The 230,686-nt window shown below is 45.2% G+C and carries 201 protein-coding genes and 1 riboswitch (1 of these 202 cut by a window edge); of the genes, 92 read left to right on the forward strand and 109 right to left on the reverse strand.

Annotated elements, in window-relative coordinates:
- The 4 genes from recB to ACLD71_RS03300 form a co-directional block, all read right to left on the reverse strand.
- Positions 1 to 3,190, reverse strand: partial view of an exodeoxyribonuclease V subunit beta gene (gene recB, locus ACLD71_RS03285; protein WP_411992958.1) — the 5' portion only. The gene continues 536 nt to the left of window position 1, outside the view; the window shows 3,190 of its 3,726 coding nt (coding positions 1–3,190); it begins with the start codon at positions 3,188 to 3,190; the stop codon falls past the left edge of the window.
- Positions 3,183 to 6,536, reverse strand: a complete 3,354-nt coding sequence (gene recC, locus ACLD71_RS03290) for an exodeoxyribonuclease V subunit gamma (RefSeq protein ID WP_411992960.1) — start codon at positions 6,534 to 6,536, stop codon at positions 3,183 to 3,185. The genes recB and recC overlap by 8 nt, the downstream gene beginning before the upstream one ends.
- A gap of 118 nt (positions 6,537 to 6,654) precedes the next feature.
- Positions 6,655 to 7,053 (reverse strand): hypothetical protein, encoded by a 399-nt coding sequence (locus tag ACLD71_RS03295; RefSeq protein WP_303511691.1) that lies wholly within the window; start codon positions 7,051 to 7,053, stop codon positions 6,655 to 6,657.
- A 452-nt stretch (positions 7,054 to 7,505) separates the two neighbouring features.
- Positions 7,506 to 9,020: a YifB family Mg chelatase-like AAA ATPase gene (locus tag ACLD71_RS03300; protein WP_411992962.1), complete on the reverse strand. Its 1,515-nt coding sequence runs from the start codon at positions 9,018 to 9,020 to the stop codon at positions 7,506 to 7,508.
- 242 nt (positions 9,021 to 9,262) lie between these two features.
- On the opposite strand from ACLD71_RS03300, the gene ACLD71_RS03305 reads away from it, so the two are divergent.
- Positions 9,263 to 9,973: a substrate-binding periplasmic protein gene (locus tag ACLD71_RS03305; protein ID WP_411994822.1), complete on the forward strand. Its 711-nt coding sequence runs from the start codon at positions 9,263 to 9,265 to the stop codon at positions 9,971 to 9,973.
- 145 nt (positions 9,974 to 10,118) lie between these two features.
- Here ACLD71_RS03305 and ACLD71_RS03310 read toward each other — a convergent pair whose 3' ends face one another.
- From ACLD71_RS03310 to ACLD71_RS03325, 4 genes are all read right to left on the reverse strand, one after another.
- A complete protein-coding gene (locus ACLD71_RS03310; protein ID WP_137673395.1) occupies positions 10,119 to 10,535 on the reverse strand; it encodes a CBS domain-containing protein in 417 nt (138 codons plus the stop codon).
- A 122-nt stretch (positions 10,536 to 10,657) separates the two neighbouring features.
- Positions 10,658 to 11,140 carry a hypothetical protein gene (locus tag ACLD71_RS03315; protein ID WP_137673394.1) on the reverse strand — a complete coding sequence of 161 codons (483 nt, stop codon included), beginning with the start codon at positions 11,138 to 11,140 and terminating at the stop codon, positions 10,658 to 10,660.
- Positions 11,141 to 11,150: 10 nt separating this feature from the next.
- Entirely contained in the window at positions 11,151 to 11,714 is a 564-nt protein-coding gene (locus ACLD71_RS03320) for a sugar O-acetyltransferase (RefSeq protein WP_411992964.1), read from the reverse strand.
- 59 nt (positions 11,715 to 11,773) lie between these two features.
- Positions 11,774 to 12,223 (reverse strand): DUF192 domain-containing protein, encoded by a 450-nt coding sequence (locus ACLD71_RS03325; RefSeq protein WP_411992966.1) that lies wholly within the window; start codon positions 12,221 to 12,223, stop codon positions 11,774 to 11,776.
- A 505-nt stretch (positions 12,224 to 12,728) separates the two neighbouring features.
- Between ACLD71_RS03325 and ilvG the strand changes: the two genes are divergently transcribed.
- From ilvG to ACLD71_RS03350, 5 genes are all read left to right on the forward strand, one after another.
- On the forward strand, positions 12,729 to 14,387 hold the full coding sequence (ilvG, locus tag ACLD71_RS03330) for an acetolactate synthase 2 catalytic subunit (RefSeq protein WP_411992968.1): 1,659 nt from the start codon (positions 12,729 to 12,731) through the stop codon (positions 14,385 to 14,387).
- Complete coding sequence (gene ilvM, locus ACLD71_RS03335) at positions 14,387 to 14,659, forward strand: acetolactate synthase 2 small subunit (RefSeq protein ID WP_137673390.1); 273 nt, start codon at positions 14,387 to 14,389, stop codon at positions 14,657 to 14,659. Before ilvG ends, ilvM begins: the two co-directional genes overlap by 1 nt.
- A 36-nt stretch (positions 14,660 to 14,695) precedes the next feature.
- The gene (gene ilvD / locus ACLD71_RS03340) at positions 14,696 to 16,543 is read left to right on the forward strand and encodes a dihydroxy-acid dehydratase (RefSeq protein WP_137673389.1); all 1,848 of its coding nucleotides are present in this window, start codon (positions 14,696 to 14,698) and stop codon (positions 16,541 to 16,543) included.
- 64 nt (positions 16,544 to 16,607) lie between these two features.
- Entirely contained in the window at positions 16,608 to 18,143 is a 1,536-nt protein-coding gene (gene ilvA, locus ACLD71_RS03345) for a threonine ammonia-lyase, biosynthetic (protein WP_411994824.1), read from the forward strand.
- 146 nt (positions 18,144 to 18,289) lie between these two features.
- Positions 18,290 to 19,027, forward strand: coding sequence for a hypothetical protein (locus ACLD71_RS03350; RefSeq protein ID WP_137673388.1), 738 nt, complete (start codon positions 18,290 to 18,292; stop codon positions 19,025 to 19,027).
- 25 nt (positions 19,028 to 19,052) lie between these two features.
- On the opposite strand, the gene ACLD71_RS03355 is transcribed toward ACLD71_RS03350, so the two are convergent.
- A complete protein-coding gene (locus ACLD71_RS03355) occupies positions 19,053 to 19,937 on the reverse strand; it encodes a PA4780 family RIO1-like protein kinase (protein ID WP_411992970.1) in 885 nt (294 codons plus the stop codon).
- Between the two features lie 79 nt (positions 19,938 to 20,016).
- Positions 20,017 to 20,976 (reverse strand): 23S rRNA (adenine(1618)-N(6))-methyltransferase RlmF, encoded by a 960-nt coding sequence (gene rlmF, locus ACLD71_RS03360; protein WP_137673386.1) that lies wholly within the window; start codon positions 20,974 to 20,976, stop codon positions 20,017 to 20,019.
- Positions 20,977 to 21,264: 288 nt separating this feature from the next.
- Here rlmF and ACLD71_RS03365 point away from each other — a divergent pair, with 288 nt between their 5' ends.
- The 3 genes from ACLD71_RS03365 to ACLD71_RS03375 all read left to right on the forward strand — a co-directional run bounded on the left by ACLD71_RS03365 (position 21,265) and on the right by ACLD71_RS03375 (position 25,128).
- Positions 21,265 to 22,893: an alpha-amylase family glycosyl hydrolase gene (locus tag ACLD71_RS03365; RefSeq protein WP_411992971.1), complete on the forward strand. Its 1,629-nt coding sequence runs from the start codon at positions 21,265 to 21,267 to the stop codon at positions 22,891 to 22,893.
- Between the two features lie 154 nt (positions 22,894 to 23,047).
- Complete coding sequence (locus tag ACLD71_RS03370) at positions 23,048 to 24,808, forward strand: alkaline phosphatase D family protein (RefSeq protein WP_411992973.1); 1,761 nt, start codon at positions 23,048 to 23,050, stop codon at positions 24,806 to 24,808.
- 149 nt (positions 24,809 to 24,957) lie between these two features.
- Positions 24,958 to 25,128 (forward strand): hypothetical protein, encoded by a 171-nt coding sequence (locus ACLD71_RS03375; RefSeq protein ID WP_411992975.1) that lies wholly within the window; start codon positions 24,958 to 24,960, stop codon positions 25,126 to 25,128.
- Between the two features lie 431 nt (positions 25,129 to 25,559).
- On the opposite strand, the gene ACLD71_RS03380 is transcribed toward ACLD71_RS03375, so the two are convergent.
- Positions 25,560 to 27,974, reverse strand: coding sequence for a TIM-barrel domain-containing protein (locus ACLD71_RS03380; RefSeq protein ID WP_411992977.1), 2,415 nt, complete (start codon positions 27,972 to 27,974; stop codon positions 25,560 to 25,562).
- Between the two features lie 373 nt (positions 27,975 to 28,347).
- On the opposite strand from ACLD71_RS03380, the gene ACLD71_RS03385 reads away from it, so the two are divergent.
- On the forward strand, positions 28,348 to 30,054 hold the full coding sequence (locus tag ACLD71_RS03385; RefSeq protein ID WP_411992978.1) for a hypothetical protein: 1,707 nt from the start codon (positions 28,348 to 28,350) through the stop codon (positions 30,052 to 30,054).
- A gap of 38 nt (positions 30,055 to 30,092) precedes the next feature.
- On the opposite strand, the gene ACLD71_RS03390 is transcribed toward ACLD71_RS03385, so the two are convergent.
- The 5 genes from ACLD71_RS03390 to ACLD71_RS03410 all read right to left on the reverse strand — a co-directional run bounded on the left by ACLD71_RS03390 (position 30,093) and on the right by ACLD71_RS03410 (position 35,897).
- Entirely contained in the window at positions 30,093 to 32,300 is a 2,208-nt protein-coding gene (locus ACLD71_RS03390; protein WP_411992980.1) for a multiheme c-type cytochrome, read from the reverse strand.
- Between the two features lie 223 nt (positions 32,301 to 32,523).
- On the reverse strand, positions 32,524 to 32,931 hold the full coding sequence (locus ACLD71_RS03395) for a GNAT family N-acetyltransferase (RefSeq protein WP_137673380.1): 408 nt from the start codon (positions 32,929 to 32,931) through the stop codon (positions 32,524 to 32,526).
- Positions 32,932 to 33,289: 358 nt separating this feature from the next.
- Entirely contained in the window at positions 33,290 to 33,727 is a 438-nt protein-coding gene (locus ACLD71_RS03400) for a GNAT family N-acetyltransferase (RefSeq protein ID WP_137673379.1), read from the reverse strand.
- A 159-nt stretch (positions 33,728 to 33,886) separates the two neighbouring features.
- A complete protein-coding gene (locus ACLD71_RS03405; RefSeq protein ID WP_411992982.1) occupies positions 33,887 to 34,420 on the reverse strand; it encodes a DUF1993 family protein in 534 nt (177 codons plus the stop codon).
- Between the two features lie 121 nt (positions 34,421 to 34,541).
- Positions 34,542 to 35,897, reverse strand: a complete 1,356-nt coding sequence (locus tag ACLD71_RS03410) for a DUF4397 domain-containing protein (RefSeq protein WP_411992984.1) — start codon at positions 35,895 to 35,897, stop codon at positions 34,542 to 34,544.
- A gap of 562 nt (positions 35,898 to 36,459) precedes the next feature.
- On the opposite strand from ACLD71_RS03410, the gene ACLD71_RS03415 reads away from it, so the two are divergent.
- Positions 36,460 to 38,679, forward strand: coding sequence for a glycoside hydrolase family 3 N-terminal domain-containing protein (locus ACLD71_RS03415; RefSeq protein WP_137673376.1), 2,220 nt, complete (start codon positions 36,460 to 36,462; stop codon positions 38,677 to 38,679).
- A gap of 52 nt (positions 38,680 to 38,731) precedes the next feature.
- On the opposite strand, the gene ACLD71_RS03420 is transcribed toward ACLD71_RS03415, so the two are convergent.
- From ACLD71_RS03420 to ACLD71_RS03445, 6 genes are all read right to left on the reverse strand, one after another.
- Entirely contained in the window at positions 38,732 to 39,262 is a 531-nt protein-coding gene (locus ACLD71_RS03420) for a DinB family protein (RefSeq protein ID WP_411992986.1), read from the reverse strand.
- 18 nt (positions 39,263 to 39,280) lie between these two features.
- A complete protein-coding gene (locus ACLD71_RS03425; RefSeq protein ID WP_411992987.1) occupies positions 39,281 to 39,727 on the reverse strand; it encodes a GNAT family N-acetyltransferase in 447 nt (148 codons plus the stop codon).
- 80 nt (positions 39,728 to 39,807) lie between these two features.
- The gene (gene yiaA, locus ACLD71_RS03430) at positions 39,808 to 40,257 is read right to left on the reverse strand and encodes an inner membrane protein YiaA (RefSeq protein ID WP_174235946.1); all 450 of its coding nucleotides are present in this window, start codon (positions 40,255 to 40,257) and stop codon (positions 39,808 to 39,810) included.
- Positions 40,258 to 40,384: 127 nt separating this feature from the next.
- Complete coding sequence (locus ACLD71_RS03435; protein WP_137673373.1) at positions 40,385 to 41,188, reverse strand: DUF2145 domain-containing protein; 804 nt, start codon at positions 41,186 to 41,188, stop codon at positions 40,385 to 40,387.
- Positions 41,189 to 41,219: 31 nt separating this feature from the next.
- Positions 41,220 to 41,606 (reverse strand): hypothetical protein, encoded by a 387-nt coding sequence (locus ACLD71_RS03440; RefSeq protein WP_137673372.1) that lies wholly within the window; start codon positions 41,604 to 41,606, stop codon positions 41,220 to 41,222.
- Positions 41,607 to 41,640: 34 nt separating this feature from the next.
- On the reverse strand, positions 41,641 to 41,946 hold the full coding sequence (locus ACLD71_RS03445; protein ID WP_411992990.1) for a hypothetical protein: 306 nt from the start codon (positions 41,944 to 41,946) through the stop codon (positions 41,641 to 41,643).
- A gap of 113 nt (positions 41,947 to 42,059) precedes the next feature.
- Here ACLD71_RS03445 and ACLD71_RS03450 point away from each other — a divergent pair, with 113 nt between their 5' ends.
- Both ACLD71_RS03450 and ACLD71_RS03455 read left to right on the forward strand, forming a co-directional pair.
- Positions 42,060 to 42,806 carry a helix-turn-helix domain-containing protein gene (locus ACLD71_RS03450; protein ID WP_137673370.1) on the forward strand — a complete coding sequence of 249 codons (747 nt, stop codon included), beginning with the start codon at positions 42,060 to 42,062 and terminating at the stop codon, positions 42,804 to 42,806.
- A gap of 79 nt (positions 42,807 to 42,885) precedes the next feature.
- On the forward strand, positions 42,886 to 44,256 hold the full coding sequence (locus tag ACLD71_RS03455) for an alpha/beta hydrolase (protein ID WP_411992992.1): 1,371 nt from the start codon (positions 42,886 to 42,888) through the stop codon (positions 44,254 to 44,256).
- Here the strand turns inward: ACLD71_RS03455 and ACLD71_RS03460 are convergent.
- Together ACLD71_RS03460 and ACLD71_RS03465 are read right to left on the reverse strand one after the other, a co-directional pair.
- A complete protein-coding gene (locus tag ACLD71_RS03460; RefSeq protein WP_411992994.1) occupies positions 44,253 to 45,377 on the reverse strand; it encodes a GGDEF domain-containing protein in 1,125 nt (374 codons plus the stop codon). The genes ACLD71_RS03455 and ACLD71_RS03460 overlap by 4 nt on opposite strands.
- Positions 45,378 to 45,580: 203 nt before the next feature.
- The gene (locus ACLD71_RS03465) at positions 45,581 to 45,988 is read right to left on the reverse strand and encodes a 2TM domain-containing protein (protein ID WP_411992995.1); all 408 of its coding nucleotides are present in this window, start codon (positions 45,986 to 45,988) and stop codon (positions 45,581 to 45,583) included.
- A 385-nt stretch (positions 45,989 to 46,373) separates the two neighbouring features.
- Here ACLD71_RS03465 and ACLD71_RS03470 point away from each other — a divergent pair, with 385 nt between their 5' ends.
- Positions 46,374 to 47,999 (forward strand): AbgT family transporter, encoded by a 1,626-nt coding sequence (locus ACLD71_RS03470; protein ID WP_411992997.1) that lies wholly within the window; start codon positions 46,374 to 46,376, stop codon positions 47,997 to 47,999.
- A 62-nt stretch (positions 48,000 to 48,061) separates the two neighbouring features.
- Here the strand turns inward: ACLD71_RS03470 and ACLD71_RS03475 are convergent, their stop codons facing one another.
- The 7 genes from ACLD71_RS03475 to ACLD71_RS03505 form a co-directional block, all read right to left on the reverse strand.
- A complete protein-coding gene (locus ACLD71_RS03475) occupies positions 48,062 to 49,345 on the reverse strand; it encodes a TRAP transporter large permease (protein ID WP_137673365.1) in 1,284 nt (427 codons plus the stop codon).
- Positions 49,346 to 49,366: 21 nt separating this feature from the next.
- A complete protein-coding gene (locus ACLD71_RS03480) occupies positions 49,367 to 49,885 on the reverse strand; it encodes a TRAP transporter small permease (RefSeq protein WP_411992999.1) in 519 nt (172 codons plus the stop codon).
- Positions 49,886 to 49,956: 71 nt separating this feature from the next.
- Complete coding sequence (locus tag ACLD71_RS03485) at positions 49,957 to 50,943, reverse strand: TRAP transporter substrate-binding protein (RefSeq protein WP_137673363.1); 987 nt, start codon at positions 50,941 to 50,943, stop codon at positions 49,957 to 49,959.
- 377 nt (positions 50,944 to 51,320) lie between these two features.
- A complete protein-coding gene (locus ACLD71_RS03490; protein WP_411993001.1) occupies positions 51,321 to 52,145 on the reverse strand; it encodes a pentapeptide repeat-containing protein in 825 nt (274 codons plus the stop codon).
- 6 nt (positions 52,146 to 52,151) lie between these two features.
- Complete coding sequence (locus ACLD71_RS03495; RefSeq protein ID WP_411993003.1) at positions 52,152 to 54,137, reverse strand: DNA topoisomerase III; 1,986 nt, start codon at positions 54,135 to 54,137, stop codon at positions 52,152 to 52,154.
- 50 nt (positions 54,138 to 54,187) lie between these two features.
- Entirely contained in the window at positions 54,188 to 55,333 is a 1,146-nt protein-coding gene (locus tag ACLD71_RS03500; RefSeq protein WP_411993005.1) for a glycerate kinase, read from the reverse strand.
- Between the two features lie 35 nt (positions 55,334 to 55,368).
- Positions 55,369 to 56,271 (reverse strand): LysR family transcriptional regulator ArgP, encoded by a 903-nt coding sequence (locus tag ACLD71_RS03505; RefSeq protein WP_411993007.1) that lies wholly within the window; start codon positions 56,269 to 56,271, stop codon positions 55,369 to 55,371.
- Between the two features lie 92 nt (positions 56,272 to 56,363).
- On the opposite strand from ACLD71_RS03505, the gene ACLD71_RS03510 reads away from it, so the two are divergent.
- The gene (locus tag ACLD71_RS03510; RefSeq protein ID WP_137673359.1) at positions 56,364 to 56,975 is read left to right on the forward strand and encodes a LysE/ArgO family amino acid transporter; all 612 of its coding nucleotides are present in this window, start codon (positions 56,364 to 56,366) and stop codon (positions 56,973 to 56,975) included.
- Here the strand turns inward: ACLD71_RS03510 and ACLD71_RS03515 are convergent.
- The 5 genes from ACLD71_RS03515 to ACLD71_RS03535 form a co-directional block, all read right to left on the reverse strand.
- A complete protein-coding gene (locus ACLD71_RS03515; RefSeq protein ID WP_411993009.1) occupies positions 56,972 to 57,517 on the reverse strand; it encodes a DUF2301 domain-containing membrane protein in 546 nt (181 codons plus the stop codon). The two genes, ACLD71_RS03510 and ACLD71_RS03515, sit on opposite strands and share 4 nt — an antisense overlap.
- A 14-nt stretch (positions 57,518 to 57,531) precedes the next feature.
- Positions 57,532 to 58,065: a hypothetical protein gene (locus ACLD71_RS03520; RefSeq protein ID WP_137673357.1), complete on the reverse strand. Its 534-nt coding sequence runs from the start codon at positions 58,063 to 58,065 to the stop codon at positions 57,532 to 57,534.
- A gap of 78 nt (positions 58,066 to 58,143) precedes the next feature.
- Positions 58,144 to 59,037 (reverse strand): DMT family transporter, encoded by an 894-nt coding sequence (locus ACLD71_RS03525; RefSeq protein ID WP_303511592.1) that lies wholly within the window; start codon positions 59,035 to 59,037, stop codon positions 58,144 to 58,146.
- Positions 59,038 to 59,182: 145 nt separating this feature from the next.
- Complete coding sequence (locus tag ACLD71_RS03530; protein ID WP_411993011.1) at positions 59,183 to 60,001, reverse strand: hypothetical protein; 819 nt, start codon at positions 59,999 to 60,001, stop codon at positions 59,183 to 59,185.
- 165 nt (positions 60,002 to 60,166) lie between these two features.
- Positions 60,167 to 61,513, reverse strand: coding sequence for a class II 3-deoxy-7-phosphoheptulonate synthase (locus ACLD71_RS03535; RefSeq protein WP_411993013.1), 1,347 nt, complete (start codon positions 61,511 to 61,513; stop codon positions 60,167 to 60,169).
- A gap of 248 nt (positions 61,514 to 61,761) precedes the next feature.
- Between ACLD71_RS03535 and ACLD71_RS03540 the strand changes: the two genes are divergently transcribed.
- Positions 61,762 to 62,775 carry a LacI family DNA-binding transcriptional regulator gene (locus ACLD71_RS03540; protein ID WP_411993015.1) on the forward strand — a complete coding sequence of 338 codons (1,014 nt, stop codon included), beginning with the start codon at positions 61,762 to 61,764 and terminating at the stop codon, positions 62,773 to 62,775.
- 2 nt (positions 62,776 to 62,777) lie between these two features.
- On the opposite strand, the gene ACLD71_RS03545 is transcribed toward ACLD71_RS03540, so the two are convergent.
- Positions 62,778 to 63,401 (reverse strand): DUF1349 domain-containing protein, encoded by a 624-nt coding sequence (locus ACLD71_RS03545; RefSeq protein WP_411993017.1) that lies wholly within the window; start codon positions 63,399 to 63,401, stop codon positions 62,778 to 62,780.
- Positions 63,402 to 63,416: 15 nt separating this feature from the next.
- Entirely contained in the window at positions 63,417 to 64,025 is a 609-nt protein-coding gene (locus tag ACLD71_RS03550; protein WP_137673351.1) for a GNAT family N-acetyltransferase, read from the reverse strand.
- 182 nt (positions 64,026 to 64,207) lie between these two features.
- On the opposite strand from ACLD71_RS03550, the gene ACLD71_RS03555 reads away from it, so the two are divergent.
- The gene (locus tag ACLD71_RS03555) at positions 64,208 to 64,447 is read left to right on the forward strand and encodes a GlsB/YeaQ/YmgE family stress response membrane protein (RefSeq protein ID WP_137673350.1); all 240 of its coding nucleotides are present in this window, start codon (positions 64,208 to 64,210) and stop codon (positions 64,445 to 64,447) included.
- A 64-nt stretch (positions 64,448 to 64,511) separates the two neighbouring features.
- On the opposite strand, the gene ACLD71_RS03560 is transcribed toward ACLD71_RS03555, so the two are convergent.
- The 6 genes from ACLD71_RS03560 to ACLD71_RS03585 form a co-directional block, all read right to left on the reverse strand.
- Positions 64,512 to 65,342: a carbohydrate ABC transporter permease gene (locus tag ACLD71_RS03560; protein ID WP_137673349.1), complete on the reverse strand. Its 831-nt coding sequence runs from the start codon at positions 65,340 to 65,342 to the stop codon at positions 64,512 to 64,514.
- 9 nt (positions 65,343 to 65,351) lie between these two features.
- A complete protein-coding gene (locus ACLD71_RS03565; RefSeq protein ID WP_137673348.1) occupies positions 65,352 to 66,344 on the reverse strand; it encodes a carbohydrate ABC transporter permease in 993 nt (330 codons plus the stop codon).
- A gap of 53 nt (positions 66,345 to 66,397) precedes the next feature.
- Complete coding sequence (locus tag ACLD71_RS03570) at positions 66,398 to 67,657, reverse strand: extracellular solute-binding protein (RefSeq protein ID WP_137673347.1); 1,260 nt, start codon at positions 67,655 to 67,657, stop codon at positions 66,398 to 66,400.
- Positions 67,658 to 67,743: 86 nt separating this feature from the next.
- Positions 67,744 to 68,847, reverse strand: coding sequence for an ABC transporter ATP-binding protein (locus tag ACLD71_RS03575; protein ID WP_137673346.1), 1,104 nt, complete (start codon positions 68,845 to 68,847; stop codon positions 67,744 to 67,746).
- Positions 68,848 to 69,166: 319 nt separating this feature from the next.
- Positions 69,167 to 70,273, reverse strand: coding sequence for a helix-turn-helix domain-containing protein (locus ACLD71_RS03580; protein ID WP_411993020.1), 1,107 nt, complete (start codon positions 70,271 to 70,273; stop codon positions 69,167 to 69,169).
- A 110-nt stretch (positions 70,274 to 70,383) separates the two neighbouring features.
- Entirely contained in the window at positions 70,384 to 72,465 is a 2,082-nt protein-coding gene (locus ACLD71_RS03585; RefSeq protein ID WP_411993022.1) for a glycoside hydrolase family 52 protein, read from the reverse strand.
- 420 nt (positions 72,466 to 72,885) lie between these two features.
- Between ACLD71_RS03585 and ACLD71_RS03590 the strand changes: the two genes are divergently transcribed.
- Positions 72,886 to 74,571: a PKD domain-containing protein gene (locus ACLD71_RS03590; protein ID WP_411993024.1), complete on the forward strand. Its 1,686-nt coding sequence runs from the start codon at positions 72,886 to 72,888 to the stop codon at positions 74,569 to 74,571.
- 185 nt (positions 74,572 to 74,756) lie between these two features.
- On the opposite strand, the gene ACLD71_RS03595 is transcribed toward ACLD71_RS03590, so the two are convergent.
- The 10 genes from ACLD71_RS03595 to ilvY all read right to left on the reverse strand — a co-directional run bounded on the left by ACLD71_RS03595 (position 74,757) and on the right by ilvY (position 81,843).
- Positions 74,757 to 75,257 carry a carbohydrate binding domain-containing protein gene (locus tag ACLD71_RS03595; protein ID WP_235836207.1) on the reverse strand — a complete coding sequence of 167 codons (501 nt, stop codon included), beginning with the start codon at positions 75,255 to 75,257 and terminating at the stop codon, positions 74,757 to 74,759.
- A gap of 40 nt (positions 75,258 to 75,297) precedes the next feature.
- A complete protein-coding gene (locus tag ACLD71_RS03600; RefSeq protein ID WP_137673342.1) occupies positions 75,298 to 75,831 on the reverse strand; it encodes a carbohydrate binding domain-containing protein in 534 nt (177 codons plus the stop codon).
- Positions 75,832 to 75,894: 63 nt separating this feature from the next.
- Positions 75,895 to 76,647 (reverse strand): hypothetical protein, encoded by a 753-nt coding sequence (locus ACLD71_RS03605; RefSeq protein ID WP_137673341.1) that lies wholly within the window; start codon positions 76,645 to 76,647, stop codon positions 75,895 to 75,897.
- Positions 76,648 to 77,011: 364 nt separating this feature from the next.
- Positions 77,012 to 77,521, reverse strand: coding sequence for a carbohydrate binding domain-containing protein (locus tag ACLD71_RS03610; protein WP_137673340.1), 510 nt, complete (start codon positions 77,519 to 77,521; stop codon positions 77,012 to 77,014).
- Positions 77,522 to 77,563: 42 nt separating this feature from the next.
- Positions 77,564 to 78,115 (reverse strand): carbohydrate binding domain-containing protein, encoded by a 552-nt coding sequence (locus ACLD71_RS03615; protein ID WP_303511567.1) that lies wholly within the window; start codon positions 78,113 to 78,115, stop codon positions 77,564 to 77,566.
- Between the two features lie 86 nt (positions 78,116 to 78,201).
- Positions 78,202 to 78,924 carry a hypothetical protein gene (locus tag ACLD71_RS03620; RefSeq protein ID WP_137673338.1) on the reverse strand — a complete coding sequence of 241 codons (723 nt, stop codon included), beginning with the start codon at positions 78,922 to 78,924 and terminating at the stop codon, positions 78,202 to 78,204.
- Positions 78,925 to 79,386: 462 nt separating this feature from the next.
- Positions 79,387 to 79,641 carry a ubiquinone biosynthesis accessory factor UbiK gene (gene ubiK / locus ACLD71_RS03625; protein WP_137673337.1) on the reverse strand — a complete coding sequence of 85 codons (255 nt, stop codon included), beginning with the start codon at positions 79,639 to 79,641 and terminating at the stop codon, positions 79,387 to 79,389.
- A 68-nt stretch (positions 79,642 to 79,709) separates the two neighbouring features.
- Positions 79,710 to 80,447 carry a substrate-binding periplasmic protein gene (locus ACLD71_RS03630; RefSeq protein ID WP_411993027.1) on the reverse strand — a complete coding sequence of 246 codons (738 nt, stop codon included), beginning with the start codon at positions 80,445 to 80,447 and terminating at the stop codon, positions 79,710 to 79,712.
- 28 nt (positions 80,448 to 80,475) lie between these two features.
- Positions 80,476 to 80,949 (reverse strand): Cys-tRNA(Pro) deacylase, encoded by a 474-nt coding sequence (gene ybaK, locus ACLD71_RS03635; protein WP_411993029.1) that lies wholly within the window; start codon positions 80,947 to 80,949, stop codon positions 80,476 to 80,478.
- Between the two features lie 12 nt (positions 80,950 to 80,961).
- Entirely contained in the window at positions 80,962 to 81,843 is an 882-nt protein-coding gene (gene ilvY, locus ACLD71_RS03640) for an HTH-type transcriptional activator IlvY (protein ID WP_137673335.1), read from the reverse strand.
- 244 nt (positions 81,844 to 82,087) lie between these two features.
- On the opposite strand from ilvY, the gene ilvC reads away from it, so the two are divergent.
- Positions 82,088 to 83,569, forward strand: a complete 1,482-nt coding sequence (gene ilvC, locus ACLD71_RS03645) for a ketol-acid reductoisomerase (RefSeq protein ID WP_137673334.1) — start codon at positions 82,088 to 82,090, stop codon at positions 83,567 to 83,569.
- A gap of 203 nt (positions 83,570 to 83,772) precedes the next feature.
- Here the strand turns inward: ilvC and ACLD71_RS03650 are convergent, their stop codons facing one another.
- The 3 genes from ACLD71_RS03650 to ACLD71_RS03660 all read right to left on the reverse strand — a co-directional run bounded on the left by ACLD71_RS03650 (position 83,773) and on the right by ACLD71_RS03660 (position 86,308).
- On the reverse strand, positions 83,773 to 84,186 hold the full coding sequence (locus ACLD71_RS03650) for a hypothetical protein (protein ID WP_411993031.1): 414 nt from the start codon (positions 84,184 to 84,186) through the stop codon (positions 83,773 to 83,775).
- Complete coding sequence (locus ACLD71_RS03655; protein ID WP_411993033.1) at positions 84,165 to 84,581, reverse strand: hypothetical protein; 417 nt, start codon at positions 84,579 to 84,581, stop codon at positions 84,165 to 84,167. Before ACLD71_RS03655 ends, ACLD71_RS03650 begins: the two co-directional genes overlap by 22 nt.
- A 920-nt stretch (positions 84,582 to 85,501) precedes the next feature.
- On the reverse strand, positions 85,502 to 86,308 hold the full coding sequence (locus ACLD71_RS03660) for an AraC family transcriptional regulator (RefSeq protein WP_411993035.1): 807 nt from the start codon (positions 86,306 to 86,308) through the stop codon (positions 85,502 to 85,504).
- Positions 86,309 to 86,405: 97 nt separating this feature from the next.
- On the opposite strand from ACLD71_RS03660, the gene ACLD71_RS03665 reads away from it, so the two are divergent.
- Positions 86,406 to 87,800 carry an SLC13 family permease gene (locus ACLD71_RS03665; RefSeq protein ID WP_411993037.1) on the forward strand — a complete coding sequence of 465 codons (1,395 nt, stop codon included), beginning with the start codon at positions 86,406 to 86,408 and terminating at the stop codon, positions 87,798 to 87,800.
- Between the two features lie 41 nt (positions 87,801 to 87,841).
- Here the strand turns inward: ACLD71_RS03665 and ACLD71_RS03670 are convergent, their stop codons facing one another.
- Entirely contained in the window at positions 87,842 to 88,159 is a 318-nt protein-coding gene (locus ACLD71_RS03670) for a glycine zipper 2TM domain-containing protein (RefSeq protein ID WP_411993039.1), read from the reverse strand.
- 603 nt (positions 88,160 to 88,762) lie between these two features.
- On the reverse strand, positions 88,763 to 89,233 hold the full coding sequence (locus tag ACLD71_RS03675) for a carbohydrate-binding protein (protein ID WP_411993041.1): 471 nt from the start codon (positions 89,231 to 89,233) through the stop codon (positions 88,763 to 88,765).
- Between the two features lie 421 nt (positions 89,234 to 89,654).
- Between ACLD71_RS03675 and ACLD71_RS03680 the strand changes: the two genes are divergently transcribed.
- Positions 89,655 to 90,689 carry a hypothetical protein gene (locus ACLD71_RS03680; protein WP_411993042.1) on the forward strand — a complete coding sequence of 345 codons (1,035 nt, stop codon included), beginning with the start codon at positions 89,655 to 89,657 and terminating at the stop codon, positions 90,687 to 90,689.
- Positions 90,690 to 90,763: 74 nt separating this feature from the next.
- Here ACLD71_RS03680 and ACLD71_RS03685 read toward each other — a convergent pair whose 3' ends face one another.
- On the reverse strand, positions 90,764 to 91,717 hold the full coding sequence (locus tag ACLD71_RS03685) for a choice-of-anchor A family protein (protein ID WP_411993044.1): 954 nt from the start codon (positions 91,715 to 91,717) through the stop codon (positions 90,764 to 90,766).
- Between the two features lie 492 nt (positions 91,718 to 92,209).
- Here ACLD71_RS03685 and ACLD71_RS03690 point away from each other — a divergent pair, with 492 nt between their 5' ends.
- Positions 92,210 to 95,614, forward strand: a complete 3,405-nt coding sequence (locus tag ACLD71_RS03690) for a DUF5060 domain-containing protein (protein ID WP_411993046.1) — start codon at positions 92,210 to 92,212, stop codon at positions 95,612 to 95,614.
- Positions 95,615 to 95,704: 90 nt separating this feature from the next.
- Here the strand turns inward: ACLD71_RS03690 and ACLD71_RS03695 are convergent, their stop codons facing one another.
- Positions 95,705 to 96,580, reverse strand: a complete 876-nt coding sequence (locus tag ACLD71_RS03695; protein ID WP_303511542.1) for a LysR substrate-binding domain-containing protein — start codon at positions 96,578 to 96,580, stop codon at positions 95,705 to 95,707.
- 191 nt (positions 96,581 to 96,771) lie between these two features.
- On the opposite strand from ACLD71_RS03695, the gene ACLD71_RS03700 reads away from it, so the two are divergent.
- Entirely contained in the window at positions 96,772 to 97,902 is a 1,131-nt protein-coding gene (locus ACLD71_RS03700) for an S-(hydroxymethyl)glutathione dehydrogenase/class III alcohol dehydrogenase (RefSeq protein WP_137673324.1), read from the forward strand.
- Between the two features lie 12 nt (positions 97,903 to 97,914).
- A complete protein-coding gene (gene fghA, locus ACLD71_RS03705; RefSeq protein ID WP_137673323.1) occupies positions 97,915 to 98,754 on the forward strand; it encodes an S-formylglutathione hydrolase in 840 nt (279 codons plus the stop codon).
- A gap of 62 nt (positions 98,755 to 98,816) precedes the next feature.
- Here the strand turns inward: fghA and ACLD71_RS03710 are convergent, their stop codons facing one another.
- Positions 98,817 to 99,932 carry a DNA alkylation repair protein gene (locus ACLD71_RS03710; RefSeq protein WP_411993048.1) on the reverse strand — a complete coding sequence of 372 codons (1,116 nt, stop codon included), beginning with the start codon at positions 99,930 to 99,932 and terminating at the stop codon, positions 98,817 to 98,819.
- Positions 99,933 to 100,229: 297 nt separating this feature from the next.
- On the opposite strand from ACLD71_RS03710, the gene ACLD71_RS03715 reads away from it, so the two are divergent.
- Positions 100,230 to 101,375, forward strand: coding sequence for a hypothetical protein (locus ACLD71_RS03715; protein WP_411993050.1), 1,146 nt, complete (start codon positions 100,230 to 100,232; stop codon positions 101,373 to 101,375).
- Between the two features lie 41 nt (positions 101,376 to 101,416).
- On the opposite strand, the gene ACLD71_RS03720 is transcribed toward ACLD71_RS03715, so the two are convergent.
- Positions 101,417 to 102,451: an acyltransferase gene (locus ACLD71_RS03720; RefSeq protein WP_411993052.1), complete on the reverse strand. Its 1,035-nt coding sequence runs from the start codon at positions 102,449 to 102,451 to the stop codon at positions 101,417 to 101,419.
- A gap of 100 nt (positions 102,452 to 102,551) precedes the next feature.
- On the opposite strand from ACLD71_RS03720, the gene ACLD71_RS03725 reads away from it, so the two are divergent.
- Entirely contained in the window at positions 102,552 to 104,030 is a 1,479-nt protein-coding gene (locus ACLD71_RS03725) for a diguanylate cyclase (RefSeq protein WP_411993053.1), read from the forward strand.
- Between the two features lie 46 nt (positions 104,031 to 104,076).
- Here the strand turns inward: ACLD71_RS03725 and ACLD71_RS03730 are convergent, their stop codons facing one another.
- A complete protein-coding gene (locus ACLD71_RS03730) occupies positions 104,077 to 104,604 on the reverse strand; it encodes a DUF4136 domain-containing protein (protein WP_137673318.1) in 528 nt (175 codons plus the stop codon).
- Positions 104,605 to 104,756: 152 nt separating this feature from the next.
- Here ACLD71_RS03730 and tcdA point away from each other — a divergent pair, with 152 nt between their 5' ends.
- Both tcdA and ACLD71_RS03740 read left to right on the forward strand, forming a co-directional pair.
- On the forward strand, positions 104,757 to 105,530 hold the full coding sequence (tcdA, locus tag ACLD71_RS03735; protein ID WP_137673317.1) for a tRNA cyclic N6-threonylcarbamoyladenosine(37) synthase TcdA: 774 nt from the start codon (positions 104,757 to 104,759) through the stop codon (positions 105,528 to 105,530).
- Between the two features lie 182 nt (positions 105,531 to 105,712).
- Positions 105,713 to 107,347, forward strand: coding sequence for a methyl-accepting chemotaxis protein (locus ACLD71_RS03740; RefSeq protein WP_411993055.1), 1,635 nt, complete (start codon positions 105,713 to 105,715; stop codon positions 107,345 to 107,347).
- A gap of 65 nt (positions 107,348 to 107,412) precedes the next feature.
- Here the strand turns inward: ACLD71_RS03740 and ACLD71_RS03745 are convergent, their stop codons facing one another.
- Genes ACLD71_RS03745 through ACLD71_RS03755 form a run of 3 tightly spaced genes read right to left on the reverse strand, consistent with a single transcriptional unit; the run spans position 107,413 to position 112,200 of the window.
- Positions 107,413 to 110,484, reverse strand: a complete 3,072-nt coding sequence (locus tag ACLD71_RS03745) for an efflux RND transporter permease subunit (RefSeq protein WP_137673315.1) — start codon at positions 110,482 to 110,484, stop codon at positions 107,413 to 107,415.
- Between the two features lie 11 nt (positions 110,485 to 110,495).
- Positions 110,496 to 111,617 (reverse strand): efflux RND transporter periplasmic adaptor subunit, encoded by a 1,122-nt coding sequence (locus ACLD71_RS03750; protein ID WP_137673314.1) that lies wholly within the window; start codon positions 111,615 to 111,617, stop codon positions 110,496 to 110,498.
- A gap of 16 nt (positions 111,618 to 111,633) precedes the next feature.
- Positions 111,634 to 112,200 carry a TetR/AcrR family transcriptional regulator gene (locus tag ACLD71_RS03755; protein WP_303511524.1) on the reverse strand — a complete coding sequence of 189 codons (567 nt, stop codon included), beginning with the start codon at positions 112,198 to 112,200 and terminating at the stop codon, positions 111,634 to 111,636.
- Positions 112,201 to 112,369: 169 nt separating this feature from the next.
- On the opposite strand from ACLD71_RS03755, the gene rep reads away from it, so the two are divergent.
- The 4 genes from rep (at position 112,370) to ACLD71_RS03775 (ending at position 122,122) form a co-directional block, all read left to right on the forward strand.
- Positions 112,370 to 114,394, forward strand: coding sequence for a DNA helicase Rep (rep, locus tag ACLD71_RS03760; protein ID WP_303511522.1), 2,025 nt, complete (start codon positions 112,370 to 112,372; stop codon positions 114,392 to 114,394).
- Between the two features lie 204 nt (positions 114,395 to 114,598).
- Positions 114,599 to 115,702 (forward strand): phosphotransferase, encoded by a 1,104-nt coding sequence (locus tag ACLD71_RS03765; RefSeq protein WP_411993058.1) that lies wholly within the window; start codon positions 114,599 to 114,601, stop codon positions 115,700 to 115,702.
- 274 nt (positions 115,703 to 115,976) lie between these two features.
- Positions 115,977 to 118,982, forward strand: coding sequence for an alpha-amylase family glycosyl hydrolase (locus ACLD71_RS03770; protein WP_411993060.1), 3,006 nt, complete (start codon positions 115,977 to 115,979; stop codon positions 118,980 to 118,982).
- Positions 118,983 to 119,050: 68 nt separating this feature from the next.
- Positions 119,051 to 122,122 carry an alpha-amylase family glycosyl hydrolase gene (locus tag ACLD71_RS03775; protein ID WP_411993062.1) on the forward strand — a complete coding sequence of 1,024 codons (3,072 nt, stop codon included), beginning with the start codon at positions 119,051 to 119,053 and terminating at the stop codon, positions 122,120 to 122,122.
- A gap of 87 nt (positions 122,123 to 122,209) precedes the next feature.
- On the opposite strand, the gene ACLD71_RS03780 is transcribed toward ACLD71_RS03775, so the two are convergent.
- Positions 122,210 to 122,893, reverse strand: coding sequence for a substrate-binding periplasmic protein (locus ACLD71_RS03780; protein WP_411993063.1), 684 nt, complete (start codon positions 122,891 to 122,893; stop codon positions 122,210 to 122,212).
- A 519-nt stretch (positions 122,894 to 123,412) separates the two neighbouring features.
- On the opposite strand from ACLD71_RS03780, the gene ACLD71_RS03785 reads away from it, so the two are divergent.
- Positions 123,413 to 124,603 carry an ROK family transcriptional regulator gene (locus ACLD71_RS03785; RefSeq protein WP_137674055.1) on the forward strand — a complete coding sequence of 397 codons (1,191 nt, stop codon included), beginning with the start codon at positions 123,413 to 123,415 and terminating at the stop codon, positions 124,601 to 124,603.
- 59 nt (positions 124,604 to 124,662) lie between these two features.
- Here the strand turns inward: ACLD71_RS03785 and ACLD71_RS03790 are convergent, their stop codons facing one another.
- Genes ACLD71_RS03790 through ACLD71_RS03800 form a run of 3 tightly spaced genes read right to left on the reverse strand, consistent with a single transcriptional unit; the run spans position 124,663 to position 125,816 of the window.
- Positions 124,663 to 125,076, reverse strand: a complete 414-nt coding sequence (locus tag ACLD71_RS03790; RefSeq protein ID WP_137674056.1) for a YeeE/YedE family protein — start codon at positions 125,074 to 125,076, stop codon at positions 124,663 to 124,665.
- Positions 125,069 to 125,497, reverse strand: coding sequence for a YeeE/YedE family protein (locus ACLD71_RS03795; protein WP_411993066.1), 429 nt, complete (start codon positions 125,495 to 125,497; stop codon positions 125,069 to 125,071). The genes ACLD71_RS03790 and ACLD71_RS03795 overlap by 8 nt, the downstream gene beginning before the upstream one ends.
- 19 nt (positions 125,498 to 125,516) lie before the next feature.
- The gene (locus ACLD71_RS03800; protein WP_137674058.1) at positions 125,517 to 125,816 is read right to left on the reverse strand and encodes an ArsR/SmtB family transcription factor; all 300 of its coding nucleotides are present in this window, start codon (positions 125,814 to 125,816) and stop codon (positions 125,517 to 125,519) included.
- Positions 125,817 to 126,057: 241 nt separating this feature from the next.
- Between ACLD71_RS03800 and ACLD71_RS03805 the strand changes: the two genes are divergently transcribed.
- Positions 126,058 to 127,740, forward strand: coding sequence for an FAD-dependent oxidoreductase (locus ACLD71_RS03805; protein WP_411993068.1), 1,683 nt, complete (start codon positions 126,058 to 126,060; stop codon positions 127,738 to 127,740).
- Positions 127,741 to 127,800: 60 nt separating this feature from the next.
- Here ACLD71_RS03805 and ACLD71_RS03810 read toward each other — a convergent pair whose 3' ends face one another.
- Positions 127,801 to 130,131, reverse strand: a complete 2,331-nt coding sequence (locus tag ACLD71_RS03810) for a starch-binding protein (protein ID WP_411993070.1) — start codon at positions 130,129 to 130,131, stop codon at positions 127,801 to 127,803.
- Between the two features lie 466 nt (positions 130,132 to 130,597).
- Here ACLD71_RS03810 and ACLD71_RS03815 point away from each other — a divergent pair, with 466 nt between their 5' ends.
- On the forward strand, positions 130,598 to 132,235 hold the full coding sequence (locus tag ACLD71_RS03815; RefSeq protein WP_411993072.1) for a glycoside hydrolase family 13 protein: 1,638 nt from the start codon (positions 130,598 to 130,600) through the stop codon (positions 132,233 to 132,235).
- 4 nt (positions 132,236 to 132,239) lie between these two features.
- On the opposite strand, the gene ACLD71_RS03820 is transcribed toward ACLD71_RS03815, so the two are convergent.
- Positions 132,240 to 132,506, reverse strand: coding sequence for a DUF2498 family protein (locus ACLD71_RS03820; protein WP_235836234.1), 267 nt, complete (start codon positions 132,504 to 132,506; stop codon positions 132,240 to 132,242).
- A 99-nt stretch (positions 132,507 to 132,605) separates the two neighbouring features.
- On the reverse strand, positions 132,606 to 133,508 hold the full coding sequence (locus ACLD71_RS03825) for a DMT family transporter (RefSeq protein WP_411993074.1): 903 nt from the start codon (positions 133,506 to 133,508) through the stop codon (positions 132,606 to 132,608).
- 189 nt (positions 133,509 to 133,697) lie between these two features.
- Here ACLD71_RS03825 and ACLD71_RS03830 point away from each other — a divergent pair, with 189 nt between their 5' ends.
- Positions 133,698 to 134,570, forward strand: coding sequence for an AraC family transcriptional regulator (locus tag ACLD71_RS03830; protein ID WP_411993075.1), 873 nt, complete (start codon positions 133,698 to 133,700; stop codon positions 134,568 to 134,570).
- Between the two features lie 13 nt (positions 134,571 to 134,583).
- Positions 134,584 to 135,501: a transglutaminase domain-containing protein gene (locus ACLD71_RS03835; RefSeq protein ID WP_411993077.1), complete on the forward strand. Its 918-nt coding sequence runs from the start codon at positions 134,584 to 134,586 to the stop codon at positions 135,499 to 135,501.
- Positions 135,502 to 135,514: 13 nt separating this feature from the next.
- Here the strand turns inward: ACLD71_RS03835 and ACLD71_RS03840 are convergent, their stop codons facing one another.
- A complete protein-coding gene (locus ACLD71_RS03840; RefSeq protein WP_201798754.1) occupies positions 135,515 to 135,853 on the reverse strand; it encodes a hypothetical protein in 339 nt (112 codons plus the stop codon).
- Between the two features lie 159 nt (positions 135,854 to 136,012).
- Between ACLD71_RS03840 and ACLD71_RS03845 the strand changes: the two genes are divergently transcribed.
- Positions 136,013 to 136,441, forward strand: a complete 429-nt coding sequence (locus tag ACLD71_RS03845) for a hypothetical protein (RefSeq protein ID WP_411993079.1) — start codon at positions 136,013 to 136,015, stop codon at positions 136,439 to 136,441.
- 90 nt (positions 136,442 to 136,531) lie between these two features.
- Positions 136,532 to 137,899 carry a molecular chaperone gene (yegD, locus tag ACLD71_RS03850; RefSeq protein ID WP_411993081.1) on the forward strand — a complete coding sequence of 456 codons (1,368 nt, stop codon included), beginning with the start codon at positions 136,532 to 136,534 and terminating at the stop codon, positions 137,897 to 137,899.
- Positions 137,900 to 138,058: 159 nt separating this feature from the next.
- Here the strand turns inward: yegD and ACLD71_RS03855 are convergent, their stop codons facing one another.
- The gene (locus ACLD71_RS03855; protein WP_137674068.1) at positions 138,059 to 139,318 is read right to left on the reverse strand and encodes a sensor domain-containing diguanylate cyclase; all 1,260 of its coding nucleotides are present in this window, start codon (positions 139,316 to 139,318) and stop codon (positions 138,059 to 138,061) included.
- A gap of 140 nt (positions 139,319 to 139,458) precedes the next feature.
- Here ACLD71_RS03855 and ACLD71_RS03860 point away from each other — a divergent pair, with 140 nt between their 5' ends.
- Positions 139,459 to 140,094, forward strand: coding sequence for a hypothetical protein (locus ACLD71_RS03860; protein WP_137674069.1), 636 nt, complete (start codon positions 139,459 to 139,461; stop codon positions 140,092 to 140,094).
- A 44-nt stretch (positions 140,095 to 140,138) separates the two neighbouring features.
- Here ACLD71_RS03860 and ACLD71_RS03865 read toward each other — a convergent pair whose 3' ends face one another.
- Together ACLD71_RS03865 and ACLD71_RS03870 are read right to left on the reverse strand one after the other, a co-directional pair.
- The gene (locus ACLD71_RS03865; protein WP_137674070.1) at positions 140,139 to 141,965 is read right to left on the reverse strand and encodes an ABC transporter ATP-binding protein; all 1,827 of its coding nucleotides are present in this window, start codon (positions 141,963 to 141,965) and stop codon (positions 140,139 to 140,141) included.
- A gap of 208 nt (positions 141,966 to 142,173) precedes the next feature.
- Positions 142,174 to 143,388, reverse strand: coding sequence for a DUF3179 domain-containing (seleno)protein (locus tag ACLD71_RS03870; protein ID WP_411993084.1), 1,215 nt, complete (start codon positions 143,386 to 143,388; stop codon positions 142,174 to 142,176).
- A 129-nt stretch (positions 143,389 to 143,517) separates the two neighbouring features.
- Here ACLD71_RS03870 and ACLD71_RS03875 point away from each other — a divergent pair, with 129 nt between their 5' ends.
- Both ACLD71_RS03875 and ACLD71_RS03880 read left to right on the forward strand, forming a co-directional pair.
- A complete protein-coding gene (locus ACLD71_RS03875) occupies positions 143,518 to 144,411 on the forward strand; it encodes a LysR family transcriptional regulator (protein WP_137674072.1) in 894 nt (297 codons plus the stop codon).
- 102 nt (positions 144,412 to 144,513) lie between these two features.
- Positions 144,514 to 145,263 (forward strand): hypothetical protein, encoded by a 750-nt coding sequence (locus ACLD71_RS03880; protein WP_137674073.1) that lies wholly within the window; start codon positions 144,514 to 144,516, stop codon positions 145,261 to 145,263.
- A gap of 2 nt (positions 145,264 to 145,265) precedes the next feature.
- Here ACLD71_RS03880 and ACLD71_RS03885 read toward each other — a convergent pair whose 3' ends face one another.
- Entirely contained in the window at positions 145,266 to 146,159 is an 894-nt protein-coding gene (locus ACLD71_RS03885; protein WP_411993086.1) for a LysR family transcriptional regulator, read from the reverse strand.
- Between the two features lie 156 nt (positions 146,160 to 146,315).
- Between ACLD71_RS03885 and maoP the strand changes: the two genes are divergently transcribed.
- The 12 genes from maoP (at position 146,316) to ACLD71_RS03945 (ending at position 154,884) form a co-directional block, all read left to right on the forward strand.
- Positions 146,316 to 146,672 carry a DUF413 domain-containing protein gene (gene maoP, locus ACLD71_RS03890; protein WP_411993088.1) on the forward strand — a complete coding sequence of 119 codons (357 nt, stop codon included), beginning with the start codon at positions 146,316 to 146,318 and terminating at the stop codon, positions 146,670 to 146,672.
- Positions 146,673 to 146,714: 42 nt separating this feature from the next.
- Positions 146,715 to 147,620, forward strand: a complete 906-nt coding sequence (gene rimK / locus ACLD71_RS03895) for a 30S ribosomal protein S6--L-glutamate ligase (protein ID WP_137674075.1) — start codon at positions 146,715 to 146,717, stop codon at positions 147,618 to 147,620.
- 9 nt (positions 147,621 to 147,629) lie between these two features.
- A complete protein-coding gene (locus ACLD71_RS03900; protein WP_411993090.1) occupies positions 147,630 to 148,637 on the forward strand; it encodes a succinylglutamate desuccinylase/aspartoacylase family protein in 1,008 nt (335 codons plus the stop codon).
- 17 nt (positions 148,638 to 148,654) lie between these two features.
- Complete coding sequence (locus tag ACLD71_RS03905; RefSeq protein WP_411993092.1) at positions 148,655 to 149,209, forward strand: mechanosensitive ion channel domain-containing protein; 555 nt, start codon at positions 148,655 to 148,657, stop codon at positions 149,207 to 149,209.
- On the forward strand, positions 149,202 to 149,627 hold the full coding sequence (locus ACLD71_RS03910) for an ATP-dependent zinc protease (RefSeq protein ID WP_303553243.1): 426 nt from the start codon (positions 149,202 to 149,204) through the stop codon (positions 149,625 to 149,627). Before ACLD71_RS03905 ends, ACLD71_RS03910 begins: the two co-directional genes overlap by 8 nt.
- A 62-nt stretch (positions 149,628 to 149,689) precedes the next feature.
- Positions 149,690 to 151,060, forward strand: coding sequence for a magnesium transporter (locus tag ACLD71_RS03915; protein ID WP_411993095.1), 1,371 nt, complete (start codon positions 149,690 to 149,692; stop codon positions 151,058 to 151,060).
- Between the two features lie 34 nt (positions 151,061 to 151,094).
- Positions 151,095 to 151,364: a hypothetical protein gene (locus ACLD71_RS03920; RefSeq protein WP_411993097.1), complete on the forward strand. Its 270-nt coding sequence runs from the start codon at positions 151,095 to 151,097 to the stop codon at positions 151,362 to 151,364.
- 21 nt (positions 151,365 to 151,385) lie between these two features.
- Entirely contained in the window at positions 151,386 to 152,066 is a 681-nt protein-coding gene (locus tag ACLD71_RS03925; protein ID WP_411993099.1) for a magnesium transporter CorA family protein, read from the forward strand.
- Between the two features lie 172 nt (positions 152,067 to 152,238).
- On the forward strand, positions 152,239 to 152,532 hold the full coding sequence (locus ACLD71_RS03930) for an AzlD domain-containing protein (protein WP_137674081.1): 294 nt from the start codon (positions 152,239 to 152,241) through the stop codon (positions 152,530 to 152,532).
- Positions 152,533 to 152,561: 29 nt separating this feature from the next.
- Positions 152,562 to 153,149: an AAA family ATPase gene (locus tag ACLD71_RS03935; protein WP_411993101.1), complete on the forward strand. Its 588-nt coding sequence runs from the start codon at positions 152,562 to 152,564 to the stop codon at positions 153,147 to 153,149.
- A 210-nt stretch (positions 153,150 to 153,359) separates the two neighbouring features.
- Entirely contained in the window at positions 153,360 to 154,040 is a 681-nt protein-coding gene (locus ACLD71_RS03940; RefSeq protein WP_137674083.1) for a YoaK family protein, read from the forward strand.
- A 127-nt stretch (positions 154,041 to 154,167) separates the two neighbouring features.
- Positions 154,168 to 154,884, forward strand: coding sequence for an RluA family pseudouridine synthase (locus ACLD71_RS03945; RefSeq protein WP_411993103.1), 717 nt, complete (start codon positions 154,168 to 154,170; stop codon positions 154,882 to 154,884).
- A 63-nt stretch (positions 154,885 to 154,947) separates the two neighbouring features.
- On the opposite strand, the gene ACLD71_RS03950 is transcribed toward ACLD71_RS03945, so the two are convergent.
- Both ACLD71_RS03950 and ACLD71_RS03955 read right to left on the reverse strand, forming a co-directional pair.
- Complete coding sequence (locus ACLD71_RS03950; protein ID WP_411993105.1) at positions 154,948 to 155,838, reverse strand: aspartoacylase; 891 nt, start codon at positions 155,836 to 155,838, stop codon at positions 154,948 to 154,950.
- Positions 155,839 to 155,924: 86 nt separating this feature from the next.
- The gene (locus tag ACLD71_RS03955; protein WP_137674086.1) at positions 155,925 to 157,103 is read right to left on the reverse strand and encodes a XylR family transcriptional regulator; all 1,179 of its coding nucleotides are present in this window, start codon (positions 157,101 to 157,103) and stop codon (positions 155,925 to 155,927) included.
- A gap of 284 nt (positions 157,104 to 157,387) precedes the next feature.
- Here ACLD71_RS03955 and xylB point away from each other — a divergent pair, with 284 nt between their 5' ends.
- The 6 genes from xylB (at position 157,388) to xylA (ending at position 166,206) form a co-directional block, all read left to right on the forward strand.
- Entirely contained in the window at positions 157,388 to 158,839 is a 1,452-nt protein-coding gene (gene xylB, locus ACLD71_RS03960) for a xylulokinase (protein ID WP_411993107.1), read from the forward strand.
- A gap of 140 nt (positions 158,840 to 158,979) precedes the next feature.
- On the forward strand, positions 158,980 to 160,194 hold the full coding sequence (locus tag ACLD71_RS03965) for a XylR family transcriptional regulator (RefSeq protein ID WP_411993109.1): 1,215 nt from the start codon (positions 158,980 to 158,982) through the stop codon (positions 160,192 to 160,194).
- 470 nt (positions 160,195 to 160,664) lie between these two features.
- Positions 160,665 to 161,624, forward strand: a complete 960-nt coding sequence (tal, locus tag ACLD71_RS03970; RefSeq protein ID WP_137674089.1) for a transaldolase — start codon at positions 160,665 to 160,667, stop codon at positions 161,622 to 161,624.
- Between the two features lie 27 nt (positions 161,625 to 161,651).
- Positions 161,652 to 163,655, forward strand: a complete 2,004-nt coding sequence (tkt, locus tag ACLD71_RS03975) for a transketolase (RefSeq protein WP_411993111.1) — start codon at positions 161,652 to 161,654, stop codon at positions 163,653 to 163,655.
- 202 nt (positions 163,656 to 163,857) lie between these two features.
- The gene (locus tag ACLD71_RS03980) at positions 163,858 to 164,592 is read left to right on the forward strand and encodes a hypothetical protein (RefSeq protein ID WP_411993113.1); all 735 of its coding nucleotides are present in this window, start codon (positions 163,858 to 163,860) and stop codon (positions 164,590 to 164,592) included.
- A 291-nt stretch (positions 164,593 to 164,883) separates the two neighbouring features.
- Complete coding sequence (gene xylA / locus ACLD71_RS03985; RefSeq protein ID WP_411993115.1) at positions 164,884 to 166,206, forward strand: xylose isomerase; 1,323 nt, start codon at positions 164,884 to 164,886, stop codon at positions 166,204 to 166,206.
- 55 nt (positions 166,207 to 166,261) lie between these two features.
- On the opposite strand, the gene ACLD71_RS03990 is transcribed toward xylA, so the two are convergent.
- Positions 166,262 to 166,573, reverse strand: a complete 312-nt coding sequence (locus ACLD71_RS03990; RefSeq protein WP_411993117.1) for a GFA family protein — start codon at positions 166,571 to 166,573, stop codon at positions 166,262 to 166,264.
- A 117-nt stretch (positions 166,574 to 166,690) separates the two neighbouring features.
- Here ACLD71_RS03990 and ACLD71_RS03995 point away from each other — a divergent pair, with 117 nt between their 5' ends.
- The gene (locus ACLD71_RS03995) at positions 166,691 to 167,533 is read left to right on the forward strand and encodes a DNA ligase (RefSeq protein ID WP_411993119.1); all 843 of its coding nucleotides are present in this window, start codon (positions 166,691 to 166,693) and stop codon (positions 167,531 to 167,533) included.
- 6 nt (positions 167,534 to 167,539) lie between these two features.
- Here ACLD71_RS03995 and ACLD71_RS04000 read toward each other — a convergent pair whose 3' ends face one another.
- Entirely contained in the window at positions 167,540 to 168,076 is a 537-nt protein-coding gene (locus ACLD71_RS04000) for a RimK/LysX family protein (RefSeq protein ID WP_201798756.1), read from the reverse strand.
- Between the two features lie 377 nt (positions 168,077 to 168,453).
- Between ACLD71_RS04000 and ACLD71_RS04005 the strand changes: the two genes are divergently transcribed.
- Entirely contained in the window at positions 168,454 to 168,942 is a 489-nt protein-coding gene (locus ACLD71_RS04005) for a substrate-binding periplasmic protein (RefSeq protein ID WP_411993121.1), read from the forward strand.
- A 3-nt stretch (positions 168,943 to 168,945) separates the two neighbouring features.
- On the opposite strand, the gene thiH is transcribed toward ACLD71_RS04005, so the two are convergent.
- From thiH to ACLD71_RS04050, 9 genes are all read right to left on the reverse strand, one after another.
- Positions 168,946 to 170,058, reverse strand: coding sequence for a 2-iminoacetate synthase ThiH (gene thiH / locus ACLD71_RS04010; RefSeq protein WP_137674096.1), 1,113 nt, complete (start codon positions 170,056 to 170,058; stop codon positions 168,946 to 168,948).
- Positions 170,059 to 170,070: 12 nt separating this feature from the next.
- Positions 170,071 to 170,838: a thiazole synthase gene (locus tag ACLD71_RS04015; protein WP_411993123.1), complete on the reverse strand. Its 768-nt coding sequence runs from the start codon at positions 170,836 to 170,838 to the stop codon at positions 170,071 to 170,073.
- 12 nt (positions 170,839 to 170,850) lie between these two features.
- Complete coding sequence (gene thiS, locus ACLD71_RS04020; RefSeq protein ID WP_411993125.1) at positions 170,851 to 171,054, reverse strand: sulfur carrier protein ThiS; 204 nt, start codon at positions 171,052 to 171,054, stop codon at positions 170,851 to 170,853.
- Positions 171,051 to 171,839 (reverse strand): HesA/MoeB/ThiF family protein, encoded by a 789-nt coding sequence (locus ACLD71_RS04025; RefSeq protein ID WP_411993127.1) that lies wholly within the window; start codon positions 171,837 to 171,839, stop codon positions 171,051 to 171,053. The genes thiS and ACLD71_RS04025 overlap by 4 nt, the downstream gene beginning before the upstream one ends.
- 15 nt (positions 171,840 to 171,854) lie before the next feature.
- A complete protein-coding gene (gene thiE, locus ACLD71_RS04030; RefSeq protein WP_411993129.1) occupies positions 171,855 to 173,393 on the reverse strand; it encodes a thiamine phosphate synthase in 1,539 nt (512 codons plus the stop codon).
- On the reverse strand, positions 173,383 to 175,320 hold the full coding sequence (gene thiC, locus ACLD71_RS04035) for a phosphomethylpyrimidine synthase ThiC (protein WP_411993130.1): 1,938 nt from the start codon (positions 175,318 to 175,320) through the stop codon (positions 173,383 to 173,385). The genes thiE and thiC overlap by 11 nt, the downstream gene beginning before the upstream one ends.
- 102 nt (positions 175,321 to 175,422) lie before the next feature.
- A riboswitch (TPP riboswitch) is annotated at positions 175,423 to 175,538 on the reverse strand.
- A gap of 128 nt (positions 175,539 to 175,666) precedes the next feature.
- The gene (locus tag ACLD71_RS04040) at positions 175,667 to 176,209 is read right to left on the reverse strand and encodes a polysaccharide biosynthesis/export family protein (protein WP_411993132.1); all 543 of its coding nucleotides are present in this window, start codon (positions 176,207 to 176,209) and stop codon (positions 175,667 to 175,669) included.
- Positions 176,210 to 176,222: 13 nt separating this feature from the next.
- The gene (locus tag ACLD71_RS04045; RefSeq protein WP_137674103.1) at positions 176,223 to 177,410 is read right to left on the reverse strand and encodes an outer membrane beta-barrel protein; all 1,188 of its coding nucleotides are present in this window, start codon (positions 177,408 to 177,410) and stop codon (positions 176,223 to 176,225) included.
- Between the two features lie 118 nt (positions 177,411 to 177,528).
- Positions 177,529 to 178,440, reverse strand: a complete 912-nt coding sequence (locus ACLD71_RS04050) for a 1,4-dihydroxy-2-naphthoate polyprenyltransferase (RefSeq protein WP_411993134.1) — start codon at positions 178,438 to 178,440, stop codon at positions 177,529 to 177,531.
- Positions 178,441 to 178,557: 117 nt separating this feature from the next.
- Between ACLD71_RS04050 and ACLD71_RS04055 the strand changes: the two genes are divergently transcribed.
- The 8 genes from ACLD71_RS04055 to ACLD71_RS04090 all read left to right on the forward strand — a co-directional run bounded on the left by ACLD71_RS04055 (position 178,558) and on the right by ACLD71_RS04090 (position 188,468).
- On the forward strand, positions 178,558 to 179,889 hold the full coding sequence (locus ACLD71_RS04055; protein WP_411993136.1) for an isochorismate synthase MenF: 1,332 nt from the start codon (positions 178,558 to 178,560) through the stop codon (positions 179,887 to 179,889).
- Positions 179,873 to 181,627, forward strand: a complete 1,755-nt coding sequence (gene menD / locus ACLD71_RS04060; protein WP_411993138.1) for a 2-succinyl-5-enolpyruvyl-6-hydroxy-3-cyclohexene-1-carboxylic-acid synthase — start codon at positions 179,873 to 179,875, stop codon at positions 181,625 to 181,627. The genes ACLD71_RS04055 and menD overlap by 17 nt, the downstream gene beginning before the upstream one ends.
- Positions 181,617 to 182,411 carry a 2-succinyl-6-hydroxy-2,4-cyclohexadiene-1-carboxylate synthase gene (menH, locus tag ACLD71_RS04065; protein WP_411993139.1) on the forward strand — a complete coding sequence of 265 codons (795 nt, stop codon included), beginning with the start codon at positions 181,617 to 181,619 and terminating at the stop codon, positions 182,409 to 182,411. Before menD ends, menH begins: the two co-directional genes overlap by 11 nt.
- Positions 182,404 to 183,249 (forward strand): 1,4-dihydroxy-2-naphthoyl-CoA synthase, encoded by an 846-nt coding sequence (menB, locus tag ACLD71_RS04070; protein WP_303511428.1) that lies wholly within the window; start codon positions 182,404 to 182,406, stop codon positions 183,247 to 183,249. Before menH ends, menB begins: the two co-directional genes overlap by 8 nt.
- A 99-nt stretch (positions 183,250 to 183,348) precedes the next feature.
- Positions 183,349 to 184,269, forward strand: coding sequence for an o-succinylbenzoate synthase (gene menC / locus ACLD71_RS04075; protein WP_411993141.1), 921 nt, complete (start codon positions 183,349 to 183,351; stop codon positions 184,267 to 184,269).
- 426 nt (positions 184,270 to 184,695) lie between these two features.
- Positions 184,696 to 185,688, forward strand: a complete 993-nt coding sequence (xylF, locus tag ACLD71_RS04080) for a D-xylose ABC transporter substrate-binding protein (protein ID WP_137674110.1) — start codon at positions 184,696 to 184,698, stop codon at positions 185,686 to 185,688.
- Between the two features lie 73 nt (positions 185,689 to 185,761).
- Positions 185,762 to 187,285 (forward strand): xylose ABC transporter ATP-binding protein, encoded by a 1,524-nt coding sequence (locus ACLD71_RS04085; protein ID WP_411993143.1) that lies wholly within the window; start codon positions 185,762 to 185,764, stop codon positions 187,283 to 187,285.
- A gap of 4 nt (positions 187,286 to 187,289) precedes the next feature.
- A complete protein-coding gene (locus tag ACLD71_RS04090) occupies positions 187,290 to 188,468 on the forward strand; it encodes a sugar ABC transporter permease (RefSeq protein WP_137674112.1) in 1,179 nt (392 codons plus the stop codon).
- A 312-nt stretch (positions 188,469 to 188,780) separates the two neighbouring features.
- Here ACLD71_RS04090 and ACLD71_RS04095 read toward each other — a convergent pair whose 3' ends face one another.
- The 5 genes from ACLD71_RS04095 to ACLD71_RS04115 form a co-directional block, all read right to left on the reverse strand.
- Complete coding sequence (locus tag ACLD71_RS04095; protein WP_137674113.1) at positions 188,781 to 190,499, reverse strand: GGDEF domain-containing protein; 1,719 nt, start codon at positions 190,497 to 190,499, stop codon at positions 188,781 to 188,783.
- Positions 190,496 to 191,536: an extracellular solute-binding protein gene (locus ACLD71_RS04100; RefSeq protein ID WP_411993145.1), complete on the reverse strand. Its 1,041-nt coding sequence runs from the start codon at positions 191,534 to 191,536 to the stop codon at positions 190,496 to 190,498. The genes ACLD71_RS04095 and ACLD71_RS04100 overlap by 4 nt, the downstream gene beginning before the upstream one ends.
- 248 nt (positions 191,537 to 191,784) lie before the next feature.
- Positions 191,785 to 192,591 (reverse strand): CLCA_X family protein, encoded by an 807-nt coding sequence (locus ACLD71_RS04105; protein WP_137674115.1) that lies wholly within the window; start codon positions 192,589 to 192,591, stop codon positions 191,785 to 191,787.
- 19 nt (positions 192,592 to 192,610) lie between these two features.
- Positions 192,611 to 192,982, reverse strand: coding sequence for a DUF805 domain-containing protein (locus tag ACLD71_RS04110; RefSeq protein ID WP_137674116.1), 372 nt, complete (start codon positions 192,980 to 192,982; stop codon positions 192,611 to 192,613).
- A gap of 46 nt (positions 192,983 to 193,028) precedes the next feature.
- Complete coding sequence (locus ACLD71_RS04115; protein WP_411993147.1) at positions 193,029 to 194,474, reverse strand: ATP-binding cassette domain-containing protein; 1,446 nt, start codon at positions 194,472 to 194,474, stop codon at positions 193,029 to 193,031.
- Between the two features lie 184 nt (positions 194,475 to 194,658).
- Here ACLD71_RS04115 and ACLD71_RS04120 point away from each other — a divergent pair, with 184 nt between their 5' ends.
- From ACLD71_RS04120 to ACLD71_RS04145, 6 genes are read left to right on the forward strand one after another with little or no spacing between them, the layout of a single operon-like run.
- Entirely contained in the window at positions 194,659 to 195,786 is a 1,128-nt protein-coding gene (locus ACLD71_RS04120; protein ID WP_411993148.1) for a D-alanine--D-alanine ligase, read from the forward strand.
- A gap of 10 nt (positions 195,787 to 195,796) precedes the next feature.
- On the forward strand, positions 195,797 to 197,578 hold the full coding sequence (locus tag ACLD71_RS04125) for a lysophospholipid acyltransferase family protein (protein ID WP_411993150.1): 1,782 nt from the start codon (positions 195,797 to 195,799) through the stop codon (positions 197,576 to 197,578).
- Entirely contained in the window at positions 197,562 to 198,074 is a 513-nt protein-coding gene (locus ACLD71_RS04130; protein WP_411993151.1) for a DinB family protein, read from the forward strand. Before ACLD71_RS04125 ends, ACLD71_RS04130 begins: the two co-directional genes overlap by 17 nt.
- A complete protein-coding gene (locus ACLD71_RS04135) occupies positions 198,075 to 198,866 on the forward strand; it encodes an NRDE family protein (protein WP_411993152.1) in 792 nt (263 codons plus the stop codon).
- Positions 198,863 to 199,294, forward strand: a complete 432-nt coding sequence (locus ACLD71_RS04140) for a YHS domain-containing (seleno)protein (protein ID WP_411993154.1) — start codon at positions 198,863 to 198,865, stop codon at positions 199,292 to 199,294. The genes ACLD71_RS04135 and ACLD71_RS04140 overlap by 4 nt, the downstream gene beginning before the upstream one ends.
- A complete protein-coding gene (locus ACLD71_RS04145; RefSeq protein ID WP_411993156.1) occupies positions 199,291 to 199,689 on the forward strand; it encodes a hypothetical protein in 399 nt (132 codons plus the stop codon). The genes ACLD71_RS04140 and ACLD71_RS04145 overlap by 4 nt, the downstream gene beginning before the upstream one ends.
- Here ACLD71_RS04145 and ACLD71_RS04150 read toward each other — a convergent pair whose 3' ends face one another.
- From ACLD71_RS04150 to ACLD71_RS04170, 5 genes are all read right to left on the reverse strand, one after another.
- Positions 199,690 to 200,196 carry a hypothetical protein gene (locus ACLD71_RS04150; protein ID WP_303554265.1) on the reverse strand — a complete coding sequence of 169 codons (507 nt, stop codon included), beginning with the start codon at positions 200,194 to 200,196 and terminating at the stop codon, positions 199,690 to 199,692.
- A 104-nt stretch (positions 200,197 to 200,300) separates the two neighbouring features.
- Positions 200,301 to 200,447: a hypothetical protein gene (locus ACLD71_RS04155; protein ID WP_411993158.1), complete on the reverse strand. Its 147-nt coding sequence runs from the start codon at positions 200,445 to 200,447 to the stop codon at positions 200,301 to 200,303.
- A 177-nt stretch (positions 200,448 to 200,624) separates the two neighbouring features.
- Positions 200,625 to 202,451: a sensor domain-containing diguanylate cyclase gene (locus tag ACLD71_RS04160; protein ID WP_303511401.1), complete on the reverse strand. Its 1,827-nt coding sequence runs from the start codon at positions 202,449 to 202,451 to the stop codon at positions 200,625 to 200,627.
- Positions 202,452 to 202,458: 7 nt separating this feature from the next.
- Positions 202,459 to 203,475 (reverse strand): ABC transporter substrate-binding protein, encoded by a 1,017-nt coding sequence (locus ACLD71_RS04165; RefSeq protein ID WP_411993160.1) that lies wholly within the window; start codon positions 203,473 to 203,475, stop codon positions 202,459 to 202,461.
- 172 nt (positions 203,476 to 203,647) lie between these two features.
- Positions 203,648 to 204,823 (reverse strand): multidrug effflux MFS transporter, encoded by a 1,176-nt coding sequence (locus tag ACLD71_RS04170; RefSeq protein WP_411993162.1) that lies wholly within the window; start codon positions 204,821 to 204,823, stop codon positions 203,648 to 203,650.
- A 94-nt stretch (positions 204,824 to 204,917) separates the two neighbouring features.
- Between ACLD71_RS04170 and ACLD71_RS04175 the strand changes: the two genes are divergently transcribed.
- The gene (locus ACLD71_RS04175; protein WP_411993164.1) at positions 204,918 to 205,871 is read left to right on the forward strand and encodes a LysR family transcriptional regulator; all 954 of its coding nucleotides are present in this window, start codon (positions 204,918 to 204,920) and stop codon (positions 205,869 to 205,871) included.
- Here ACLD71_RS04175 and ACLD71_RS04180 read toward each other — a convergent pair.
- A complete protein-coding gene (locus ACLD71_RS04180; RefSeq protein ID WP_411993166.1) occupies positions 205,858 to 207,045 on the reverse strand; it encodes a potassium/proton antiporter in 1,188 nt (395 codons plus the stop codon). The genes ACLD71_RS04175 and ACLD71_RS04180 overlap by 14 nt on opposite strands.
- 148 nt (positions 207,046 to 207,193) lie before the next feature.
- Between ACLD71_RS04180 and ACLD71_RS04185 the strand changes: the two genes are divergently transcribed.
- The 5 genes from ACLD71_RS04185 to ACLD71_RS04205 all read left to right on the forward strand — a co-directional run bounded on the left by ACLD71_RS04185 (position 207,194) and on the right by ACLD71_RS04205 (position 214,119).
- A complete protein-coding gene (locus tag ACLD71_RS04185) occupies positions 207,194 to 209,158 on the forward strand; it encodes a bifunctional 2',3'-cyclic-nucleotide 2'-phosphodiesterase/3'-nucleotidase (RefSeq protein WP_411993168.1) in 1,965 nt (654 codons plus the stop codon).
- A gap of 195 nt (positions 209,159 to 209,353) precedes the next feature.
- A complete protein-coding gene (locus tag ACLD71_RS04190) occupies positions 209,354 to 210,601 on the forward strand; it encodes a methyl-accepting chemotaxis protein (protein WP_161985177.1) in 1,248 nt (415 codons plus the stop codon).
- A 164-nt stretch (positions 210,602 to 210,765) separates the two neighbouring features.
- The gene (locus ACLD71_RS04195; protein ID WP_411993170.1) at positions 210,766 to 211,797 is read left to right on the forward strand and encodes a hypothetical protein; all 1,032 of its coding nucleotides are present in this window, start codon (positions 210,766 to 210,768) and stop codon (positions 211,795 to 211,797) included.
- A gap of 308 nt (positions 211,798 to 212,105) precedes the next feature.
- Positions 212,106 to 213,545: an MBL fold metallo-hydrolase RNA specificity domain-containing protein gene (locus ACLD71_RS04200; RefSeq protein WP_137674131.1), complete on the forward strand. Its 1,440-nt coding sequence runs from the start codon at positions 212,106 to 212,108 to the stop codon at positions 213,543 to 213,545.
- A 139-nt stretch (positions 213,546 to 213,684) separates the two neighbouring features.
- Positions 213,685 to 214,119, forward strand: coding sequence for a hypothetical protein (locus tag ACLD71_RS04205; protein WP_303511382.1), 435 nt, complete (start codon positions 213,685 to 213,687; stop codon positions 214,117 to 214,119).
- A gap of 17 nt (positions 214,120 to 214,136) precedes the next feature.
- Here ACLD71_RS04205 and trhA read toward each other — a convergent pair whose 3' ends face one another.
- Positions 214,137 to 214,763, reverse strand: a complete 627-nt coding sequence (trhA, locus tag ACLD71_RS04210) for a PAQR family membrane homeostasis protein TrhA (RefSeq protein WP_411993172.1) — start codon at positions 214,761 to 214,763, stop codon at positions 214,137 to 214,139.
- Positions 214,764 to 215,079: 316 nt separating this feature from the next.
- Here trhA and ACLD71_RS04215 point away from each other — a divergent pair, with 316 nt between their 5' ends.
- The 6 genes from ACLD71_RS04215 to ACLD71_RS04240 all read left to right on the forward strand — a co-directional run bounded on the left by ACLD71_RS04215 (position 215,080) and on the right by ACLD71_RS04240 (position 221,144).
- Positions 215,080 to 216,222 carry a hypothetical protein gene (locus ACLD71_RS04215; protein WP_411993174.1) on the forward strand — a complete coding sequence of 381 codons (1,143 nt, stop codon included), beginning with the start codon at positions 215,080 to 215,082 and terminating at the stop codon, positions 216,220 to 216,222.
- Positions 216,223 to 216,450: 228 nt separating this feature from the next.
- On the forward strand, positions 216,451 to 217,221 hold the full coding sequence (locus ACLD71_RS04220; protein WP_411993176.1) for a hypothetical protein: 771 nt from the start codon (positions 216,451 to 216,453) through the stop codon (positions 217,219 to 217,221).
- Between the two features lie 26 nt (positions 217,222 to 217,247).
- Positions 217,248 to 219,227 (forward strand): hypothetical protein, encoded by a 1,980-nt coding sequence (locus ACLD71_RS04225; RefSeq protein ID WP_411993178.1) that lies wholly within the window; start codon positions 217,248 to 217,250, stop codon positions 219,225 to 219,227.
- A 159-nt stretch (positions 219,228 to 219,386) separates the two neighbouring features.
- A complete protein-coding gene (locus ACLD71_RS04230; protein WP_411993179.1) occupies positions 219,387 to 220,199 on the forward strand; it encodes an ion transporter in 813 nt (270 codons plus the stop codon).
- 59 nt (positions 220,200 to 220,258) lie between these two features.
- Positions 220,259 to 220,492: a hypothetical protein gene (locus tag ACLD71_RS04235; RefSeq protein WP_137674138.1), complete on the forward strand. Its 234-nt coding sequence runs from the start codon at positions 220,259 to 220,261 to the stop codon at positions 220,490 to 220,492.
- A 331-nt stretch (positions 220,493 to 220,823) separates the two neighbouring features.
- Positions 220,824 to 221,144 carry a hypothetical protein gene (locus tag ACLD71_RS04240; RefSeq protein WP_137674139.1) on the forward strand — a complete coding sequence of 107 codons (321 nt, stop codon included), beginning with the start codon at positions 220,824 to 220,826 and terminating at the stop codon, positions 221,142 to 221,144.
- Positions 221,145 to 221,278: 134 nt separating this feature from the next.
- On the opposite strand, the gene urtE is transcribed toward ACLD71_RS04240, so the two are convergent.
- The 5 genes from urtE to urtA form a co-directional block, all read right to left on the reverse strand.
- Positions 221,279 to 221,974 (reverse strand): urea ABC transporter ATP-binding subunit UrtE, encoded by a 696-nt coding sequence (gene urtE / locus ACLD71_RS04245; RefSeq protein ID WP_137674140.1) that lies wholly within the window; start codon positions 221,972 to 221,974, stop codon positions 221,279 to 221,281.
- A gap of 82 nt (positions 221,975 to 222,056) precedes the next feature.
- Entirely contained in the window at positions 222,057 to 222,815 is a 759-nt protein-coding gene (gene urtD, locus ACLD71_RS04250; RefSeq protein WP_137674141.1) for an urea ABC transporter ATP-binding protein UrtD, read from the reverse strand.
- Positions 222,808 to 224,022, reverse strand: a complete 1,215-nt coding sequence (gene urtC, locus ACLD71_RS04255) for an urea ABC transporter permease subunit UrtC (RefSeq protein WP_137674142.1) — start codon at positions 224,020 to 224,022, stop codon at positions 222,808 to 222,810. Before urtC ends, urtD begins: the two co-directional genes overlap by 8 nt.
- A gap of 3 nt (positions 224,023 to 224,025) precedes the next feature.
- Positions 224,026 to 225,633: an urea ABC transporter permease subunit UrtB gene (gene urtB, locus ACLD71_RS04260; protein WP_137674143.1), complete on the reverse strand. Its 1,608-nt coding sequence runs from the start codon at positions 225,631 to 225,633 to the stop codon at positions 224,026 to 224,028.
- 108 nt (positions 225,634 to 225,741) lie between these two features.
- Positions 225,742 to 227,037 (reverse strand): urea ABC transporter substrate-binding protein, encoded by a 1,296-nt coding sequence (gene urtA / locus ACLD71_RS04265; RefSeq protein ID WP_137674144.1) that lies wholly within the window; start codon positions 227,035 to 227,037, stop codon positions 225,742 to 225,744.
- Positions 227,038 to 227,426: 389 nt separating this feature from the next.
- On the opposite strand from urtA, the gene ACLD71_RS04270 reads away from it, so the two are divergent.
- From ACLD71_RS04270 to ureC, 4 genes are read left to right on the forward strand one after another with little or no spacing between them, the layout of a single operon-like run.
- Complete coding sequence (locus tag ACLD71_RS04270; protein ID WP_137674145.1) at positions 227,427 to 228,311, forward strand: urease accessory protein UreD; 885 nt, start codon at positions 227,427 to 227,429, stop codon at positions 228,309 to 228,311.
- 21 nt (positions 228,312 to 228,332) lie between these two features.
- Complete coding sequence (gene ureA / locus ACLD71_RS04275) at positions 228,333 to 228,635, forward strand: urease subunit gamma (protein WP_137674146.1); 303 nt, start codon at positions 228,333 to 228,335, stop codon at positions 228,633 to 228,635.
- Positions 228,636 to 228,656: 21 nt separating this feature from the next.
- Entirely contained in the window at positions 228,657 to 228,980 is a 324-nt protein-coding gene (locus ACLD71_RS04280) for an urease subunit beta (protein ID WP_137674147.1), read from the forward strand.
- Complete coding sequence (gene ureC, locus ACLD71_RS04285; protein WP_411993184.1) at positions 228,977 to 230,683, forward strand: urease subunit alpha; 1,707 nt, start codon at positions 228,977 to 228,979, stop codon at positions 230,681 to 230,683. Before ACLD71_RS04280 ends, ureC begins: the two co-directional genes overlap by 4 nt.
- The last annotated feature ends 3 nt before the right edge of the window (positions 230,684 to 230,686 follow it).

Below are 230,686 nucleotides of genomic sequence, written 5' to 3' on the forward strand. Positions count from 1 at the left end.
CAACCAAACATTGTGGCTCGGGCAAGTGGCTTAAACTATAGGCCTCAATACTGCCTGCATCATCGAGTGGTGTTGCACACACTTGCAGAAACATTTGTGCCAAAGGCTCTAACCACAATAACTCGCCTTGTTCATTTAATTGGTTATAGCTTGACGCTTGTAACAAGCTGGGTAGCTGTTGGCGGACTTCATCAATCTCCGCTTGAAAATCCAGCTCTTCAAACAACAAATGTAAAAAGGTACCCGCCTCGGCACCACGCGGAAAATCAAAAATAGTGAGTGTTTGCTCTGCCTGTGGCTGGCTGTTTTCCACGCTTAGCCCTTCTGCTTGGTCTAGCCAAGCCATGTCGCTGCTGGCGTCAAAGCCAGAATGGTGACCTTGATGACGACTCAGCGCTGAATAGCTAGTTAACCACCAGTTTCGATTGATTTGGCTAGTAAACTGCCGCGCGGCATAGCTCTGTTCGCCATCGTCAACGGGTTGATATGGTGTAAGTGTTTGCTCACTCACAGCTTGCCAGGCAATGTCTTTGTGCTGGGCAAGATTGTCTAATATCGCTGCTAACGCCCCCGCAGGCTGCGGCTGATTTTGTTGAAGTAAGTAACCCAACGCACTTTGATGTACGTCGGTATCGCCTTTTTTGGCATTGCCTTTTTTAAGATCTGCCACGCCTAAATAACAGCAATACACTGCCCGGGTTACCGCCACATACAACAAGCGTAAATCTTCGGCTAAACGTTCTTGGCAAGCCGCTTCCATGGCTTTTTCGCCAGCGTCCAAATCATAAATAAAGCGCTCGCCTTCATGGTACAAGGCTTCGCTGGCTTCGCGAAAACCAAGAATAAATGGCAACATCACTATTGGATATTCCAAACCCTTACTTTTATGAATAGTGACAATTCGCACTAAGTTCGCGTCACTTTCTAAACGCAATTGTTGGTCGTCGGCATTGCCGTCTGGCTCTAATAGTTGCTCGGCAAACCAACGCATTAAGGCGGCTTCACCATCTAGCTCGGCACTTTGGTTTTGTAGCAGCTCAGCTAAATGCATTAAGTTGGTGAGTAAGCGCTCACCGTAGTTATCACTTTGGTTTATCCAGCGCTCGCTAATACCACGTTGGCTCATCCAGCGATAAAACATCGCCAGTACGCCTTGGCTTAGCCACAGTTGTTGGTACTCGGAAAATTCTTGCGAATAACGTTGCCAACAAGCTTCGTCGGTGTTCAGTGCATCCAACTCTTGCAAGCTTAGGCCAAGCATTTTACTGGCGAGGGCGGCACGTAATTTACGATCGTTATGCGGTTCTTGGCAGGCTAATAATTGCAGGTAAAATTGATAAGCCTCTGGGCTTTCAAACACGCTATCGCGGTTAGACAAACTCACGCTGGCAATATTTTGTTTGGCCAATGCCGCAGCAACTTTGTCGCCTTCGCGGCGGGTTCTTACCAATACCGCAATGTCTCCCGCTTCAACGGTTTTACCCTTGTCGCCCAAGGTGGCTGCGCCGCTTTGTCCGGCTTCTAATAATTGTTGAATTTGCTGAGCACACTGCAAAGCTTGGCCATTGATATAGTCTTCGCCACGCACAAACTCACTATTTTGCTGATACAAAAACTGCATCGCAGCTTGTTCTTGGCCGTTGATTTTTAAACCGCTAAGCTGGTCTTTAGCCGCGTTAACCGGAATAAACTGAATCGCATCGTCAAAAATAAATGGCCGCGCATGGGCTTCAAACAATAGGTTACAGGCATTCACCATCGCCCCGGTCGAGCGCCAATTGGTGGGCAAGTTATAACGTGCAGCAACATTGTTACGTGCTTGCATGTAGGTGAAAATATCGGCCCCACGAAAGCCGTAAATGGCTTGTTTAGGGTCACCAATCAGCATTAATGCGCTATCGGCTCTGCCCATATAAAGCTGCGAAAATATTTGATACTGCTGCGGGTCGGTATCTTGAAATTCGTCAATCATTGCCACTGGATACAACTGGGCAATTTGCTCGGCGAGAACACCACCTTGAGGGGCATTTAGCGCCTTGGCTAAACCCGCCAGTAAATCATCAAAACTCAATAATTGTTGCTGCTGTTTTAGCTCAGCGAAGCGCTGGCGAATTTGCGGTAATAACTGCGCTAACAGCAGGTTTTTAATGTTCTGTTCGTCATCAAACAAGGCTTCAATAGCATTGAACGCCTTATGCTCTGGCGGCGCACCTTTGGCTTTGACACCATTGGCTAAATTCTCTGGGGTAAACTTGCCTAAGGCTTCACGCAAAGGCTTGCTTAAAAAATCGCTCTCGGTAGGAGCGTCGGCAAACTGATTAATCAGCCCTAGCCATTTCTCTACCGAGGCTTTGCGAAACTTGTTGCCGTTTAAAGGTGCAGTGGCAATTAGCTCGGCAATGTCGGCTGCTGCGGGTTTCCACAGCTGTTTAAAGGTATCTATACGTGCAATTTGCTGGGCAAAAAAGGCTTCTAAATTTTGCTCGTTTGGCACACCTTGCAGTTCAAAATGGCTTTGATTAAGCAAGCTGCCGATTTCTTGATGCAGCTGATAAGGCCCCGGCCAACATTGCACAATGCGCGAGATAAGTGGCACCGGCAGGGGATAAAAACGCTGTCGCCAGCAGTCTTGCACCGCTTGTAAACGTAAATGGATTTCGTTAGTGAGAAACTCCATCTCAAAGGGTAAGCCAGATTCAAAAGCATGTTGCTTTAACATGCGCTGACAAAAACCATGAATGGTGAATACTGCGGCCTGATCCATATTTTGCTCAGCCAGCAGTAAACGCTGAGTCGCTTGTGGGTGATCACTCACTTCGTCGACAAGTCTATTTAGAACAACCTTCTTATCCTTGTCAGTACTCTTCCCGCGCAAAAAGGCGATGCGAGCTTCATGAATCCAGTCACGAATACGGCCGCGTAATTCCTGGGTAGCGGCTTCGGTAAAGGTTACTACTAAAATTTGGTCGATAGTGAGCGCGGTAAGTTGGCCTTGCTGAGTAAAGCCTTCCTCTGGCTTTAACGGATGACCAAGCAATAAGCGCAATATCAAGGTTCCAATAGTGTAAGTTTTACCGGTTCCAGCACTGGCTTCAATTAGCCGAGCGCCATTAAGTGGAAAGGTAAATGGGTCTAAGTTGTTAGTACTTACCGCCTGCTTAGGCTGAGCTTGCGCGTTTATATCAGACACTGGCAAACTCCTCTATATGTTGTAACAAGGGCTCGAATAAACGCTGACTATTGGCTTCGAACTCCGGCCATATTGCTTCTAAATCAGCTAGCTGGGCTTGAATATAGGGGTCATCACCCTCGGCTTGCGCGAAGGGCCCTCCCGCAAACTGGGTGCGTGCAGCGCGGCGTGCCTTGTCGATATTGGCTTCGCTAAACTCGATTGCGCCAGTCTTTTTATCTTTGCATTGGCTTATCCATTGCCAAGCGCTTTCGATAGGCAATAGCAAAGGTTGCTGTAAACCAGCGTGTAAGCAACTTAGCCAGTCACTTAAACACTGATTGGCAAACTCACTATCAATAGGCGAGAACTGCCAAGCATTTTTGCGTCCAACGATATAACTAGCTGATGCTTGAGTTGGCTGCGCCGCATGAAAAACCAAGTGCCATAACCAGGCAGCCACTAAATCTTTACCGCGAATGCTGCCGGGGCGATAAAACACCAACCCTTGTGCATACTGATGCTTTAACCAAGCCGATAAACGGGTTTGCAATACGCTGTCTTCTGAGTGGTAGTCCAGCTGCAGCATTAGTTGTTGGCGCTCTAACAAACCACCCGCTAGCAAAGGAAATAGCATATCTGCCAATGGTTGTGTGTCTTGCCATTGCTGCTCAAACGATACCTCGCCAAACCCACCATGGGGCAAAGCGCCGGCGGCATGTAAGTGTTCAAACTGCTGGCGTTTATCGGCATTATCTAATTGCTGTTCCAGCAAGTGTTGCTTCATGGCGTAACCCGATAAGCCTTCTACCAAGAACGGTTCGGTTTCTTCTAGTTGATCACTTAAGCGAGGAAAGCTCACTTTTAAGCGTCGCTGATAAAAATAAGCAATTGGCGAGCGGCTAAACGCTAGCAGTTCATCCATTTCAATATCGGCCAATCCACCCTCGTTGATTAACGGTTCTGCTAATGTGTGCTCAGATTTATTCTGCTGCTGAGCCGCCACTGCGGGCAACCAGCGCTGCGCATAACTAAAGAGCCGCGGGGAATGCTGATAATACTCAGGCGAGAATGGTTGCAAGGGATGCTGATGAGTAAGTTGAGCAAGCAAGCGCTTGCCAGAGTCATCTACGTTAAGCTGTTCATCACCTTCTAAAACGCAGCTTTGCGCTAAATAATCAGCCAGCTCGGCCACTAATACCGAGGGAGTTTGTTCACTATTATCTTTAGCGCTATGCGCAATATACGAAATGTATAAACGCTGTTGAGCAGCCAGCAGCGCTTCTAAAAATAAGTAACGGTCGTCATCTCGGCGGCTACGGTCGCCGCGTTTTGGCGGATTAGCCGCCATAAGGTCAAAACCTAAACTGGGCACACTGCGAGGGTATTCACTGTCATTCATTCCCAATAAACACACCACTTTAAAAGGAATAGCGCGCATCGGTAGCAAGGTACAAAAGTTGATTTGTCCGGCTAAAAATCGCTGACTACCACGTTGAGCATTCAGTTGGTTTCGGCAATAATCTAAAATTAGCTCTGGGCTTATTGGCTCGTTATATTCGGTTGCGGTGCACTGCTCCACCAAGGTTTCAAACAGCTTTAACAAACGTAATTGCTCGGCTTCGTCGTCATTATCAAAGTGATAAACATCGCTTAGCAAAGCTTGCAAGCGCTCTCGCCACTGGGTTGCTGGTACGGCTTCTAAGAGCTGTTGCTCGAGTTGCATTAACACGTCAATAAAGTCGGCCAACTTACCCACTGCAAGGGCGCGTTTACCTTGCACTTCATCATAGCCCAGCACACCTTGGTAAAGGCCAGCTCCGCCAGGCATGGCATAACCCAACAGCATACGCTTAAGACCAAATAACCAAGAATGAGTTTCATCGTCTGGTGCTTGCCAGCGGCTACGGTCAGCGCCATCTAAGCCCCAGCGAACTCCCGCCTCTTTCACCCATTGGCGTAGCGGTTTTAGCTCGTCTTCACTTAAGTCGAAACAGCGCATAATGGCAGGCACTTCTAATAGAGCGAGCAACTCGGCGGCTGACTTTCGTTTTTGTGGTAGGGCCAGCAGCTCTAAAAAGCTGAGCAATACCGGGTTCTCTTGAGTGGCACTGCGATCAGAAATAGCGAACGGTAAACGAGTCTCGCGACTCGCGCTACCAAATACCGCTTGAATCATTGGCCCGTAACGGTTTACGTCGGGCACCATCACGATTACGTCACGCGGGCTTAAGTCTGGATCTTGTTCAAACATTGCCAATAACTGGTCGTGCAGTACTTCTAATTCTCGACGAGGGCTATGACAAAGGTGCAGCTGAATACTGTTGTCGTTAACAACAATAGAACGTTTATGTTCACTGCTATCAAAGCGCTGATAATCAATAGGGTCTTGCAGCTGCAAAATATCATCTTGCACCAAAGACAATAAACTTGCGGCGCTGTGCTCACTGAGGTTGCTAGCAAAAATGTCTGTTTCTTGTTTGTTAAGCGGGTGCAGCATTTCAATGTAGTCACGCCCTAATTTGCCCATTGAAGCAAGCAGTGGGTTACCCACCAGTTCAATATCCGTTTGTTGTTTAAGCACGGTGCTTACATCACGCACATCGCCCCAATATTTTTCCGAGGGGTTGGTTAAAAACAGGTGGATATCAGTATGTAGCGCCAAGGCATCTAAGGCCTCAACATAGGCCGGTGGCAAAGCCGATATACCAAAAATAAACACTTGTTCTGGCAGACCTTGCGGCGCCGTTTTTGCTAACCGCAGTTGCTCAACAAAATCGATATACAAATTGCCGCGGTGATAGGGCGAGTCCATGGCGCCCACCGTGTCATCAACCAAATCTCGCCAAAGGATCGGCTGCCAAGGTTGGCTTTCACTGACTTCGATCAGGTCTTCGCCATCTTCCCAAGCACTGGTCCACTGACTACGATACACCAAATATTGGTCGTAAATGTCAGCAATTTTCTGCGCCAGTTGCCATAACTTACGGCTCTCTATCTCAGTCGTATCATCATCACCTAGCAAGTAGTGTTTTAGTGCACTAAATTCTTCTTCAGCCAACCGCTTAGGTAGCAAGCGCATTAGTCGCCAGCTCATGGCTTCTTTATTGAAGGGACTTTGTTCAGGGACGTCTTGCAAGACCAAATGAAACATTTGCCAAATAAAACTAGCAGGTAGCGGGAAGGCAACATTCGCCACAATGCCCTGTTGTTCGGCCAGTTGTAGCTTTAGCCACTGCGCCATGCCGGGACTTTGCACCAACACTTGTTGCTGAACAAAAGGATTCGCAGGTGCCTGTAAGGCCATTACCTTACTTAGCAGTATTTGCAGGGTATCTAAGTGGTTGCTTTGATAAAGATATAACAAGAAGGCTGTTCCCTTGAACTAGGCAGCCTTTATTGTGCCAGAAAAAACCTCTTAAAAAAGTGTTGCTTAAGCAATTTTAATTAAGCGAAAGAGGTTCTTTCTAGACAGAATGAGGAAACTATTTAGAGAAGATAATTCGACGTAATGCCGAGTAGTCAAAGGTGGTGTATCCACCAAAGCCATTTTTAGCCACAAACATACCTGCGTCATCATCTTGGCTTGGCAAGCTAAACTTAGCGCCGCTGTGGGTTACTGCAATATATTGGTTAGATACATAATAGTACTGATTATCAGCTTGAATGAATGCCAACTCACTTAGGGGCATAAACAAGCGTTTTCCTTTGCTATCTAAAGCTACTATGCGATTTTTTAAACTGCCATCTGTGTTCTGTATCTGTAAATCACTTAACTCCATCCATTGCGATTCACTACCTGATTGTAACCAAATCCTAACTTCTTGAGCGCTAGCGCTCGCAGCAAACAATAGAGAAATGCCTATCACCATCCATTTCATCATCGTAATTCCTTCCTTTTTTATTAGCGCGATAACCTCTTTATGCGGGTTATTCACGTTTGCACTTTAAGTAGCAGCTATCACCTTGTAAACACCCGTTTAACGATTTTTCGGTGAAAGTCATGTTTCTGACCTTACTGCCTTTCTTTTTTAATATTTCATTTACTCTTTAAAAGAGCTTGAACACCCGTGGTTCCTATAAACAGCTATCAATAACTCTATGTTTATAACTCACATAGTACTTCAAAAACAGCAGCTTATGAAAACGTTATCTTTCTTTTCATTCTAATTAAGTGTCAATAAATTGAACACAGATAGCTATACAATTTCTGCGCCATTTTGTTGTATTCATTTCTTTACGGAACAAAAAAAGGCGCTCAAGCAGCGCCAGCACTGTGACAAAAAGTTTATGGTCACTAGAGGCTCAACAGAAAATAGTCAAAATAAAGTGAATGCTAGTGGCTTAATTGTTTTAACAATCGATCCATAGCACGATAACTTAGTGCTTCTATAAGATCACTGCGTTTAACATCTGATTGTTGTTTCAGATCGGCAATGGTTCTGGCCAAGCGCCAAACTCGGTGAAATGCTCGTGCAGAAAGCCCAAGCTGGCGAATGCTGCTTTCTAAAAAGTCGCTATTTTCAGCACTAAGAAAAGCATGTTTATGTAACTCTTTACCCGAGAGTTGGCTATTGAGTTTACCGCTGCGCTGCATTTGTAATTTACGGGCTGCAATAACCCGTTGTTTGATTGCCTCGCTAGACTCACCACTAGAGTGTTGGCTTAAACTGCCTTTCGGTAACTCAGCCACCTCCACGCTTAAATCAAAGCGATCTAGAAATGGACCCGAAAGCTTACTCAAATACTTAAGAATTTGATCGGGATTACTGCGCAATTGTTGGCCTTGGTAATATCCACAGGGCGACGGATTCATGGCTGCTATGAGCTGAAAGCGCGAAGGGAAACGCACTTGTAAAGCAGCGCGTGATATATGTACCTCGCCTGATTCTAGAGGCTGACGCAGGGCATCTAGGGTACTGCGGGCAAACTCTGGTAGCTCATCTAGAAATAACACTCCATGATGAGCCAGAGTAATTTCTCCCGGTTTTGGGTTTGATCCTCCACCTACTAAAGCCACCATAGACGCACTATGATGTGGGCTTCTAAATGGCGGTATGTACCATTGTTCGAGCTCTCTTTGCTGGGCACTGACCGAGTTAATCGCCGCGACTTCTATCGCCTGCTGCTCACTTAGGCTAGGTAAAATACCCGGTAAGCGGCTGGCTAACATAGTCTTGCCCGTTCCCGGCGGGCCTAACATCAATAAGTGATGTGCCCCTGCCGCAGCCAGCTCTAAAGCACGCTTGGCTAAGTGCTGGCCCTGCACGTCACTCATATCTAACTCTAGCTTGCTTAATGCCGGCTCAATGGGGCTTGCAGCCAACAGATTAAAAGCGCTTTGACCATTTAAACCAGCGCTAAGCTGCTGCAGGCTGGCGCTACCATGTACTTTCACCTCAGGCACCCGTGCTGCGGCGTCAGCGTCTTGTTCACTAGTGACTAAAGTGAGATGCTGCTGGCTTATAGACAGTGCCGTGGCAATGGCACCGCTAACTGGGCGAATAGCACCGGAAAGCGCCAGCTCTCCACAAAAAGCCATATCGTTTAAACAAGCTAGCGGAATATCGCCAGCAGCAGCGAGGATGCCTATCGCAATAGGCAAATCAAATCGACCTCCGCTTTTAGGAACGTCTGCTGGGGCAAGGTTTACGGTGATGCGTTTAGCCGGAAAAGAAAAGCCACTGTTTAGTATCGCACTACGCACTCTGTCTTTCGCTTCTTTAACCGAGGTCTCTGGCAAGCCAACTATTGAAAAAGCCGGGAGGCCATTGGCCAAATGAACTTCTACGGTAACGTTTAAGGCTTCCATGCCTACCAAAGTACATGTTTTAACAATCGCTAAACCCATAATTTTCCCAACAATTAATAACACCTTTGATACTAGTCGTATTTTAATAAAAGTGTCATTAATGGCCCCTCACTAACCTAGCAGCTTTTCTAGTGAGTATGGCCCTCTTGAGTGTGCTCGTTTTTGCTTCAGCAACTGCTATATTTTAATTTATGATATTGATCCGCAGCGCCTTCATCGTTTGCCTATTGCTTATGAGTACCTCTCTTTGCTTAGCGAAGGATAATGTCATTTTGATCGGTGTGGCTGACTTTCCGCCTTACAGCATTGTAGAGGACGACAAGTTTTCTGGTGCCGAAGTGGATATAGTGCGAGAGAGCCTCACTATTGCCGGTTATCAGGTAGAATTTACTAGCTATCCCTACGGACGCCTGCCGATATCCTTTCGCCAAAAGCAAATTGATGGTGCCATTGTTACCTTAAAAAACTTTAAAGATATTGAGGTTTTTTATTCCGATATCGTGCTGCCCGAATATCAAACCGTCGCAATACACTTAAACAAGACAGGTCTCGATATTTCAACGATTAATGATTTACAAGATAAGTCGATATTGGCGCATCAACGAGCCAGCCTATTTTATGGCGATGACTATCAGCGCATAGCGCTATCAAACAAGGAGAAATCTCTATACCAAGAAACCTCAAAACAACAATCTCAAATCTTAATGCTGTTTAAAGAACGTGTAGATGTGATTGTTTTAGCCCATGAAATCTTCAACTATTTTAAAGCGAGAACAGAATATAAGAACACCGATACTGAGTACGTGGTGTCAAAAATATTTGGTGAGAAGTTTGGTTTTTATAACGTGTTTTGGGATCGCGAAGTACGCGATGGCTTCAATAGAGGGCTTTATATCATTAAAGAAAATGGTACCTATGACCGGATTGTCAGCCAATACCTTGAAAGCCAAGAACCCAATCCTCACCAAGAACGCTTCAGAGATCTCGAGTAAGTTGATATTGAGCGTTTAAGAGAATCAATATTTTCCGCTTCTTAGAATCGGCCTAAAAAGCTTTAGGTAAAAGCAAAATGAAAGCTCTCGAAAAGAAGAGGCACTTATCAACGTTCTCAGTTGAATAAAGCGCCATTAATCGCTTCTACTGCTTTACGCTAAAACATTGCTGCTGTTGTTTATGTAGCGCGGCTAATACTGCCTTGCGTTCTATTAAACCCAGTAATTTGCCATTTTCAACCACCGGATAGCTCTTCGGTTTGTTGTCGGTCATGCTTTTAGCCAAATCAAGAATGTTCTCATCGGGACCAACACTCAATACCTCTGTGCGCATGATGTCTTTCACTAAGGCGCTTTGGTCACAGTAATAACCGGCTTGCAGCATTTGGGTTACGCAGTCTAACTCTGATAACCAACCAATTAAGGCACCTTTAGCGTCAACCACTGGCGCACCAAGTTGCTGGGATTTTGTTAGGGCGTCGCTAGCTTGGTTAATGCTTTGCTCTTGAGTAAAGCTAAGTAGCTGAGTACGCATATAATGTCGAACATTAAGCTGTTGCATAAGACCTCCTTCAAGGGCCTTTAAGATTACAACTTAACGGTATTACAAACCAAGACAGATAAGAAATGGCTTATAACTATTAGATTGATAGGCATAGATGTAAAACACCTCAAAGCCCACTATTAGTTTGGTAAGCTTTTAAGCAATAATTGCTCTTGGAAGTGAAACAACGCGATAATAATCCAAAATGAAACTACCCTAGCCAACTGCTTTTGCATTGCATGTTGCTCTGTTAGATAAGCAGCAACACTATTTACTATGCCAAAGCCAATATGCTCACCCTCGGTGATAGGAAAGTTCAATAGGCGCTGCCTTATTACTTTCTCATGCAACAGTGCCAGACAATTTAATCCACTATCTTCATCTTTATTTACTGAGTATTTGACACTATCCATTGTGAAATTTACATAACCAAAAGACTGAATCGAATCTATCAAGGTATAGGTATGCCACATAAGGTGCTTTAACGTTACTTTTTTATCTTGACCCAAATACTGAAAATACATCTCTTTTGGCCTCTGCCGCTCGATATCGGGGACTAACAAAGTAATAAATTCGTCATAAGAAAAACTGCGAATAAAATGCTCAATTAAAACTGTTTGCACAACTTACCCTTCACTGGTCTTCATCTTCTGGCACGTCACGCAGATACTTGGCCGGTACACCTGCCACCACAGTATTGGCCGCAACATCTTTATTCACCAAAGCACCCGCGGCAATCACCGCATTGTCACCAATGGTGACTCCGGGAAGTATATTCACTCCCATGCCTACCCAAACGTTGTTGCCAATGGTCACCGGTAATGCGGTTTCTAAACCTTCGGTACGCTGCTTAACATTTAAAGGGTGAGTGGCTGTGGAAATATTGACTGATGGTGCAAACATTACATCATCACCTATCGTCACTCGCGCACCATCGAGAATCACGCAGTTATGATTAGCGTAAAAGTTTTTGCCAGTGGTAATGTTATAACCGTAGTCACAGTAAAAATGCGGCTCTATCCAAGGGTCTAAACTATTCGGCAATAACTCGGCAAGCACTTCGGCACGTAAATCTTCCTCTGGGTGTAACAAGTTCAGCTCGTAACACAGTGACTTGGCAATATTGCGATCTTCAACTAACTCGCCATCAAAGGCTAAATACAGCTTCCCCGCTAACATCTTTTCTTTTTCTGTCATGCCTACCTCTTGAGTGAAAACTCACAGCAAAAATCACGATATCTTTTAGTTTCAATAACTTATTCTAGCGGTTTTATGCTCGCCATATCTCCGACCTGGATTGCATTTTTACTAAACCACCCTAGGTTCATTTCCCAAGCGTAAAGAATATTCTGTTTAGCAACGGTTAACCGAACGTCATGAGCTTGCATAGAACGAATTTCAGAAATACGTCCATCTTGACGGATAAAAGCAACATCCAGTGGGAGATAAGTGTTCTTCATCCATAAACCAGCGCGCTTAGGCTGCTGAAAGTTAAATAACATTCCGCAGTCTTCACACAGAGACTGACGATACATTAGCCCTCGAGTGCGCTGTTCTCCACTATATGCATATTCCAATACATAGACTTGTTGTTTAACCCTTACTTCAACGCTAGAGAACGTCACTTTTTCAGGCGTTGCCGTAGCATTAACACTCAGCAAAAAGCTCAACAAAAAGATCCAATGTGATGGTTTGCCAATGCCCATATCTAAGATCCTTTGCTTACTTTAGCGTACTGTGACCTAACCATGACAGATATCACCATCAACACGCAATAAGGCTAAGTGATTTCTCATTAGGCCCATTCTGCAAAAAAGTTGGGAGAAAAACAGTCAATTTAGCAATGAATAATATGCTAGAGATACAACAGATATAACCATGACCAAAGAGTTAAATAAAATATAAAACTACAACTAAAACACAAAGCAGCTAATGGCACTTCATTTTGTATATTAAGCATACAGAAAGCAGAGCTTTTCACAGATAAAGCGGACTTGAATCACATTTTATCCTGTGGTACTTGTTAACCAATGCTTTAGGAAAGTTTTAAATATGTCTTTTTCAGTTGCACTAATTATTAGCGTGGTCCTTGTGGTGATTATTCTGTCACCTCGCGGGGATGCGCTGTTGTAACTGAAACAAGCAAACAACACCAAACCCCCGCGCTGCAAAGCTCGGGGGTTTTTTGTTAACGGTGGAAAGGAAGTAGTGATGAATGGTGCTCAACAAATTGTAGCGACTCTGAAACAACAGGGCGTTGAACAAGTATTTGGTTATCCCGGTGGGGCAATTATGCCGCTTTATGACGCGCTTTATGATGGTGGGGTCAAGCACATGCTGACGCGCCATGAACAAGGTGCGGCAATGGCTGCAGTGGGTTATGCCCGCGCAGGGGCTAACCGTGGACTAAAAGTAGGCGTATGTATCGCTACTTCTGGGCCTGGCGCAACCAACCTTGTCACCGGCCTGGCTGAGGCACAATTAGACTCTATTCCTTTAATCGCCATTACCGGGCAAGTTGCCCAACCTGTGATTGGTACAGATGCCTTTCAAGAAGTCGACGTATTAGGCATGTCTTTATCGGTGACCAAACACAGTTTTATGGTCACTGATGTTAAAGAGCTAAAGCGCACCATTGAGCAAGCCTTTGAAATTGCCACTAGTGGCCGCCCCGGCCCAGTATTAATTGATGTGCCTAAAGATATTCAACTGGCCGAAGTGGAAGAAAGCCTAGCCTACGTGGCCTCGGCTAATCCAGCCACAGCGCCTAATGCCAGTTCACTCGCTCAAGCCAAGCGATTAATTTCCGAAGCCAAACAACCCATGGCCTACGTGGGTGGCGGAGTAGGTATGGCGAACGCAGTAAGCGAATTACGTGCGTTTTTAACAGATAGCCAAATCCCTAGTGTGAGCACGCTTAAGGGTATTGGCGCAATCACAGAAGACCAGCCTTACTACTTGGGTATGTTGGGTATGCACGGCACTAAGGCCGCTAATTTAAGTGTTCAAGAAACCGACTTACTGATTGTTATTGGCGCTCGCTTTGATGACCGCGTTACCGGCAAGTTAGATGAATTTGCACCAGATGCTAAGGTCATTCACTTAGACGCCGATGCCAGTGAGTTTGGAAAACGCCGTGAGCCAGATGTTGCCCTTGATAGCGATTTAAAACTCACCTTGCCAGAACTGCATGGCAAGTGCGACATAGCCCCTTGGCAAGCTACGGTAAACCAACGTAAGCATGATTTTGCATGGCGCTATGATCACCCTGGCGCACATATTTTTGCTCCAGCAATGCTTAACGAACTAAGCAAGATGATCAACAAAGACACTGTAGTAGCCTGTGATGTTGGCCAGCACCAAATGTGGGTGGCTCAGCATATGCAATTTGACGGCCCAGAAAATCACCTTTCTAGCGCTGGCTTAGGCACTATGGGCTTTGGTTTGCCCGCGGCTATTGGCGCTCAGTTTGCTCGCCCTAACGATACCGTGATTAACGTATCTGGCGATGGTTCGTTCATGATGAATGTACAAGAGCTCACCACTATTAAACGCGCTAAGTTACCCGTTAAAATGTTGCTAATCGATAACAATCGCTTAGGCATGGTGCGCCAGTGGCAAGATCTATTCTTTAATGGGCGCTTTAGCGAAACCATTCTTGATGACAACCCCGATTTTGTAAAAATGGCCTCTGCCTTTGACATTCCGGGTGAAACCATTAGCAATAAAATTGATGTTCACGCTGCACTGCAACGGATGCTAAATAGCGACGGCCCTTACCTGCTGCATGTATTAATTGATGCTGAGGAAAACGTGTGGCCATTAGTGCCACCGGGTGTGGCCAACGACAAAATGATGGAGGACTGCTAATGCAACATTCACTAACCATTACTACCCGCAGCCAAGCCGATGTATTAGAACGTGTATTACGAGTGACACGTCACCGTGGTTTTTTAGTACAATCGATGCACATTGAACATGAGGTTCAGCACCTGCCTGCGGGTTATGCGATTGAACTAACCGTCACTAGCGAGCGTCCAATAGCGCATCTCACTAATCAATTAGTGAAGTTATTCGACGTAGAGCAAGTAACATTAAAGCAATTACAAGCAGTGGCTTCGCCAGAAGCGGCCATTGCCTAAACAAATAGCAAACACAGATTAACGGAGTAAACCGCAATGCCTAAACTGCGAAGTGCCACCACCACCGAAGGCCGTAACATGGCCGGAGCTCGCGCCCTTTGGCGAGCAACAGGAACCAAAGAAGAAGATTTTGGTAAGCCAATTATTGCGGTAGTGAACTCTTTCACTCAGTTTGTACCGGGTCACGTTCACCTTAAAGATCTTGGCCAACTGGTTGCACGCTCAATTGAAGATGCAGGCGGCGTAGCCAAAGAATTTAATACCATTGCTGTAGACGACGGTATTGCCATGGGTCATGGCGGTATGTTGTATAGCCTACCGTCGCGCGATTTAATCGCCGACTCTGTTGAATACATGGTAAACGCTCACTGTGCCGATGCCATGGTGTGTATTTCTAACTGTGACAAAATTACTCCAGGCATGTTAATGGCGGCTATGCGCATCAACATTCCAGTTATCTTTGTGTCTGGCGGTCCAATGGAAGCTGGCAAAACCAAACTTAGCGACCAAATCATTAAGTTAGACTTGGTTGACGCAATGGTAATGGGCGCAGATAAAAACGTCTCTGACGAAGACAGTGAAAAAGTTGAGCGCAGCGCTTGCCCAACTTGTGGCTCGTGTTCAGGCATGTTTACCGCCAACTCAATGAACTGTTTAACCGAAGCGCTCGGCTTAGCCCAGCCAGGTAACGGTTCTATGCTGGCCACTCACGCCGATCGCGAAAAATTATTCGTGAACGCCGGTAAACGCATCGTAGATTTGTGTAATCGTTATTACCAACAAAATGACGAAAGTGCCCTACCGCGCTCTATTGCTACTTTTAAGTCGTTTGAAAATGCCATGACACTTGATGTTGCCATGGGTGGCTCAACCAATACTGTATTGCATCTATTGGCCGCCGCCCAAGAGGCTGGCGTAGATTACAACATGGACCACATGGATGAGCTGTCTCGTAAGGTACCTCAGTTATGTAAAGTTGCCCCATCAACCAACAAATACCACATGGAAGATGTACACCGCGCGGGCGGTATTATGGGTATTTTAGGCGAGCTAGATCGCGCCGGTTTAATTAACCGCGACGAGCCAAATGTAATGGGAGGCACCCTAGCTGATACCTTGGCTAAATGGGACGTAATGCAAACCCAAGATCAAGCCGTAAAAGATTTCTATCGCGCTGGTCCTGCGGGTATTCGCACCACTAAAGCCTTTAGCCAAGATTGCCGTTGGGATGAGTTAGATACTGACCGCGCAGAAGGCTGTATTCGTAGCCTTGAAAACGCCTTTAGTTTAGAAGGTGGCCTAGCAGTACTGAAAGGCAACATAGCTTTAGATGGCTGTATTGTTAAAACCGCAGGCGTAGATGACGACAACTTAGTATTTCGTGGCCCAGCCTGTATTTTTGAAAGCCAAGATGATGCAGTAGCCGGTATCTTAGACGGCACCGTTAAAGCAGGTGACGTGGTATTGATTCGCTACGAAGGCCCTAAAGGTGGCCCAGGCATGCAAGAAATGTTGTATCCAACCTCTTACTTGAAATCTATGGGACTCGGTAAGAAGTGTGCCCTACTTACCGATGGTCGCTTCTCTGGTGGTACTTCTGGCTTGTCGATTGGCCATGTTTCACCAGAAGCTGCTAGCGGTGGCATAGTCGCTTTGGTTGAGCCGGGCGATATTATCGACATCAACATTCCTGAGCGCAGCATTGTGCTAGAAGTGAGTGATGCAGAGCTAGCAACACGTCGCTCAGCCATGGAAGCAAAAGGCAGCGATGCTTGGCGACCGATTGGCCGTATTCGTGAGGTGAGTACTTCACTGAAAATGTACGCCCACTTTGCCACCAGTGCAGACAAAGGCGCAATTCGCGATCAAAGCAAACTAGACTAGTTTTGCACTAGAAAGTTTGCGTAAATAGCCCGGTACGCCGGGCTTATTTTTTTAAGGTTATATGATGACGCAACACCTCCCCTCCGCTAACGAATATCTTCGCCGAATCCTGCTTTCGCCAGTGTATGAAATTGCCCAAGTCACCCCGCTGCAAGACATGAACAAACTGTCGAAGCGAATTGGCAATAACATTCTTCTCAAACGTGAAGACCGACAAAGTGTGCATTCGTTTAAATTGCGTGGGGCTTACAACAAAATAGCGCAACTTAGCCAAGAGCAAGGCCAGCGAGGTGTGATTGCTGCATCAGCAGGTAATCATGCGCAAGGTGTAGCAATGTCGGCGCAGCGTTTAAATATTTCCGCCATCATTGTTATGCCTACCACTACGCCCGATATTAAAGTGGATTCAGTTCGCGCCATGGGCGCTGATGTGCGCTTAGTCGGCGACAACTTTGACGAAGCCAGCCATTATTGCAAACAACTAGCCGCCGAGCACGGTTATACCCTCATACCTCCTTTTGACGATGTAGATGTGATTGCCGGACAAGGCACCATTGGCAAAGAGCTACTTGAGCAAGACATGCACCTAGACGCGGTGTTTGTGCCAGTAGGTGGTGGCGGAATTGCCGCTGGCGTATCGGTTTACATTAAACAACTGATGCCACACATTAAGATTATTGGCGTAGAAGCCGAAGACTCAGCCTGCTTACAGGCAGCGTTGGCGGCAGGAAAGCCAACGCCTTTAGAGCGAGTGGGCCTGTTTGCCGATGGTGTGGCAGTAAAGCTCATTGGCACAGAAACCTTCCGCTTATGTCAGCAGTATTTAGATGAAGTCATCACGGTAAACTCTGATGAGATATGCGCTGCTGTAAAAGATATTTTTGAAGATACTCGTGCTATCTCAGAGCCCTCTGGCGCTTTAGCCTTAGCCGGCTTAAAAGCCTACGCTCAACAACACAAGCTTCAAGACCAACGTTTAGCGGCGGTATTATCCGGTGCTAATGTAAATTTCCATAATCTACGTTATGTCTCAGAGCGCACTGAACTAGGCGAGAAAAAAGAAGCGGTATTAGCGGTCAATATTCCCGAGCGCCAAGGTGCTTATTTGGAATTTGTAGAGCATTTAGGTGGTCGCGCAATTACCGAGTTTAACTACCGCTATGCCAGTGAACAGCAGGCCAGTATTTTTGTCGGTATTCGAGTAAGCAACAGCGATACCGAACTGCCAACACTATTAGATACGCTCAATAACAGTGGCTACCAAGTGGCGAATTTAAGTGACGATGAACTCGCTAAGCAGCATGTTCGCTATATGGTGGGCGGCCACCCGGGCGCGAAACTAAACGAGCGCTTATATAGCTTTGAATTCCCAGAACAACCCGGCGCTTTGCTTAAGTTTCTGCGTACCCTTGGCCCACATTGGAATATTACTCTATTTCATTATCGTAACCACGGTTCTGCCTACGGGCGAGTCTTAGCCGGTTTTGAGCTGCAAGACAGTGATCAACAGGCTTTTAGCAAGCACTTAGCGCAGCTTGGTTTTGATTATCGCGACGAAACTAATAATACCGCTTACCAGTTTTTCCTGGCACAGCAATAACCTTGCGTTAATCTAGAACCGCAGCTCAAGATCCTATCAGCCCGATAATTGATATTTATCGGGTTAATCGGTCTCATCACAGGCTTTATCTCTACTCAACTGGTAAAAAGATACCTTGTTTCTTTTAGATACTGGATAAACAAACCATGTTGAAGACGACTCCTTTAGTTAGCGTATTTATCGCCGCTATTAGCTTTAATCTTAGCGCCGACACTCTCACCCTTAATAATGGCAGTGTGCTTGAAGGTACCTTGCTTAGTCGCGATGCAGAGAATATTCAGTTTGAAATGGCTGGCAACGCCATGACGTTTAGCACCAGCGACGTTAAAGACCTAGACGTTTCTTTTACTGCCCCAGCGAAAGCTGAGCCAGCTCCGGTAGAAAATAGTAAGGCCGCTTCAGCTATAACTCACATCCCGGCAGGTACCCCCTTAATGGTAAGCTTAGATACCGCCATTAGTAGCCGTGAACATCGCTCTGGCCATCGTTTTTCAGGCAAACTAGAGGGTGATTTATCGGTAGGTGGACACCTTATCGCAAAAACTGGCGATACGGTTTACGGCAAGGTAATACAAAGCGAACAAGCGGGTCGTTTAGCGGGTAAATCTAGCTTAAGCATTGCTTTAACCGACATCACAATCAATGGCCAACGTATCGCTATTCAAACCAATAGCTTTAATGGCTTAGGTGACGCACAAGCCAAAAACACCGTGAAAAAAACCGCTGGCGGTGCAGCCATTGGCGGCTTAATAAACGGTAGTGATGGCGCTAAAGACGGCGCCAAGGTAGGTGCAGGATTAGCCCTAATAACTCGGGGTGGAGCGGTGCAAATCCCCGCAAATACCTTGTTAGAATTTCACACCAGTGCAAATGTGAATATCTAAGCCAATACACGCTGGGCAGATTAGATTAATCTGCCCAGTTAAATTTACTTTCATCTACCCCTTGTTGGGCTTCATTAATTCGCTCTCGGCGCGCCAACTCTTCTTCGCGAGCAGCATCAATCTCCTGCATAATCGCCGCAATATCTGCCACGGTGTCCTGCTGAGTAAATTCTCCGGTCAGTTCGGTATCTGCAGTTAACTCGCCTTTTTCAAACAGTGCCCACATCTCTTTGGCATATTCGGTGCTGGCCAGCGAAGGCGCAAATTGGGTGTAATAGTCGCGCATGTTATTGATGTCACGCGCAAGCATCCACTCGGCGTTATTGTTAGCAGCAGCATCTACTGCTTGCGGTAAATCAATAATCACGGGGCCATATTCATCCACCAGCACGTTGAACTCTGATAAATCTCCGTGTATCAAACCCGCACACAACATTTTTACAATGTAACCAATCATGGTTTGATGGTCTTCCAAAGCTTGCTCTTCAGACATCAGTACATCATTTAGTCGCGGTGCCACATAACCTTCATCGTCGGTCACCAACTCCATCAACAACACACCATCAAAGCAGCCGTAAGGCTCCGGCACTCTCACACCTGCTACAGCTAGCTTATACAGAGCATCAACCTCGGCACTTTGCCACACTTTTTCCTGTTGCTCACGACCAAAACCAGAGCCTTTTTCCATCGCTCGAGCACGGCGACTATTACGTACTTTACGCCCCTCACGATAAGCCACCGCCTGTTTAAAACTGCGCTGGCTGGCATCTTTATACACTTTAGCGCAGCGGATTTTATCGCCGCAGCGCACCACGTAAACCGAGGCTTCTTTGCCACTCATCAGCTGGCTTTTCACTTCATCTACTAAGCCATCATCAACTAAAGGCTGGATTCTTTTAGGCGTTTTCATTGCTCTCTTTTATCACTAATAATTAATAGATTCAGCACCTTGATTAACGATGCTGAAACGACAAAAACAACAGCAAGGCTCATGATGATAAAAGCCACTGCGCTTGTTGTTCTGGTTTTTGGTAAGTCCACGCGACAAAGCGACTCACTTTGTTACCTTGGCCCATCTTTATGGTTTCAAATTGCGCCACTTTTTGCTGCTTCAACGCTTGATATATTGCCTTAAGATTAGCCTCTTTTGATACCAAACTAGTAAACCACAATACTTGAGCCGAAAATTGCTGGCTTTCACTGATCATATTTTTAATGAAGCTTAGCTCTCCTCCTGGGCACCATAGCTCGTTGCTTTGGCCGCCAAAATTCAAGCTATCTTTATGTTTCAACGAGGCTTTTAAGTTAGTTTGCTTACGCTGCGTTCCCGCTTTAGCCTCCGCTGCCGAACGGTGAAAAGGCGGGTTACATATACTTAAATCAAAACGCTCAGCGGCTTGAATTATACCGTTAAAAATAGCTTTTTTATTGGTTTGCAAACGTAAATCGATTTGGCGCTCTAACTGAGGATTGGCTGCCAAAATTAATCCGGCCGAGCGCAACGATGCGGCTTCAATATCGCTACCGACAAACGACCAATCATACTCACTGGCGCCCACCAAAGGGTAAACACAGTTTGCCCCAACACCAATATCGATGCAGCGTATGGCCTTGCCTGTAGGAACATTTCCTTTGCTCGATATTGCCAATAAATCAGCCAAGTAATGCACATAATCAACACGGCCAGGAATGGGCGGGCAAAGGTTATGTTTAGGAATGCTCCAGCCATCAATCGCATAAAAGTGCTTCAACAAAGCCTTGTTTAAACAACGTACTGCGTCAGGGTTGAAAAAGTCGATAGACGCATCACCATATTGATTGTCTGCCACAAAGCGGGTCAATTCAGGGCAAGAGCTTATCAACGCTGGAAAATCATAACGCTGGCGATGTTTGTTGCGCGGGTGCAACTGACTTTTAGTGGCTGGACGGGCTGTTTTTTTATCTCGCATTAATCAGCAATGGCCTAAAGGTTTATAAATACTCCACCATTATAAAGCGAAGCGCGAGCAAAGGCTTGTATCGATCGAGATAAAGCCAAACTCAACACTATTGATAAATATGTGATCAACGGTGATGATAAAAAAAACAATATAGTAAAAAATATCATCATCAATTATTAGTAATTGATATAAAAGCGCTTGTGTGAATAAAGATGACAAATTAATCACAGATCATCGTAGCCAGCACTACTTAACACAAGCCTTGTTTTCAGCAATGTTACAAGGAAAGTAAAAACAATGATTAAACACCTACTATACGGTGCGCTTCCGCTTGCCGTACTTACAGCCCTAAGTGGCTGTGGTTCTAGCACAGAAACACCCGCTCCCATCGAGTTACCCGTGGGTGAGGCTAAGGCCGATACTCTGGTTGATATGAGTTCAGTTGCAGTAGACGACCAACCCGCCCTAGCCAAAGATTGGTACAAAGGGGCAGTGTTTATGGAGATCTTTGTACGCAGCTACAAAGATTCTGATGGCGATGGGATTGGAGATTTTAAAGGGCTTACCTCTCAGCTAGATTACATTGCAGACTTGGGGGTTGAAGGTATCTGGTTACTCCCCTTTAGTGAAAGCTCTGATAAAGACCACGGTTATGAGGTGGTGGATTATCGTAGCATCGAAAGCGACTACGGCTCTCGAGAAGACTTTGATGAATTTTTAGCGCAAGCGCATGCCCGCGGAATTGGCGTTATCGCCGACTATCTCATTAACCACAGCTCTGGTGACAATCCAGTATTTGCTGACTCTAACAATAATGCTGGCGGAAAACGCGATTGGTATATGTGGCAAGACAGCGATCCTAAATGGACAAATTGGTCTGGGGATTCATCTTGGCATAAAGGACAATATGGTTTTTATTACGGTATTTTTCAGCCCAACATGCCTGATTTTAACTTACAAAATGAAGAGGTTATTCAGTTTCATTACAACAATCTACGTTATTGGTTAAATGCAGGAATGGACGGTTTTCGTTTTGACGCGATGACCCACTTAGTCGAGAACGGGCCTAATCAATGGTCCGCACAACCGGAAAACGCAGCGATTATGTATGGTATCCAACAATTGGTGATGGAGGACTACAGTAATCGATACATGATCTGTGAAGACTCTTCAGATTCACTGGCCGCTGCTCAGCAAAGCTTTTGTGGATCTGCGTTTTCCTTTTACCTGAATAAAGCCATTATGTCGGCTGTAAATTCAGGCTCAAGTGATCAGACTTCAATGTCTTATTGGCTTAACCAGAGCTCTCTAGATAGCATGGGTTTATTACTCGCTAATCATGATTCATTTGCAGGCCAACGTATATTCGAACAATTTTCCGGTAACGAAGCTAAATATCGCTTGGCTGCTGCCACCTTATTAACCCTACCAGGTCAGCCTTTTATTTATTACGGTGAAGAAGTAGGCATGGCACACACTAAAAACAGTGGGGGCGACTATTTACTCCGTGCACCAATGAGCTGGACAGCCGATGGTGGATTTACTTCAGCCACGCCATATCGAGAAATTGCCAATAACACTGCAAACTATAACGCTGAAAGCCAAATGGCTGATAACAGCTCGCTTTACCATCATTACAAAAACCTTATTCAACTGCGTAAAGCCACACCGGCATTGCGCAATGGTGAATTAACATTACTCAATCAAGGTGAAGTACTGGCCTTTACGCGCACAACAGCAGGCAGCAACGTGCTAGTTGTATTTAACTACAGCGAAAGTGCCCAAACCCCGAGCATTGCTCTTGAACAACAGTCTGCGGTGCTAACTCCGCTGGCGGGCTTTGGCTCAGGCAATATCAGCAGTACTTCTGCAGGCCAAGTAAACTTAAGCTTAGCCCCGCAGGAAATTAGGATTTACCAGTACTAATCTAAGCAGCAGAACCAGCTCTTCGGCAGTTTAGCGAGGAGCTTTTTTATTATTGGTTTTGTTATTTTTGACAACTTAATTAAGTTGTCATCTTTTCTCCACACACTCTTCCTTTTTAGATATCTGGCCAGTTTTGTTTACTGAGGGAGTTGTAATGGCGAGTCCAATTTCACGTCGAGATTTTTTAATCATGTCTGCCAAAGGTGCAGGTGCAGCGGTGGTGTCTTATGGCCTAATGGGATGCGGCAGCGCCATCGAACCAGAGATCCCTGTTGAGTTTACCCACGGCGTAGCCAGTGGCGACCCCTTAGCTGATGCGGTCATCTTATGGACACGCGTAACGCCCGCCCGCACCGGTAACATTAAGGTGGCATGGGAGATCGCAACAGATATAGACTTTGCCAATATTATTAGTAATGGCAATACCACCACCAACGCCAGCCGCGACTATACGGTTAAAGTAGACGCTATTGGTTTAGAAGCCGGTCAACACTATTACTATCGCTTTATCAGCGCTGGCACCCTGTCAGCCATAGGTAAAACCAAAACCCTAGTACAAGGCTCGCCAGCCTCTGTGAAACTGGCTGTGATGTCTTGTTCTAATTATCCTGCAGGCTATTTCAATGTTTATGATTTAGCCACTCAGCATGAAGATATCGACGCGGTATTGCACCTCGGTGATTACATTTATGAATACCCACGTGGCGGCTATGCCAGCGAACAAGCCGAACAACTCAATCGCCAAGTATTGCCTGAAGGCGAGTTGTTTAGTTTAGACGACTACCGCACGCGCTACGCCCAATACCATGGTGATAGCAGTTTACAAAAACTGCATGCCATGGTGCCATTTATCACTGTATGGGACGATCACGAAGTTGCTAATGATACTTGGCGCGATGGCGCAGAGAATCACCAAGCAGGCGAAGGTGACTTTGAGCAACGTAAAAACGATGCCCTACAAGCTTACTTTGAGTGGCTACCTATTCGACCTTGGTCAGAAGGTAACCATCAAGAAATTTACCGCAGTTTTAAGTTTGGCGACTTAGTTGATTTACATATGTTAGATACCCGCGTTATTGCTCGAGACAAGCAACTAAACATTGCTGATTATGTCGATTCAAGCACCGATAGTTTTAACGATACCGCTTTTCATGCAGACCAAAACGACCCTAATCGCAGCATGTTAGGTGCAGAGCAATTACAGTGGTTGCAAGACAGCGTCAGCAACACCAGCGGTCGCTGGCAGGTACTTGGCCAACAAGTATTGATGGGCGAAATGTACCTACCGGGTGCAGTAGCACTTAACCTTATGTCGATTCAGCAATACGCAGAGTTGGGTGCCTTAGCTCAGTTGGCTGGCCGCGCTCAAGCAGCTGATCCTACGCTCACCGCTGATGAACTAAGTTATTTAGCTGCCAACCAAGATAAATTAACGCCTGAAGTCATCGCTCAGCTGCAATTACCAAACGTACCCTACAACCTAGACGCTTGGGATGGCTATGCAAACGAGCGTGAAATCTTACTACAAAGCTTTAAAGCGCAAGGCAAAAACCTAGTGGTACTTGCTGGTGATACGCATAACGCTTGGGCTAGTGAGCTTGCTGAGAAAAGCGGCCAGGTGGTGGGTGTTGAATTTGCCACTTCATCGGTAAGTTCACCGGGCTTAGAATACTACTTAGGCATAGATGCCACCGCTGCACCCGCTGCCGAAGCAGGTATTGTGTCTTTGATTGACGGTTTAAAATACATGAATATTCTCAATCGCGGCTTTTTAACCGTGACTTTTACCCAGCAAAGCGCCAAAGCCGATTGGTATTTTGTGGACACTATTTTGTCCACCAACTATCAAGAACTCGGCAGCCGACGAGCTAGTGCAACCAGCATTGCGGGAGCACCAGCAGTAAGCTTAAGCTAATACTCGGTGTAACCGGCGTAGTAATAACTCCAGTATAAACTGGGGTTATTTTTCCCTTTGCCACTCCCCACACTCCATGCTGTTGTTTAAGGCGTAAGTTTCGACTAGCCTGAGTATTCTAGTGTCTTACTCATAAGAAGGATCTTACGATGTCTAGCCCCACCTTAATAACGGCCAACTACAGTGATATTCCAGCCTTAAGCAAAATGTTTATCGCCGCCTACGCCAACAACGAAGCCATGCAAGCGGCACTTCGGAATGATGAAATGGCTGACTACGCTCATGATAGCTATTGGCGCTTTGCTCAGGGTGAATGGTGAATGAAGCAAGGGAAAGTATTTACTACCGTAGCTCATGAAGACTGCGTGATTATGGTGCCACCGGGCAAACACCACAAAAAATAGAAGCTTCGGCTATTGTGGCACGCATTATAGATGCCCGAAACACTGATCTAGCCAAAGACATTTCGAAGCAAATGCTTATTGGCCTAATAACCAAGATAGCTATTGGCTATGGGGGTTAGGCGTCGCGCCTTCTGCCGGAGGGGAAGGTCTAGCAGATGCTGATAATAAAGCCTGTTTTGATGTAGCCTCTAGCGAAAAAGTGGTACTTACCGTTGAGCATAAAGGCTTTAAAACGCTGTCAAAAAATGACAATTTTCCTTGCTGGTTTATGTTACACCCGGCTCAAGCTTAAATCAGGTTAATAACAATAAGCGCATAGCCTACTTCACTGTGCGTTTTATTGTTGATTACTCGGCAAACTCCACCAACCATTCACCACCTTGTTCCACATCAATGCTTTGCATGCCAAGGATTAATCGATGCCCATGCTGCTGCCATTGAGTGACTTGCTCCCCCTCAAAACTCACATTTTTAACCGATGTGCCTGCGGGAATATTGGCCAGTTCTACTTGATAAGCCTTATGTGTTGGGGCCTTAACATAGCTACCTTTAGCGGCTGATAGCTGTATACCAATGCGCTGCTGATGAGTCTGCGCGCTAAACTCTGTGAATTGCCACTGCTGCTGTTGATAAGCAATAGACTCCCCATCATCTTCAATCAACTCTCCTCTAGCGTAGCCGCGCTCATCAAGCACTACCAATAGATCAATGGTTTCATCTTCATTAGTTCGAGGAATCACTGCTCCAGCTTTTACAAATAGCGGCAAACGGTATACACCATCAATGTATAAAGGCTGCTTATAATACTCACCACCGCTGTTTAGCATTTGTTGGCTGCGGTAGTCATACCAAAGACCTTGTGGCAAATAAGCTTGGGTATACTTAGCATTATCTTTCGCCTCTAAGGCCACCAGCATAGCGTCACCCACCAACTTCATTGAACCATTAGCTCTGGCCTTAGCATCTTCTTGGTAGCCATATACTAGCGGAGCAACCACTGCGGTGCCGTTGCGCCATGCTCGATGGGCCAAGGTGTAATAATAAGGATTTAGAGCATAGCGCTGCTGAACATTAAACAAGTTGCTGGCAGTATCGCCAATCCTGTCTGGTGCAGTTTCTTTGCAGTTACACAAATTTTGGGTGTGCGGGCGCACAGGTAAGTCGGTAAACAAGGCCGCTGCTAACCACTGAGTATATTGCTCGTCCCAAGGCGTACCATGAAAACCGCCAATATCTGAGCCAAAGTAATCAATACCCGACAAACTCATGTGCATTTGGGCATTAAAATGGCTACGTAAATTGGCCAAATTTACCCCAATATCACCCGACCACATGGCCACACCGTATCCTTGGCTACCGGCAGTGCCGGAACGACTCATAATAAACGGACGCTGGCTGCGTTTATTGCGCAAATACCCTTGGTAAATACTGCGGCTCCACAGCAAGTTATAAAGGTTATGCACGCTTTGATGATCATGTTTTAGCGCACCATCAATTTTCACCCCTGCATACCAGGCTTTTCGATGATAAAGCTCGGGTTCTCCGAGATCTGTCCAATGGGCAATAATGCCGTCGTCAATCAAGGCTTCACGGCGGTAGTCATGCCAAAATTCCGCACCTTTTTCGCTAGAAAAATCCAGCATGCCACCCTTGCCCCACCAGGGGTTTTCCTTGATTTTGGCAGGTGTCATGCAAGGTGGAGCGCAACTGCGGGCCAATGCGCCAGCGTGCGCTAACGATTGAAACTCATTAAGCGCACCGCCGATATACGGCTCCTCTATGGCCATCACGCTAATGCCGCGTTGTTTTAAGTCGGCAATTTTTTGTTTGGGATCGGGGAAGTTTTTTTCATCCCAAGTGAGTGACCCCATTTGCGTATGATTAGAGTTTTCGCGTATTCCACCGAACCACTGTAAATCCATCACCACGCCCGACAAGGGGAACTTAGCTTGCTGTAACGTAGCCAGCTTATCGTCTAACTCTTGCCAGTTATCGAAGCCGTATTCAGATAACCACAAACCAAACATCGCCTTAGGCGGCACCGGCGGTTTGCCCGTTAGCGTTAAATAGCGGGCTCTCAGAGCAGCGAGGTTATCACCAGCAATAACAATAATTCGCGCGCGCTGGCCCTTACCCTGAATCTGATAAGGCTGCTTGGTAAAGTCAAAAACTAGCGGTTGAATATGATCAAAAAACAAAGCAATGTTTTGTTTACCCTCACCCAGTAAATACATAATGGGTATTTGAGTATTGCCCACGGCGCCTTCACCTTGGTAAACCATGGCATTTCCCATTCGGCTACCCGGTAGGCGTTTACGCCCCAGCCAATCGCCATCGGCTTCGCCTTGAGTATTATGCTGCTGGCCTAATCCATACACCTGCTGAATACCGCCCTTACTTAGGCTTAGCTTCCATCGTTGATTGTTGGTGGATTCAATACACAGTTCGCTGAGTGCCTGCTTTGCATGAGCGGTATCTGTTAGCGACAAACAACGGCCATTCGGGTTTAAGCTAAGCGAATACCAAGGACTAGAAACAGCATCAACAATAGGCGATAAAGTCTGGCTGTCGATGTGCGAAGCCGCTAACATTAAGCTTGGCTCAAACTGGCTGAGTGCGGCATCGCCAGCCGAGAGAATAACGGTATGCTCGTCTAATACCTTGCTTTGCCAAATTGCCTCTGCAGCCTGTGCCGCAACACCGCTTATTGCCAATACCAAAGCAGCGGCTAGTTTCGACGAAAAGTGTAAGCCCATCTTCATAGTTGTTCCTTCAATAGAGGCCTAATAACTAGCAGACCTTACCAGTAAATAAATTCCTTAATAACTAAATTAATCAGCATCTTGTAAAAATGTGACTCAGCAAATTAAGGGCTTCAAATTGCCATCAAAAACAGCCGAAGTTACCTTCGTCACTTGCTCCTTCAACAAGCCAAACTCAATTCACACCGAACAGCACAATATTTTAATGCTGAAAAATTAATAGGATAAATACTCTGCCACTTGACGTCTCAGCCATCTTTTACAGAGTTTGTTGATAAAAATATAATTTTACTTTACGCGCTAAATAAAACACATTCCCCACTCAAAACAACAGTAATTACTGTCATAAAAATGTAAAAGATTGTGAAACATTATGAATAAGTTTGCAGTACTAGGCAGCAGTGCCTTGGTAACGTTAGCGTTAAGCGCGTGCGGTGGAAGCAGTAGCGATAACGGCAATGAACTCCCTCCAACTACAGACCCAGTAAACGGCACCTTTATTGATGCCGCCGTAGAAGGTTTATTCTATAAAGCCTCTCCCAGTGGTTTAAGTGGCTACACTAACGCTGAAGGTACCTTTGAGGTTGAACTTGGTGATGTAGTGTCATTTTATTTGGGCGGCGAAAATGGCATGTTCATCGGAAATAGCTCTTACCGTAGCGTTGTCTCTCCCTTTGAAGTCACCGCCGATACCGGCTCTGCTATGAACTTAGCACGAATACTGCAATCGTTAGATGATGCCAGTAACGGCAGCATTGTTATTCCAGACGATATTGCTAAGCCAGCAGCCGACAGCGATACCCTTATCGCACTCAAGCAAGTGAAGCTAAACAACCTTAATTCTGCAGATGCATTACTTGAAGAAGTGGAAGCCAGTGAGTGGGTAAGTGAAGAAGAAGCCGCCGAGCATTTAAATGAATCACTAGATGGCATTGAACGTGGCGATAGCGATGTAATTGATGCCTTTAGTAAAGGCAGCGGCGAATACTTACGTTTATCTGAAGTGGTTATGAACGGCCAGTACGGCAATAACTCAACGCTATATCAAAACGTACACATGGACCGGACAATTCCCGATGAAGCATTCAAAAATGCCAGCTTCGGAATAAGCTCTGAAGTGCTGCATTTAGCCAGCAATGCATTGGTCATTAAAGCTGGAACGTCTGACCAGCGTTATAGCTCACAATGGGCCAAAGAGTTCATTGCTTGTGAACTAAACGGCGGCGAATTTACCGTAAATAACAACACTCCAGAGTGTTTTAACGCAGATTCAAACACTTACTCTGCAGAAGACTTCGCGATTGAACCTGGCTTTCAATTAGTGGTTAAAGATCCAAGCCAAATTAACACCGAAGATGAAGCAATTGATTACGCAGAAGTGGCCAGTTTTGGTGGCTTATTTGCGTGTATGAACGAGCAAAACTGTAGCCAAGCAAACTTAACCGCTTTAGGTCAAAGCGAGCTTGAAGACGATGGCGAACTTAAGCAACAAACCTATAGCACCAGCTACGACAATGCGACCGGAATTTACACCGACCAAACCATTGAAGTTACCCTTGACGGTGCAGGCAATCAGCTAAGAAAAAGCGCATCTACTTCATACAGCTATTTGGTTAATCCAAACGTAGACAATGGCGAACGCTATATAGATTTTAGCGGTACCTGGTTAGCTGAAACCAATATCGCAGGCTGTAGCTTAACCGGTCAACTCAGCTATCAGTTTGGCGCAAGTGATATTCGCGTGGTAGGCAAAGAGTTGCATACTCAACAAGGCGGAGATTGCATACTTGAAGATATGGACGAAACGGTTTCTTACGCAGATTTAGCCAACATGGCCTTTTGGTGGTTTGGCGTAAATGCTGGCCAAACAAGCAAAGCGACCTTAGCTCAACTTAACTCGTCAGTTCGTTGGTGTGATGACGACGAAGTGATTGAGGGACAATTGTGTCAATCACCAAAGATTGAACAATGGAGTTATGTTGCAGCAGGTAAAAACTGGGACCAAGGTGTATTAACCTCTACAGCCTTCGTACAGGGTGGTCAGCCTAGCTTTATTACTACTTACACTAAATCATTGTAAGTAATAAAGCTTTCGAAAGGCGCTCTAGAGCGCCTTTTTTATTGCCTATTCAACTCTAGATTGAGTCTCTTAATAACATCCGGTGGAGCTAAAGCCTGCAGCTGCAAAATACATAATTTTGCTTTTGCATCTTTGTGCCGCACCTTCATTTCACACAAGGCGTATAAGTGCTGGGGATTCCGGCTCGTATCATAAGCCCTGCTTAAAGCTTGCTGGGCTTTGCTTACGTCTAAAGACTCTAAAGACAAGCCATAAACATACCAAAAATGGCTATTACTCGGTTCACGTTCAGTGGCTAACAAAAAGTACTGACTAGCCTCCACCACTTGCTTTTGCCGCAATAAACTCAAACCAGCGCTATACACCAAAGCAGCACTTTTGGGTTGGCCTTTAATACCTTGCGTTAACACAGCAAAGGCTTTTTCTTCTTGCTGAGTGGCGCGGTACATATCCGCCAAATTCACATAGCTATTAACAAAATAAGGCTCTAACTCTATTGCTTGTAGGTAGAGTTGCTCAGCCTTTTTAAACTGACCCTGCGCTAAATACACACCCGCTAGATTGCTTAAAGCAAAACCACGGTCAGCGTTGTATTGCTGAATAGCAATATACTCTTCAAGCGGCCCTTGTAACTGCTGCTGTTGCACTATGCTTAAGCTTTGCCAATCTTTGACCAATGCCGCTGCCGCTTGGCTACGCACTGCCAAAGTCGCATCGCTTAGCAAAGGTTCCAATAAGCGCCAACGCTCGGCAGCCGGGTAATGTTCAGTAGCTTGCACCGCCCCCAAACGCGCTAACGAATTATCACTAGTCACTGCATTCGCTATTGCAATCACTCCCTTGGACCCAGGAAAGCTAGCTAAACGCTGTACCGCAGAAGCCCTAATAATGGGACTTTGATGACGATCTTCAGCAATCAAGGCTAAAGCTTGCCCGGCGCTACGTAAGCCTTTGTCGGCAAGATAAAATGCCTTAGCGAAATGTTGTTCTTGCGTAGACGCTGAATCAGGAAACCACTGCCTTAATTTTTGCTCTGCCCAAACCGCATTTTTATCGGTGTGACAGGTCGTACATACGTTTGGTACACCTGTGGACTGACTAAGATCCGGCCGCGGAACTTGCCAACTATGATCGCGTCGTGGATCCACCTGCATATAAGTAGTGGCAGGCATATGACATGTGGTGCATTTTGCAGCTTCTGTTCCTACAGCATGAAAGCTGTGTTTATCCGCACTGTATTCAGCAGCTATATGGCACTGCATGCAGAGTGCTTGTTCGTCCATTTTCAGTTCAGTGGTGTGGGGATTATGGCAATTACTGCAACTCACGCCTGCTTGATGCATTTTTGATTGCTTGAATGACCCCCAAACATACACTTCATCATAAATTTGCCCATCGTCATGGTATAAATCGGCACTAATTAAACTCGGCTGGTAACGATCTAATAAGCTTCCTGTTACATGATTGTTGGCCTGGCTAATTTGGATTCGGCGGCTATGGCACTGAGCACATACTTTAACTTGCTGACTCGCTTGGCGCTTACCAGCCTGCAAAGTAGGCAGCCCCTCTTGATAAACCCATTCGCTCACCTCTTGCTGTAAGCTGCGGTCAAAACCGCTTTGTTCAGCTATATGCTGCGGGTTTAACTCTACTTGCTGGGCCCATTTTAAATGCTCACTTGCTGGGCCGTGGCAAGCTTCACAGCCAACGTTTATTTCAAACCAAGTGGTATTGTAGGTATTGCTGCTAATGTCATAGCCCTTTTGCAGCTGAGTTGAATGACAGTCTGCACACATGTAGTTCCAGTTTTGTCCGGCATTGGTCCAATAAAACTCATCAGTCTTTTGCATCTTTGGATACAAATGAAACCAACGTTGGCCACCTTGCTCTATAGGGCGAGAATCCCACGCATAGGGAATAAGCTGAACTCGCCCATCGGCAAATTCCACCATGTATTGCTGCAAAGGGTAATAACCAAAGGTATAGCTAATTTTATAGTCTTGTAGCTGTCCATGTGAGCCTTCAATAGTCACCCAATACTGCTCAGCTTTACGGAAAAACCGCATGCTTTTGCCCGCAAAGCTTAAGCTAGCATCAGCAAAATTACCCAACACAGCGTCTTCATTAGCATGGCGCATGGCCATATCGTGGTCAGAGCCCTGCCACTGCTGATACTGATCTTGATGGCAGCTAATACAACTACTCGTGCCGACCCACTCGGCTGCAAATAAAGCTGAGCACATCATGCAAGAGGCTAGAAATTGAAGACCAAAAAGAAGTCGTTTAATTCGAAACATTGCTCACCACGATTTAAAGCAAATAAAACTACTTATAACGGCGATAAGACTAAGCAACTACCACAAGCTATCTCACCACACTTAGTTTAAAAGTGTAGCAAGCTTGAACTAGAGCGCGCCACAATGGCTTATAAAACAAAAACGAGCACCTACCAGCCAGAAAACTTGGGTTTCAACAACGCTCCAAGTGGATCTGTGGTTCTGCGAGTTGGTTAAAACCGAAAGCGCGGTAAAATTCATGGGCACCTTTACTGGCAAGTTTAAAGCGACGAATAGTTTGTAGTTGGGGATGACCCATAATGCGGTGCATCATGGCCTTAGCCAATCCTTTACCTTGATGTTCTTCTAACACAAACACATCGGCTAAATAAGCCACAGTGGCGTAATCAGACACCACCCGCGCAAAGGCCACTTGTTGCTGGTTTAAGTTAAAAGCAGCGAAGCACATCGAGTTATCGATAGCGGTTTTAACCGCCGCTTTAGAGATCCCTCTCGACCAATAGCTGCGCACCAATACTTGGTGAATCATGCTTACATCTAACTGCTTTTTGTCAGTAGCAACGTAATAGCCCTGTTCCATTGTAAAGTTCTCCTCATCCCTTGAATTCAGCATTACAACTTATGGTGTCAGCCAGAAGGCTAAACCCAATAAACCTAGGCTTTGGCTAGAAAACACTCAAGCGAAGACGGGTAACGTTTGGTAACTTTGCTGCGGCCAAATGTAACAACTTGGTAACAATTAGATCTTAAGCCTGATACAACTGGCTTAAGGTATGCTTTGCAGGGATAGAGTCTAAAAAAGTAAACAACCAAAGATAAGGAAAAGTGTGAGTTGGGTTGTTAAGGTCAGCTTTAGCTAGCAGGGATCTAGACACTTTAACATTGATAGCAAATAAGCCGACTAGCGCTAATCATCCTTATAAGAAATCGAAGAAAAACTAGCCTTTAGGAAGTAGATAGAAGTTAGGCTGCCATCGTTCCATATGAATTTCAGGGTGAGCCAATTCGGTAAAGCCAAATTGCTCGTATAAGGAATGAGCATCTTGAGTCGCAAGTTTAAACCGACGGATCCCTTGCAACTTTGGATGCGCCATAATTCGATGCATTAAGGCTTTAGCTAAGCCCTTACCTTGATGCTCTTCCAATACAAATACATCGGCTAAATATCCAAATGTACTGTAGTCACTGATCACCCGAGCAAAACCAACTTGCTGCTTGCTAAAGTCGTAAACCGCAAAACACAAAGAGTGCTCAATGGATTGTTCAACAGTGGCTTTAGGAATACCTTTTGCCCAATAAGATTGAAAGAGTACTTGGTGAATAAGATCGATATCTAATTCAGCTTTATTAGTACTTATATAATATTCTGGATGCATTAAATTACCTCCCCCAACCCTGCTAAACTACAGCTTACTGCAAATAATTTACCGATTGTATCTCGCTAACACAAGGTTTTAGCTGGGATTTTTTACACAGTCGAAATTATCATTAGCCTTGTTATTTTAAATGACTAAATAGCGAGAAAGTAATTGTTTTTAAAAGCTAAAACCCATCGGATATTGATGAAACCCATCAAAATCTTGTTTACTTAGCGGACAGTCCATTTTTCGTAAAATGGCGTAACACATCGAGTAATGAAAAAAGAAGTTAGGCAGCATATATGCTTGTAAATATTCACCAGCAGCTAATTCTAACTCAGCAAACCCGGCCGTAGTGGCTATCGATAAACCTTCAGCACCCTCAAACTGTTCGGGGCGCAATTGTTCAAGATAACAACGGGTCTCTCTAATCTGCTTATGCAAGTTATCGTAGCTAACACTCTCAGGATGATAGTTTTTTATGTCTTGCCTTGCTAACGGGCAGCATGCTCTCAGAGAAAAGTCAATGGCGGTGCTTAATTGCTGACCCAAAGGAAACATATTATCGGCTAAACCAGCAGCTAACAAAGTCGCTTCTTCCATCGATTGTGATATGGCAAAGCATTTGGCTTTATCCAGCAGCAATTCAATTTGATTTAGATAGCGAATAAACACTGGAACACTGGCATGATATAGGTTTATTTCAGACATGATTAAACTTAATCCTTTGACAAAAAACCAGCTTAATATGCATTGTGGTGAGTTACTAGCGCGAGGCCCTTACAGCAAAAAAGAGGCCTGAGGCCTCTTTATATAAATGAACAAGGATTACTTATGGAGCCATAGTATCTACGTTTAACACTAGCCCTGAGAAATCATCAGTAGCTACTGCAGAGTATACTGCACCATTTTCTACCGTCGCCATGCTAGATACCGCTGGCGTGTAAGACATGTCACTAGCTAAAATAACCGCGAAGGTATAACTACCGCCTGGTACATTCAACACAGCGTTGCCTTTAAAGTCGACACCCGATAATACCGCGGTATCGGCGCTAAAGTTGCCATCTGTTGAAGCATGGATGTCAACCAAACCTAAACCACCAGCAGTAGGGCTCGCATGTACCACGCGAATTTTTGAGTAAAGCGCTACCGAGCGTAAGTCTTCGGCAATCACTAAAGGTTCAATAGTATTGTCGGTAATAGCGTTAAGTTTGCCAACAGCGTAAATACTGGTTTCGGCACCGGCCTCTAGCATTACTCCAGGGGCATCGATAACAACCAAGCTATTATCAGCGCTGGCTGCAACACTTAGGTCGTAAGTATCAGCAGGTAGATTACCCGATTGAAAATCTTTGAAAGAGATCCCGGTAAAACCGCTTACTGGAGTACCACTGGCGAGTACATCAACCATTGGGGCATCATCTACAGCGTGCACTGCTCGTACATGGCTAGTGGCATCCATATCACGCACTACGCTTACCGCTGAGCCGTCGGCCAACAATAGATTCACCGGTGAAGCAGCGCCTGTATCAACATTAGGCACCGCAGTTAACATCAGATCTGACCCTCCTGCTAGCGCCACCTCGCCACTATCAAACACCACGGTTTTATCGCCAGTTACAGTAATGCGAATGCGGTAAGTATCAGCAGGTACGATTACCGGTAGGTCTGCACTGTCTACTTTAAACTCTAGATTAGTAATGGCAGCTGCTTCGCTGGTGATCTCAGCTGCAGTTGTTAGGTAAACGTCTACTCCTCCAACCCCCGGATGACCATGTAATACATCTATTCGCACACTGCCAGAATCAACAGCTTCATGGCTGCGACTTAACACTACTGGCTCTAAAGACGCCGCGTTGTTTAGGGCAATAATGTCGTATTGCATGTCTGGTGAAAACTCCAGATTTGCAGCTATCACTTCAGCATTATCACCCGGTAAAATGGCGTCAACGCTAATATCATAACTACCTGAAGCCACCGACACCCAAGCGCTGCCTTGGCGATAATCCACCATGCTGAGTCCGGCAAAGGTTTCACCGTTGGCTTTCACTTCTACCATGGGTGCGTCTGCACTGGCGTGGGTGACTCGTACTGAAGACATTGGAGTAGCTGGATGGTCGTCGTCACTGCCACATGCAGTGAGCAATACAGCGGAGCCAATTAGAAGACCTAGGTTGGTAAGTTTCATGTTCTTTTCCTTAAGTATCTCTGTAGTGGTATCAGCACTAAAACGAGGGCTTTAAGAAATAGGATCACAAAAAAGAGTTAACTATTTTGATATTCTTCAAACAGAAAACATCATACAAATAATGGGTTTACTGGCGCTAGAGTATTGCCAAGCTAATGAATTCATTAGTTAATGTTCAGCAGATAGAACCACTCAACGAGAGGGATTAAACCGTTACCTTTAGTAATACCTAGAATACAAAAACAACCTGAAGCTTAGCAATAAACAGTCTTTGCTAAGCCCCCCTATTCACGAGCGAGTGAGCAGCTTGCTGTTGCTAATTAAGCAATGTTCGAGGTCTTTTTATTTTACCAAATAGCACTCTCTTTTATCCCTGAACGTTAGCTAGAGCGCAAAAGTGTGAGCAACTCTCATGAAACCGCTTACTTTTAATTATTTCATGCTCAATTTTATCTAAGATAGACATCATATTATTAAGATTGCACTGCAAGTTGTTGCCAGTAAAAGTGGCTTACTTAGCATCCAATTAATTCCACTACTCGTTAACCAGAGGAACTGCAGTATGTCGCAGCCGTATACTAACCCGTCTCTTAGCACCGCTGAGCGTGTCGAGAATTTATTATCTCTAATGACTGTTGAAGAAAAAGTAGGGCAAATGCTGCAGTTACCGGCCAACATGCCGGAGAACTTGGGTAAGTTGGAAGACTGGAATGTCGGTAGCTATTTGCACTGTACTGGCAACATGGTGGCAGAGTTACAGGCCCGTGCAGAAAAAACCCGCTTGGGTATTCCACTGATTTTTGGTATCGACGCTATCCATGGTCACTGCTTTGAGAACAACGGTACGGTATTTCCAACTCAACTCGCTTTATCTAGTGCTTGGAGCAAACAACTAAGCCAAAGCATGGCTCATGTTACTGCCGTAGAAACTCGAGCTTGCGGTTTACATTGGACTTTTTCACCAGTGCTTTGTGTGGGGCGTGATAGCCGCTGGGGCCGAGTAAACGAAACCTTTGGTGAAGATCCATGGTTAATTGGCGAGCTCGCCGCCGCTGCAGTATACGGTTATCAAGGTGATACACTGGCCTCAACCGACACTATTTTAGCCTGTGCGAAACACTACGTTGCCTATGGCGAAGCCACCGGTGGCCGCGACGCTTATGAAGCGGAAGTCTCACCTCGTAAGTTGCTGTCGTTATTTTTGCCGCCCTTTGAAAAAGCCGTGAAAGAAGCCAAGGTTGCTACGTTAATGGTGGGTTACCAAGCCATTGACGGCGTGCCGTGTAGCGCCAATAGCTGGCTACTTCGCGAAGTGCCTAAAAACCAATGGGGCATGGACGGTTTTATTGTTACCGACTGGGACAATATTGGCTCACTGCACGACAAACAACGGGTAGCCGTTGACCTACGCCACGCAGCCAAAATTGCGGTGGAATCGGGTAACGACATGATCATGACCACCCCGTCGTTTTACCAGCACGCAATAGATTTAGTGGCCGATGGCGAACTAGATATCGCCTTTATCAACGACGCCGTGTCGCGCATTCTAAAGTATAAATTTGAACTCGGTTTATTTGATGAACACCGCTACACCGATCTCAGCAAGAAAGACCAAATTCTTGGTAACCCAGCTCACTGGCACGAAGCATTAGAAGCTAGCCGCCAATCTCTAACACTACTAAAAAATGAGGGTGTTTTACCGTTATCAAGCGACAGTAAGCCTAAAATTCTTTTGTGTGGCGCCAATGCAGACGACGTGGTAGCGCAACTTGGTGATTGGTCGTTTGGATCTATGCAAGCGGGCGCGGCTGATGACAGTTACCACCAAAAAGATGCCATTACCCTACGCCAAGGCTTACAAGCTGAAGCTGACGCAGGCCGTTGTGAATTAAACTATGTGCGCGGCGCTGCGCCGGCCGAACCAGACTTTGAAGAAATACTGGCAGCTGCAGACGCCGCTAGCAACAGCGACATAGTTATTGCCTGTGTAGGAGATACCTTAAGCCAACATGGTGAGTTCCACGACCGTGCGGACTTAGATTTAAGTGGTCATCAGCAAGCCATGTTGGAAGCCGTTAAAGCCACCGGTAAACCGTTAATTGTGGTATTTATGGCCTCTAAGCCACTGACTATTGGCTGGGTAAAACAACATGCTGACGCGGTAGTTTGCGCCTTTAACCCAGGCGCTAAAGGTGGCCAAGCACTAAGCGAATTACTGTTTGGCGAGCTAAATCCTAGCGGTAAACTCACCATTAGTTTCCCAGAGCATGTTGGTCAATCGCCGGTTTACTACAACAAATACGAAGGCTGGCACGCGCGTTTATCTGAAAGAACCAACAATCAAGAGCGCTACATTGATATGCCAGCATTGCCACTGTTTAGCTTTGGCGAAGGTAAAAGTTATAGTGAGTTTAGCTACAGCGACTTAAGCGTAGCTAATCCTCAACTACCTGCCAGTGATGACTTAGCCAAAGGCGAAGCCCTAATAGTATCGGTAAACATTAGTAATGTAAGCCAACGTACTGGGCTAGAGATTGCTCAGTTATATATTCACGATAGCGCTGCTTCAGTCACGGTACCGGTGCTGCAGTTACGTGGTTTTGAACGCGTAGAACTAGCCGCAGGTGAGACTCGTCGAGTTGAGTTTAGCGTGCCATATAGTGACTTAGCCTTAATCAATGCCAAGTTAGAGAAGGTAGTAGAACCGGGCGAGTTTAAAGTGTTTGTTGGTGCATCCTCTAAAGCAGATGATTTACTAAGCGCCAACTTCCGCGTGGAATAAGCGCGTAACAACCAGCATTATAAAGCCTCTTAAGTTTAGCTAAGGGGCTTTTTTATAGCTCGGGAATATGCACCAGCAAATCGCTTACTCCTATATCCTGCCCGCATTGCGACAGTAAAGTGCTCAGCTGGCCACGATGATGAGTTTGGTGGTTAAAAAAGTGCTGCACTAACAAGCCAAAGTGTTTTTGTTGAGAGAGACCTTTACTGTTTACGTAGCTTAACGGCTGGCTTAAGTCTTGTTCTGTTAGCTGCGTGCTAAATTCTACTATCGCAGCATCCATGGCATTTCTCGCCTCACTTAGCGCTGCGAAATTATCATGAATAATCTCATCTAATTGCTTGGGAGCGGCAAGAGCCTTAACCTTATCCAGGCTACTAAATCCGCTAGGGTGAGCAGCAAACCGCTGCAACCAGAGAGTATCTCCCACCAGAATATGATTTAAGGTGCCCAAGATAGAGCCGAAGAACGCTTGCCTATCTCGTTTTAGTTGCTCATCACTTAGCTGAGCAGCACAGTAGTATAGTTGGCGATTCATCATTTGATTATATCGCGCCATTAATTCAAAACTTTGCTTCATCATCACTCTCTATTTCAGCAACTATACATTCAGCTCATAATGTAGGAATTCACTATCTCTTTGATAACCCAAACTCTCATACAATGCTTGCGCCTTATGGTTGTTATGGGCAGTGGCTAACTCGATACTCACCGCGCCTACCTCTAAAGCGTGTTGCTTGGCAGCATCCATTAAATGCCGAGCAAAACCTTGTCCACGTGCTGATTCACTCACGAACAAATCGTTAAGTATCAATATCGGCTTCGCTTGGGTTGATGAAAAGCTTGGGTATAGCTGAGTAAAACCAAACGCTTGCTGCAAAGACTGTGCGAGTAAAATAGTTGATTGCTGGGCTTGCATGCGCTGTTTAATAAAATGCGTGGCAAGCACGAGATCGTCGGCTTGCTGGTAGAACATTCGGTATTGATTAAAAAGCTCAGCAACTGCGTCCAGTTGCTCAAGTCCTGCTTTAACAATGGTCACTGACATCGGCTAAAATCCTTTTTACTGAAAGCCTTATGGCAATGTTTAACGCTAGCCAATAATAACCTTATTAGCTAGCAACCTATTTACGCCTCATCTGTCGATTCGCTATCAACGCTTGGCGCGCTGTCTTCATCTTCAAAGTAAGCCATATCACGGGTATTCTTTTGTACCGCGATAGCCGCAAACAAACACAAACTGAAAGCCATGGCATAGAATCCTTTTTCACTTAACGCTAAGGTCGCATTAAATAAGCCTATCGCTAACAAACCAACCGAAGCCGCCAAAGAAAACCAGCTTAAACCATAGTAGATGGCGGTTACTTTGATCCCTTCTAACTTGTCTCTTACAGACTTTTGTAGCGATACCGAAGAGAACAGTCCAAATAGTAATAAGGTGAAATAATAGCCTTTTTCGTTTAATTGCATGTCGGCATTCCACAAGCCTATAAGGTAAGCCCCTGCGCCTAAGAATAAAGCCGCCCATGAAGCGCCAACAAAGGCTGAGGTTGGTTTAGGTAACTGTGCTGATTTCATCTCGGTCTTATTCCTTAAGTTTGTGTAAAACGTTCCGCTATCTTGCTGATTAATATACTCTATATCACTTAACGATTGTTTCATATGCTATTCCTTAACTGGCTAATTAAAATTTTTATCAACAACATTACAGTAAAGGTTTATAAGCATCGTGTTGGTATAGCACTACCGAGTGCTCAATGAGGTCTTTCTCTTTTAAGTAGCGTGCAATGCTAGTAAAAGTGGCTGTGTGCGGCTTGCCAGTGTGGTCTTTAGTCGTCACTTCATCAAGGAATAAACCTCCCATAAATAACTTAAAGCGATTTATCTTAATTGGTTGAGAATTAAAGTCAGATTTTGCCAACCATTTCAGTTCTTCTTTGTCGGTAGTATCAAAAATTGCCGCATTTAGCATATCTAAAGTATGCTCGGTACAATTTTGGTATTGGCTATTATATGGGTTAGCTAACACCGAATAGTTGGCATTGTGCACCACATGATTACCGCCATTGTTAATCAACGCCAATAGCCCTGCTTGAACGTCTTTTTTAGGAATAATGATTCCGGCTTTTAAGCTATCCGCTCCCCAGAAAAAATCCACAGGATGGTCGGTGACTAAACTACTATGGCCCAAATCACCTTGGTTTTGATAGAGGTTGTAAATAGCGTAACCATTAGTGGTTTCACCCGAATCCAAAGTGATGCTTGAGTAAACCGCTAAGGCGGTATGGGTAAATTGAATCCCTTTAGGTAAGTCTTTTTGTGGCCGCCCTACGCGGCCAATAATAAATACATTGGCGCGCTGAGCGGCGGCATACTTTTCTACATCTTTAGAGAATTTGGCAATCGCCTCAGGTTTGTGTTTGGCATCTTCAGCTGGGGCGCTGCCTGCGTAACAAGTAGCGCTAAGCAAAGTAATAGACGCGAAGATTAATCCTTTTAATATTTTCATGGTGTTACTCCCTATTTGATGACTTAGCTTATTAATGAATGCCAACTAAAATTTGCTCGCCAATCTTAAAAGGCACAGGTGCACCGGCTTTCTCTGCGACTCCTTGAGCACTTGTGGCTGCAGCGCTGCCCCCTACTGCGAGTGAGGCCGCAGGAACCATTACCGGAACAGAGATAGGCCCGCTATCTTTAACGCCCTTGCCAATACCCGTTCCAACATTGGCGCTGGCACCACCAGCTACGATAACGGGAGTAGTTACCGCACTTACCGCTACTTGGCCACTCCCCTTAAGCCCTGTTGAACCCGCTAAAGCAGAGTGTTTTACCGATTGATTAACATGCTGACCAGACTCAGTCGCAGACAAATGTAGGCTCGAAAGTGCTAACGAAGAGATTAATAATGATTTCCATAATTTCATGATGATAAGTCCTTTATTTTTGTTATTGAGAGAATTAGTGAGTAGAACCAATGATGACTTCATCACCAATTTCAAAAGGCACTGGCACCTCGGCACTTTCAGCAATATGTTGCGCACCGCCAGCTACCCCTCGGCTCACTTCGGCGATGCTGCCACTGGCTAACATCACTGGTGTAGTTATCGCAGCAACTGCCACTTGGCCACTTCCTACAAGACCAGTAGAGCCAGCTAACAAGATATGATGTGCTGATTGACCAAGGTTTTCGAGAGAGCCTGCAGCCATTGCGTTCACGCTAGAAAGCGTAAGAGATGTGATGAACAGTGATTTCCATAATTTCATAATATTTCCCTCTTGGTTAAGTTCGCATTAACCATAAAGTTCAGGGATTTGGGTGTAAACGACCTTGTATTATGTTTATTATGAATAAACACTAAGTATAGTATTTGTATACCATGAGCCAGTTAAAGCAGATCCGCGACACCCTGAAGCAAGTTTTTCGCCAGCAAGGTTTAACCTATAAAGACATCGCTCAGCGGCTTAATATGAGCGAAGCCAACATTAAGCGAATGTTCTCTACCAATAGCTTTTCGCTAGAGCGACTGGAAGAGATGTGCCACATTGTAGAGCTCAACCTGATTGATTTATTTTTGCTGGCCGACCAAGAGAAAGAAAAGCTCACTCATTTAAGCCACGAGCAAGAGCAGGAGCTAATAGACGACCACAAGCTGTTTTTAGTCGCGGTATGTGTACGAGACTCATGGACCTTTAAAGAAATTATCCAGCGTTATGAGATCAGCGAGCATGAGTGCATTCGCTTAATGGCCCGCTTAGATAAACTCAATATGATTCAACTACTGCCAAATAACGCCTATAAACTGCTTATTGCTCAAGATTTCAGGTGGATTTCTAACGGACCTTTAGAGCGTTTTATGGAAAAAATTGTTCTCACCGAGTTTATGAATTCACGATTTAGTGGCGAAGACAGCTTTCGCTTTTACCTACGTGGCCACTATTCTCAAAGCTCCATTGAAATCATCCGTCGTAAACTTAATCAACTCACTAAAGAGGCGGCAGCGCTCAATCAGCAAGATGCCTCATTGCCGCTGGAAAAACGTCGTCATACAGGTTTGTTGTTGGCCTTGCGCCCTTGGGAAATATCTATATTTGAGAAGCTTGCTAGAGAAACTAAGCTCACCTAAGCAAGACGCATAACAAACATATTTAACGCATACACTCTCTTTACTCAGCAGAGTAAAGACACCACTTTAAGGAACAATCATGCAGTGTTTAATACCTCTTTTGCAGCAACGCTTAGGCAAAGCAAGTTTAGTGCTTAGCCTCTTATTCACCAGCACTTTAGCGCATGCAAATATAGCTCAAGAAGACTGCGTAAACATCCACTCTCAGCAAACCTTAATAGAGCAATACATAGAACAAGCGCCCTATCGCCAAGCGCTGGCCTCCAAACCCAAGCCTTTTAGCTATTCAGTTGATCAAAGCTATCAACGTTACTTAGACTACGCCGAAAAGCTGATCGCCCAACGTAACCCGCGCGCGATGATGGCCTGCCCTATTTCCACTCAAAGTTACCAGTTGTTAGCTAAGCAGCAGCAATGGATAGGCAAACCTAAAGTTATCCAACTGATCGCACCGTTTGAACTTCGTCATGGCGAGAACAATAAAGCCGTTCTGCTGATCCACGGTTTAACCGATTCCCCCTATCACTTTCATGACTTGGCGTTACAATTTTACCAACAGGGCTTTGATGTAAGAACCTTATTGTTGCCGGGCCACGGTACTGCGCCTTCTGATTTAGTCAAAGTAAAGTACCAGCAATGGCAGCAAGCCGCCGACTACGCGATTCAACGCACTCTTAAAGATTACCAAGAAGTGTATTTAGGAGGCTTTTCTACGGGCGGGGCCCTGATTCTTAATCACTTGATCACTGAACCCAATAGTGCAGAACAAGTGCAAGGTGTGATGCTGTGGTCGCCCGCTTCTGAAGCCAGCAGTGGCCTAGCTTGGATGGCAAAATATGTGAATTGGTTTAGCACTTGGTTAGATAAAGAAGGGGATGTTGATTTTGCTAAATATGAGTCCTTTCCTTATAACGCAGGGGCGCAAGTGAACGCATTGATGAAACAAGTTAGCAAGCGTATTAGCAAGGCCGACAACTTACCGGAAGTGCCAATGTTATTAGTAGTGAGCGAGCACGACCAAACCATTAATACTCAGGCTAGCTTACAAATACTTAGCCAGTGGCACCGTCCGAATCAGGCTGACCACTTGGTATATTACGGTGATGAATCAAGTTTAGACGCAGGGTTGGCCAAAACCATTTTGGTAGAAGTACCGCAATGTACCACGGCTTCTTGCTCAGCAGTTAAGCACGTGGCCCACACCGCCACTATTAATGCGCCAAGTAATCCGCATTACGGAGAGCGAGGTTACTACCGCAATTGCAGCCATTACCTTAGCGACTTGAGCCTTTATCAACAGTGTAAGCAAGGCAGCAAGGTGGTTAAAGGTGAGAAAACCGAAGCAAACTTGGCTCAATACCCAAGCTTACAGCGGATTACTTACAACCCTTACTATCAGCAAATGTTAGCCAGTATTAAGACATTTATAGCAAATACCGCTAACAACTAAGCTTCCACGGGCATTTTCATGCCTTCGGGCAGTTGGTAGTGATTATGCACTTGGTGCTGGTTTCTACCGCTGTGTTTGGCAATGTACAAGGCTCGGTCGGCATATTTACATAACGAGGAAAAGTTATGGTCAATTGTCGAACTAGCCACACCAATGCTACAAGTAAGGTACATAGAGCTTAATGATTCAGGGTGAGCAATCATTAGCTCTTCTAGGTTATGAACAATTTGCTCGGCTAATAGGGCGGCTTGGTCTTCGCGAATACAACCGGCCAATACAAATTCTTCTCCGCCCATTCTTCCCACGACTAACTTATGGGGCTTAGCTAAGTCGAGCAACAACTTACCATAGCGCTGTAAGGCTTGGTCACCTACTGAGTGCCCCATACTATCGTTCAGTAATTTAAAATAATCTAAATCACAATACAGTACCGAAAACGCCTGTTTATCACTGCTACTGAGCAATTTTTCCGCACGCACATCAAAGGCATGACGGCGTAAACACAAACTTAGCTGGTCAACATCAGCAATATATTGCAACTGCTTACGTTGCTCTACCAACTGGCTAAACACCCCCACTCGGTGGCTAAACAAAAGCAGCGATACCATCACACTCATGCCTAAACCAAAGGCAAAATGCACCACTATTTTGGTGTCTTGATGCATATGCATCACCATGCTGGCCCAAATTACTAAGCCACTAAACAGTGATAACAACAGCAAACGTCGCTCCACCATAAAGCCACCTAAAGCGACAACCACCAACATCAAGGTGCTGCTTTGCCATAAGCTTTCACTTAAATACATATGCATCAAAGTGTTTAACAGCATCAGCAATACCACTACTAAATGCATCGCAGATGTTGCAGGATTCAAATAACGCGGTAAATAATGGGCAGTAGCAAAAATAGCTAAACCTGAAAACAAGCCGAGAGGCACTAAAATCAGTTTATCAGCGGTGCTATTTAATACGAAAAAATGAGAAATACTCACCAGCAAATAGACAACACTCACCACGTAAGTAAGACGCCTAGTTTGCGGAAAAGCCAAATCTTGCAGCAACTTATGCTGTTCTTCATTATGCGGCTGGATAAAGCCCATCTTTTTTATCAGTTCAATCAATCCATGACTCCAGCAATTCTTCCAATCGCAATCTAAGGCAACTCCTACCTTAGCAATTTTACACTTTTCAAATTGATAGCTTGTTATCAACTATGAAAACTGAATGCCGGAGCTTACTAGAAACAGATTAATGACTGAACACAAATCACCCTATCTTTATAAAATAATTACAAATTTGACAGTAAGCCCTCACTTTATGAGCATTAAAAGTGTCGAAAACACCCGCTAAGCCCCGTCCTGTCGCCGATTGGCGACAACTTTATACACTTTAACGCGTGGCCTAATAAGCCCATTCCCATGCCCAGTATTGGCCAAAAAAACCACCAAACATCGCCTGTTACCCAGTCAATCATAAACAGCAATACGCTTATCGATAAATAACTTATCGCATGTATTTTAAACGCGAGAAAATGTTTATCATGCCGCCGCTGTAATTGCTGCCCAGCTTGCCATTGCTTAATCGCAGCCTCAGTTTGCTGGGAATTCAACCCCGATTGCTCTGCAATCTCATAGAGTTCTTGTTCATTCACATTGCTTTGCTGGTGTTGTTGCTGGCGTATGCCTAGGGCAATTATTTGCTTTAATTGTTGAGGTGAGTAGCTGTTGTTCATTGTGGCATCCTACACTAGGTGATTATTGATAGGATAAACGCTAGCTAATCACTCACTGGTGCTCTGCGATAAGAAGAGGTAACTCGTGATAAGTGGCTAAACACTCCGATGAATGGTGAAACAGCGATACACAAAGTGAAGTGTCAGCTAACAATAGCGCCGTAGATGTAATCACTTAAATTAAAGAGCAATATACCGGGCTGAAAACAGTATTGAAGCATTAAACCAATAAAACATGTAAAATAGGTTTTATTATCTAACATCAAAGCAAGCCATAGGCTTATTAACTAAGCTGATTGGATAAGTTTATATTTTGATCACTTTGGGTGATTAACCACAACAAAACTAACTAAACCGGAGAGTTTAGCTAAACCTAGAGGTACATATGAGTTCTACCACTACCAATGAAGCCGCCCCCAAAAAAGGCGGTATCGCACGCTTTTTAGACACCATTGAGCGTGTTGGTAACAAACTGCCTGATCCAGCAATGCTATTCCTAGGATTAATGTTTTTTGTATGGCTGCTGTCTGCAGGCCTATCTCACTTAAGCTTCGCTGAAATAGATCCTCGTAGTAGCGAAACGATTGTTATTAACAACCTATTGAGTGCCGAGTGGCTTACCACGTGGATGACGAGCATGGTGAAAATCTTCACCGGTTTTGCTCCTTTAGGCGTGGTGTTAGTAGCAGTACTGGGTGTAGGTGTGGCTGAACGCTCTGGCTATATTAACGCAGCGTTAAAGGCAATGCTGAAAGTAACACCTGCCAAAATGATCACCCCAGCGGTGGTAATGATTGGTGTTATTTCGAGTGTTGCTACCGACGCAGGCTATGTGGTGGTAATTCCCTTAGCTGGAGTCATTTTCCATGCGATGGGTCGTCATCCTATTGCCGGTATTACGGCGGCTTTTGCCGGGGTATCAGGCGGCTTTTGTGCTAACTTCATTCCTTCAGGTTTAGATCCATTACTGCAAAGCTTTACCCAAAGCTCAGCCCAGTTATCTGATCCTGAAATGATGGTAAACCCGCTCAATAACTGGTTCTTTGCCTCTGCATCATGTTTGCCGATTGTGGCAACCATTTGGTACATCACCGATAAGATTGTTGAGCCTCGCCTGCTAAAAAACAGCCCAATATCTAAAGATTTAGATATTGCCTCAGACATGCACAGCTCCAACAAAAAAGAGACCTTTGCTTTTAGAGTTGCCAGCCTTGTTATGCTTGGGTTAATTGGCGTACTTATCGCGACAGCACTGCCAGCAGACTCTCCACTACGAGCGCCCGCTGAGATGATAGAGGTCACAACAGCTGCTGGTGAGGTCATGCTTCAAGAAAGCACCGAACCACGCTCTTTAACCAGTTTTAGCGCACCGATGATGCAAATCATTGTGCCGCTTATCTTTATCTTCTTTGTTATTCCGGGCGTTGTTTTTGGCTACTTAAATGGCAGCTTTAAAAACACCGATGACATCGTCGCGGCCATGTCCAAAACTATGGAAACCATGGGTCACTACATTGTAATGGCATTTTTCTGTTCAATGTTTGTATGGGCCTTTGGACAATCAAACATTGGCGTATTAATGGCAGTGAAAGGTGCTAACTTCTTACAAGCTATTGGTATGGCAGCACCAGCCACCATCGTAGGAATGATTGCCTTAGTGGTGCTAATTAACTTATTTGTGGGTTCTTCTTCTGCTAAATGGGCACTTATATCGCCAGTATTAGTACCGATGCTGATGCAGATGAATATCTCACCAGACTTAGTACAAGCGGCTTACCGCGTGGGCGATTCGAGTTCAAACATTATTACCCCGCTAATGCCGTACTTTCCACTAGTAGTGGTGTACTGTCAGAAATACGTTAAAGGCACTGGTATTGGTACCTTGGTAGCCACCATGTTGCCGTATTCTATCGCCTTAGCGATTTTCTGGACAATTTTCCTATTGGCTTATTGGGCACTTGGTTTCCCACTAGGCTTAGGTGCTAGCTACGTTTACCCACCAGTAATGTAAACTAAGCCTGCTATCAAAAAACGCGCCTATATGGCGCGTTTTTTATTACTTTCGAAAAGCTGTTAACCGGCTAGCCAAGTAGGTAGGGCCAGTGATACTGCTGGAATAAAGGTAGTCAGCACTAGGGCAAACAAAATCGCAATATAAAATGGCCAGATAGATTTAACCGCAGACTCCATCGGCACCTTGCCCACCGCACACCCCACAAACAAACAGGCTCCCACAGGGGGTGTACACAAGCCTAAGCCTAGATTCATCATCAAAATCATACCAAACTGCAATGGGTCAATTCCCAATGACTGAGCCACCGGTAGGAAGATGGGAGTACAGATTAAAATCAGCGCCGCCATGTCCATTACCATGCCCAGCAATAACAACATCACATTGATCAGCAAGATAATCACGATGGGGTTGTCAGAAATACCGCCAAGAAAGTCGATCATTTTGCTGGGCACTTGAAAGTAAGTCAGCATATAAGCAAACGCAGCGGCACAGGCAATCAATACCATCACCATAGAGGTGGTTTTTACCGAATTAACCACCGCAGTTTTAAACTTCTGCCAAGTCAGTTCTCGGTATACCAACACCGTTACCACCAGCGCATAAATGGTGCCAAACGCGCCTGATTCGGTCACGGTAAATACCCCTGATAACACCCCGCCAACAATAATCACTGCGGTGAGTAAACCCGGTAAAGCCACCACAAAATGGGTGAATAACACAGTAAAGCCAGGGAACGTCTCAGCGGCATAACCCCGTTTTACCGCAACAATATACGCGGTTATTGCCAAACATATACACATCAATACGCCAGGCACTACCCCAGCCAGAAATAACTGCGAAATAGAAATACCACCGCCAGCCGCCACCGCATACAAAATCATATTATGGCTAGGTGGGATCATGATGCCTGCAATCGAAGAGGTTACCGTTACATTCACTGCATAATCTTCGTCATAGCCCTTCTTTTTCATCACAGGAATGAGAATAGAACCCAAGGCTGAAATATCAGCCACTGCCGAACCAGAGATCCCACCGAACAGCATCGACGACATAACGTTTACCACGCCTAAACCACCACGCACAGCGCCCACAGCCGAAGATGCAAATCGCACCAAACGCATGGCAATACCGCCATGAAACATAAGCTCCCCAGCAAAAATAAAAAACGGAATCGCCATTAAAGAGAACACACTAATGCCTGCGGTAATTCGCTGAAACGCAATCAGCAAGGGGAGTCCTTCAAAGGCAAAAGCCGATACGGCGGCAATGCCTAAAGCAAAAGCCACTGGCGTGCCAATAATCACTCCAACTACAAACACCGCCATTAAAATCAATAAACCCATGAACAAATCCTTGTGTTTCCGCTAGCGTTTAAAGGCAGCTTTTACCTGTTGAAATAAATGAATTAAATGCCCAATGGAATAAAGCAAGACCAAGCCGCCACAGAGCATAATTGGAATCGCCCTCACCCCTTCAGGGATCCCCAGCAAAGGGATGTTTGAACCCCATTTAAATTGCATGAGCTGATAACTGTTCACCATCATTACGCAGCCGAAAATGGCCAAAGAAAACTGCGAAATAAGCTGAAAGATCTGCTGCAGCCAAAACGGACTTTTATCGCGAAAAAACGACACACCTAAATGGGTGTTTTTGTGAATGCCTACCGATGCGCCAAGAAAAGCAATTAACACCACCAGCAGCAAAGACAGCTGCTCTACCCAAGTAGGCGTTGAGTTAAGCACGTAGCGGCCAAACACCAACCAACCAAAAGTAGCGGTAAGCACCACTAAGGCAACACCTGCAATCCACATGCTAATGCGACTCAAGATCTCCAGAAATTGGTCGTATTTGGATAATTTGAAATGCTCAGGAGGCTGAACCATAAATACCTCTACATCGACTCAACAAAAACATCGCCCTCAATAGAATATCGAGGGCGATAGAGAGATTGCTTTTATTTGGTATTTTTGATGAGCATAACCAAAGGCTTAAGCTCTGGGTTTTCGCCTAAATACTTGTCGTAAACCGGCTGCATAGCCAATTGGAAAGGTTGTTTTTCACTGATTTCATTCAGCTTAACGCCTGCTTTAACCACTTTGTCACGGCTAAAGGCTTCACGTTGCGCCCACAAATCTCGTTGCACGTTGGCCGACTCTTGAGCCGCTTCTTTTAGCAACTGTTGTTGAGCCTCTGGCAAGTTACGAAATGCAGTGGCGTTAACACACAAACACTGAGGAATAATTAAATGCTGCGATAAGGAGTAATAACCAGCCACTTCAAAATGGCCCATCGACTCATACTCTGGCCAACCATTTTCAGCGCCATCTACCACACCGGTTTTCAATGATTGGTAAACCTCAGCATAAGCTATTGGTGATGGGTTACCGCCCAAAGCCGATACCATGCCCGAGTACAGGTCATTATTCATCACTCGCACTTTCATCCCGGTTAAATCTGCGGGGGAGGTAATGGGTTTCTTAGAGTTATAAAACGAGCGAGCTCCAGCGTCATACCAAGCCAAACTAATGAGGCCTTTTTGCTCCATAGCCATATTGATTTTGTCGCCAACTTCGCCGTCCATTGCGGTATGCATATGCGCCACGTCATCAAACACAAACGGCAGCGACAATACATTAGCTTCTTTAACAATAGGACCAATCGGGCCCAAGCTAAAATTACCAATTTCTAAGCCGCCAATGCGCACTTGTTCAATCGCATCAGGTTGATTACCTAATACCCCTGCATGGTACATCTTAATGGTAAAGTCGCCGTTTGACTTCTGCTCCACCAACTCGGCAAACTTGTCCATGCCAACTGTATTCGGGTAGCCCGCTTTGTGAATGTTCCAACCCTTCCATTCGGTGGCTTGCGCCCCTAAACAAAGGCCCAACGCTAAGGCTAGCGAACTCACTGATAAAGCCGCTTTATTAAGCTGTTTCATGTCCCTTCTCCCTTTTGTCCATTATGTACGCACGCGCAATCCAAACATCGGAACAGCTGAGCGAGCAGCTCAAATTGATTAGCAAATCAATTTTGGTAATACAATATTGCTAATGATCGATTTTTAGGCAAGTTTTGCTGAGATTATTTATAAAATAAATGCAACAGAAGCATCAAATAGACTAAAGGAGTAGCAGGCAAAGGTAAGAAATAAGAGCCAGAGCGCAGATTACGGTTACTTTATGAGCTAAGCAACACAAAGTCATCGGCATGCTAACAATTTAATGTTAAGCAATAGAGCTTAAAGAATATCAGCTAAGGACATGAAATATATGAATATGTGGGCAAAGGCTGGTCTTTCAGAGCCAAGCCTTTTGACTAGTTGTCAGCAAATACCACAAAACCTAAGTTTTCCATCAGCGCTGCCATTTGCCAATCAAAAATCTTAACCCCAGAAAAGTCCAAGTGACGAATATCGATACCCGCAATATCTGCGTTACGTAAATCCGCTTGAAACAACTGCAAACCTTTATAAGCACTAGGGGAGAACTGCGTATTGCTTAAGTTGGCTCCTTCTAGGTTTACTCGGCTTAGCACAGCTTCGCTAAGGTTACAGCCCGACAAATTACACTTGGCTAAATTCACCCCTTCAAAATCACTCAAACTGAAGTTGCTATCTACCAAATGGGCAGAACTAAACACCACTTTTCGGCTCACTACCTTTGAAAAGTCAGCGTATTCAAAACGACAGCCCTGAGCATGGCAATTCTCAATAGTGACATCAAATAACTCAGCGCGGCTAAAGTTGGCAGTGGAGATATCGCAGCCTTTAAACACCGCTTGGTTGAGGTTGGCGGTACTAAAATCGCAGCCTCGTTGGCGCTTACGGTCGTACAAGCTGCAATGAGTAAATTGGCTATCACTTAAGTTTGCACCGCTAAAATCGCAATGATATAGCTGGCAATGCTCAAAGCTTACTTCACTCAGGTTCGCCTCGCTAAAATCACAATCCACAAACAAGCACCGCCTAAACTGCAAATGAGGCTGGTCTACCATCGCCCATTCAAGCGCAGTAAAATAACGCTGCTCAATAATGCTGTCAGTGTCGCTAACGTCCAGTAACATTTCTGGAGTTAACTCTGCGGCGGCTATCTTATTCGTACCCGCTTGGTCGATGTTTTGCCGATCATCTTCTATCATCATTAGCTCCTAGCTCGCAGCGGCTTTTCGCCCTCGAGGTGCTGGTTTAGCCTTGTTAGCACCTTTGGCCTTATAGGCCGAACCACCACTTTTAGTATTAGCTTTTCCTTTACGAAAGCGCCGTTTAGTTTGAGGTTGCGCCAACCCAGCAAAGGCTTGGGCGTTTACACTGGCACTTTGCTCAACTAACTGATTTAACTGTCCTTGCATGCCTTGCATAAAACCTTGGTAACTTTGGTTTTTCTGGCTAATGGCATTTAACTGGGTTTCCCAATGCGCGGTCATGTCTGGCCAAGTACACATGGTAGGCAAAGCATTCACCAAGGCTTTTCCGCTGTCGCTAGCATGGATCTGTTTGGCATGGCGCAGTAAAAACCCACGTTTGAATAGCAACTCAATAATACCCGCTCGCGTAGCTTCGGTGCCTAAACCATCGGTTTCTTTTAACACCGCTTTTAGTTCCTTATCTTGCACAAACCGTGCAATGCCGGTCATGGCTGCCAGTAACGTTGCGTCGGTAAAGGCCTTAGGCGGCTGAGTATGCTTATCAAGCACTATGCCCTCTAGGCATTGCAAAGGCTGGCCCTTAGCAAGTGGTGGTAAGGTTTTTTCGCTTTCTTCACTACTTTTCTTTTGCGGAAACAAAGTCTTCCAACCAAGTTGTTTGATTTGGTTAGCAGTGGCTTTAAATAAGCCATCTTGAATGATTATTTTGGCTTCGGTATGGGCATAAAGATAATGTGGGTAAAACTGAACAATGTATTGGCGGGCGATTAACTCATATACGCGTCGCTCTGCTTCACCTAACTTAGCCACCGCGTAATGCTTTTCGGTAGGAATAATGGCGTGGTGAGCATCTACCTTGGCATCATTCCACGCTTTACTGCGCTTACTGGCATCAGCCTCACTAACGGCCTTAGCAAGCTCTTGGCTATTACTTTGAATCGCCGCCAACACCTTGGGCGCGTCAGCATGGTGTTGCTTAGGAAGATAACGACTGTCGGAGCGCGGATAGGTAATTAAGGTATGCCGCTCGTACAAGGCTTGGCAAATATCTAGCACTTGTTTGGCGCTGTAGCCAAAGCGTTTTGCCGCGTCAATTTGCAGGCTAGACAGGTTATACGGTAAAGGTGGCGCTTGTTGTTTGTCTTGCTGCTTTAAGGCGCTAACTTCAGCACTTTGCTGGGTAATTCGTTTTGCTACATGCTCGGCTAAAGGCCGACTAAGCACCCGGCCTTCTTCATCTTGATAAGCTTCGCAGGCGTCGCTAGGTTGCCACATCGCACTAAACATTTCCCCTTGCTCGGTTTGCAATTTGGCCTCAACCTGAAAATAAGGGCGACTAACAAATTCGGCAATCTCTTGGTCCCTGCGCACCACTAAACCCAAAATAGGGGTTTGCACACGCCCTACCGATAATACGCCTGAATACCCTTGCTGTTGGCCTTTTAAGGTGTAAGCGCGAGTAAGATTAATTCCGTATAACCAATCGGCTCTAGAGCGTGCCAGAGCAGAGGTAGATAACGCGCTAAACTCTTGATTAGACTTTAATTGCGTTAAGGCGCGAGAAACCGCAGCAGGGTTTAAATCACTGAGTAACACTCGCTGACATTGCTGCTTTAGTGCCACTTTCGCTTTGCAATGGTCAATCACCAAATCCACCAGCAGTTGCCCTTCTCTGTCGGGATCCCCTGCGTGCACCAAACTATTTGCTTGTTTGATTAAGCTCTTAATCACTTTTAACTGTGAAGCGGTTTTAGATTTAGCTTTCCATTGCCACTGTTCGGGCAAAATGGGCAGGTGTTCGAAACGCCATTGTTTAAAACGGCTGTCGTAATGCTCAGGCTCGGCCTGTTCCAGCAAATGGCCTATGCACCAAGTTACGCAGTCACCATTGGCTAACTGAATATAACCATTTTGTTTTTGTTGAGGCTTTGGCAGCACCGCAGCAATAGCGCGTGCAAGGCTTGGTTTTTCAGCAATATAGAGACGCAATGGGCTACAACACCTGTAATTTTATACAGCATTGTAGCCGATTTTTATTATTAGCTAAATATTTGTTGGCTAAGTTTGAGGGTTGCCGCTAAGTTACGCGCACTCACAAACAGGTTTTGCTCAGCTTCAGCTAGAGCATGAGCTAAATCACAAGGCCCTGGCACCACCGAGAACACCGCATCTATACCATGTTCATGCACCACTTCGTAACCAGGTAACATCGCCCCCGCTAACGCAATCACCGGTACATCAAACTGCATCGCAATTTGCGCTGCGCCATAGGGGGTTTTACCGGCAATGGTTTGACTGTCGATGCGCCCTTCACCAGTGATGAGCAAATCAGCACCTTCAACACTATTGGCTAAATCTACCGCTTCGGTAACAATTTGCACCCCAGGGCGCAAATCGGCCTGCATAAATGCTAACAAAGCAGCGCCTAAACCACCCGCCGCGCCGCTGCCCGCGGCATGCATAATATCGATGCCAAATTGGCTAAACACCACAGCCGCAAAGCGGCCAAGGGCAGCATCAAGCTGACGGATCATCTCAGGTGTGGCACCTTTTTGTGGACCAAATATAGCACTTGCGCCATGTTCTCCACATAAGGGGTTATCGACATCACAAGCAACTTCAATCTCTACTTCAGCTAAGCGCGGATCTAAGCCTGAAATATCAATCGATTCTAAATCAATCAGTTCACCGCCACCGCGTTTTAGAGGTTTGTTAAACTTATCGTAAAACTGTGCACCCAGCGCTTGCAGCATGCCTACTCCAGCATCATTGGTCGCGCTACCGCCTAAGCCAATAATCAGTTTGCTAGCACCGGCATCTAAAGCAGCACTAATTAACTCGCCAGTACCATAACTTGAGGTTTTTCGTGGGTCGCGCAATGCAGGTTCAACCAAATGTAAACCCGAGGCGGCGGCCATTTCAATAACAGCGGTTTGCTTGTCACCAAGAATGCCAAAAAACGCTTCTACCTGATTCCCCCTTGGACCTGCCACGAGTACCGGCATAATTTGCCCCTTGGTCGCATCAACCATGGCTTGCACAGTACCTTCACCACCATCGGCCAATGGCACCTTTAGATATTCAGCATCAGGGAAAATTTGTTGGAAGCCTTGTTCGATCATGTCGGCCGCTTCCATGGCACTTAGGCTCTCTTTAAATGAATCAGGCGCAATAACAATTTTCATCGGCTGTCCTTCTCAGTAATGTCTTAGGCTATTAGCTAGTGCTGGGGTAAACACCTTTTGGTGTAGCTGCGAATTTGCTCACTTAACTGTTTCATTAACTTACCTGCTAATTGCCAATGATGCCAGTACAGCGGCACCCTTACTTGCAGGGCCGGTGTAAGGTTTAATAGGCTGCCATTGGTTAGGTGTTTGGCCACATGTAAACGCGGGTTAAGGCTATAGGCACCACTGGCTAACGCCAGCTCCATAAAGGCTTCAGAAGAGCGTACTGTGTGGCAAGGATACTGCCCTGGACTTAAAGAAAAATGTTCTGACAAAAACTGAATATGCATATCATCGTGCTGATCAAACGACATGCCAGGCGCTAAGCTCAAACTCTCTCTGTTGACTCCCTTGGGGAAAAATCGCTGGGCAAATTCGGGGGTAGCAACACACAAATATTCCATGTAACCCAAAAAATGGCTTTCGCTGCCCGCTACCGCTGCAGCACGGCTGGTCACACAAGCTAATACTTCTCCACTACGCATCCGCTGCCAAGTACGAGACTCATCTTCTACATACAAGTTCATCTCTACCCTTTGCTGCTGCAAGGTAGGGCTTAGTGCCGGAATTAACCAACTGGCTAAACTGTCGGCATTCACCGCTAAAGGCAAGGCTTGAGCGCGAGTATCATCAACATTGAGTTGGCTGGCTAGCTCGGTTTCTAACTGCAGAACTTGCTGATAGTGGCCGAGTAAGCGCTGGCCTAACTCAGTAGGCATAAGCGGCTGAGAGCGAATCAACAAGGGCTGGCCCAGTTGGCTTTCAAGTGCCTTAATTCGCTGCGAGATGGCCGATTGAGTAAGATGTAAACGTTGTGCGGCGCGCTCAAAACTCTGCTCACTAAGCACTGCATCTAAGGCTTTCAATAACTTGTAATCAATATCACCTAGCTTCATTAGCAAAACTTATCTAGCATTAAATTTATTAGCTATATTAAAGCAAATCCTCTGGGTATAGTCCTGTCATTATTTCGCCAACGACGCTTTTTATGCTTAGTACCTACTTTACCGGCCTTAGTTTAATGGCTACGCTAATTATGCCCATTGGCATGCAAAACGCCTTTGTGCTTAACCAAGGCATTCGTCGTCGTCATCATTTGTTAGTCGCTAGCCTATGTTCATTGGCCGATGTGTTTTTTATGTGCATCGGTGTTTGGGGCGGAGCCAAGTTATTTAGCGCTTATCCTTGGTTGTTATACACCATTAGTATTTTAGGCTCAGGCTTTATGATGATGTATGGCTTTCAGTGTTTACAGCGGGCTTGGCGAGGTGAAAGCAGCTTAGAACAGGGCGAAGCTAAACATGAGCTTAAAGCCATTATCTTGGCTTGTTGTGCATTTACCTTCTTAAATCCACATGTCTACATCGATACCATTGTGATTTTAGGTGGGTTTGCCGCCAATATTAGTGTTGAGCAAAGGCCAATGTTTGTGGCTGGCGGAATTAGTGCCTCGTTCCTGTGGTTTTTTGGTTTAGCCTTGATGGGAGCCAAGCTAGCACCGTGGTTAGCTAAACCTCGCGCTCAACAAATTATCGACAGTTTAATTGGCGTGATGATGTTTGGTTTAGCCATTTATTTACTCAAGTTTGTGTTTGCTTAGAGCTGATAATTGGCCTTTTTACCAATATCGTAATGCAGTGGCTGACGGCATTTTTGAACAGCAATATAAAGGCATACAGCTGCGATAATCAGCAAGCTTATACTACGCAGGTTTGGCCAAGGGCTTAGGTTTATTAAGAAGTCCACGGCTAATACCGCGCCTAGCCAACGCAGTGAACCCAAGTTAAAACAAAAACTCTCTTTAAAGGCTACTGCGGCAAAAACCAGATAAAAGCCGGCTAAGGCGAACATGTCTAAGATTGGCCAATGCCACAAGTAATAAGCCATGCTAAGCCACACTGCACTCCACGCAGCGCTTTGGACCAGATAACGAATGGCTTTGTTATATAAGTGAAGATTGTGCGCCAGTAATGCACTGGCTGCTGCAAGCAACCATAGCGGCTGCCAAACCACACCATCAGCAATACTGTGGTAACAGGCACATGCAAAGCTAAAGCTTAGCGTTAACCAACCTACGCGGTAACATAGCACGCTAATAGTATCGATAAGATCGAGCTGTTCTTGGTGTTCAGTATCTGCCAATGGTCTGTCCTTAACTACTCGGGGCGGCTTAAATCTCGGGCTAGAATTAGCGCTAAGCCGATCATTTGTAAAAACAGGGCGAGATTTCGCAGGCTAGAAATAGTGCCCATCTGGTCGGTATAAGCGCCCATTAAATCGATGTTCTGCAAGTACCAATTATCTATGCGCTCGCGTAATTGATTTTGCACCTTTGAGACTAAACGATCTAAAGCCGCCAAATTACTCAAATTGATACTAGGCACTTCGCCCATTTCTAACCAATATTTAAGATCTTTAGCCAGCAGTTGTTGCACGGTTTGCGGGATGGGCTGAGAGGTTTGTGCTTCATTACTCACTAAAGCCAAAATTAACTCACGCTTGCGCTCTAAAGACTCTATCTGCAGCCAGGTTTGTTTGATTAGGTTGTCGTTTGCTTGCTGCTGTTGCACTAATTGATGAGCATCTTGGCTCACACTGTCGATGTAAAAGTTGGTCATTAGCGCTGCCACAATATTGAACAGCAAGCCTATCGATACCAATACTTGAGTGCGAGTAAAACGCCAGCGCATAAGCCCTCCAAGAAAAACTTAAGTATGGCTAGCGCTTGGCTGTTTGGCTAGTTAAGTGCTTGTTTATTGATGCAAAGCCTAACGACTGGTTTGTTGTCTTGCGGCAAACACGGCTCGAGGAGAGAAGCCAGTAACTAATGCGGTACCCACCAATATCACCGAGGTGCCTAACAAGGTATTCCAAGACACTGCTTCATTTAAGAATACGCTGCCCCAAAGAATACCAAACACCGGAATCAAAAAGGTAACTGTGAGCGCAGAGGAAGCCCCCACATCACTAATCAATCGGTAATACAGCAAATACGCTACACCACTGCATACCACGCCCAAAAACACCACCGACAGCATTAAGTTAGCCGAGGGCGTTTCTACAATGGGGAAAAATAACATGGCAGGCGCAACTAACAGGGTGGATGCCCACATGCCCCCGTGAGCATTAGCAAAAGGCTCAACGGATTTAGCAGAATGCGCATAAGTGCTGGCAATGCCGTAACACACCGCAGCACCAATAGAGGCACTAATGGCCACCTTGGCATCAAGGCTTAATGCAGCGCTATCTACTCCAACCAATATCGCTACCCCGGCGATACCCACCACCAAACCTAATACCTTTTTAAACGGCATGGCTTGGCGCAACCAAAGCGCGGAAATAATCGCCCCCCAAATAGGCGCGGTGGCATTGAGAATAGAGAGTAAAGACGCCGATAAGGTTTGCGCAGCATAGGCCAATAGCAAGAACGGTAAGGCAGAATTAAACAAGCCCAATATCATGTAATGACGCCAGTGTTCGCGCCACTTGAGCTGCTTTTTAATGGCGAAGCCCACCAGCATTAAAAACAAAGCAGCAAAGCCTACCCGAAGCTCAATCAGGATTCCGGGGCCTAATACAGGCGCGGCGATACGCATAAACAAAAATGAGCTGCCCCATATTGCCGATAGCAGTAACAATCTAATTACACTGGCTAAATCCATTTTGTACGTCCTTAATCCTACTTATTTGAGCAGTGTGCATCAAAGCTAAACAACAAGCGACCCGATATTTGCTCAGCCATAAAAAAGCCGCGTAACCGCGGCTAATTCATTGTTGGTTTGGCTAACTAATACTTAATGGCCAAGCCTAAAACTGGTAGTTAAACTCTACTCGATGATCACCATCTTGAAAGTTTGAATACTCGGTCCAGTTCGCAAAGTAACGGATATTGGCACGCGCGTTAATTTGGTAAGACGCAGCGAATTCATGAGCGAATACATCACTATTGCCCATACCAAAGGCATTGTCTTTGTAAAAGTCTGAACCGGAAAGGCTGCTCATCCACATTGGGTTGTAGTTAAGCCATATTTTATCGGTAATGGTAATTTTTGAGTAGGTACCCACTAAAGCAAAGGTACCCGGTACCGAGTATCCCGCGGCGTGGTCTGCAGTGCCTTCAGCATAGTTATTAGCAAAGGCGACACCAGCACCTGCTAAAGGATAAAACTGCACAGGGCCAAATTTAGGCAAGGCCTGAATGAATGAATATGACGCGCTACCCATCTCACTGCCGATATCGTAACTTACGTCTAACTGCGAACCTCGACCATTACTTAGATCTACACCGAAGTTACGGAATCGAATGGAATCAACAGAGTCATCGCGCTGGCTGCTGCCATCCCAACCTAAAGCTTCACCCGCAAAGCCTTTTACTTCGATGATGTTCATCGCCATGGTATTCGCATTACCCGTATCGTAGGTTTGCCCCACTTTTAGGTTTAAGCCTTTGTTAGTAACACCTACACCCGCTTGGGTATACACCGCTAGCGGATCCGACATGTCTTGCAGCTCCTGCTCGGTGTCTTCCGCCGGAGAATGAGGCTTAGAATCGGCAATACTTAGCGCACTTACAGATAGAGCACCAAGCAGTAAACTTGCATTAAAGATAGGAGAGATTAAAGACATAGAGCCGCTCTTAAATAATCAAAAAGCGACAATTTATGGAGTGCTATGCAGGCCAGCAAGCAAGCCGTCTAGTTACATCAGTTTTTTCGACTTTATCGATGAAAACTGTCGAAAAAAGGCCACAAAAAAACCGCCTGCAGGCGGCTTAATCACAGGAGCTAAGTCTTAACGTGCAGCCTTGATATGGTCTGCAATCAGGAACGCTAATTCTAAAGCTTGGTCAGCGTTTAGGCGTGGATCACAGTAAGTATGGTAACGCTGAGCCAGATCATGCTCGGTGATTTGGAAAGCACCACCAACACATTCTGTCACGTTACGGCCAGTCATTTCAAAGTGAACACCACCCGCATAGGTCCCTTCAGATTTATGGATCTGGAAGAACTGCTGCACTTCACGCAATACATCATCTACGCGACGTGTTTTGTAACCGTTAGGCGCTTTAATGGTATTGCCGTGCATAGGGTCTGAACTCCACACTACGTTTTTACCTTCACGCTCTACCGCTTTAATTAGGTTAGGTAGGTGATCAGCCACTTTATCAGCGCCCATACGAACGATAAGGTTCAAACGACCCGCTTCGTTGTGAGGGTTAATGATGTCGATAATGCGCAACAACTCTTCTGGATCGGTAGTTGGGCCGGCTTTCAAGCCAATAGCATTTTCTACGCCACGTAAAAACTCGATGTGAGCGTGGTCGATTTGGCGAGTACGGTCACCAATCCACAACATGTGAGCAGAACAGTCATACCACTTGCCCGTTAGGCTGTCACAGCGAGTAAGAGCTTGCTCATACGGCAGTAACAAGGCTTCGTGTGAAGTGTATAAGTTAGTTTCGCGAAGTTGTGGTGCGGTAGCTGGGTTAATGCCACAAGCGCTCATAAAGGCCAGTGACTCTTCAATGCTACCCGCTAGCGCTTCATAACGCTCGCCTAATGGGCTTTTCTTAATGAAGTCTAAGTTCCATTTGTGCACTTGGTTTAAATCAGCCAAGCCACCTTGGGCAAATGCACGTAGCAAGTTTAGCGTTGAAGTAGATTGGTTGTAAGCATCTACCATACGCTGCGGATCTGGCACGCGGCTTTTCTCGTTAAAGTCGATGGCATTGATAATGTCACCGCGGTACGACGGCCAGCTTTCGCCGTTAATCGTTTCCATGTCTTCGCTACGAGGTTTAGCAAATTGACCAGCAATACGGCCAATTTTAACCACCGGCTTCTGACCACCAAAGGTTAGTACTACCGCCATTTGCATTAATGCTTTAAACGTATCGCGAATATGGCTAGTACGGAATTCGTCAAAACTCTCGGCGCAATCACCACCTTGCAGTAAAAAGGCTTCACCCTTGGCTACTTTGGCTAAGTCTTCACGTAAAGCGCGCGCTTCACCAGCAAAAACTAGCGGTGGCTGATCAGCCAAATACTTCTCGGTTTGTTGAAGCTTTTCTTGATCAGGGTAAGTAGGTAATTGTTTTACTGGTTTGTCTCTCCAGCTTGAGGGTGTCCATTGCGTCATGTTGCGTTCCCGAGAGTGCTCTAAAACCCCCATAATAGGCATTCTAGAGCACATGAAAAGCGCTAATTGTAGTTTTTTTCTACCTACCTAATTATTTATCACTTAATAGCAACAATAAAACATAAATCCCAACAAAAAAAAGTAACTGAATAAATTCACATTTTTATACTAATGTAATGGGCTTCCCTTAGGGGTAACGCAGCCATTTTGCTACTATGATCAACAAGCTAATTAACCCTATGAAACCTATGAAACAATCATCAGTGACCTTAAAAGACGTAGCCAAAACCGCCGGAGTCTCTCACCAAACGGTAGCAAGAGTGGTTAGAAAATCGCCGAAGGTTGCTGAAAAAACGCGAATTAAGGTCCAGCAAGCAATTGCTGACGCAGGTTACTTACCTAACCGCATGGCTCAACAATTGGCGAGAAGGCAGTCACTCACCTTGGGATTTGTATCAATAAACATTTCTCTACACGCCATTGCTAAAATCGCTGATGGGATCCGCCGCGAAGCGTTAAAGCAAGGTTTCAGTTTATCCATTTCAATGATGAACGAGTTGGATCAAGAATCTTGTAACAAAGCTATTGATGAGTTACTTGGTCAGCAAGTTGACGGCTTAATTATTAATACCTCAATCACTCACGCCACCATTAAGCTAATCCAAGAGCGTGAAAATTTGCCCCCTTGTGTATTCATCGACTTTGATAAAAACAACGATGCTTTGCAGGTATCTCATGACCAAGTGGGCGGCGCCAGCTTAGCCGCTCAGCACCTTATCGACCTAGGGCATCGTAATATTGCACTGATTAATGGTGCCGCTAACACCTGTGTAGCGCATTGGCGCGAGTCAGGTTGGTTAGAAAGCTTATCCAAAGTTAACATTACGCCGGTGAATCGAATGGACGGCAACTGGAACGCCCGCAGTGGCTACCAAGCTACCTTAGAGCTGTTAGATGCTGAAACGGACTTTACTGCCATTTTGGTGGCCAATGATGAGATGTGTTTAGGCGTGCTACGAGCACTCAATGAGCGCAACATTAACGTGCCACAAGATGTTTCAGTAGTGGGGTTTGATAACCACGACGACAGCGAGTTTTACAACCCACCACTCACCACTATCGACCAAAATTGTCATGAGCTAGGGGAAACCGCGGTCACCTTACTAATGCAAAAAATGAACAGTGAACAACAGTCTGAATCCCGCGTTTTACTCACCACCAAGCTGGTTAAACGACAAAGCTCTGGCCCAGTCAAAACCTAGTATTAATGAGGGTGTGAACGCCACATGCAAGGCGCGATGGTGAGTTGTTCAAAACAAGCAGTAAACGATGAATCGCTGGGGCTGCAAGCATATAGCCCTAGCTTAACGGCCTGTTTGGCAGCAGCTGGAGGATCGGTTTGCACACTTGCTGTTTCACCAAGTTGGTGAAGATGAAAAACCCGCATTTGCTGATACGCTTCACCGTCTTGCGAATACTCAATCAAGAAATCGGGCCCTCGTCGGCTTAAGCGATACCAAATATGTTGTGGTGTACTAATATCAGTTGTTGCCCAATCCGAATAACCCAAGTTAGTCACGACTGAACCCAAGCGTGACAATGCTGCTGTTTCAAATTCAATGGATGCCTTAAACCAGTTTTCGCTGTCGAGATAAATAATCACTCCCGCTTGGTCAAACTGCTTCTGATAGTCAAAACTCACCTTCACACTAACGCTAAAGTTGTCTTGATAGCTTAAGAGTAAAGCCGGTGCATTGTCGTTGCGAAAACCATAGTACGAGCGCTGCCAAAAATCGGTATGCGGATCGGTGGTCAGGCGTAACTGATGGTCGTCTAATACATATTGCTTAGGTGGGTTGAGCCACTTAGCCTGTGAAAATTCTTTCATCACTACCTCTCCCTGTTAATTACCTGCGTAGCTGGCCAGCTTATGCAACAAAGCATGTTTCACCGTGGGCCATTCTTGATTAGTAATCGAAAACACCACTGTATCGCGATAGTTACCTTGAGCATCAAGACTATGATTGCGTAAAACCCCATCCTGTTTAGCGCCTAAACGGGCGATGGCTGCGCGTGAAGCATGATTGTGCCAATGGGTTCTAAATTCCACAGCAATAGAACTGAGTTGCTCAAAAGCGTAACTCAGCAATAGCAATTTGCATTGGGTATTTACTGAAGAGCGCTGATAGCTTTTTGCATACCAGGTATAACCAATCTCTAAACGGCGGTTAACAACATCGGCATGGCAATAGCGAGTTGCACCAATAACGTTGCCGCTGGGTTTATCTATTACAACAAACGGCAGCGCCACACCTTGCTGCTTATCTTGTAAAGCACTGTCAAAGTAAGCATCAATAGAGTCTGCATTGGGAACGCTGGTGTACCACAACTGACTTAAGCGCCCATCGGCTTCGGCGGCTAATAGCGCTGCTCTATGGCTTAACTGCAAGGGCTGCAACAGCACATTTCCGGCGCTTAATTCTGATTCAATTAAATAGGGCTGCCTAGTCATCCATTACTCTCACTCATCGTTATTTCAATAGGCAGATTAATACGCAACAGAATGAATAGAAAGCGAAAAAATGGCTAATCATTAAGCTATGAAGTTCATTTCGTTTACTACACTTAGCCAATAACGACTCAGAGCTTAAAAGCATTCACACAATTAGGGTTTCATACTAAAAAGGAAAAATTATGGGCATTATTATTTGGTTACTTATTGGTGCGGTGGCAGGTTGGCTTGCTGGCAATATTATGAAAGGCGGCGGCTTTGGCGTGTTAGGCAACATTGTGGTGGGCATTGTTGGCTCGGTAGTGGGCGGCTTTGTTTTTGGTTTGCTTGGTTTTGGCAGCACCAGTATGTTGGGGTCGCTTATCACTGCCGTTGTGGGCGCGGTAATTTTGCTCTACATCGTTAGCATTGTAAAAAAGTGAGCTAAATGACAAACGCAAAAAAGCCAGCTAATAAGCTGGCTTTTTTAATCTAATAAGTTCTTGTTTAACCTTTAACAGCACCTGCCGTTAGGCCGTCAATCAACTTACGAGAAGTCATTACGAACAAGATCATCAGAGGTACTACCGCAATCGCAGCACCAGCACAAATTGCGCCCCAAGGAACCTGGCCGGTACCTTGCAATGCTCGAAGAGCTAGCGGCACGGTAAACATCTTCATGTCGTTCATTACTACCAATGGGCCCATGAAGTTGTTCCACTGGCCAATAAAGGTAATCAAACCAAGCGTACCAAAAGCAGGTGTAATTAATGGCACAACTACACGCCAGTAGATAGCAAACTCATTACAGCCATCCATACGTGCTGCTTCAATCAGCTCTTTTGGAATCGCACTAGAGATGAACTGGCGCATCATAAAGATACCCATTGCCCCACAGGCCATAGGAATATATAGCGCTCGTGGTTGGTTCATCCATTCTAGCTTAGACATAATTAATGCAGTTGGAATCATGCCCAAGAAAGGTGGTAACAACATGGTGCCCATAATTAATATGAACATTACGTTGCGGCCTTTAAACTCAAACAAGGCAAATGCATAACCCGCTAATGAACAGAAGAACAAGTTAAGTATTGTAGTAATCAACGCTACATAAAAACTTAAACCAATGTTGTGCCAAAAGTACGGCAGTGCATCTAACAGAATGCCAACGTTATTAATAAATTCTCCACCGAACCACATTGGTGGCGGCACCGACAAAATCGATGAGTTGGTATGCGAAGCAAATATAAACATGAAGTAGAACGGTGCCAACATAATGATGGAACCCATACCTACAATGAAATAAGCGATTAAATGACTCTTAGTTAGTTTATTCATAATTTACTCCTACTTCTTCTCACCGAGTAATTTGTTGTTACCCCAGGTAAGGAAGGCAATCAGCGCAAACAGAATCCAAGAGATAGCTGATGCAGTACCAAAGTCACCCTCAACAAACGCGGTAATGTACATATGCATTGCGGCTGTTTTACCCGCTTGCTCAAGACCACCAGTACCACCAGTAATAATGAACGGTTCTTCAAACAATTGCAGGTTACCAATAATGGTTAAGGTTACCGCGAAGAACATCATTGGCTTAAGCATAGGTACCGTGATGTACCAAAATTGCTGCCAACGTTTAGCGCCATCCACCGTGGCCGCTTCATACAAATCTTTAGGAATGGTTTGCATCGCAGAAAGATACAGAACGGTATTCCAGCCAACGAAGCGCCAGAACACAACAAAAGCAATCATGGTTTTGGTGTACTCAGGTCGATTCCAATCAATATTTTCTGTAGGGAATAACCAAGCTAGAGGTTGAATATCACCAATGGTCCAGTTACCCGCCGAGGTAAATAGCATGTTAATCATGCCAAAGTCTCGTGAGAACAGGGTTGTAAATACCAAAGAGATAGCAACAGTAGAGGTAATAAATGGCATAAAGTACATGCCAATCACCGTGTTACGGCTGCGTTTAAAACTAGTATGTAAGAAATAAGCTAAAGGAATTGCTATTACATGCTGGGGGATACCCGCAGCTAACGCAAGCCACAATGTATTGTATACGGACGTCTGAAACCAATCATCGGTTAAGGCGAATGTGTAGTTTTCAATACCTACCCACTCCATGGCACTTAATCCCGCGGCTGGCTCCCAATAGTGAAACGACAAAAATAAAGAGAAAAGTAACGGAAACAACCCAAAGACTGTAAATATTGCAAAGAAAGGGCTAATAAATAAGTAAGGAGCCCATTTGTAGCCACTTGCATGTAGTCGCTGCTTTAGGGTCCGCTTTTTAATTTTAGCTACTGGTGGTCTTACGGCAGACTCTACAGAAGACATCTTTAACTCCCGACAAAAAAAAAGTGAGGGAGCGAGCTCCCTCGATATTAAAATTAACGTCTAGCGCGACGTTTGATTTGCTTTTCAGCTTCAGCTAACGCTGCATCAATGTTTTCATCACGCTCTAATACACCTTCAAGTGCATCATTAATGATTTGTTCAGCAACTGGATCATGCTTGTGAACATCCATTGCTGGAATGCGGTCAGCAGAATTCTTCCACTCTACGCGAGCCACTTGGCCACCTAGGTAAGGAATTGGTTGGTTTATGAAGTCATCATTTTGCGCTTCAACTAATGCTGGGAAAGCGTCTAAATCACGGAAAGCTGCAATTTGCATCTCTTTATCCATGGTCATGAACTTAATGAATTCCCATGCTTCAGCTTTGTTTTTGGCTTTCTTAGGAATAGCGTAGAAAGAACCACCCCAGCTTGCATAAGTACCGCCTGGTAGAGCAGCTGAACGCCATAGGCCTTTACTCTCTGGAGCAATCCAGTTAGCTAAGTGACCGCCTAACCAAGCACCCATCATTTGTGAAGCGATAGTGCCGCGACGTAAACCTTCAGTCCACTCTGAGCTCCATGCACCAACTTGTGCATCAATACCCGCTTCACGAACAGCTTTTGCTAAACGGAACGCTTCTTTGAAACGGTCATTGTTTACCGTGATGTTGCCTTCTGCATCAAAGTAGATACCTTCGCCATCTTTAAGACCACTACGAATCACAACGTCTTTAATATCTACAGCACTGGCAACAAGGTAAGAACCGGTTGTTTCTTTGATTTTTTTACCCGCAGCAATAAAAGAATCCCAGTCTTTAATAAGGTCTTCTTCAGTTACGCCAGCTTTGGTAAAGATATCTTCGCGGAAGAACAACGCACCAGGGCCAATATCTGCTGGAATTGCTGCTAATGTACCGCTACCACCAGTGGCTAGTGGCACAGTAAATTTAGAAAATAGTTTTTCATATTGCTCTGCACTGTATGGAGCAGCGCGTAAATCTTCTAAGCCACCAGATGATGCAAAGCGGCCAATGTAACCATACTCAATACCCATTACGTCAGGTAGGTTACCGCCAGTTGCTAGCGCAGTAGTCATCGCATTATGGTGATCACCATAAGCTAACGATACGAGCTTAATTTCTACATCTGGATTAATCTTTTTATAAAGTGGAATAGCCGACTGTACAGCAAGGTCAAAGCTAGGGAATGAAGCTACTGTTAGGGTAGTTTTCGCCCAAGCTGACGTTGCGGTTAACGCCAGCGTAGTGCCGAGGGCTAACGCTACTGTTCCAAGTTTCTTTTTGTTAAACATCCTATTCTCCTAAGTACATGAATTTTATTATTATTCAGTGTCGCAATTGGCTAGTGCGCCGACGCTTTTACAAGCGCTGGGAGTAACTAGTTCATTTGTGGCAAAATTGCCTTTCCGGTTTCATTATTAAACAAGTGGATCCGCGAAATATCGAAGAACAACTCCACTTTATCGTCTATATCCGCATTCACATCATCAGCAATTGCAACTTCTGCAATAAAACGAGCACCATCCAGTTCACACTGTACGTGGTAGGTAGAACCAAGAAGCTCGACGCCGATAACATCTGCTTTCACGCTACCAATGGTTTCTGATTCAATAGAACGTTGATGTAGATACAGGTCACTTGGGCGAATACCCAAAGTGCATAGCAAGTCATCTTCTGCATACACCGCTGGTAAGTCGATGTGCTGGTCAGAAAACACCAAGCTAGAAATAGTGCCAGTTTTCTTAATGGTTGCAGGAATCATGTTCATTTCAGGCGCGCCAATGAACGATGCAACAAATTTGTTGGCTGGCTCTTCAAAGATTTCTTTTGGCGTGCCTACTTGCTCAATGTAACCATCTTTAAGAATCACGATACGGTCAGCTAAAGTCATTGCCTCAACTTGGTCGTGGGTTACGTATAAGGTGGTGGTGCCTAATTTGTCGTGCAGAGTTTTGATTTCAGCGCGCATTGAGCCACGTAGTTTGGCGTCAAGGTTAGATAGCGGCTCATCGAATAAGAATACTTCAGGAGTACGTACCATTGCGCGGCCCATTGCCACACGTTGACGCTGACCACCTGATAACTCTTTAGGTTTGCGATCAAGTAATGGGGTTAGCTCTAACATATCGGCTGCGTATTTCACGCGCTTAACGATCTCGTCTTTTGCTACGCCAGTCATTTTAAGACCGAAGGCAATGTTTTGCTCCACACTCATGTGCGGGTATAAAGCGTAGCTTTGGAACACCATGGCGATGTTACGTTCCATCGGGTGTAAGTCATTCACTAGCTCATCAGCGATGAAAATTTCGCCATCCGAAATATCTTCCAAGCCAGCCAGCATTCTTAGCGTTGTTGATTTGCCACAACCAGAAGGACCAAGTAGCACAACAAACTCGCCATCATTAATGTGCAAGTCGAAGCTTTTAACGACTTCTGTTTTACCAAAGCGTTTTTTCAAATTGTTAAATGTAACTGCTGCCATGATGTTTCATTTCCATAAGATTAAATGTGGAGAGGCCTTAAAGAGAGTCGACAAATTCAGTTTATTTGAAACTCTGTGTAAGCGCTTTCTTGGGTTAAACTTTAGCTAAGCCTGAAAAGGTCTTCAAACGAATAAAGGTTAAGATTTGAGGCCTGTCATAAAAAAAGCCACTATCATGACAATTAGCAATTATTAAACTATAAAACGTAATATTTCCCGGCTAAAACCACTGTTTAGACAGCAAAAGGCCGCCATCAAAAACTCAATTATTTGTAAATGATAGGGGTTTCACAGTGTGAAAAACTGCGTCATGGCCGATTTAGGCAAACTTTTGTCTATATTGATTCGGCGTCATCTCCATCTCCTGCCGAAACAAATAATATAAATAGTGTTGATTAGAGAACCCAGCCGCATCGGCGATGGCATCAACCGGAGAGCTGGTAGAGGTGAGCTGTTGCTTAGCGAATTCCATACGAACTTGGTGCAATTGTTGGTGTACTGTTTTGCCAAGAACCTGCTTGAAACGTGTTTCAAGGGTTTTGCGAGATACCGCACAGTAGTCAACAACCTGCTCAACTTTAATTCTTCGGTGAAAATTACTGTTTAGAAAGAATAAAGCTTTGGTGATAAGAGGGTCAGCAGGCTCCGCTTCGTCGGCAGAATCACCACTGACGATCTCGGTAGCGGGCACCAATACCTCTCGTGCAGCAAGGCCGTCAATTTGCTCTTTTAGCACCGCCACAGCTTGTTCACCAATTTGTTGGATAGGTAACACCGCAGAGCATAGAGATATAGGCGATAAAGCGCTTTCTGTAGGGTCTGCATCAATGCCTATCAGCGTGTAATCATTAGGCACGCTAATCCCTTGATCATGACACAAGCTAGCAAATTGCCGCGCTTGAGTGTCTGAGGCAGCAACCACCCCTACTCGTGATTCAGGCCGAGTTAAGTCAGGAACGCTTAACTCCACCAGCTCGAGGCGGTATTGAAGGGCTATTTTCGCTAAGGCGATTTTGCGTTCTTTCACCCACGGAGCGGTAAAAGTAGGCACCCCGCTAAAAAATGCCACGCGACGAATGCCTTTGGCTAAAAAAGACTGCACTATTAGCTCTACAATCCCTTGGCTATCAGGGCTTACTCGCGCTAAATGGGTTTGCGAAGGAAGATTTAAGCGTGAACCAGAAATAGCCACTAAGGGCAGTGAAAGGTTTTCACAGAACGCCGCCACACCGGGTTTATCAAAATCAGCGATCACTCCACAAAAGCGCTCTAAGTTAACCAGATTCGCTTCAGCAATAGTCATTACCTCCGGCTGCATCCAGCGCGATAAGGGGCTGATATTGTGGGTAATTCCTTTTAGTATTTCTCGATCGTAAGGATGTTTAACATCCAGTAGCAGTAATACTGCGTTGCCGTTGCGCATCATTGAGGCTCCTTTTAATCACTAACAGCCGCTAGCACTGGTATAACAATATTAGTACCCTTTTCTTGACTCAGCGGCTAGCGCTAAGCCAAGAATTAGTGGTGATGTGTCGATTATTCGTCTAACCATAAGATATTGGTCACACAGCGCGGGTAGTACAAACTGCCAATAGGCTTACCTGAGCTGAACTGATCACAGCAAGCGTGTTTGCTTGCGCCAATCGTTTGCCAACGTACATGCGCCGCATCGGCTTCAACGCTGTTGGCCTGCTCTATTTTTAAAATTTTACGCGCCACATATTGGTTTAAGTAAATTTTACTTACCCATGAATTGTCAGCCGTGGACGATAGTTTCCAAGCCCCGTCAGGATACAAGCAGAACCCTTGGTTTAATACATACTCTAGATGCGCCTTTAGTACTTTAATGTACTCACCGTAAGGGCCTTGCTCAGACACGGCCTCACTCAAGCCCATCTCATAAGGATACACCAAGGCCTCAATGGCCGGAATAATCGCGCTGGTTGAGTGGCCATCTAGCACCGCCGGTATATACCCTAATTCTTTATCAAAGCTAGCACTTAACTTATCGGCGCAACGCTTAGCGGCGTCTAACGCGAGCTTAACCTGTTCGGTTTCCCCTAAATCTTGTAGTACTTTGGCAATCGCCAAATAAGCAGCCCAACTTTTACCCGCCAAATAAATATTTCCGCGAGCTTGGCCTAAGCTATGGTCGAGAGAATCATAGGTGGTAATTTCCCCACCCTGCTGAGTTCGCGCTGATTCAAAACCCATAATGCCGTCGCGTAACTCTGGGTTTGGGTTATCGCGGTTTAACAGTGACTGCAAGCAATCAATCAAAGTGCCACGCTGCTCAATAGCAAAGGCCTTGTCTGCGGTTTTGCTAATATAAACACCACAACACAATACCCAGTTAGTGAGCTGTTCGTAAGTCATGTGACTAAAACATACTCGATCTAAACCCGCCACTTCGTAGGAGCTTTCTCCCTTAGGGCTCCAATTGTTTGACACCCCCATGTCATGAGTAAATGACAAACCACCAGGGTAATTTACTCCGGGGTTTTCAGGGTCAAAAACCTCATCGTAAAAGCTGTAATGACTTAAGAACTGCTTCAGTGTGTTTTTAACTGTCCATGGGTTTTTCGTTAATTCAAAGAACAACATATCTACGGTAAGGTCGAGCGTATTCATCATCAAATACTCGCCTTCGTTAACCACCCAGACCGACTCTGTGCCGTCAAACAACCATTGGGTCGAACCATAATAACTGCGTGTAGCATGTGCTAGAAGATATTGCTGATGGGCATTCAAAGCACTGGCTTGCAATTCTTTATCAGCTTGTTTTGCAATCGCGGCATATTCATCAAAATGGTCTAAGGCATAGCTAAGCACATCGTTTAGCCCAGTAAAATGCTGCGTATAGTAATATTGCATCGCACGGTTAAACGTTGCATTCCCACCTAAGTAGAAGCCTAAGGCTAAACGTAGCGTTACCTTTTCACCAGCTTTCACGTCCACCATAAAACCGGCTGTTGGACCGAGCATGAAACAGTCGTTATTGCCAATTTTACTCAGCGCACTTTGTACTGAAAAATGGCTAAATGCTGTGGCAGATTTGCACGTGGTAGCCAAGCCAATATTGTCTCTGCAAGTGACCCCAAGCATCCCGTTACTGTCGCCGTCTAGCAGCTTATTCCAGCGTAAATCATCGCCCTGTAAGGCAAAAAAACCGGTCCAATCTTGGTTGCTAGTATTATCAAAACTTAATTCAACATATACCGCAGGACAGCTGGCTTGCTTGAGCTTTTGATGTTGCGCTAATGCCGGATCGGGGATCTCAAAAAATGGGCTGAGAACGTTAAAACTAATGCCAGGCGCTGAGAATGTATCGCTGGCCCATTGGTAATCACGCTCAACATTTTCAAACACTCGCTCGCTAAGGCTAGAGGTGTCGTCTTTTTGTACATAGCGTTCGCTTTGGTCGTTTGCACCCTTGTAAAATGGAAACGAATTAACCACACCTTCGCCATCTTGATAACCAACAAATATGTTACCTGCAAAAGGAGCACCTAACTCCAGACCCATTCCTCCATGCTCGCCAGACTCGCCGACAGTAAAGCTGGCTAACGCCCCCATGGGTGAGTGGTGAGCATGAAAAAACTGCTGATTTTGTTCCATAACAACTCCTAAGGAATAACAAACGCGATGGTAATAACGGTTAGCGCTACAACTTGCGAATAAGTGTAAGCGCTTTCACCAGTGTTAATCTACCCAAGCAAGATAGGCGATTCAAAGAAATAAACAGTAAGATTTGAATTTGGTCATAAAAAGCCAATGCTTTATGACATAAGGAAATAGCAGACTAAAAAAACGTAAAGCAATAGCAGTTAACAAACAAGACGCCACCGCTTCCTTTTCTAACTTACCAGCCTCAAAGCTCCGTTTTGTGCACGCTATAAAGTATTTCGCTGCCCATGATAAAAGGATCAGCGCGCTTACATTAAGGTGACAAAGTTTACATACAATATTGTCAGCGCCTTCGCTATATTCAGCTTAGAGTAAACACTCTCACTCAAATTCCACCAGCAAGGACGCGAAATGGTGCACGATCTATTTTACTTTTCATCTAAGCCTGCGATGCCGCTATTTTCTGCACTAGTTACTTCACTATTATTGTCGGCATGTGGCGGTGGCGGAGAATCCTCCTCCACCGAAACAGTATTCACGCAGCCACGTAATACCATTAAAAGTGCATATTTGCGGGATACCGACGGCCAAGCTAATCGCTTAGCAGGACAGATAAGCCTCACTTTAAGCAATGAAACGATTTCGCCAGAGGCAAAGACACAATCAGTTTGGGTCTACTGGGCCGATACTAAGGGCAATAACCTAGGAGAGGCATGGTTAAAAACGCCGTCTAATAACCCGTTTTTGATCAGCATTCCCGAGCAAAGCGTGATTCCAGCCAATGCTACAGCACTAAACTTGCTGCCAGTGAATCAGGCGGGTCCAGCAGCCACCGCGCGTTTAGTAAGGTTTCATGATTTTACTGGGAACACGCAGCTATCTGGTCCCGGCGGGAGCTACCTTACGCCATGGTATTACGGCACTAGCCGACCACATATCACCATTCAAAGAATTAACCACCAAGGTGGAACATGCATTTTTGATAACGGCTTGGTCAGTGTAACGGATATGCAGAATCAAATAGACCCGCGTGCCCATGATGCAAATGCGGGAGCTTTAGAGGCAGACGAGCAAGCGTATCCAGCCTACGAGTACTTATGTGCCGCTCAACCAATAAACACCTACAAGCAAACCAACGATAGCAACGGCCTTTGGACGTATTCAGCGATTAACGATGCCATGTATTACAGTACCGCGGTGTACGATGCTTTCTTAAAACACCTCAAAGAACCGCCACTAGAACAGAAAATTCGGCTGCGGGTTCACTACGACAAAGCCTCGTCTATTCGCGCTTTTTGGGACGGTGCGTACGCTAACTTTAGTGATGGTATTCCGTTCTTTCAAAATCTCGCCACGCTCGATCATATTGCGCACGAAGTTGGCCATGGCGTTTTGAACCGAATAGGTAAAATAGATGGCTTTAAAGAAGACATTAGCCTCGATGCACAAACCGCACATGAAGCCTTTGCCGATATTTCCGGTGTAATGGTGAAATACGAATTTAACAATGACGGCAATTATTGGATACATGGTGAAGAATCTAATGGCTACACTCGCCAACTGGATCAAATTCAAACCGAAGCTGGCGCTATTGCCAGCTTTTTAGATTACGACGCTGCAGGTAATAACTATTATCAACGCATTGGTATGCTAAGTTACCCTTTCTATTTGCTCGCCAATAAGTGGGGTATAGACACTGCTTACGCAGTTTATCTAAACGCTGCAAAGTCCTGCTGGTTACCAGACTTAACCTTAACAGATGCAGCAGACTGCATTCGTCAACAAAGCCTTGCTGCCAACTTACCAGAAGCAGACGTAATAGAAGCCTTTAAAAGCGTAAAAATTAAACTATTTGATCAAGGTGTATTAAGCCACTTCACTGTTGAGAGTAGCGATACTGGAATCCAATTTTCTGACAATAGCCGCAGCACAAATCAAGTACTAGATTGGCAATGGGACTTTGGGGATGGCAGCAGTTCAGAGCTCGCTAATCCGCTCCATCAATTTGCCGCCGGTACTTACCAAGTCACGCTGAGCGTTAGCGACCAGTCTAATGATCACGATAGCTTTAGTCGCACCATTCGAGTGAGTAATTAACACGCGAATTAAACGCATTATCTTATTCATAGCTGCAGATAAAAAAGCTCCTCACAGCAAGGCAGGGAGGAGTAAACAAAAAAAGTAGACGAGATAACTTGAGTGCTAAGGGCTCAGTTATCGTTCGATTATCGTCGATTGCCTTTGGATTAATGACAAAGAGCCTACAGCATTGTTAAAAGTTATTAATGTTCGCTCACCAAGCGTATGTTGTTAAGGGTATAAGTCACTTCAGACTCGGCCCCTCCAACGAAAAAAGCAAACGCTGCTTTCTTGTCAGAATTAGTGGCTACAAATGTTAAGTCCACTTGTTGTGGTTCTCGGTTCACCACCAAGTCCTCTGCAAAGTAGGTCATGTAGTCCCCAGAATCTTTCTGCAACATAATAGTGAGGGGGCTTTCTTGGCTGGCGCTAAGCTCAGCGGTGATTTGATAGCGCTTGCCTTTGCTTAAGGCCACTCGAGCGCGTTTCAATTGAATGTGCCATGGATTACTGGCTTTTTCTTTCACCGTTATGGTTACTTTGTCACCGCTAAAACTAAATTGACCAGAGCCATCTCCCCAACCGTCAGTGCCTGCGTTAATCGGTTCCCAACGCTTGCCTCCATCTAAGGCAATATCTAAGCTTGCGGCGTAACCAGGCACCGCTGCCAATACTAAGCTCAACGCTATCATTAAAGGCTTCATAAAATTCACAGTTTGTTCCTTAAGTTGGGTATCCGACACACTAGTAAGTTGAGTTAAACTTAATATTGTTCAGGCTATAACTCACACCCGGACGACCTTCGCCAAACATAATTGCAAAGGCGGCTTTTTTCTCATCCTTTGGCATGACAAATTCATAAGTAAATTGCTTTTTCTCAACACCCACTAATTCAGTGCGTTGAAAGTAAGTAGCGTATTCTCCGCCATCTTGCTGCACCGTAAAGCTAAGCTTGCTAGATTCACTGGCCGAAGCTTCAACAGAGATTTCATACTTTATATCTTCAAACAAATACAAGGGACGTTTAAGCTGAATATGCCAAAGGTTACTGGCTTGTTTCTTTATTCGAACATTAGCCTGTTCATTAGCAAGACTAAAATCGGCAACGCCATCGCCCCAACCTTGTAGCCCAGCACTGATTTTCTCCCAGTCTTTGCCGTCATTAAGGGTGTATGTCACCATGACTAAAGGGGAAGTCTGCACCTCTGGCTCAGAAGTGGTACTTGCACAAGCCGCTAGAAAAAAAGCACTCGCAACAAAAACACAGAAACCTTTCATTTTCATATCCCTCATAGTTACACTACGCCAGTGCTCACACTCGCGTAGTTAGCAAACAATTAATTACTCGCAAGACCACTCTATCGCGCCAGCTGGCAGCGTTGTCGTTTTCTCAAAAGCCACTTTTCCGATTTCGTAGCTCACACTTTCATTACCACGAATGTCAAAACTCATTAAGTCATTCACTTTGGCAATATCAAATGCGCCAGTAGCATCTTGTATCGAGAAACAGCTCATATGAACCGCTACAGTTGACCAACCGTCAGCTTCAAGATCTGCCAGTTGCGCTTGGCCAAAGTAAAAGGCTTGGCGGTTTTTGTAATCTTCACCAGCGTCAGTATTGGTTTGCATAAAAATTTGATGGGAGGTTTCGCTGGTTGTCGCCACCAATACCGAAAGGTCAATCAGCAGCAATCCATTTTGGTATTCAGTAAGATCTAATTGGTTTTCTGTGCTACCCACAATGAAATAAACTTCAGCAGGGCCATCTTCACCAGCAGAGAAGGTATCTACTTGCCAGGTTGCTACTCCATCACTCTCTTTAGCAGTCACCTGTAATGAATCCGTTTTAGGGTAGCCTTCACCGCGCGCCAACACTTGGCGGTTATAGGAATCTGAATTTGAGCCAACCATTACAGAGAAGTTAGTCGCAGCAGACCCATCATTAAGAATGACCAAAGCATCACTAACAGGTGGATCTACTGGCGTCTCGTCAACAGGTGGAGCCACTGGCGCTTCTTCTATCGCATCAGTACAACCAGCCAGTGCAACAGCGCCTGCTAACATTGCTACTTTAAAAACTGTTTTTTTACTCATATTCATTTCCCTTTGAAATTGTTAAAGGCCAATTAGTAAGTTCACTATCAAGCCAGCGGGAGCTATGTTAACGAGGAAAATAAAATAGAAAATAGACAAACACTAAATCGAAAAGGCTTTCACGGAGAATCATAAAATAACAATAAGTCAGTCAAAAAAAGCCAAAAAACAATTGCTTAAAAATAAACGTCTTGAATTTATAAGAAGCCCTAATAATAAAAAAACTCCTCGCAGCAAGGCTGAGAGGAGTAAACAGAAAGGTAGGCTAAGTAACAAAGCTAGCTAATAGGCTTTATTACCAATAGGTTGTCGGAATTTGCTTTTGGGATTAATAGCAAGGTGCCTACTGTACTGTTAAATATGCTTATTTTTCGCTCACAAAACGAATGTCTTTAAAGGTAAACGTCACCCCGGGAGCTGCACCGCCTACAAAAAAGGCAAAGGCGGCTTTACTATCACTAGAAGGGGCTTTAAAGCTCAAATTAAATGTTTGTGCTGAAGGGCTCACTGATAAATCTTCAGCGTAATACGTGGCGTAATCACCAGAGTCTTTTTGCACAATAATGGTCAATGGGCTTTTCGCACTAGCACTCACTTGTGCAGTGATCTTGTAAGTTTCACCTTTATTCAACTTCACTTTTGGTCGTTTTAATTGAATATGCCATGGGTTACTGGCGGCATCTTTTACGGTTACTTCAGCGGTTTCACCACTAAAGCTAAAGCTACCAGAACCATCGCCCCAACCGTCGTCGCCAGCGTTAACTTGCTGCCATCTTTTACCACTGTCTAAGCTGATATCGAGGCTAGCCGCTACCGAGGTTGTTGCTACACTTAACAGGCTAGCCGCTAAGGCTAAGGACTTAAGCAATGTCATGGTTTATTCCTTACATCTAAAACTAACTAATATTAAAAAAGACTAGTAGGTAGAATTTAGTTTGATATTGCTTAGGCTATAGCTCACACCGGGTGCGCCATCACCGAACATAATCGAAAACGTTCCTTTCCTTTCGTCACTAGGCATGGTGAATTCGTAGGTATATAGTTTGCTTTCGACACCAACTAATTCCGCACGATAAAAGTAAGTAATATACTCACCGTAGTTTTGTTGAACAGCAATCACCATGTTGCTTGGCTCACTTGCAGAAGCCTCAACAGATAGCTCGTAATGCATATCTTCCACTAACGCCACAGGGCGTTTAATTTGAATATGCCAAGGATTACTCGCTTTCTTTTTAATCCTAATATTGGCTTGTTCATTGGCTAGGCTAAATGACGCTACGCCATCTCCCCATCCTTGCAAGCCCGCACTTACTTTGTTCCAGCCCTTACCGTCGTTAAGGGTATACGTCACCATCAAAGGAATGGCAAATTGGTCATCTTCGCTGGCACTTTCAGAGGTTCCAGTACTTGCACAAGCCACTAAAAAACTGGAAGAAACAGCAATTAAAAAAACATAAAAACCTTTCATTTTCATATTCCCTGAAAGCTATAAATCCATTAATTCATTAAATAGCGCACGGCATCAATACCGTGCGCTGGAAGGTACTTGGTAAATTACTCAGCACACGTCCACTCAACCGCACCGTCTGGGATCATAGTTGCGTCAGCATCGTACTTCACAGTACCTAGTTCATAAGTTACTGACTCATTGCGAATATCTAGGCGGAATACTTCATTAACCTTAGTGATATCGAATGCACCAGCATCATCTGGAGCAAAACAGCTCACCTTAACGGCATACGTTTTCCAACCCGCTGATTCTTGCTCAGCGAGTTGGTCTTGACCAAAGTAGAACGTATTGCGATCTAGGTAATCAGCGTCACTACCGTTAGTTTGCATAACAATTTGATGACTAGTGCTACCAGTTGCTGTGGCATTAGTTACCGACATATCAAACAGCAAAACACCGTTGGCGTAGTCAGTCATGTCCATTGCCGCATCACCACTAACAATGAAGTATGATTCGCCATGCGCACTATTAGTGGTTACTTCCCACACATATTCAGCATCATTAGCACTTGGGTCTACAGAGAAACCATCATCGGCATAGCTTTCATCTTTTGCTAAGGCATTTTTGCTGTAAGCAGGCGCATGACCGACTAGTACACCCATGCCTGAGGCAGTAACACCATCATCAATAACCACAAATACTTCACCTACTGGTGGATCTATTGGCGGATCTACTGGGTCTGCTGGTTCTTCAATTGAATCAGTACAACCTGCTAAAGCAATTGCACCGGCTAACATCGTGATTTTAAAAACTGCGTTCTTACTCATGCTCTTCTCCCTGTGAATAGTGTTGAAGGCAACAGGTCTTCAATGTCCATGCGCCTTTGAAATCATCCTAAGGCTTGGTAACCGGGCAAAGAAACGACAAAGATCACAGTGTTAGCGTTAACAAACTTGAAAGTGCAATAAAGACAAAGCTCACTAAAAAAACGTAAAATATAAAAAAACTAACAAAAAAATAAGTAACACAAATTAAACCATTGTTTTTTAAATTAAAGATGGCTAAGTAAGTGATTAAAAAAGAAACTTTAACAGTACTTAAACAGTAAAAACCCTGTTAAAAATAGGCCTATAATTTCACAGTATGTTTACCAAAAATCACACTAAAAAATGAGGTATGTGGTCATTTTTCACAATAAGAAAAGCATTTCATGACTCAAAATCACAAACAATAGCCACAAAAAAGCAGAGCATAAGCTCTGCCTTATCAACAAGTTAATCAGTTATTAATTAACTTTCTTGGTTTAACCTTTTTTCGAGTTCGGCAACTTTGGCTTCTAGGGCTGTCAGCTTTTCTCGAGTACGCAGTAAAACTTGAGTTTGCACATCAAACTCTTCGCGATTAACCACATCAAGTTGACTCAACTTTGCTTGAATCACTTGTTTTACTTTACGCTCAAACTCATCGCCGGCATTTTTCAATCCTGGCGGCACCATATCGCTAACTTGCTTAGCAATCTCTTCAATTTTGGCCGGGTTAATCATGGTTATCTCCTTTATTTGGCCTCATTGTATAGAAGCTGTTTTATAGGCTCAAGCTAGCAAGCTGACTATTAGTTCTGTTTAGCCAGCACTGCATCTATGGCAAATATATCATCGAGTACGCCTTGCTCTCGCAGGCGACTAAGCGCTGTTTGCAAACGCTTAGCTTGCTCCATTTGATTAGACGCCCGAGACCAGTACAAATTGCCGTAACGAGTAGCAAGATGATACACCGGAGTAATACGTTCTGGCTCTATGTATAGCTCTTGCAAAGAATGATTGATCGAGTAATTGGTGGCTACCATTACATCTATACGCTCCAGCAATAACATCTGAACACCTTGCGCAGTATCATTAAAGCTAACTCGTTCAATATTGGGATTGTCGTCAATATCAGGGCCATAAGCGGCGCCGCGAATCACCCCCACCCTTTTGCCATTTAGCTGTTTAATGTTATTTATTGGCTGTTCTCCGGCATTGGCAATAGCAACCACCTTCACTGTAACCACTTGACCTAAATCCACGGCAATTTGTTCAGCCTTAGGGCTAGCAAACATTACCGCGAAATCGGCAGTGCCAGATTTAATTTCTTTAATCACTCTTGGATAGGGCCGCATAACATTATTAAAGGGAAGCTCAGCTTCGCTGGCAAGCGCACGTGTAAACTGAACTAACAAGCCCTGTTCGTGTAAGTCAGTGCTTTTGTAGCCCCAAGGCTTTACCAAGCTGGTCGAAAACTTGGCAGGTGCAAGATCTGTGGCCAGCACATTCCAATTCACTAATAGCAGTAAGCAACACAGTAGCCGCATCCAAACCCTTAAATAGTTATATCGCCTGTTATTGGCTAAGTTTAGCAAACTGCGCTCCCAACACGGTTTGCAACACACTGGCTTTAAGTTGCAAAGACAATCCTCGCTTACCAGCACTGACCACTACTTCAGCAAATTGCTCGGCGCTACTATCAATAAACGTAGGCAATCGCTTTTTTTGACCAAAGGGGCTAATGCCTCCTTTAACGTAACCCGTGGTTCGCTCAGCAATTGGCACTTCTGCCATGCGCATCTTCTTAATGCTAGCCGCTTTCGCCAGCGCCTTTAGATCAAGTTGGCCACTTACCGGAACTATCGCCACCACCATATTTTTGGGGTTGCTGTCGTCACAGGCCACTAAGGTTTTAAATACCAGCTCTTCGGCTAAACCCAACTTTTCGGCGCTGGCTTGGCCAAAGTTGGCTTGCTGCGGGTCACTCTTGTATTCCAGCAACTGAAAATCTTGTTTAGCTTTTTTAAGTTGATCTACTGCCGGCGTCATTTGTCTACTACCTTAATTGCGTGCTGCAATTTGCCAAAATCGCTGCATCAGCGGTTCGTGCAACCTTCTTGATAACATACAGATCCCCAAATCAAAAGGTTCAAGCTCCACCCCTACTGCAATACTTTGAATACGCTCGCGAACTGGGCTGTTATCTACCACTACTTCGGGAGCGATCCCTACACCACTGCCTAGCGCAACCATGCTCACAATGGCTTCATGCCCTGCCACTTTAGCATGCACATTCGGCGTAATACGCATGGCTTTAAACCAATGGTCAATCCTCGCTCTTGCTGGCCCATGTTCAGGCAAAATAAACGGCACTTGATCCCAAGGAATAGGATTTCGCTCTAACAGCTTACGCACGTTACACGATACTGTAGGCCCAATAATAGACAGCGGTATTTTACTAATACTGGCAAAAGCAATGTTTAGCGGAAGGTGATCGGGGCGGGCTGCAATAGCAATATCCACCTCACCATTAGCCACCTTATCTACCGCCATTGCCACATCACCAGTGGCCAATTTAATGTCGGCATTTGGGCAAGATAAGCGGTATTTGTCCAAAATGTCCGGTAAGTGGCTATAACTAGCAGTTACTGAGCAATAAAGCGTCAGCTCCCCTGCCAGCGCATTCGACTGCAAAGACAAATCCATTTGCAGCAAACGCCATTGCTCTAACCATTGCTCAGCAAAGCTACGAAAGCGCTGCCCCGCTTGAGTAAGATGAACACTGCGTTTATCTCGAGTAAATAAACTGCTGCCTAATTCGTCTTCAAGCCTTTGTATCACTCGGCTCAAGGTAGATGCACTTACATGCATAGCTTGGCTGGTTTTAGCAAAATGCAGGCTCTGACTTAAGTGCAAAAATAACTCAACACTTCTTACATCCACTGGCAGCTCTCCCTATTGAGTATTGTTTGTTGAGGCCTTAATCGAGACATTTTACCAAACTGTATTGCAATATATGAAACACAATATCCCAAAAACATCATTTTACGCAATGATGCTTTGGGTTTATATTGAGCCCATCACGAGACAGGTACTAGAAACGCGCTCACAAAAGAAGTGCATCGGGATCTCGTAAACACAACAACACCATCATCATTTGATTAACGCTATTTTTACGGAGTCGAACATGGCTAATTATTTCAACACCCTTAGCTTGCGCCAAAAGCTTGAGCAATTAGGTAAATGTCGTTTTATGGATCGCAGCGAATTTGCTGATGGTTGTAACTTTATTAAAGACTGGAACATCGTAGTTGTTGGTTGTGGCGCACAAGGCCTAAACCAAGGCTTAAACATGCGTGATTCTGGCCTAAACATTTCTTACGCTTTGCGTGACGCTGCGATTCAAGAGAAGCGTGCTTCTTTTGTTCAAGCGTCAGACAACGGTTTTACTGTTGGTACTTACCAAGAGCTTATTCCACAAGCAGATATGGTACTTAACCTTACTCCAGACAAGCAGCACAGCAATGTTGTTGAAACGGTAATGCCGTTAATGAAGAAAGGTTCTACCCTGGCTTACTCACATGGCTTCAACATTGTTGAAGAAGGCATGCAAGTACGTGAAGACATTACTGTAGTAATGGTTGCACCTAAGTGCCCAGGTACTGAAGTACGTGAAGAATACAAACGTGGTTTTGGTGTACCAACCCTAATCGCTGTTCACCCAGAAAATGACCCACAAGGCAACGGCCTTGCAATTGCTAAAGCTTACGCTTCTGCAACCGGTGGTGACCGCGCAGGTGTACTTGAGTCTTCATTTGTGGCTGAAGTTAAATCAGACCTTATGGGCGAGCAAACAATCCTTTGTGGTGTGCTACAAACTGGCGCTATCTTGGGTTACGACAAAATGGTTGCCGAAGGCATTGAGCCGGGTTACGCCGCTAAACTTATTCAGTTTGGTTGGGAAACAGTCACTGAAGCACTTAAGCACGGCGGCATCACCAACATGGTAGATCGCCTATCTAACCCAGCTAAAATTAAGTGTTTCGACCTAGCCGACGAGCTTAAAGACCTAATGCGCCCATTGTTCGAAAAGCACATGGACGACATCATTGAAGGTGAATTCTCACGCACTATGATGACAGACTGGTCAAACAACGACGTTAACTTACTTAAGTGGCGTGAAGAGACTGGCCAAAGCGGTTTTGAAAAAGCCCCAGTATCTGACGTAGAAATCACTGAGCAAGAGTTCTTCGACAAAGGCATCATCTTAGTGGCACTGGTTAAAGCCGGTGTTGAGCTAGCATTCGAAACTATGGTTGCTGCTGGCATCATCGAAGAAAGTGCTTACTACGAATCACTACACGAAACGCCACTTATTGCTAACACCATTGCACGTAAGCGTTTGTACGAAATGAACGTAGTAATCTCTGATACTGCAGAATACGGTTGTTACCTATTCTCACACGCTGCTGTGCCACTATTGCGCGACACCGTGAACAACATCAGCCTAGAGTACATCGGTAAAGGTTTTGAAGAGCAAAGCAACGGCGTTGATAACGCTCGCCTAATCGAAGTAAACGAAGCACTACGCAGCCACCCTGTAGAAGTTGTAGGTACTAAGCTTCGTGGTTACATGACTGATATGAAGAAAATCGCCGTAGGTGGTTAACCTTCTTGCTTTTGGCTAATGACGATTAGCTAATGGTGGAAATAGAAAGCCCTAAGCAGTAATGCTTGGGGCTTTTTTGATTGTGGACGTTTTAGCCTGCGCTGACTCTGAAAACAAAACTAAAAGCTTTCGCCTACGGCGACGTCATTAAGCTTTGAGCCAACAATGAAAAAGAAACTAAAAAATCAATTCTTTCAAGCAAATTACGATACGCTCGAACGATAAATAAGTGAGTCTTCTATAAATGTCCCATTGATAGTGTTTCTAGAAAAGCGTATCCCTGAAACATCATATTCACCAGTTCCTATAGCAAGCTTCATAAGCTGCACAATCGGATGATCTATATTAGCTACACCAATATCATTTAAGGACACAACACTTTCATTTTCATCTGCTTGACTATTCGAGCTAATTACTCGCTTATAGAACTCTCTAGGCCCATCTTTGCCCACCAGCGGTGATGAAATAACTAGCTTCCAGCTTTTTTCATCAGATAAGAATAACCAAAAAGCACTTTTTACTTCTGAATCTAACTCATCCAATCTTCGAATTAATTTAGCTCCAGACTTTGTCATGCTTTCAGACAAAACGTCTGTTACCAATATGTCTTTAGCCATGCCAATATTCCTGATTCGTTATCTGTAACAGCCTTAAATAAATCTATTGCTCTTGTTTTTGCTATTGTACAATCGTACCTAGAAGCTTCCGTCCAATCTTTTGCCACAGCCCAGTTCAAACTAAATTCCTGATCTTCTTTTTCTTTCTCATTCAGTTTTTGTTTTAAACCAGCCGTCCCCAATAATTCTTGCAATTTATGAGTATGGCTAGCATTTGCCAACTGTTTGCTGGGGAAATCATACTCTTTAACTTGCTTGGCAATACAGGCTTTAAACGCACACTCTACGGCATATCCCGCAAGATAATAGGCACCATGATAATTGTGGGAATCAAGTAGTGCTTGAGCCTCAGTGACTCTGATATTTACTAGTTTTTCTAAATCAAACTTATTCATAAAATATACACTTGAAGAAAACTACCCTTTAACGCTTAACAAGCTACCACCGTTTTTGAGCCGAGTCAGCGACTTCGTCGCACAAGTAACAATAAAATTACGATGGAAAAGTGAAGTGTCCCATCAAATCTAAATGCTTTCGCCTTCGGCGCCGTCATTTTTCTTTGACGAGCAAAGAAAAACGAAGCAAAAAGAAAACTCGCCCTGCATTATCTTCTCCCTCCGTTGCTCGTATCCAAGTGCGTCGAAAAACTCGCTGCGCTCAAACAGGTTTCGACTTATTCACTTGGACACTTGCGCTACTCAGCGATAATGGAGGAACTAAAAACAGCTCAGAGTTAATCTTTAAACTCACCGTAAAGGGACATTCAAAGCAGTTTTCTACTCTAGAAACCCAACGATTAAACAAACACTCCACAGGTATCCAAAACAAGAAGGGCGTTGAAAAATAACAACGCGGATCAATCCCCATCATCTTCGCCGAGTAGCGCAGTCAATCAGCGATAAAGCCGAGCATTGATTGAGCGAAGCGAGTTGCGCAGGCGCGCTGATTGATGAGCAACGCAGGAATTAAGAAGATGCGGGGCAGCCTTTCTTTTGCTTCGTTTTCTTTGGCTGTTCAAAGAAAATGATGTCGCCGTCAAGGCGAAAATTAGGCTAACCTCTGGCGCATTATTTAACGCGCAACGCAGGAATTAAAAAGATACAAGGCAGCCTTTCTTTTGCAACGTAAGCTTCAGTTGATCAAAGCTTATGACGTCGCCGTCAAGGCGAAATCCAAACTCTTCACAGGCCAGATAGCTAAATAAGAGCATTAACTAACAACACCATATTTCCCATCACCTTCGCTGAATAGCGCAGTCAATCAGCGGTGAAGCGAGTTGCTCAGGCTAGCTGATGAGCAACGCAGAGAACTAAAGTTAAAACTGGCTATGCTTCGCAAAACTCTGTGGCGTTTTCCCAAACTCTTGGCGAAACACTTTCACAAAACTACTCACACTTTTATACCCCAAGGAATGCGCGACTGAAGTGCTACTCTCGCCTTTGCTTAACAACTCTAGCGAGTTCATTAAACGAAAACGGCTGCGCCATTGGCGAAAGGTCATTCCTGTTTCGGCTTTAAATAAGCGCTCTATGGTTCGCACGCTCGCGCCAGCCATATTCGCCAAAGAAGCCAATGTTGGTGCTTCATTAGGGTGTTGCACCATATAGCTAATTAGCTTTACTAATCGCGAATCTTTACCTGAGGGAAGACTCACTTCTAAAGGCGTCAAATTCTCTAGCTCATCAATGGCGACCAGGCCTAAGCGCTGAATGTTTTGCGGGGCCATACGCTGAGGAACTTGAGTGAGTCGCAGCACTATTTCCCGCATTAAAGGGCTCATGCTTAGCATTACGCCTTTCTTTTCGCTTTGCCGAACCGGGAAGGAAGGGTCGATGAATAGGTTGCGTGTTCGAGCGGCGATTTCGCAGCTCACTTGATGGCTTACGCCGCCAGGGATCCAAACAGAGTGGCTTGACGGCACAACCCAAACCGCTTGTTCACTGGCAACACGTAATACACCTTCTGCCGCCCACAGCAACTGACCGCGCGGGTGAGAATGCGGCACCATTCCTGACTCAGCAAGCATACTTCTGGCGTTAGTTAATACCGGTTTATCTGGATCAAGCGTAAAGGCCACTTCGCTAGGCATCCACATTGTCGATTTAAGAACACGCTTTGTCATATTTAGCACTTAAAACGACAGAAAGGATTCGCTATCTTAGAAACATGAACACATTCAGTTCAAGTTTTATTTCATAGCCTTTAATCGGAAACAACACATGGACAGTAAATTCAGCATTAAACAATCAGCATTATTACTCGCCTTTATCGCTGCATGTTGGATTGTAGTATCTCCGCTGCAAGGTTACCCCGCGCTGTTTTCTTATAGTGCTGCGCTGGTAATGATTACGCTAGCGCTATGGAGCACAGGCGCTATTCCCCCATTTCTAACCGGATTATTGTTTTTTGCACTAGCCGCCACGTTTAAGTTAATTCCCAGTGATATTTTGTTTTCGGGTTTTGGCTCAACGGCTGTCTGGTTGATTATTTCAGGTTTTATTATTGGCTCGGCAATCTCGGTATCTGGCTTAGGTAAGAAACTGGCCTTAGCGATTTCTCCTCACTTAAGCGCTAGCTATACACACCTGATTGCAGGTTTGGTCTTTAGTGCAATGCTATTGGGATTTGTAATGCCTTCTTCAGTTGGCCGAGCGGTAGTACTAGTGCCGATTGGAATGGCCTTAGCCGAGCAAATGGGTTTTACTCAAGGCAGTAAAGGCCGCATCGGTATTGCCACTGCACTGGCGCTGTCTTGCAACATACCGAGCTTTGCCATACTGCCAGCTAACATTCCTAACATGATTTTGGCGGGTTCCAGCGAAACGCTGTTTGATATTAGCTTTAACTATACTGAGTATTTACTGCTGCACTTTCCTATTCTGGGCATTGTTAAATCAATTTTGATTGTGATGTTGGTGCTGCGCATTTTTCCTGCTGAACTCCCAGCATCACAGCCAATAGCCTCCTCTGAGCAAGGCGAGAAATTTGATAGCAAACTGCAAAAACGCGTAGCCATACTGTTATCCATCACCTTGTTGTTTTGGGTGACAGACTCGATTCATGGCATTAACCCTGCTTGGGTTGGCCTAATCACTGCGGTTATTTTGCTAATGCCTAAATGGGGTGTGGTAACAGCTAAATCCTTTAACAACTCGGTAGATTTCGGCACCATTGTTTTTGTCGCTGCAGCACTTGGGCTGGGGGCCTTAGTTAATAGCTCTGGCCTTGGTGAATATGTAGGGCACACCTTTAGTCGCCTATTGCCAGAATCAACCAACAGTTCGTTCCTGCACTTTATGTCGCTGTCATTAATTTCAACATTTACCGGTTTAGTGACTACCATTCCAGGAGTACCTACGGTGCTAAGCCCAATGGCGGCTAATTTTGCCGAAGCCAGTGGTTTTAGTTTGCCCGCGGTATTGATGACTCAAGTGATTGGCTTTTCTACGGTGATCTTTCCCTACCAAGTCGCGCCACTTATTATCGCTATGCAGTTAGCTAACGAACGACTCACCGAACTACTTAAAATTACTATTCCACTGGCGGGTATCACCATCGTTGTATTGATTCCATTAGACTACCTATGGTGGTGTTTATTGGGCTGGATACACTAAGCGACATGCACCAACAAATACCGAATAACTAGCGCAAATAGTTAAGGCAGCACGTTAATCCGCTCTCGGCCATTAGATAAGTTTTCTACTATCACTTGGCTGCCTATTTCTTTTCGCCGAGTGTTAGTTTCAAGAATAAATTTTTCACCATGGTCCATGTGAACAATATACTCGTAGTGAGTTTCTTCACTCTTTGATGCCTGGTGACCAACTGCGCCCCCTGCCACTACTCCAGTAACGGTAGCGGCTGTTTTACCACGCCCACCACCCACTTGATTACCCAGTAGTCCACCAATAGCGGCGCCACCTATTGTGGCTAAACCGCTAGAGCTTGGCTTAGCCACAGTTTGTTCGCTCATTATCTCTCCGTAAGAGGTGCGCAAAACAGTAATCGGTTCAGACGCACAAGCGCTAAGCAACAAACAAAAGGGGATTGATAAAAGTATATTTTTCATTAACTTACACTGCTATTTTTTTGAAATTATACCCAATACAAAAACTGATAAACGCAAACAATAATCATATTTAGATAAATTGAGTTAATAGAACAGCGAATAAATAAACCAAAGGTGAAAAACACCGCAAACCCTTTGTAGAGATTGGTTTAAGAGGCAAAACTAGCGTGGACTTAGGCTGAATCATCTTTGTCTTCGATGAGGGCGTTGCAACAAATAGAGCCAGCCGTGGGAGGACGAAAAATATAAAACAGCTTGGCGAGGGGCTACTCGATAACAATGCGACAAATAAGAAATGCGACAAATAAGAAATGCGTGTTTAGAATAGCTTGAGAATAGAGTTCGCTAGTTAACTCGGCAGCTTGTTAAGCGTTTAGGCTAACAAACCTAGCATTTAGCAAAAACGCTCACTGGTCACAGTTTACCAGTGTGTATAAATACCAATAAACACAGTGTTAAGTGTTAAGGCCAAAGAGCAACAGCGAAATACCCTTTAGCCCAGCCTTACTATTGGGCGATAAGTTCAAACCAATTCATATTGAATAAGTAACCAGAACCGCCTTTGAAGTTGAAACGTAAGGTTTGCGGGCCAGCATCTAACATAACGGTAGACTCAATGGTTTTCCAAGCTTGCCAATTGCCGGTGCTTTTAACCTTAACGGTGGCTTTTTCACTGTCATTTGCTAACACCACAAAACGACCACCATCAGTAGCACTCGCAACACGAGCAGTCAGTGTGTAACTGCCGCTAGCAGGCACGTCAATCGCATATTCAACCCAGTCCCCATTTTCAATGTAACCTATGTTTACACCTCCGCCAGTATCAGAGCTAGACTCGGTTTTAATGCCTTTTTGATTAGTGAAATCTTCAGCTTCAACTTTCACAGAGGCATTGGCCGCTACACTAACAAATGTTGCTAAGGCCAATACACATGCAGAACACACTTTAACGAACTTGTTATTAAATAAAACAACCATAGGTTTTCTCTCTTTTAATAAAATATCGGTAGATGGCGAATACGGAGAAAACCTAAGCCTGGCAGAACTACGCACCTATTCATTGCTTATAATTTAACCCGTATCTGCAGGTTATATAGATTCATTTTTCCAGCAAATTTTAGCCGCGCCATTTGTGATCAAGCACTCGCGCATAGCAATTATTGTTAAATCAAGTAACATTTTGTTAGCGTTAACAAAGTTAATACTCAAAACGAATTACTTTCAAAAATACCCACCCTCTCATTGAACAAAATGAGGCGGAGCGATACGCCTCTCGTACTAAAGTACGAAACAATTCATACCGCAATGATGATTAACCCAGCAAGCTTGATGGCCGTTGCTATATTCAAACCTGCTCACCGCGTTAAGGATGGTGGGTTTATACAGCAAGGAAGATAATATGAATAAAATACTAACAATAATGAAGATCGCCGCAGCAGGTTTAGCATTCATCGTAAGCGGCGCGCAAGCTACCGAAGAAGTTAGGCTAAGGCATGCCCAATTTACCCCGTATTTTGAGAATGGCTTTGCTAGCGCAGAGCTAGAAGGCGCGGTAGAAGTGAAAAACATCGGCCCAAACAAACAAGTGTGGATACACTACCAAACTAGTGATGGCCAATGGCTAGATCATCCCGCCTTTTACGTAGCCGCCACCAGCAATGGCTATGAAGCATTTAGTTTTCGCTTACCGCTACAAGGCTCAGTATCTGCGACTCAATTTGCCATTAAATACCAAGTCAATGGCGATACTTATTGGGACAATAACAAGCAACAAAATTACCAATTTGACGCCACCACCCAAACCCATTTAGCCCACCAAGCAGTGGCTTTGGATGATGCCTACCGTGAATCATCATTGATCACCGTAACCGCCCGCGCATTAGCCAGCGGCAACGCAGATAAAGTGACAATGGTGTACTCAGACACCAATTGGCAGCATAGCTACCGTACTAATCTTACCCTTAGCCATACTGTTGCCGACGGCAATGGCTTAAGCGGTGTATGGACTGGCCAGCAGTACATTGAATACTACCGCCGCTTTGAGTTTTATCTGGAGTACCAAAATGGTCAGAACACGTTTATTGATAACTACTATGGAAAAAATTATCGACTGTTCAAAACGGGTGAAAGCCTCGGTCGCGGTGAGCTGTTGCAACGCTATCCTCAAGTTTACTTTCGTGGCGAACCGAGCGGCTGGAACTCATTACCTATGAGCTTAATTGATGATTACACGTGGTCAACAGTGGTGTATTTCGACGGCACTACCAACTTTAAGTTTGATATCTACAATGATTGGTCACGTAATTTTGGTGACGACACTAAAGATGGCTTTGCCAACTTAAACGGCGCCAACATTCAAGTAGACCACGCGGGCTCTATTCGCATCACCTTTAATAGCTTAACTGGCGCTTATCAGGCCACACCCGTTAACTAATACGCTTAATAAAAGCCGGAAACAAAAAAGCCTCGAGCATAAACTCGAGGCTTTTAAAACAGTTAGTGTGCTTTTTAGATGCGGGTTTTACGACGCGACAGCGCTAAAAATACCAAGCCAAAGGCGAATAGAATGGTGGTTGAACCTTCACTTACCACTGCAGGTACTTGAGGAGGTGTCCAGTCAAAACCAAAGCTGTGAAATTCGCGAGCACCGGTATAACTCTTAGCCGCTACACTACCGTCAAATACTGCTCCGCCGGTGATGTCGGCATCTAAAGCGAGTACCGAACCAACAGTGGCTAAGTTATTAAAATCAATGGAATCTGCTTCGTAAAAGTTCCAAAGAATATTGGCCGCACCAATGTTTATGCCGCCCGCTTGAACGCCAAAACCGCTAGTAAGGTTTACCCCGCCACCTACAGTTACATCGCTGCCAGATACGTTAATCACCACTGTTTCCGCAGTGCCAGCATCTAAAGACAATGAGTTGTTCTGAGCAAATACTTGACTAAAATCGAGGTCGAATACAGCCACGCTATCTGCACCGCTATATAATAGCTGGCTGCCGTTTAACACTGCATTACTGCTCAAGCTAGCGAAATAAGCTGAATCGTTACGTAACTCTGTTTCAACATCATCAAAGGCTGCTTGCATGTCAACTTGATTGCCAGCAGTCACACTTTGTACACTAGAACCACCGCCGTTAAGGTTAACATTCCACGCTAAATTGTAGCTGCCACCATAGCTTAAGCTGCCCGCATTAAGGTTAATGTTACCGGCATTTACATCGCCAACAATAGTAACGGTGTCTTTATTAGGTACTGTTGTTTCGCGCGTAGCAAAAGTAGGTGAATGCCCGGCCGCATTTAAATTACCGCCTAATAAGGTGCGCCCTTCTACTTCACCGCCTTGGTAATTGTAATCGCCAGTTAAAATGAGGTTGAAATCGCTAAGAGGGGTAGCCTGAACGAAGCCCGACATTAGCATTGACGCTACTACAATGAGATGTTTTTTACTGCTAAACATGTATTTCTTAATTCCTAATCTTACTAACACGGCGCGCAGGGTTCGCGCTAATCTGTCACTCGTCACTCACCGACCATTTCGGTGGTGAATCAAACAATACACATCACTAAGCACAAATCAGACCACTAAGTGATAGCCTTTATTTATCATACAGTTAAAAGTTAGTACATTATTATGAACACATAGAAATAATATATTTTGTAAAAAAAGTCGACAAATGCAAGACTCTAAACTAGTAAACACCAAAAACACTTCCCTTAAGTATTATCAAATTAAAAACTACATTAAAAAATCAATAAAAACAGTAAATTACTACTGGACAGATTAGTGATAAATTGCTCAAATCCTCGCTGACAAAAAAATCATAATAAATAGTCAATTTTAATACTCAACGCTAAGTACAAACGTTACAGACCAGACGACTGGCTTATCACTGAAAAAGATAAGCCTTCTTTGCACTTTGTTGAACAAACAAACACAAGGAAAAACACAGTGAAACAACATCAACATCGATTAGGAAAAGCGAGAGGCTTTATAAGCCTGCTTTGTTTAGCTTTTTCCTTCTTTGCCAATGCAAATACCAGCAACGACAGCATTGATTTAAACCGCTTACTTAATAGTTTCAGCGCGCAACCGTCTACGTTCCAAGTGGCAGCAGTAACTAGCGATGAATGTAACTTAACCTCTGAATGTAAAAGTATTTATGGCAACAGCGCTTACGATTGCGTTAATTCCCGCAGCTCTCAAAGCTATTGCATGTGTGAAGACGGCGTATGTGCCGACATACAAAGCCCTGTGCTACCGGAACCTGAACCGGACTACGGAGACGAGTGTGACACTACCGCTCAATGTAAAATCATCCACGGAAGTACTGCAAATGACTGCGTAAATTCACGCAGTGAGCAAAGTTATTGTCAGTGTGGAACCGAAGCATGCCGAGATATAAATGACGGCGGCGACAATGGTGGTGACAATGGTGGTGACAATGGTGGTGACAATGGTGGTGACAATGGCGGTGACAACGGTGGCGACAACGGCGGTGACAATAACGCACCAGAGGTCACTACCCAATATCAAGAGCTGAATGGCTTAATCATTATTGAAGCTGAGAATACCTTATCGGACTTAGGCGAATGGCAGCGTAAATCTGATGTAAGCGGCTATACCGGCAATGGATACTTAGAGTTTAACGGCAACAGCTATATATCTGGTCCGGTTAACTCTCCTTTGGTGTACAGCTTTACCGCTGCGCAAACGGGTACGTATCACTTACATATGTACGTTGCGAGAGAAACCATTGATAACCGCAGTGACGTAGCCAACGACGGTTATGTGCGATTAGATGGCAACTATCAAGCCATTGATGGCGATGGTAATGCCACTAAAGCCATTTTAAGCTCTGATACCAAATTCTATGGTGGAGCGGATAAAAAATTCGTGTGGGCTTCTGGTAAACGTTTAGATAAAAACCATGCTAAGCACAACGCTATTTATCACTTAAACGCTGGCGAAACATATACCTTTACCCTTTCTGGCCGCTCTAAGTTTTTTAAAGTAGATCGCTTTGTATTCCGCCATACCTCGGTGGGAACTGCTGAAGCACAAAATCTGAATCTGCCAGAAACCCTTGCCACAGCGACAGCAAAAACCTGTGAAATAGTGGGCGAAAATCAACAATGGCATAGAGTAGAGCTTAACTGTAAAGGTTACTTTGCTGATGAAAGTGATACAGCCACCTTCACTAACCATCGTTTTGATGTCACCTTCAGCCAAGGCAATCAGCGTGTTGTGGTACCGGGTCACTTTGCAGCCTCAGGCGATGCTGCCGACAGCGGCGCTGGTCAAGGTGATGTATGGCGCGCCTATTTTATGCCTCCGAATACGGGAGACTGGGATTACCAAGTATCTTTTCGTAAAGGCACTAACATTGCGGTAGATAACCAAGCGAACTCAGGCCAAGCAATCGCCGGTTTCGATGGAAATAAGGGAACCTTTACGGTTACTGCCTCTACTGCCGATAGCCAAGATTTGCGTAGCCAAGGTTTATTGCAGCATATAGATGGCGAACGTTATCAGCGCTTTGCCGGCAGCGGCAATGTATTTATTGAAGCAGGAATGGGTAGTCCAGAGAACATCTTTGGTTATGCTGACTTTGACAACACAGTAAAAGGCAGCGGCGGCTCGTGTAAAGGCATTTTGCACCAGTTTGCTGAGCACGAAAGTGACTGGCAAGTCGATGATCCAAGCTGGTCTGGCGCTCAACAAAAAGGCAAAGGCTTAATTGGCTTAATCAACTACCTAGGCTCGCATCAGGTAAACAGCGCTTACATTATGCTGAACACCGTAAAAGGTGATGGCTGTGATGCCCATCCTTGGTTGATTTATCAAGAAAATGGCAATAACAAACGCACCTTTGATGTGAGTAAATTAGACCAGTGGGAACGCGCCTTTTCACATATGACACAGCAAGGCATTATGCTGCATATGATGACTCAAGAAACCGAAAACGAAACATTGCTTAACAATGCCAGTTTAGGTTTAGAGCGTAAGCTGTATTACCGTGAGTTAATCTCACGCTTTGCTCACCACCCCGCAGTGCAGTGGAACCTAGGCGAAGAGCAAGATGCCACTTCAATTGCAGCGTTAAAATCTTACTCGGATTATATTCAAAATCTCGACCCCTATAATCATGGCATTACCCTGCATACTTACCCAGGCCAACACGATCGTTACGATGATATGTTAGGTCACGCAAGCTTCGGCGGTCCAACTATTCAATATGGCAGCATTCCAGAAAACGCTAGCGCAACGGCAACACGTAACTCAGTTTATGGGGAAACCATTAGCTGGTTAAACAAATCTGCGGCAGCGGGTAAACAATGGTACGTTACCTATACCGAAGCCTCGGGTAGCCATGCACCTAAACCTTATCAAGATGTAAGCTCTCGCCAGCGTGTTTACTGGATGTGGGCCAGTGTTATGTCGGGCGGTGCTGGCTTCTCTTGGTACTTAAAAAATGACGGTGGCCATGCTTACGACTTGGCGGTAGAAGATTTACGCGAATTTGATCAGTTATGGCAACAAACAGGTCACGTTCACTACTTCTTCAAAGAGGTCTTGCAAGCTCAGTTAGGTTTAAACCTACAAAACCTTGAGGTAGATAATTCAGCCACTTCAAGCAATAACAATTGGGTGTTATCTGATAAGCAAAACAACTACATCATTAACTTGCGTAAAGGTGGCAGCACTAACATTACCTTAGCCAATAACAACCTTTATCAAGTGTACTGGTACAACCCACGCAGTGGAGCTCTCAGCAAAGGCTTAAGCCTAAGCGGCGGTACTACGCTTAATATTGGCAATCCACCTAGCGAAACCAATCAAGATTGGGTCGCTCTGATCACCAATCGTGAGCTAGGTGAGAATGGCCAAGGTGGCGATAATCCTAGCCAACCTCCCGTGAGTAAAATTGTCTTAGATATAAATAGCTTTGATATCTCAACAGTGAATGGTTTTGTACCTGCTTATAAAGACATTGCTCGCAATGCTTTGGCGGTAAATGCAGGGAGTTATAAAGATAAGTACGCTGCAGCGCGCTACACCTTTAATGGTGATAACGCAGACTATAGCATCACTATCACAACGCTTACTGAAAATGACGGAGAGAGTAACTATCGTTTAGTGGTCAATGGCCAACAAGTGGGTGAATATACTAACCCTAAATCGGCAAACAACTACCAAACCAGTAAACATACTTGGAGCGATATTTCGTTAACTCAAGGTGATGTGATTCAAATTGAATTTAACTCCACCTCTAATGGCGAAGTGATTTCGAGTAACGGACAAGCAGACTACGCACGTGGTCGCTGGCGTTCACTAGAACTAAGCGCGCAATAAACTCCATTCAGTGGGCTAAGCTTACTTAGCCCACTTTTAATATACTACTCACTGGTAAACTTCTACTGCACAGGTAAGCTCATCAATCATTTATACTTCCGCGAAATACGCCTGCAGGTGAGACAGCATTAAACTGGCTTTATTAGATAAATAACGATTATGAGGATAGAGCGCCCAAATACCCTCAGGGTCTTTTTGATAAGGCAGCAATAACTCTACCAATGCCCCCGATTGCAAATGCTCTTTCACGTAACTATCGGGTAACTGCACAATGCCCAGCCCTTTCAAGCTAGCGTCTACCAAGGCGTTCCCACTATTACAGCGCAAACGGCCTCTCACTTTTAAGGTAGTACTTTTACCCTGCTCAGCAAACCGCCAATACTCGGCACTTCCCTGAAGACAATTATGCTTGGTAAGTTCATTAACACTATAGGGCGCACCATATTGCGCCAAGTATGCGGGCGATGCACACACATGTAAGCTGCGTTCGCCTAATCGTTTGGCCATCATGCTTGAATCAGGTAAATCACCCAGCCGTATCGCTAAATCAATAGCTTCATCAACTAAATCAATTTTTTGATTAGTTAGCTGTAGCGATACTTGTAACTCAGGATATTGCAGGCAAAAGTCATTCACTGCTGGCGCGATATGCTGCTCACCAAAGGTCACTGGAGCTGTCATGCTAAAGCTGCCACGAGGCACGTTTTGTAACTGGCTTAAACTTCGTTCTGCATCCTGCAAGCCCTCAATCAATGGCCTACACTGTTGGTAGAATAATTGACCACTATCGGTCACCGAGACCCGTCGAGTGGTGCGATAAAATAGCTTAATGGCCAAGCGAGTTTCCAGCTGAGAAATTTGTCGACTAACTTGGGCTGTGGAAATACCTAAGCGCTGAGCCGCCACTGTAAAGCTCTGCGTTTCAACCACTGCCACAAATTCGTTAATACCGTCCCACTGGAACATAGTGACCCACCTAAGCAAATAACACTGCAGGAAATACACTTGAGCAAGTCACAGGACTTCAATCAATGATTATTACCACACAGTAAAAGTGAATTAACAAAAAAACAGATTATCACCAAACTAGAAATAAATATAATGTTCGCATTAGATACGCCCTACCTGGCGATCACTAACACCAATGAGGAAGAGCAATGACTGCCCAAACCATTCAATCAAAAGCGGCTGTAGCATGGGCTGCAGGCCAACCATTAAAAATGGAAATTGTGGATGTTGCGCCACCTAAAGCAGGCGAAGTTCGCGTAAAAATCATCGCCTCTGGCGTATGCCACACCGACGCATTTACGCTATCGGGCGATGATCCTGAAGGGATCTTCCCCGCCATTTTAGGCCACGAAGGCGGCGGCATTGTAGAATCCATTGGCGAAGGTGTCACCAGTGTAAAAGTGGGTGATCACGTTATTCCGCTATACACCCCAGAGTGCGGCGAGTGTAAATTTTGCAAATCAGGTAAAACTAACCTGTGCCAAAAAATTCGTGAAACCCAAGGTAAGGGTTTAATGCCCGACGGCACTACGCGTTTTTCTATCAATGGCGAGCCAATTTATCACTACATGGGTTGCTCAACCTTTAGTGAATACACGGTACTGCCAGAGATTTCACTGGCTAAAATTAACCAAGAAGCCCCATTAGAAGAAGTGTGCTTATTAGGCTGTGGGGTAACGACGGGCATGGGCGCGGTAACCAACACTGCCAACGTGCAACCCGGTGATACCGTGGCGGTATTTGGCTTAGGCGGTATTGGTTTATCAGCCATTATTGGCGCTCAAATGGCCAAAGCGGGTCGCATTATTGCCATCGACATTAACGAGTCCAAGTTTGACTTAGCCCGCAAGCTAGGCGCAACTGATTGCGTAAACCCTAAAAACTTCGACAAGCCAATTCAAGAGGTGATTGTTGAGATGACTGACGGTGGTGTGGACTTCTCATTTGAGTGTGTGGGCAACGTTCACTTAATGCGTAGCGCGCTAGAATGCTGCCATAAAGGTTGGGGCGAGTCGGTGATTATTGGCGTAGCCGGTGCCGGCCAAGAAATATCAACACGACCTTTTCAGTTGGTCACCGGGCGAGTATGGAAAGGCTCTGCATTTGGCGGCGTAAAAGGCCGTTCAGAGCTTCCTGAATACGTAGAGCGCTACATGGCTGGCGAGTTTAAGCTTGATGACTTTATTACCCACACCATGGCCTTAGACAAAGTAAATGAAGCATTTGACTTAATGCATCAAGGTAAGAGCATTCGCACCGTTATTCACTTCGACAAATAGGAGTAAAACGGCATGCAAGACATTGAACTTATCAGTGAAAACAAAAGCTTTGCCGGCTGGCACAAACGCTACAGCCACCATGCTAGCAGTTTAAATGGCGTGGCTACATTTGCTATTTATTTGCCGCCACAAGCCAGTGCTAATCAGCCTGTCCCCGTGCTGTATTGGTTGTCTGGGCTCACTTGTAGCGATGAAAACTTTATGCAAAAAGCCGGCGCACAACGTCTAGCTGCAGAGTTAGGCATTGCCATTGTGGCGCCCGATACTAGTCCACGAGGCAATGATGTGGCCGATGATAGCGGCTACGACTTGGGCCAAGGGGCCGGTTTTTACCTAAACGCTAACCAAGCGCCGTGGAGTTCGCACTATCAAATGTACGACTACATTGTGAAGGAGTTACCAGCACTGATTGAGTCGCGCTTTCCGGTGAGCAACAAAAGGGCGATTTCAGGCCACTCAATGGGGGGACATGGCGCCTTAACAATCGCTTTGCGTAATCCGCAACGCTATAGCTCGGTATCAGCCTTTAGCCCCATTTGTAATCCCAGCGCAGTACCTTGGGGACAAAAAGCCTTTACGGCATATTTGGGTCAAGACCGACAACATTGGGAGCAATACGACGCCAGTTTGCTAATGCGTAAGGCTAGCCAGTATGTACCGGCCTTAATTGACCAAGGAGAAGCAGATCAGTTTTTGTTTGAGCAACTAAAACCTGAGGCCTTAATCGCCGCCGCGAAGCAAAGCAATTACCCGCTGAAGGTAAACATGCATCCGGGTTATGACCATAGCTACTTCTTCATTGCGAGTTTTATTGAGTCACACTTAGCCTTTCACGCTCAGCACTTACTATAACGAGCACTTGAAATACAGCCAAAAAAGCCAAGCTATGCTTGGCTTTTTTATTTGTTGCGGTTTTAGTCCTGCGTTAATTCAAAGCCCAAACGCGCAATCTCTTGGCCATTGATGTGCAAGGCTACAAAGTGTTCACCGGGATAATATTTGCGGGTAGAGATCGCTTTAAACGAGTGTTGTTTTTCAATCGCAAACATTTCATCTTTGTTTAAGCTAAGGTTCTTTAACTTAAATACCTTGGCGGCGGTTTTCCTATTTGCTTTAACAAAATGCACCGCAAAATCTAACACAAACTTTTGCTTGGCTTGCTTAGCCCGAATCGCCAAGGCAAAAGTGAGTGAATCCCCCATTTTTACTTGTGGCTTAAGTAACGCAAATTCTTCCAACTCAATCTGTGGCTTAGCGGTGTAACCCAACAGAGGGAAACTTAAAGGGTGTCCTTGTTTCACCAAGCTACGAGTAGCATGTTTTATCACCCATTCCACTTCTTCACTGGCCTTGCTTTGCCAACGTTGGCAAAGCGCTAACACCTGCTCGGGGTGATCTTTGCTGATGTCATTTAAGTTATTCGCCACCGAGCGCCGCACGTATAAACTATCATCTGCTTTAAGCTTATCCAGCAAAGCAAGAATAGGAGTGGGATCGCCAATCAACCCTTTTAATTGCGCCCCCCAAGGTAGCCGCGGGCGGCACCCTTCGCTGGCTAAACGCCTGATGTGCTCATCTTCATCTTCACACCAAGCATGTAACTGCGACCACGTTAACTCTGGATACTTTTCAATAAACGGACGAATAGCGAACTCAGCACTAAACAAAGGAGTTAATAGGGCTAATACAGGCAAGGCGCGTTGAGGATCATTTATCCCTGCAACGGCAACATAATCAGTCACTGGCCAAATAGCAAATCCACGCAAGCTATCATCCGGGTCACCGCGATCCCAATGCTTTGGCAGTTCAGACAATATCTTTGCTGTCTCACTAAAGTCAGCCGGTAAGGTTTGCAGTAATACCTCAATAATTTGAGTCACCCGCTGCTTTAGCTCTAAGGCTTCAAGACCATCTAGCGCCAAAGACATAAAGCGCTCACGAGCAAACTGGGGATAAACTGCAGTTATCCCTTTTGAAATACGCTGTAATGCAGGCTCAGCTAAGCCATTTTTCATGAGCATTTGTTCCATCAAACTTCCTCAGTAATCGCTACTGCCACCACACTATTGACATTAATCACAATTAAATGATGTGTAGCTATTAACAAACGATAGAAACCAATATATTGAATAAAAAGTAATTAATCATCTCAATATACAAAACTGCTCAATCAAGAGGCTATAAATGGAATTATTGCGCCCGTCCAACTTACTCATCCCAGTGTGTTTATCACTAACCCTCGTCGCTTGTGGGGGGGAGGCTCAGCAAGCTCTAACAATTCACAAACTAGTGAACCCGCACCAGAACTACCTACTGTAAACGGAGTGATGAAATCAAAAGCAGCTAGCGGCTTTATCTATCCAACGAATACCCTAAGTATGTATGACAGCAAAATATGCAGAAATTACGATCGTTATTATGAAACTGATAAGGTAATGGTTTTTGGGGGAAGTAATACTTCTACTGAACTATTTGAGCGCTTCGCCAGCTGGACTGAATTTGGATTAACAGATTTACAACAACGAATGGGAACAGATTTACTGGCGCTACAACAACGCTATCCGTTTAGCTTGGAAACATATCTTGTTGCGACTACATTTTTCCAAGAGCATGCCAGTACTTTTGAAGGAAAACAGTTATATCTACAAATCACCGGGGAAGAGCTAACAACAGACTACGACGATCTTATTGACGAGACTTTGCAGAAAAAATACCTTTACCAGAAGGTCCGTCATTTAGACAAATCTCAAATGGCTAATTTGATAACAATGGTAAAAGAGCAACTAGATCCAAGCTCGTTATCGGATTCCTTTGGGCAGTCTCTCCCTGAAAAACCTATTGTGTGCCTAAATAACGGATTCAATAACACGAATTATTGGGCCACTGGTAACCTGGTTGGCTATACAGCCAGAACTGATGATGACAGACCGACTTCGGCTTATATTGTCACGCATGAGCTGATGCATACCGTGCAGCACCAATATGTGACTTACTTAAGCCAAGTAGATCGCTGGTTTTTAGAAGGCAGTGCCGAGCACGCAATGGGGCACATACCCGATCCCACCACGCATAACAATCGCTATCCTTTAGACGATAAGTGGGAAAGCACTTTAGGCTCAATCGCTTATAGCCACTACGGTATCGCAGTAGGTTACTTAGAAGCCACATCTCCGGGATTTATAATTAATGTGCTTAAGTACATTGCTGACAATGGCGTGTACCACGTGGTTACCCATAAACAAAATTCTGAATATAACTATGATGTTCTCAATCAACCCAACCCCGACTTTAGAGAAGCATTTAATGCTTACGCCAAGCGCCCTGATGGAAGTGCGTTAACTTACTCAGATTTTGAAAGTGAATACCATGAGCTAATTGATCAATGGATAGCTTTACAGCCGCAAGTAGAATCTCGCTCAATCAATACCACAAGCAACCGTTTTTCTTATGATTCTTTTGACTTAAAGCGTTAATACCTTTAGCTAATCGCCTACTTAAATAGGCGATTAGCACTTTAAGGCACCAACCAGCGGGTTAACGATGAACGCGTTAGCAACCAGCTAACGACAAACGCTAAAGATAAAGCCACCACAGTAATTACCAACAAGGCAATGCTTGAGTGGCCGAACCATTGGTAAATCCCATAATCTGGATTTCGCACTGGAATCAGAAAAAGTGGATGGACTAAATAGATACCGAAACTGTATTTTGAAATGGTTCTAATCAACGGTCTAAAACCGTCGGGCACTCGTTCAGCATAAGCTTTAATCAATACAAACAAACTCATAGCGATTACCGCTGTATTCAAGCTTTTGTAACCCATAAATACACTGCTGTATTCACCTTGCTGCCAAATGAAAAAGGCGCTACCGAATACGTTAAACGCTAGAGTTGCCGCGCCAGTGGCAAGCCAAAACTTCAAATGGGCTTGTTGGTCGTTGTTAAACAGGTACCAGCCCATAATCAGGTAACCGGTATACAAAATGATATTTTGGCGTAGCGGCGTTTCTACTTTTAGCCAGTGCATTAAGGTCAGCAATAACCAAGCGGCTAGCAGCAACATAATCCGCTGCTTATCCATTTTATATAGCAAAGGAGCGAGGAGCGGAATCACAAAATACAGAGGGATAAAATCGTAGAAAAACCAGAGGTGATACCAAGTATGTTCATTCGGCGCATTTTCTAATAGCGTTGCCGTTGCCTCCCAAGACCAAGCACTTTCTTGGTAACCACCAACAAAGGCGTAAATCACTGTCCAGGCTAAAAAGGGAAGTAATACTTTGGCTAAACGACGCGGCAAATAGTGAGCAACATTAAAGGGCCGCCGATCCGACATTAACAAAGCACCACTAATCATAATAAAAATAGGTACCGCCCATCGGCTAATTGCGTTGAGGGAAATAGCCGGCAGCCATTCATGCCACGCTAAGTCTGGGACCATGTCTCGATAAGGGCCGAGCACATGAATTCCCACCACGGCAATAGCAGCAATAAAGCGCAAACATTCAATGTAAAACAAGGACGGACGAACAGCTTGGTCGTTAGCCATAAAAACATTAACCTTTTTATTATTAATGGTTAGAGCCAGCCTAAGCGAGTTGCCTAAGGCTAACGTTAACCTTACACTAAAACATTGAATAAAGGCCATAATGCAAGGAGAGCAAGTGCCTATTAACCGTTCATGGAAGGACAAACGTAAGTTATTACTGCTGTTACCACTTATGTTGCTATGCGCATTTTGCTTTACTTCTTGGCTTAGTTATCAAGTGGCGTATAACTCTTTAAAAGAGCAAATCGAAACCACCCATTTACCCCTTACCAGTGATACGGTTTACTCCGAAATTCAACAAGATTTGTTGCGACCAATTTTTATTTCATCACTAATGGCTCAAGATACATTTTTACGAGACTGGGCCTTAGAAGCCGATCCGGATGCTGCGCCAATTATTCGTTACTTAAGTACTATTCAACAACGCTATCAAACTGTGACTAGCTTCTTTGTATCGGCCAGTAGTAGCCGCTATTACCACCCTGATGGTGTGATAAAAAGCCTGTCCATTGATGACCCTGATGACGCTTGGTTTTACCGCGTTAGCCAACTTCCTCCCTCGCAAGACTATGAAATAAATATAGATTACGACACTGCCGATACAAGCCGTACTACTGTGTTTGTAAACTACAAAGTCTATGACTTTAATGAAAAACTGATTGGTGTTACCGGTGTTGGGCTAAGCGTAGACTCGGTGAAGAAACTGATTGGCCACTATCAAAAAAACTACCAGCGTAGTGTTTATTTTATTGACCCCTTAGGCAACCTCACCTTGAGCGATTCTGGCTTTACTGGGCCTCGTAATATAAAACAGCGCGCAGGCTTAGCCGAGCAAGCTACCTTGATATTAAGTGCCACAGAAGGCCGATACAGCTTTAACGAAAATGGTTCGCAGATTTATCTCAATGCGCGCTACATTCCTGAGTTTAATTGGTACCTTATTGTTGAGCAGCAAGACCTACCTGCTACTGCTCAGTTGCGGCAAACTCTTTGGATTAATCTGTTTATTAGCCTAGTGGTCACCCTGTGTAGTTTAATTGTCGCTAACTTCACTGTGGGCCGATACCAGCGCCATTTAGAAACGCTGGCCTCTACCGATAAACTCACTGGAATGTCTAATCGACAAAGCTTTGAAGGACATTTAGAGCAAGTAATTGATATTCAACACCGAGCCAATAGCCCCTGCTCGATTATTATTTTCGATATTGACCACTTTAAAACAGTGAATGATAACTACGGCCATAATGTTGGCGATATTGCACTAAAACAAATGTCCGAATTAACCCAAAAGCATATTCGTCAATCCGATGTAATCTGCCGCTGGGGCGGCGAAGAGTTTATTGTATTGCTACCAAACTGTGATGCCTTAGCTGCTTTAGAGGTGGCAGAGAAGATCCGCCTAGCGGTTAATCACAACGAACTAAACATTAACGGCCATCTCATCACCATGACCATTAGCTGTGGTATTGCGCAGATTAAAACCCATGAAGTGCTGGCAAGTTTACTGATAGACCGTGCCGACAAGGCGATGTACCAAGCCAAGCAAAATGGCAGAAATAGAAGTGTTATTGCAGAATAGCTAAGCACTTAGACCCGCTGCATCAATATGCAGCGGGTAATACTCATTATTTAGCTTTAGGCGGGTAGTTTTCTAACATTAAAGCTACTTGCTCATTAATGAACTTAGCACGGCTTTCTGGGCCCATGGTTTCACGTAATTGGCTTTGTGAAATAGAGCGCCATACCAAGGCTTTGGTTTCAGGATCTAAAAACTCCACCACCAACTTACCGTATTTACGTTCCTTATAACGATCTGGCGAACTCACGCCAATCGCCCCGTGTTTGCGGCCAACACCTACCGAAAACGAACCGCCATAAGATTCCAACTCAGTAGCAGTATCTATTCGATAATCCACTAACAAATCGGCCTGTTCAAGCTCTACCACCTGCAAGCCTTTGGCTTTCAGTTGGCTATCCAGTTCACGCTCAATGCGCTGGCCGTCAATGCTGGCTACGGCATCTTCTGGCATCGGTGCAAAGGCAAAATCTTTGTATTGGCTAAAGTCTTGATCTATGTTGTAGTCAACAGCAGGTTTTATGGTGCATGCTGCCGCAGTAAAAGATAAACAAGCAATAATAAACAAGCGATACATGGTTTACTCCAAGCGCTAATCGCGCAAACTTCGTTAAATTAAATCTAACATAAGTCGCCAATTTTACCCTACCCGTTATTTACATGACTAATACTTAACCGCAGCTCAGCGCTTTGTTATAATCGCCGCCGTTAAAATATTGGTGGTTTATCATGTCTCAATTCGAACAACGCTTTGGCGGTATTGCCCGCCTTTATGGCCAAACAGCCCTTGCTACATTTCAGCAAGCTCACGTATGTGTCATTGGCATAGGTGGTGTGGGTTCTTGGGCGGCAGAAGCGCTAGCCAGAAGTGGAATAGGTAAAATCACCCTGATCGACCTCGATGATATTTGCACCACCAATACTAATCGGCAGATCCACGCAACCACTGGCACAATAGGTCAATCTAAAACCGAAGTAATGCGCGACCGAATTCTGCAAATTAATCCTGACTGCGACTGTCGTGAGATTGAAGATTTTGTCACTAAAGACAATTTGGCTGAATACATCACCAAAGATTTTGATTACGTGATCGATGCCATCGATAGTGTAAAAGCCAAATCAGCCTTAATTGCTTTTTGTAAACGTAACAAGATCAAACTGGTTACGGTAGGTGGTGCTGGCGGGCAAATAGACCCCACTCAAATCCAAATCAGCGATTTAGCCAAAACCATCCAAGATCCATTGGCCGCTAAAGTACGTAACGAACTGCGCCGTTTTTACAATTTTAGCAAAAACCCTAAGCGCAAATTTGGCGTAGATTGTGTCTACTCTACCGAGCAACTTATATACCCCAGTAGTGACGGTGAAACCTGTATGGCAAAACCTGATTCAGGTGGCAGTATGCGCATGGACTGTAGTGGCGGTTTTGGGGCAGTAACCCACGTTACCGCAAGTTTTGCTTTTGCCGCCGTATCTCGGGTATTAAAGAAACTAGCAGCCTAAATAACCATCGAAACAAACCCTTTAAATATCAAATAAATAGAAACTTTTAATTGATTATTTATTCGCTCTCCCTACAATCCATTTTAGGCATAACAACAGTGGAAAATACTATTACCCAAAGGTTTATATAGTGTTTTAGGGATGCTGTTCTATGCTTAAAACATCAGCAAAGGAGAGCTAAGATGTCTTGGGATAAATCCAGCCTACGCTTCAAAATATTATCAGTACTTATCGCATCACTAGTGTTATTAATGGCCGTGGCCATATACACCGCACTTCATTTAAAAGAAACCGCCAACAATTTTGACAAACTCACCCACAATGAAGTTCATCTTGAAGAGGTTGCTCTGCTTTCCCACATTGCATTTAAAACCCAAATCCAAGAATGGAAAAACGTCCTGCTACGTGGCCACGATGCCGAGCAAAACAAAAAATATTGGGGGCGTTTTCAAGAGAAGCAGCAACAAGTTCAGCAGCAAGTCACCAAGCTTGTGAGTGAACTTGAAGAAGCCAACTATCCGGAATTAGCGCGCACAGCCAAAGACTTTCTAGCATCACACAAAATACTGGGTTCAGCTTATGCCAAAGGGAAAGCTGAATATGAAGCGGCAGGCTTCGACTTTAAAGTGGGTGATAAAGCCGTAAAAGGCATGGATAGAGCGCCTTCAAAGTCGATGGCCGAATTAAGCGATAAACTGAAAGCGGTTACCGCCGAGCTAGTTGAAAAAAACACAATACAAGCGCACAAAGTCAGCTCCATAACGTTTTTGATTATCGGTATTAGTAGCTTATTAGTTATATGTATTAGTTTCATCTTTATGGAACGTGAATGTATCAAGCCAATTAACTCCTTGGTGGACGATATTGATTTACTCTCCGACGGAAAACTCAATGTCACCATTCATTTAGAACGCGGAGATGAGCTAGGTAAACTGGCAAATGCCACTCGAAAACTACAACAGTTTTTGCTGTTAACGGTGTCAGATTTAACCCAGTCAGGGGAGCAGCTGCATAACTCCTCAAGCATGTTAAGCACCATGTCTGAAGACCTTGCCAAAGGCACCCACCAACAGCGAGAAAGCTCAGACTTAGTGGCCACTGCTATTCAAGAGATGTCCCACTCAGCTGACGAAGTGTCGCAAACTGCAGCCAATACCGCAGATACTACCCACAATACTGACCTTACGGCGCACAACGGCGCTCAAGCCATGAAGGAAGTGATTACCAGCATTAACAGCCAAGTAGCCGATATTAGTCATGCTGGGCAGGTTGTAAAAGATTTGGCAGCTGACTCCAACAATGTTGGAGCCGTGCTTGACGTCATTAAGGGCATTGCCGAACAAACTAACTTGCTGGCATTAAACGCAGCCATTGAAGCCGCTCGTGCTGGCGAACAAGGCCGAGGTTTTGCAGTGGTAGCCGATGAGGTAAGAACTTTGGCGCAAAAAACACAGCAAAGCACCAGTGAGATTCAAAACATTCTCGAAAAAATCCAAGGTGGCGCCAATAACGCAGTAACGGCTATGGAGCAAAGCCAAAGCCGTACCGACGAAGTGGTCACGCAGGTAGAAGCTGCCGAAAGCCTGCTCTCAGAAATTGTGACTTCAATTGGCAGCATCAATGAGATGAACCTGCACATTGCCTCTGCCGCTAAAGAGCAAACAACCGTCGCCGGTGAAATAGCCAGCTTAATAGAGCGCATCGCCGATGTAGCCGCGCAAAACTCACAACAAGTTGATGAGTCGAATCAAATCAGTGATCAACTCAATCAGCTAGCCGACGACTTCACCAGTCAGCTGAAACGCTTCGTTTACTAAGTAATAGGCAGAAACAAAAGCCCAGCAATTAGCTGGGCTTTTTTAGGATTTATTCATCACCAAGATTAATCGGCGACGGTTTCACCTTGTAAGTGTTCAACACTTGGCACCGCTTTATGATTAGCGCCTAAGTATGAATAAATTACCGGTAATACAAACAGCGTAAACACTGTGCCAATCGACAGGCCTGCACAAATTACCATACCAATATCGAAACGCGCTGCCGCACCCGGACCAACTGCCAATAACAGAGGAATAAGGCCAGCAACCATTGAGATAGTGGTCATCAAAATCGCTCGTAAGCGAATACGTGCCGCATGACGAATAGCGGTAATTTTATCTTCGCCTTTCAGGATCTGGCGCTCTTTAGCCACTTCACACATCAAGATACCGTGTTTGGTAATCAAACCCACTAGGGTGATCATACCAATCTGGGTATAGATATTGAGAGACGCTAAGCCCCAGCCCATCATTAGCAAGGCACCACAAATTGCTAGTGGCACCGACACCATAATCACCAGTGGGTCACGTATGCTTTCAAACTGCGCGGCCAATACCAAGAAGATAATCGCTAAGGCTAAACCAAAGGTGGCATAAAGCGCCGAGCCTTCTTGCACAAACTGACGAGACTCGCCTTTGTACTCGAAGCCATAACCTTTAGGCAGTATCTCCGTTGATTTCTGCTCCAAGAATTTCAAGGCATCACCCATGGTTTGACCAGGCATTAATGCACCGTTTAAAGTGACCGAGTTAGTTTGGTTCATCTGCAATAGTGAATCTGGCTGGCCAGTTAAATCCCACTCAATTAAGTTAACCAATGGTACTGGACTGCCATCCACAGTTTTCACGTAAAACTGACCAATAGCCTCTGGGCTTAGGCGATCTTCACGCTTCACCTGAGGGATCACCTCATAAGAGCGACCATCGTAGTTAATATGGTTAATGTAACCGTCACCCATTAAGGTCCCCAAGGTGCTAGCAATATCGGCCATTTTCACCCCATAAGCACCTGCCTTATCGCGGTTAACTTTAATATCGAGGGTCGCCGTTTGGAACTTAGTATCTAAATCGGTAAATACGAAGTAACCACTTTGCATGGCCGCTTGTTGAAGTTCTTGCGCCAAGCTCACCAAAGTACGGTAATCACCGGTGCCTTGCAGCACAAACTGCACAGGGAAACCGCCACTTGCACCCGGTAAAACCGGCAGCGGGAATGACGCGACTGATACACCAGCTATGTCGGCGGTTTCAGCTTGAATCGCTTTAACCAAGGTATCTTGATCCATGGTGCGTTGATCCCACACCGTGGTATTCAAAAACCCTAAACCTTGTGTAGCACTTGGGATCCCGGCCAGAGTAAATGAACCAGCAATATCATCTAAAGCCAAACCTCTACGGCCTACTTCAGTGGTGTATTGGTCCATGTAATCGATGTTTGCGCCGGCAGGGCCGTTCGCCATAATCATCGCCGCACCTTTATCTTCTGCAGGTGCTAATTCGGTGGGGATAATTTGCAGTAATGGGTATAAAGACCCCATAACAATAATCGCAAATACCACCACTACTGGGCGACGATTAAGCAGCGCACCCACCATTTTGTCGTAACCACTGTCTAAGCGGTCTAAGAAGTTATGAACACCTACTTCAAAACGGCCAGGGTTAGGATTGTGTTTAAGCAATACCGAACACATTACCGGCGACAAAGTTAGTGCAACAAAGCCCGATACCACTACCGCGCCCGCTAAGGTAAGCGCAAACTCAGCAAACAGCACCCCAGTTAAACCTTCCACCATAGCAATCGGTGAGTATACTGCCGCTAAAGTAATGGTCATCGAGATCACCGGCAAGGCGATTTCACGCGTTCCAACAATCGCAGCATCAAAGGGGTTCATGCCTTGGCGAATATGCCGGTCAACGTTTTCCACCACCACAATAGCGTCGTCCACCACCAGTCCAATGGCTAATACCATGGCTAACAGCGTCAGTAAGTTAAGCGAGAACCCTAAGGCTTGCATAGCTAAACACACACCCACCAACGACAGCGGAATCGCAATTACCGGTATCAGCACCGCCCGCAAGTTACCCATAAACAAGAAGATAACCACCACCACAATAATGGTCGCTTCTACAATGGTGGTGAGTACTTCATTAATCGACGATTCAATATATTCGGTCGAATCGTAGAGCACCTTCATACCTAAGCTGTCTGGCAGATTGGCTTCAATATCTGGCAACATCGCAGTCACTAACTGCGCAACCGTTAGCGGGTTTGCCGTAGGCGTTGGATCAATCGCTACTACTACCGCTGTTTTGGCATCAGCTTTAGCACGCACCGTTTCGCGGGCAGAACCCAGCTCAACTTCAGCGACGTCGTTTAAGCGCACAATACCGTTATCGCTACGAGCAACAATTAGCTGTTCAAACTCAGCCCGCGTTTTTAAATCGGTATCCGCTTCTACGTTATACAAGAAGAAACGACTTTTGGCTTGGCCCGGCGCAGAGCGAAAGTTGTTGTTTTGCAAAGCACTAACCACTTCAGCAGCGGTCAATTTATGGTTAGCTAATTTAACCGGATCTAACCACACTCGCATCGACAGCTGCGGACCATAAACGTTTGCTTTAGCCACACCGGTAATGGTCACCATTTGCGGCTGCACATTACGGTTTACGTAATCTACAATTTGCGGAGCTTTAAGTTCATCACTGCTAAAGGCGATGTACATAATTGAGGTACTAGAACCGGTTGAACGCGAAATGTTCGGGTCCAAGGCTTCGCTAGGCAAACGGGCACGCACCGCGTTCACCTTGGCCATCACCTCAGACAAAGCGGCATCTGGGTCAGCACCAGTTTTCATATAAGCAGTAATGGTACTGCTACCCATCGACGAGTTAGACTCTAAGAAATCTAAGTTATCGGCCTCGGCTATCGACTGCTGCAAAGGCTGGGTGATAAAACCTTGAATCACCTCTGCGGGTGCACCGTAATAAGCGGTACTAACGGTAATCACCGTATTGGTAAGCTCTGGGTACTCGCGAATTTGAAGCTTAAAGATTGATTGAACACCAACAATTAACAGCAACAAACTCAAAGACAGAGATAAGATGGGTCGCCGAATAAAGGCATCGGTAAATTTCATGACCTAAGCTCCTAGTCTTTTGGCAGATTTTGATCGCGGTTCAAGAAGCTATCTTCAACAATGCGCACCAAAGCCCCATTGCGTAAGCGTACCTGACCAGAAACCACAACTTGCTCGTCTGCTGCTACTCCTTTCTTGATGATAGCTACATCGCCACGGCGCTCGCCCACTTGAATAGTACGCTGCGTTGCAGTCAAGGTTTCGCTGCCATCTTCGGCAGTTTGGCTTTCGACAACGTATAAAGACTCACCGTACAATGAGAAGGAAATAGCCTGCTGAGGAACCACAATCTGATTGGCTTGAACTGGCTGCCAAATGCGCACGCTGGCATACATGCCTGAGCGTAATTGCCCCTCGGTATTAGGAATAGTAGCTTGCACCTGAACCACACCACTTTGTGGATCAACGGTCGGTTCAATGGTTGTGACTTGACCTTTAAACCACTGATCTGGGTAAGCATCAGAGTTAAGCTCAATCTCGGTGCCTAAGGTAATCAATGAGATATCTTTTTGCGGCACAATAAAGCGCAGCAACATATGGTCTAGGTTTTCTAGACGCGCCATATCATCACCCGCTTGCACATATTGGCCGAGGTTGATTTGGCGAATCCCCATTACACCGCTAAAGGGCGCACGAATTTCACGACGTTCAATGGTGGCTTTTAAGGCCGCAATATCATTTACCAAGGCTAAGTAATTAGCTTCTGAGTCATCAAATTGGGTTTGCGATACCGAACCACGCTCAAGTAGCGATTTATTTCGCTCCATTTGGCGTTTAACCGCAGGTAGTTTGGCGGTGGCGCTGGCTAAATTGGCTTTTTCTACATCAGCTTCTAAGCTCACCAACAATTCACCCGCTCGCACTGTGTCACCCGATGAGAAATGAATTTTTGTCACCAAACCGGCTACCGAACTGGTGATGTTCACCCCTTGATAAGGTTCAATGAAACCAATTGACTCAATCGCTGGCTGCCAATCTTGTGAACTGGCCAAGGCCACCTCTACAGGCATTTCAGGCACCGGACGATTAGCCATAAACTGGGCAATCATTTTCTGCTTAAACAAGTAAAAACCAAACACACTACCAAACAGAATCACTGTAAGGACTAGCATGATTGCCATCCATTTTTTCATTTCCCAACTCCAAAAACTAAGGGTGTATGGTGATAGCATCCCAGCTAGCTAAAAGCGCGGCATCCATGTCTTGCTTTGTAAATGTTACGTCTCTAAAAAAAGAGAACCGACAAATTTCGTGTATTTGACCAAATGCCAAGGCATAAAGCATTTCTCCCGGAAGCGCCTTAAAGCAACCTTCTTCGACACCTCTCGAGAAAAAAAGTTTTACAGGTTCGAATAATTCCATAATCAATTGTTTATGATGTGCATTCTTCGGTAAGGTTTCTAAATGCACCCATAAACGCTGCACGTTCACATGGGCTAAATGATAGTTTAGGGCATTAAGCCACAAACGGCGATGTTGCTCTTTTAACCCTTCATTCGCGTCTACACCCGCCAAAAAAGCATCGGTAAACAAACGCAAATTGCGTTCATGCAACTGTGCCATTAGTTCGTCTTTATCTTTGAAATACAAATAGATAGTGCCAGCAGCCACTTTCGCTTCTTTGGCCACACGCTGCATCGATAAAGCGTCAATGCCGCCTCGCTCAATCAAGTGTTCGGCTGCCATTAAAATACGTAAGTGTTTATCGGGAATCATAAAATGAACGTTTATTCAGTTGTTGAACGCGATTATAGGCATCATCAAAAAACAATCAATGAATAATTGTTCATTTTTAAAAAATTTACTTTTATTAAAGGTCTCTGTTTACGTAGATCAGCCCCTCTCGATCAGCTAAAATGCCCGACCCGTTTAGAAGGAATGCTCCGTGAAGTTAAACCCCGCTCAAGATAAAGCCGTTAATTTTGTTTCTGGCCCTTGCCTAGTATTGGCTGGTGCAGGCAGTGGTAAGACGCGGGTAATTACCAATAAAATTGCTCACCTCATCCAAAACTGTGGCTACAAAGCAAAAAACATCGCAGCGGTAACCTTCACCAATAAAGCCGCTCGAGAAATGAAAGAGCGTGTCGGCCAAACAATGGGGCGCAAAGAAGCTCGCGGGTTAAGAGTATGTACTTTCCATACCTTGGGTTTAGACATTATTCGTAAGGAATATAAAAGCCTTAAACTTAAACCTAACTTTTCGCTGTTTGACGACCAAGACCAAATGGCCTTGCTCAAAGAGCTCACCGAGAAACAGTTGGAAGGTGACAAAGATTTGCTTAAACAGCTGATCAGCACTATTTCTAATTGGAAAAATGACCTAATTCTGCCGCAGCAAGCGGTTGCCCGCGCAACTGGGCAAAGCGAACAAGAGCAATTGTTTGCTCAACTATACGAGGCTTACCAACGCCAACTTACCGCCTATAACGCGCTCGATTTTGACGATTTGATTTTAATGCCTACTCTGCTGCTGACCCACGATGCAGCCGTGCGCTCACGCTGGCAAAATACCATTCAATACCTATTGGTCGACGAATACCAAGATACCAATACCAGCCAATACCAACTGGTAAAATTGATTACCCAGGAACGAGCTCGTTTTACAGTAGTGGGAGACGACGACCAAAGCATTTATTCATGGCGTGGCGCTCAGCCTAAAAACTTAATGCAGTTACAAACCGACTTCCCGGCCCTGCAAGTGATTATGTTGGAGCAAAACTATCGCTCTACTCAGCGTATTTTAAAATGCGCCAATATCTTGATTGAAAACAACGAACACATTTTCGAAAAATCGCTGTTCTCAGAGCTAGCCTACGGCGAAGCTTTAAAGATTTTGTTTGCTAAGAACGAAGAGCAAGAATCAGAGCGAGTGGTGGCCGAGCTAATTGGTCATCGCTTTATGAACAATGCCAGCTACAAAGACTACGCAATTTTGTATCGCGGCAATCACCAGTCGCGCTTATTAGAAAAAACCTTAATGAACAACCGTATCCCCTACAAGATTAGCGGTGGTACCTCGTTTTTTGCGCGCGCAGAAATTAAAGACATAATGGCTTACCTGCGCGTACTGGTGAACCAAGACGACGACAACGCCTTACTGCGCATCATCAATACCCCGCGCCGCGAAATTGGCCCAACAACCTTGGAAAAAGTGGGAACCTACGCTAACGAACAACACATAAGTTTGTTTGCTGCCACCACCCACTTCGCCATGACCAGCATTTTGCCCAATCGAGCATTGAATGCCGTAAATCAATTTAGCCAATGGATTTTAAGTTTGTCGGAGCGCATAGAGCGTGGTGATGCATTACAAGCCGTGCGCGATATGATCCGTGATATTCATTACGAAGATTTTCTCTACGAAACCAGCCCTAGCCCTAAAGCTGCCGAAATGCGCATGAAAAACGTTTCGGAGTTGTTTCGTTGGGTCAGTGGTATGCTGGAGGGTGATAACGACAACGAGCCTATGACCTTACCGCAAGTGGTTAATCGCCTTATCTTGCGCGACATGATGGAACGAGGCGAAGAAGATGAAGAGAGCGATCAAGTTCAGCTAATGACCTTACATGCGTCTAAGGGTCTGGAGTTTCCTTACGTTTACCTCATCGGTATGGAAGAAGGCTTATTGCCTCACCAAAGCAGTATTGATGAAGATAACGTAGAAGAAGAACGTCGCCTAGCCTACGTAGGCATAACCCGCGCTCAACGAGAGTTAACTTTTACCCTCACTAAAGAACGTCGCCAATTTGGCGAGTTAATCAAACCTGAGCCCAGCCGTTTTTTATACGAATTGCCTCAAGATGATTTGGTATGGGAACAGCGCCGTAAAAAAGAAACCGCAGAAGAACGCCAAGAGAAAGGCAACATAGGTATTGCCGCATTGCGTGCAGCCCTCAACCAGAAAAAATAGCCTTAGGCCTTAATTCACTCTTAAAATTCATCCAATTATCTTATTCAGCATTTAAAATCAATGGTCTTAAATGTGATCCTGCGCCAATAACCTTGTATGGGCGCAATAGATTTGTGATCGAAACGGTTTTCATCTCAATAAAGCGCCTTACTCCAAGGATTTATGAGAATAAACTCACAAAACTGTAAACAAGGATGGAGCGCAATGATGAATGCACTCGTTGAACAACGCCAGCAGGCGCAACTGCATTTTCAACAAGGGGAACAAAATATCGTGGTGGGCAACGCAGCTGCGTGTCCCTTGCCTCCGGAACAACTTGCGTCCTTAGACATAGATTCAGAATACGTAGTTGAGGTATTTGATGGTGGGCTTACCGCTGTTGTGCTGCACCTATGTATTAACGGTCGCCACTACAACCTTAAACGCCGCCGCCCAAAAGCGCTGGTGCATAATGTTGATGGCGAAACCTCGTTTCTTAACGAAGTTCAACGCCGTCGCGATATTCAGGCACTAAAAGATCAACCGGCTACTGCCAAAGCATTTACCCATGTGGTGACCACGCTTTACGCCAACTATCGCCTTGGGTTTATATTGTCACCTTGGATTGATGGCAAACCCTTGTGTAGCTTTAGTCGCGAGATTTTCCGCCAAATTTTTGCCACTCAATTTGCCTTAGAGCAAGCTGGATTAATGGAATGGGATTTGTCGCCAGGTAACATTATTTACGATGGTCGCCAGATACACCTGTTCGATTTTGGCTACATGTATACCTATAATCCGCTTGAGCACTACAATAGCGACGGCCTCGATGCCCCTGCTTTTCATGCAGCAGAGCGCCTAGAAACCCGTAATGTATTTGGCTACTTGTTACGCTATCAAGACGTAATGACGGCCGCCGACCAGCTTGCAATTTATCGTGAGCTAAAAGAAGCCGCGCTAGACGTTTATACTCAAAAGCTGATTTGGCTAAAACAACGTTATGCTCAGCCAGCCATCATTCAATGGCAAACTGACATTATAGAACGTTGGGAATACGCCTTAGATAACGAGCGCTCATTAAAGAACCTGTTTGTTGCCGAAAGCTTTCGTTCGCACTGCTTAGACATTGCTGATGACATAAGCGGAAAAAGCTGCACACCAATGACCTTAAAACGCATCGATAAAGTGATTACCATGGCGGCAACGGTTTACCTTCAGCTACAAAACAACGGCGCATTACTGTTTGATAATGCCGGCCTTGAGCAAGTAGACCTGATCAAAAAATACCAAGATTACCGCAGCCTTGCGGCCCAGTATCAACAGAAATAGCCTAGATTATTCATACCGTTAAGCTTTGTTTACAAAGGCATCAAGTATAACTGATGCCTTTGTGATGAAAGCATCACACTTCTGTACATTTTTTACCCTTCCTTAATGTTTTTTCTCTACCATGCTAAAGAGCCCTGAATAGCAGATTGATCTGCTCAGAGCTCTTACAACTATAAAAATGATATTCAATTCACCCTTGTTGAGCGGATCTACAAAATTTTCGCCATAACAGGGTGTTTATAAAAACAGCAAAAACAGTATAAGGAAAGGATCCATGAACAAGTTATCGATCGCTCTCGCGGGGGCGACGTTGCTGTCTGCGCCCGTGGCAGCCGAATGGAACTTTAGGGGTACGCCAAACCAATGGTTGGCCACTCCCCTAGAAGTAGTTTCAGGAACCGAATACAAAACCTGCCAAAGCTTTGGAGACAACGACCCACGATTTAAAATCGACCGTTTTGGCGACTGGAATGAAGCCTACCCCAACGGAGATGTACGAGTAGCAGCCAACAAAAGCTACGAGATTCACTTTTTTAGTGACAGCAAAAACATTACCACTAGCGAAGTGAGCTCTTGTGGTGATGTAATTCAGCAAGCCGATAGTTGGTTTTACCGAGGAACATCAAATGGTTGGGCAGCAACTGCCATGACCAGTAGCGACAACCTAAACTTCTGTACTACACAGAGTTTTGCCAACAATGAACCACGTTTCAAAATTGACCACTACGGTGATTGGAACGAAGCTTACCCAACAGCAGACTTCACGGTAACCGGAAATGCCAGTTATCAGATTTGTTTTAACTCCAGTTCAAAACAAATCACCGCAACCCTCACCAGCAGTGAAGATACCCAAGCGCCAACGGTGAGTGCTAATCCAGCTGCAGGCAGTTACACAGAAGCCCAGCAAATTAGCTTAAGCGTGACAGACAACCAAGACAGTGCGCCGAGTATTTACTGCACCACCGATGGTTCAGTCCCCACTCAAGCCTCAGCCCAATGCAATAGCGCTACTTTTACTGCCAGTGATGTAGTGGCAGATGGGGTGGACTTAAGCCTAAAAGTATTAGCAGTAGATGCTAGCGGTAATTCAGAAGTAAGCAGCTTTGACTACACCATTAGCGATGCTCCGGCCGATACTTGGTACTTCCGTGGTACTTCAAATGGCTGGCAAACTACGCTGATGACCACCAGCGACAACAATATTTACTGTACCACTCAAAGCTTTGGTAACAACGACCCACGTTTTAAAGTCGACCACTTTGGTGACTGGACCGAAAACTACCCAACGGCCGATGTAACAGTAAGCCCTGATACCACCTACGATATTTGCTTTAACGCCACCAGCAAGCAAATCACCACCACCGAGATTGAGGGTGAAGATACTAAAGCACCAGTGGTGAGCGCGAATCCATCGGGCGGCAGTTACACGACCGCTCAGCAAATTAGTTTAAGTGTGACGGATAACCAAGACCCAGCGCCTAAGCTTTATTGCACCACCGACAATAGCCTACCTACTGCAGCGTTAGCGGAATGTAGTCAGCAAAGCTTTACCGCCAGCGATGTAGTGGATAGCGGCATTGATTTAGTGCTGAAAGTACTCGCAGTAGATGCCAATGGTAACCAAGGTATAACTACCTTTAATTACACCATTGACCCAACCATCACCACCAGTGGCGATTTCCGTGAAGAAAATGTTTACTTCATTATGACTGACCGCTTTGCCGACGGTGACACGACCAACAACAACATCTGGGGCGATGAATACTTACCCAACGGTGAAGCCGATAAGTACAACACCAATACCAGTAAGACCGGACCATTGTCTTACTACCACGGTGGTGACTTCCAAGGCATTATCAACAACCTAGATTACATCCAAGACATGGGCTTTACCGCCATTTGGATTACCCCTGTAGTTAAACAACCAGAAGGTCGTCGCTTTAACGCCAGTGATGACTATGAAGCTTCGGCTTTCCATGGTTATTGGGGTTACGACTTCGATAAAATTGACCCACACCTACATTCTCTTGGTAAAGACAATGACGGCTGGGCAGGTTTTGACGCCTTGGTAAATGCACTGCATGAACGCGGCATGAAAATTATGCTAGATATTGTGGTGAACCATGGTCAGCCAGGTTCATCGGTAGTGGGTTCAAAAAGTAAGTGGGCCGACCGTGCACTTGAAATTAAAATGGATGGTCAAACCTGGAACTGGGAAACCAACGACCCTTACATGGACGGCGCTAAAAATGGCTTCTTTAGCTATGCCAGCACCGGCAATACTTGGTTGATTGATTTACTTGATTTCAATGAACACGGTGATGACGACCAAAATGCCACTAAGCACTTAATTAATGTTTATAAGCGCTTTATTGACCACGGCGTAGACGCCTTCCGAATTGATACCGTGTCTTACATGACCGCTGATTTTTGGGAGCGCTTTACCCTTGAGATGGACGCTCACGCGCGCAGCTTAGGGAACGACAACTTCTACATGGCTGGTGAAGCATGGACTGGCGATCGTAAATCTGCGGTAGATCTTATCTACAATGGCCAAGGCAAGAAGTTCCACATGCTGGATCTACACGGTTCATCGATGGACTTCCCAGGTTGGATGGGCAAAGCCTTTAAAGGCGAAGCAGGTTTCGAAGACGGTAATGGTTATGCCCGCATTGCAGGCGCAGATGGCGATGCTTCGGGGATTTACGACCCAACGTATTTAGCCACCTTTGTTGATAACCATGATGTAACTCGCGCCAACGGTATTCTTAGCGAAACTCAGTACATGAACAACTTGAACTTTGTGTACTTGTTCCGCGGATTACCCGTAGTGTTTTACGGTACCGAAGTATTGTATTCAAGCTGGCCACATTACATCACCACTACCGAGAAAGACGATGTAGTGGCACGCTGGATGTTGGGCTCAGAAGGAATTAACTACGCCAAAACCAATCAGCCAACGCTATATAAGCATCTAAAAATGCTTAATAACCTGCGTAGCTCCTCTAAGGCGATTCAGAAAGGTCAACAAACGGACTTGTTGCTTGATGGTGACCACGCCGCCTTTAAACGTGATAACGGTTCTGAAGTCGCCTATGTTGCGCTCACCAAAGGTAGTGCGTTCAGCTACACCTTTAGCAACCTGAGCAACGGCAGCTATCGCCTAATCACTCCAAACACTAATGCAGCAAGCTATAACGAGCAAATTGTTACTGTATCTGGCGGCAGCCATTCAGTTAACGTGCCTGCAAATAGTTTTGTGGTTTTAGACAAACAGTAAGCGTTTATATCTCATTCAGGCCTAAGTGCGCTTAGGCCTGCATGTTTAACTATGGAAGAGTTAACACTATGAAATATTCAGCATTATTGATCGGTTTGTTAGCTGCCAGTAGCGCAGCACAAGCTGATTGGTTCTACCGCGGTACCAGCAATGGCTGGGCAACCAGCGCATTAGAAACCGTATCTGCGACAGAGTTTTCAACTTGCCAAAGCTTTGGCGACAACGACCCGCGCTTCAAGATCGATCGCTTTGGTGATTGGAACGAAGCCTACCCCGGTGATGATGTACGCGTTGACGCGAACAAAAGCTACGACATCCGCTTTTTTAGCGACAGCAAAAACATAACCACCACTGAAGTCAGCAGCTGTGGTGACGTAGAGCCTCCAAAAGACAGCTGGTTCTATCGCGGCACGTCTAATGGTTGGGCGGCTACCGCCATGACCAGTACCGACAATCTTAACTTCTGTACCACTCAAAGTTTTGCCAATAACGAGCCACGTTTCAAAATTGATCATTATGGCGATTGGAATGAAGCCTACCCAACGGCTGACTTTACCGTCACCGGCAACGCAAGTTATAACATTTGCTTTAACGCCAGCTCAAAAGCCATTACTGCTACGCCAGTAAACAGCGAAGATACTCAAGCACCTAGTGTGAGCGCCAATCCAGCGGCAGGCACCTATACCAGTGCTCAGCAAATTAGTTTAAGCGTGAGTGATAATCAAGATAACGCACCAGCAATTTACTGCACCACTGATGGCTCGACGCCATCTGCCAATTCTAGCCCATGTAATGGCCTCACGTTTAACGCTACCGATGTAGTGGCTGATGGCGTAGATTTAAGCCTCAAGGTTTTCGCGGTAGATGCCTCAGGTAATTCTGCGATAAGCAGCTTTGATTACATCATTACCGATGCACCAACAGATAGCTGGTACTTCCGTGGTACGTCGAACGATTGGCAAACCACATTGATGGCGAGTGCCGGTAACGACAATTACTGTACAACGCAAAGCTTTGGCAGTAACAATCCACGCTTCAAGATTGACCATTTTGGCGATTGGACAGAAAACTACCCAAGCGCTGATGTATTGGTTGATGCCAACTCTACCTACAAGATTTGTTTTAACGCAGTATCTAAAGCTGTCACCACAGACAAACAGGGCTGTGAATCAAACTGCGGCACCGACACAGAAACCTTAGGAGCAGTGTATTCAGCAACCAGCACAACGTTTTCTATTTGGTCACCAGATCATAGCAATGTAAAAGTGGTCGTAAACGGCGTAGAGCACAACTTACAAGCAGTGAATGATTTTGCTGGTTACAGCCAGGTCTACCAAACCACCGTAGAAGGCGATTTGCACCTTAGCCCTTATACCTTTTTGATTAACGGCGTGCAGGTTCGCGACCCTTACGGAAAAATGGTACAGCCGGGTACCGGTGATTATGAAGCCATTAACATTGTAATGGATATGAGCCGCACCGAACCAGCAGGAGGCTGGGCAGCGCGTCCAAGTTTGATTGAGCGCGAAGATGCAATTATTTACGAAGTGCACGTGCGTGATTTCACTATTGATGCAAGCGCTGGCGTAAGTGCTGGTAACAACGGTAAATACTTAGGCATGGTAGAAGCAGGCACCACCCATAATGGCGTGAAAACCGGCATCGACCACCTTAAAGAGCTTGGCGTAACACACGTACAGCTATTACCAGTATATGACTTTGCTACCTGTGACGGTTTACCCGATAGCGACCCATGTTACAACTGGGGTTACGATCCTCGAAACTTCAATGTACCCGAGGAGCGTTACTCAAGCGTACCCACTGATTATGAAGCCCGTGCCCGTGAATTTAAAACCATGGTAAACGAGTTCCATAAAGCCGGTATTCGAGTGGTGATGGATGTGGTGTACAACCACACCTTTGACGATGAAATGTTTGAAAACATTTCTGGCCAATATTACACCGCTACCGACTTATCGGGCACAGGTAACTCAATTAATGCCGATGTCCCCATGGTTAGTCGAATGATTCAAGACTCGCTTGAATATTGGGTAGATGAGTACGGTATTGATGGTTTCCGCTTCGACTTGATTGGTATTTTTTCTTACCAAGAAGTAGAAAAATGGGGTCGTCACCTTAACAATCAATTCGCCGACCGCAACTTGCTAATTTATGGCGAACCATGGAACGGCTATGCTACCGATCCGTTAGAAGGGCAACGAGTACGTTACGGCACCACCCATCATATGGCTGACGAACATATCGGTGTATTTAACGGCGCGTTCCGTGAGTCACTAAAAGGTTCAAACGATGATGCTCGCACCGGCTACATGTTTAATAATGTAGATGCGGCTGAATCGGGTTGGGCTATTTATGATGGCTTCCAAGGCTCTCCCTACAATCCAAACGACGGCCGAAACAGCACTTGGTTCCGCAATTATGCTGCCGATCCAGAGCAAACGATTAACTACATTTCGGCTCACGATAACTTTGGTTTGTGGGATAAGGTGTACTTAAGCACTTCGAGTAACGTGCAGCAAAACAGCTCGCATCAGGTGATTAGCTTTAATCCTCCTGGCGATCTCACATACAGCAAGCGGGTAGTTAATTTTGGCATGGGCATGGTACTCACTAGCCAAGGCATACCTTTTATTCACGCTGGCGATGAGTTCCTTCGAACTAAAACCAATAACCAGCAAATTAGTAACCCTTCAGCTTGGAATTACGGGGCTCACGGCGGTACTCACAATACCTACAATGCGCCAGATAGTTTCAATGCCATTCGTTGGTCAAACAAAGCAGACAATATCGCCACATTCAATTACTTTAAGCAGCTGATTGAATTACGCCGTAAGCACGCAGGTTTACGCATGAATACTAGCCAAGAAGTGGCTCAGTACTTAAATGTGAGCCGCCCAGACCAATTTGGTGGGCAGGTGATTACTGGCCACATCACAGACCCAAGTGATAGCCATAATCTGTTTATTGTGTATAACAGCGGAAATAATCAAACCGTAAGTTTACCGGCAGGTAGCTGGACTAAGGTAGCTGATGCCTATGGTGCGGCTAACGCTGGTGGCTTATCGGGTAATACCCAAGTAGAAGGCTCAGCAGTGACTATGTTTACTCAAGCTAAATAAACCATAACGCTGACTAAAAAGCCCGAGCAATTGCTCGGGCTTTTCTTATTCGAGATAGAAAGTACATAAATCCGCGAAATGAGAGTGTTAACGGCACGCTGCTAAAGCCGTATTAAACTGCGGTAAAAACTGGGGGTGTTTCTCCAACCAATTAAAATTAAAATAAGCCGAGAGGTTTGCTTCTCGTAAGTGCTTAACCGCAATTTCTTGAGTGATATGGCCATGTTCCAGCTCAACATAATAGGTGTCAAATGGCGCCATTACAGCATCTAATCGACCCAGTTGTAGCAACTCAAATAATATATGGTAATCGTAGCGTGACTGTACGTTGGTGTATTGATGTTTAGTCATCCACTTGTGCATTGCAGAGCCATGTAATACACCTATGTTCATGGCTTTCATTTCAGCACTGTTAGTCTCAAACTCAACCTCTTGCAAACTAAACAAACTGCGATAAGTGACCACTAAAGGATCGCTTGCTTTAGCAAAATCATCACGCTCGGCCGTTTGGTTAAGAATAAATAAACCGTCAAATTTTCCTTCTTTCAGCTCTTTTTCGGCACGGCCAATTGGCCTAACATCCACTTCATAATGAACCCCAACTTCTGTCATGGCACATTGCATAATGCTCACTGTTCTGCCGCTTAAGGCATCACCGTCAACGATTTGATAGGGCGGTAAATGGTGAGTAACCAAGCGCAAAGGTTGCGCCTGAGCGGTGAATAAACAAGCAACAAATAAAGCGCAGCAGAATTTCAGTCGCGGTTTCATCAATGACACTCTTCCTTATGTAGCATCCAGCTCCCCTCATAAGTTTAGTCGCTTAAGCGCTGAGTAATGAATTTTTTGCAAAGCGCTAAGACTTTCATAAGGTGATTTACACCTCGCTAATCAAATCCGTTAATAGCGCAATAAAGTTTCATAATTTTATAAAACAAACTTAGCGGTTAAGCTTTAATCATCTTGAGCAATGTTTCAGCAAAGCCGAGTTGTAGGGCTGCATTGCACAAGAGAATGGTGAGTGAGAATTACCTTTATCAGCACTCACCGTTCGCAGCATTTCCTTTCCTTGATGGACTAAGTTTCCAAACCCCGCCCTCGTTGGCGGGTTTTTCTTGATACCCGCCAATATTTACAATATTGTCACTTACCTCATAGTGAGATATTTCAGCGCTTAATTGATATGCAATTTAGATAAGCGTGACAGAAATAACACTTCATCGAGAAACAAATTCTTATTCGCCGCAAAACGCGTATTTTTAATGTGGAAGCAGTCACTTAACCAAAAACATGAAAAAAATTACCGATACAGAGCTAATCAGAAGTGCCAATCGCCGGGAAATCATTCAAACCCTTCGTCAACATGGCGAGCTTGCTAGGGTTGAGATAGGTAATTTCACCCAACTAAGCCCGGCCACCATTACCTCAATAACCTCGGAGTTGGTGCAACAAGGCTTTATTGTTGAACAGAATGTTGTATTGGATCCCAGCAGTGGTCGTGGCCGCCCTAAAGTAAAACTGCAGCTAAACAAACAAGCGGCATTTTACCTAGCGGTTAAACTATCGATTAACGAAGTACGCTTTATGTTGGGTGATACATCTGGCGCGATTATCGCGCAAGCGACTCTTTCAATGTTAACGGTAACGCTCAATCAATCCCAGTTAGTAGACGCCCTCTCCAAAGCTATCGAAGAGTTTATTCAGCAACATAAAGTTGAACGCAGTAAGTTACTTGGTTTAGGTTTAGCCGTTCAAGGGGTTATAGAGCCCCACGGTGAAGGTATATTGTGGAGCCCTGCCGTTAAAGACCAACAACTTGAGTTAGTTGACTTACTGGCACAACAAACGCAACTGCCAGTATTTATAGCCAACGACGCAAACTGTTTAGCAGTGGCTTTAAAAAGCCTGCCCCGCTATAGCAAAGTAAATAACCTTGTCGCCATTCAACTGGGTTATGGGGTAGGCATGGGCTTGATTGTAAATGGTGAGTTTTATCAAGATGCTGGCTCAGCCGCTACTGAGTTTGGCCATACTAAATTTAGCTTAAATGGCCCACAGTGTCGTTGCGGAGGGCGCGGATGTATTGAAGCCTACGTTGGCGATTACGCGATTTATCGCGACGCAAGCGCAGTGTATAACTTGCCTCCCACCGACATGTTGCACCCTTCTGAAAAGCAAATGTTCGATCTTAATAAGCTAGCCGAAGATGAACATCAAGCTATGAGCCACATTTTTTCTCAAGCTGGTACGGTGTTAGGCATGGGCTTAGCCAATGTAATGGCACTATTTAACCCGCAAAAAATTGTTATTTCAGGCCCTGGGGTACGTGCCTTTGACTATATGAAAGAGTCGATGACTAAAACCCTATCTGAAAATCTATTGCCTTATCACAATGTCGATAACGTGGTAGAAAAATACAATTGGGATGAAGACATGGCCGGCATTGGCATGATTGCCATTATGCAGCAACACACCGACTAACCACGTGTAGCGTAATCAAAAAAGGGAGCTCAGCTCCCTTTTTTAGTTTGGTATTCAACTTACTTAAAGACTCGCTTACTCGCATAATGGCCTAGCATCATGCTGAGCAAAAACCAGTAAATCGCCGCTTCACCGCGTAATAAACTAGCCACAGCCGGCCCCGGACAAATACCCACCATGCCCCAACCAATGCCAAAAATAGCCGCGCCAATAAGTAGCTTAGGCGTAAGTATTTTTTGTGTTGAGCACTGAATAGCTTCACCGTTTACCGCGTGGCTGCGCGGTTTAATTAGCAAGTGATAAAACGGCACAAATACTAACAGCGCACCACCAATCACACAGGCCAAACTCGCATCCCAATGCCCAGTTACATCTAAAAAGTTAGCCACTTTGTAAGGATTAACCATTTGCGACACGTTCATACCAAGGCCGAATAGTAAGCCAGTCAACAAACCCACCAGTACTTTAAACATGCGCAACTCCTAAACCACCGGTTAACCAAACAACCAAGGCAGCGCTTGTCATAAACACTAGCGTTGCCACGATTGAGCGCAAAGAAAATCTGCCAATCCCACAAATACCATGACCACTGGTGCAACCGTTCCCTAGTTGAGTCCCCACGCCCACCACTAGGCCACCTGCAATTAACCAAGCCAAGGAGTAATCAGGCAAGGCCGCCTCACTTAAGCCCAATAAGGGGTTAAATAAAAAGCTCGCCGCCATTGCGCCAATAAAGGCAAGTCGCCAAGGCCACTCATTGCGCGAGGCTCCCCAAATCCCCCCTAAAATGCCACTAATACCGCCAGTACGACCACTAAGTAACATTAATAAAGAGACCGAGAAGCCTAATAACATGCCGCCCGCGAGCGCACTCCAAGGGGTAAAATCTGTCATTACTTACTCCAAGCTCATTTCATTCACTACAAAATTGTTGCTGTAAACCGGCTAACAAGGTTTTCACCTTGGGGTCGGCTATACAATAAAACACCGTTTGCGCTTGCTTGCGCACTGCCACCAAACCTTGTTCACGCAGTACTTTTAAATGCTGCGAAAATGCCGACTGGCTATTTTGGCTATGTTGACGCAGTTCACCCACGCTCATTTCACCCTCTCGTAATAAACACAGCACTACTAAACGATCAGGATGAGCGATGGTTTTTAAGTACTCACTCACCATACTGGCTTGCTCATGTAACTCATTTCTTGCAGGCATTGAAACCTCCTCAATTATCAGGAATTATACAAACCCCATTAGATTAGTCAAACCTAAATTAAATTAAACTTAATTAGCATATTGAGAATTAGATTAGACTAATATATAGTAATTTCAAATTCGTGAGCCATCTAATGGCTCACTAACGATCTATATCAACAGTGGACGCTCAGGCTTTGATTAGGCTGTCACCACTAGCTTTGTTTATACATTTATTTGATTTAAATAGTGGGAGAGCAACATGACCAAGATTGTAATTATAGGCGGCGTAGCAGGCGGCGCATCAGCGGCCGCTAGAGCGCGTAGATTAAGTGAACAAGCAGAAATCATTATGCTGGAACGTGGCCCCTATATCTCTTTTGCAAACTGTGGTTTGCCCTACCATATAGGCGGCAATATTGAGCAGCGTGACGCCTTGTTGCTGCAAACCCCCGAGAGTTTTAAAGCTCGATTTAACGTAGATGTACGGGTAATGAACGAAGTCGTTAGCATCAACCGTAAACAAAAAACGGTCACCATTCGCGATCTTACGACCCAACAAAACTACCAAGAGTCTTACGACAAACTGGTACTTAGCCCAGGCGCTTCTCCAATTGTTCCACCCATCCCTGGGATTCAAAACTCTCGGACCTTCTCGCTACGAAACATTCCAGATATGGACAAAATCATTGCTAATATTGAGGCAAATAAACCCAAACACGCAACAGTGGTTGGCGGGGGTTTTATCGGCATTGAAATGGCAGAGGCGCTGATTCAACGTGGTATTAGCACCAGCTTAATTGAACTATCTGCCCAAGTAATGGCGCCAGTAGATCGTGAAATGGCCACGCCGCTACACCAAGAAATGCAACACCACGGCGTAGATTTACGTTTAGGTGTGGCACTAGAAGCGGTATTCCCTAGCCAGCAACAATCAGCCGAAGAACTCGCAGCCATAGACGAACACGGCTTAGAACTGCGCCTTAGTAACGGTGAATTACTGGAAACCGAGTTGTTGATTATGGCAATTGGCGTTAAACCTGAAACGAGCTTGGCCACACAAGCGCAGCTTGAGATAGGTGAATTAGGCGGCATAAAAGTTAATAGCCAGCTGCAAACCTCAGATCCAGACATTTTTGCCGTAGGCGACGCCATTGAAGACCCCGAATTTGTTACCGGTGATGCGGCTCTGATTCCCTTAGCTGGGCCGGCCAACCGCCAAGGTAGAATGGTAGCCAACAATATCTTTGGTGCGGGCGAACACTATAAACGCAGCCAAGGTACCGCCATTTGTAAGATTTTCGATGTAGCCGTGGCCTCTACAGGTTTAAATGAAAAAACCTTACAACGTAAAGGGCTAGACTACGACAAAGTGTACGTGCATGCAGCCAGTCATGCTGGCTACTACCCTGGCGCTCACCCCATTAACCTCAAGTTACTATTTCACCCAAAAACTGGGGCAATTTATGGCGCCCAAGCGGTAGGCAAAGACGGCATAGACAAACGCATTGATGTTATTGCCGTAGCTCAGCGCGCGGGCTTAAGTGTATTTGATTTACAAGATTTAGAACTTACCTATGCCCCACCCTTTGGTAGCGCAAAAGACGTAGTCAACCAAGCAGGTTTTGTGGCGGCAAATAGCATTAAAGGGGATACTCGACTGTGCCACAGTGAAGAGTTCAACCAACCCACCGCTCAACAGCTAATACTTGATGTGCGCAACCCCGGCGAATTAGACAAACTGGGAGCGATTCCTGGGGCAATAAACATTCCGGTGGATCAGCTTCGCGAACGTATTAACGAGCTGCCAAAAGATAAAGAAATATTGATTTATTGCATGGTAGGTTTACGCGGAAATGTGGCGTATCGTCAACTGGTTAACAATGGTTTTACCGCCAAAAACCTTAGCGGTGGATACAAAACCTGGTTAGCCAACCAAGCTTAAATAGCCGCCATAAAAAAGCCCGGTATTAAACCGGGCAAAAGCTGAGACGCATAAAAATGCTTATTGTGCGTTTACCGTAATAGCCTTGCTGGCACTATTAAAGTTAATGCGGTAAGTGGTGTTGTCTGATACTTGGTAATCGGCAGTAGGGTAAGCCTCTGTCCAATTGCCACTATCAATTTTAAAGCGCGCTGGTGCTTCTTCGCCACTAAAGCTTTGAATGGTGTAATACAAGCCACTCGTACTATCGTAATCTAACTGCGCTTTACCCCAAGCATTGGCGGTTCCACGGAAGAACCACACTTCATCACCGCCATTATCTGGATTAGTTCCGCCTACACAGTTAGTTGACGCTACCCAGCTACCCGCTACATAACACAAACTATCGCCAGTAGTATTTAAGTCGCCTGTTTGGTTAGCACCACTATCATTAAAGATAATGTTTAGGCTACTTAGTTTGGTTCCAAAGTCATGACAGTAGTAACCGTCTTTTTGCACCATAGCTACACCAGGCCACTGCGCATTAGCTACCGCTGTTTCTGCGCTAACAGACCAGTAGTAAAGCGTTGGATTGTTAAAGCCAGCTTGGTTGTCGTAACACACTTCAGTGCCACCAACAGGATCAGGGGTTATATCACCGGTAATTTCAAAGCCACAGGCCTCTAAAGTGCTCCATGCACCGCCTTTATAGCAACCAGCTCCAGCAACGCTTAAGTCTGCTGTTTTGTTTGCACCACTGTTACTGAAGATAGCGTTAACGCTAGTAAGCTCTGCACCCAAATCATGACACTTGAAGTCACCATTAGTTTGCATTGCCACACCAGGCCAACTTGCATCGCTTAGGCTTCCTGCAGGTTGAGCCCCCCAGTAATAAAGCGTTGATAGGCTCTCAGAAGTACAAATTGATGTAGCCGCTACCGGAGTAGCAGGCTTAGGATCGGTGTTACAGTTAGAGGTACATGGGCAATCTGCGCCAGTACATACGTCACCAATTTTAGCACCAACATGAATAGCAGCCGCGCTATCACCACCTACAGTAAAGTTAGCTTGTCCGCCGCTTACGGTAATGGTTGCTTGGCCACTTGAGCCTGCTGCTTGATTACATTGGCCGGTGCTTTCATCAAAGTCAGCCTCAATAATATTACAGTATTGGCCATCAGGCATGCCTGTATCAAAGCTTTGGTTAATGTTGCTACCATAACGTTTGTTAATCACAACAAAGCCTAAACCACCACGACCAAAGGCGATTTGATCGTTACCACCTTGCCACCAGTTGGTGATTCGCCACTCGCCAGCAGTATGGTTACGGAAGGCCACCATGTTGGCAATGCCGCGCCACTTATGCTCACATACCCAGTTGCCGCCATTAAATCCACAAGCGTTACCCGTGTGTACACCACTGCCTGGAGGGCCCGCATCAAAGTCACCGTTAAAGTAGTAACCCGACATGATTTTTGGATAACCATAAGGGTAAGCTAAGGTGAATACATTGGCTAAGAAGTAACCGTCACCTTGTACACCATGCCAAATAGGGCCATTTGGATTATGACGCTCTTCATCATGGTTAGTAACAAAAGTAACCGCATCAGAACTCGATAGCTCCATTTGGTTACTCACATCTCTTAACCACGCAATGTTGCTATCACGAAAGGCTGGGCCAATCGCTCGAGCATAAGCAAATTCGGTTACATCACCAATGTAGGTATATTCAGTAGGACGAACCGGCTCGCCGCCAGCACCAATCACTTCTTGGAAGATATAAGGATTACCGTTTAGCTTGCCTTTAATGGCATCAATATCACCTGCTGGAATATGTTTAGCAGCGTCGATCCTAAAACCGGCAACGCCCATACCGATGGCGTCATTCATGTAGTCTGCAATTTTCTGACGAACATAATCAGAGCTAGTTTTCAGGTCATTCAAACCCACTAAATCACAGTTTTGCACTTGCCAGCGATTGCCGTAGTCAATATCGCTAGTACAAGAGTTAAAATCATTCGGCCCGTAAGGCACTTCAGGGAAGTTTCTGTCGTAGGCCGCCATGTGGTTAATCACTGCGTCTACATAAATATCTACCCCAACGTTTTTACAACGCTGCACCATGTCTTGAAATTGACCGCGATTACCGCTGCGGCTTTCAAAGGCATAACTCACTGGTTGGTAGCGGGTCCACCAGGCGTTACCGCCGATGACCTTGTTAGGTGGAGAGACTTGCACAGCGGCGAAGCCTTTAGGGCCAAGGAAGGTTTCACACTCTTGTGCTACATCTTCCCAACTCCATTCGAAGAGGTGTACAAAGGCGGTTCTTGGTGCCGCCATGGCGGTGGACGCATAGCCCAGCGCCGCACCAGCTAGCAGAGCGCTAGTGGCGAGTTTGCTAAATTTTCTCATTGTTACTTTCCCATGTAATCGTTGAGCGTCTCTTTAGACATACATCACCGCCACTCTATGGTGTTTTTTGCGGTGAGGCGGTAGACCAACTGTTGGAGAGAACCACAAGTAAAACTTAACCTTAACTATCCGTAGTCAATTTACCTCAAAAACTAATCTACGCTCATTTTTCAATCAATGGGCAGGACGGCTCATTTATTGAGCAATTAGTCACAAATAAAAACCATTACGATAGATGATGTTTGACAGCGATCAAACTTCAAACAATTATTCTGATATTTTGTAACATTAGTAAGATAAGCAACTTATTTAACTGTAAGTGATTTCCATATTTAACACTTAATCAAGTGTTTTTATCCATAGTTAATTATGTTTTTTCATTTTATTTTCTATCTGCTCTTCTCTATGTCTAAGTACAACAAAGCTTTACAATGGCACTTTACAGCCAAGTTTGTTGGAATATCTAATGGAAAAGCAGTGGTGGCATTCAGCAGTTGTTTATCAAATTTACCCACGTAGTTTTTGTGATAGTAGCGGTGATGGCAACGGCGATCTTCGCGGAATAATCAGTAAACTCCCCTACTTAGAAAAACTCGGAATTGATTTAATTTGGCTGTCTCCAGTTTACCTTTCGCCAATGAAAGACAACGGCTACGATATTGCCGACTACCAAGCCATTGATCCACGCTTTGGCAGCATGGCCGACATGCGAACGCTGATTCACACAGCCAAGCAACATAATATTGGCATCATGATGGATCTGGTATTGAACCATACCTCTGATCAGCACCAGTGGTTTCAGCAAGCCAAACAAAGCCGCGATAATCCTTATCGTGATTATTACATTTGGCGAGATCAACCTAACCAGATTCGTTCAATATTTAGCGGCCCTGCTTGGCAGTTCGACAACACCACTAAGCAATACTACTGTCATTTATTTGCTGATGCCCAACCAGACCTAAACTGGGAAAACCCCAAGGTAGCGACAGAAATACAGCAAATGATTTCTTGGTGGGTAGAGCAAGGTGTTGCCGGGTTTCGCTTAGATGTCATCGATCTAATTGGCAAACAAATCGACCAAGGCATTACTGAAAACGGCCCACGCTTACACCCACTTCTGCAGCAAATGCATCAAGCTTGTTTTGCCAACAAACCTCTCGTCACGGTGGGTGAAACCTGGGGCGCCACCCCAGAAATAGCCAAGTTATATTCCAACCCCCAACGACAAGAATTGTCGATGGTTTTTCAGTTTGAACATGCCTCGATAGATTGGCACCCAACACATGGTAAATGGCAAGTTCAGCCCTTTAATCTTATTAAATTAAAAGCGGTGATGAGTAAATGGCAAACCTGTTTTGATGGCGATGGTTGGAACGCGCTTTTCTGGAACAACCACGACTTACCGCGCATTGTTAGCCGTTGGGGTAACGACGGCCAATATCGAGAGCGCAGCGCTAAGTTGTTAGCCACTTTACTGCACGGGATGCAAGGCACGCCCTATATTTACCAGGGTGAAGAGATTGCCATGACCAATGTACGGTTTGAGGACCTAGATGACTACGATGACATTGAGATAAAAAATAGTTACCAAGAAAAAGTGCTAGAACAACAAAGTCTCAGCCACCAACAGTTTATGCAAGGTGTATATTCCAGCGCCAGAGACAACGCTCGTACGCCTATGCAGTGGGGCAATAGTGTTAACGCAGGGTTTACTCAGGGCAAACCTTGGTTAGCACTTAATCCTAACTATTCGGATATCAACGTGGCGAATGCGTTAGATAGAGCAGATTCGGTGTTTTACCACTATCAGCAGCTGATTGCTTTGCGCAAGTCAGCGGAATATTCAGACACGCTCATCTACGGTGATTTTGCACTGCTATTAGCAGAACACCCGCAGGTATTTGCTTATGTGCGGCAGCATCAGCAGCAACGCTTGTTAGTGGTAGCGAATGTGAGTGAGCAAGAGCAACAGATTAGATTGAATTTGTCGGTGGAAAAAGTGGTGCTAAATAACCTTCAGCAGAATGATGAATTAGTCAGTGATTTAGAAGCACTGCGCTTAGCGCCCTATCAAGCGATAGTTTTTGCGCTAAGCATTCGCTAAAGACTTACTCGCTAAGAGTATATTGCTCGGATAAGCGGTGACATAACCACTTATACAAATTAAAGGCCTTTGGGCTATTTGTGGTAGGCAGTAAGTCATCGTCTAAAAAGGCTTCGCCTTTAAAAGTAAGCACATCTCCATGTTGAGAAATGTCGCGCACTTCAATGCCGGGAATGTAGTCTTCGTGTTCGCGAAGTAGCTGATTGGCTATATCGATCAGCGCTTGTTGGCTTATGGTTTGTTTAGTCATTACACCTAGATCATCGCTCAATGTTGTGCTTTAGCATACACAGATGCATCCACCGGCAATAGCGCTAAGATCAAAACTTGTGGCGCTTTTCTCAGCTTAAATAAATAACAAAATACGCAACTATTTATCAGCGCTTAAGGGCTTGGTTTTACTGCGCCATTGCTGAATCAATAAGCCACTAATTATTAACAACAATCCTATGTAAGTGGCCGATTCAATCTGTTCACCTAAAAAATAGGCAATAAAAAACAAGGACAAAAATGGCGAGATAAAAATCAGGTTACTGATACCTGCGGTGTTATGAGTAAATTTAAGCGCAAGCACCCAACAAACAAAAGCAATGCCCATTTCAAATAACCCAACATATGCGGCACCCAGCCAGGCTTTGGCATTCCAAGTGGGTAAGCCATCACTCCACCAGCAATACAACAACACCATTGGCAAACTAAAACAAAAGGCTACCAGTAAACTGGCCACCGGATCCCCGCTATTTCGAGTATTAATGATCCAATAGCCGGCCCACAATAAGGTGCTAAACAGTGCCAGTAATACCCCCGGAACACTATCAAACTGCATGGCGAGGATGTCTCCTCGCGTGGCTATCACCAATACGCCCAAATACCCTAACGCCATGGCAATTACATCTTGTTTTCGTAATTGCTGCTTTAAAAAAGGCACCGCCAATAAGGCCAGGGTTATTGCCCAAGTGTAATTTAGTGATTGAGCCTGCTGGGCGGGTAGCAAGTCGTAAGCTTTGAACAACACCAAATAATAAAGAAAAGGATTAATGGCTCCTACCAACATAAAAAAGCCCGGCCGCTGCTTAGCATAAACCCAAGCCAAAGGCAGTTTTCGCTGCCATAGCAATACGCCAGTCAGCAATAAAATAGAGCTAATAGAAGCCAATAACACCAATTGAATTGGAGTTAGCCATTGCAGCGCTAGTTTGAATGCGGTGGCTACGGTAGACCACATCAGCACTGCTGAAATGCCAAAGGCATAGGCTTTAGTTTGTGTTTTCATCAAGACATTAATATTTACGACTAAAACGCCAAGTGTATGCGGCATAACTCGCTAGCGCTAGCCTTAAATAGCGACTAATGCGGCGGTATTTATAGCCCTGCGACAAAATCTCTATATTGCGCAAGAATGGAAAAGAATCTTGGTCTGAATCTGGCTAAACTGATCTCAAATCAATGACTTGAGCAAAAAATGACAAGCCAAAGTGAGCGCATTCGCCAAGTAAAGCTGCATATCGAAAGTACTCTAGACCAAGCACTAGATATCGCTACGCTTGCGTCACTCGCTGGTTTCTCAGCCTTTCATTTTTGTCGTTTATTCCAAGCTTATGTTGGCGAGAGCATTTATGCCTATCGAAAACGCTTATTGCTTGAGCGCTCCATTAAACACCTGCAATACACCGATTTAGCTCTAAGTGAAATAGCTTACCGCAGTGGTTATCAAAACCAATCATCCTATAACAAAGCCTTTAAATTGCAGTTTGCGCAAAGCCCAAATCAGGCAAGGCAACAAAAGAGCAATGTGACAACGCAATCAGAGCAGCCAATACTTTCTTCCCATACCCCCTTATCGGCTGCTGAGGTAGAAGTGGTAAAACTCCCTGCTATATCAGTGCTCAGTTATCGCACCAGTGGCCGTTACTTAGAGGCTGCTCCGCTAGCTTGCCAAGGTCTATTTCAGCGCTGTGAGCAACTCGGCCTCGCAATTGAGGATAGCCAGTTAATTGGTTTGCCTCACGATGACCCTAGCGTGACTCACTCTGAGCAAATACGTTTTGACGCTTGCTTAAGTCAAAGCAACACTCTGCCAGCGAATTTATTGGTAGAGCTAGGTTTACAACAGCAGCAGTTACCCGCTGGCACCTATGCAAAATTAAGGCACCACGGCACTTACCAGCACATTTTGAGTAGCTACCAAGTGTTGTTATTGCATTGGCTGCCTCTAGCCAACTACCAGTTGCGCGACAGTGTGTGTTTAGAGTTTTATCTAGATAAGCAACCACAAAACCTTCAGCCAGACGCCTTAAACACCGACATCTATTTGCCCATTCAAGCTTCGTTATAAACGGGATCTATCCATGAATCTGCCCACTGTTTACTACACCAGCCATAGCGCAACCAGCGATCCTAAGCATTACCTAGCGCAAGCTAAAGATTGCCGATCTGATATACAAAGCTTAATAACCATGGTTCAACAAAACTTGATTCACCCCTATTGGCTTGAGCACTATCAGTTAACCACGCCTTTTCAGACTCGCTTAGACGAATTGCAAACACGGAACGTGGAACAAAAACTTCGCTGGTTAAGTAATACCAGCAAGTCAGCGCTTCAGCCTAAAGCACCACGGCAGCGAATGATGGGAAATTGCCGAGACTTTAGTTTACTGCTGGTAAGCCTGCTACGCAGCCAAGGCATTGCCGCGCGGGCTCGTTGCGGCTTTGCGCGTTACCTAGGCATGTACCGATTTGAAGACCACTGGATATGCGAATACTGGCACCAATCACAACAGCGCTGGGTGATGGTGGACGCCCAACTAGACCTTATTCAACAAGATATTCTGAATATTCAATTTGACCCACTCGATGTTCCACAAGAACAGTTCATTTTTGCCGGAAAAGCTTGGCAAGACTGTCGCCTAAATCCACTACTCAGCGAGCAACACGGCATTTTGAGTTCTAAGGGTTGGCCGATAATACAGGGCAATGTAATCAGAGACATTTTTGCCCTGAGTAAAGTTGAATTATTGGCGTGGGACTGTGGTTGGGGTTTACAAGCGCACTACTTACATCACAGCGTTAAAACCCATGACATTGAATTATTAGATACACTTGCCATGGCCAGCGCGACCTCCAATAGCCAACTAGCCATTGAACTAAGTCAGCACCCTAAGGTGGCTCTACCTAAAAACTGGAACTGGAGAAAGGCTCAAAGCATTAGTAGTTTGCTTGCTGAACTAACAACCAAGGAACCTCTGCCACTCAATAACCCAATCTGAGTGCTTAGGCATACTAGCAGGCTTCGCTCCATTCTAATGCAGTCGACAAACCAAAACGTAAGCTGTCGAATACTAAAAAGTTTGCCTCGCCGAGCTTGTTGTCTACTTGAGCAACTTGAACGTCGCCGTTAAACCCTACCGCACTTAGCTTTTTGGCCAGTTGCTCTGGTGCTTTTTCAAACACGACACTCATAAAAGGCAATAAATCACTGCGCAGCACTCCGTGATGATTAAACTGCTCAATGGCCGAACTCAACTGGTCACTATCTGTAAACTCGATAACGTCTAAAACTTGTTGCAACAACATGACTAAATAAATTCCATTTTTATCAATAGCTTGATTAAGCAGCATAGATTCTACCTTTTTCTGCGCCTCAGCGTTACCGGGAATAGTCTATTTTTAAATCAAAAGCCCATCAACATGCCACGAAAAAAGGGAGACAAAGCAAATTGACAAAAAACATATTTAAGGTATATTCCGCGAGTCTTGAACCATACGAAGCACTGATAGATGTTTAGCGTTAAAAACAACATTGTTTGGCTAGCAGTATTGTTGGGTGTTACCGCCTGCAATAGCGACAAACCACTAACCGACCAAAACTACACGCTGCACAGTAGTTACTCCATCGAAAACCTGAGTAATTACCCCTTCAGCCTTAGCATTACGCTAAATCAGCAAGTTATAACTCTTGGCGCTAGCCCTTTTAGCGGCACTATCGCCCCCGGCGAACGCCGTAGCTTGCTAGAGTTTGTTGATATTGCTAATGCTAATAACCCGCCTTCAGCTAGCTTTGAGCAATTCACTATTCAAGCTGATTTAGGCGACGGTATGCGCACGGTATACCAACAAGTCACAGACCAAGACTGGCAACACACGATAAGTAGCAATAGCAAAGAAAACTACCTACTCACGCTGGTCGATGCAGACCTCGCCTTATAAACGACTACAATAAAGCCGCTTAGGCTGCTGTACCCGCAACCGTAAATTTGCTACCCTGCGCGGCCTTTTTATCAGTACGAGGCGCCTACCTTGAGTCAATCTATTGCTGGTTTCGACTTTGGAACATCTAACTGTGCCGTAGGCATCATGCAGGACCAACAAGCACAGTTGGTGGCGTTACCCGAACACGGTAACTACATGTCCTCAACCTTATTTGCCCCTCAATCTGAAATGATTTGTGGCTGGCTCTATCAGCAACTAGAGCAGCAAGGCAAAGCCGAGCGTTACAAGCAAGCCCGCGTAAACCAGTTAAGCGCCAGCTTACGCTCAATCAAAGAACTCAAGTTAGATGGTTACGATGAGCATTTAAGCTTTGGCCAACAAGCACTTAAAGAATATCTTATCGATCCCGCCGATTGTTATTACGTGCGCTCGCCCAAATCATTTTTAGGCGCTAGTGGTATTCGCGAACGTCAACAGCAGCAGTTTGAAGACATTGCCGCCGCTATGATGTGGCACATTGCTGAGCAGGTAAAACAAACCGGCCAAGCTGAGCTAGAAAAAGTGGTGATTGGCCGTCCGGTTAACTTCCAAGGTTTGAACAGCGATCTGAGTAATCAACAAGCCATTTCTATTTTAAACAATGCCGCCAGCTTTGCTGGTTTTAAGCAAGTTGAGTTTTTGTTCGAACCCATGGCGGCCGGACTGAGCTATCAGCAACAGTTAAGCGAAGAAAAACGCGTGCTAGTGATTGATATTGGTGGCGGTACCAGTGACGTATCAATGTTAGTAATGGGACCCGATTATCTCGCTACTCGCGATCATAACAACCTAGTACTGGGTTACAACGGCGAGCGAATTGGCGGTAACGACTTTGATATTGCCCTCAACTTTGAAACCTTAATGCCAAGCCTTGGCGCAAAACTTCACTTGGCCAGTGGCCAACCCATGCCTATTAAACCGTTTTGGGATGCTGCCGCTATTAACGATTTTCCAGCGCAAACTCGCTTTTATGAGAAAGATACCCGCTTGTTATTACAACGCTTACTCAAAGAGCCGCAATTATCGCCCCTTAAAGGTTTGCTGCGCCTCAGTGATGAGCGATTAACCTACCAAATGAGTGCATCTGCAGAACAAGCCAAAATAGCCTTAAGCAGCAGTGAACAAAGCGTAGTAGATCTTGGTTATTTAACAGAACAGCTCGAAGTAACGGTTGAGCAAACAGCTTATCAACAAGCGGCCGAGCGCTTACTTAACAGCATCGCCATGTTAAGTGATGATGTTATTACCCAAGCTGCTTGCCAACCCGATGCGATATTTTTAACCGGTGGTAGTGCTAACTCACCGATGATTAAAAACTTTTTGGCGCAACGCTATCAAGCGCCGTTAGTGAGTGGTGATAACTTTGGTAGTGTCACCAGTGGCTTGACCCTGTGGGCTAACCACATTTTTTCTTAAGCCCTATAACTGATAAACCTGAAGGGCTACTTCCTCACGATTTAGCCCTTTCTTTAACTCAACATAAAGTACTGTTTGCTCAAGCGTTCAACGGCTTTGGGCTCACCAAGCCATAGGTAGAGATGGCTTATTCGGGCTAGTTATATATTTGCTTACGTCCTATAACTCATAAACCTGCGGAGCCAATTCCACGCGGTTTTTGCCTTTTTCTTTAGCGAGATATAACGCACTATCTGCTCGCGCAACTAACGCCTCTGGGCTCACATCATAAACCGTAAGCATGGCTAAGCCCATGCTTACGGTTGCCGAAAACTTCACGCTAGCCTCAGCTTCCACCTTAAAACTCGCTAAATGCTCGCGTACTCGGTTGGCAATAATCAACGCTTGCTCTTGTAAGGTATTAGGTAGCAACAATAAAAATTCTTCGCCGCCCCAGCGACTTAAATAGTCTCCGTTGCGTAATACTTTTAGGCTTTCGATGGCAAAAATCCGCAGTGCTTCGTCACCCGCCGAATGACCATACTGGTCGTTGATTTGCTTGAAGTTATCGATATCGAGCAATATACAACATAAAGGTTGAAGCGAGCGTTTGCTCACTGCATATTCCTCAATCAGGGTTTTACTCATGGAGCGACGATTCATTAAACCAGTGAGGGAATCATGATTAGCCTGAAACTCCAAACGGCGCTGATCCTGATGCTGTTGTGTTACATCCATCATTACCGACTGCACCGCAGGTTTACCATTCCAACTGACTACCGCCTCACTGATGTGTATCCAGGCAGAGGTGCCGTCTCGACGGACATTTTCTGTCACTACACTATTAGTATCGACCCGACCTTGAATCAATTGCTCATGTAGCTGAATCGCTTTTTGTTGGTTTTCTTCGGGAATTAACGACAGCAAGCTACTTAACTTAAGCACCGCTTCCGGGCTGTCGTAACCCAAAATATTTGCCATTGCTTGGTTACAATACAGCGGCTCAAAAAAACGATGCACCACAATGCCTTGTAGCGACGACTCTAGTAACAATCGATAACGTTGTTCGCTAGCATGTAATTTCTTCTCGGCTTCTATCTGCTGAGAAAAATCCACCAAGGTAATTTGCAAAGCAGGTTGGCCTTGCCACTCGGTAACATGGTCGATGGTGAGCACAGAAAACTGCTCTCCATTTTTTTTGGTATTTTCAAAGACGCGGATTTTTGGCCTAGCTTTGCCACTGATAACCGATTCATAGGCATTAATCGCCCCTTGCTGATCGTCTTCAGCAATCAGTTCGAGCAGTGAAGGTAGCGCCAGTATTTGCTCTGCGGATTCGTAACCAAACATTTGGGCGTAACGGTCGTCAGCAAACAAGGGCACAAAATTACGATGAATCACCATTCCATAATAAGCGCTAATATCACTAACCTTACCCATACGCACCTACTATTGCTAAGTATCTTTAAAGCGTAGTCAGGCTCTAGCGCTAACTCAAATAAGCGCGCCTAACTATCACTTAATTAATACTACTGTTACATTTAAATACTCTGTGGCGATTCTTTTGGTAAGGACACGAAGTGTTAGCTGTGATCAAAACTGTAATGCTGTTTATTGGTTTAAGTTTAATTCTCCCCCTCAGCGCAGCTGACCGCGACACTGAAGCAACAGCAGAGCTCGACCCTCCCCAACTTAACATGCAGTTAAATGTAGAAGTAGTGGGTATAGAGCAAGCAGCTCTGCAAGCATCGCAAGCACTTAGCGACATTGCTATTAGCATCGACCAATTAGCAGCAAACCCAGAGATGAGCGAGCAACAACAGCAGCAGTTCGAACGTGCTTTTTTAGCGGTAGAACAATTGAGTAAGCAGCTTGATACCAGCCTACAGCAATTACCCAATACCGTAGCTAAAAGCACCAAACCGCTTATTCATCTAGCTGACCAACTCTCTAACAATATTCAGCGTTGGGTAGTGATTATTCTGGCGGCCCTAGTGCTGATTATTATCGTTGCTTTAGTGGCTATTTATTTTACTGTGCTGGCCCCCACCAGCCGGGCAGTAATTACTGCCACCAGCCAACTCAATCAGCTAGCCAGTAGCTTAAAAGTCACCGCTCAATTAGTAGAACAAACATCGGCTCAAAACCAAGCATTGCTGCTTCGCTTAGATACCCCTAAAACACCACGTTTTAAGCAGCGACACATTAGGCAATAAAAAAGGCCAGCTCACTGGCTGGCCTCGCTTATTCACTAAACAAATTACTCTCCCAAGAAGCCACCCGTTTGATGTGACCATAATTGGCTGTAGATACCATCGCCTTGAATTAACTCAGCATGAGTACCTTGCTCAACAATTTCACCTTGGTCGAGCACAATTAAGCGATCCATCGCCGCAATGGTAGATAAACGGTGGGCAATCGCTATCACGGTTTTACCTTCCATCAAATGATTCAAACTGGTTTGAATCGCCGCTTCCACTTCTGAATCCAACGCAGAGGTAGCTTCATCTAATACCAAAATAGGCGCGTCTTTAAGCAAAACTCGGGAAATCGCAATTCGCTGGCGCTGTCCGCCCGAGAGCTTAACTCCACGCTCACCTACGTGTGCATCGTAGCCAGTACGACCATCTTGGTCGGTCAAACTTAAAATAAAATCATGCGCCTTGGCCTGTTTGGCTGCGGTAATCATTTGCTCTTCGCTAGCATCAGGTCGCCCATACAAAATGTTGTCGCGCACCGAGCGATGCAGCAGCGAGGTATCTTGCGTCACCATGCCGATTTGGGCGCGCAAGCTGTCTTGGGTCACTTCGCTAATGTTTTGATCGTCGATCAAAATAGCGCCGCCCTCTACATCATGAAAACGCAGCAATAAATTTACAAGGGTGGTTTTACCCGCGCCAGAGCGCCCTACTAAACCAATTTTCTCACCGGCTTTAATGCTCAAATTCAGCTTATCAATCACGCCACTCTCTTCACCATAGTGGAAGCGAATATCTTGATAATGAATACGGCTTTCTGTCACTTTAATCGGTTTAGCATCCGCTTTATCGGTAATGGTTTGTTCGGTGGTTAAGGTTGTCATGCCATCGGCTACTGTTCCAATATTTTCGAATAGTGAACTGATTTCCCACATGATCCACTGCGCCATCCCGTTAAGGCGCAAGACCAAAGCAATCGCCACTGCAATCGCGCCTACCGATACATCACCTAAGGTCCATAAATAAATAGATAAAGCCGAGATACCAAAGGTCAGTAAATAGTTAGATAACTGCACCGAAAAGTTAAGCCCTGTCACCAAGCGCATTTGCTTATGAACAGTAACCAAGAAGCCATTCATGCCCTCTTGAGCATAATCCGCTTCACGCTGGCTATGTGAGAACAGTTTTACCGTAGCAATATTAGTGTAGCTATCAACGATACGACCACTCATTAAGGAGCGGGCATTGGCCTGTTCAGTAGAGATCCGCTTAAGCCGTGGTACAAACACCAATTGAATCGCAATATAGGCCAACAACCACAACAGCATTGGCCAAATAAGCCTAATATCGGCCTGTGCGACCAGCACCAGCATTGAGAAAAAGTACACTAAGATGTAAACCATCAGGTCTAACAGCTTCATCACGGTTTCACGCACGGCCAAAGACGTTTGCATCACTTTAGTCGCAACTCGACCAGCAAAGTCGTTAGCAAAAAAGCTCACGCTTTGACGCAACAAATAGCGGTGAGCCGACCAGCGAATAGCCATTGGGAAATTGCCCAACAAGGCCTGATGAATCACTAAAGAATCCAACAAAATCAGCAGCGGCATAATAATTAATAAGGTAATCCCCATTAACCACAAGCTACTAGCCTCTTCAGTTAAGAAAGTGGCAGGATCTTTAGTGCCCAGCCAATCAACTAACTGGCCCATAAAGCCAAATAAGGCGACTTCGCAAATAGCAATTAACGCCGATACCACAGACATCACTAACAGTGGTTTGCCCATACCTGCGCAATAGTGCATACAAAACTGGTATAAACCTTTAGGGGGTTGCTCAGGCTCTTGTTTTGGGAAAGCGACCGTAAGCCGCTCAAAAAAACTAAACATTAAAACATTCCTTGTAATAAATCTCAGGGTTACAACGAATTAACTCGTGATTGTACTGTAGCGCAATTAGTCAGTGATGCGCAGCCTTGCTGACCAATAAGCGACAAATTATTAGCATTACCAATAAAACGCCCATTGCCACTGAGAAAAAGGTCAAAGAAAGCACTTTGACCTTTATTACATTGCCACCTAGCGATCAATGTCTTCACTATTTATTGGGATTTAGCTCGGTTTGAGGAAAGAAGTTTGCCCATACAATCCAAAAGATCCCCGCTTTTAGCGTTTCAACACGCTGCAACTGCTTACCATTTTCTAAGTAGCCGGCAAAATCGAGTTGTTTAACGGGCTGTTTGCTGGGGTTGTAAAATACCCCTAAACTTTGCATCTCTTGGTCATAGTTCACCACAATGCTTTGCCCATCAACCACCAGGTTAACGACACCACCTTGGCTTACAACAAACTCTTCGGTGTAGGCAATGTAGTGCTCCCCCACATTAAACGCCCATACCAAACGTTTGCTAGGTAAGCGTTTATCAACATGCTTAATGGTAGGAAAAACCGGTTTGTCTAAGTTGTGTTGAGCATTAATCGCTAGACCAAAAATAAGCTCAATCATTCGGTCGTATAAAAATACCACGGGGTTTTCCCAAAAGGTCACTCGCATGCCTTTTTCTTGGTAGTCGTTCACAAATACCAAGCCTTCTGGGTAAGCCTGTTTAAACTTAGCAAAGGGCATTCTAAACGTCGCCACTTGCTGCATCTCGCCGTCAATCCCAGCATTAATATCGCATTCTCTGCGAGCCCAAAGCTGCTGTACTGGTTGGTCGGTATTGGCATCAGCCATTACCAAGTTATTTTCTAACTGCAGCACCGGGCGTAGCGATAAAGCTTGGCCATTAATCTCTGGCACTACCGCCATGCCCAAATTGGTTAAACCACAATAGGTCATAACAACATTAGACTGCCCATGTTTTTGGTCACCAACCACATGTGGCCGCACCAGCTGCCTATCAGAATGAGCGCGCGCTTGTCCGTTATGCTCATAAACAATCACACTTTCATCATCTCGATAAAACTGTGCTGCTTGCTCAGGGCTTAAAAATACCGCATTTTCTTGGCGAGCACGCATCATAATGTCTGGATTAATCGCCCCAGAAAAATACATCACTAAGATAATGGCACTCACCACCAGCATCATTAACAATGAAATGTGGCTAGCCAGCAACAGCCACCCCAACCAAGCAACAGCCAAGCTGATTAAGGTATTGCGACTCAAGCTTTTACGCTTGTGCCAGGCCCGCATCGTTTTTTTCCGAGTAGACTTCACCACCCATTGGCCAAAGTCGCCTAACTCCATAAAAATAATGAAGGCGTAATACATCGCCACCGCCAAGCCCGCACTAATCAATACACTAGATAACATATACACCTCAATTCAATAAACTCATTAAACTGCAGCCAGTGTAGGTTTTGTGAACAATGAGAAAAATCCACGACATCAAAACCCTTTGTTGCATATAATGGAACAAATCAAGCTTGCAAGGATCGCCAGGTGAATTTAGAAGATATGGATCTATTTGTTCAGTTAGCTAAACACGGTAGTTTTACCAAAGCGGCTGACGCAACAGACATTCCAAAATCAACCATTAGTAGACGTATCACCAACCTAGAGAAACACCTTGGTGTGCAACTGCTGGCCCGCACCACCCGCAAGTTAAGCCTTACCGAAGTGGGAGAAAACTATCTGCAAGGTTGCCAGAGTTTAATCGAGCAAGCTAAGCGTTTAGAACAAGATACCCAGCAGCAAAACGACGAACCCAGCGGCACCTTAAGCATCTTTATCCCCAATACCCTGTTACGTGTTTTTTGGCCAGTGGTGATAGAGATGATTAACGACTATCCCGAGTTAAAATTTGAAGCATTTAGCAGCGAAGGTCGCCAAGAAGATCAAACCACCACTCGCTACGACATTATGTTTCATGTTGACGAACCCAAAGATTCTTCGCTAATTGCGCGTCGTGTATCCATTGTTGAATACGATTACTATGCAAGCCCTGCCTATATCGCTAAACATGGTTTGCTGCAACAACCCAGCGATGTAGAAAAACATCAGATTATCTTTAATTCCGTGTCCCAGTCCCCGGTTCATTTTTGGCGTTTTGACTACCAAGGCGAGATTGTGCAGCAAGCTATTTCTCCCTTCTTTAGTGTGCAAAATCCAGAATTGGGTTTAGATTTATGCTTGCAAGATAAAGGCATCGCCTTGGTCCCGCATATGTTGTCTAAAGAGTTAGTGCAACAAGGTAAGCTAGTAAAAGCTTACGCCCACCCGCAGCAACTGAGTGGCTACATTTATGCCATCTACCATTCGAGAAAATTCTTGCCAGCCAAGGTGAGGATATTTATCGACAAGCTACAACGTTTTTTAGAAGCTAAGTTTAATTAGTTCATAAATTGGAACAATGCATTGCATCGAGAGGGATTTTTCGCGGCTGACGGTTTGCCTACACTGTGCCCATCTTAACGAGCACATTGCAGGTATTACTTAATGAACATTAAAACTTCTGTTTACGCCCTTATCTTTGCAGGCCTGATTTCCAGCACAGCCCATGCAGCCAACATTCAGCTAAAAGACGGCCGCGCTTTGCAAGGCGACATTGTGTCGCAAAATGCCGAAACATTAGTGTTAGACATGCAAGGCATTGAAGTTAAATTACCCACTGAGCAAGTGGCCAGCATTGATTTTAACGACACCAATAACATCGTGACTCCTGCACCTGCCGCAGAAGAACCGGTTACCTCTCAAGCCTCGAATGAACCGGTAGAAGTTCCAGCAGGCACTATTCTTACTATTCGCATGAGCGAAAGCGTGAATACTCGCCAGCATGAAACTGGCCAGCGCTTCACCGCAACCTTAGAAGCCAACTTAATGTCGGGCGATACGGTGGTAGCTAAGCGTGGTAGTACTGTTTATGGCGAGCTGAGTGAAGTGAAAAAAGCCGGTCGAATTGCCGGCTCCGCAGACATGGCCATCACCCTAACCAGTATTCTTATTAACGACCAAATGCACGATATTCATACCGACATACTAAGCTCTAGTGGCGCTAACACCGCCGGTGACACCGTGGGAAAAACCGCACGTGCGGCTGCTATTGGTGGCTTAATTAACGGCAGTGATGGCGCGAAAAATGGGGCTAAAGTGGGGGTTGGCGCATCGGTACTCACCCAAGGTAACGACATAGAGCTGCCAAAAGACAGCCTCATTGAATTTACCTTAGCCGCGCCTTTAGTCGCGTAGGTTTAATCAGCAGGCGGCAGCTCACCCGCCTGCTGTAAAATAAAGGCGGTAGAAGGTTCAGTTTTATCCAGCAGTTTTTCAACTTGCTTAATCTGGTCCAGTGCCGCCGAGTCTTTACGGTAACTCAAATACACAGGTTGTAACCAAGGCTCAGCATCTTCAACATAAAACAATTGCTGGCTGTCGATAAAGGGTTCAATCATAGAAGCAGGCAAGTAGCTTGCCCCGCCTTTTTCCAGAATAAAGTCTAAAGCAATTCGGCCGGTAGAGGTGCGCAAAAACGGTGGCGGCATTTTGCTGTGTCGAGAAGCATGTTCAGAGCTAAATCGTGTTCCCCAATCTACATACACATAGCTTTTCGCTAACGCCGATAGCTGATTCTGCCGCTGAGTAGAGACCAGCACCAACTCCAAATCTGCCACCTTACTACAGACTAATTCATCAGACTTTAGCTGATCTAGCCCCACCCCAATATCAAGGGTTCGTTCTACCAACGCTCGATGCATGTGCTCACGGCCTAAACTCTCGGCACTAAACGCATACCCTTGAAAGGTATCAGTAATCACACTTAAACAATGCTGCAAATAAGCGTCCCACACATTCGGCGTACCCGCTAACGCAAGCTGAATAGCGTGTGCTTTGCTCAACAGTAATTCGGCTTTAGATTGCTCTAAAGTACGCACCATGTTTTCGGCATAGGCAATTAAACGTTCGCCAGAACTGGTGAGTTTTATGGCGTTACGATCTCGAATAAATAATTGAGTATCAAAAAAACTTTCTAGCTGTTTAATCCGCGCACTCACCGCCGCTTGGGTGATATACAGGTTCTCAGAAGCTCGCCCAAAATGCTTAACTTTGGCCACCTCCAAAAACGTTCGGAATACTTTTACATCCATTCAATAGCCCCTTTCCCGCTAACCCGAGGTTAACAAACAAAATTTGTTCATACGATAAAAACTATTCGTTTTCATCTTGAACAAATATTCTCTACCTTGCAGCCAAATTACCCACGGCTGTAAAAGCCGCTTCACCACTAAGTTGGAGTGACCGCAATGATGATCGATTTTCGCTTTGGCAACAAACGTTTCTACGACGATAAACGCTTTAAACACGGGTTTCGTAAATCGGGTGATTTCACTCTACTTGAGTCCGAGTTGCTCAGTTTATATGGCGAAACAATGCGAGCGCTAGATGCGGGAGAAATGATGCCCGAAGGGCAGCAAGAACAGCACTTTTTATTGGTCTGTAGCAAGCAACTTGAAGCAGACACCAAACTAGAAAAAATTTGGATTAAATACAAAGACCTAGCCCATTCAAGACGGCGTTTTCATACCTTGAATAGTCGCTCTAAATCTCAGGTAGATAATCTTGAGAATGAAGATGAAACATTTGTCACTGAAGATGGCTAAGCCCATTTATTTAAGCTAATCATAAATTAATAGGATCGAATCATGCGTGTAGCCATTTTATCTCGAGGTGAAAACCTTTACTCCACCCGCCGCTTAAAAGAAGCAGGCGAAGCGCGTGGACACCAAGTTGACATCATTGACACCTTGCATTGCTATATGGATATCACCAGTAGTAAACCAACAGTACGTTACAACGGCGAAGTACTGCCGCAATATGATGCGGTGATTCCACGCATTGGTTCGTCGATTACCTTTTATGGCACAGCAGTGGTGCGCCAATTTGAAATGATGGGTACTTTTTGTGTCAATGAGTCGGTAGCAATTAGCCGTTCTCGCGACAAACTGCGTTCACTACAGTTGTTGTCTCGCAAAGGTATTGGCTTGCCACGTACCGGTTTTGCCAGCAAACCTGACAAAATTCAGGATCTGATTAAAAATGTTGGCGGAGCTCCGTTAGTCATCAAACTGCTAGAAGGCACTCAAGGCATAGGCGTGGTATTGGCCGAAACCAACAAAGCCGCCGAAAGTGTGATTGAAGCGTTTATGGGCTTAAAAGCCAATATTTTGGTGCAGGAGTTTATTAAAGAAGCCGGTGGCGCCGATATTCGCTGCTTAGTGGTAGGCGGAAAAGTGGTTGCGGCTATGAAACGCCAAGCGGCTGAAGGCGAGTTTCGTTCCAACCTACACCGTGGCGGCGCCGCACAATTGGTGCGCCTAAGCAAAGAAGAACGTGCCACTGCTATTAATGCTGCTAAGGCCATGGGTTTGAACCTATGTGGTGTAGACATATTGCAGTCAAACAACGGGCCAGTGGTGATGGAGGTTAACTCTTCTCCGGGCTTAGAGGGCATTGAAAACGCCACCGGTAAAGATGTTGCCGCTATGGTATTCGAGTTTATCGAGAAGAACGCCAAGCCCTTTGCCACCAAAACACGCGGCAAAGGGTAGAGGTAAGCCATGATTATTGCTGGAACAGAGATTAAGCCGGGTGAGCAAAAGCAACTACAAATTCCGGTGGCCAAGCTCTATACCGACACCGACATTTCTATTCCGGTGCATATCACCCGCGCCAAGCGCGCGGGGCCAACGGTATTTATTAGCGCGGCGGTACATGGTGACGAGCTAAACGGGATTGAGATTATTCGCCGTTTAACTCGCTCATCTAGCTTTAAAATTACCAAGGGCTGCTTAATTGCAGTGCCGATGGTTAATATTTATGGGGTGCTAAACCAGAGCCGTTATATGCCCGATAGGCGCGATTTAAATCGCTGCTTTCCGGGATCAGAAAAAGGCTCGTTAGCCGGTCGACTGGCACATATATTTCTCACCGAGATTGTGGCGCATTGCGACTACGGCATTGATTTACATACGGGCGCGATTCATCGCTCTAATTTGCCGCAAATTAGAGCCAACTTGAAAGACCCAGAAACCCAACAACTGGCTGAAGCTTTTGGCGTGCCAGTATTGCTAAATGCCGATTTACGAGATGGTTCGTTACGGGAAGCGGCGGTAGATAACGACACAAAAATACTGCTTTACGAAGCGGGTGAAGCACTGCGCTTTGATGAGCTATCGATACAAAGTGGGGTAAAAGGCATACTAAAAGTTCTGTCGCATTTAGGTATGATTAAAAAGCGCCGCAGCAGTAAAAAAGCGTCGCCATACGTAGCCTATAGCAGCGCTTGGTTACGCGCATCCGCCAGCGGTATTGTGACTGAATATGCACAGCTAGGTGATTTGGTGGATGCCGGTGACATCATGGCCGACATTAACAGCCCTTTTGGCGAGTTAATTAATCAAGTACGCGCAAAACGTTCTGGCATAGTAATAGGTAAGCAGAACATACCCTTGGTACAAGAGGGTGACGCCATGTACCACTTAGCATTTTTTGGCGCAGAACAAGATGAAGTCGCCGAACAAATAGAAAATTGGCAAGAGTCGATTAGCCCTTCGACCAGCCCTTAACAGAACAAGGTAAAACAATGAGTATTACTACCATTTTCCTTATCGCAGTAGCTTTTGCAGCCTTTTTTATTGCTCAAAGCAAACTTAACCAAGTGGTGCTTAGCTACGGTGAAGAGCGCAATATTGCCAAAACAAGGATTCATTACGTCAGTTGGATACTACGTAGTGTTTTAGTGCTGCTGTTAGTCATGGTTGTTAGCGTGGTTAGTGATGTTGGCTTCAACGACTTTGGTATATTTCTCTCTTCGGTATTTGCGGTATTAGGTGTCGCGCTATTTGCCCAGTGGTCTATTTTAAGCAACGTAACTGCCAGTGTTATTGTATTTTTCTTTTTCCCTTACCGAGTCGGTAACCGAGTAAAAATACTCGACGGCGACAACTCTATTGAAGGGCGTTTAGAAGAAATCACCCTGTTCCACGTGATTTTGCTGGCAGACAATGGCGCTAAGCTCACTTTTCCTAATGCCATGGTATTTCAAAAAGCGGTTGTCATTGGCGAGCACCAGCCTACCCGAGCCGTAGAAAAGAAAACCCCTGCAGCGGCAGAACCAGAAGAAGATAACAATGGCTAAATTAATCATAGGTAACTTAGAAACTGGCCACCTGCCCGATTTAGGGATTAGCGATTTACAGGTGCGTGTAGATACTGGCGCAAAAACCTCGGCCCTGCATGTAGATAACTTAGAGCGAACCAAAGTAAACGGTAAGCCACATATTAGCTTTGATTTACATCCAGACATTTATAACTTGGATCAGGTGAGTCGTTGCAGTGCGCCAGTATTTGATACGCGGAAAATAAAGTCATCTAATGGCGATGTTGAACAACGTTATGTTATTCAAACTAGATTTCAATTGGGCGAACATGTTTGGCCTATTGAAATAACACTAAGTAACCGTAAAGATATGACTTATCTAATGTTATTAGGCCGTGAAGGCATGGGTGACAATGTGTTGGTCGATCCTTCAAAAAGCTTTTTGGTGAATACCTAAGGGGTACCGCCCATTTGCAGCATCGAGGAATAGATCTCTAACCACCAATAAGGACAGCCACAATGACCAGCGAAGCAAAGACAAGCTCCAACCAACAAACCTTTGATGGTCACCATGACGCGGCACTACGCCGCGTTTTGGATGCGCTTGACCAAGAGCAACAGCCGGCCGATCTCAGCTTTATTAGCCAATACGACAACGCTATATTGGCTAACCTTATCGAATCACTGCCCGACGGTTACCGCCAACACATTTGGCCGCAATGCAGCACCGAGCGCTACTGGGACATACTGCACTTAATGCAGTATGAAACGGTTAAGCACTTACTTAGCCAATTTAGCCAACAACAACTCAACGAGTTACAGCATTTCGTTAGTGATACCGAAATTGTTGAATTTGCCGACATTCTTCCAGATTCGATGGTGGATATTTATCTTGAACAGCAAGATGAACTCACCGCCGCACAGCTGCAAGACGCATTAAGCTACGAAGACGAACAAGTTGGCCGCTATGTAGATACCCACATTTTACGTGCCCGACCAAATTCTAAGGTAGAACGCATTAAACAACGTTTAAGCACTCGTAGTAACAAACACGTCGCCATTTACTTGGTGGATGCCAATGGGCAATTTCAGGGTGCCTGCAGCATGACCGATATCAGCAATGCCAGTGACCATACTCGGCTCAGCGAACTTGGCCAAAGCATAGAAGTATTCGACCACCAGCAAATGCTGGCCGATATCGCTTTGTCACTGAACGTTGTGCCGGGGCATGCTTGGCATCCGGTGCAGAGAGACGGCAAAATTATTGGTGCGATTGCGCTGTCTAACATTGTGCAATGGCTGCAAGAACGTAGCTTAGATATTGCCATTAGCGATTCCCCTTCTGATGAAGAAGATCTGTTCACTCCTGTGCCCACAGCCGCCAAAATGCGCGCAATTTGGCTCACCACCAACTTAGCCACTGCGTTTTTAGCCTCTTGGGTAATTGGTTTATTTGAAGGCGCTTTGCAGCAATTAGTCGCGCTAGCTATTTTAATGCCGGTAGTGGCCAGCATGGGCGGTATTGCCGGTAGCCAAACCTTAGCTGTAGCCCTACGAGGTATTGCACTAAACCACTTACAACAAAGCAACCTTAAGCTGCTGTTAAACAAAGAGCTTAAAATTGCAGCCTTTAACGGCTTAATGCTGGGTTTGGTGATAGCTGGCGTGGTGAGCTTGTGGTTTCAATCACTGCCATTAGGCATGGTGATTTTTGTCGCCATAGTATTAAACAGTTTGGCAGCCGCAGCTTCGGCCACCATGATTCCCTTTGTACTGAAAAAAATGAAGATTGACCCTGCGGTAGCGGGATCGGTAATACTTACTACAGTGACCGACATTGTAGGCTTTGTCGCCTTCTTAGGCCTCGCTTCACTCTTTTTAATAAGCTAGACAAGGGCTTAAGTCAGCCAATTAAGGATAAACCATGATAGGAACCTGGTTAAGCACCGGCAAAGAAGCGCCTACTCACGGCGATGAGGCACAGATAAATACCTGGTTTGAGAACACCGATAGCTGCATTTGGATCGACATAGATTTAAGCACCTTTAGCCAAGCCAAAGCAGAACAATTACTTAAACGTTTTGCTTGCCACCCTTTGGCCATTGTTGATGTTTTTCGCTCACGTCACCCACCCAAAATCGAGCTATTTGAAGAACAAGTATTCATGCTGTATCGCGGTATTCAAAGCTGCTAGGGCGAGTTGCGGTTCGAGCATATGCAACTAGCCATGTTGGTAGGAAAAAACTACCTGATTACACTGCACCAAGGGCAGTCACAAGGTATAGAAAACTTACTCACGCAGAACTTTCACAAGTATCTTCAGCACCCGCTCAGCTTAGCCAGCCGCATTATGCACAGTGCATCTACCTTGTATTTGAATCAGCTATTGGCATTTGAAGATCAACTCAGTGAGCTAGAAGAACAACTTAGCGATCATGGTGACGACCAGTTACTCAGCACCATTACTCGACAAAAGACCGACATATTGCGCTTAAATAGGATCTTTAATTACCACTTAAGCTTAAGCAAAAAGCTACTCAACTTAGAGCAAGAACAAAGCCTAAACGGGATCGCTATTGATCAACCCGTACTGCAAGATTTGCACGAGCGCTTCGAACGGTTGCACAGCCTAAGCAGCATGTATTATGAAATATGCGGCGACCTTGTTGACGGCTACTTATCAATTAGCTCTCATAAGCTAAACAACACCATGCGAGTGTTAACCTTGATTACCGCCATTTTTGTCCCTTTAAGTTTTTTAGCCGGCATTTACGGCATGAATTTCGAGGTAATCCCAGAGCTGCAACACCCCAATGGCTACTTTATCTTAATCGGTGTGATGTTCACTATCGCACTAAGTTTGATTGGGCTATTTAAATGGAAGCGCTGGTTTTAAGCCTATTAGGCAACTATTTGAAACTACTGCGTCTTTATTCAGCACAAAGTGACAAACAAACTCGCGTTCATCATTGCGCCTACTCGGTATTAAATAACAAATAAGTTATTAAGACAGGTAAACTAGTGTCGTTAATTTCATGCATTTGTATTTATCCGCTTTGGAGATCGTAATGGATTGGATCGCACTACTGGCCGCAGCAACAATAATTGCTAGCTTTATCTTTATCATTTATTTGAGCAATCGGCTCACGAATAAATGGTTTCGTTATGCGCTTAGGTTGCTCGCTGCGCCGTTAGCTCTGATGACGATTGTCATTTACACTCTGGCTTTAGATATGCCGCTTAAGTCATCTGAAAAAGCCGGAGCCTACTTATTTTATTTGGCCATAACCCTAGCTGTCGTTTATCTATTTATGCGGCATAGAAAAAAATCAAAGGCGATAGCTGCTCAGCAAGCCTCGTAGAATACGATTTAGCAAACAACGGAATGATAATGAAACGATTAATCTTGGTCACCTCTCCGCCTGCCAGCGGAAAAACCTATATCTCTAAGCAATTAGCCAAAGCGCTTAAGCACGTTGTTTACTTAGATAAAGACACACTTATCGTGTTATCTCATCAAATTTTTAAGCTGGCCAATGTGGAAGTAAACCGCAGTTCAGATTTCTTTGAAGAGCATATTCGCAACTACGAATATCAGGCTACCTTGGCCCTTGCCATGGAGGCATTAGATTACGACGATATCGTTTTAATTAATGCGCCATTTACCCGCGAGATAAGAGACACAGCTTACATTGATGAACTAAAACAACAGTTGGTAGAGAAAAATGCTCGACTCACTGTGGTTTGGGTAGAAACCGATGTTGATGTAGTGAAACAGCGCATGATTGACCGAAACTCATCAAGAGATACTTGGAAATTAGAAAACTGGGATGAATACATTAAGGGAGTCGACTCTTCTGTTCCTCACTGTATTGATAACCCTGAAGTGGTGGACGACTTACTGTTATTTAAAAACTCTAATCAGCAGCAGTACCAGCAATCGATGCAGGACATTCTTAAGGTGTTAGAAACCAAATAGTCTTATACGGCTGAACCTTTAAAAGTGCTAAATTAATGCGAAAGGCGGGCCTAAAAGACCCGCCTTTTTCTTGTTTAACGCGAATGCTAGTGAAACTAATTCAGTGAAGACCTTATAATGCTAGATTCTGTGCTCACTATCCCACTTAGGTTTGAATGAGCCGCTTAGTTAACCGGCGGCTTCTCCCTCCCTTCAGCGTAAAGGATTAATGTGATTTCGAAATTACCCCGCTGGGTAGAATATGGTTCATTTGTATTGGCCCTTGTTGCTGGGCTAGTGAATGCAATTGGCTTATTAGGTTTTAAACACCAAGCTATTTCTCATTTATCGGGTACTGCCACACTGATTGGCACAGGTATCGTAAACTCAACACTGTCAGATTTACTGCACTTAAGCCTGGTGGTGGTTAGTTTTCTGGCTGGGTCGGCAATATCAGGATTTTTTCTTCGCAGTGGCTCGTTAAAGCTAGGGCGTAACTACAGCGGACTGCTCACGCTAGAGGCGTTTTTCTTGGTCGCTTCAGTGTTTTTATTATCGCAAGATTCCATGCACGGGCACTACTTAGCCTCGGCCGCCTGTGGCCTACAAAATGCCTTAGCCACCACTTACAGTGGGGCGGTTATTCGCACTACCCACCTTACCGGCATCTTCACCGACTTAGGGATTATGTTTGGCGCAAAACTGCGTGGAGAAGCATTTGATAAACGCAAAGCGATGCTGTTTTTGATCATCATTTCTGGCTTTGTCGCGGGCGGAACGTTAGGAGCCTTATCTTTTAGTACCTTACATTTTAAGGCACTGTTTATACCTGCCAGTATTTGCTTATTACTCGCCGTTTCGTATTCAATTTACAGCGCAAGAGTCAGGCATAACTCTAATAATGTTCAATAAAAAAGTTGGCAAGTAAATAGGCGGTAATGTGTATAGAGACAATCACAACCATACCAAACCTTAGCATACAATAGCGCCTTGTAAGGGTTATTGCTATATTCCTCTTCTTTAACTGTGGATCGTTTACATGCCCGATAGAAAAAGCCTTCACACCCAAGCGATTGTTGATGATTTTGTGGCACCTGTTTGCGATGAGTCGGTGGATATTATGTATCAAGACCAAGATATCTTGCTAATCAATAAACCCAGCGGTTTACTGAGTTTGTCGGGTAAAAATCCTCTTAACTGGGACTCAGTACATTATCGCTTAGTACATGGCCAAGCCGGAGTAAGCCCGGTTTTTCCTAAAGCATTATTGCCCCACAGATTAGATTTAGGCACATCAGGTATTATGGTTGTCGGTTTACATGCAGCCGCTGCACAGCACCTTAACAAACAATTTCAAGCACGTACTATTCGCAAATATTACCTAGCCATTGTAGAGGGCTGGATCGAACAGCAGCAAGGGCAGATAAATCTCGCCATCGCTAAAGATAAGCGGCTCTTTCCTAAAGTAAAAATTTGCCTCAGTACTGGCAAAGCAGCTATTAGCCAATACACGGTATTAAAACGCCTAGAGCACCCGCGCAGAAGCTTAGTACAGTTTGAGCCGCTCACAGGACGCACTCATCAATTACGGATCCACAGCCATGCAATTGGCCACCCTATTCTTGGCTGTGATTTGTATAAGAGTATAGACAGCCAACAGCTGTCTACACGTTTGCAATTGCACGCCAGCGACTTGTTCTTCGCTCATCCAAGTAGCGGTGACGAAATACATGCAAACAGCCCTAGCCCATTTTAACGGTTTGCTAAAACGCCACTGAAAAACAATAAGCGTTAACAACATTCAGCCAGAATGAGTCGGCTAACTTAGCTCTAAACGTACTTTTTCTAACAAAGACATAGCCAGATCGTTATCGTAATAAGCCGCTTCATTGATAAAAGCGGGATACACGGTTTTGTCCCCTTCATAGCAAATTTCTTCGCCAGTAAAGGTTCTAAAAATAGGGTCGCCGGGATTAATCGGCTGGTAGTCATTATCTTGCACATTGCTGTGTACAGTAGCAATACGTTCACCCTGTTCATCTAGTGGCAGTTTAATGCTGTCGAAATATAAAAAGGCTTCTACAGAGTGAGGGAGTTCAGGTAACTGTTGTTGGTTATGCAAGTCAACAAAATCCAGAATGTGGCCAGTCATGGTTTCCATTTGCTCAAGAATATCTTGGCGCAATACCGATTGCGGCTGCGGGCCCACTTCAATTAATACGCCGCGCCGCCCGCAGCTGGCAAGGAATCGATGATTCGCCAAATCGTCTTCTGGTTCATCTAAAAATACCACCGCTTCCGGCATCAGCATTTTTACATAGGCCGCCAGCTGCAGATCAAAAGGAGTTTGATCCAACAAAATTAGCGTTGGCCCCATGTTTGAGGTGGTATTGTGCAAATCAATCACCAAATCCATGTTTGGATTGGTTTTAGGACCAAGCTGTTGATGCAGCACTTTAGCCCGAGATTGTTCGTAATTAGCTAAAGAAAAATCAGCCAATTCGCTGGCACTAAACTGGCGGTTTAAGTCAGCATCAATATAGCGTTTGTTTTCGCCATAGGCTTTTGGATTAGCAAATACTGTTTCTACACTCAGGCTAGAACGGGCCAATAATTGCGGATGTTGTTGCCATTTCTTCAGCAGATAAATACCGCTAAATTCGTTTCCGTGGGTACCGCCAACAATGGCGATGTTGCTGATTTTAGACAAGCGAAGCATTCCTTTTAAGCGTTGCAAACAGCCTTGAGCTTAAAAGGAAACGCGCCCTGACTCAAGCCAAAGCGCGGGCATTGTTCTTACTCTTCTTGTTCTTGCTTGCTGATGCGGTAAGCTTTAGGTGTTAGCTCTAAATCTTTCTTAAATACCGCGTACATGTATTGCAGTGAAGGATAGCCACATAGCTCGGCGATGTCTGAGGTAGACAGCTCGGTATTACGTAGCAAACTCATGGCTTGTTCTAGCTTGGCGCAGTGAATCTCTTGGTGCACAGAGTGACCAATATCATCCTTAAAACGCTTCTCAAGATTTGAACGTGAGACTTTTACATAGTCCAGCACTTGCTCTACCTTAATACCCTTACAAGCGTTATGACGAATGAAGTGCATTGCTTGAATCACATAAGGGTCTTTTAGTGCTTTGTAATCGGTAGATTGACGTTCAATAACCTGCTCAGGGCCGACCAACTCACGTACTTTACGTAACTCTTGTCCCTGTAATTGGCGGTGCAGTAGCTTAGCGGCTTGGAAGCCAATTTTACGACAGCCCTGCGCCACAGAACTTAAAGAAACACGGCTTAAGTGGCGAGTTAAGTCTTCGTCATCAATACCAATAATTGACACTTTATCGGGAACAATAATGCCTAAATGGTCACACACTTGCAGTAAGTGGCGAGCACGTGCATCAGATACCGCCACAATGCCCACCGGTTTTGGCATTGATTGAATCCAATCGGCTAAACGGTTCATGGCGTATTGCCAAGACTCGGGCGTGGTTTCCATACCACGATAAACGGCACATTCGTAACCATCGCTCGCCACCAGTTGTTGGAAAATAGACTCTCGTTCCATCGCCCAGCGGTTGCCATCATTTGGCGGCATGCCGTAGTAAGCAAAGTATTCCAGCCCTTTGGCTTTTAAATGCTCGTAAGCAGAATTAACCAAGGCGCGGTTATCGGTAGCCACGTAAGGAAAATCAGGGTATTGGTCTGGGTTCTCGTAAGAGCTACCCACGGCCACAACCGGTACTCGCAAACCGGTAAGCGCTTGTTCTATTTCAGGGTCATCGAAATCGGCAATAATGCCGTCGCCAACCCAGTGTTGTAGTTTGCTGATCCTGCAGCGAAAATCTTCTTCCAGAAAAATATCCCAATCACACTGCGAAGCCTGCAAGTAGTCACCGATGCCTTTAATAATTTGGCGGTCGTAGACCTTGTTAGCATTAAACAGCAGAGTAATTTTGAAACGTTTAGCAAACATGTGGGGCTCCTAAAGCACGGTGCCTATCTAGATTTAATTTAATATGTAAAAAAATAACCCTAAGCGCTACTGTGAAAAATCATAATGTGATTATGATCATGCACATTTCAAGCAAAACTGTGAACTCAGACACGTCGTGGAAAAACGCTATCACGCAAGCAATTTTCATAATTGAGTACCGTTTCCGATCCACGGCAGGATGAGGTAACAATTAAACATCTTTGCTGCCAACCAAAACACCTTTAACCAGGCCGAGCAGCCCGCGTCCAATTAAGGAACTACTTATGTATATCGGTATTGATTTAGGCACCTCTGGGGTAAAAGTTGTGCTTCTCGCTGAAAACGGTGACATTTTAAGCCAAGCCAACGCAAGCTTAACGGTATCACGTCCTGCGCCGCTATGGTCTGAGCAAGCGCCGCAAGATTGGTGGCAAGCCACTCAAGATGCAATGACCACCTTAAGCAAGCAGCACTCTTTAGCCCAAGTAAAAGCGATTGGTTTAAGCGGACAAATGCACGGCGCCACCTTATTAGATGCTAAAGGCGAAATTCTACGCCCCGCCATATTATGGAATGACGGCCGCAGCGCCGCTCAGTGTGAAGAAATTGAAGCCGCCGTGCCTAACTCTCGCAAAATAGTTGGCAACTTAATGATGCCTGGTTTTACTGCACCAAAACTACTGTGGATTAAGCAAAACGAACCAGAAATTTTTGCCCAAGTAGACAAAGTATTGCTGCCAAAAGATTACTTACGTTACTTGTTGTCGGGTAACTTCGCCTCAGACATGTCAGATTCTGCCGGTACCATGTGGTTAGACGTTGCCAAACGTGATTGGAGTGAAGAGATATTAGCCGCTACCGGCTTAAGCCGCGCCAATATGCCAGAGCTGTTTGAAGGCAGTGAAGTGACCGGTAACTTAAAACCTGAATTAGCCGAGCGCTGGGGAATGCCAGCAGTACCGCTAGTAGCAGGCGGTGGTGATAACGCTGCAGGTGCAGTAGGCGTGGGCATTACTAAACCTGGCCAAGCAATGTTATCACTAGGTACCTCTGGCGTTTACTTTGCGGTAAGTGACGGCTACCTAAGCAATCCTGAATCAGCGCTACACAGCTTTTGTCATGCCTTACCCAATGCTTGGCACTCTATGTCGGTGATTCTGAGTGCTGCTTCATGTTTAGACTGGGTGGTCAACTTAACCGGTCAAGCAGACGTACCCAGCATGCTAGCCGCTGTAGAAGCCGCACCAGAGAGTGACAACCCAGTATTCTTCTTACCTTACCTATCGGGCGAGCGTACTCCACATAACAACCCTGAAGCCAAGGGTGTGTTCTTTGGTATGACTCACTCCACCGGGCCATTAGATCTATGTCGCGCGGTATTAGAAGGCGTGGCCTTTGCTTTTGCCGACGGCTTAGATGCACTGCATGCTACTGGCTTAAAACCTGATGAAATCACCTTAATTGGTGGTGGTGCACGCAGTCAGTTTTGGCGTCAAATGTTAGCCGATGTATTTGGCCAAAGCGTGAGTTACCGCTTAGGTGGTGAAGTAGGCCCAGCACTTGGAGCAGCACGTTTAGCCCAACTAGGTGTGGCTGAAAGCCCAGATTTAGATGTGATTTGCCCAGTACCAGAATTAGTAGAAGTGCATCAAGTCAATAACCAGCGTAATGCTATGTACAGCAAACGTCGCAAAACGTTCCAAGCACTGTACCCGGCTGTAGCGCCTTTATTTTAACAGTTTATAAAAATGAAAATTAGCCATAGCACTGCTATGGCTAATTTGATCCAGCAGCGGTTAGCACATTCGATAGATCAGCATTTATCGAATGTGGTCACCTTAGCTGAATAAGCGTAGTAATACGGAAGATAAATACTATGGCAAAAAACAACCGCGTAGCATTGTTATTGAACGCGAACATGGCCTACGACCGTGGCATTATTACCGGCATATCATCATTTTTGAAAAATGGTACGCCATGGAATCTGTTTATTGGCGAACAAAACTTGTTCTCAATAGATGACTTTAGTAAATGGCAAGGCGATGGGGTAATAGCTGATTTTGATCACCCGGAAATTCGCGACGCGATCAAATCGCGTAATATTCCAGTAGTTGGTATTTCTAGCAGCGAGATGGTTGCCAATACCATGCAAGACTATCCCGTGGTGATGTCTGACAATAAACAAATCATCAACATGGCGGCGCGCTTTTTAAAAATGCGTCGCTACACCCACTTGGCATTTTGTGGTTACCCCAATCGCCCGTTTAACGATTGGTCGGCAAACCGCGAGCAACTGCTGCGCGACTGGTGTGAACGCAATCAATGCGCCTACAGCCAGTTTAGCGCCAAAGATAATATCGACACTTGGGACAGCGACTTACAGTGTTTATGTGATTGGTTAAGCCGTTTGCCTAAACCGGTGGGCATTATTGCCGCCAACGATGTACGTGCTCGCCAACTTAGTTACGCTTGCCAACTGGCCAACATTAGTATCCCCGAAGATGTATCAATAATGGGCATTGATGACGACGAACTAAACTGTACCTTAAGCTTGCCAACCCTGACTTCGGTTCGCCAAGGTACCCGTGCCATGGGCTACTTAGCCGCCTCTTTGTTACAACCATTAATGGATGGCAAGAACTTAGCTAAACGCCACCATTACGTGCAACCTGAACGGGTTATTGGCCGCGACTCTACCGACTTTTTCCACTTTAAAGACAACTTAGTGCGTGGGGCTTTAAGCCTTATTCGCATTAATCAGGGCAATATCAAAGTCAAACAAATCTTGGCGGAACTGGGCTGTTCACGTGGCGCAATTGATAACAAATTTCATGACGAATTAGGCATGTCATTGCATGCCTATTTGCTCGATAGCCAGCTAAATCTAGCGCTAGAGTTACTGGTAGATACCGAGCAAACCTTAAGTGAAATTGCCAAGGTAGTTGGCTTTAGTAGCCCTCAGTATTTGTCTTGTGCCATTAAGAAACGCTGGAATATGACGCCGGGCATGTTACGCGAGCAGAAGGGTGTAACAAACCGAGAGCTAGCTCCCCTTATTGAGGACGAAGGAGAAATGCTAAAAGAGGCCTAGTTTCATCTACTTGGCATAAATCCTTAGTAACATTTGGTCATCAAAGCCAGTAAATAACTGGCTTTGACACAATTATCACTGGTCACTAATGGCGACATGCAATAGCTAAGTTCGCCTTTGGTGCATCCAACAAATATGGTGAAGATCAAAAAAACATCATAGTGATTATTAAAACTCTGGGGCGAGGCCGCGTTTCTTTTTTCAACAAATCGGCGCACCATGCTGTGGAGTGTGACAAAACCATGAAGCTTGTGCAGTAGATCCACAGAAAACGCCAAATAAAGCGTGATCTAGATCGGGACTGCGAAAATTCAACATTAGCGCTAAAAAAAGCGTAATTGCGCTCAAATGCCAGTCTGGCACTTTAATACGGACATGAAGCTTAGCTTGGTCATTGACCTTCAACCAATAATGAAGGCTCGCCAAACAAGCCGCACATTTTGTTTTAACCACAAGGGTCTATACATCTTATGAGTTCTCTACTTACACAGCTAAAACAATACACCACGGTAGTTGCCGATACTGGCGATTTGGATACCATGCGTAAATTTTCACCAGAAGACGCAACCACTAACCCATCGTTAATTGTTAAGGCTCTAGGTTTGCCTGAGTACTCTAGCTTGCTGAAAGAAGTGGCTGAGTGGGCTAAAACTCAATCAAACGTGCAAGCCGAGCAAATCGAAATGGCTGCCGACAAGCTGGTAGTAACCATTGGTTGTAAAGTGTTGGAATTAGTACCTGGTCGCATTTCTACTGAAGTAGATGCACGTTTATCTTTTGATACCGAAGCCAGCATTACTAAAGCACGCCGTTTAATCGAGCTTTACCAAGCGGCTGGCATTAGCAAAGAGCGCGTATTAATTAAACTTGCCTCTACTTGGCAGGGCATTCGTGCCGCTGAACAGTTAGAGAAAGAAGGCATTAACTGTAACCTAACCTTGTTGTTCTCATTTGCTCAAGCCCGTGCATGTGCTGAAGCAGGTGTATTCTTAATCTCTCCTTTTGTTGGCCGTATTTTAGATTGGTACAAAGCGAACAACGCTGACGCAGATTACGCTGGCGCGAAAGACCCTGGCGTTATCTCTGTATCTGAAATTTACAGCTACTACAAAGACCATGGCTACAACACGGTAGTGATGGGTGCCAGTTTCCGTAACATTGGCGAAATCGTTGAACTAGCCGGTTGTGACCGTTTGACCATCGGTCCTGCGCTACTTGAAGAGTTAGACCAAACTGAAGCGCAACTAGATGTGCGCCTTCAAGATAAAGGTGTTAGCCAAAACCGCCCTGCTCCAATGACCGAAGCAGAGTTCTTTTGGGCACACAACGAAGATGCAATGGCGACAGAGAAACTGGCTGAAGGTATTCGTGCCTTTGCCGTTGACCAAGTGAAATTAGACAAGATGCTAATCGAAGCGCTTGAAGCTTAAGAATTACTTAATATTAGGAAATTAAAGATGACTCACCCTCGTCAACAATATGCAAACGCTATTCGTGCTCTAAGCATGGATGGTGTACAACAAGCTAAATCAGGCCACCCTGGCGCACCGATGGGCATGGCTGACATTGCTGAAGTACTATGGCGCGACCACTTAGCGCATAACCCAAGCAACCCAAGCTGGAGCAACCGCGACCGCTTTATTTTGTCTAACGGTCACGGCTCTATGTTGTTGTACTCGCTACTTCACCTTAGTGGCTACGCATTGCCGATTGAAGAACTAAAGCACTTCCGTCAATTGCATTCTAAAACACCGGGTCACCCAGAATACGGTTACGCACCAGGTGTTGAAACTACCACTGGCCCACTAGGCCAAGGTATTGCTAATGCCGTAGGTATGGCACTAGCAGAGAAAATGCTAGCGGCACAATTCAACCGTGACGATCACGACATTGTTGATCACTTCACCTACGCCTTTATGGGCGACGGTTGTTTAATGGAAGGTATTTCTCACGAAGTATGCTCATTGGCTGGCACCCTAGGTTTAGGCAAGTTGATTGCCTTTTGGGATGACAACGGCATCTCTATTGATGGCCACGTTGAAGGTTGGTTCACCGATGATACACCAGCACGTTTTGAAGCTTACGGCTGGAACGTAATTCGCGATGTTGATGGCCACGATCCTGAACAAATTAACGCAGCAATTGCCGCGGCTAAAGCCGACATCACTAAACCTACGCTAATTTGTACTAAAACCATTATTGGTTTTGGTTCACCAAACAAGTCAGGTTCACATGACTGTCACGGTGCACCATTAGGTGACGAAGAAATTAAAGCAGCACGCGAGTTCTTAAACTGGCCACATGCCGCCTTTGAAATTCCAGCAGATGTTTACCAAGCTTGGGACAACAAAGCCAAAGGTAGCGAGCAAGAAAACACTTGGAACGACAAGTTTGCCGCGTACAAAAAAGCCTATCCAGAGCTAGCTGCTGAATACGCACGTCGCGTAGAAGGCCAGTTACCAGAAAACTGGAAAGCTGAAACTCAAGCTTTATTGCAACGCTTGCAAAACGAGCCAGCAAACATTGCTAGCCGCATGGCGTCTAAAAACACCCTTGATGTAATTGGTAAAATCTTACCTGAATTACTGGGTGGTTCTGCCGACCTTGCACCATCAAACCTAACCTTCCACGCTAGCTCTAAGTCAGTAAGCGCAGAGGATGCCTCAGGTAACTACTTACACTACGGTGTACGTGAGTTTGGTATGTCGGCGATGCAAAATGGTATTGCTTTGCACGGCGGTTTTGTTCCTTACTCAGCCACCTTCTTAATGTTTATGGAATACGCCCGCAACGCAGTACGTATGGCAGCATTAATGAAGCAACGTTCTATTTTTGTTTACACCCACGACTCTATTGGTCTTGGCGAAGATGGTCCTACTCACCAACCGGTTGAGCAAGTGGCTAGCTTACGTTTAACACCCAACATGGAAACATGGCGCCCTTGTGACCAAGTAGAGTCTGCGGCTTCTTGGATTAACGCGGTAGAGCGTAGTGATGGCCCAAGTGCACTTATCTTCTCTCGTCAAAACTTGGCCCAGCAAAAGCGTAGCGGTGAGCAACTAGAATTAATTAACCGTGGGGCTTACGTACTTAAAGACTGTGCTGGCACGCCTGAGCTTATCTTGATTGCGACGGGTTCTGAAGTTGAACTAGCCGTAGACGCAGCTGCTAAGCTGAGCGAGCAAGGTAAACAAGTTCGCGTAGTGTCTATGCCTTGTACCGAACGTTTCGACAAACAAGATGCTGCTTACCGCGAAGCAGTACTGCCAAAAGCTGTTCGTGCTCGTGTAGCGGTTGAAGCACTACAAGCCGACTTCTGGGGCAAATACGTTGGCTTAGATGGCGTAACTGTAGGTATGACGACCTTTGGTGAGTCGGCACCTGCTGGCGAACTATTCAAGTTATTTGGCTTTACCGTAGAAAACGTAGTAGACCAAAGCTTGAGTTTACTAAACAGCTAATTCTACTGTTTATATCTCGACTAAAAGCAACGCTCGTTAGCGTTGCTTTTTTATTTTGTAAAACCGTCACTTAGCTAATCACCCTCCAAGCTCACAAAAACCTTAAATAAGCCCTCAACAACTTTGCCACTCAAGCTATTTGCTAACTACCCTTACCAGTAATATTCACCGTAAATCACTATGATTTGTCCATTTGGGTTCAATGTTGCTGATAAGACTAGTTGCTGTTGCCTTTCTTTTTAGTTATTCGGCCCTTGCCGAAGATCTGCGCTTGGTTTATCCGCATTTTCCACCGTATACGAAACAGCAACAGCCTTTGGCGGCGGGCAATTTTCTTGTAGAGAAAATAATGCAGCAATTGCAGCAGGGTTACAGCACCAAGCAAGTGCCCAACTACAAGCGCGCCTTAAGTGAAGTGCAATATGGCGAGGCCGACGGCTTCTTCTTTGCCTCTCAAAACAGTCAACGTGATAGCGTAGCGGTGTTCTCAAAATCTGTTTTATACAATAACTGGAGCTGGTTTTTCCGTTACGACCGTTACCTAAACCCTTATTCACGCAAGTTTAAAAGCGATGCAAAAGTCGCCTCTATAGAAGGTACAAACACCTTACGATGGCTAAACACCCACCATTACCATGTGGTAGGCAAACAAAGCAACGTAGCTAAACTGGCCATTATGCTGTTTGATTTAGAACGGATAGATGCTGCCTTTATGTCGGCCGACGTATTCAAAAGTAGCGAAGTGCATCCCAACCTTGTGAGGGGGGAATACATTGAAGTAGTGCAACGTTCCGCCCCCTTTGGTATTTACATCTCTAAAGCTTATCTAGAGCAACACCCTGGCTTTATGCAGCGCTTAAATAGTGCCATTGATGTGGTACAAAAAACCTACCTCGACAGCTCTTACACCTTACCGAGCCTAATTCGAGAACCTTAACCCGCAAACCCCTTCATCAATTCACCTTTGATCGCTAAAAATCGATACACCGGCACCATTGCCACCAATAGATGGCATTATGAAATTTCACATTTCGCCAATGTTATGACCCAATCGTTGAAATATCCTAAAAAAGATTCATATAAAACGCGAGATAGCGCACGAAAAGTAAATAGCTGAAAAAAGACCGCATTTTTCATAATTGAGGGAAAGGCCGCTAGGGCTAACAATAAGCTCACAGATGGAGATTGGTTCTCCAATGAAACCGAATTCTTTTTAGGAGTAGTTCCAATGGCTCAATATTTTGACCAGTTTGAAAAAATCGCTTATGAAGGACCAGAGTCCACTAACCCGCTAGCATTTCGTCATTACGATGCTAAAAAAGTGATCCTGGGTAAAACCATGGAAGAGCACTTACGTTTTGGTGCATGTTACTGGCATAACTTCTGCTGGGACGGTTTTGATATCTTTGGTGCTGGCACCTTTGACCGCCCTTGGCAAAAACCAGGTAACGCACTTGAAATGGCGAAAATGAAGGCCGATGTTGCTTTCGATTTCTTCTCAAAAGTTGGTACCCCTTTCTACTCATTCCACGATGTTGACGTAGCGCCACAAGGCAACTCTATTAAAGAGTACGCAGAAAACATGAAGGTGATGATGGACGTACTTGCTCAGAAGCAAGACGAAACCGGCATGAAGCTTTTATGGGGCACAGCCAACGCATTCTCAAATGCACGTTACATGTCTGGCGCTGGCTCTAACCCTAACCCAGAAGTATTTGCTTACGCTGCGAGCCAAATCTTCACCGCAATGAACGCAACCAAAATGCTAGGTGGTGAAAACTACGTATTGTGGGGCGGCCGTGAAGGTTACGAAACACTACTTAATACTGATTTACGCCAAGAGCGCGAGCAGTTAGGTCGCTTGTTCCAAATGGTTGTAGAGCACAAACACAAAATTGGCTTCACTGGCACCATCTTAATTGAGCCTAAGCCAGCTGAGCCTACTAAGCACCAATACGATTACGACACAGCCACTGTTTACGGCTTCTTGAAGCAATTTGGTCTAGAAGACGAAGTGAAAGTAAACATTGAAGTTAACCACGCAACTTTAGCGGGTCACTCTTTCCATCACGAAATTGCTACTGCAATCTCACTAGGCTTATTTGGCTCTATTGACGCCAACCGTGGCGATGCACAACTAGGTTGGGATACAGACCAATTCCCTAACAGTGTTGAAGAGTGGACGCCGGTAATGTACGACATCTTACGTTCTGGTGGTTTCACTACTGGTGGTTTGATGTTTGATACTAAATTACGTCGTCAAAGTATTGATCCAGCTGACTTCTTCCACGGCCACATTGGCGGCATGGACACTTGTGCATTAGCACTTGAGAAAGCAGCAAGCTTGTTAGAAAGCCAAGACATCAGCAGCGTTGTTGCTGAGCGTTACGCTGGTTGGAGCGGTGACTTAGGTAAAGCAATCATGACTGGCGATTACAGCCTAGAGTCTTTAGCCACTCAAGCAATTGCAGACAACATTGACCCTAAACATGTATCTGGTCGCCAAGAAGAACTAGAAAATATTGTTAACAAACATATTTTCAGTAAGTAAAACATAGTATTTTCCTTATAAGTACCAATGTTGCCGACGCTTAGCGTCGGCTTTTTTATGGCTGTTTTTCACTGGATAACCCAGCACCATTAACCCGAGTTAATTCAGGTGCGGTACGTGGATTGTGGAAGGTATAAATACCACAGTGTTTGCAAAAATAGTGGTTCGCTACTTTGGTATTCCATTTATAGAGCGTTAAGTCTTGTTCGCCCTGTAATAAACGAAAGCTATCATCCTCTGCAGTTACCATCACAATGCCTTTACGTTCGCATAAACTGCAATTGCAGCGCACGGCGGAGTCTAAGTTTGTGCTTAGGCTAAATTTCACAGCGCCGCAGTGACAACTTCCTTGATATTGTTTACTCATTGTATTCGCCTTAAGTAAGTTTGTTGCTAATAAAGTACTGCTAAAGGTGATTATAGCTAGCGAGCAATAGGCATTTGCACTACCATTAATAACAATTAACTCACTACGGAGTAGAACATGGATCGTTCACTCAGCGCCAAGCTCAGCGTTTGCTTGTTTTTAGCCTGCGCTAATGAGGGGCTTGCCCAGCAACAGCCACCACAACTTATTTTAGCCACAGACTACCAACAAGGCTTAGATCTGCAGCGCTATTGGGTATGTGAGAAATATGATGGAGTACGAGCCTACTGGGATGGTAAGCAGCTACTCAGCCGCAATGGCCACGTTATTGGGCTCCCAGAATCCATTGCACAACAACTGCCGAATGTGGCTGTAGACGGCGAACTCTGGTTGGGCCGAGGGCAGTTTAGCGCCTTAGTAAGCTTGGTTAAGCAGAAAAACTCTCGTGTAGAACAATGGCAAGATGTGCGCTTTGTGGTGTTTGATTTACCAAATTACCCCGGCCCTTACCAACAGCGTTACCGCCAGTTACAAACCTTAAGCAGCACCAGCGCCTTTATGACGGTACCAAGTTATCGTGCTTACCCTGGGCGACCAAAACTGGAACAAGAACTAGCAAAAATTAGCGCCGAAGGCGGCGAAGGACTCATGCTGCGCGACCCCGAATCTATGTATATACCCAGCCGTAGCAACGCCTTAATTAAATATAAAAGCTATCAAGATGCTGAAGCCGAGGTCGTGGCTTATAGTGGTGGGAAAGGCAAGTACAGTGGTAAATTGGGCGCGTTAGTGGTGCAGGATCAACAAGGTAGAAGATTTAAAATAGGCAGTGGTTTAAGCGACCAGTTACGCTCAAATCCACCACCTATTGGCAGCTTAGTAGAGTATCGTTACAACGGCTTAACTGAGCACGGCAAGCCCCGCTTTGCCCGCTTTGTACGAGTACATCAAACCTTATAGGCTTTATTACTTTAAATGTTTGTTTCTCTCTACATCTACCAAGTAATCGCCCTCTAACCAGTTGCGGCCGATTAGTAGCTTATAGTGCATTTTACTGCGGTCTCTTAGGTTTACATCTACGGTTTTAGCGCGGCCTTGCCATTCCACAGCTAAGGCAACTTTATAGCGAATTTCTAAGCCTTGAGAGTTACGTACCGCGGCTACGTCGGTAATCAAGGCTTTGCCTTGGTGCTTCTCGCCACCTTCATTCTCGGTGGTAAATTGCAAATACTTGCCAATATTTTTACGCATAAGAGGGCGCACTATCGATTTTTGTTCCGCTTCACTGTAGTCGTCTGGATTAATGTTTTCGCCATCTAATACCGTCATGTTTTCCGCATGCATTGAGGTACTTGCTGCACCCGTATCGATTCGCGTTAAAAACGTAAGGTTTGCCTCTACAATACGCACATGCTCTGCGGCACCCACGGTTAGCTTTTCAGCCATTGCACTGCTTGTATAAGTGATGACTAATACTACTGCTAACAGTAAATTCTTTAACACTTCACACCTCTTTATTCTGTTAGTTAAGGCAAACAGCCCATTAATTACATAATGACTGCCGCTTCAGATCGCATACCATAGCACGATTCTCTATAATTTGAGTTAGGCTCAAGGATGAAGAAACAGATGAAACCGCTGGTAGTTTTCCTATTAATTGTTAGCAGCACACTATGTCATGCTAAAACAGTTGAAATACAAAGCTTTGTTTTTCCGCCTTACATTATGGTTAATGACTAGGGAAAGCAGAGGGGATCATTGTATAGCTTATTGAACAAAGTTTTCAGCAGCTCAATGCAGATGCAGACTTTCACATTAGTAACTGGGCCAGAGCGTTCGCCAAGGTAAAAAGCCATCAAAGCCAAGGGCTTATTCCCACCATGCGCACTGCCGATAGAGAAGCATTCTTTTATTACCCAGATACTGCCTTTCTACTCTTAGACCAACACCTGATTACCTTAAACGCTTGGCCAACAGACACTTTCTCTGGTGACTTTGCTGAGTTAGATGATTACCGCATTGGTAAAGTGCGCAATGCGCGTATTTCGCCTCCTTTTGACCAAGCTTTAGCCAAACACACTTTCGACGTAGAGAAACACAATAGCGTAGAGGGTTTGGTAAAATCGCTGTTACGCGGTCGTTTGGATATGATAGCGACCGATAGCCGCCAAGCATTATTAGTGGCAGCGCAAGATGGTCAGCCGAACGGTCTAAAACTGATAGAGCCAGCCTTAGGTCAAGTACCGGTATATTTGGCTTTTAGTAAACAACAAGTAGACCAAGAATTTGTGCTGAAGTTTGATAAACAGCTAAAGCAGCTGCTCGAGCAAGATGCTTTAGCTAAACTGGAAGCTAAATATTTACAATGAGTACTAGCCGAGTACTCGATCCCAGTCTTTCCATACAACCTGATAGCCAGCTTGCTTAACCGCATCGGCCACCACTTCAGGACGACGCTCATCGCTAATTTCAAACTGCTCTAAGGCTTTCTCACTGGTATCGGCATAGCCCCCCGGCTGGGTACTCGAAAAGGCACTCATGCTAGTAATGCCCAATGGGATGGCGTGGTTGCGGAAATGTTCAGATTCCCGAGTAGAGAGTGATAACTCTACATCGGGGTTAAACAAACGGTAAGCACAAATCAACTGCACCAATTGTTTGTCGCTCATTACCGATTTAGGCTGAAAACCACCTTCACATGGGCGCAGACGCGGGAATGAAATAGAAAACTTACTCTTCCAATATTTACGCTCTAAATACTGCAAATGCGCTGCAACATAGAAACAATCACTGCGCCATTCATCCAAACCAATGAGTGCGCCAATGCCCATTTTACGAATGCCAGCATCACCCAAACGCTCGGGCGTAGCCAAGCGGTAATCAAAATCACGCTTTTTACCTTTTGGATGAACCTCGGCATAACGGCGACGATTGTAGGTTTCTTGATAGACCATAACGGCATCTAAACCTAAGCTAATCAACTCCGCGTAATCAGCCTCATCTAAGGGTTGAACTTCCATCGATACATGCGAGAAACGCGCTTTAATCTTAGGCAATACTTGGCGAAAATACTCCATCCCCACTTTGCGCTCAGACTCGCCGGTCACCAGCAGAATATGGTCAAAGCCCAGTTGTTTTATGGCATCCAGCTCGGAGTCTAGCTCCACCATATCTAAGGTAACTCGACGAATTTTGTTACCCATAGAGAAGCCGCAATAATCACATACATTGCTGCACATATTGCTTAAATAAAGCGGTATATAGAATTGTTGAGTTTTACCAAAACGTTGCTGGGTTAAACGCATGCTACGCTGGGCCATTTGTTCCAAATAACCCTCTGCCGCAGGGGAAATAAGCGCCTGAAAGTCATCTAAATCCAGCTTATCTTTCGCCAGCGCACGCTCTACATCAGCAACGGTTTTACTGTTAATATTTAGATGAACGGCTGCGCTATCGTATTGGGCTAATTGCTCGGCAAAACTCATGATATTCTCTATTTACAAGGTATCTAAAAAGGCAGTTAAAGGACTAGATGCCTCGGCGTGGCGAAGCTCAGCGCCCAAACCAGCTAGGTAAGCACTGCGTCCCGCTTCTACGGCTTGAGCGAAAGCTTTCGCCATTGCAACGGGGTCTTTGGCCACCGCCATGGCAGTATTCACTAACACGGCATCAGCACCTAGCTCCATAGCTAAAGCCGCATCTGAGGGCGCTCCAATGCCGGCATCAACCACCACTGGCACATTAGCTTGCTCAATAATAATCTCTAAGAAGTCACGACTACGCAGGCCTTTGTTGGTGCCAATAGGCGCGCCTAATGGCATTACGGCCGCACAGCCCACATCTTCTAAGCGCTTACACAATACCGGGTCTGCGTGTACATAAGGCAACACTACAAAGCCCTGTTCTACCAGTTTTTCTGCGGCAGCTAGTGTTTCAATAGGATCGGGCATTAAGTATTTAGGATCGGGGTGAATCTCCAACTTAAGCCAATTTGTGCCAAGCGCTTCTCGCGCTAGATTAGCAGCAAAAATCGCTTCTTCGGCATTACGGGCACCCGAGGTGTTAGGCAGTAAATTCACTCCGGCCTTTATTAAGGGGGCCAGAATATCGTCTTGCTGATCTTGCGCATCTACACGCTTCATCGCCATGGTAACCAATTGGCTGCCACTGGCTTGAATGCTTTGGCTCATCAACTCAGGCGTCGCAAACTTGCCAGTACCGGTGAATAGCCGGCTGGTAAAACTTTTATCTGCAATCTTTAACACAAGGTTTCTCTCTTATCCGCCAGCAATGGCGCGAAATACTCGTACTTTAGCGTGGTCATTTAATAAGGTATTTGCCCATTCGCTACGGGTCACAATATTGCCGTTTAGCACCACTGCAATCCCTTGAGGATCTTGGTGTTGATGGGCAAGTAGCTGCTCAATGTTAAGCGCTGCGGTGAGCTCGGTAGTTTCACCGTTAAATTCTATCGTTATCATGATTTGTCTCTTTGATTACTACAAACAGGGCAATTAGCGTCGGCATTTACGCTTAAGTGAAACCACTCAAGACTGTGGGCATCAAAGCTGGAAAATCGCCCTACTTGTGCCGATGGAATATCAGTAATTAGCTTAATGGTTTCCAAGGCCTGCAAGCTACCAATGGTACCAACCACAGGCCCCAGAATGCCGGCATTGCTGCAGTTCAGCTGCTGCTCACTGGCGTTAGGAAACAAGCAGTGATAGCAGCCTTGTTCAGCTTTGCGAAAATCAAACACCATCAACTGACCATCAAAGGCAACCGCTGCCCCACTTACTAGCGGAACCTTAGCCTCAATACAGGCTTGGTTTACTGCGTAACGCGTAGCAATGTTATCGCTGCAATCCAGTACCACATCGGCTTGAGCCACTTCCATCGCCAGCAACATGGCGTCCATTTTTCGATTTACGCTGCGAATTTGAATATTTGAATTCAATGCCTGTAAATGCTGCTTGGCCGACTCAACCTTCGGTTGTTTAATATCATCTTCGCGATATAGCACTTGGCGCTGAAGATTAGAGCTATCGACCTCATCAAAATCAGCCAATACCAATCGGCCAATGCCAGCCGCGGCTAAGTACAAGCTAGCCGGTGCGCCTAAACCGCCCATACCAATCACCAATACTTGCGCATGTTTCAGCTTTAGCTGCCCAGCCTCACCAAGATCTTTTAATAATAAATGACGGCTATAACGCAAACATTCATCGTCACTTAAGGCTTGGTCACTGTGCTGGTATTGGCTCATGGTTTGGCTTACTCGCTAATTGGCTGCTGATTGATTCACAATGGCTTCAAGCTCGGCGACCGCAGCAGCTGGATCAGCGGCTTCAGTTATGGCTCTTACCACGGCCACACTGCCCACACCACATTGCCAGACTTGTTTAGCGCGAACTAAATCAATACCGCCAATCGCTACCAAAGGATAATCGTGCATTAAATCGGCGTAGCGACTTAACTTCGCCAAACCTTGTGGCTTAGACGGCATGTCCTTGGTAGTAGTAGGGAAAATGTGTCCAAGTGCAATATAACTTGGTTGCAGCTGGCTAGCACGTAGCAATTCAAAATAACCATGGGTACTAATGCCTAAACGTAAACCGGCTGCCGCAATGTTCTGCAAATTGGCCACTTCTAAATCTTCTTGGCCTAAGTGCACGCCATAAGCGCCATGTTTTACCGCAAGCTGCCAATAGTCATTAATAAACAAACGCGCTTGATGCTGATGGCCAAGTTCGATAGCACGAATAACATCGGCTTCTACGTCGGCATCGGTTTTATCTTTGATTCTTAACTGCAGGGTTTTAACGCCCATATTAAGCAAGCGCTCTATCCACTCCACACTGTCTACCACAGGGTAAACACCCAACTTAGTGGTACCGCAAGGTGCAAACGGAACTGCTTCCGGCCAAGACTCGCTAAGGCCAAACTGCTGTCCTAGGGCAGTTTGCGCCGACTCCACTCGAGGAAAATGCTCACGCAAAGTTGGCCAACCAAGGTGGGCTAAGTTACCTCTACCCACCACTTGTTTTAAACCTTGATAAACATAAGCTTTGGCTAATACCAAGGCATCTTCCATAGCAAAGTCATGCGCTAAAGCAGACGCTAAAGCGGAAGCAAGCGTACAGCCAGTACCATGGGTATGTGGCGCATCAATCATCTGGCTCGACAAGACGATTTCTCGCTGGCCATCGCTAAAGTAGTCTAAGGCAATATTTGGCGTTAACGCTAAATGTCCGCCCTTCGCCCATACCGCTTTTACACCCTGTTTCAGTAACTTAGCACAGGCCTGTTTTAAGGCAGAAACGCTGTTTAACTCAATATCACTTAAGCTAGCAAGCTCGGTGGCGTTAGGTGTAAGTACATCGGTTTGCGCCAACAACGCAGGCAAGGCTTGCATTAGATCGTCTAAAGCTAGGCTCGCGCCAGAACTAGCCACCAATACCGGATCACACACCACCAAGGGCGGCTCAGCCCAAGTGGCTTTGTAAGTGGCCAGTTTATCGGCCACTACTCTTACCAACTCGGCACTGCCTAACATGCCAATTTTAATCACTTTGGCAGGGTTAGTGGCCGCTAAAGCATCTAACTGCGCGGCTAACAACTCAGGCGATGAGGGCTGAATAGCCGTCACCCCTTCGATGTTTTGCGCAGTAATCGCGGTCACCGCCGTAGCACACTCTACTTGAAAGTCGTGTGCCGTTAGCAAATCAGCTTGTAAGCCTGCTCCCGCACAACTGTCGCTACCCGCGATAGTCCAAATTTGCGGGCGCAAGTTGTCGCTTAAAGGCAACTTAGACTTCATCGCTGGTCTCAGCACGTAGTGGCGAGTGGTAAATCTCGGCACCTTTGTCTCTGAATTCAGCCGATTTTTCTGCCATACCGTCGGCAACAAAGCCTAAGTCAGCCAAAGGCTCGTCAAGTAGCTTAACTTCTAGCTCGTTGGCGTAATCGCGTACCTCTTGCGAAATTTTCATTGAGCAGAACTTAGGCCCACACATTGAACAGAAATGCGCGACTTTAGCCGATTCTTGCGGTAAGGCTTCGTCGTGGTAAGCGCGAGCGGTGTCTGGGTCTAAGGCTAAGTTAAATTGGTCTTCCCAACGGAATTCAAAACGTGCCTTGCTCATGGCGTTATCACGAATTTGCGCGCCAGCATGGCCTTTGGCCAAATCAGCAGCATGAGCAGCAATTTTGTAGGTAATCATGCCTTGTTTTACGTCTTCTTTGTTTGGTAAACCTAAGTGTTCTTTAGGGGTTACGTAACACAACATGGCACAACCAAACCAACCGATCATCGCGGCACCAATGCCTGATGAGAAGTGGTCATAGCCGGGAGAAATATCGGTAATGAGTGGGCCAAGCGTATAGAACGGTGCTTCATGACACTCTTCTAACTGCTTTTCCATGTTCTCTTTAATCAATTGCATTGGCACATGGCCAGGGCCTTCAATGATCACTTGAACATCGTATTCCCAAGCTACTTTCGTTAGCTCACCTAAGGTTTCTAACTCGGCAAATTGAGCTTCGTCGTTGGCGTCAGCAATCGAGCCAGGACGCATACCATCGCCTAAAGAAAGTGATACATCGTAAGCGGCACAAATTTCACAAATCTCACGGAATCGCTCATACAAAAAACTTTCTTTATGATGGGCTAAACACCACTTGGCCATGATCGAGCCACCGCGAGAAACAATGCCAGTAACACGCTTGGCGGTCATTGGCACGTAACGCAGCAATACACCGGCATGAATGGTGAAGTAGTCCACCCCCTGTTCGGCTTGTTCGATTAACGTATCGCGGTACACTTCCCAAGTCAGGTCTTCAGCAACGCCGTTTACTTTCTCCAAAGCTTGGTAAATCGGTACGGTACCAATTGGCACTGGTGAGTTACGAATGACCCATTCACGGGTTTCGTGAATATAACGACCAGTGGATAAATCCATCACGGTATCGGCGCCCCAACGACTGGCCCATACCAGTTTTTCAACTTCTTCCTCAATTGAAGAGGTCACTGCCGAGTTACCAATATTGGCATTTACTTTAACCAAGAAGTTACGGCCAATAATCATCGGTTCGGCTTCTGCGTGGTTAATGTTAGAAGGGATGATCGCGCGGCCACGGGCCACTTCGTCACGCACAAACTCGCCAGTGATGTGTTCTGGTAATGACGCTCCAAACGAGTGACCTTTTTGCTGTTCTGCTAATAAGTCTTTACGAATTTTATCGCGGCCCATGTTTTCACGGATAGCAATGTATTCCATTTCTGGCGTAACAATGCCTTGGCGAGCGTAATGCAGCTGGGTCACTGTTTTACCCAATTTGGCTTTACGTGGGGTGGGTAAGCTTTCAAAGCGGATATGCTCTAAGCCTTCATCAGCTAAACGCTGCTGGGAGAAGTTAGAACTCAGACCGGTGAGTTCTTCAGTATCGCCACGCTCTTCAATCCAGGCTTTGCGCAATTGTGGCAGGCCTTTATGTACGTCTAATTCAGCATTTTCATCGGTGTAGATACCAGAGGTATCGTAAACACGTACTGGCTCATTTGGCTCAAGTTTTGGTTCGGTTTTGGTGCCGCCAACCAAGCTATCGGCCAAGTTAATTTGGCGCATCGCTACTTGGATATCGTCACGACTTCCCTGAACATAGATTTTTTCTGAATTTGGAAAAGGTTGGCCTTGCAGATTATTAATATATTGTTCTGCTGCAGCTCGAGTTTCGCGTCTTGACATGACTGGCCTCTAAATAAAAAATTTAAGAATGAGGCTTGTCGGATGTAGGAAAAGTAACCCAGTGTTAAACAGTGTCTAATACACCTAAAATAACAGAAGGAAGCGGTTACTCATCTTGTTCCCTGCGCAGGCATTATCCTGATCAAGTTATACGGATCCCACACAACAGTAGCAACGCTACAAGTGGTCTCAGCCTTTCGGCACTCCGACAAGAGAGCCGAGTATAGGGCTGAAAAAACCAAACCACAATAGCGATATCAAGAAAGGCAATAACGAAATTCGCTGTTTTATTAAAAAGCTACTAACAAATAGCTAACACAACATAAGCGGTAATTGATTGAATAACTTAGAAGAAACTCTGTGGGATATTGAGCACGTCGCCTGCCGAGACTTTGTCTTCCAAGCTGACTCTTTGGCGTTGTTCTGGGCTAGCCTTTTCAGCTTGAATGGTAATTTTACTTTTCCCAGCACGCTCGGTAAAACCACCCGCCAGAGTTATTGCACGATTCACGGTTAAACCTGGCTGATAGGGGTAAGCACCAGGGCGAGCAACTTCGCCGTTAATGAAAAATGGCCGGTATTCCACCATGGTTACTTGTACCATTGGGTCCACCAAGTAATCACCTTTTAAGCCATTTTGAATGTGTAATTGCAATTGGTTAACGGTGAGCCCACGGACTTCAATCTCACCCAGAAAGGGATAGCGAATAAAGCCGTCGTTGGCTAAACGCGTTTCCATATTTAGCTCTGGTTCACCATATACGCTCACCCTAAAACTATCTCCCGCAGCTAAGCGGTAATCGTCATTTGCATCGACTGAGGCAGAAAAACATAGCACGCTGGCTAGCATATAAAGCCAGTTCTGAACGCGTACTATGAGTTTTTGCATGGTATTCCCTTGGCTATAAGCTCAGTCTCAATTTAAGACTGGTTACTTGCTTATCATAGGTAACGGCCTCAAGCGTAGAATCTTTATCTCTCCATAGCTGCCACAGAGAAATTTCTAGCCAGCGACGAAATTGATAACTCACGCCAATTCTACCTTCGTAGATTTTATCTTGGCGAGTAATACCAACATAATCATTATTGTCGTAAGCCACGGTAAAGTAAGTAGCAAGGCGTTCTTGCCAATAGTGTTCCCAATCCAAATTGATATTGGTATTGTCGATCACATCGCCATCTTGCTCTGGCGCTTTGGCTTGACGTCCGCCTTCCAAACTAAAGGTTGAATAACTACGAGGTGACCAATCGGCCGCTATCGACCAACTTAAATCACTAAAGTCCTCGCGTTCACCTTCTTTAAACTGGCGTTGCTGCCAACCTACTTTAACCCGACCTTTGGTTTTACCTGTTACAGCCCAATCGCCACCAGCGTAGGCAAGTAGGTCGTTAAAGTCACGATTAGCGGTATTCGCTTCGGTGGTTTTGTAATCGCTTTGCGCCGCTTTAAGTTCTGCCAGCAAACGTGTGGCCGACGATACTCGGTAAAAGAACCGAGCGCTACCGTCAAGCAAATTACGGTCGCGATACTGAGTGGTTTCTCGAAAGTTTTGATAATCTAACCGACGAGCATTTGCCTCAAACTCCAACTGAGCAGTGGCACTTTTTACGCCATACCCGTACAAACCATGTAACCAATGCAAGTTGTATTGCACCGGTTCGTCAATCGCGTTGCCTAAACCAGAAGAGATCCCCTCACCACGTTGTTCGTGATTACGACGAAAATCGTAACGTAAATCTGCACGATGCCGCGCCGAGAAATCCCATTGACCATTTAACCGTAAATGATGGTCTACAAAGTTATCTTCTGAGCTATCAAAGTACTCACCCCATACCAGTCGGTAAGCGGCATAATAAGCACTTTTATCTTGTTCAGAAATGGCAGCAATCGCCGGAGATACAATGGTTCCCCAAGACGATATTTGATCTTTATTACTGTTGGTTAGGTTGCTGTCGTATAAACCCAAAACTTCTACGCTGGGTACAACACCTACTCCGTCTGCACTATACCACTTAGCAGGTTGCATGGCGGCCAAACTTTGGCCTGCAATTGCTAGGGTTGGCAGCAAGATGATCCCTATCTTGCGCATCAATAATCCTCCAAAACATATAAGGCTACCTTAGCAAAGGCAGAGGACTAGGCTCAATGCTTTTTGTAAGCCAAGTGCTGAATAAGTGTGAATATGATGTATCTTGGAGTAATAAGCCTTAAAATTGGATCTGCAAACCGATGCTAAATAATAGCGCCACCACAAAGCTCAGCTTAGCGGTAGCCTGCAGCTGTTGATCGAGAATGTGATGCTGGTAATGAGTAAACACGGTGTTGGCTACCTTTACTAAGGCTAAGCCCGGCAATGCAAATAACCACGCTAAACTGCTAGGCGCCTGCCAAGCCACAAAGACAGCCAGCAACAACAAGGCAGAAAATACCAACAGCAAATGATAATAACGGGCTTTGGTTTCCCCTAAACGTACAGCTAAAGTCAACTTCCCCGCTTGCTGATCTGGTTTAAAATCTCGTAGGTTATTAATATTGAGCACTGCCGTGGCCAGTAATCCGTTAGCAGTGGCCACCAATACTACCGCAAGATTGATCGATTGAGTGTGTAGGTAATAACAGCCCAATACACCTAATAAACCAAAGAACAGAAATACACTAATGTCACCAAAGCCTCGATAACCGTAAGGCCTTGCCCCCATGGTATAAGCCATTGCCGCCACAATGGCTAAGCCTCCCAAGCTAATAAAGCCTAACCAAGCTTGTAAGTTAGCACCCAAACTAACGGCTAACAGGGCTAAACCACTGCCTATCGACAGCAGCGCCACAACCACAATGGCGCGTAGCATTTGCTGCTTAGTGAGCAAACCCGCTTGAATTGCTCGCTTTGGCCCCACCCGAGAATCATCATCTAGCCCTTTTACGGCATCGCCATAATCATTGGCCAAGTTAGATAGAATTTGCAGTAACAAAGCGGTGACCAGTGCCAAGCCAAGTACAGCCGCACTAAATTGCTGCTGCGAAAACGCCAGCGCAGAACCTAAAATAATCGACGCACTTGCCAAGGGAAGGGTCCGTAAACGCGCCGCATGAAGCCATGATTTCAAAGTAATATTCAACATTAATATAAGAACTTAGCGTCTATTATTGCTCAGCATCAAGGCTGAGCCAAATCTGACTATGATGTTGTAACAAAAACAGCTACATTGAAACGGTATTCTCGAGCAGGAATAGTTAAGGTGAGACTCACTGCTAGCCAATTTAAGATTGCGATTAACCAGCTTAGGCAAGTGCCTCAGCAGGGTTTTCAGCAGGTTTGCATAAAACTGCCCAAACTCGATTTACTCGCTTGGCTCAATCAGCAACAGCACACCACTCGCGGTTATTGGAAAAATAAACACAAACAACAAGTTGCATTTGTGGGCGCCGCCAAATCAATCTTAGATCTTGAGCAACTGCAATCGGTTTGCGATCAACTCGACCCCAGCAATAATCAATTACGCTTTTATGGTGGCATTGCCTTTGCTCGGCAAAGCGCTCAATGGTCAGGCTTTCCGCATCGACGTTTTATTCTACCGCGCTTCGAAATCCGTTGTGACGGCGAATACACCCGTTTATTTATCAATGCCAATTTTGAACATCAGCCAGCGCTTGAATATCAACGCATCGAAAAAGCGTTTCTGGCGCTAAAACCAATTCAAGCTTTGCCTCAAGTGAGTTTAAAAGCGTTAAGTCGCCAAGATCAGCCCAGCCGCACCCAATGGCAAAGTTTGGTCGATCAAGTCACCAGTGATGACTTCCAGCAGCATACCGCTAAGGTAGTGCTGTCGCGGCAAACCAATATTCAGCTCAACGCCGAGCTCAACGCCTTTGCCTTGCTACAACAGTGGCAACAAAAAGAACAAAACTGCTATAGCTTCTTATTTCAATTTGATGGCATTAGTAGCTTTTTGGGTTGCAGCCCCGAGCGATTGTATTCACGCGAAGGCAGTCAACTGGTCAGTGAGGCGCTGGCAGGCACAGCACCTCGCGGGATAACCCCCGAACAAGATACGCAATTAGGCAAACAGCTGTTGGACGATGCTAAAAATCAATTGGAAAACCAGCTGGTCGTTGATGACTTAACCCGTCGCCTTAAAGAGTTGAGCTTACACGTGCGAGCGCTAGACCAAATAGAACTGGTAAAGTTAGATAGGGTTCAGCATTTAAAAAGGCGGATTCAAGCCAGAGTAAGCCCGGCACTAGATGACCGCTCTTTACTGCAAGCGCTGCACCCAACCCCAGCAGTAGGCGGTTTGCCTCGTTCATCGGCGGTACAATATATACTTAAAAATGAAGGATATGCTCGCGGCTGGTATGCTGGTGCGGTAGGTTGGTTAAGTGGTGCTCAAAGCGAGTTTTCTGTCGCTATTCGCAGCGCTTTAGTCACCCCTCAACATTTAAGTACTTTTGCTGGAGCGGGCATTGTTGCTGGCTCTCAGGCCGAACAGGAATGGCAAGAATTGAATCATAAAATCGCCACGGTATTGCAGCTAGTCGACGAGGACGCTCTGCTTGAATCAGAACATTAATATTGCTTGGGCTCAGTGGTTAATAGAAGATTGCACCCGCCACGGCATTACCCATTTTTGCATCGCGCCGGGCTCACGTTCTACCCCCTTAACTCTCGCGGTGGCTAATCACCCAAAGGCAATAAGCCATTGCCATTTTGACGAGCGCGGCCTCGGGTTTTTCGCACTCGGTTTGGCAAAAGCCACGCAACAAACGGTGGCAGTTATAACCACCTCGGGCAGCGCGGTAGGTAATTTATATCCCGCCGTTATCGAAGCCAAACAAAGTGAGATTCCTTTATTGGTTCTCAGTGCTGATCGCCCACATGAGTTGCTCTCGGTAGGTGCAAATCAAGCCATTGAACAACAAGGTATATTTGCTCAATATCCGGTTTATCAAGCCCAACTGGCCGAGCCAAACCTCAGTAATCTACCGCAAGCTATGCTAACCGAGCTAGGCCATGCATTAGCGATTCAGCAGCAACACGCTGGACCAGTGCATCTAAATTGTCCCTATCGTGAACCTTTTTACCCACAACAAGCACAACAAGATCTTCGCCAACATGCAGCAGGTTTGCATACTTGGTTGGCTGGCACTCAGCCTTTTTACCAGCAGCACTTAAACGTAACCTTGGTGAATCAACTTCACGACTGGCCCGCCCTAACCAACAAACAAAAAGTGCTGGTGGTGATTGGCCAACAGAACCTTGAGCAAAGCCAAGCCATCATTGCTTGGGCGCAACAGCTTGGCTGGCCGATAGTGGCAGACTGCCAAAGCCATTGGCAGCAGAGTCACGCCAAACCAGACCCAACTTCGCTAAAGGTCATTAGCCAAGCAGAATTGCTATTAGCAAATCCACATTTTGCCCAGCAGGCGCAAGCCGAAGTAGTTATTCAATTCGGTGATAAGTTGGTCTCTAAGCGTTTAAACCAGTGGCTAGCGGCATCACCAGCATTACACTATGTGATTGCAACTCACTCTCAGCGTATCAACCCAAGTCACCACACCCAGCAGCGCTGGCAATGCGTGGCAACAGCATGGTTAGCAGTTCACCCAGCAAGTGCTAGCAAGCATAATTCAGATTATACGACGCTGTGGAGCACTGCCCAGCAAGCCATTGAACATGATGTAAATACAGTTAAAAACCAATATTCAGAGTTATCGGTTTGTGCGCAAATATCCGCCTTACAAGCCAGCGACTCGGCCCTTTTTATGGGCAACAGCATGATAGTACGAATGTTTGAATTACTGGGGCAGCCCTCTAAAGCCAAGCATTACTTTGCTAACCGCGGCACCTCTGGCATTGATGGTTTAGTGGCCACCACCGCCGGAATTACCGAAGGCCTAGGCAAAGCGACAACACTGGTGATTGGCGATACCTCGCTATTACACGACCTAAATTCGCTCGCACTCGCCAGTCGTAGCAAAAGTAGCTTAACCATTGTGCTGTTTAATAACGATGGCGGAGAGATATTCAGATTACTGCCGAACTTAGATGACAGCGTGGATGAAGCCAAACATCAACAACTGGCTAGCGAGTTTTACCAATTGCCTCACCAAACTAATTTTGCCGCTGCCGCCGCTAGCTTTAATTTGCCCTACACTGAAGTCTGTAATAACCAACAATTTGAATACGCCTTTCAGCAGGCACAGCGTAATTCTGGGGCAAGGTTAATCGAAGTTAAGTTTGCACCAGGAGACGCCAGCACTCGTTATCAGGCATTATTAGCAGAGGTTGCCAGTAAAGATGCACTTTAGTGTTTATGGCCAAAACCAACATCCTTGCTTGGTGTTTTTGCACGGTTTTTTGGGCTGTGGCAGCGATTGGCAAAAAGTGATTACTGAACTGAGTGAACACTATTATTGCGTGACCATTGATATCCCCGGCCACGGTATGAGTGCCAGCGAGCGCTTAAAACCACGGGGCGCGTTTAAAGACTTTAGTCACCAGTTAAGTGCTTGCCTAAAACGACTCAAAATCTCTCAGTATCAGCTAATTGGCTATAGCTTAGGTGGTCGCTTGGCACTGCACCATGCTTTATTGGCACCAAAAGGGTTGCAAACACTGATTATAGAATCGGCTCATACTGGCTTAAGCGACGATGATGCGCGACAGCAGCGTTTAGTGCACGACAACCGCTGGGCCGATCGTTGGTTAAAAGATCCCATTAACCAACTGCTGAGCGATTGGTACCAACAAACTGTATTTGCCAACCTATCTGCAGAACAGCGCCAGCAGTTGATTCAAAAACGGCAACAGCAAGATCGCCAAGGCATCGCCGCCGCATTACGCGCCTGCAGCATCGGTTTACAGGCCGACTTAAGCAAGCAACTGGGACAGCTAAAAATGCCGCTAGATTTTATTGGCGGTAGCCTAGACAATAAGTATCAACTGCTAGCCCGACAGCTACAACAAGATTACCCTCGCCTACGTTGGCATAGCATCGACAAGGCTGGTCATAATTGCCATTTTGAACAACCGACACTGTTTCTTCAGCAACTGTCCAGTGTCTTAAATAACCATAGAGAAGAGAATGACTAAGATTGATAGCACAGCAGTAAGCTGGCAAGACGCCGACAACGGTTATGAAGATATTCGTTACCATAAATCGGCCTGCGGCATCGCCAAAATCACCATAAACCGCCCACAAGTGCGTAATGCCTTTCGCCCTTTAACGGTACAAGAAATGATGCACGCCTTAAATGATGCCCGCATCGACCCAGAAGTAGGAGTGATTATTTTAACGGGTGAAGGCGAATTGGCGTTTTGCTCAGGAGGCGACCAGTCAGTGCGCGGAGATTACGGCGGCTATCAAGACGACCAAGGCACGCATCACCTCAACGTATTAGACTTTCAACGACAAATTCGTACTTGCCCTAAACCTGTGGTTGCCATGGTGGCCGGTTACGCAGTAGGTGGTGGCCATGTACTGCATATGATCTGTGATTTAACCATTGCCGCAGACAACGCCAAGTTTGGTCAAACCGGGCCTAAAGTGGGCTCGTTTGATGGTGGTTGGGGCGCGAGTTACATGGCACGCATTGTAGGCCAAAAGAAAGCCCGTGAAATTTGGTTCTTATGCCGTATGTATGACGCTCAAGAAGCCTTAGATATGGGCCTCGTGAATACCGTTGTGCCTTACGCCGAACTAGAAAAAGAAACCGTACAGTGGTGTCGAGAAATGCTACAAAACAGTCCTATGGCGCTGCGTTGCTTAAAAGCTGCCTTAAACGCAGACTGTGATGGCCAAGCCGGGCTACAAGAACTGGCTGGTAATGCCACTATGCTGTTTTATATGACGGAAGAAGGTCAAGAAGGCCGCAACGCCTTTAATGAGAAACGCCCACCAGAATTCAGTAAATTTAAACGTAACCCTTAATAACAAAAGCAATTGTTATTGCGGAAAGTAGCCGAGAAATGATAAGTTTGAAGGGTAACGATTTTTGCTTACCCTTGGTAAAATTTGTGAGGACTCGGCATGCTCTGTAATTGGCAAAGCGCCACTCTTAGTCGCTATACTCAAGCGTTGCATACACCACTGCAATTTGGTCCGCTGCAAATTACTCATCGCCATGGTTTATACCTAGAACTTCACTTCACCGATGGTCGAGTAGGTCGCGGCGAAATAGCCCCACTGCCTGGTTTTAGTGACGAAACACTAGAACAAGCCGAGCAGCAAATTCGTGATTACCTGCAAGGACACGCTCAGCGTAAACTCTACCCGAGTGTCGCTTTTGGGATGGATTGCGCCATGGCAGGCTTTCCCCCCAGTTCGCCAATCGTCTCCGGTTATCCCTTGCTCAATGGTGATTTTGCGCATTGCCAACAAATACTGTCCTTGGATAACACTAAGCAGGCAAAACTCAAAGTGGCCCGCCAATCTCCCAAACAAGACGTAGCACTCATTAATCAATTGCTAGAGCACGACCCTGAGTTACGCTTACGCCTAGATGCCAATAGAGGCTGGATCTGGAACCAAGCGATATACGTGCTAGAAAACATTGACTTAAGCCGCATTGATTATATTGAAGAACCCTTAATGAATAGCCAACAATGCGCGCTGCTAGCTCAACGTACTGGCGCAAGTATTGGCTTAGACGAAACCTTACAAGACAGCAGTTACCGTTATCACTACTTTGAGGGTTTACGTTGCTTGGTGATAAAACCCAGCTTACTAGGACCTTGGCGAGTCTGCGCTAATTTGGTCGAGCAAGCTCATGCAGACCAAGTAAGTTGTGTATTAAGCTCAGCTTACGAAAGTGAATTTGGTTTGCAATGGATAAACACCATGGCCAAACAATACACCCCAGACCAGGCACCAGGTTTGGATACCCTAAAAACTTTTAGCGAGCAAACAGCCAACATCGAAGTACTGGAAACATTTCAGCATAAACTGTAAACAAGCTGTTAACTTTGCCGAGACATCAAAAAAACCTCTAATAGAGATCACCCGAGTCGTTTAAGGCTTGTCACACTTTTATCTTTATTTTCAATAAATTAAATATACAAAAAGAGAAACATCCGCTGAAAGTGTTATTGTTTAAAGTGCTAAAAAACTCAATAAGCCATAAAAGTGTGACTCAACTATGATGCCAACTTTAAAGAAAATTTAACATTCCACAAAAACAGGAAAACGTTTTCTAGAGGCATGTCACATAGTAGTGCAGTAAGTGAATATTCATTATAGCCGTACAAAAAAGCGTCATTGGTGCTCAAGGATTAAGCGCCTAGTCTGGTTGTCGAGGAATGAGTAATTGGGATTACCTCTTCAACCTAAAATTAGCTAAAACATTATAAAACAAGCTATATAGCAAGGAGCCAAAACATGAAAAAACTGACCACACTATTGTGCGCAGTCGCATTAGCAGTTTCCGCCCCCGTTTTTGCCAAAACCGTTAAAATTGGTATGGCCATCGATGACCTTCGCCTTGAACGCTGGCAAAAAGATAGAGACTTTTTTGTCGAAAAAGCCGAATCGCTCGGTGCCAAAGTATTTGTACAATCTTCCAATAGCAATGAAACCGCCCAGATTTCACAGATTGAAAACATGATCTCTCGTGGTGTAGACGTACTAGTGATTATTCCTTACAACGGCAAAGTATTGTCTAACGTGATTGCTGAAGCCAAATCTGAGGGTATTCAAGTACTTGCCTACGACCGTTTAATTAACAATGCTGATATCGACTTCTACCTATCATTTGATAACGAGAAAGTGGGTGAGCTACAAGCCGAAGCGCTGATTAAGCATAAAGCTGACGGTAACTTTTTCTTGATGGGCGGCTCACCGGTTGACAACAACGCCAAACTTTTCCGCCAAGGTCAAATGAACGTACTGCAGCCGCTTATCGACAAAGGCGACATCAAAGTAGTGGGCGATCAATGGGTTGATGGCTGGTTAGCTGAAAACGCACTAAAAATTATGGAAAACGCCTTAACCGCTAACGACAACAACATTGATGTAGTGGTTGCCTCTAATGACTCTACCGCTGGCGGTGCAATTCAAGCATTAGACGCACAAGGTCTAGCAGGTAAAGTATATATATCGGGTCAGGATGCTGATTTGGCTGCGAGCCGCCGCGTAGTAGCGGGTACTCAAACCATGACGATCTACAAGCCAATTAAACTACTGGCAACTACCGCCGCTGAACTTGCTGTACAAATGGGTAACGGCCAAATGCCAGAAGCTAACTCAAGCTTAAACAATGGCACTAAAGACGTTCCTTCATTCTTACTTACACCGATTCCAGTGGATAAATCTAACATCGACCAAACGGTAATTGCCGACGGTTTCCACACTAAAGCCGACGTTTACCAATAAAAACGCAGCACTATTCACTATGCAGTAAAAAAGGGTGGGGCCAACGCCCCGCCCTTTTTATTAGGAGTTAAAGATGAGCCAAAGTAGCTTATTGATGATGTCTGACATCGTTAAAAAATTCTCCGGAGTGATTGCGCTAAATGGGGTTAATTTCAATTTAGAACGCGGTGAAGTGGTGTCACTTTGCGGCGAGAATGGTTCTGGTAAATCCACCTTAATGAAGGTACTTACTGGCGTTCACCCCCATGGTAGTTACGAAGGACAAATTATTTACAAAGGCGAGCCACTGGTTTCGCATAGCATTAGAGACAGCGAAGCAAAAGGCATCGCAATTATTCACCAAGAACTCACCTTGGTGAAAGAGCTGTCGATACTTGAGAATATTTTCCTGGGTGCTGAAATCACTCACTATGGCGTGTTAGATCACAGTGCGATGTTTAAACAAACAGAAGAGCTGTTGAACCGAGTCAAGCTAGATGTGTCACCCGATACCGTGATTCGAGAGTTAGGTGTTGGCCAGCAGCAATTGGTTGAAATTGCTAAAGCCTTATCTAAAAACGCCGAAGTGTTGGTACTAGATGAACCCAGCGCACCGTTAACTGAATCAGAAACTCGAGTCCTGTTAGATATTGTAAAACAGCTGCGCAGCGAGGGCGTTAGCTGTGTTTACATCTCTCATAAGCTCACCGAAGTGAAAGAAATTTCCGATCGGATTTGTATTATTCGCGATGGCGAACACATTGGCACTCAAGATGCCGAACGTATGAGTACCGACGACATTATTAGCATGATGGTAGGCCGCGAACTTAAACAATTGTTCCCGCGTGAAGAACACCCCATTGGCGAGGTTATTTTGAAAGTGGGGCCGGTAAACGCCCAACTCAGCAAAAGCGCCAACTTAAAACAAGTCGATAATGTCAGCTTTAGCTTACACAAAGGCGAAATTTTGGGTGTTGCTGGTTTGGTAGGTTCTGGACGTACCGAGTTAATGCAGTGTTTATTTGGCTCTTACGAAGGCATCTATAAATGTCCGGTAGAGTTAGATGGTAAACCGATTAAAATTCGCCATAACCGCGATGCGCTAAACCACGGTATTGCCATGGTGCCGGAAGACCGAAAACGTCACGGTATTATCCCTATTATGGGGGTTGGCCAGAATATCACCTTAGCCGGTTTGAATATGTTTAGCGGCCTAGGTCAAACGGTGAATGAATCGGCTGAACATGCCTCTATAAACCAATCAATCCAACGCTTAAAAGTAAAAACAGCTTCACCTGAATTAGCCATTAAAAGCCTCAGCGGCGGTAACCAACAAAAAGCCATTTTAGCTAAGTTTTTGTTGTTAGAGCCGCGCATTTTGATCCTCGATGAGCCCACTCGCGGCATCGACGTAGGCGCAAAGTATGAGATTTATAAGCTGATGTACCAGCTGGTTAAACAAGGGATTAGCATCATTATGGTGTCATCTGAATTGCCTGAAGTACTGGGCATTAGTGACCGCGTATTAGTGATGCACGAAGGAAAACTAAAAGGCCTATTAGACAATCAAGACCTGAGCCAAGAAATGGTGATGGACTGTGCATTGGCCGAGGAGTAAGCAAATGTCGAGTCAAGAAACTACCATCACCAGTACCGAAGCTAAGGGAAGCCTGATGAGCAACTTAAAGAAAATGAAGTTACAAGTATTGGTGATGTTTGGCGCTATTGCGGTAATCATGTTGTTCTTTTACTTCGCTACAGAGGGCAGCTATTTAACCCCACGTAACATTTCAAACTTACTACGCCAAACCGCCATTACCGGCATATTGGCAATTGGCATGGTGTTTGTCATTATCTCCGCCGAAATCGATTTGTCGGTGGGTTCAATGATGGGATTGTTGGGCGGCGCAGCAGCCATTATGGATGTGTGGTGGGAATTACCGCTACCTTTAACCATTATTCTCACCTTAGGTGCAGGCTTTTTGCTAGGCCTTTGGAATGGTTGGTGGGTGGCCTACCGCAAAGTTCCTTCATTCATTGTGACGCTAGCAGGCTTGCTCGCCTTTAGGGGAATACTGATTGGAATTACCGGCGGCAGCACCGTTGCGCCAACCACCGCCGACATGGGCATTATTGGCCAAAGTTATTTGCCTGATATGTTCTCAATGATTACCACGGTGGGCGCACTCGCGGTATTTTTTGCCTGGCAGGGTAAGCTGCGTAAAAATCGCACCGAGCACAAACTGACTAACTCACCAGTAAGTGGTGATATCTTTAAGTTTGGCTTAATCGCTATTTTTGCCCTGGGTACAGTGTTATTGCTTAATGACTATCGCGGCGTACCCACCCCGGTATTGTTATTAGTGGTACTGATGTTTATCGCCGCATTTATGGCTAAGAAGACCGCTTTTGGACGCCGTATTTATGCCATTGGTGGTAACTTAGAAGCTAGCCGTTTATCGGGCATTAATGTAGAACGCACCAAGCTAAGCGTATTTGCCATTAACGGTTTGCTAGTGGGTGTAGCCGGGCTTATTTTGGCCTCGCGCTTAGGTGCTGGTTCACCATCTGCGGGTACGGTTGCAGAGCTAGATGCTATCGCGGCCTGTGTAATTGGCGGTACCAGTTTAGCGGGCGGTGTGGGTACTGTTTTTGGTGCGGTAATGGGCGCATTTATTATGGCCAGCTTAGACAACGGCATGAGCATGATGGACGTGCCGACCTATTGGCAGTCTATTATTAAAGGCAGTATTCTACTGCTTGCTGTATGGATGGACGTTGCCAGTAAAAAACGCGCATAAGATAACAAGCCAGAGCCTCGCTCTGGCTTTTCCATCATTAGTATTGGCTAAGCGATTAATTAGCCTGCAATAGAACAACACACTTCACTTAAGTTCCCCCTTCAACTTTACTCAAAGCCAAGCGATAAACGCCTTTCATAGGGTGTCAGCAACAGCGTTTGTTATCTATTGGGAAAACTCGGCCATAAATCAGAATGTCGCAGGAGAATGTGGCTTTTGGGGTGAGTAATACCAAGCTTGAGCAACGCAACTCTAGGCCGAGTGAAGGGCAAAGCAATAATGATTCAAGCATACTCAAGTGGCTGAGGTTAACTAACCAATAAGATCCAAATCAAAATAACTATATTGATTTCGACCGCTAGATTTGGCTTTATACATCGCCGCATCTGCATTACGAATCAGCATTTCAGGGTCGGTGCCGTTAGCTGGGTAAAGACTAATTCCCACGCTGGCATACACCGGTTGAATATGTACACCTAAGCTCACTTCCTGGGCTAAACGGCGTAATACGGTGTCTACCACTTCAGAGGCTTCGTCTTCGTCGATAGACTCCAACGCTAACATAAACTCGTCGCCGGCAAAGCGGGCGACCGCATCTTCAGCGCGCACCACATCTCGTAATACCTTTGCCACTTCTTGTAGCAGATGATCGCCAGCTTCATGACCGAGATTGTCGTTAACTTGTTTGAAGTTGTCTAAATCGATAAACACCACGGCTAGGCCACTTTGTTTGCGCTGAGCACGATTAATCGAGATTTTTAACTGCTCCAAAAACAAACCACGATTGGGCAAGCCCGTTAAGCTATCGTGGCTAGCCATGTGCCGCAGGTTCACCTCATTGCGCTTTAGCTCTTCAATTTGTTTATTAATTTGCTGCGACATTGCCCCAAAAGTTGTGGCAAGTAACCCTATTTCGTCTTTACGCTGGCTAGGCAGCAACCTTTTAGCAGGCAAATTCCCCGTGGAAAATGCCTTAACAGCCACCACCATATTACGAATGGGCTGAGACAATACCTTGGCGAAGAGTAATGAAGTCAGCAAACCCAATAAACTTAGGGCTAAACACACCTTAATCATTGAGCCGGCCAATGAATCGATAATATTGCTCAAGGTAGGCAAAGGGCTTACCAAAGCTAAAACCGCTAATTTTTGACTAGAAGCAGGACCGTAAAACAAAGGAGTAAACGATACAGCTCGCTCGTACCTAATCGCAGCAGATGGGTCCAAAACAAAAGTACGCGGCTGAAAATCACTAAACAACGCTTCCATTTGAGGGAAATCACGCTGCATCAAATAACGATGGCCATAGTGAAAACCAAACTGCTTGTCGGGATTGGGATTAACCAGATAATCGCCCTTCTGGTTCGCTAAATAGATTTCGACTCCAGAAGGTAAATCGGCTTGCAGCAAACTAAAGAGATTTTCTAAACCTACATTCACTACCACTAAGCCAAGAGCTTTACCGCCACTAAATACCGGCGATGCCACTTTTAAGGTTGGCTGATGCTGACCAAGCTCAACGCCTTTTTCGTTATGAATATCAACGTCAGACAAATAGCTGTCTCCGTCACCTAAACGAAGGGTGCGAAACACATAAGGGTAGTGGGCTTTTTCTTCTAGCTGTTCTGTTTCAATGGCAATTAAGCCATCACTTAAGCGATCCACCCTAATCAGCTCTTGTCCAAAATTGTCAGCACCAATAAAACGAAGTTGAAAGTAGGAGTTATTAAGTTTGAGTTTTTGTTTAAAGATATCGGTTAGTTGCTTCGCCAGCAGCGGTTTGTTTGAAGATTGAAAGTATCCGGCAGTTTGTGGAATTGAAGCCAGAAATAGTACATCTTTGGCGATCTCGTTAATGCTGTGATTAAACTCACGCGAGAGAATATGGGTAGTCGTAGCAAGTTCACGCTCAGCGCTTTCAGCCAATAGTTCTCTGCTTTCATGGTAACTAACGGTAGCGGTGACCACCGAAGCCAAAATACCAAACATCGCAAACCATAAACCAAAACGCAGCGAAATTGAGTTGATCATGGTAGCGCCATTGTTTGTAAGGTTTTACCACTTAAAATATTTTCCCAATAATCAGTTCTACGCTGGTTATCCTCTACTTGCTCTAGCCAAATAATCTTATCTTCAGCCACACTGCGAGTATCTTGCACAATGGTATTGGCTAAACCTTGGCGCTCGGTAAGCAACTCACTCACCCAAGGCTCTAGGGTAAAATTAATCCACTGATGGGCTAAATCTCGGTTTTGTACACCATTCGACAATGCCCAGCAGTCTAACCAAGCTAAAGCGCCCTCTTTAGGAATGGTGTAACCAATGTCTGCGCCTGAATCTTGCAGCTTTTTGAGCTGTTGAGCGCCGTAGTTGGCAAACACGAGTGCCACAGATTCTTGGCTAAAGTAATCGAGCGCTTCTTCTGGTGAGCTATAAAAGGTGAGAGCATTACGACGCAATGCTAATAAACGCTCGGTACTGGACGTAAACTCTTGATTGGTTTGCTGAAAAGGATTGCTAACACCGGCAACCAGACCTGCTAAGGAATAGTTATGTGCGCTGCCATTATAAGCTAACACCTTTCCTTGATATTGCGGATCCCATAATACCTGCCAAGACTCTGGCGGTGTATCGAAGTAATTTCGATTATAAATCAAGCCCATTTCAGAATAGGTATAAGGAATGGCATAAACTTTATCACCACGTGTTGCTCCGGGGATGTCACTTAAACGACTAAAGCGAGGGAGTTGCTTGGTGACGTTATCAATACTGCTTGGCTCGATAGCCACAGCCAAATTAGCATCAATATAACGTTGTAGTTCGGCGGTATTTACCGCAAAAACGTCGTAATCAGCACCTTGTTTATTGCCCATTCTCAGCCACATTTCATCATCATTGGTGATGTAACTCACCTTAACTTTTACTTTGTGGCGTTTTTCAAAGGCAGCAACCATGTCTGCGTCGGCATAACCCGGCCATGCCAGTACTCGCAAATCAACTTGTTCTGCCGCAACCGGTAGGCTAATTAAACTGAACCATAAACCCAAGGTAGATAAAACTCGCAACATTCCCTGTTCCCTAACGTACGTTGAGCTGCTAGCTAATGAGCTTCTTGCTACTAAGCTAATGGAGTGACCGTTAAGTATACGATCTCAAACAAAATAGTGAACCAAAAGTTAAACCTAAGTCAAAATATCGTGAACCACTTTGGAGGGCTAATTCACTGCGTTTAGCGCTGTAGATAGTTGATGAACTCAACACTTAACTACTCGGTCAAATACTGCCAATCCAATAGTTATTTTTCAAGTTTTCTGCTTCAACTTTGCGAGTTCAACGCTTGACCTAATAGCGTAAAGTAATCAACCATTGCCTCGCCTATCAGGCTTAGATGTGCAGCGTCTGGGTATCCACCAGCCTTCGCTAAATCAGTTTGCTTGGTACCATTAACTAAATAGCTATTTTTTAGCTCGTCTCGGCTTTGCACCCACGCCTCAAAAGCACGTGCCATCATTTCGGTAGGTAAACTAAAGTAATGCAGCCCGCGTTTCTTGTCTAAAGCGACAGAGCGCGCTACATAAGGATGTAAGTCAGTTCCTTCATGACTTAACAACACCACCTTAAACAACTGACTTAAACGCTGATTAAGGGGATGCCGGCGCTGTGGATCGTCAACTAACCAGCGGGTTGCGGCAAACTCGTTGGGCCTGGCTGCGCTAATAAACAGTTTATCGGCCATGTAATGATCAAAAGCGTGCCACCACTCATGAGCCAAAGCCCCTGCTCCAGCATTTTTTGCAAGGGCTAAGGTTTGGCTACCCGGAGCATAATGCGCTTGCACATTACGCTGGCCGCCAGTGCCAAAAGCTAAATTTAGGCTATTGCGCAAGCCCAAGGCCTTAGGCGGCAAATTTAACAAAAATGCTAAATCTGCCAAGGCATCAAATACTAAACTGGCCGCGCGCTGCTTTTCTGCTTTGGTCACCCACGCGCCAATCGCTAACCCAGCAAAGCCAAAAGTGTGTTTTACATCGGCAAAATCCACTTCATCCCCATGCCGATAATCTGGGCCACGACGATAGTATTCACGCTGTAAGCCGGTACCTTTGTTGTCATTCAAAGACATCAGTAAGCACGTGCTTGCATTAAGCGTGAGTCAATTTGGGGTTAGCACCGTACTGGTTGCTCTCAGATTGGCTGTCTGAACAAAAGAAGTACAACAACACCAGTACTCCAATGATTGGCACTAACACTATCCATAACCACCACCCTGTACGACCAGTATCGTGTAAACGACGCATCGCAACGCCAATAGAAGGTAGCAACACCGCAATACCATAAATACTGCCTAATATGCCCATTCCAGATTCTACGTTCACCGAGCCAATAGCTTGGTCAACAACACTCAGTAACACGCTCACAATGCTGTTAATAAGCACAAACATCCAATATTCTTTGCGACGAGAACGGCCTGAAAAAACCAAATATTGCTTAAGTACGCCAATGTACCACTGCATAAATCTGCCTCTATATAAACGGTTAAAACTTGCTAGGCACTCAGTGTTATTGAGTAAGCTCTCTGGTGGTTGAACTAACCCGCACTGCGCCATCATCAAAATCTACAAAGTGCTTAATGCTGGGTAGCGCATCCTCTTGATGATGAGTCACATACACTAAGTGACTCAGGGTATTTTTAGCCACTAATTCTAGAGCATTAATCACCGTGCTGCGATGCAAAAAGTCTAAGCCTTGGCAGGGTTCATCTAACAACAGCAAACTAGGCGCTTTTATCATCGCTCGTGCAATAATCAATAAACGCTGCTGACCATAGGATAAAGATTTGAAATACTGTTTCTCTAGCGCTTGCATACCAAAAAGTTGCAGCCATAACCGGGCTTGAGCCAGCTCTAATTCACTGGTTTTTTGATAGATGCCAATAGAGTCATAAAGCCCAGATAACACCACCTCTATGGCGCTACAGTTAACTCGGTATTGTAAATGCAGCGCTGCTGATACCATGCCAATACGCTGCTTAACCTGCCAAATGCTCTCGCCAGAGCCACGCTGGTAACCCAAGACCTGAATGTGATTACTGTAACACTGTGGGTGGTCACCAAAGATCAGATTTAATAACGTGCTTTTACCACAGCCATTAGGTCCTCGTACCTGCCAATGCTGGCCTCGGCTTATTTGCCAGTCCAAACCACTAAAAATAGTCTCGCCAGCGTAACTCACACTCCCTTGAGTAATACAAAACAATGGTTCTGGAATATCTTGTTGCTGATGTTGCCGCAGCGCTTCCACTATTGCCATTGACTGCTTCGCGGCCAATCTCTCCAACATTTTCCGTTCTGGATGCTCCTGCCACTGCTCAATGGTGAGTTGTTGGCTTAAACCCTCCTCATCTAACACCGCTACATGGCTAATCGCCGCTGGCAACTCTTCGTCTCGCGAGGTAATAATCACCAGTTGGCAGTACTTGGATAACACCTCTAGCAGCTGCAATAAGCGTTGCTGATGAGCAATATCTAGCCCTGCAAAGGGTTCATCAAGGATCAATAACTGAGGATCGGTTAACAAGGCACGCGCTAGCATTAAGCGGCGAGTTTCACCGGTAGACAACATTCTAAAACCGCGTTCAAGCAAGTGGCTTAAGTCGCATTGCTCAAGCACTTCACTTATCTTTTGCGAATCGCTGCCGCTTATTGCTAATAGCTCGACCACACTGTGGCCAGCATCACTTTCATCGCTAAAGTCGCTGTCATCTTCTGCCAATTCATTTTCTAGCAACGCTTGCTGTAGCTCTAAGGATACCAGCGCTACTCGCTCTGGTCGGCCTTGGCACTCGCCTCGCTCTGCGCTTAACTCACCATTTAACCAGGCACCAAACAAAGATTTACCACTGCCGCTATGGCCAAAAATAGCCCAATGCTGACCTACGGCTAATTCCCAATGCTTTATGTTTAACTGTCGCTCACCTACCACCAACAGTAAATCTTCAACGATCATTTCGCCTGCCTATCCTAAAGTCTTACATTTAATCGTAACTATCTTCGCTTAGACTGAAGGATTAATACACCGTATTGGGTTAATCATTGAGCTGAACTAGACTAAATCTAACGGAGTTTGAATTATTTATCAGCTTACGCAGGTCTGATAAGACAGATAACATGCAACAGGAAGTGCCGACACTGTGACCGAACAATTAAACAACCAGTCTTCTAGACCCTACGTATCGCCGGGCATGCCCGCGCTAGATATGAACGGTAAAACCACTTCTTTTTTTGAATTTTGGCCTACTTGGGCTGTTTATATTCCGGTTGTGCTGCAATGGCTAGTATTAGGTTTACGCCACCGATCGTTTACCCTTCCCTTGTTAGCCAACCCTAAACTGCCTCTGGCAGGTATGGTAGGAGTTGGCAAAAGTGAACTATTAGCTCAAGCCACCGGCCACTGTGATGCCGCGGTATTATCTTGGATGAAAGTAAACCGCACTGGCGCGCCAATAGAACATCAAGTAGAAGATTTACAGCAGCAAATGCAGCAGCGCGGGTTGGCATTTCCGCTGGTGGGTAAACCAGATATTGGCTGTCGTGGTGCAGGCGTAAAACTGCTACATAACCAGCAGCAGCTGCGAGATTGTTTAGATAACTACCCGATTAATTCAGCGTTAATGCTGCAGAAATTGGCCACTTATGAAGCTGAAGCAGGGGTATTTTTTGTTCGCCACCCCGATAAACCTGAAGGCGAAATCATTTCGCTGGCACTTAAATACACACCTTATGTAGTAGGTGACGGCAATTCCACCCTCAAACAATTGATTCAAGCCGATCCCCGCGCCAGTGAATTACAGCACTTATATTTAAGTCGTCATCAAGACAAGCTTGAACAGGTTATTGAAGAGGGCAGCCCCTATAAATTGGTGTTTGCTGCCAGCCATTGCCGCGGCGCTATTTTTAGAGATGCCAACGCCTTAATTACCCCAGAGCTAAACAACGCAGTTAATCAAATGATGGCTGATTTGCCAGAGTTTTATTACGGACGTATGGACATTAAATTTGCCGACATTGACCACCTACAGCAAGGAAAGAACCTAGAGATTGTTGAAATAAACAGTGCCAGCTCAGAGTCCTTACACATTTGGGATAGAAAAACCCCTTTTCTCGAGGCCATGCGCTCTTTGTTATTTCAATATAAAACGCTATTTGAACTTGGTGCTGCTAACCGCAAGCGCGGCTATCAACCACCCAAGTTTAAAGAGCTGCTAGTACGCTGGAAACACGAACGTGAGCTCACCGCCTGTTATCCAGAAACGGATTAAGGAGTAATCCATGCAGAATAAGAAAAATCCCTTTCGGCTCAGTATGCGCCCGCAGTGGCTAGCACGCATCATTGAAAAAGGCTTGGCACTAAGCCAACTAGCCAAGCACTACGATGAGCGCCCTCGTTTTGCAGATGATGGCAATACTGCCTTACATTTCTTACGTCACACCATGCGCTGTTTAGATTTTTCATTACTGGCCAACAACCCAGAGGTACTAAAAGACATACCGCAACAAGGCCCGCTGTTAATTGTGGCTAATCACCCACTGGGTGGTTTAGAAGGCGTTGCCATGAGCGAATTATTGTTGCAAGTACGCCCCGACTTAAAAGTACTCACTAATGAGTTACTGGCGAATATTCCTGAATTTGAAGACTTGTTTATTGGCGTAGATGTGCTGTCAGAAAAAGCCGCCAAGAAAAATGCCCGTGGGATTAGAGTGTCTTGCCAGCACCTTTCTAAAGGCGGCGCATTAATGATCTACCCAGCAGGCATGGTGTCGGCGATTAATACTGAAAATGGCCAGATTGAAGACCGTGACTGGAACAATTTGGTGGGCCGTTTAGCAAAACGTTATAAAGCGCATGTATTGCCCTGTTTTGTAAGTGGCCGTAATTCTAAGTTATTTTATTTAGCGGGTTTAATACATCGCCGCCTACGTACCGCGATGCTACCACGTGAGTTGATAAACAAACGCGGCCGTGAATTTACCATGCAAATTGGCGAGTTAATAAAACCCAAAGATTACCAAAACTTAAGTGATGAACAAGCGGTCACAGACTACCTTCGCGTAGCCACCGACTTGCTGAGTTTACCGCTCAACCCTCAAGCTAAAGTCCTCCCTAAACATCCTCCGCTGCACTTAGTGGAATGTTTACCCAATGGCCGACAAAACTTACGCGACCAGCTAGACACATTAGAAGATTGTGCATTGGTGACTCATCGTAATTTTACCGTTTACTGTGCCCCCTACCAACGGCTTGGCCCAATTATGGACGAGATAGCCTTAGCGCGTGAGGTCACCTTTAGAGCCGCTGGCGAAGGTACCGGTAAAAATCTAGATAGTGACCAGTTCGATCCTCACTATCTACATTTATTTGTGTGGGATAACGACACTCACTGCTTGGTGGGAGGATACCGACTCGGTCACGCCAATGAAGTGGTAGAAAAACATGGCATTAACGCCTTGTACAGCCGTTCGCTTTACGACTTTGATCAAAACTATTTAAAACGGATGGGTGATTGCTTAGAAATGGGCCGCTCGTTTGTTGTACCTAAATATCAGCGTCATCCTCGAGCACTGGATTTGTTATGGCAAGGCATTGGCCATTACGTGGCTAAAAATCCGCAATACCACACCTTGTTTGGCTGTGTGAGCATATCTCAAGAGCACTCCGAGCTCGCTCAAGCCTTTATTTCAGACTCAATGATCTCTGCATTTCGTGCCGAACAACGGTATTTAAATGACGTAAAACCCATTGTGCCCCTTAAGGTAAAAGGCAAGGTGTGGACCAGCAAAGTCCTGGCGTCGTTAAGTAACATAGCCATATTAAACAAGCTGGTCGGCCAATGTGAGCCGGGAAAATCGATCCCTATTTTACTTCGCCATTATTTGGCTCTAAATGGCCGCTTTGTCTGTTTCTCAGTGAATAACAGCTTTAACCAATCTTTAGACGGTTTGATTATTGTTGATCTAAGAAAAACCCCCGAGAAATATTTACGCCGTTACCTCGGTCAAACTGGTAGCAAGATATTTTTAAGTAAATGGAGAAAAAATGAAGCAGCTGCGTGAGGCTACCGTAGACGCACTTCAACAAGTGCAGCAACTAGTAGAAGCGAGTGAAGGAACACTCTATAACCAGCCTTCCATGCATAGTGAGTCGGGCATTGGTCGCCATGTACGACATATACTGGATCATTTTTTAGCGCTACAACAAGGTCTTGATAAAGGCAGTATTGATTACAATACTCGCCATCGAGATAGTGATATTGAAAATAACCCTAGCCTTGCGCTGCAGTTAATTCAGCAGCTATCGAACTGGTTTTTGCATACACAATCGGCAATTGATGAGCAGGCGATTAAAGTGGAATCAGAGATTTCGCTAAAGCAGCAACAAAGTATGCAGTTTGATAGCAGCCTAAGTCGCGAGCTTTGTTATCTCATCAATCATACTGTGCACCATGTGGCTTACGCCAAGTTAGTCGCCAAAGAGCTTGGTCTATTGGTAGACGAGAACATGGGCATTGCCCCTAGCACTGCCAGTTACTTGCGCCAACAGGGTTCTTAAATGTGTACGCTTAGCGTGTTGCGCCTTAATGAGCGCACCCTTGTCACCATGAATCGCGATGAAGCTCGCTCGCGCCATGAAGCAGGTTTAAAACAACAAGCTTCAGCGCTGACCGAGACCATCTATCCGGTAGACGGCCAAGCAGGGGGAACGTGGTTTGGCATTAATAACCATGGTGTGGTGCTAGCCTTACTCAATCGCTACCAAGATCCACAACATATCCCTGCGCCTACCCGTGGGCAAATCATCCCTCAGGCCTTATTACTTGGCGCGCCAAGCAAAGTAAGTGAACATTTAGCAGAGCAATGCTACCAGGGCTATAACCCTTTTGATCTAGTGTTAGTGGCCAATAACACGAGTGAGCATTTCACCTGGAATGGTCAGCTGCTCAGTCGAACTCATATCAAACAAGCAGCCTTTCAGTTAAGTTCGTCTGCCCTCAATACCGAGCAAGTATTGGCAATTCGTAAACAACGCTTTGAACAATGGCTACACACTACCCAAACCCGCAGCGCCGGCGCCGTGCTGCAAGATATTCACCTACAACAATGTCGGGATAATCGCGATCACTCAGTATTAATGGATCGCGAAGATGCCCACAGTAAAAGTATTTGTCAGGTAGTACTTAGCTCACACACCAGCGAGCTTAATTACTACCCCGAGGCGAGCTTACAGATATGGCGAGAGCAGCTTCACCAAGCCAACGCTAAGCCACTCGTTACAGCGCTAGATAAACAACACCATCAATATTCACTGCTTAACCGCATATTCAGCGAAGAGGTATCATCATGAGAAAACTGCTATTAGCGCTTTTGTTTGTTTCTGGTTACAGTTTTGCCGCCGACCCCATTTACACTCCTTGGTTTAATAACCTAGCGATAAAGGGTTACGACAGTGTGGCCTACTTCACCGAAAACAAACCCGTAGAAGGTAAAGAAAGCTTTGAATATGAATGGCAAGGGGCGACTTGGCGCTTTAGCAGCGCCGACAACTTAGCTAAGTTTAGCGCCGAGCCTGAAAAATATGCTCCGCAATATGGAGGTTATTGCGCCTACGCAGTGGCCAAAGGTAAAACAGCCAGCATTGAACCAGAGCAATTCACCGTGCTAGACGGCAAGCTTTACCTCAATTACAACGCTAGTGTGCAAGAAAAATGGCTAGCCAAACGCGATGACTATATCCAAAGCGCCGATAACAACTGGCCAAGCGTTATAGAATGATTGAACGCTACCGCCAGCTAGTTAACCAGCTAAGTCCTTGGCAAATAGCGCTGTTAGCCGCCTTGGTATACGGCGCTTGGGCCGCTTTTGTTAATAGCGAACATGGCAATGGCGTGGCGCTTAAAGCCGGTTTAGTGCAAGGCAGTTATGCTTTCGTTTCTACTTGGCTAATAAGCTTTATTGCTAAATGGATGTTACTGCGGTGGGGCTTTAGTCAAACGGTGCGCTGGTCTGCCATGTCGGTAAGTTGGTTGGTGATGTTGGCCATTCCGGTGGTATTACATACTTGGCAAAAAACACCCGACTTAGTCGAGGCTATTTTACCTGGGTTAGCGATTGGCAGTTTGTATTTATGGAGTTATTGCCAGCAATTACAGGCACCGAAGCCAGAGTAATTACTGCTCGTGTTGGGATTTTTTAGCCTCATGCTCTGGCGGCGGGATGACCGGGTTCAAATACGCAAAATCTATTTTGTCTTGCTCTTCTTTGGCTCTGCGGCGTTGCTGCTGATAGGCCTGTAAACGCTTAACTTTATGAGATTGAGGGTTGGTCCATGCTACATACAGCAGCAAACCCAAACTCAGCATACTGGCGGTACTTAACAAAGCAGCAAAGGCTGACTCCACTAAGCTGGTAGCAAAAATCATATTGAGAATGTGTACCACCGCTACGCCGGTCAACATCAAGCGACCATGAAAACTATTATGCAGCAAGGAATACGCAGCGATGAGGCTTAGAAACAGTAATACTAAGGCGAATTCAAAACGTAGCGGAAATATCCAAATCCGTTGCAGCAGCAAATTATCGGCATAAGCGCCACTAAAAGCCGTCGCCAAAAATGCCAGTAAAGCACAGATGACATAAGCCGTAATGGCTAATTTTAAAAATTTGGTATGACTCATACGCAGGCACTCACTCCTAGTCAGCCAATATTTATAGTATAAAACATATACGCCAATTAACTGATAAACAAGCTACTAAGTGGCTAGCCTGCGTAATAAGCCCGTTACTCTTGGCTTTCCATACCCAAGAAAAGCATCAGTTCTGCCGCCAGGACCGCAGAACTAAGCGCTAAACCCGTCACAATAAAAATGCCGATGTATTTACTTAACACAATACTTAACGCGAGAACCCGTAATAAACGTTCGTTCATCTTCCTCTCCTTGCAACACGCTATAGTGACCCATTGTTGTAAAATTGTTCGCCAATAGATGCGACCAAGCTCACCGCTTTACCCATGAATCATCAGATCAGCTAAGACCATGATCAGTAACAACAAGTATCAAGATAGAAGAAGTAATTGTAGGAATTTTGAACTGAAACAGAGTCGCTATACGTCGAGGTCAAGCACCGCTCTATTGCGCCCTTGGTGCTTGGCTTTATACAAACATGTATCGGCCATTTCCAGTAAGTTGGTTGGGTCCAGCACATCATCTGGCTCCACCAATATACCGCCAAGGCTAATGGTTAATACTTCAGAAATCTGCGAGCCTTGGTGCTCAATATTTTGCGCCGATACCTCTTGTACTATCCGCTCTGCCATTTGCGGCAAATCTTGCTGATTAACATCGGAGAGCAATATAGCAAACTCTTCCCCACCGACTCGCGCCACACAATCTTCACTACGTTTAACTACCGAAGATAGCGCTTTAGCTACCAGCTTTAAGGCCTCATCACCTTGCAGGTGACCATAGCGGTCGTTATAGGCTTTAAAGTAATCAATATCGGCCATCATTACTGCAATTTGCGAGCGATGACGCCTAGCACTAGCAATAGCGCGGTTTAATTCCCGTTTAAACGGTCGGCGATTCACCAAGCCAGTGAGTTCGTCGGTTTCTGCTAATACTTGCAAGCGCTCATTCACTTGCAGTAACTCGTTTTGTAGTCGCGCCATGGCTAAGGCATTTTTCTCTTGAATTAACAAACCACTAATTGCCGCGGCAAACTGCCCAAGTAGTGCAATTTGGTGGTCGTCCCACAGCGCGCAGTAACTCAAACTGACACAATTAAGCAGGCCAAAGGCTTTGTTGCCATCACTTAACGGAAAACCGGCAAACGACTTAATACCATGCTGTTTAAGCAGCTTATATTCTTCTTTAGCTTGGCGCTTAATCTTCTCTACATCGTTCACAACAATCGGCGCAACATTCACTAAACGCCGCTTAAGTTCACTTAACTGGCTTAGATCTATCGGCTCTATTGGCGCTAAATGGCCGGGCACACTCCATACGTCTCGGTAAATAGCCTGCTGGCGTTCAAACTCTAATATCACCACTCGCTCCACTGAGAACAAACTGCCAATCGCCGACGTTGCGCGCTGCAATAGGGCTTTAGAGTTTCTTGGGGTTTGATTAAGAAATGATAGTGATATCTCAGACAGCAACTGGTTAGCTTCGGTTTGCCAATTTAACAGTGCGGTACGTTGTTCTACGGTTTCCTCTAATATTTGACGGTGCTGATGAAGCTGTTGCTCGGCTTCTAGCCGGGCATCTAAACCACGTTGCAAACGTTGCTGCAATTGCTGCATTGAGCTGGCCACTAAACCAATTTCATCATTACGCTGAATCAGCTTGCTAGGCAATTGCACTATTTGTTGCTCTTCGGTAAATATTTGATCGGCCGCCTCAGCCAAACGGCGTAAGTCGCCTGTCACTAAGCGCCCAAGCAAAAGCAATATAATCAGGCTCATCAAAAAGGTTTTTAAGCCGTTAGTTAACAGTATCACCAAGGCTTGTTCGGCGATGTCTTGCTTTATTAACGACAAGTCTAAACCAACGGTTAATTGGCCAATATCTCGTTCACGGTAACTAAGCATATAAACGTAGAATTTTTGGTTTAAATTGGCATCTCCAATACTCAAACTAATGCCATCGCCGGAGCTAAGGTTAACCGTGGCAACATATTGCTGCTGAACAAACCCCTGCAGTAACTCATCTAATAGCTGATAGTCTACATCCCAAATAGCCCGTTCTATGGCCGCCATATTGGCTTGATTGTATTCATCAACCCACCGCTCTGCATTTTTCACCGCACCAGAAAAATTGAAAGCAAGTTGCACTGCCACCGAGACCAGCGCAAATAGGGTGCTGGCCCCCACGATTAAAATGAGTAATCTTTTGGCAATGGGAGTGTGTAGCTTGAAAGAACCTTTCACCATAGTCACCTCATTGCACGACGGGGAAATTAAAAGACTTGTCCCGTTCTAGCAACAAGGTATCAAAGGAGATATCGCTCCAGTTTTTGTCTTTCAATTGCTGGTACTCCTGGGTTCCCGGAACCAGTAGTTGAAACATATTAGAATTAACGGTAGCTGGAATAGGTTTGCCCAACTGATGTAAATAGATAAGATTTAAGGCTAAGCCTGCAGCACTAAAATGGCCACCGCCTAAGGCACTTATCTCGCCAGTTTCACGCAGCTCTAAGGCTTTTGCTGAGGTATTCACGGTGCCAACAAATATATCTTTTCCTGCTTGCTTACCCGCTTCTTTAATGGCTTTCAGGCTGCCAAATGCCATGTGGTCGTTGGCCGTCCACAAAAAACGTAGCTGCGGATAACGCTGCAATAACACTTTGGTTTGGTAGTAGCTACGTTGTTCGTCCCATTGCCCATAAACAATTTGGCGCATATTGATCGATGTTTGCTGCAGAAAAAACGCCTCTGCCCCCGCTTCTCTGGCCACGGAGGCGGGAGTGGCCTTGTCACCGGAAATAATCACTGCATCACCGCCTCCCTCCGCGGCAGCATGCATGGCTTGAGCGGTCGCATAGCCAATCGCGTAGTTGTTAGGGACTAGGCTACTTAATAAGTATTTTTGCCAATGTGGATTTAGCTTGCGCAAGGCCAGCTGTTCTTCATCTAAATCGTTTAATATCACGACCACATAAACCGCATGCCCTTCTAACAAACTAAGCATACGCGGCAAGGCTTGGTGCTCGTTTACTAACATTAAATAGTCGGGTAATTGCTGGTTCTCAATCATCCATTCAATATGCTTGAGCTTAGAGTAGTGATTACGTTCACTGTGAAAAGTTTGTAAATCTATGTCCAGCTGTTTAGCGGCAACGGCTGCAAAGGTGTCTACGTCCTGCCAAAAACTTTCATCGGCTTTACCTGGGTTTAAAAACACCACAGAGCCTTGCCCCCATACCAACGGGCAAAACACTAACAATAAAATAACCACGTTTCTTTTCAAATTAAGGCAACCAGCAAGTATTGGTTTTGCTTAGTTAAAACTATAAACCACCCTGCGGATTTAGCCTGTTTAGTTTGTTAAAACTCGCCCTAACCACCTTAATAAACGCAAAAAGCGCCAAGTGGCGCTTTTAAACAAATAACTCAACAAATTCAAATAACTATTTGTAAGCCTGATTATTTAGTGGTGAGCCAAACAAACCAGCAAACATCAATACGCAAGGTAAGGCCATTAACAAGGCTAGCTGTTCGCTACTGGCTAATCCACTCACGCCTAATATGCCCACTAAACAGGCAGAGCCAGTCATTTGAATAAAACCCAGCAACGCAGACGCAGTACCCGCTTTATTGCCAAACGGCGCTAAAGCGCTGCCCGTTCCTACTGCGATTAATAAACAAAAACCAATGCTTGATACAAATACCGGTGCCATAAACGCCAAGGGATGCAAAATGCTTTGTGCCAGCACCAAGGCGACTGCCGCACCAGCCATCAAACTTGCCCCAAGCCACAAGCCCACTGTTTGGCCAAGCCACTTAATCACTTGCGGCGCTATAAATGCGGCAACGATGTTAATCGCCGCATTGCTACCAAACCAAAAGGCGTAATCACTGCTTGAGAGCTGCATATCCACCATTAAACGGCTAGGTGATTGAGACACATAAGCGATGATCATTGCCATGCCTAGCATCACCAATAACGAATAAAAACGAAAACTGGCCACCCGCAATACGCTGCTATAACGGCTTAGTGAATACAAACGCCCACTAAAAGTATCACTTTGTGGTTTGGTTTCTTTCAATCCCAGCAGCATGCTCAAAAACACCAACACGGCAAAACCCACCATGAACCAAAAGTTAGCCGACCAAGACCACCAATGAGTTAACACGCCACCCAACAAAGGTGCTAGTGCTGGCACGATGCAAATCACACCATTGAGATAACTAAACATACTTTTGGAGCGCTCAGCGCCAAAGTGGTCACGTACTCCAGCAAATGCAGCCACCGATAAACAACTGGCCGCAATGCCTTGGCCCAAGCGAGCAAGCATTAATACTTCATAACTGTTGGCTAGCGCTGCAAGTGCGGAGGTAACCAGGTAAAGCAGCGCACCGACTAAGGCGATGGGTCGGCGGCCAAAGCGATCCGCTAAAGGCCCCACAAATAGCTGACCAATGCCAAAAGCAAACAAAAATACCGGAATGGTTTGCGCTATCCACGCCACCGGCACATTAAAGGCTTCGGCCATTTCCGGTATAGCAGGCAAAAAGATGTCGATAGCTAAGGGAGAAAACAGCACCATTAGCATGAATATGGGTAAAGGGTTAGACAAACGCATTAATCACTCCTAGTTCTAGCTGAATATTGTAGAACTGCAGTAATATGAATGATAATGATAGTTTGGATTCAGCCTAAGTCGCTAAAGGAATATTATGTCACCGCAATATGACCTAAATTTACTGCGAGTGTTACTCACCTTGCTAGAAGAGCAAAGTGTATCGCGCGCGGCAGAAAAACTATTCCTCACCCAATCTGCCGTTAGCAAGCAATTAGCTAAGTTAAGACAACAACTTAACGACCCACTATTTGTTCGCCATGCCGGAGGATTAAGCCCCACGCCGCGAGTGCGTAGCCTTGAACCCAAACTGAGGCAATGGCTGCAAAGCGCCAATGACATGATTGAAGCGGAAGGTTTTGAACCAAGTTCCAGCCAACGAAACTTTCGTTGTTGCTTGAACGAAACTTGTTTTACTACTTTACTGCCGCGCTTTTTTGGCAAATTAATGCAACAAGCACCGGGCTTAAAACTCGATACTCACCGTTTAGACAGTGACAGTATTGATGGCTTAATTAAGGGTGAATTTGATCTTGCGATTATTGCTCGAGACAACGATGAACGCGCCCCTAGTACCTTTCAAACGCGACAAATCCCCGAGCAACTGCAAACCGTAGAACTGTTTACCGAAGACCATGTATGCTTAGTTCGCAACAACCACCCAGTGCTACAAAAACCATGGAACTTGCAGATCTATTTAGCGCAAGCGCATGTAAATTGTGAATGTGAAGTGGGCGACCGTTGGTTATTACACAGTGTCTTGGCCGACCAAGGCTTACACATTGAAAACAGCACTCTTACTGCGGATTTTTTTGCAGCATCCTTGTTATGTAAATCCAGTGATTTAGTGTTTACCTGTACCCGCAGCTTCGCCACTGAAGTGATGGATACTCACCAGCTCACCATGTTGCCCTTACCGGTAGTAATGGCGCCGTTTAGCTATCTACTGGCTTGGCCGCAACATTTAGAGCACGACCAAGCACATCGCTGGTTACGTCAATTCATTATTGAGCATTGCAGCAAAACCACCAAGCCCGTTAATCCTGGTTAAGTTTTAACTTCTTAGCCAAGGGTTCAATGGCTGCGCCTTGGATAAATACCGAATAGAGGACCACAAAAAACACCATGTGCATCATCTCTAAAGCACCTTCTACTCCAGCGGCGGCTGGGATGAGGGCAAACACAATTGGAGTGGCCCCTTTCAAACCAATGGAGGAAATAAACAAACGCTTTTTCCAAGACGCTTTGGTAAAAGGTAAATAGCAAAGCTGCACAGCTAGCGGCCTTGCTACCAACATGAGCAACACACTAGGGATAAGGGCTAGCCATACCACCTCAAGCAACTGTTGAGGGAAGATCTGCAAGCCCAAGATAATAAACATGATGGCTTGTGCCAGCCAAGACACACTATTAAAGAAGTGTTTATTTACTTCTTTTCCTCGCTTCAAACCATTACCAATCACTACACCAGCAACATACGATGCCACCAAAATATTACCGCCCGCTAATTCGCTGCCATAGGCCGCCAGAATGAAACAGGCTAATACAAAGACTGGAATCAATCCGTATTCTTGCAAGCTAATTTGGCGCAGAGCAATAACACATAATTTACCCACTACATAACCAATGGTGAGGCCGCCAACAATTTGCAGAGTTAAGGTTTGGCTTATTTCTAGGGCCGATACACCGCTATCAGGCGCTAACGACAAGCCCGTAAGAATCACTACCATAATCAGTGCCACCGGGTCATTGGTGGCCGATTCAAACTCCAGCACCGTATCGGTACTTTCTTTAAGTTTGAGCTTTTTTGATTCAAGAATAGAAAACACTGCCGCTGCATCGGTAGAGGACACCACCGCAGCAAACAACAAACAGTATACAAAGTCGTAGTCGCTAACTAAGTGAAAGATAATCGCAAAAATAAATGAGGTAAACAGCACGCCCAGCGTAGATAACACTCCGCCTTCTTTATACGCCAGCTTAATATTGCTTATTGGAGTATTAATGCCACCAACAAACACAATAATGTTCAGCGCAAATGACCCCACCAATGAAGTCACTTGCAAGTTGTCGTAAACAAAGTTGAATTCACCGTTACCAATCGACAAACCTACCCCCATAAAAATCAGCAACGAGGGAATACCCAAAGTACGCGAGGGGTGGTGTAATAAAATGCCTACGGCAATCAAGCCGGCGAGGCCAAGTAAAACCAACTGGTAGGGCATGGCAACTCCAAAAATTTTGCACTATTTTAGCATAGCTAAGACTTTGAATTAGTACTGCAAATACACTTTAACAACGCAATGAGACACAACACTTAGTTGGGTCTGCTATGGTTTATTTTATTACTTAGTTTATAACCATGGAGTCATCATGCAGGGTTTAAAATTTTTAGTTTTTTCCAGCCTATTTTTATCAATCAGTGCCCATGCCCACGATTCAACCTTAACACTGCGGATCATTGAAACCACCGACATTCACGCCAATGTGATGGATTTTGATTATTACAAAGACAAACCCTCGGCAAAAATTGGCTTAGTTCGCACTGCTAGCTTAGTGAAACAAGCACAAGCAGAAGTCGCTAACAGTGTATTGGTGGATAATGGCGATTTAATACAAGGTAGCCCTATGGGTGACTACATTGCCAATAGGGGCTTGAATAAGCAGCAAGTTCATCCGGTTTACAAAGCCATGAATACCTTAAATTACGAGGTGGGTAATATCGGTAATCATGAGTTTAACTATGGCTTAGCCTTTTTGGACAAAGCCTTGAGTGGCGCTACTTTCCCCTATATTAACGCCAATGTTATTCGAAGTGACAACCAGCAAAACTACTTCTCCCCTTACTTGATTAAAAGCTATAGCTTTAACGATAAGGCTGGCCAAGCTCAAGCACTGAAGATTGGTTACATCGGCTTTGTGCCGCCGCAAATTATGATTTGGGATAAAGCTAACTTAGAAGGAAAAGTCAGCGCTCAAGACATTAAGCAAAGTGCCGAATTTTGGGTGCCAAAAATGAAAGCAGAGGGAGCCGATATTATTGTCGCGATTCCTCACTCAGGTTTATCTACCGACCCGTATAAACTGATGGCAGAAAACTCGGTCTATTATCTTTCTGAAGTCCCCAATATAGACGCTATTGCCTTCGGCCATGCCCACAGCGTATTTCCAGGTAAAGGCTTTGATAACTTACCAGGAGTAGACAACCAACTTGGCACTATTAATGGAGTGGCTGCGGTAATGCCTGGTCGCTGGGGCAGCCATGTGGGCATTATCGACTTAGAGTTAACACACACCGAAAGCGGTTGGAAAGTTAGCAAAAGCCAATCGTTCAATCGGCCTATTTTTGATAACAGCAGCCAGCAAGCCCTCGCTAAACCAGACCCTAAAATTGTTGCCGCGGTGGCGTCCGATCATCAAGCCACTCGTGATTATGTTAATCAACCTTTGGGCAAGTCGAGTGATTTGATGTACAGCTTCTTGGCCTTAGTGCAAGACGACCCAACCATTCAAATTGTTAACCTAGCACAAACCGATTACGTGCAAACATTGATTCAAGGTGACCCAGACTTAGCCGACTTACCGGTGTTATCTGCTGCGGCGCCATTTAAAGCTGGAGGGCGAAAAAACGACCCAAGTAATTACACTGAGGTGGAAGCCGGCGAGCTTACCGTTAGAAATGCCGCCGACTTATATCTTTACCCTAATACTCTGGTGGTACTTAAAGTAAGCGGAGCAGAGGTTAAAGACTGGCTTGAATGTTCAGCCGGACAATTTAATCAAATAGACCCAATGCAAGCCACCCCGCAAGCCTTAATTAACTGGGGCGAGTTTAGAACCTATAACTTTGATGTGATTGATGGAGTCAATTACCAAATTGATGTGAGCCAGCCAGCGCGCTTTGACGCCGATTGCAAACCGTTTAATCCTCAGTCTGAGCGGATTAAACAACTTACTTATCAAGGCAAAGCGATTGACCCTTCACAGCAGTTTTTAATTGCCACTAACAACTACCGCGCCTATAGCGGAGGCTTTGCAGGCACCGGCGAAGATAAAGTAGTGATTCAAGCCCCCGATGAAAACCGCACCGTATTGGCCAATTACATTAGTCGAGTGAGCAAAAGCCAAGGGGAAATAAACCCTACTGCGGATAACAACTGGACATTTGCGCCCTTGCAGTCAAAAAGTAAAGCCAAAATAAACATCTTTTTCGAAACCTCGCCCAGCGACAAAGCCACCAAGTTTATCGCGGATAACGCTATTTATCCGATGCAGAGAGTCGGCTTAGATGATAGCGGATTTGCCCTCTATCAAATCGATTTACAAAGCCATCCTTAATCAAGGTTGCGGCCAGCAGCTTAACCCGTTAGGCCGCGGTTTTACCCTACTATGCCAACAGTTTTAGATATCGCTCACTGCGCGGCATCTAAAACTGAACTTTTTTGCTTGTTCATCAACAATATCCAAGGAAAATAGAGCGCAAAATTCAAAAGTATGCGATTGTATCCGCAGACGCATTCACGGAGGATCAGAATGGCGAATCTGTCGTTTAAATTTAAACTACTTATCAGTATCACTGTATTATTTATTGTTGTGTTAACCAGCATGTTAATGTTTGGCGGAGCCTCGCTCAGTGCCGAACAAGCGGCAGCCGCTAGCCAGCTAAGTGCTGCAGAATTGCAGGCACTATTTGCCCAAACGGCAGCTGACGCAAAAGGCAAGATGATCATGATTTCTGCGGTTGTGGGAATCATCGCGCTATTTATTGTATCTCGTATTGTGCAGGGCTTTTTGGAGCCACTCAACGCCATAACGCGTCGCATTGGCTACCTTGCCGGCAAAGATGGTGATTTAACCTTAAAGTTAGATATTCAAAGCCACCAAGAACTGCTTGAAATGTCTACGCAGTTTAATGCCTTCACTGAAAAGCTACGCCTGATGATTACCCAACTGCAACAGCAGTCTGGCCAACTCACTGAAGGCTCAAAAACTCTCGCTAAAAATGCAGAATCTGCCGGAGAAGCTAGCCGTTTACAACGCAACGATACCGACAACGTAGCCGCTGCCGTAAACGAAATGTCTTCTACGGCTAGCGATGTTGCCGGCCTTGCTCAAGGCACTGCCAATAACGCCCAACAAGCTGAACAACAGCTCAGTAAAACTCAGCAAGAGTTTCAAAACTCGGTTGAGCAAATTCGCGGTGTATCCACCAGCATGGAAGGCATTAGCGAACGTATCACTAAAGTGGCCGGACGCAGCCAAGACATTAATAGCATTCTAGAAACCATTCGCGGCATTGCCGAGCAAACCAACTTATTAGCACTGAATGCAGCGATTGAAGCAGCGCGAGCAGGTGAGCAAGGGCGTGGTTTTGCAGTTGTTGCTGATGAAGTGAGAAACCTAGCAGGTAGAACACAAAGCTCAACTGAAGAGATTAATCAGCTCATTCAAGCCCTACAAAGCGACGTGAACGCAACGGTTGATTTAATTGCCACTAGCCGTGAGCAAGTGAACACCACCGCTGTAGATACTGAAGCCAGCTACGAGCAGCTACACACTGTAGTAGCAAGCATTACCGCAATTAACGACAATGCCGTTCAAGTAGCAACAGCTGCCGAACAACAAAGCCAAGTCAGCGAAGAAATTAATCGCAACATTACCGGCATTGGCGAAGCGGCTGGCGTACAGAACTCATTAGCGCATGACATAGAAACCATCAGTACTGAGTTGTCGCAAGTGGCTAAGTTAATTGATAGTCAGCTTTCTACATTAAAAGCGTAAACCTAACGCTATTCAAAAGGCTTAAATTCAGAGATGACCTTAAGCCTTTTCTGTTTTCCAAGTCCTCTAGTTAGCACTCAAAATGTTTCCGTTAACTTGCAAAATATTCAATTTGATATATTAATTTATTGAGATAACAATCAATTAATATATAGGAAAAAAATATGAAATGGACTTCAATGATAGCAATAACTAGTTTAGCTTTGTGCGGACAGGCGAGCAGCCAAACTTTCAACATTCCAGCAGAAAAACTAACGATGATTAAAAAAAGTTGCTTTTCTAAGAATAGTGAAAAAAACTGTTTAAGCGCGAGCATACCTTCAAGTGAACTAAAAATAGAATGTCAGTCTGGAGTAAAGCAATCAACAGCCTCTGAGCTTATACAAAAACAAAAGCAATCAGCGTACGAATTAAGCCAATGCATAAAGACCTTAGAAACGGATATAGGTTTAACTCAATCAGTAATTCTAGAGATTGAAAACTATTCAACTTCTGGCGATACCGGTACAAAAACTAAATCACGATATGTAAGTTCTTTTGAGTTAGGGTATCAACGACTAAATGGATATGATGATGAAGGAAAATCAACAGGGCTTAGTGAATCAGGGGCAATCGTAGACCTTAGAATAAATGGTCGCTGGCAGCCAAAGTTTCTTGGCGATGATGATCAGTTAGTTAACGGTGAAACTTCAATTAGATTTGGAAAAACACCTACAACAACAGATAAAGGCAGTGCAACCGCCACTGGCTTTAATGATGTAACAGACGCTGTAGATGCACAATTGAAACTTAATTTCTCTCCTGGTTATTTTTTAGCTGGCCCAGATGGCGCTCTATCTTTTGGAGGGCTTGGAGGTTTTAGAAGCAGAGCAGAGGCTATCTCAGGAAACGAACTCAGCTCCTATTGGGGATACGGTTTAGAGTTTAACATGTATAGCAATGAGATAGAGGAAGGTAGCAATGCACTCCCGAGAGGCAGAATAAGTTATTATCGTGTTAAAGCAGAAGAATTTGGAACATATAAGGATACTTGGATAAACTCCATTCATGCTCACTATTTACTGGTTGAAGATAAGCCATTTCTGGTTGGTATAAAAGCTAATTTCGGTCCAGCTGATTCGGATGATTACGCAATAAACTTTAGTATTCGCCAGAGCGGAGAGGAACTGCTGAAGTTCTTTGGATTTGGAGGATAGCCTCCCGCACAGTAGGTCGCATATGGTCGCAACCTACTGTGTAATCTAAGTTGCATTTTTACTCTTTCATTACAGTATTGTATCTTTTTAAAGTAACACTAGGGTTTGAGACCGAGTATGCCAAATACTTCTCATTTCTATATTCTTGGGAAATTAGTGAGTATCTTTAATTCAATATATAATTAGCCATCCGTTCAGCCCTAACTGTCACGATTTGCTATGGCGCACAAAATACCCACAAACGCTGGTCTATCCTTACAGTGAAGACGTCTAAATAAGACGCCAAAGAACTGAAAAGAGGACCCAACATGACCATGACTCTGCAGTTTTTAGGTGCCACCGAAGAAGTCACCGGCTCTTGTCACTTACTCACGCTAGATCAACACCAAATATTATTAGATTGTGGGCTTATTCAAGGCAGCAAAGCCGATGCTATGCGCAATTATCAAGACTTCCCCTTTGATCCCAGTAGCATCGACGCGGTCATTCTTAGCCACGCTCATATCGATCACTCTGGGCGTATTCCCCAGCTAGTCAAAGCGGGTTTCACCGGCCCTATATACACCCATAAAGCCTCGGCAGAACTTTGCGAAATCATGCTTAAAGACACTGCAATGCTGCAAGCCCGAGACACTCAAAGGCTTAACAAAAAGCGTATTCGCAATAACTTGCCCGAACTTGAAGCCTTGTTTGATGACCAAGATGTTGCACAAACCGTAAAACAATTTGTGCCGCTAAATTATGGCGAAAAGGTAGCGCTGTTTCCGCAACTCAGTGTGCGGCTTTCTGATGCCGGGCATATTCTAGGGTCGGCGATTGTTGAGTTATGGCTAAGTGAAATAGGTACTCGCAAAAAACTCGTCTTTAGCGGTGACTTAGGCCGAGAAGGCATGCCTATTTTGAATGACCCTGTAGCCATTGAGCAAGCCGACTTGGTGCTAATGGAAAGCACTTACGGCAATCGCTTCCACCGCTCGTGGGACGATACCATTAGTGAGTTGGAGCAGATATTTTCCGCCGCCATTAGTGGCAGCCAAGGCAATATACTACTGCCCGCATTCTCGGTAGGGCGCGCCCAAGAATTGCTGTATTTATTCCATCTTTATGCCAAACAATGGGACTTATCACGCTGGAAGATTTGCTTAGACAGTCCCATGGCGATTGAAGCAACCAAAGTGTATATCAACAATTATCCGGTGATGGATGATGACTTCAAACGCTTCACTCGTCAGCACCCTGGCGAACATCCACTGTTGTCCAATGTAGAATTCATTCAAAGTACTGAGCAATCAATGGAGCTAAACGAGGTAAGTAAAGGCTTAATCATTATTGCAGGCAGTGGCATGTGTAACGGCGGCCGGATCCGCTGTCATTTAGAGCACAATTTGTGGCGTAGCGAATGCGATGTGATTATTTGTGGCTACCAGGCAATCAGTACACCTGGGCGTATGTTAGTTGATGGTGCCGACCACCTCACCATCCGCGGTAAGCCTGTAAAAGTTGCCGCAAAATTACATACCGTGGGCGGTTTATCGGCCCATGCCGATCAAGCCGAGTTAATTAGCTGGTATCAACAATTTGTAGATTCTCCACCATTAATATTAGTGCACGGCGAGACCAGCGCTCAGCAAGGACTTATTGATGCTATACGGGAATCACCGGCCTGTCAGCCACAGGCTTTAGTCGCAGCCAAACGAGGTGACAAGTTAGATTTAGGCGCTCTACCCGAGCTAGTCTGGTTGCCTTAGCGAACAAAAGTGTTACCTAGTAAAAAGGTGCGTTAGCAAGCAGTTATTGGCTGTTGTGAGAGGTTTAACGTTGACCTTCCCCAGCTTAAATGATAATTAAGTCACTTTGATTTCCCATAACTATAAACGTAATTTTTCTATGAATCTCAGTACATTAGCTATTTCGATTATGAGCTTAAGCATTATTGCATGCTCAAATGTAGAGCAAGCAGCGGTAACCAAAGCAACATCAACCCCTCCTTCGTTGGTAGGCCTTTGGGGGAACTCTGACGACCATGGTCAGTCGGTATGGGGCTTCGACCAATTTAATGCCGACGGTACAACGCTGAGTTGGGGAGTGATTCCAGATACCTATGCTGACTTTAGAATTGATGGCACCTATGAGATAAGCGACACCACCGATAAAACGCTTTGCACCACCATTACTAAATCAACTATTCCGCAAATTATGCCTATTGGCAGTATTTGGTGTGATCAGATCATTTCAATAAACGAAAACGAGCTATTGTACATAGATGGTGAAGGTCAACAAAACATACTGTACCGACAAAAAGTAGGTAAAGCTTATTACTAATAAGCCTTTGGCTGAACTTAAATAACATAGCCATACACCGTGGCAAAGTGGCATGCGCATCCGGCCACAACAAACAGATGCCAAATGGCGTGAGTATAGGGTTTATGCTTAGCGACATAAAACATCGCGCCCACGCTAAACAGCAAGCCTCCGGCCGCTAACAGCCACAACCCTTCCGCTGCTATATGTTGATACATAGGGTACGCCAAGGCTAACGATAACCACCCCATGGATAAGTAAGTGGTAAGCGAGACTTTAGGGAAACGAGTACCAGTGAGTAACTTAAAGCCCACGCCAAAAGCCGCTAAGGTCCATATCACTATCATCGAAATAAGCGATAACAAACCGTCAAACAACACCAGTAAAATCGGCGTATAGGTGCCCGCTATCAGTATATAAATAGCCGAATGATCAAACAGTTTTAAGCCGGCTTTCCAAGTGTGTTGGGCCACAGCGTGATACAAAGATGAGGCCAAAAATAACAATATCAGTGAACCGCCATAAATACTCACCGCGGTTAATTCCATAACGCCATCCGCTTTAGCAACTAACATCACTAAACCCAAAATCGCTATCAGTAAGCCCAATACATGAGAGATCACATTGAGTTGTTCTTCTCTAGCGCTATAGCTAGTAGCCAGCATTTAATTACCCAAACTATTATCTACTTTTTATCACCATAATATTTCAGCGTACACATGTACACTGAAATATCATAACCATTTTCTTTCACCACGATAAAGCCGCCAATAAGCACCTCTAAACAAGGATTTAAAAGCAAAGCTAAACCAATGAAAGTAAGTTAATTAATCAATCTTTATTGTTTAAACCGCTATCTTGATAGCTGCTTTAGACGCCTAGAAAAACATTCTGTTTAAAGCAGTGCCAACAAATTCACTCAGCTTGCCTATACTCAAATTGCACAAAAGTGATAGTTATTCACCCTGTTAAGGCAACGAGATGAAGCAACAGTTACCCCTAGAATTAGCGCAATCTTTGGCACTAAGCAAGGACGTTAGCCAGCTGCAATTTCACCAGCTACTGCAAAACATTAGTGACGACCCGCAGCTCAAACAATTTGCCCCAGATGGTATTTGCCAAATTGATCCACGCAATGGCAACTTAGTAATCTACAATTCGGCCCGGGCAAAACGGGTGCACACCACCGCCAAACCTAGCCACCATCAAAACGATACACAGTGCCCAATTTGTGAGGGGAAAAGCGCCGATATATTAGATATTGCCGAGCACAGCGAAGGCTTTACCTTCATCAATAAAAACCTCTACCCCATCTTCCACCCGATTCAAGATATTCCTCAGGAAGAAGCCGACTACTTTCTGCATCAAGATCCAGAGCACCAAGGCCGCGCATCTTACGGCTTTCACTTACTGCAATGGACCTCATCTTTACACGATAAAGATTGGCAAAACTTGCCTTATGCCGACGCCCTTATCAGTTTTGAACGCTTGGCAATATTAGAGAAAAGTTTGCTTTGCCAACCTACCGACTTTATGGCGCGTTCAGAAACTCAGCTTAACCAAGAAGTGGTGAGTGGCTATGTGTCGATCATTAAAAACTATGGGGCGAGCGCTGGCGCGTCTTTGGTGCATGGGCATCAGCAGATCGCTTACAGTAATATTTTGCCGCAGCACTTTTTCAACAATTTGCGTTTTAGAAAACGCCATAACAAATCCTTTAGCCAATACATGATTGAAGAAAACCCGCCAGAATTGCTGATCAAAGATTACGGCGAGTGGCAATTACTGGTGCCTTATTTTATGAAACGACCACTAGACATGTTGCTCATTTTAAAAGACGCCGACAAACGCTATTTACATCAGTTAAATCAAGATGAACAGCAGCAGGTGGTGCTGGGATTACAGCAAGCCATTCAAGCGATTTTGGCTTTAATGGAGCAAATGAACATATTGCCTGCTTACAACATGATCATTAACAATGGGCCAGGCTGTGGCTTATATGTGGAATTTCTACCTAAAACTCAAATGATGGGGGGTTATGAGCAAATTGGCTTATTTGTTTGCCAAGATAATGCCGCTCACTCCGCCGAACGACTCCGTGAGTATATAAATGCGGCAGACTAAGCAGGGCAACTTCACTTATTCACGCCTAAATAAACGGGCAAATAACAAACAAGAAAGGCAAGTAAAAATAAATTAAATCAATCCTCTATAAATAATTCAAATAGATTCGTTAAGTTACGAACCACCGCATTGTTAGTGTAATAATCTTCCCGCAAAATCTGCGCAAATGGGCAACTTATAGCCCATTCCTTTTGTATTAAATAGACCAATTGCAGTAGCGAGAACAGTATGGAAATATCTCACCCAACCACCATAAGAGTGGGTAAAAATGACTATGACTTCGACATTATTTCAATAACAAAAACCTATGGTGGTTCTAAACACTTTAGTGATGGTATCAACATATATCTAGAAGATAACAATGGCAAAGTAGAAACAATGGGCGTTGATTTTAAGCCTGATATTCCACCAACCACTCAGCATATTTCAACCCTATGGGGCGAAGACACAAAAACTAAAAAAACCTTTCGTTTTGGCTACTACCTGCATTCTAATGACTTCTTGGGTTATACCTCTCAAGCTAATCTATTAAACGCTGCCAAGCGCATCATTCCACTGCAAGGCTTTGCCGCAAAACTAGAGAAGTGGAAGCCGTTAATCACTGGCTTTTTAGCACTACTGTTTGCTTGGAGTGCATTCTGGGCTGGCGCCAGTATCAGCCGCTACGGAATAATGTCTTTCTTTCAATCAATACCTTATATATTGATCGACACCCCTCATTTAATTAGCAACTTTTCTGATGCCGCGCGCTACAACAATGTTAGCTACGGTTGGGCATTCATGGGCGCTATTGCCGGTTTTGTGCTCAGCAAATTATTCATTGGTATTCCGCTTGGTCGGCTGCGCAACAAGATGCGCTTAGCCTTTGCTGGCTCGCTAAAACAAGAGCTTATCAAAGCTTTTGAGAATACTAAGCAAGCAGCACCTGCAGCTCCGGTTTCTGGCAAGCCTAGCTCAGATGCAACAACCGACGCCGACGGCTACCAAACTCTTATTTAAACCAAGATATCGATTAAGGAAATAACATGTCTTTTGAACATGGTTCTCTCAATTTAGGGATCCGCAATCCCTTTCGCTTTGAAGGTACCTTGCGTGCCATTCGCGGTGGTATTACCGCACTTCTTGGTTTACTCGCGCTACTAAACGTTGCGAGTGCAGTGCAAACCCACCCTATTACTGGCTGGACCTACGCATTGATTGGCTTTTTATTAATGGCTAATGGCTTATGGACCTTAGGCCGCGGCTTAATGCAGGTTATGCGCTTTTACGTTGGACGCTCAGCGCCTACTTCGCTGTCGTTTAACCATGCTAAGTCTGAGCAAGATAGCGCCAGCCGAGAAAAAAGAGATGTGGCCTACGACCAGCAACAAATAGAATCTATGTTGGTTGGCAGCAAAAACTACACCTTTAAAGAGCCGGTTGGCTTAGTGGCGCGCTTACTGCACACCTTGTTCCCCAAAATTACTTTTGTGCCTTACCCAATTCAAAACCTAGCACAGCGAATTACCGGCGCCTTAACGCAAACCCTCGTCGCCTTATTCATCTTCGCTATTTTAAGCTTTGTCACCTCGGTAGGTTTAGCGGGTGGAAACGCTACCTTGCTCATGCCATTTTTTGCTTTCACCTTGTTATGCTACATCGCCTTAGTATGGTTTAGAGCAGGCAGACCGCTTAATCGCCAGCTTGGTCGCGGCATTGAAACCGTCAGTGCATTGGGTTTTGTAAAAATGGTGGTGATCTGTAGCTTAGTCCCGGTCATTGTAAACTCTTTACTAAACAAACTGTTTCAATACGAAGACACTATGAAAGCCGCGATTATCGACAGCTTACGCGGCATAGAACTAGCACCAGAGCTATTGAACCGTGCCGAAGCTGAAGTCGCCAACATGGTTAACCTTGCCTATAACAGTTATAGCAACTCAACCTGGTTAGGTTTGATCTTCGTCTTCTCAATTATCAGCTGTGCGCTGGTTCTTGGCCTTACCGCGTTGCGTGCCAGAGAAGCCAATCCAAGCACCGAGATTACCGACAAACTGCCTCGCACCAGTGAAGTAGGTGCGCGACCAATGGACATTTTCAACGAGTTCACTCACCAAGTGATGGAACGTCGCCGCTACATGAAAGTGCCCAACCGTGTATATAAACCTTTAAGTGCTCGTCAAAACCCAAACAATGGTGAATTTGACGGAGAAGTCATTCAGGAAACCCAGCCTAAAACACTGGATAAAAATGATGAGCCCATCGCTAAAAAGCTGCGCATTATTACCACCAGTATCGCTCAAGCATTATTACTGCTAGCCACCTTGTTAGTGTTTTACAGCCTAACGCCTGTAACAACCTTTACCGATTACTTTGATGGCATTGATTTCGATGCCTTAAGCAATGAACAAGGTAAAGAGTTGGCGCTTATCAGTATTGAGAGCTTTTTCTCAGTATTAGGAGTATTAGCAGCCGCTGCCGTATGTGGTATTTTTGGCCGCTTACTAAGCAACCTAAGTCACCCCTTCTGGAGTGAGATTCAGTTTGAATCAAGCTTGGTTTATTTCAAGTGTAAGGGCACAGTTAAAGAAGATACCCGTACCTTTGGTAAAGGCTATAACGACAGCACCAGCCTAGAAACCAGCGTATTCACCTCTACTATTCAGCCACGCTTGTTTGTTACTCGTGTCATCAGCTCTACCTTTGCAGGTATTGGTAACACTAATCTAATGTTCCCACGCCACATTATGACCATGCATGGCGACGAGAACTTAGCCGACGAGTTACATCACGAACTAATGCACAGCATTACTGGCCGAGCAGGCACAGCCGCCATGAATGATGAACAGCGCAAAGTGATTGACGAGTACAACAGCTCAAACCTAGAGATGAAAGCAGAATCAGCACCAGAGCGTTTAGCTAATCGCAGCAGCGAATTAAGCTTAGACGCACCTAAAGCACAAGCTGCTTTAGCGCAAAAAAACGATGCTGAAGATGAGTTAGCCACCGAGGCCGATACTCACTAAGCCACTTAAGCCAGCAGCCTTTTCGGGCTGCTGACTTACTTTTTACTTCGCTCCCCCCTAAACCAGTAATCCCTATTGGCATCATCTAAGGCTTGAGTTCGCTGGCATACTTCAGGCAAACTCTAAATAAGTCTTATTTAACCACAGAGTTGCTTTCCTTTGTCTCAGCCTAGCAATCAATTACAAACTCAATTTGAACGGCTAAAACGTAACAAGCTGTTTGAGCTATTTGTTATCTCGGTGATCTTGGTATCTGCTCTACTGATTGGTGCCAAAACCTACCCGCTGCCGCCTCAAGTAGTTACAGCAACGGTGATTCTCGACTACCTCATCACCTTGTTTTTCCTGATTGAGCTTACTATTCGCTTTATCGCCGAGCCCCACAAAAAGCGCTTCTTTAATAACTTCTGGAATGTGTTTGATACGCTGATTGTATTGGTGAGCCTCGTCCCGATAGAAAACTCCGAACTGGCGGTTATTGGCCGCTTAATTCGCGTATTTCGAGTGCTGCGCATGGTGTCAATTATTCCCGAGTTGCGCATTCTGCTTACGTCTTTGGTTAAAGCATTACCGCAACTAGGTTATGTAATGCTGCTAATGTTTATCATCTTCTATATTTATGCCGCCATTGGTAGCACCTTGTTTGAGCAAATAAACCCTAATCTTTGGGGCGATATTGCTATCTCAATGCTTACCCTGTTTAGGGTAATGACCTTTGAAGATTGGACCGACGTAATGTACGAGACCATGGCGGTGTACCCCTTAAGCTGGAGTTATTTCTTAAGCTTTATCTTCCTCTCCGCTTTTGCCTTCCTCAACATGGTAATTGGCATTGTAGTGAATGTAATGGAGCAAGAACACGCCAAAGTAAGAGAAGAAAACAGTGTGGCAGAGGGCACCAACGAGCCTTCGTTACGCGAGTTACAGCAAGAACTAAAAGAGATAAAAGCCCTACTCAAGCAACAAAAGTAAACCGCTTAGTTAAAGGCTGGTTAATGATAACTATTCGCAACAAGTGTTTGGAGAGGACTATGGCTCATCAATCGGCAACACCACCTAGAATCCACATGAGCTTGTCGGTCGACAAACTACAACAGCTGCTGGCCTCAGGAGCGATTTGCATTAACGACTTGTCAGACATTCAAGCAGAAGCAAAACCCATTCTGTGGAAAATGTGCCTGCAAAACTGTAAATCAGGCGCTTGTGAACGACGACCAAAAGCAGTCAACGATGGTGTGACTCTCAAAGTTAAGAATTTAGACTAAACAAAATGTTAGTCCCTAAGCTGAAATTCAAGTTGCTTTAGTTAACTTGTTATCATCCCTTTACCGCCCACCCCTCTAATACATGCTTTAGATTTGTTAGCAGGCAAAGCACAGGGGTTATTAATACCTGTATTCAAAGGTACTTGTATAACTCGTCACTAACCACTAATAATTTATTTATCATTTTATACCGTAGGTAGCTGATGGCAATATTAAAAAGTGATATTCTTGCATTGTTAAAATAAACCTTAATAGGAAAAACGCCTTGTTTAAACAAGGCGTTTTTCCTATTAAGAAGCTGTTATATTTCAATCAACAAAAGGACTTTTAAATGAAAAAAATCACACAGTTTATTATAGCGTTGACCCTATCAACCTCTGCATATGCAGCCGACTTAAGTGAAAGTACATTACAGGGAGAGTGGCTAGTAGTTGAGTTTATGGGTAGTCCTGATGAGGATAATACTAAATGGCAGTTTGAAGGGAATCAGTTCTATCAAAAAATGGGAAATTCTAGAATGAGCCCAGACCAATTTGAAATAAAAGAAGGGACAATTGATCTAGATTACGCGAAAATTGAAGTAACAAGCTTCGATGGTAAAAATATGGAAGCAATAATGGCTGACTTCAAATATCGATTGATTAAGCAGTAAATTTGGCAATACATTAATACCCTCCTTGCTAACACGCTTTGTTAAAAAAGGTTAGAAATTTAGCAATAAGCTACCAGAACATATAAAAAAAGCCGCTCAAGTGAGCGGCTATAACATTAACGCGAGTTAACTTTTTAAACGCTCATCCAACGTTTTACGTCGGCTTCATCTACTTCATCTTTGCTGCCTTGCAACACTACGTTGCCGCGATCTAACACGGTGTAGTGGTCAGCTAAAGCTACCGCAAAATCAAAGTACTGCTCTACCAATACAATCGCCATTTCGCCGCGATCGCGCAGTAGTGCTAATACCTTTTGAATGTCTTTAATAATTGAGGGTTGAATACCTTCGGTGGGTTCATCCAACATCAGCAACTTAGGGCGCATGATTAAAGCTCGCGCAATGGCTAACTGTTGTTGTTGGCCACCTGACAAATCACCGCCACGGCGCGCTAGCATTTGCTTTAACACTGGAAACAAACGGAAGATTTCATCGGGAATAAAACGCTCCGATTTTGGCAATACCGAAAAACCCGTTTTAAGGTTTTCTAATACCGTAAGTTGGCCAAAAATCTCACGCCCTTGCGGCACTATTGCTATACCTTGTTTGGCACGTTGCGCCGCCGACATTTTGCTTATGTCTTTGCCGTTAAACATGATGCTGCCCGCGCTAATACTTTGCTGGCCAGCTAAGGCTTTAAGCAAGGTGGTTTTACCCACACCGTTACGCCCTAGTACACAGCTAATTTTACCGGGCTCGGCACTTAGGCCTACATTGTAAAGCGCTTGGCTTGCCCCGTAATGACTATCAACTTGAGAAAGCTCTAGCATTGGCTTACCTCACTGCAAAGCTGGCTCAAACCACAAATCACTTGGCTATCAACCTGAGAAAGTTCTAACATTAATTCTTCTCCTAACGCCCTAAGTAAACTTCGATGACTTGCTGATTTTGCTGTACTTGCTCAAGGGTGCCTTGGGCTAATACCGAGCCTTCATGCAATACCGTTACTGGGCAATCGAGGGCTTTAACAAAATCCATATCATGCTCTACCACAACTAAGGAGTGCTTTTTAGCCAGCTCCTTAAACAGTTCAGCAGTAAGGGCGGTTTCTTCGTCGGTCATGCCTGCGGCAGGCTCGTCAATGAGCAATAGCTGCGGTTCTTGCATAATTAACATGCCAATTTCTAACCACTGTTTTTGCCCATGAGACAACGAGCCCGCTAGCCAATCTTGTTTATCGGCTAAACGAATCAGCGCTAAGGTGTCGTTGATTTGTTGATTATCGTTAGACGATAACTTATGGATCAGTGATTCAAATACACCACGGCGACCAGCAAGGGCTAACTCTAAGTTTTCAAATACGCTGAGGTTTTCAATCACCGAGGGTTTTTGAAACTTACGTCCAATGCCAATGTTGGCAATTTCGGCTTCATCATGTTGGGTAAGGTCGATGTCGTTGTTAAAAAATACCGTGCCTTCATCGGGGCGCAGTTTCCCAGTAATTACATCCATCATGGTGGTTTTACCGGCGCCATTAGGGCCAATAATGGCGCGCATTTGGCCCGGCTCTAGAATCAATGACAAGCTGTTTAAGGCTTTAAAACCATCAAAGCTTTTGGTTACACCATCTACATACAAAATGGTGTCTTGAGGAATATGTACACTACGCATTTACTGCTCCTTCTGCCGAGTCAGCTGAATCCGTTTTAGCTGCGGTTGCCGCTTCTTCACTGGCTTTTAGCTGAGCAAGTTCCGCGTTCTTTTTAGTGGCTGCACGTTCTTGTAGCTTAGCTTTAATGCTGCCATATAAACCCACCACACCTTTAGGTAACCACAACGTGGTAATCACAAATAAGGCGCCTAAGAAGAACAGCCAAAGCTCTGGGAATGCCCCAGTAAACCAAGACTTACCAAAGTTAACCAACAAAGCGCCAAATACCGCACCAAATAAGGTTCCACGACCACCTACCGCTACCCATACAATGCTTTCAATAGAGTTAAGCGGAGCAAATTCGCCGGGGTTAATAATGCCTACTTGCGGCACATATAAAGCGCCAGCAACGCCGGCCAACATGGCCGATACTACAAATACAAATAGCTTAAAGCGCTCTACCCGATAACCAATAAAACGAGTACGGCTTTCGCTATCACGTACCGCAATAAGCACTCGACCTAGTTTTGAATTAACAATCCAGCGACACAAGACATAGGCACCAGCCAAGGCCAGGGCACTTAAAGCAAATAGCACGGCGCGTGTGGTATCGGCTTGTAAACTAAAGCCAAGAATATCTTTAAAATCGGTTAAGCCGTTGTTGCCACCAAAACCCATGTCGTTACGGAAAAACGCCAGCATTAGCGCGTAAGTAAGCGCCTGAGTAATAATCGACAGATATACCCCAGTAACACGTGAACGGAAGGCTAAGTAACCAAAGATAAAGGCCAAAATACCTGGTGCTAAAAACACCATCAGCATGGCAAAGGGGAACATATCAAACCCCATCCAATACCACGGTATTTCAGACCAATCTAGGAACACCATAAAGTCGGGTAACTCTGGGTTGGCATACACACCACGGTCGCCAATTTGGCGCATCAAATACATGCCCATGGCGTAACCACCTAAGGCAAAAAATGCCCCGTGTCCCAAACTCAAAATACCGCAATACCCCCAGACTAAATCTACCGCTATCGCTAATAAGGCATAACACAGGTATTTACCCAGTAAGGTTACCCAGTAAGAGCTTAAATGCACTGGGTTTTCTGGGCTAAGCGCTAGGCTCATAATCGGCACTAAAATCGCCGACAATAACAAAGCCAGCAACATCGCGTTGCCCACTTTATCTTTCACTAAAAATCGAACTAATAATGACTTAGGCATGGTTTAGTCCTCCACTGTACGGCCTTTCAAGGCAAACAAGCCTCGAGGACGTTTTTGAATAAACAGAATGATGAAAACTAACACCAAGATTTTGGCCAATACTGCCCCAGCAAAAGGTTCCATTAGCTTATTGGCAATACCCAAAGTAAGGGCACCAATCACGGTACCAAACAGGTTGCCTACACCACCAAATACCACCACCATGAACGAGTCAATAATGTAGTTTTGACCTAAGTTAGGGCCTACATTGGTAAGCTGACTTAAGGCTACGCCTGCGATACCCGCAATGCCCGAGCCTAAACCAAAGGTCATGGCGTCTACCCAACTTGAGCGGATCCCCATTGAGTTGGCCATTGGGCGGTTTTGAGTAACAGCTCGCATTTGCAAACCAAAGAAGGTTTTACGCAAAATAGTCCATAGAGTGGCAACGACCATAAAACTGAAAATAATGATGTATAAGCGGTTATAGGTAAGCGACAACACGCCGTTTATTTCTAGCGAACCACTCATCCATTGCGGAGTAATTACCGCTTGGTTTAAGGGGCCAAAAATACTGCGTACTGCTTGCTGCAGCACCAAACTTAAACCAAAAGTCGCCAGCAAGGTTTCCAATGGGCGACCATACAAAAAGCGAATCACACCACGTTCAATAAGAATGCCCACTAAACCCGACACTACAAAGGCCGCCGGAATTGCCACCAGCAGAGACCATTCAATATTGTTAGGCATTAATTGTTGAACCACATAAGTAGTGTACGCGCCCAGCATTATCATTTCGCCATGGGCCATATTAATCACGCCCATCACACCAAAGGTAATCGCCAAACCTACTGCGGCCAGTAACAGCACTGCACCCAAACTAATACCGAAGTACATATTCTCGGCAACGGTGTTAATTTGCAGTAGTTGTTGATTAGTGGCGATAGCTTTATCAATGGCAGCCAGAACCTGCGGGTCTTGTTCAGCTGATTGCTGTTTTACCAATACGTTTCGTGAAGCGGGATCAAGCTTACCAGCGAGCAGTTCAGCTGCTGCTTCTCTTGCTGCTGCATCTCCGTCTTGCAAGTTAATGATCGCCTGCATTTCTTTTAGTTTGGCGATCACGTCTTTGTCTTGCTCAGCTACCAAACGTTGCTCAATAATTGGTGTATACGAGGCATATGCGGTATTCATTAACGAGCGGATCGCAGCAATACGTTCGCTTGCATCGTCGGCGTTTAAACCCACTAGCGCCAAGCCATTACGTAATTGGCGACGAATTTTATTGTTAACCGAAATTTTTTTAATTTTAGATTTTTTAACTGTACCTAAATCGGCGCCATCTATAACCGAACTTAAACGATAAAGACTGCCTTCTTTAATCGCCACAACCACTTGCTTATCAGATTTTTGATAGTACAAATTTGCTTCTAGCAAGCTGTTAAAAATAAGACTATTACGCTTATCACCTGTGGCAATAAGCTGTTCGATTGCTTGTTGTTTTTGATTATTTTTTTTAGCAGTTAAGGCCTGCACTGCCTGTTCCCAATCGCTAGCTGCCGCAGGTAATACCCATAATACGAGTAATACACTGGCGATAAAGCGAGAGAAACGAGATATGTATATGCTCAAAACAATCCCTACTCTTGATTGATTCAATACAAAAAGGCGCCACCGAACCACTTCGATCGCGCCTTTAAAAAAGTGCCTTTCGGCACTTAACTGTGTACGCGAACTAAATTAGTAGTTCTGGCCAGAACATTGGCCGGTTTTAATGTTGAAGTTGCCGCACTTAATCGGGGCAGTCCAGTCAGCTACAATCAAACCAGACTCTTCAAGATGGTCAGTCCATGCATCACCAATTACGCCACCAGCAGTTTGCCATACTGTGTCGAATTGACCGTCGGCTTGGATTTCACCAATAAGAACTGGTTTAGTGAGGTGGTGGTTAGTGTTCATTACCGCGTAACCGCCAGTTAGGTTAGGCACAGTGATACCGTACATTGCTTCACGTACTGGGTCTGTATCTGTAGTACCAGCTTTCTCAACCGCTTCGGCCCACATTTGGAAACCAATGTAAGTGGCTTCCATTGGGTCGTTCGTTACGCGCTTGTCGTCACCGGTGTAAGCTTTCCAAGCAGCAATAAATGATTCGTTCGCTTCGCTGTCAGCGCTTTGGAAGTAGTTCCAAGCAGCTAAGTGGCCAACAAGAGGGGCAGTATCAAAACCAGATAACTCTTCTTCACCTACTGAGAAGGCTACTACAGGAATGTCTTCAGCCGAGATGCCTTGGTTAGCTAACTCTTTATAAAATGGTACGTTTGCGTCACCGTTAATGGTTGAAACAACCGCTGTTTTCTTACCAGCACCACCAAATTTTTTCACATCAGAAACAATGGTTTGCCAATCAGAATGACCAAACGGTGTGTAATTGATCATGATGTCAGCTTCAGCCACACCTTTAGACTTAAGGTAAGCTTCTAAAATTTTGTTAGTGGTACGTGGGTAAACATAATCGGTTCCCGCTAATACCCAACGTTCAACACCTTCTTCAGCCATTAAGTAATCCACTGCAGGAATCGCTTGCTGGTTTGGCGCAGCACCGGTGTAGAATACGTTTTTAGAACTTTCTTCACCTTCATATTGAACCGGGTAAAACAACATACCGTTCAACTCTTCAATTACTGGTAATACTGACTTACGAGATACCGAGGTCCAGCAACCAAAAATTACGTCTACTTGTTCTTTGTCTAGTAGCTCACGTGCTTTCTCAGCAAACAAAGGCCAATTTGACGCAGGGTCAACCACTACTGGCTCTAACTTCTTACCTAACAAACCACCCTTTTTGTTTTGCTCTTCAATCATCATAAGCACAGTGTCTTTCAGTGTGGTTTCACTAATCGCCATGGTGCCAGACAAAGAGTGTAAAACACCTACTTTGATGGTTTCAGCGGCTTGCGCTGCGTTAAGAGAGAACGCAAGGGCTACACCACTTGCTACCGTTGCTAACTTCTTCCATTTGCTATGTTGTGTCATTGCTATATTTCCTATTTTTTTATAGTCCTTTAGAGCATGCGGTACCTCATGCAGTGCTGAAGGGACTACAGCATTGACTGTGCCAAACACAAAAAACACAGCAATAACAACAAGTTAATTTATAAACATTTAGCTCAATAGATTTTAACTGCACACTTTACGAGCGTTAGCCTCAGAAAAACGCACCAAAATGATCGAATAGATAATAATCCCCAAACTGATGCACTAACTTGAATCGCTCGCACCAAATTGATCCACCAATGAACCAAATAAAAGCACCAATATGTAACAAAACCGCGCCCCTAGTAAGGCCAAAAAACTGGTTTAGTTCTTGCTGTATATAGCCAATGAAACACAGCCGAAAACAAGCAGTTAACTAAAGGAGCAATGTGAGCCAGCTTATTCAAACTCAGCACAGCAAAGCAGCAGTGCCAATCAAACAAGGTTGGTTAGCAAAGCTTGAGCTTGGTTTTGCCCCCATTGCCAACAAAACGCGCTTAACCCTAAATAAGAGCATTGGCCCTTTAAGGGTGCAACGCCCCTTTCATCCAGAACTTGGTGCACCCGACTGTTGCCACGTTTATTTATTGCACCCACCCGGTGGATTAGTGGCCGGTGATACATTGCTGATGAATGTGGAATGCCTCGAAGGCAGCAAAGTGGTACTTACCACGCCAGCCTCAGGCAAGTTATACCGCTCTAACTTAGCCCGCCAAGAACAGTGTCAGCAGCAACGTTTTCATCTGCAAGACAACAGCAGCCTTGAATGGCTTCCACCAGAAACCATTATATTTAATGGCGCCCAGGGGCGCCTCGACAGTCATTTCATGTTGCAAGGCGATGCTCAGCTTATCGCCTGGGAAATCACCTGCTTGGGGCGTAAAGCCAGTGACGAAGATTTCGATCATGGCGAGCTAATGCAGTCAATTAAAGTCTACCGCGAACAACGTCCACTACTGATTGAAAACACTCGTATCGACAACGCACAAACGGCGGCTAACCCAGCGGCACTAGCTGGCAAGCATGTTTATGCCTGCATGTTGGCCACGGTAGATAAGCTAGATGAACAAGCGCAAAAACAGCTACTAGAAGAACTACGCGAACAACTGGCTTGCCCAGATATTGGCATCACCTTAGTGCGCGGTTTAGTGATATTGCGCTACCTCGGCGACAACGCAGAAACAGTACGAGAAGAGTTTGAAGCGGCTTGGGCAGTGATTCGCCCACGTACATTAGGGCATGCAGCTGTTCGCCCACGCATTTGGAATACCTAATTTTAACACTACGAGGCAAACATGGAATTAACCCCAAGAGAGAAAGACAAGTTATTGCTGTTTACCGCGTTTTTGGTCGCCGAGCGACGCAAAGACAAAGGGCTAAAACTCAACTACCCAGAAACGGTTGCTTACCTCTCTGCCAGTATTGTTGAAGGCGCGCGTGAAGGCCGCAGTGTTGCCGAACTAATGAGTTGGGGGCGCACCCTATTGAGTCGCGATGAGGTGATGGATGGTATTGCTGAAATGGTGCATGAAGTTCAAGTTGAAGCCACCTTTCCAGACGGTACCAAACTGGTCACCGTGCATAACCCAATCCCTTAGGCCACCACAGAGGAACCACCAATGATACCTGGAGAATTGATTGTTGAAGACGGTTGGATAGAACTAAACCCTGGTTTAGCCACTATCACCGTTGATGTAGCCAATAGTGGTGACCGCCCAGTACAAGTAGGCTCCCACTACCATTTTGCCGAAACGAATCCGGCCTTACATTTTGATCGCAAAGCCGCACTGGGTTTTCGCTTAAACATTGCCGCTGGCACTGCGGTACGTTTTGAACCCGGCCAAAGCCGCAAAGTAGAATTGGTCGCGCTAAGCGGTAAACGCGAAGTGTACGGATTTAGAGGCGAAGTAATGGGCCCACTAAGTGATAAGGAACAAGCATGAGCAAGATGGATAAACGCGCCTACGCCGAAATGTTTGGCCCCACTGTAGGTGACAAAGTACGCCTAGGCGATACCGAACTGATCATTCAAGTAGAAAAAGACTACGCCCAATACGGCAGTGAAGTAAAATTTGGTGGCGGTAAAGTGATTCGTGATGGCATGGGACAAAGCCAAGCTAGCTGCGCCATGGTGCCTGATACGGTTATCACCAACGCGTTAATTCTCGATCACTGGGGCATTGTTAAGGCCGATATCGCACTTAAAAAAGGCCGTATTCAAGCCATTGGTAAAGCCGGTAACCCAGATATTCAAGACGATATTGACATCGAAATTGGTGCCGGTACCGAAGTCATCGCTGGCGAAGGCCAAATTATTACCGCTGGCGGCGTAGATTCGCACATTCACTATATTTGCCCTCAGCAAATAGAAGAAGCCTTGATGTCGGGTACTACCACCATGTTAGGTGGCGGCACCGGTCCAGCCACTGGCACTAACGCAACTACTTGTACTCCAGGGCCTTTCCACTTAGGAAAAATGCTTCAATCGGCCGACAGTTTCCCAATGAATTTGGGCTTTCTAGGTAAGGGGAACGCCAGTTTGCCGCGCCCGCTTGAAGAGCAACTCATGGCTGGGGCCATGGGTTTGAAGCTGCACGAAGACTGGGGCACTACGCCAATGTCTATCGATAACTGCTTAAGCGTGGCCGAGAACTATGATGTTCAAGTAGCGATTCATACCGATACCTTGAACGAGTCAGGGTTTGTTGAAGATACTATTGCAGCCTTTAAAGGCCGCGTGATCCACACTTACCACACCGAAGGTGCAGGGGGCGGACACGCTCCCGATATTATTACCGCCTGTGGTTTAGATAACGTTCTGCCGTCGTCAACCAACCCTACTCGACCGTATACCATTAACACCGTTGATGAGCATTTGGATATGTTGATGGTGTGTCATCACCTTGATCCTGCCATTCCTGAAGACGTGGCTTTTGCTGATTCTCGAATTCGCAAAGAAACCATTGCCGCTGAAGATATTCTGCACGATTTAGGCGCATTCTCGATGATTGCCTCAGATTCACAAGCCATGGGTCGAGTTGGCGAAGTGATTACCCGCACCTGGCAAACCGCCCACAAAATGAAAGTACAGCGTGGTTTGTTGCCAGAAGATAAAGACATTGGTTGTGATAACTTTCGCGCTAAACGTTATATAGCCAAATACACTATCAACCCGGCAATTACTCACGGCATCGCCCATGAAGTAGGTTCGGTTGAAGTGGGTAAATTAGCCGATTTAGTATTGTGGAAGCCAGCCTTTTTTGGCGCTAAGCCCTCATTAATTATTAAAGGTGGGGCGATTGCTGCGGCGCCAATGGGCGACCCTAATGCGTCTATTCCTACACCACAACCGGTGCACTACCGCCCAATGTTTGGTGCCTATGGCAAAGCCATGACCGAAACTCGCGTCACCTTTGTTAGCCAAGCCGCCATAGATGCAAAAATTGATGAGACCCTAGGTTTATCAAGTCGCTTAGTGGCCTGTAAAAATACCCGCAAGATCAAGAAGCAAGACATGGTGCATAACCATTATCAGCCGCATATGGAAGTTGATTCACAAACCTATGAAGTGCGTGCCGATGGCCAACTGCTTGAGTGCGAACCCGCTACCGAGCTACCGCTCGCTCAGCGTTACTTTTTATTTTAAGGA

The organism is Agarivorans sp. DSG3-1 (assembly GCF_046774965.1).
Classification (GTDB): Bacteria; Pseudomonadota; Gammaproteobacteria; order Enterobacterales; family Celerinatantimonadaceae; genus Agarivorans.

Excerpts from the sequence above, each read along its gene's own strand:
- ACLD71_RS03295 (WP_303511691.1), bottom strand. The coding sequence starts at position 7,053 with ATGATGAAATGGATGGTGATAGGCATTTCTCTATTGTTTGCTGCGAGC.
- ACLD71_RS03300 (WP_411992962.1), bottom strand. The coding sequence starts at position 9,020 with ATGGGTTTAGCGATTGTTAAAACATGTACTTTGGTAGGCATGGAAGCC.
- ACLD71_RS03310 (WP_137673395.1), bottom strand. The coding sequence starts at position 10,535 with ATGCAACAGCTTAATGTTCGACATTATATGCGTACTCAGCTACTTAGC.
- ACLD71_RS03320 (WP_411992964.1), bottom strand. The coding sequence starts at position 11,714 with ATGACAGAAAAAGAAAAGATGTTAGCGGGGAAGCTGTATTTAGCCTTT.
- ACLD71_RS03325 (WP_411992966.1), bottom strand. The coding sequence starts at position 12,223 with ATGGGCATTGGCAAACCATCACATTGGATCTTTTTGTTGAGCTTTTTG.
- ilvG (WP_411992968.1), top strand. The coding sequence starts at position 12,729 with ATGAATGGTGCTCAACAAATTGTAGCGACTCTGAAACAACAGGGCGTT.
- ilvM (WP_137673390.1), top strand. The coding sequence starts at position 14,387 with ATGCAACATTCACTAACCATTACTACCCGCAGCCAAGCCGATGTATTA.
- ilvD (WP_137673389.1), top strand. The coding sequence starts at position 14,696 with ATGCCTAAACTGCGAAGTGCCACCACCACCGAAGGCCGTAACATGGCC.
- ilvA (WP_411994824.1), top strand. The coding sequence starts at position 16,608 with ATGACGCAACACCTCCCCTCCGCTAACGAATATCTTCGCCGAATCCTG.
- ACLD71_RS03350 (WP_137673388.1), top strand. The coding sequence starts at position 18,290 with ATGTTGAAGACGACTCCTTTAGTTAGCGTATTTATCGCCGCTATTAGC.
- ACLD71_RS03355 (WP_411992970.1), bottom strand. The coding sequence starts at position 19,937 with ATGAAAACGCCTAAAAGAATCCAGCCTTTAGTTGATGATGGCTTAGTA.
- rlmF (WP_137673386.1), bottom strand. The coding sequence starts at position 20,976 with ATGCGAGATAAAAAAACAGCCCGTCCAGCCACTAAAAGTCAGTTGCAC.
- ACLD71_RS03365 (WP_411992971.1), top strand. The coding sequence starts at position 21,265 with ATGATTAAACACCTACTATACGGTGCGCTTCCGCTTGCCGTACTTACA.
- ACLD71_RS03370 (WP_411992973.1), top strand. The coding sequence starts at position 23,048 with ATGGCGAGTCCAATTTCACGTCGAGATTTTTTAATCATGTCTGCCAAA.
- ACLD71_RS03375 (WP_411992975.1), top strand. The coding sequence starts at position 24,958 with ATGTCTAGCCCCACCTTAATAACGGCCAACTACAGTGATATTCCAGCC.
- ACLD71_RS03380 (WP_411992977.1), bottom strand. The coding sequence starts at position 27,974 with ATGAAGATGGGCTTACACTTTTCGTCGAAACTAGCCGCTGCTTTGGTA.
- ACLD71_RS03385 (WP_411992978.1), top strand. The coding sequence starts at position 28,348 with ATGAATAAGTTTGCAGTACTAGGCAGCAGTGCCTTGGTAACGTTAGCG.
- ACLD71_RS03390 (WP_411992980.1), bottom strand. The coding sequence starts at position 32,300 with ATGATGTGCTCAGCTTTATTTGCAGCCGAGTGGGTCGGCACGAGTAGT.
- ACLD71_RS03395 (WP_137673380.1), bottom strand. The coding sequence starts at position 32,931 with ATGGAACAGGGCTATTACGTTGCTACTGACAAAAAGCAGTTAGATGTA.
- ACLD71_RS03400 (WP_137673379.1), bottom strand. The coding sequence starts at position 33,727 with ATGCATCCAGAATATTATATAAGTACTAATAAAGCTGAATTAGATATC.
- ACLD71_RS03405 (WP_411992982.1), bottom strand. The coding sequence starts at position 34,420 with ATGTCTGAAATAAACCTATATCATGCCAGTGTTCCAGTGTTTATTCGC.
- ACLD71_RS03410 (WP_411992984.1), bottom strand. The coding sequence starts at position 35,897 with ATGAAACTTACCAACCTAGGTCTTCTAATTGGCTCCGCTGTATTGCTC.
- ACLD71_RS03415 (WP_137673376.1), top strand. The coding sequence starts at position 36,460 with ATGTCGCAGCCGTATACTAACCCGTCTCTTAGCACCGCTGAGCGTGTC.
- ACLD71_RS03420 (WP_411992986.1), bottom strand. The coding sequence starts at position 39,262 with ATGATGAAGCAAAGTTTTGAATTAATGGCGCGATATAATCAAATGATG.
- ACLD71_RS03425 (WP_411992987.1), bottom strand. The coding sequence starts at position 39,727 with ATGTCAGTGACCATTGTTAAAGCAGGACTTGAGCAACTGGACGCAGTT.
- yiaA (WP_174235946.1), bottom strand. The coding sequence starts at position 40,257 with ATGAAATCAGCACAGTTACCTAAACCAACCTCAGCCTTTGTTGGCGCT.
- ACLD71_RS03435 (WP_137673373.1), bottom strand. The coding sequence starts at position 41,188 with ATGAAAATATTAAAAGGATTAATCTTCGCGTCTATTACTTTGCTTAGC.
- ACLD71_RS03440 (WP_137673372.1), bottom strand. The coding sequence starts at position 41,606 with ATGAAATTATGGAAATCATTATTAATCTCTTCGTTAGCACTTTCGAGC.
- ACLD71_RS03445 (WP_411992990.1), bottom strand. The coding sequence starts at position 41,946 with ATGAAATTATGGAAATCACTGTTCATCACATCTCTTACGCTTTCTAGC.
- ACLD71_RS03450 (WP_137673370.1), top strand. The coding sequence starts at position 42,060 with ATGAGCCAGTTAAAGCAGATCCGCGACACCCTGAAGCAAGTTTTTCGC.
- ACLD71_RS03455 (WP_411992992.1), top strand. The coding sequence starts at position 42,886 with ATGCAGTGTTTAATACCTCTTTTGCAGCAACGCTTAGGCAAAGCAAGT.
- ACLD71_RS03465 (WP_411992995.1), bottom strand. The coding sequence starts at position 45,988 with ATGAACAACAGCTACTCACCTCAACAATTAAAGCAAATAATTGCCCTA.
- ACLD71_RS03470 (WP_411992997.1), top strand. The coding sequence starts at position 46,374 with ATGAGTTCTACCACTACCAATGAAGCCGCCCCCAAAAAAGGCGGTATC.
- ACLD71_RS03475 (WP_137673365.1), bottom strand. The coding sequence starts at position 49,345 with ATGGGTTTATTGATTTTAATGGCGGTGTTTGTAGTTGGAGTGATTATT.
- ACLD71_RS03480 (WP_411992999.1), bottom strand. The coding sequence starts at position 49,885 with ATGGTTCAGCCTCCTGAGCATTTCAAATTATCCAAATACGACCAATTT.
- ACLD71_RS03485 (WP_137673363.1), bottom strand. The coding sequence starts at position 50,943 with ATGAAACAGCTTAATAAAGCGGCTTTATCAGTGAGTTCGCTAGCCTTA.
- ACLD71_RS03490 (WP_411993001.1), bottom strand. The coding sequence starts at position 52,145 with ATGATGATAGAAGATGATCGGCAAAACATCGACCAAGCGGGTACGAAT.
- ACLD71_RS03500 (WP_411993005.1), bottom strand. The coding sequence starts at position 55,333 with ATGAAAATTGTTATTGCGCCTGATTCATTTAAAGAGAGCCTAAGTGCC.
- ACLD71_RS03505 (WP_411993007.1), bottom strand. The coding sequence starts at position 56,271 with ATGAAGCTAGGTGATATTGATTACAAGTTATTGAAAGCCTTAGATGCA.
- ACLD71_RS03510 (WP_137673359.1), top strand. The coding sequence starts at position 56,364 with ATGCTTAGTACCTACTTTACCGGCCTTAGTTTAATGGCTACGCTAATT.
- ACLD71_RS03520 (WP_137673357.1), bottom strand. The coding sequence starts at position 58,065 with ATGCGCTGGCGTTTTACTCGCACTCAAGTATTGGTATCGATAGGCTTG.
- ACLD71_RS03525 (WP_303511592.1), bottom strand. The coding sequence starts at position 59,037 with ATGGATTTAGCCAGTGTAATTAGATTGTTACTGCTATCGGCAATATGG.
- ACLD71_RS03530 (WP_411993011.1), bottom strand. The coding sequence starts at position 60,001 with ATGTCTTTAATCTCTCCTATCTTTAATGCAAGTTTACTGCTTGGTGCT.
- ACLD71_RS03535 (WP_411993013.1), bottom strand. The coding sequence starts at position 61,513 with ATGACGCAATGGACACCCTCAAGCTGGAGAGACAAACCAGTAAAACAA.
- ACLD71_RS03540 (WP_411993015.1), top strand. The coding sequence starts at position 61,762 with ATGAAACAATCATCAGTGACCTTAAAAGACGTAGCCAAAACCGCCGGA.
- ACLD71_RS03545 (WP_411993017.1), bottom strand. The coding sequence starts at position 63,401 with ATGAAAGAATTTTCACAGGCTAAGTGGCTCAACCCACCTAAGCAATAT.
- ACLD71_RS03550 (WP_137673351.1), bottom strand. The coding sequence starts at position 64,025 with ATGACTAGGCAGCCCTATTTAATTGAATCAGAATTAAGCGCCGGAAAT.
- ACLD71_RS03555 (WP_137673350.1), top strand. The coding sequence starts at position 64,208 with ATGGGCATTATTATTTGGTTACTTATTGGTGCGGTGGCAGGTTGGCTT.
- ACLD71_RS03560 (WP_137673349.1), bottom strand. The coding sequence starts at position 65,342 with ATGAATAAACTAACTAAGAGTCATTTAATCGCTTATTTCATTGTAGGT.
- ACLD71_RS03565 (WP_137673348.1), bottom strand. The coding sequence starts at position 66,344 with ATGTCTTCTGTAGAGTCTGCCGTAAGACCACCAGTAGCTAAAATTAAA.
- ACLD71_RS03570 (WP_137673347.1), bottom strand. The coding sequence starts at position 67,657 with ATGTTTAACAAAAAGAAACTTGGAACAGTAGCGTTAGCCCTCGGCACT.
- ACLD71_RS03575 (WP_137673346.1), bottom strand. The coding sequence starts at position 68,847 with ATGGCAGCAGTTACATTTAACAATTTGAAAAAACGCTTTGGTAAAACA.
- ACLD71_RS03580 (WP_411993020.1), bottom strand. The coding sequence starts at position 70,273 with ATGATGCGCAACGGCAACGCAGTATTACTGCTACTGGATGTTAAACAT.
- ACLD71_RS03585 (WP_411993022.1), bottom strand. The coding sequence starts at position 72,465 with ATGGAACAAAATCAGCAGTTTTTTCATGCTCACCACTCACCCATGGGG.
- ACLD71_RS03590 (WP_411993024.1), top strand. The coding sequence starts at position 72,886 with ATGGTGCACGATCTATTTTACTTTTCATCTAAGCCTGCGATGCCGCTA.
- ACLD71_RS03595 (WP_235836207.1), bottom strand. The coding sequence starts at position 75,257 with ATGAAGCCTTTAATGATAGCGTTGAGCTTAGTATTGGCAGCGGTGCCT.
- ACLD71_RS03600 (WP_137673342.1), bottom strand. The coding sequence starts at position 75,831 with ATGAAAGGTTTCTGTGTTTTTGTTGCGAGTGCTTTTTTTCTAGCGGCT.
- ACLD71_RS03605 (WP_137673341.1), bottom strand. The coding sequence starts at position 76,647 with ATGAGTAAAAAAACAGTTTTTAAAGTAGCAATGTTAGCAGGCGCTGTT.
- ACLD71_RS03610 (WP_137673340.1), bottom strand. The coding sequence starts at position 77,521 with ATGACATTGCTTAAGTCCTTAGCCTTAGCGGCTAGCCTGTTAAGTGTA.
- ACLD71_RS03615 (WP_303511567.1), bottom strand. The coding sequence starts at position 78,115 with ATGAAAGGTTTTTATGTTTTTTTAATTGCTGTTTCTTCCAGTTTTTTA.
- ACLD71_RS03620 (WP_137673338.1), bottom strand. The coding sequence starts at position 78,924 with ATGAGTAAGAACGCAGTTTTTAAAATCACGATGTTAGCCGGTGCAATT.
- ubiK (WP_137673337.1), bottom strand. The coding sequence starts at position 79,641 with ATGATTAACCCGGCCAAAATTGAAGAGATTGCTAAGCAAGTTAGCGAT.
- ACLD71_RS03630 (WP_411993027.1), bottom strand. The coding sequence starts at position 80,447 with ATGCGGCTACTGTGTTGCTTACTGCTATTAGTGAATTGGAATGTGCTG.
- ybaK (WP_411993029.1), bottom strand. The coding sequence starts at position 80,949 with ATGACGCCGGCAGTAGATCAACTTAAAAAAGCTAAACAAGATTTTCAG.
- ilvC (WP_137673334.1), top strand. The coding sequence starts at position 82,088 with ATGGCTAATTATTTCAACACCCTTAGCTTGCGCCAAAAGCTTGAGCAA.
- ACLD71_RS03650 (WP_411993031.1), bottom strand. The coding sequence starts at position 84,186 with ATGGCTAAAGACATATTGGTAACAGACGTTTTGTCTGAAAGCATGACA.
- ACLD71_RS03655 (WP_411993033.1), bottom strand. The coding sequence starts at position 84,581 with ATGAATAAGTTTGATTTAGAAAAACTAGTAAATATCAGAGTCACTGAG.
- ACLD71_RS03660 (WP_411993035.1), bottom strand. The coding sequence starts at position 86,308 with ATGACAAAGCGTGTTCTTAAATCGACAATGTGGATGCCTAGCGAAGTG.
- ACLD71_RS03665 (WP_411993037.1), top strand. The coding sequence starts at position 86,406 with ATGGACAGTAAATTCAGCATTAAACAATCAGCATTATTACTCGCCTTT.
- ACLD71_RS03670 (WP_411993039.1), bottom strand. The coding sequence starts at position 88,159 with ATGAGCGAACAAACTGTGGCTAAGCCAAGCTCTAGCGGTTTAGCCACA.
- ACLD71_RS03675 (WP_411993041.1), bottom strand. The coding sequence starts at position 89,233 with ATGGTTGTTTTATTTAATAACAAGTTCGTTAAAGTGTGTTCTGCATGT.
- ACLD71_RS03680 (WP_411993042.1), top strand. The coding sequence starts at position 89,655 with ATGAATAAAATACTAACAATAATGAAGATCGCCGCAGCAGGTTTAGCA.
- ACLD71_RS03685 (WP_411993044.1), bottom strand. The coding sequence starts at position 91,717 with ATGTTTAGCAGTAAAAAACATCTCATTGTAGTAGCGTCAATGCTAATG.
- ACLD71_RS03695 (WP_303511542.1), bottom strand. The coding sequence starts at position 96,580 with ATGTTCCAGTGGGACGGTATTAACGAATTTGTGGCAGTGGTTGAAACG.
- ACLD71_RS03700 (WP_137673324.1), top strand. The coding sequence starts at position 96,772 with ATGACTGCCCAAACCATTCAATCAAAAGCGGCTGTAGCATGGGCTGCA.
- fghA (WP_137673323.1), top strand. The coding sequence starts at position 97,915 with ATGCAAGACATTGAACTTATCAGTGAAAACAAAAGCTTTGCCGGCTGG.
- ACLD71_RS03710 (WP_411993048.1), bottom strand. The coding sequence starts at position 99,932 with ATGGAACAAATGCTCATGAAAAATGGCTTAGCTGAGCCTGCATTACAG.
- ACLD71_RS03715 (WP_411993050.1), top strand. The coding sequence starts at position 100,230 with ATGAAATCAAAAGCAGCTAGCGGCTTTATCTATCCAACGAATACCCTA.
- ACLD71_RS03720 (WP_411993052.1), bottom strand. The coding sequence starts at position 102,451 with ATGGCTAACGACCAAGCTGTTCGTCCGTCCTTGTTTTACATTGAATGT.
- ACLD71_RS03725 (WP_411993053.1), top strand. The coding sequence starts at position 102,552 with ATGCAAGGAGAGCAAGTGCCTATTAACCGTTCATGGAAGGACAAACGT.
- ACLD71_RS03730 (WP_137673318.1), bottom strand. The coding sequence starts at position 104,604 with ATGTATCGCTTGTTTATTATTGCTTGTTTATCTTTTACTGCGGCAGCA.
- tcdA (WP_137673317.1), top strand. The coding sequence starts at position 104,757 with ATGTCTCAATTCGAACAACGCTTTGGCGGTATTGCCCGCCTTTATGGC.
- ACLD71_RS03740 (WP_411993055.1), top strand. The coding sequence starts at position 105,713 with ATGTCTTGGGATAAATCCAGCCTACGCTTCAAAATATTATCAGTACTT.
- ACLD71_RS03745 (WP_137673315.1), bottom strand. The coding sequence starts at position 110,484 with ATGAAATTTACCGATGCCTTTATTCGGCGACCCATCTTATCTCTGTCT.
- ACLD71_RS03750 (WP_137673314.1), bottom strand. The coding sequence starts at position 111,617 with ATGAAAAAATGGATGGCAATCATGCTAGTCCTTACAGTGATTCTGTTT.
- ACLD71_RS03755 (WP_303511524.1), bottom strand. The coding sequence starts at position 112,200 with ATGATTCCCGATAAACACTTACGTATTTTAATGGCAGCCGAACACTTG.
- ACLD71_RS03765 (WP_411993058.1), top strand. The coding sequence starts at position 114,599 with ATGATGAATGCACTCGTTGAACAACGCCAGCAGGCGCAACTGCATTTT.
- ACLD71_RS03770 (WP_411993060.1), top strand. The coding sequence starts at position 115,977 with ATGAACAAGTTATCGATCGCTCTCGCGGGGGCGACGTTGCTGTCTGCG.
- ACLD71_RS03775 (WP_411993062.1), top strand. The coding sequence starts at position 119,051 with ATGAAATATTCAGCATTATTGATCGGTTTGTTAGCTGCCAGTAGCGCA.
- ACLD71_RS03780 (WP_411993063.1), bottom strand. The coding sequence starts at position 122,893 with ATGAAACCGCGACTGAAATTCTGCTGCGCTTTATTTGTTGCTTGTTTA.
- ACLD71_RS03785 (WP_137674055.1), top strand. The coding sequence starts at position 123,413 with ATGAAAAAAATTACCGATACAGAGCTAATCAGAAGTGCCAATCGCCGG.
- ACLD71_RS03790 (WP_137674056.1), bottom strand. The coding sequence starts at position 125,076 with ATGTTTAAAGTACTGGTGGGTTTGTTGACTGGCTTACTATTCGGCCTT.
- ACLD71_RS03795 (WP_411993066.1), bottom strand. The coding sequence starts at position 125,497 with ATGACAGATTTTACCCCTTGGAGTGCGCTCGCGGGCGGCATGTTATTA.
- ACLD71_RS03800 (WP_137674058.1), bottom strand. The coding sequence starts at position 125,816 with ATGCCTGCAAGAAATGAGTTACATGAGCAAGCCAGTATGGTGAGTGAG.
- ACLD71_RS03805 (WP_411993068.1), top strand. The coding sequence starts at position 126,058 with ATGACCAAGATTGTAATTATAGGCGGCGTAGCAGGCGGCGCATCAGCG.
- ACLD71_RS03810 (WP_411993070.1), bottom strand. The coding sequence starts at position 130,131 with ATGAGAAAATTTAGCAAACTCGCCACTAGCGCTCTGCTAGCTGGTGCG.
- ACLD71_RS03815 (WP_411993072.1), top strand. The coding sequence starts at position 130,598 with ATGGAAAAGCAGTGGTGGCATTCAGCAGTTGTTTATCAAATTTACCCA.
- ACLD71_RS03825 (WP_411993074.1), bottom strand. The coding sequence starts at position 133,508 with ATGAAAACACAAACTAAAGCCTATGCCTTTGGCATTTCAGCAGTGCTG.
- ACLD71_RS03830 (WP_411993075.1), top strand. The coding sequence starts at position 133,698 with ATGACAAGCCAAAGTGAGCGCATTCGCCAAGTAAAGCTGCATATCGAA.
- ACLD71_RS03835 (WP_411993077.1), top strand. The coding sequence starts at position 134,584 with ATGAATCTGCCCACTGTTTACTACACCAGCCATAGCGCAACCAGCGAT.
- ACLD71_RS03840 (WP_201798754.1), bottom strand. The coding sequence starts at position 135,853 with ATGCTGCTTAATCAAGCTATTGATAAAAATGGAATTTATTTAGTCATG.
- ACLD71_RS03845 (WP_411993079.1), top strand. The coding sequence starts at position 136,013 with ATGTTTAGCGTTAAAAACAACATTGTTTGGCTAGCAGTATTGTTGGGT.
- ACLD71_RS03855 (WP_137674068.1), bottom strand. The coding sequence starts at position 139,318 with ATGGGTAAGGTTAGTGATATTAGCGCTTATTATGGAATGGTGATTCAT.
- ACLD71_RS03865 (WP_137674070.1), bottom strand. The coding sequence starts at position 141,965 with ATGTTTAGTTTTTTTGAGCGGCTTACGGTCGCTTTCCCAAAACAAGAG.
- ACLD71_RS03870 (WP_411993084.1), bottom strand. The coding sequence starts at position 143,388 with ATGTTATCTAGTGTATTGATTAGTGCGGGCTTGGCGGTGGCGATGTAT.
- ACLD71_RS03880 (WP_137674073.1), top strand. The coding sequence starts at position 144,514 with ATGAACATTAAAACTTCTGTTTACGCCCTTATCTTTGCAGGCCTGATT.
- ACLD71_RS03885 (WP_411993086.1), bottom strand. The coding sequence starts at position 146,159 with ATGGATGTAAAAGTATTCCGAACGTTTTTGGAGGTGGCCAAAGTTAAG.
- maoP (WP_411993088.1), top strand. The coding sequence starts at position 146,316 with ATGATGATCGATTTTCGCTTTGGCAACAAACGTTTCTACGACGATAAA.
- rimK (WP_137674075.1), top strand. The coding sequence starts at position 146,715 with ATGCGTGTAGCCATTTTATCTCGAGGTGAAAACCTTTACTCCACCCGC.
- ACLD71_RS03900 (WP_411993090.1), top strand. The coding sequence starts at position 147,630 with ATGATTATTGCTGGAACAGAGATTAAGCCGGGTGAGCAAAAGCAACTA.
- ACLD71_RS03905 (WP_411993092.1), top strand. The coding sequence starts at position 148,655 with ATGAGTATTACTACCATTTTCCTTATCGCAGTAGCTTTTGCAGCCTTT.
- ACLD71_RS03910 (WP_303553243.1), top strand. The coding sequence starts at position 149,202 with ATGGCTAAATTAATCATAGGTAACTTAGAAACTGGCCACCTGCCCGAT.
- ACLD71_RS03915 (WP_411993095.1), top strand. The coding sequence starts at position 149,690 with ATGACCAGCGAAGCAAAGACAAGCTCCAACCAACAAACCTTTGATGGT.
- ACLD71_RS03920 (WP_411993097.1), top strand. The coding sequence starts at position 151,095 with ATGATAGGAACCTGGTTAAGCACCGGCAAAGAAGCGCCTACTCACGGC.
- ACLD71_RS03925 (WP_411993099.1), top strand. The coding sequence starts at position 151,386 with ATGCAACTAGCCATGTTGGTAGGAAAAAACTACCTGATTACACTGCAC.
- ACLD71_RS03930 (WP_137674081.1), top strand. The coding sequence starts at position 152,239 with ATGGATTGGATCGCACTACTGGCCGCAGCAACAATAATTGCTAGCTTT.
- ACLD71_RS03935 (WP_411993101.1), top strand. The coding sequence starts at position 152,562 with ATGAAACGATTAATCTTGGTCACCTCTCCGCCTGCCAGCGGAAAAACC.
- ACLD71_RS03945 (WP_411993103.1), top strand. The coding sequence starts at position 154,168 with ATGCCCGATAGAAAAAGCCTTCACACCCAAGCGATTGTTGATGATTTT.
- ACLD71_RS03955 (WP_137674086.1), bottom strand. The coding sequence starts at position 157,103 with ATGTTTGCTAAACGTTTCAAAATTACTCTGCTGTTTAATGCTAACAAG.
- xylB (WP_411993107.1), top strand. The coding sequence starts at position 157,388 with ATGTATATCGGTATTGATTTAGGCACCTCTGGGGTAAAAGTTGTGCTT.
- ACLD71_RS03965 (WP_411993109.1), top strand. The coding sequence starts at position 158,980 with ATGGCAAAAAACAACCGCGTAGCATTGTTATTGAACGCGAACATGGCC.
- tal (WP_137674089.1), top strand. The coding sequence starts at position 160,665 with ATGAGTTCTCTACTTACACAGCTAAAACAATACACCACGGTAGTTGCC.
- tkt (WP_411993111.1), top strand. The coding sequence starts at position 161,652 with ATGACTCACCCTCGTCAACAATATGCAAACGCTATTCGTGCTCTAAGC.
- ACLD71_RS03980 (WP_411993113.1), top strand. The coding sequence starts at position 163,858 with ATGTTGCTGATAAGACTAGTTGCTGTTGCCTTTCTTTTTAGTTATTCG.
- xylA (WP_411993115.1), top strand. The coding sequence starts at position 164,884 with ATGGCTCAATATTTTGACCAGTTTGAAAAAATCGCTTATGAAGGACCA.
- ACLD71_RS03990 (WP_411993117.1), bottom strand. The coding sequence starts at position 166,573 with ATGAGTAAACAATATCAAGGAAGTTGTCACTGCGGCGCTGTGAAATTT.
- ACLD71_RS03995 (WP_411993119.1), top strand. The coding sequence starts at position 166,691 with ATGGATCGTTCACTCAGCGCCAAGCTCAGCGTTTGCTTGTTTTTAGCC.
- ACLD71_RS04005 (WP_411993121.1), top strand. The coding sequence starts at position 168,454 with ATGCGCACTGCCGATAGAGAAGCATTCTTTTATTACCCAGATACTGCC.
- thiH (WP_137674096.1), bottom strand. The coding sequence starts at position 170,058 with ATGAGTTTTGCCGAGCAATTAGCCCAATACGATAGCGCAGCCGTTCAT.
- thiS (WP_411993125.1), bottom strand. The coding sequence starts at position 171,054 with ATGATAACGATAGAATTTAACGGTGAAACTACCGAGCTCACCGCAGCG.
- ACLD71_RS04025 (WP_411993127.1), bottom strand. The coding sequence starts at position 171,839 with ATGAGCCAATACCAGCACAGTGACCAAGCCTTAAGTGACGATGAATGT.
- thiE (WP_411993129.1), bottom strand. The coding sequence starts at position 173,393 with ATGAAGTCTAAGTTGCCTTTAAGCGACAACTTGCGCCCGCAAATTTGG.
- thiC (WP_411993130.1), bottom strand. The coding sequence starts at position 175,320 with ATGTCAAGACGCGAAACTCGAGCTGCAGCAGAACAATATATTAATAAT.
- ACLD71_RS04040 (WP_411993132.1), bottom strand. The coding sequence starts at position 176,209 with ATGCAAAAACTCATAGTACGCGTTCAGAACTGGCTTTATATGCTAGCC.
- ACLD71_RS04045 (WP_137674103.1), bottom strand. The coding sequence starts at position 177,410 with ATGCGCAAGATAGGGATCATCTTGCTGCCAACCCTAGCAATTGCAGGC.
- ACLD71_RS04050 (WP_411993134.1), bottom strand. The coding sequence starts at position 178,440 with ATGTTGAATATTACTTTGAAATCATGGCTTCATGCGGCGCGTTTACGG.
- menH (WP_411993139.1), top strand. The coding sequence starts at position 181,617 with ATGCACTTTAGTGTTTATGGCCAAAACCAACATCCTTGCTTGGTGTTT.
- menB (WP_303511428.1), top strand. The coding sequence starts at position 182,404 with ATGACTAAGATTGATAGCACAGCAGTAAGCTGGCAAGACGCCGACAAC.
- menC (WP_411993141.1), top strand. The coding sequence starts at position 183,349 with ATGCTCTGTAATTGGCAAAGCGCCACTCTTAGTCGCTATACTCAAGCG.
- xylF (WP_137674110.1), top strand. The coding sequence starts at position 184,696 with ATGAAAAAACTGACCACACTATTGTGCGCAGTCGCATTAGCAGTTTCC.
- ACLD71_RS04085 (WP_411993143.1), top strand. The coding sequence starts at position 185,762 with ATGAGCCAAAGTAGCTTATTGATGATGTCTGACATCGTTAAAAAATTC.
- ACLD71_RS04090 (WP_137674112.1), top strand. The coding sequence starts at position 187,290 with ATGTCGAGTCAAGAAACTACCATCACCAGTACCGAAGCTAAGGGAAGC.
- ACLD71_RS04095 (WP_137674113.1), bottom strand. The coding sequence starts at position 190,499 with ATGATCAACTCAATTTCGCTGCGTTTTGGTTTATGGTTTGCGATGTTT.
- ACLD71_RS04100 (WP_411993145.1), bottom strand. The coding sequence starts at position 191,536 with ATGTTGCGAGTTTTATCTACCTTGGGTTTATGGTTCAGTTTAATTAGC.
- ACLD71_RS04105 (WP_137674115.1), bottom strand. The coding sequence starts at position 192,591 with ATGTCTTTGAATGACAACAAAGGTACCGGCTTACAGCGTGAATACTAT.
- ACLD71_RS04110 (WP_137674116.1), bottom strand. The coding sequence starts at position 192,982 with ATGCAGTGGTACATTGGCGTACTTAAGCAATATTTGGTTTTTTCAGGC.
- ACLD71_RS04115 (WP_411993147.1), bottom strand. The coding sequence starts at position 194,474 with ATGATCGTTGAAGATTTACTGTTGGTGGTAGGTGAGCGACAGTTAAAC.
- ACLD71_RS04125 (WP_411993150.1), top strand. The coding sequence starts at position 195,797 with ATGCAGAATAAGAAAAATCCCTTTCGGCTCAGTATGCGCCCGCAGTGG.
- ACLD71_RS04130 (WP_411993151.1), top strand. The coding sequence starts at position 197,562 with ATGAAGCAGCTGCGTGAGGCTACCGTAGACGCACTTCAACAAGTGCAG.
- ACLD71_RS04135 (WP_411993152.1), top strand. The coding sequence starts at position 198,075 with ATGTGTACGCTTAGCGTGTTGCGCCTTAATGAGCGCACCCTTGTCACC.
- ACLD71_RS04140 (WP_411993154.1), top strand. The coding sequence starts at position 198,863 with ATGAGAAAACTGCTATTAGCGCTTTTGTTTGTTTCTGGTTACAGTTTT.
- ACLD71_RS04145 (WP_411993156.1), top strand. The coding sequence starts at position 199,291 with ATGATTGAACGCTACCGCCAGCTAGTTAACCAGCTAAGTCCTTGGCAA.
- ACLD71_RS04150 (WP_303554265.1), bottom strand. The coding sequence starts at position 200,196 with ATGAGTCATACCAAATTTTTAAAATTAGCCATTACGGCTTATGTCATC.
- ACLD71_RS04155 (WP_411993158.1), bottom strand. The coding sequence starts at position 200,447 with ATGAACGAACGTTTATTACGGGTTCTCGCGTTAAGTATTGTGTTAAGT.
- ACLD71_RS04160 (WP_303511401.1), bottom strand. The coding sequence starts at position 202,451 with ATGGTGAAAGGTTCTTTCAAGCTACACACTCCCATTGCCAAAAGATTA.
- ACLD71_RS04170 (WP_411993162.1), bottom strand. The coding sequence starts at position 204,823 with ATGCGTTTGTCTAACCCTTTACCCATATTCATGCTAATGGTGCTGTTT.
- ACLD71_RS04175 (WP_411993164.1), top strand. The coding sequence starts at position 204,918 with ATGTCACCGCAATATGACCTAAATTTACTGCGAGTGTTACTCACCTTG.
- ACLD71_RS04180 (WP_411993166.1), bottom strand. The coding sequence starts at position 207,045 with ATGCCCTACCAGTTGGTTTTACTTGGCCTCGCCGGCTTGATTGCCGTA.
- ACLD71_RS04185 (WP_411993168.1), top strand. The coding sequence starts at position 207,194 with ATGCAGGGTTTAAAATTTTTAGTTTTTTCCAGCCTATTTTTATCAATC.
- ACLD71_RS04190 (WP_161985177.1), top strand. The coding sequence starts at position 209,354 with ATGGCGAATCTGTCGTTTAAATTTAAACTACTTATCAGTATCACTGTA.
- ACLD71_RS04195 (WP_411993170.1), top strand. The coding sequence starts at position 210,766 with ATGAAATGGACTTCAATGATAGCAATAACTAGTTTAGCTTTGTGCGGA.
- ACLD71_RS04200 (WP_137674131.1), top strand. The coding sequence starts at position 212,106 with ATGACCATGACTCTGCAGTTTTTAGGTGCCACCGAAGAAGTCACCGGC.
- ACLD71_RS04205 (WP_303511382.1), top strand. The coding sequence starts at position 213,685 with ATGAATCTCAGTACATTAGCTATTTCGATTATGAGCTTAAGCATTATT.
- trhA (WP_411993172.1), bottom strand. The coding sequence starts at position 214,763 with ATGCTGGCTACTAGCTATAGCGCTAGAGAAGAACAACTCAATGTGATC.
- ACLD71_RS04215 (WP_411993174.1), top strand. The coding sequence starts at position 215,080 with ATGAAGCAACAGTTACCCCTAGAATTAGCGCAATCTTTGGCACTAAGC.
- ACLD71_RS04220 (WP_411993176.1), top strand. The coding sequence starts at position 216,451 with ATGGAAATATCTCACCCAACCACCATAAGAGTGGGTAAAAATGACTAT.
- ACLD71_RS04225 (WP_411993178.1), top strand. The coding sequence starts at position 217,248 with ATGTCTTTTGAACATGGTTCTCTCAATTTAGGGATCCGCAATCCCTTT.
- ACLD71_RS04235 (WP_137674138.1), top strand. The coding sequence starts at position 220,259 with ATGGCTCATCAATCGGCAACACCACCTAGAATCCACATGAGCTTGTCG.
- ACLD71_RS04240 (WP_137674139.1), top strand. The coding sequence starts at position 220,824 with ATGAAAAAAATCACACAGTTTATTATAGCGTTGACCCTATCAACCTCT.
- urtE (WP_137674140.1), bottom strand. The coding sequence starts at position 221,974 with ATGCTAGAGCTTTCTCAAGTTGATAGTCATTACGGGGCAAGCCAAGCG.
- urtD (WP_137674141.1), bottom strand. The coding sequence starts at position 222,815 with ATGCGTAGTGTACATATTCCTCAAGACACCATTTTGTATGTAGATGGT.
- urtC (WP_137674142.1), bottom strand. The coding sequence starts at position 224,022 with ATGCCTAAGTCATTATTAGTTCGATTTTTAGTGAAAGATAAAGTGGGC.
- urtA (WP_137674144.1), bottom strand. The coding sequence starts at position 227,037 with ATGACACAACATAGCAAATGGAAGAAGTTAGCAACGGTAGCAAGTGGT.
- ureA (WP_137674146.1), top strand. The coding sequence starts at position 228,333 with ATGGAATTAACCCCAAGAGAGAAAGACAAGTTATTGCTGTTTACCGCG.
- ACLD71_RS04280 (WP_137674147.1), top strand. The coding sequence starts at position 228,657 with ATGATACCTGGAGAATTGATTGTTGAAGACGGTTGGATAGAACTAAAC.
- ureC (WP_411993184.1), top strand. The coding sequence starts at position 228,977 with ATGAGCAAGATGGATAAACGCGCCTACGCCGAAATGTTTGGCCCCACT.